Genomic DNA, 230,686 nt, shown 5'->3' with positions numbered 1-230,686 from the left:
GACTTCCAAGGCCGACTGGACGGTCACTGTGCCGCGATCCGGCAGGTACCGCTTCCAGGTCATCGGCGCCACCCCCGGTACGCCGGGCCGGCATGCGCTCTTCGTTGACGGCGGCAACGCAACCCGAGTTCAGTACACGGCCGACCTCGCGCTGACGTCGTACCAGAAGTGGCAGTACCGCGGCAGCGCCGAGGTGACGATCCCGCTGACGGCCGGGCAGCACACACTGTCGCTGCGATCCAGCGAAGACGGCAGCACCCTCCTTCCCAACTCCGACATCACGCTGGACAAGTTCCTGCTGACCGACGTGACCGACGGCGAACCGACCGTCTACCCCGCCTCGACGCTGCGGTACTCCGGCGGCGCGGCCCTTTCGTACGGCACTCCCAAGGCTCGCGGTTTCGCCAAAGTCCACGGAGCCGGCCAGCGCGCCGACGTCTACGCCAACGCCTGGGAGACCGGGTACTACGACATCAGCGTCGACTACCGGACGACTGGGGCCGCCGCGATCGGCGTACAGGTGAATGGTCGCAAGGTCTCGACGCTCAGCGCGCCACGACTCGGCAACTGGCGCTCGACGGTGCGGGTACACCTTGCCCAGGGCATCAATGAGGTCGAGTTGACGACGGCCAACGGGATGCTGCTCCAGCAGGTCACCACGACGCGGGCGGCCGCCTCGGACAGCGCGGCGGTCACCATCGAGGCCGAGAACACCGTGCGGCACGGCAGCACCGCGGTGAACACGTACTCGATGGCCTCGGGCAGCAACGCCTCCGGCCTCAAGGGAATCGGGTTCGTCGGCAACGGTCCCGGCAACACCTTCGAAGTACCGCGCGGACCGGGCTTCGACAAGCCGGGTGCCTACAACGTCGCGGTCACCTACGCGAACGCCGAGCTGGGCGGTGCTCACGCCTACAACCCGCAGGTGGTCGACCGTCGGATCGACGTGAAGGAAACCGGCGGCGCGGCCGGTGCGGGCCACGCGTACTTCCGCTACACCTACGCGTGGCACAGCTTCCTCGAACGCACCATCCCGGTGACGCTCAGCACCTCGGGCGGCTCACTCGTGTTCGGCAACGCCGGCGCCTACACGCCTGATATCGACAAGCTCACCATCGCACCGATCACCATCGGGACGCCCACCACCACTCAGCGGTAACCCGCGTCACCGGGAGATCAGAACCCGCACCTGGTCTCTGATCTCCCGGACGACGTCGTCCACCGGGTTGGCGATGTTGATCGTCGCCGCCATGCTGACGAACATGATCGCGGAGACGATGTGCGCGAGGGTCGCGGCTTCGGCGGCACCGACGCGCTCGTCGCGCCGCAGTACGTCGGCGATCGCCTGCTCGGTCTGGACGGTCAGCATGAGCGCGTCGCGGTGGTGCGGCTCCTCGGGATCACCGAAGACGATCTCCCGCAGGTACGTCCGCCCGTTGTCGACCTGTTTGCGGTTGCACTCCACGACCGGGCGGACGATCGCCATCACGGCGTCGAGCGGCTCGGACTCGTTCTCGGCGTCCACCTTGCCGCGGACGAGCGCCTCGGCGTATGTGGAGTTCTGCACGAGCAGCAGGAGCTCGCCCTTGGTCTTGGCGTAGAGGAACAGCGTGCCCGCCCCGATGTCGGCCTTGTCGGCGATCTCCTGGGTGGTGACCTCGTCGACCCCGCGCTCGCCGAACAACTCCCGGGCGGCTGCCGTGATGCGATCGAACTTCTCCTGCTTGTTCCGCTCACGCCGTCCAACCGGCCGAGAACCAACTCCCATGGGCCGCCGTCCCTCCCCACTATCCGCCCGAAACCCGCCGGCCCTCATTCTTCCACGACGCCATCGCGCACGAAGGTCAACGCCTCGGACACCTCGTAGGCGTGGATCGCGGAAGCCGACGGCGCCAGGTCGTAGGACAGCCGCTCGAGTTCGGTGCTCTTGAAGAAGGCGTCTCGTGCGGTGGTGTCCTCGAAGCCGAGGATCAGTGAGGCGTGGAAACGCTGGTCCGCCGGGTTGTCGTGAGCAACGTTCGGGGTGTCCCAGAGCTTCTCGATCCAGGGTAGGAACGTCTGGGTCCGGAGCTCCTTCAGTACGCCGGTGCCGGCCAGCGCATCGGCGAGTTGCGTGACCTGCTTCCGGAACGCACCGGCCCGTACGCCGTCGCGTCGCCTGAGGTAGACGAGGGCGCGGGCACCCACCTGCTCACCCGGCCCGGCCACGTCGTACCAGCGTGCGGAGTTCGGCGGACCGAGGTACAGCAGCGTGCGCCGGAAGACGTTGATCTCGTCCTTGAACGCCAGCCGGGTCTGCTTGCGGCCCTGGAGGGACGACAGGAGCGACTTGGGCGTGACCTCAGCGACCCCGTCGACCTTGCGCTCGACCGGAATCTCCGTCTCGATGCCGGTGGTCCCCGGCCACAGCCCTGGGTTGTCAGCGGCGAGATGGAGCTGCCGGTACTCCAGCAATCCCTTGGTCGCCGAGATGATCTTCGAGTGCGGTCCCTTCCAGTAGTTCATCCCGGTTTTCCCGCGACTGGTCGTCGCGGACCCAGAGCAGGATCGAGGTTGCGGACCGCTTCGTGAAGGTGGTCATGGCATTCACCGGCCGAGGAAGTCGACGGCGACCGGGGCGAACTCGGCGTGGAACTGGAAGATGCCGCCGTGGCCGGAGTCGGGGTAGATGACGAGTTGCGAGCCTTTGATCCGGCGGTGCAGGTCTTCGGAGAGCACCGAGGGCACCATCCGGTCGTTGTCGCCGTTGGCGATCAGGATGGGCTGGGTGAACGTCGACAGGTCGGCCGGGGCCGAAAGGCCGTACTTCTTGATCGCCTTGAGTTGCGTCCGGAAGCCCTTCAGCGACATGTCGGCGTCGCGATCGGTGGTGCGTTCCTGCAGTCGCTGCACGAACGCCCGGGCCGCGGGTTTCCCGGTGGCGTTGCGGTTGAAGAACAGGAACTCCTTCGGGTCCTTCCGGGTCAGGGTCGCCCGCAGGATGTCGTAGTACGTGGTGGCGACGACCTTGTCGATGTCCTTGCCGCCCCGCGGGCCGGTGCCGGTCAGGACGAGCTTGCGGACGAGTTCGGGGTGTTTGACCACCAGGTCCTGGGCGATCATGCCGCCGAGGGAGAACGAGAAGATGTCGACCTGGTCGAAGTCGAGCGCCTTGATGAACGTGTAGGCGTCGTCGGCCATCGCCTCGATGCTGTCGGGGACGCTGCCGCTGGAGGCGCCGACGCCGCGGTTGTCGAAGGTGATGACGTGCCGGTTCCGCGCGATGGGGTCGATGATCCGGGGGTCCCAGTTGTCCAGCGTCGCGGCGAGGTGGACGAAGAAGACGACGGGGATGCCGCCCTTCGGGCCCAGCTCGCGGTAGGCGTAGGTGACGCCGCCGGCCTTGACGGTGCGGACGGGCGCGTCCTTGTACGCGGTGACGACGCTGTGGTTGTTCGTACTCATGGTGTTCTCCTGCTTTCTGGTTGGTACTTGGTGAGATGGGTTGGTCAGGCTGTGGTGATGACGGCCTTGCCACGGAGGCCGCCTTGGCCCAGCGACTGCACCGCCTGCGTGGTCTGGTCGAAGTCGAAGACCCGTCCGACGACGGGACGCAGCGCGCCGCTGTCGACGAGGGCAGTGATCTGGCGAAGCTGGTCGCCGCTGGCGCGCATGAAGAGGAACTCGTACTTCACGCCGAGACGCCGGGCCTGCCTGCGGATCCTGCTGCTCAGGGCGGCCATCGCCAGCCGGAGTACGGCGTTCGTGCCGAGCTCGCGGGCGAACGCCGGGTCGGGCGGGCCCGAGATGCCGATCGCCTTGCCGCCAGGGCGCAGTACCCGCAGGGACTTCTCGAGGTTCTTGCCGCCGAGGCTGTCCAGCACGAGGTCGTAGCCGTCGAGCAGTTGCTCGAAGTCCTGGGTGCGGTAGTCGATGACGACGTCGGCCCCGAGCTCGCGGACGAAGTCGGTGTTGCCGGCACTGACCGTGGTGGCGACCGTGGCGCCGAGGTGCTTGGCGAGCTGGATCGCGATCGTCCCGACGCCGCCGGAGCCCGCGTGGATGAGGACGCGTTGTCCCGGCCGCAGGTTGCCCCGCTCGACGAGGGCCTGCCAGGCGGTCAACGCCACCAGCGGCAGCGAGGCAGCTTCCTCGAAGCTGATCGCCGCGGGCTTGAGCGCCAGGTCGTCCTCGGCGATCGCGATGCGCTCCGCGAACGTCCCGATCCGGTCCTGGCCGGGCCGGGCGTACACCTCGTCGCCGAGCTGGAACCCCCGGACCTTCGCGCCGACGCCGATCACGGTTCCGGCGACGTCGTTGCCGAGGATCAGCGGCAGCTTGTACGGGAGGATCTGCCGGAACTCCCCCGTCCGGATCTTCTCGTCGAGCTGGTTGAGCCCCGCGGCCCGGACCTGCACGAGCACGTCGTGCGCTCCGGCCACGGGCTCGGGAACCTCCGCCGGCTGCAGCGGCTCTTTGTACCGATTGACGACGAACGCTCGCATGATGGCTTTCCTTTGCGGAGTGATTTCTGAATTGACTCAAATATGAGCGCGCTCAGCTTAGAAGTCAAGTCATCACTCTGCTGGCCGAAACCGGTCACTGCACGCGTTCGGCATTGCCATCACCGGGCGCGGCTTGGAGGATCGCGACCACGGCTAGGGAAAGGGCTTTCCATGAGTAGCAAGCTGGGTCGCTGGATGCTGGTCCTCGCACTGCTCGGCCTCGGTCTTCTCTCGCCGCAGCAAGCAGCGACGGCGGTAGATACGGGCGGCAGGAGCTACTACGTCGACGCGGCCCACGGGTCGGACGACGCAGCCGGTACGTCGCCCGCGCACGCCTGGCGCACGCTCGACAAGGTGAATGCGCGGACCTTCCAGCCGGGCGACCGCATCCTGCTGCGAGCCGGCCAGAGCTGGGCCGGGCAGCTGTGGCCGAAGGGCTCCGGGTCGGCCGGCCGTTCGATCGTCGTCGACCGATACGGCGCGGGCCCCAAACCCGCGATCCACGGCGGTGGTGAGGTGGCCGAGACTGTCCGCCTCTTCAACCAGCAGTACTGGGAGCTCCGCAACCTCGAGGTCACCAACGCCCGGCCACTCACCGGCGGCCCGGGCACGAACCTGCGGGACCTCCGCGGCATCCAGGTCAGCGGCGACCAGGGCGGCCAATTGAACCACTTCCGGATCGACGCGGTCGACGTCCACGACGTGACCGGCGAGGTCAACTGGATCGGCGGCGACCCGGCCGGCAACGCACCCGGCGTCACCTTCAAGACCGGCTGGGACCGGTCGAAGAACACCGGCGGCATCGTCTTCCGCGGCACGGTCGCCGACCAGGCCGCGCCCGGTGCCGCGACCGTCCTGAACGACATCGTGGTCGAGAACTCCACCGTCAAGCGCACGTCCTTCGCGGGCATCACCGTCAAGCAGTACACAGGTTCAACCCCTGGCGCCGTGCCGACCGGGTGGGGCGAGCGCGCCAATGGCAGCGACCCCCGGTTCACCCCGCACACCAACGTGGTCATCCGCAACAACTTCATCCAGCAGGACGGCAACGACTACGCCTGCAACGGGATGTACCTGACCGACGTCCGCGGAGCGCTGATCGAGGGCAACGTCGTCTACCGCGCCGGCACCTCGGGGATCGAGGCGTACTACGCCGACGACGTGGTGATCCAGCACAACGAGGTCTACGAGACCCAGCAGAAGGCCGGCGGCGCCGACTCCAACGCGATCGATCCCGACAAGGCGACGACCCGCGTCCTCGTGCAGTACAACTTCGTGCACCACAACGGCGACGGCATCCTGATCTGCCAGTTCTCCTTCGGTGACGTGGTGGTGCGCTACAACACCATCGCCGCCAACACCCGGTACCAGATCTATCTGCACTCGGACCGGGCGGCGACGGCGCAGATCTACAACAACACGATCTACAACGACCGCAGCGACCATCTGGTCTACGGCTACGGCAGTTCGCTGTTGGCGACCTACGTACTCCGCAACAACATCCTCTACTCCACCAGGGCCGGCGCATCGCTCACCACCAGCCCGACCATTGCCTATGACAACAACCTGTACGCCGGCGCGCCACTCGCCGTACCGGCGTCCGACTCGCGTGCACTGCAAGGGGATCCGCTGTTCGCGAGCGCCCTCTCGGGTCCGTACGGCACCGAGACCACCGGGCCTCAGCTGCAGCGGGCCCTCGCACTCCGCCCGGGATCAGGCTCAGCGGCGGTCAGCACTGGGATCGAGATCCCGGCCAACGGAGGCCGCGACTACGCCGGTACGGCGCTCTACCGCGGCCTTCCCGAGATCGGCGCTTTCGAGTATCGAACGCCGCAGCGGCAGAACTGGGAGGCGGTCAACGGCTTCGTCCGCGACCAGTTCGGCAACCCGGTCGCCGGCGCGACGGTCGTGGCGACATCGTTCGGGCGAACCTTCCGCACCACCACCGAGAGCAGCGGCTTCTACCGCCTCGCCCAACTGCCCTTCGGCGAGGCCACCGTCACCGCATCCAAGGACGGTTTCGACCCCGTCAGCGCCGTCGTCGAGCTTCGCCGGGGCGACAGCACGCGGCGCGACCTGGCCGTAGTACTGAAGAACACCGATGGAGCGATCACCGGGCGAGTGCTCGACGAGCGCGCGGCCCCTCTCACCGGAGCAGTCGTCACGGTACTGCGGGACGGACAGCCCGTCGCCACGACCCAGTCCGGCCCCGACGGCGCCTTCGTCGTCCCGGCAATGCCGATGGGAGCCGGCTACAAGGTGGTGGCGAAGCTCGACGGCAGGCACAGCGTGGAACGCGGCGGAATCTCCGTCCCGCCCGCGGCCACTGTCGATGCGGGTGGGTTCCTGCTGGCCGGCCTGACCCCGGACGACCTGCAGAATCACACGTTCGACCAACTGCCGACCGGCCCGTTGCCCGATGGGACCGGAGGCTGGAAGGTGAGTGCTCTCGGCAACAGTGTTGACGTCGTCGACCAACTGTCGGCCACGGACCGCAGTGTCCGCCTGACCCGCTCGGCGAACACCGGCGGCACAGCGGGGACCGGCATCTCGCAGGTCTTCACGGCTCCCCTGCGTGGACTGGTGACAGTGCAGGCGCGGGTGATGCGCGACCAACCCGTTGTCTCGGGCAACAACTGGTTCGGCCTGCCCTACCTGACCAACGAGAGTGGCGCGGCCGCCGTGAGTGTTGCCTTCGACAAGGGAAACATCATCGCGTACGAAGGCTCCACCTCGCGCACCGTCGGGACCTACGAGCTCGGCCGCTGGTACGACGTCCGCCTGGTCGTCGACACCGTGAACCAGCGGTTCGACCTGTTCGTCGACGGCACCCAGGTCAGTGACGACCAGCCGTTCCGTACGGCGATGCCCGCCATCGGCGGGATCGCCTTCTACGCCAACAGCACGAACTTTGGGAGCGCGCACATCGACGGAATCCGGATCGCCTACGGTCTGTGAACACCGCGGCCGTGACTCTCTGTTTACGTTAACATCCTTGCTATTGCTGGGATGTCGCACCGAGGGTCACGGTTCGGATTCGGCGGCTCCGAGGTCTTGCGGGTAGTTATTCTGAGGGTTAACTTAACCCCCACTCGAACCCGCGCGGCCCGTCCGGACCGCCCACTCGCGAGGTTCACGAGCAAGGAGGGTCAACGCGATGGCGATTGACAAGACGCGGCTCAGCCGTCGGGGTTTTCTCGGCATGGGAGTCGCCGCGGGCGTGATCACACTCACCGCTTGCGGTTCGGACAGTGACAAGGCCTCGGGCTCCAGCTCCACCGCCGCCGACCTGGTGATGACGGTGTGGGGCGGGGACTCCGACAAGACGGCGTACCAGCAGCGGATCGACCTGCTGGTGAAGAAGTACCCCGAGCTGAAGATCAAGCTGCAGCTGATCCCCGGTGACGGCTACGCGCAGAAGGTGCAGACGATGATCGCGGGCGGCAAGGGCCCGGACATCATGCAGGTGGCCGAGAACGTCAACGTGTACTCCAGCAAGAGCCAGATCCTGCCGCTGGACGAGCTGGCCGCCAAGGCCGGCGTCGACCTGGAGAAGCGGTTCGGCGCGATCGGCAAGATCTACTCCTACCAGGACAAGCTGTACGCGGTCCCGGACCGGTCCGGCGCGATGATCGTGTACTACAACAAGACCCTGTTCGATGCCAAGGGCATCAAGGCGCCGACCGCGGACTGGACCTGGGAGACCACCCTCGACGCGTTCAAGGAGCTCACCGTCCCGGGCAAGCAGTGGGGCTACTCCGGCGGCGGCTGGTGGGCGCAGTGGTGGAGCTTCGTCTACCAGAACGGCGGCAAGATCATCGACGACGCCGGTAAGCCGACCGTCGCGACCGACGAGGTCATCGAAGCCCTGCAGTGGACCGGCGACCTGATGAGCAAGCACGGTGTCGTCCCGACCAAGAAGCAGTACGCCGACATGGGCGCCGACGTCGGCGGTGACGGCGCCTTCGCGAACGGCAAGGTCGCGGTCAACACCACCGGTTTCTGGGCCATCAGCGGCCTGACCAAGTCCAAGATCGAGTGGGACATCGCGCCGCTGTGGCGGGGCAAGGAACAGGCCGTGACCGCGTTCGGCAGCGGGCTGGCGATCTCCCGGACCGCGAAGAACCCCGACGCGGCGTTCAAGGCGATCGAGTTCCTCACCGCCCCCGAGGCGCAGCAGAAGATCATCGCCACCGGGCAGGACGTGCCGGCCAACCTCGAGGTGCAGAAGAGCGAAGCGTTCCTCAAGCCCGCCTGGATGACCAAGCCGGTGAAGATGGACGTCTTCGCCCAGTCCAGCGAGTTCGTCTACCGGGCGCCCTTCATCCCGGCGTGGAACGAGATGCAGAAGGCCTTCGACGACGGACTGGCCGACTTCTGGCTGGGCAAGAAGGACGCCCGGAGCTCGCTGACCGAGATCCAGAAGCGGCTCGAGACCATCGTCAAGCCCGCGAGCTAGGCCGGCGATGTCGAGGCTCCGGCGCCGGGAGGCGTTGTGGTTCTACCTGTTCGCGTCGCCGTGGATCATCGGGTTCGTGGTCTTCCTGCTCGGCCCGATGATCGCGTCGATCTACATCTCGCTGACCGACTGGGACTCCTTCACCGCACCCAAGTGGGTCGGGCTGGACAACTACACCCGGTTGCTGACCGACGATCCGATCTTCTGGAAGGCGTTGTGGAACACCTTCTACTACGCGGCGATCTCGGTCCCGCTCGGTCTGGTGATCGGACTGTGGCTGGCGAACCTGCTGAACAAGGGGGTCCGCTTCCGCAAGCTGTTCCGGACCCTGATCTACCTGCCGACGCTGGTGCCGCTGGTCGCGACCGCGATGATCTTCAAGATGGTGCTGGCGCCGTCCGGCCCACTGAACGGCGCGCTCGGGGTGTTCGGCATCCCGGGCCCGTCCTGGCTGCTGGAGGCGATGTGGGTCAAACCCGCGTTGATCCTGCTGTCGGTCTGGGGGGCCGGCGCGGCCACCGTGTTGTTGCTTGCGGCAATGAAAGGCATTCCGCGTGAGCTCTACGAGGCGGCCGAGGTGGACGGCGCCGGGCCGGTCCGGCAGTTCTGGAGCATCACCATCCCGCAGCTCACCCCGATCATCTTCTTCAACCTGATCATGGGGCTGATCGGCGCTTTCCAGGTGTTCTCCCAGGTCTACATCCTGACCAAGGGTGGCCCGGACAACGCCAGCCAGATGATGGTGCCGCTGCTGTTCAACGAGGCGTTCTCCTTCTACCACATGGGTTACGCGTCGGCGATCTCCTGGTTGCTGTTCGCCGTGATCCTGGTGTTCACGCTGGTCGCCTTCCGGACCGCCCGGCGCTGGGTGTTCTACGAGACCGAGGTGAAGTGATGGCTACCGTTCTGTCGACCGCCGCCCCCGGTGGGCCTCCACCCACCGCGGCGCCACCCGGGCAGCGCCCCCGCAGTACCGAGCGGGTGGCGCTGGCCAACCGGGCCACGCCGTTCAGCTACGCCACGCTGATCATCGTGTCGGCGGTGCTGTGTGTGCCGCTGGTGTTCGTGGTCTCGATCGCGTTGTCCAGCGACCAGACCGTCAACGCGAACACCTTCACGATCATCCCGCGCGAGTGGCACTGGGAGAACTTCACCCGGGTGTTCAGTACCGACCTGCCGATGCAACGGTTCCTGCTGAACTCGGTGATCATCTCGGTCGGTGCCGTGATCGGCCAGGTGCTGTCCAGCGGCCTGGTCGGCTACGCGTTCGCCCGGCTGCGCGCGCCGGGCAAGAACGTGCTGTTCATCATCGTGCTGGCCACGATGATGATCCCGGCCCAGATCACCATGATCCCGCAGTTCATCCTGTTCAAGGAGCTCGGCTGGGTGAACACCTTCCTGCCGCTGATCGTGCCGAACTTCTTCTCCAACGCCTTCAACGTCTTCCTGGTCCGGCAGTTCGTCTCCCGGCTGCCGAGCGAGATCGACGAGGCCGCGATGGTGGACGGGCTGGGCTTCTTCGGCATCTACCGCCGGATCATGCTGCCGATGCTCGCGCCGGTACTGATCGCGATCGGCATCTTCACCCTGACGGCGACCTGGGGTGACTTCATGGGCCCGCTGATCTACCTCAACGACGAATCCAAGATGCCGCTGGCGCTCGGCGTGCAGTACATCACCAGTACGTCGCAAGCCCTCCAGGCGCCACCGTGGAACCTGGTGATGGTCGGCTCCATCCTGCTCACACTGCCGATGATCCTCGTGTATTACCTGGGCCAGCGGTACCTGTACGAGATGGACATCAGCGGCGGAAGTGCAGGGGTCAAGTGAGTACGCCGACCACCGTGCGGACCGGCGTCGAACTGGATGCCCAGGGCATCCGGATCGACGGCTGGCCGGACTTGTTGCTCTGCGCATCTTTGTTCTACTTCCGGCTGCCCCGCGAGCAGTGGCAGGCGCGACTCGAGCAGGTTCGCGCGTCGGGTTACACCTGCATCGACGTGTACCTGCCGTGGAACTTCCACGAGGTCGCACCCGGCCGGTGGGAGTTCGGCGGGCGCCGGGACGTCGCGGCCTTCCTGGATCTCGCCCACGAGGCCGGCCTGTCCGTCATCGCCCGGCCGGGACCGTACATCTGCTCTGAGTGGGACGGGGGCGCGCTGCCGGCCTGGCTGGGCCTCGATCCCGACGTACGGGTCCGGCAGAACGAGCCGCGGTACCTGGCGCAGGTGGCGGCCTGGTTCGACCAGGCGTTGCCGATCCTTGCCGAGCGCCAGTATCCGGCCGGCCCGGTGATCATGGTCCAACTGGAGAACGAGCTCGATTTCTTCGACTGCGAGGACCGGCCGGGCTATCTCACCGCGTTGCGGGACCAGGCGGTCAGCCACGGCATCACCGTGCCGTTGATCGCCTGTGCCGGACAGGGCGACATCGCCGGCGCCACCGGCGACGTACCGGGCATTGTTGCTGCCTGCAACTTCTACCCGAACGACGACTCCCCGCACATCGAGGAGGAGGTACGCCGGTACGCCGCGCTACTCGCGGAGCGGGATCTCCCGCTACTGGTCACCGAGACCAATCGGCGACACCGGACGCTGCGGCGGCTGCTGGCCAGTGGCGCGAAGTTGATCGCGCCCTACCTGCAGTCGTCCGGCTGGAACTTCGGCTACAGCCCGTCCACCGGCAACTGGGGCGACCCGGGCAGTTTCATGAGTCACCACTACGACTTCGGCGGCTACGTCACTCCGGCCGGCGCCGAGAGGCCGGAGTACGCCGAGGCACAGATCCTGGCGCGGGTGATCAGTGCGCTGGGATCGCGGGTCGCGCTTGCCACCTCCACCATGTCCCGGGTGGAGGTGACAAGCGACTTCCCGACCAGTTCGTCGTTGTCTGCCCTGGACCTGGACGGCGGCGGTCAGCTGATCGCAGTGCCTCATTTGGGCGACAGGACTGGTCGCGCGGTGGTCGGGGGTGTTCCGGTCGCTGTAGCGGCAGACTCCTGTCCCCTGATGCTGGTCGATTTGCACTTGCAGGACAGGGTTCTGGCGCTTGCCTCGGCTGATCTGGTCGCGATGACCGACTCGGAACTGGTGTTCTCGTCCTCGGTTCCGGTGACTGTCGTCATCGGGCAGACGCAAGCCGAGATCCCGGTCGGTGCGCAGCAGGTGGTCGACGGAGTCACTGTCATCGTCGAACCGCGCGACGTACCGGCCGAGGTCCTGCCCGCCGCGCCGTCCGTGGTGCGAGCAGTCAGGCAACGAGCCGGTACTGCGCCCGCGCAGGAGGCCGGCACCCATGAGCTGCCGCCGGCACTCGAGTCGCTCGGCGTCTACCGGGGACGTGGCACGTACTCCGCGACGGCGGAGCTGACGGGTGTCGACGAACTGCTGCTGGTCGGCGCGTCCGATTTTGTCGACCTGTCGATCGATGGTCAGGTGCAGCCGACCATCGCCAGTTTCGGGGCGGCCCGGCGCATCGACGTCCGCGCCGCGTCGGGGCGGGCGACCATCGAGGCGACGGTCGAGATCTGGGGGCACGCCAACTTCGACGACTCGCGGCTGCCGGCCCTGCGGCTCGGTGCGCTTCGCGGGCTCGGCACGGTCTGGACTGTGCACGGCGTTCAGGATCTCGATGCCTTGTGGACCGTGAACGACCACTGGGCTGGTCGGCCGGCCCCGCTTCGGTCGCTCGGCGGCTGGAGCAGCACGCGCGTCGGCGTACCGATCACCTATTCGCGCCGTCTCGACCTGCCCGGTACTGCGGCCCTTCACCTGCGTGGTGTCGACCAGCCGGTCAGTGTGAGTCTGGATGGAGGAGCACCGGCCACCGTCAGTCGCGAGAACCCGTGGGTGATGCTGCCCGCCGGGACCGCGGAAGTCTCGGTCACGCTGCCACACCACCCGAGCGGTGACGGACTCCAGGCCGAGCTGCTGCAGCTCCAGCCGGTGACGGACTGGACCTGCACCGCGCAGGACGACGAACTGCTGACCGCCTTCGCCGCCCGCGAGGCCGCGACGACGGACCTCGAGCTTCCGCTGACCCTCGAACCGGGTCAGGAAGTCTGGCTCGAGGTCGAGCTGCCCGACAGCGCTGACGACTGCGTGGTCCGGCTCGACGGTTCGCAGCTCCGGGTGACCGGCTGGGCTGCGGGTGAATGTCTCGGCCGGATCTGGGCCGGCGACCGGCCCAGATTCTCGGGCGGCGACCCCGACGTCCTGTGGGTGCCCGCCCGCTGGCGGGGTCTGACCCTGCTGGTGCGGGGCCTCGCCGGTCCGGGTGTTCCCGAGCTTCGTAGGCTGAGGCTTGGTCCATCCGGATCTCAAGGGGGCAATGGTGCCGAGGCAGACGTCACGTGATCTTCGCAACGAGAGCCGGTTCGAGGTTCTCCATGCGCTGTTCGAGCTGGGTCCGTCGACCCGGCAGGAGATCTCCCGGCACACCGGGCTCAGTACCGCGACGGTGGCCACCCTGGTCACCGAGTTCCTCTCCGAAGGTGTGCTGAGGATCGCGACCCTGGAGCGCCGGACCGTCGGACGGCCGTACGAGCGGCTGGCGATCGACGCGGATCGCGGCCGGATCGTCGGGGTCGACGTCGCCGAGACGTACGTGGCCGCCACCGTCTACGACATCGCGCTCGAACCGGTCAGCCACGGCGAGGTGACGCTGGACGAACACGAGAACAGCCAGTCGTACGTCGTCGACGGCATCGTCCGCGCGGTCGAGGCGGCCGTCGCGGACGTCGCCGGCGGACTGGGCAGCATCCTCGGCAGCGGGGTCAGCATGCCGGGCCAGGTCAGCCCGGACGCCGGCGTCTCGGTCTTCGCCCCGAACTGGGACTGGCACGACGTCAGCATCGAGGCACTGCTCGCGCAGCGCCTGCGGATTCCGGTGTACGTCGACAACCCGCTCAAGGCCGTCACCCTGTCGGAGATGTGGTTCGGGGTCGGCCGGGTGTCCGGCAGCATGGCCGTGGTCAACCTCGGGACCGGCGTCGGCGCCGGGATCGCGATCGACGGCGCCCTGATCCGCGGGGCCAACAACAACGCCGGCGAGTGGGGCCACACACTGCTCCAGCTCGACGGCCGGCAGTGCCGGTGCGGCCGCCGCGGCTGCGTCGAGGCCTACCTCGGCGTCCACGGCTTGGAGACGTCGCTCGCGGAGATCGACCCGGAGCACCCGGCCCTCCAGCAGTCCCAGCAACGCGGATTCGTCGAGGCCGTCGCCAAGGGCCTCGCCGCCGGCGACCCGGTCCTGACCGAACTCGCCGCCCGTACTTCGCACTACCTCGCCGCGGCTCTCGGTGACCTCGTGAACGTCCTCGACATCCCCTCGATCACGCTCACCGGCTGGACCTCGGCCGCGCTGGCCGAGTGGATCGTGCCGGCCGTCCGCGAGGAACTACCGCAACACGTCCTGCCCGGATCGCTGCCGAACCTCACCGTCGAGTCGTCCCGCGTCCCCGGCAACCCGGTCGCCCTCGGGATGGCCGCCTTCGCCCTCGAACAGTTCCTCGGCCAGCTCGGTCTGGCCAGCCCGGCGAGCACCCCGATCGCCCGCCGCCGGCCCCGTTCACAAACCTAGGAGACGCATCTTGTCCGACGCCTCAGCCGCTCGGGTCGTGATCGACCTCGACGTCCCCGGCCCGACCATCAGCCGCCATCTCTACGGTCACTTCGCCGAGCACCTGGGGCGGTGTGTGTACGACGGGTTCTACGTCGGCGAGTCCTCCGAGCTGCCCAACGAGGGCGGGCTCCGGCTCGACGTGGTCGAGGCGTTGCGGGCGCTGAACATCCCCAACCTGCGCTGGCCGGGTGGCTGCTTCGCCGACGAGTACCACTGGATGAACGGGATCGGCCCAACGGCTGAGCGACCCGGGATGGTCAACACCAACTGGGGCAACGTGGTGGAGAACAACCACTTCGGCACCCACGAGTTCCTGGCCCTGTGCGAGCTGCTCGGCGCCGAGCCGTACGTGAACGGCAACGTCGGCAGCGGCACGGTCCGGGAGATGAGCGACTGGGTCGAGTACCTGACCCGCAGCGGCGACAGCCCGATGGTCCGGCTCCGCAAGGAGAACGGCCGGGAGGACCCCTGGAAGGTTCCGTTCTGGGGCATCGGCAACGAGGCCTGGGGCTGCGGCGGCAACCTGACGGCCGAGGCGTACGTCGACCTGGCGCGCCAGTACGCCACCTTCTGCAAGAACCACGACGGCAACGAGCTCTACCGGATCGCGGCCGGCGCCTCCGACCACGACCTCGCCTGGACCGAGGCCCTGATGAAGTCGATCAGCAAGCTCGGCGGCACCCCGCGCGACCTCTTCCAGGCCATCTCGGTGCACTACTACACCGTGCCGGGGACCTGGGACCACAAGGGCAGCGCGACCCAGTTCGGGCTTGACGACTACTACCGGACGATGATCAAGGCGCAGGACATCGATCGGGTGCTCACCGGGCACTCCACGGTGATGGACGCCTACGACCCCGAGCGCAAGATCGGCCTCGTGCTGGACGAGTGGGGCACCTGGTGGGACGTCGAGCCCGGCACCAACCCCGGGTTCCTGTACCAGCAGAACGCCTTGCGGGACGCCTTGGTGGCGAGCCTGCACTTCGACGTCTTCCACCGGCACGCCGAGCGGCTGGTGATGGCGAACATCGCGCAGACCGTGAACGTCCTGCAGGCGATGGTGCTGACCGACGACACCGGCCTGGTGCTCACGCCGACGTACCACGTGTTCGAGATGAACAAGGGTCACCACGACGCCACCGCCGTACCGGTGCACGTGGTCGATCGGCAGGAGCCGTACGCGCTCGACGGCAAGCAGTTGGAGTTGCTCTCGGCATCGGCCAGTGTGAAGGGCGACAAGGCACTGGTGTCGGTGACGAATCTCGATCCCGCCGCTGCCGCGGACGTCGTACTGGACTTGCGTGGGGCAACGGTTCGCTCGCACCGCGGTCGGTTGCTGACGGCACCTGAGTTGCAGGCGCACAACACGGCAGCCGCTCCGGAGGCCGTCGTACCGACGGAGTTGAAGGACATCTCCGTCGATGCGCGCGGGCTGCGGGTGACACTGCCGCCGCACTCGTTCGCGACCATCGAGCTCGACCTGTGAGCCTCGTGGTGCGGGCCACTCCCCCGCTGGGGTGGAACAGCTGGGACTGCTACGGCTCCACCGTGACGGAGGAGGAGGTGCTCGCGAACGCGCGGTTCATGGCCGAGCGGTTGCTGCCGTCGGGCTGGGACACCGTGGTGGTCGACATCTGCTGGTACGAACCGGCGGCGCGGGCGCACGGCTACAACGACGATCCAGACCTCGTCCTCGACGAGTACGGACAGTTGCTACCGGCACCCAACCGGTTCCCGTCTTCCGTTGGCGGCAAGGGTTTCGCGCCGCTTGCCGCCGAGATCCACGGGCTCGGCCTGCGCTTCGGCGTACACATGATGCGCGGCATCCCGCGTCAGGCCGTCGACCGCGACCTGCCCGTCGCCGGTACGCCGTGGACGGCTCGCGAGATCGCCGACACGTCCTCGGTGTGCCCGTGGAACCCGAACAACTACGGACTCAACCACGATCACCCGGGTGCGCAGGAGTACTACGACGCCCAGATCCGGCTGCTGGCGAGCTGGGGTGTCGACTTCATCAAGGGTGACGACTTCCTGTATCCCTACCAGGCCAGGGAGATCGAGGCATACGCCGAGGCCATCGAGCGAGCCGGCCGGCCGATCGAACTGAGCCTGTCGCCGGGCCGCGAGCTGTCGATGGCCAACCTGCCACACCTGCGCGAGCACTCGTCGATGTGGCGGATCTCCGACGACCTGTGGGACCGCTGGGAGGACGTCGAGGCACAGTTCACCCGGCTGGCCCGCTGGGCACCGCACTCGGGGCCCGACGGCTGGGCCGACGCCGACATGTTGCCGCTGGGCCGGATCGGCATTCGCGCCGAACGCGGCGACGACCGGATGTGCCGGCTGACCCCGGCCGAGCAGCAGACCATGATGACCCTGTGGGCGATCGCCCGGTCACCGCTGATGGTCGGCGGCGACCTGCCCACCTCCCCGCCGGACACGATCGACCTGCTCACCAACCGCGACGTCCTCGGGGTCCTGTCGTCCTCGAAGGACAACCGCGAGGTACTCCGCGACGGCGACCTGATCGTCTGGACGGCCACCGCGACCGCACCCGAGCACCCGGGCGCTCGCTACGCCGCGGTCTTCTGGCTCGGCGGCAAACCGAAGCGCCTGACCGTCCCCCTCCTCTCGATCGGCGCCACTCCGACGGACCGCCTCACGGAGCTGTGGACCGGCAAAACCCTCGCACCCAACCACCTGGACCTGGCCCTCGAGCTCGAGCCCCACGGCTCACTCATGCTCAGACTGAGCTAGTGGCGGCCGCCGCGCTGCGCGGCAGCCGCATTCCATCGTGCGAAACGGGGGCGGAGAGGGCTTGACCGGGCGAGTGTTAGCGTTCACAGTTAACCGGTACAGCCGAACGTGAGGAGAACTGGTCGATGAGGGTGAGGGCGTCGCGACCGCCGGTGATGGCCGACGTGGCCCGTGTCGCCGGTGTCTCGCACCAGACGGTCTCCCGGGTCCTCAACGACCTGCCGAACGTCCACCCGAGCACGCGGAAGCGGATCCTCCAGGCGATCGAGGAGCTCGGCTACCGCCGCAACCTCTCGGCCCGGGCGCTGGTCACCCGGCACTCGCGGGTGCTGGGCGTGGTCAGCTTCGACACCACCCTGTACGGGCCGGCCAGTACCGTGCACGGTATCGAGCAGGCCGCCCGGGCCGCCGGCTACTTCATCAGCATCGTCAGCCTCAAGGCGATCACCCGGGACAGCGTCAAGGAAGCGATCCAGCACCTCGCCGGCCAGGGCATCGACGGGATCGTTGTCGTGGCCCCGCAACGCCAGGCCGCCCAAGCGCTGGCCAGCGTGCCGGACAACCTCCCGGCGGTCGCCGTCGAGGGCGGGCGGGCCCGCAAGGTGCCGGTCGTCAGCGTCGACCAGGTCGGCGGCGCTCGGCTCGCAGTACAGCATCTGCTTGATCTCGGGCACGAGACGGTCTGGCACGTCGCCGGGCCGGACGACTGGCTCGAGGCGGAAGGCCGCATCAAGGGCTGGCGGGACGCGCTCGAAGCCGCCGGGCGGCGCGTGCCCGACGTACTGACCGGGGACTGGAGTCCGCGGTCGGGCTACGAGGCCGGGCTTCGCCTGCCGGCCGAGGCGACCGCGGTGTTCGTGTCGAACGACCAGATGGCGCTCGGGTTGCTCCGGGCGCTGTCCGAGCGCGGCATCCGGGTGCCCGACGACGTCAGCGTGGTCGGCTTCGACGACCTGCCGGAGGCCGAGTTCTTCAGCCCGCCGCTGACCACCGTGCGGCAGGACTTCGCGCTGGTCGGCCGGCACAGCATCGAACTACTGCTCGGCCAGCTGCAGAAAGATCCACCCGCGCGGCAACGACGGGTGGCGGTCGCCGCGAACCTGATCCCGCGCGCGAGCACCGCCGCACCACCGGGCGCCTGATTCCCTTGTCCCCCTTCTTCCCAACCGCAGTGCGGAGCAGAGTGTGAACGCTAACAAGAGCCAGCAGTACGCCGTCGGCATCGACTTCGGCACCCTGTCCGGCCGGGCCGTCGTCGTCCGCGTCTCCGATGGCGAGGAACTCGGCAGCGCCGTGCACGAGTACTCCCACGGCGTGATCGAGACGGCCCTGCCCGGGACCCAGGTCCGGCTCGGCCCGAACTGGGCGCTGCAGTCGCCGACCGACTGGGTCGACGTCCTGCGCCGCGCGGTGCCCAAGGCGCTGGCCGTCTCCGGGGTTGACCCGGCGGACGTCATCGGCGTCGGGACGGACTTCACCGCCTGCACGGTGCTCCCGACCACGACCGACGGCACCCCGCTCTGCGACCTCGCCGAGTTCGCGGAGCGGCCGCACGCCTGGCCGAAGCTGTGGAAGCATCACGCCGCCCAGCCGCACGCCGACGTCATCAACAAGCTCGCCGAGGACCGCGGCGAACCGTGGCTGGCACGGTACGGTGGCAGGATCTCCTCCGAGTGGGAGTTCGCGAAGGGCCTGCAGCTGCTGCAGGAGGACCCGCAGGTGTACGCGCGGACCGACCGCTGGATCGAGGCCGCCGACTGGATCATCTGGCAGCTCACCGGTGCCGAGTCCCGCAATGTCTGCACCGCCGGCTACAAGGGCATCCGGACCGAGGGCGGCTACCCGTCCCGCGACTACCTGCTCGCCCTCGATCCGGCTTTCGGCGACTTCACCGACAAGCTGGCGGACGAGCTGCTCCCGCTGGGCGCACTGGCCGGCCGGCTCAGCCCGCAAGCCGCGGAATGGACCGGCCTGCCCACCGGCATCGCGGTTGCCGCCGGCAACGTGGATGCCCACGTGACGGCAGCGGCCGCCGACGCCACCCGCCCCGGTCAGATGGTGGCGATCATGGGTACGTCGACCTGCCACGTCATGTCGTCGGACCAGCTGGCCGAGGTTCCCGGCATGTGCGGCGTGGTCAACGGCGGCATCATCGACGGGCTCTGGGGCTATGAAGCCGGCCAGTCCGCGGTCGGCGACATCTTCGGCTGGTTCGTCGACAACTGCGTTCCCCCGGCGTACGCCGGCGAGGCCGATCGCCGCGGGATCTCCGTGCATACCTACCTGGAAGAGCTAGCGGCCGAGCAGCCGGTCGGTGCTCATGGGCTCATCGCGCTCGACTGGCACAACGGCAACCGGTCGATCCTGGTCGACCACGACCTGTCCGCCGTACTGGTCGGGCAGACCCTTGCGACCCGGCCCGAGGACGGCTACCGCGCGCTGATCGAGGGCACCGCCTTCGGCACCCGGCGGATCGTCGAGGCCTTCGAGGAGAAGGGGGTCGCGGTCGAGGAGTTCATCGTCGCCGGCGGCCTGCTGAAGAACCGGCTGCTGATGCAGATCTACTCCGACGTTCTGCGCCGCCCGATCTCCGTGGTCGCCTCCGAACAGGGCCCGGCCGTCGGTTCGGCCATCCATGCGGCCGTTGCCGCCGGCACCTATCCGGACGTGCCGGCGGCAGCGGCGTCAATGGGACGCCGGATCGAGTCCGCCTACCGCCCCGACCCCGACCGGGCCGACCGCTATGACCTCCTGTACGCCGAGTACCGGGGACTCCACGACTACTTCGCCGGTGAGGCGTACGGCGGCAACGGCGTACTGCACCGGCTCCACAAACTCAAGAACGAGGTGATCGGGTGACCGCGTCCGCTGCCGTCGCCGAACTGCGCAGCCGGGTGGCCGCGCTGCACACGGAACTGGTCCGCTACGGGCTGGTCGCCTGGACGTCGGGCAACGTCTCCGGCCGGGTGCCCGGCGAGAAGCTCTTCGTCATCAAGCCCAGCGGGATCTCGTACGACGACCTCACGGCCGACTCGATCGTGGTGTGCGATCTGGACGGCAACCTGCTCGAGGGTGACCTGGCGCCGTCCAGCGACACGGCCGCCCACGCGTACGTCTACCGGGCCAGGCCCGACGTCGGCGGGGTGGTGCACACCCACTCGACGTACGCGTCGGCCTGGGCCGCCCGCAACGAGCCGATCCCGTGCGTGCTGACCGCGATGGCCGACGAGTTCGGTGGCGACATCCCGGTCGGGCCGTTCGCGCTGATCGGGGACGACTCGATCGGCCAGGGCATCGTCGAGACGCTGGCCGAGTCCCGCTCGCCGGCCGTGCTGATGCGCAACCACGGCGTCTTCACCATCGGCAAGGACGCCCGCGCCGCGGTCAAGGCCGCGGTGATGTGCGAGGACGTCGCCCGCACGGTCCACATCGCCAAGACCGGCGGGCCGCTCGTCCCCATCGATCCCGCTCACATCGACAGCCTCTACCACCGCTACCAGACCGTTTACGGTCAGCGCTGACCACTGGAGTCATCATGAAAGCCTCCCGCCGGCCGCAGATCTGGTTCCTCACCGGAAGCCAGGGACTGTACGGGCCCGAAACCCTCGACCAGGTCGCCGTCCAGTCCCAGCAGATCGTTGCCGCACTCAACGACTCGGCCGACCTGCAGGCCGAGGTCGTCTGGTACCCGGTCGTCACCGACGCCGACGCCATCCGGCAGACCTTCCTGCAGGCGAACGCGGCCGGCGACTGCATCGGCGTGATCGCCTGGATGCACACGTTCTCACCGGCCAAGATGTGGATCGGCGGCCTGGAAGCACTCCAGGTCCCGCTGCTGCACCTGCACACCCAGGCCAACGTCGCGCTGCCCTGGGCCGACCTGGACATGGACTTCATGAACCTGAACCAGGCCGCCCACGGCGACCGCGAGTTCGGCTACATCCAGACCAGGCTCGGCATCCCGCGCACCACCGTCGCCGGGCACGTCAGCGACCCCTCCGTCACCGCGCGGATCGGCGGCTGGGCCCGCGCCGCGACCGGGCTGGCCGCGTTGCACACGATGAAACTGGCCCGGTTCGGCGACAACATGCGCGACGTCGCGGTGACCGAAGGCGACAAGGTCGAGGCGCAACGGCGCTTCGGGGTCTCGGTCAACACGTACTCGGTGAACGACCTGGTCGCCTCCGTGGACGCCGTACCGGATGCTGATGTCGACGCGCTCGTCAAGGAGTACGACGACGTGTACCGACTGGCGCCCGAGTTGCGGGTCGACGGCGATCGGCACGACTCGTTGCGGTACGCCGCCCGGATCGAGGCCGGTCTGCGCGCGTTCCTGGACGCCGGCGACTTCACCGCCTTCACCACGAACTTCGAGGACTTGGGCGGACTGCGTCAGCTCCCCGGGATGGCCGTCCAGCGCCTGATGGGCGACGGCTACGGGTTCGGCGGCGAGGGCGACTGGAAGACCTCGGTCCTGCTCCGCACGCTCAAGGTGATCGGCGGCGACCGTCCGGGTGGCACGTCCTTCATGGAGGACTACACGTACCACCTGGTGCCGGGCGAGGAGCTGATCCTCGGTGCGCACATGCTCGAGGTCTGCCCGTCGATCGCCTCCGGTACGCCGTCGATCGAGATCCACCCGCTCGGCATCGGCAACCGCGAGGACCCGGTCCGGATGGTCTTCGACGCCGCTCCCGGCCCGGCCGTGGTGGTCGGCCTGGCCGACCTCGGCGAGCGGTTCCGGCTGGTGGCCAACGAGATCGACGTCGTTGCCCCCGCCGAGCCGCTCCCCAAGCTGCCCGTCGCCCGCGCGGTCTGGAAGCCCCGCCCGGACTTCCGGACGTCGGCCGAGTCCTGGCTGACCGCCGGCGCCCCGCACCACACGGTGCTGTCGTCGTCGGTCACCTCGGACGAACTGAACGACCTGGCCACGATGCTCCGCACCGAGCTCCTCACCATCGACGCGAACACGGACGCCCGCCAGTTCCAGAAGGAGATCCGCTGGAACCAGGCCTACCACCGCCTGGCCCTGGGCCTCTGACGGCTCAGGCCAGCGGGAGCCAGACTCGCATTGCGCCTGGGCCGCGATTGGCCCAGGCGTGGTACGGGATCGCGGTGACGGTGATCGGCGGACCAGCCGGCAATTGTGGCTGGTACGCCTTGTACAGCTCGGTTTCGAGTGGTCTGGCGATCGCGTCGAAGCGGAGCCTGACGGGAGTGAAGTCGTCCTGCTCTTCGGTGATGGTCGCTGATGGGTCGAGGCGCAACTGCTCCACCAGTACGCCGTCGGGCAGGTCGGCCTGCTCTACGCAGTACACGAGCGGCCCGCGGGCGATCGCGACGCAGCCGCGGACGGCATCGACGCGCTCGTCCGCGCTGACCAGCCGGGGCGTCATCGGCAGGGTGAGCCGGACGGTGGCGCCGTCTTCACAGGACACCCGCAGGTATTCGCCCGGAACTGGTTCGGCGAGCACCGTCGCGCCGGTCACTTCGACGCCGGCGCCCGTTGCCCAGGTAGGCACGCGCACGGCCAACTCGCCTTGCCCACCAAGGGTCACGCGCACGTCGCCGTCCCAGGGGTAGGCGGTCTCGACGACGGCGGTCAGGGTTTCGGAGGCGAAGGTGCCGGCGCTGAGGAGTTGTAGCTGAAGGCCGGCCGCGTCCGAGGTCGCCGAGTAGCTGTGCAGCGAGGCGAGCAGGCGGGCGAGATTCGGCGGGCAGCAGGCGCAGGCGTACCAGGGCAGGCGATCGCTCGGAGAATCCTCGGTCGATCCGTCGTGCCCCGTGCGGAGCTGGAGCGGGTTGGAGTAGAAGAAGGCCGTGCCGTTCTTCGCGATCGACGCGGCGATGGCGTTGTAGAGCGCGCGCTCCATCTCCTCGGCGTACCGGGCCTGTCCGGTCGCGAGGAGCATGCGCCAGCACCATTGCAGGGCAGCGATCGACGCGCAGGTCTCGGCGTACGCGCGGTCCGGCGGCAGCTCGTAGGGGTCCCCGTACGCCTCGTCGCGATGCCGGGAGCCGTGGCCTCCGGTGATGTACATCTTGCTGCCGAACGCGCTGTCCCACAGCTGCTCCATCGCGCGCAGCAGCGACTCGTCCTTGTTCTCCAGGTAGAGGTCGGTGACACCCGCGGCGAGGTACAGCTGCCGCACCGAGTGCCCGATGGCTTCCGTTGCCTCGCGCACCGGCAGGTGGTCCTGGTAGTACTGCGAACCGAATCCCCCGGCGGGCAGCAGTTGGTGGCCACGCCGTTCGATCTGCGCCTCGGCCGCGCGGAGATAGGACTCCTCCCCCGTTTCGCGGTAGAGCTCGACCAGCGCGGTCTCCACTTCGGGGTGCCCGTCGATGAGCGGCTGGTCGTCGCCGAGAGCGTTGACGATCAGGTCAGCCAGTTTTCGCGCGACCGCAAGGATGCGCTCGTCGCCGCCACCACGATGCAGGGCCACAGCAGCTTGCAGGAGATGGCCGGCGCAGTACAGCTCATGGCTGTGCTCGAGCCGGTCGAAGCGCTCCAGGCCCGGGGTCCCCTGAATGTAGGTGTTGAGGTAGCCGTCGGAGGTCTGCACCCGCTCGAGGAGATCAGCTGCCTCGGCCAGCACCGCTGCCCACTGGTCGGTGCCGGTGCGGCCCATCTCCCAGCCGATCGCCTCCAGGGTCTTGTACAGGTCGGAGTCGGCGAACCAGAAGCCCTGGAACTTGCCCTCCGGCGCCTCCTCGCCCGCTTCGGCGAGTCGGCTGAAGTTCGCGAGGACGCCGGTCCGCCGGAGGTTGTCCAGGCAGTGCGGAATGGTGGCGGTGGCGTTGAGGTCCTGCCAGCCGCCCAGCAGCGAAGCAGGATCAAGTCGAACGGCTGGTCCACGGGCGTGAAGGTTCACTTGCTGCCTCTCGTCGCGGGGGAAGGAGAAATTCAGGAAAAGGTTTTCTCAGCTGCCAATCTATCCGCTGCGGTATCTTCTAGGAAAGTCTTTCCCATCCACGCCAGAAAGCGGGTCATGACCGAAGCAGCCGGCCGCCCGGCCCGCCGGGTCGGTATCACCGATGTCGCCGCCAAGGCCGGCGTCTCCGTGGGGACCGCGTCCAAGGCCCTGAACGGCCGCGGCCGGCTCCGCGACGAGACCCGCGCCCGGGTCCGGTCCGTCGCCGACGAGCTCGGCTTCGCACCGAACACCGTGGCCCGCAGCCTGCTGACCGGCCGGACCTTCACGGTCGGCGTCATCACCACCGACAGCTACGGCCGGTTCGGCATCCCGGTGATGCGCGGCGCCGAGGACTCGCTGGCCGCCGGCGAGATGATCGCCTTCCTGTGCGACGGCCGCGACGACCCGATCCGCGAGTCGCACCACCTGCGCAAACTGCTCGAGCGCCGGGTCGACGGGATCATCGTCGCCGGTCGCAGTACCGACCCTCGCCGCTCGCTCGGCGAGGACCTGCCGGTTCCCGTCGTGTATGCCTTCTCGCCCAGCAGCAACGAGAAGGACTGCAGCGTCGTCAGCGACGAACGCGGCGCCGCCCGGCTCGCGGTCGAGCACTTGGTCAAGACCGGCCGCCGGCGGATCGCGCACATCACCGGCCCGGAGTCCCACGCGTCCTCTCGCGAGCGCGCCGCCGGGCTGACCGAGGCATTGGCCGAGCAGGGCCTGGAGCCTGCCGGGCCGCCGCTCTTCGGCAGCTGGACGGAGGCTTGGGGTCGCTTCGCGGTCGCCCAGCTCCTGCGCGCGGAGGAAGACTTCGACGGGGTGTTCTGCGGCAGCGACGTGCTCGCCCGTGGCGTGACCGACGGGCTGCGGGAGGCCGGGGTCTCGCTGCCCGACCAGGTCGGTGTCGTCGGGGTCGACAACTGGGCCCTGGTCGCCGAGGCCGCCCGGCCGCCGTTGACCACGGTGGACCTCGGCCTGGAAGAGATCGGCCGGCGGTCCGCCGAACTGTTGCTGAAAGCAATCAACGGCCATCCGAGCCCGGGCGTTCACGTCGTACCGGGCCACCTGGTGGTCCGGGAGTCCTGAGGCCGGGAGTCCTAGGCCGGACGCTTCAGGGCTTGGGCAGCCGGCGGGCGATGAAGTCGAGCAGTTGCTGGTGGGTCTTGGCGTCGGCTGCTGCGACCAGGCCGGGGCCGGTGTGCAGCGGTGCGCCGCGTAGGTCGGTGACGATGCAGCCGGCCGCCTCGCACAGCGCGATGCCGGGGGTGAAGTGCACGCTGTCGCGCAGGATCCCGTTCGACACGTACGCTGCGCGCCGCCCGGCTGCCGTCCAGGCCAGGGTGAGCGTGGTCGACGAGACGCGCGGCGCGAAGATCTCCCGGAACTCCGGGTCGATCAACTCGGCGGGCAGCAGGTCGGCGTCCCGCGGAGCATCGGCGTCGATGTCCACCAGCCTTGAGGTTGCTGACGGCACCAACTTCTCGTCGACGCCGGACCGGCGCAGGGCGGCTGTCGTACCGGCGGTCCAGAAGATGTCGCCGGCCAGCGGATCGGCCACTGCCGCGACCAGCGTTTCCGCGCCGGAGCGTAGTGCGATGTTCACCGAGAAGAGTGGGGTCTGGGCGGCGAAGTTGAGGGTCCCGCACAGCGGGTCGACGAGCCAGGTGCGATCGCCGTGTCCGGAGGCGCCGAACTCCTCACCGACCACCGCGTCGTCCGGCCGCCGGCTGCGGAGTACCTCGCCGATCGCCTTCTCCGCGGCCAGATCGGCGTCCGTCGCGAAATCCGTCGGCGACTTGTCGTGCCGCCCGACCGCGGTCCCGTACAGCTCCCGAACCACTGCCGCACCGGCCTCGGCCGCCGCGATCGCCACCTCGACATCATTCATGCCGGTCAGGATGCCAGGGTCACCCGACCGCGGGAGAGGCGGCATCCGGTACTAGCAGCTGCGGGGTGCCCGTCGGCGTGATCGGGGTCGACCAGATGTCGGAGCTGGCACCCCGTTTGACTGCGTAGAGCAACGTGTTGTCGTCTTTCCACAGCGGCTGGTCGTCGATCGCGCGGCCTTCCGCCGCATGCGTCACCTGACCGGTCGCGAGCTCCAGTACCGCGAGCCGCCAGCTCCCGTCGGGGTTCTTGTGCTTGAAGGCGATTCGCTTCCCATCCGGCGACAGCGACGGGCACTCGACGTTCTGTGCGATGGACTCACCGCGATAGCTGCGGTAGTCCGCCTTGATCAGATAGGTCTTTCCCTTGCTGCCCAAGGTCGCGTAGAAGTGCTTGCCATCAGCATCGAAGGTGATCCCCCAGTAGTTGACGTCCGAGGCGAAGTAGCGGCGGCCGTCGACGAAGACGGGGAGCTCTTCGATGCTCTTGATCAGCGTCTTGGTCTCCACCTCGTAGAGCCCGCTCCGGGTGGAGAATCCGGTGGTGGCGTACGAGTCGCCGCTGACGAACACGGTCCAGTTCACGATCTTGCCGTCCGGCGAGACGCGGGCGCGGCTCGGCGTACCGGGCAAGGTCTCCTTGTGCTGGACGGCGAGATCGGGTCCGAGCACGAGCATCTCGGTGTAGGGCGGCAACGAGCCGGGTTTGAGCCGCAGACAGATGCTCGTACCGCGAGCTGTCGCGAACCGGTCGCAGCGCAGCTTCTCGACCTGTCGCGGGCCGTCCGGGTCGGCGACGGAGACTGCGGACAGCTTGCCCTGGTCCGGTCCCTTGGCGAGGTTGCGGAAATACAGGTTGCCCTTGGCAAGCTCCAGGTGTCCGGCGGCCACCGGCCTGGCGTTGTCCGCCGGACCGCCACCCCGCGACTGGACGACGTACAGGGCCGCGGCGCCGAGCAGCAGGATCATGCCGACTGCTCCGGCCAGGAACTTCTTCATCGTGCTTCCTCCAGAGGTCGGACGACGGCGGCCGCGATCGTGACCACTAACAAGGCGGCGGTGGTCAACAGGAGCGCCGGTCGGAGATCCCAAAGCGTCCAGGCGAGGCCTACGAGCACCGCCGACACCATCCGAGCCAGCGCCTGTCCCGTCTGGAGCAGAGCGAGCCCGCTCGCCCTCAGATGCACCGGCAGCAATGGGCCGGCGGCAGCAGGCAGTACTCCGTCAGTGGCTGCGTAGAACGCGCCGTGCAAGCCCAGCGCGGCGACTGCGAACCATGGACTCTTTACCGGGCCACACAGAAGGACCAGGGCGAGCACCAGGGATGCATGTCCGGCCAGAAAGAGCTTCCAGCGCCCGATGCGGTCAGCCAGCCGACCCAGTGGAACAGCCAGCAGGAGGAACGTTGCGGCCGTGCCGATCGGCAGCAGCGGGAACAACGCGGTGTCGACGTCCCACCTGCGCTGCAAGGCGAGATAGACGAAGGAGTCGGTGATCGTCACCAGTCCGAGGGCCGCCGCCCAGCCGCAGCAACGGCGAAAGTCTTTGATTTTCAGGAGTTTGAGCATGCCCCGGAGCGGCACGGCGCCGGGCGGCCCGACCCGCGGATGGTCCTTGACGAGCATGACCAGCAACAGCACGCCGCAGCCGGCGATACAGAAGCTGGTGACGAAGACGGCGTCGAAGTCCCCCAGGCTGGCCCACAACACCCCGGCCGCGACGATCGGTCCGAGTAGTGCGCCGACCGTGTCCATGGCCCGATGGACGCCGAACGAGCGGCCGAGTTCCTTGGGTTCGCTGCTCAACGAGATCAGCGCGTCGCGGGGCGCCGTACGGATCCCTTTGCCGGCGCGATCGACGGCCAGGACGCCGCCGATCGCCGCCACCGACGTACCGGCTGCCAGCAGGCCGAGCTTGCTGACCGCTGACAGCCCGTAGCCGAGGCCGGCGACGGCTTTGAGCCGCCGCCAGCGATCGGCGACATGCCCGCCGACGAGTCGTAGTACCGCGGTGGCCCCGGCGTAGAGCCCGTCCAGCAGACCGAACTGCAACGGGTTCAGACCGAGTCCGATGACCAGGTAGAGCGGCAGGATCGCCGTCACCATCTCCGAGGAGATGTCGGTGACCAGGCTGACCACCCCGAGCGCGACCACGTTGGCCGGCACCCGGCGCCATCTGCGCCGCTCGACCTTGGCCGAAGCGCTACCACGACTCTCGGCGAGATACATCGGTCGGACCTACGAGTGGCAGGTGTAGGTCGGGCTGGCGTCCAGGGTCCGGCTGTCCAGGCCGATCAGCGAACTCTGGAAGGTGTTGTCGGTCATCGTGAGCTTCAGTACGCCGTGGGTCTTCAGGAGCTTCGCGGTGGCCGGGTGTGCGGCGTTCGGCGTGTAGAGGCTCTTGCCGCCGGTGCCGCCGATGATCTGGACCGGGCCGGCTGGGTCGACGCTGCCGTCCTTGTCCTGCGGCAGGAAGCGCTCGTAGTGGTGGTCATGGCCGTTCAGGACCAGATCGACCTTGGCGTCGACCAGCAGGTCCCACACCGGAGCGACGGAGGGGTTGTCGCCGTGGCTGCCGGAGCTGTAGCGCGCGTGGTGCATGTAGACCAGGACACAGCCCTTGGTGTTGTTCGCGAGGTCGTTCCGCAGCCAGGTGACCTGTTCCGGCTCGGCCAGGCCGTTCTCGCCGCTGAAGTCGTTGGAGTCGAGACCGATGAAGTGCCAGTTGCCCTTGTTCCAGCTGTAGTACCGCTTGCCCTGCGGCTTGGCGATGGCGGAACCGAAGTACTGGTCGTAACCGGCGTACGCCGGCGAGGCGTAGGTCTCGTGGTTACCGGGAATCGGCTTCGTGATCGACTTGAACCGGCCCCACGTCTTGGCGTAGTAGTTCTGGAAGTCGGACAGATGCGCGTCGTCGTACTGGTTGTCGCCCATCGTGAGGACGTTGGCCGGAGCCATCTGCTCGACCAGCCTGGCGGTCTTCGGGTGGATACAGCTCGAGCTGGACGCGGTGCACTGGTCGGCGATGTCGCCGGCCGCGGCCAGGACGAAGTTGCCGGTGCCGGCCGCGCTGGTGGTGACAGTGATCGCGGCGCTCGCCGCCGACTGGTTGCCGGCCGCGTCACGCGCACGCACGGAGTACTGGTAGGCCGTGTTCGCGGTCAGCCCGCTGTCGCTGTACTGCGTGGTGGCGGACGAGCCGACGACGACGCCGTTGCGCAGTACGTCGTATGCGGTGACGCCGCGGTTGTCGGTCGAAGCGGTCCACGAGAGCGCGGCGGTCGTCGCCGTGACGCCGGTGGACGCCAGGCCGGTCGGTACCGTCGGCGCCTCGGTGTCGTCACCCGAGTCGGCGGTGCCGTAGACCTCGAGCTCCCACAACGAGTAGCCGTAGCTGGTGCCTCGCACTGTGCCGTAGACCCGGACATACCGACCATGACCCGTGAGCCCGGTCAGATCATCGGTAGCGCCATTACCGTCGGTGACGCTCTTGACGGTCCGGTAGGTCGTCCCGTCATCGGAAACCTCAACCCGGTACGCCTTGGCGTAGGCAACTTCCCAATTGAGCTTGACCCTACTGATGCTGGAAGGCTGCCCGAGGTCGACCCGGATCCACTGCGGATCCACGTACTCGGTACTGGCCCAGCGCGTCGTCAGGCTGCCGTCAACCGCCTTCGGCCCGGTCAGCGAGCTGGTCTCGTTGCTGGAGGTGAGAACAGGCTTAGCGCGAGACAGCAGCACATCGGCCGTAGTCCCCGCCGTAGCGTCAGCCACGCCAAGCGCGGCAACAACAACCACTGGTAACACCAGCGCCGTACGTCGAAATCGTCTGATCATGAGTGCTCCCGGGGCGGTCGGAGAATTGTTAGGAAAGTTACCTAACAGATAACCCCTCGTCAATGCCCCACCGCCCGGGTCGGCAGTCCTCCGACTCAGGGCCGTAGCTCTCCGCCGGTCCGCCCACGCCTTCACCCACCAGCCACTTCCGCGCCACCACCAGCAGCCTCAGCACTTGCACCCAGATCGGGACTGCCGCTGGTGGGAGCTCGAATGCTGAAGTGACGAAGAGCTCGTGCTGGGTCTAGCAACGTTGGAAAGGTAGTCGTGTGCTGAGGGCGGCTGGACGATAGGTCTTGCGGGTGGGTACGACAGCAGCTGGATCCGCAGCCAGGGCCGCTGGGCCAGGCGCGCTCCCGGCCCGCGAGCAGCAAGCCGGTCAACCGGCGATGACGCCGTCGTGAACCGCCCGGGCCCCCGAAACCCACGGATCCCCACCGCATCAATGCCGCCCTGGACGACCCACCGCTGAACGTGGCGAGCCTCGCGAGCAATCCAGATTGACGGGCTGAAGCTCCGTTCTACCCACGCCCCCCAGGGCGGGCCCGCCGGCGACCTTGTGCGTGACCTTGTGCGTGACCTGAGCATTCCACCGTGCTCCAGACGCTCAGCCCGTGCACAAAGCCGGCACAGCCCGGACCCGGCCAGGCCCGACCCTCCCCGAACCGTCGACTGCCCGCTCCCACCGATCCGGGGAGGATCTTCTCCCCACACCGGTAGCACGATCCACCCCAAGTCCGGCGAAAATCCTCCCCGAACCAGTCCAGGCTAACTGCCACCCCTCCACCCAGCCGCAAGACCTCAACCGGAGCTTCTCCTCGCGCCCCAGCCACCGCCGTCACCTCAACCAAGCGCCCACCGTCACCGCCGGCACGTACAGGACGGGGCAGCGACGGCGGACCGCCTGTTGCTCTTCTCTGTTGCTCTTGTCTTACGGGCGGCCGTAGGCCTCGAGTAGGCGGAGCCAGACTTCGTTGATGGTTGGGTAGGCGGGTACTGCGTGCCAGAGGCGGTTGAGGGGGACTTCGCCTACTACTGCGATGGTGGCTGCTTGTAGGAGGTCGGCTACGTCGGGGCCTACGAAGGTGACGCCGAGCAGGACCTTGCGGTCTTCGTCGACGACCATTCGGGCGGTGCCTTTGTAGTTGTCGGCGGCTACGCTGGCGCCGGCTACGTTTCCGAGTTCGTAGTCGACGACTCGGGTTTGGTAGCCGGCCTTCTCGGCGGCTGCTGCGGTCAGGCCGATTGACGCGACTTCCGGCTCGGTGAAGGTGACCTGCGGGACGGCCTCGTGGTCGGCCGTTGCGACGTGCGTTCCCCACTTCTCGTCCGACACCGGGCGGCCGTTCGCGCGGGCGGCGATCACGTCGCCGGCTGCGCGCGCCTGGTACTTGCCTTGGTGGGTGAGCAAAGCGCGATGGGTAACGTCACCCGTCGCATAGAGCCAGTCAAAACCGCAAACCAGCAACGTGTCGTCGACGTCCAGCCAGCTGCCCGGCTTCAGGCCGATGGTGTCCAGCCCGATGTCGCCGGTCCGCGGCGTGCGTCCCGTCGCGACCAGCACCTCCTGTGCCGAGACGGTCGAGCCGTCACCCAGTTCGAGAACGACCTCGTCGTCCACTCGCTTCACGCTCTTGGTCTCGGTGTTGAGCAGCACCGTGGCGCCGAGTTCACGCAGCCCCTCCGCCACCATCTCCCCCGCGAACGGCTCCATCGCTTCGAGCAACCCGCTGCGGGCGATCACCGTGACCGTCGTACCGAACCCGGCGTACGCCGTCGCCATCTCGGTCGCCACCACCCCGCCACCGATGATCGCCAAGCTCCGCGGCACAGCCTTCACGCTCGTCGCATCGCGGCTGGTCCACGGGTCGGCGTCGCGCAGGCCCGGGATGTCGGGCACGAGCGCGTCGGAGCCGGTCGACACCACGACCGCGTGCCGCGCCCTCAGCACCTCGCCGCCGACCGTCACCTCCTTGGGAGCGGTGATCCGGCCGTGGCCGCGGACCAGCGCGATGCCGGCGCTCTCCAGCCATTTCACCTGGCCGTCGTCCTTCCAGTGGCTGGTGAAGTCGTCGCGCCGAGCAAGCACCTCCCGTACGTCGACGTCGCCGGTCACCGCCTGAGCGGCGCCCCGCACCCGCCGGGCCGCGCGGAGCACCTGCGCGGACCGCAGCAACGCCTTCGACGGCATGCAGGCCCAGTACGAGCACTCACCGCCGACCAACTCGCTCTCTACGATCACCGCGCTCAGCCCGCCCTGGACCGCCCGGTCGGCGACGTTCTCGCCGACCGCGCCGCCGCCCACGACGATGACGTCGTACTCCGTCGTTCCCATGCTCTGCTCCGCCCTACTTGTCGTCGTCGGTGCCGGTCCGGACCAGCCGGTAGCCACTCTCGGCCAGCGTCCTGCTCATGTGCCCGGCGTACCAGAGCGGCCATTGCTCGTCGAACTTGCCGCCGAGCTCCTCAGCCTCATGTACTCCGTGCGCTGCCGCGGCCCGCTGCAGAGCGTCGAGGATGATGCCGGTCTGGTCTTCCACGGTGTCCATCGTCGCAGTCCTCTCTCGCCGGTCTGGTCAGCGACCCGGTGCGCGGGTGACGACTTCCTGGACGATCCAGCCGTTGCCGTCCGGGTCGTTGAAGGAGAGATACGAGCCGTAGCTGGCCCGCTCGGGGTGCGGACCGGAGACCCGGTTCGCCTCTCCGGCGTGGTGGAAGACGCCGTCGGCGTCGTGCCAGACCTCGCTGACGTCCGCGCCCTTGGCGACCAGCTCTTCGCGGGCCGCTTCGATGTCCGTGACGACCAGGTGCAGGCCCTGCGCCGAACCGGGTTCGCCGGCCGACACTCCGCTGCCGAAGATCACCGCTGCCTCCGAGCCCGGCGGCGTGACCTGCACGACCCGGAATCCGTTCTCGGTGGCGAAGTCGGCGTCCATCCGCCAACCGAGCTGCTCGTAGAAGGCCTTGGCCTTGTCGACGTCACTGACGGGGATGACTACTACCTCTAGTTTCATGTCCATATCTGGAAGGTAGGAGCCGACCCACCTGCCTCGCGCCCGTCAGATGACGCTATTGGTGTACGTCACCGGCAACGCGCGCCCGCGGCCCTGGGATGTAGCGGCTGAAGGTCAGGCACACACTCGCGGCGACACACGCCAGGGCGACCGGCACCATCGTGTAGCGGTAGCCGGCCGTGGTGGCGAGGAGGGCGGCTCCAAGAGGGCCGATCGCGCGGGCCGCGAGTACTGGCGTCGCGAGTGCTCCCGAGATGGTGCCGTACCCGGCAGCGCCATACCGGTCCAGGAGGATCGCCGGGGTGGCGAGAGTGGAGACGCCGAACCCGAGGCCGAACAAGACGATGCACAGGGCGGCGCCGAGCGGGTGCCGACCGAGCAGCGGCAGGACGCCGATCGCGAAGCACTGGATCAGGAAGGTCCGGGCGGCGATCGTCGACATGTCGAGCCAGCGCTGCAGGACGGAGGTGACGATCCGCCCGGTGACGGAGTACAGGCCGAGTAGTCCGGTGAGGCCTGCGGCGACAGCCGGTTTGTAGCCGAGGTCGACCAGGAAGAGAACGAGGTGGACCGACACGATCGCCAGCGCCCCGCTGTGCAGGACGAAGCCGGTGGTGATCAGCCAGAAGCCGCCGTCGCGCAGCGCCACCCTGAGCGCACGGCTGCGACCGCTGCGGTCAGCGGCCGTAGACGCCTGGGGTGGCTGGGTGCCGCGCAACGCGAGGGCATGCAGCGGCACGGTCACCAGGTTGTGGACCAGGCCGAGGATCAGCAGCGCATGCCGCCAGCCGTGCGCGTTGATCAACCAGCCGGCCAGCGGGATGAAGATCGTGCTCGCCAGACCGGCCACCAGCGTCACGACGAGCAAGGCGTTGGTACGCCGCTTCGGCTCCAGCACCGCGACCAAAACGGCGATCGCCGGACCGTAGAGCACCATCGCCGACGCGATCCCGATCAGCGCGAACACGGCGTACAGCTGAACCACGTTCTGCACCTGCGACCAGGCCAGGACGGCGACGCTGGCGAGCAGTGAGCCTGCCGTCATCAGCAGGTGCGCGCCACGCCGGTCGAGCCACCGGCCGACCGGGATCGACATCACGCCACTGACCAGGATCGCGAGGGTGAGCGCACCGGCCGAGGTGGCCGTCGAGATCCCCAGGTCGGTGCTCATCGGGCCGAGGAAGACGCCGAAGACGTAGTACAGGACTCCGTAGCCGACCGTCTGGGTGACGGCGAGCGCGGCGACCACCAGCGAACGGTTGCCGCGCGGCTCGGCGACCTCCGGCTGCGCAGACATCGTGCTGACTATGTCCGCAGACGGTCCGAGGGGCAAGAGGCAAGTTATGGACCACTGCAACAGATCGTCTATGGACCTCTGCGTCGGTCCATAAAGGCCCTACGGTCAAGACTATGAGCAACCATTCCTGGTCCGCCTACAGCCGGGCGGGCAGCGCGATGTTCCTGGTCGGCAGCCTGGCCGCCGTCTCCGGCGTCGTCCACGACTACCCCTTCTACGGCGGCCAGACCGCGCGGTACCTCGTCTCCGCGGTGCTGCTGTTCGCCGTCGCCCTGGCCCGCCACATCCCGCTGATCCGGCCGACCGGCCGGGAGGCGCTGCTGTTCGTTGCACTCGCCGCGACCGGACTGGTGCTGTTCAACCTGTTCATCATCGAGGGGACCAAGCACGCCAACCCGGCCGTCGTCGGCACGATCGTGGGCACCGTGCCGATCGTCCTGGCCCTCGCGGGGCCCCTGATGCACCGGACCAGGCCGTCCGGGCGGATCCTGATCGCCGCCTCGATCGTGGTGGCCGGCACCGCTCTCGCGTCCGGCCTCGGCACCTCCGACGCACAAGGCATCCTGTACTCCGTGGGCGCGCTGGCCTGCGAGGCGTGCTTCTCCCTCCTCGCGCTGCCGCTGCTGGTGAGGCTCGGACCGGTCCGGGTGTCCGCCTACACAGCCGCCATCTCGGTCCCGATGCTGCTGATCCTCGGCCTGCTGGTGGACGGCACCTCGATGTTCCGTACGCCGACCCTGGGCGAGGCGGGTGGTCTGGCTTACCTCGCCATCCTGGTCAGCGGCATCGCCTTCCTCCTCTGGTACCGAGCCCTCCCCATGCTCGGCGCCGACCGCGCAGGCCTGTTCGCCGGCGTCATCCCGGTCGGCACCATCCTCACGTCCCTCGCCCTCGGCTTCGGCCTCCCGGCACCGGCCGAGCTGGCAGGGGTCACCCTGGTCATCGCCGGTTTGCTGTTCGGCCTCTACCGCCCGCGGACAGCCGCGCCGCGGGCCGTAGTACGGGAGCCGGAGGTCCTCACAGGTTGAGCCGGGTCAGGGCTGGGCCGGTGGCGTTGGTCAGGCCGGCGGGGCGTCCGGTGGCGACCAGGATGAGATCGGCGACGGGGGCGTGGAGTTCGTCCGGGCCTTCGCCGGCGGACCAGTCCGTGTCAGTGGCCACCAGCCGTACTCCGCGCAGGCGCTTCGGGGCGCCGTAGAACTTGTTCGTGCGGACGAACTCGAGCGCGGCGATCGCAGGCTCGAGCGGCATCGAGCGCGGACGACCGAGCGGACGGGCGATGTCCTGACCATGCACCAACGCATCGAGCAGGCAGTCGTGCAGGCTGGACCCGGGCGCGTGGCGGTCCGAGCCGGCGGTCGACCGGATCTGCTCGATCAGCTCGGTCCGGGTGAACTGCGTGGCGCGCTTGCGGGCGAGTTCGGCCTCCATCCGGTCGAAGCTGCCGCGCGCCTTGATCGCACCCCACACGGCCATTCCCAGGGTCAATCGCGTCGACAGCGTCAGGTGCGCCGCCACGTCGAGGACCGTCCACCCCGCGCACAACGAGTCCTTGCCCCACTCGTCGTCTGCCAAGTCGTCCAGAAGGTCGGCAAAGGACAACCGCTCGGCTTCGACCCAGCGCAGTACCTCGTTCATCGGGGTGATCTCCTCCCTGGTCAGCTGATCGTTCGCAGGTAGGACTCCCGGGATGAGGCAGACTCATCGGTGTGAGTGAAACTTTCGTCGAGTCCGAGGACCTCACCGCGGCGCGCGAGGGTGACGACGCCGCCTTCGGCCGGTTGGTCGGGCCGTTGCGCCGCGAGTTGCATGCGCACTGTTACCGGATGCTGGGCTCTTCGCACGACGCGGACGACGCGCTCCAGGACGCGTTGCTGCGGGCCTGGAAGGGGATCGCCCGGTTCGAGGGGCGCAGTACGGTGCGTTCCTGGCTCTACACCGTCGCCACCCGGACCTGTCTCGACCTGGTCGAGAGCCGTGGGCGGCGCGCGCTGCCGATGGATCTCGGCCCGTCGAGCGAGCGCGCCGTCCTGGACGACCCGCCGCTCACCGAGATCGCCTGGCTCGGTCCGTACGCCGCCGGTGACCTCGCGAGCGGCGGCCCGGTCGCCCGCTACGAGCAGCGTGAGGCGGTCGAGCTCGCCTTCGTCGCCGCGCTTCAGCATCTGCCCGGCAACCAGCGGGCAGCTCTCGTGCTGTTCGAGGTACTCGGGTTCAGCGCGGCCGAGATCGCCACCATGATGGACACCTCGACCGCCTCGGTGAACAGCGCGCTGCAGCGGGCCCGCCGGATCGTGGCCGACAAGGTTCCCGCGGCCAGCCAGCACCAGACGATCCGCCAGCTCGGCGGCCGCGTCCAGGAGCTCGTCGCCGGCTACTCGACGGCTCTGGAGCGAGGCGACGCCGACGCACTCGTCGCCCTGCTCACCGAAGACGTCACCTGGTCGATGCCGCCCCTCGGCCATTGGTACAGCGGCATCGAGGCGGTGATGGACTTCGCCAAGGAGGTCCCGCTGACCCGCTGCCCGAGCTGGCACAACCTCCCGACCACCGCCAACGGCCAACCCGCGCTCGCCTGCTACCTCGGCATGACCCCGGACAGCGAACACACCGCTTGGTCGATCAACGTCTTCACCCTGCGCGGCGACAGGATCGCCGCCATCACCTCGTTCATCGGCAAGGAGAACTTCGAACTACTCGGCCTCCCGCTCACCCACTAACCGATGCGCTGAAGGGCCTTCTCGCGGCGATCGGCGACAGAGGAGCCGGACTCGCGGCGAGCCATTCTGCGCAGTACTGCGGGGGCCAACAGCAAGCCGAGCACCGCCCAGACGCCGAGCACCCCGATCGTCTCCAGGTGCCGCCAGGACTCGCCGATCTCGACCGTGACCGCTTCACCCGGCAGCAAGGCGGAGCGCATCCCGAGTCCGAGCCAGTAGATCGGGGTCAGTTGCGCGATCCACTCCAGCCAGTCGGGCAGCGCAGTGAGCGGATAGAAGATGCCCGAGATCCCGATCATCCCGAGAAGCGGCAACTGAATCAGCCCCTGCGAGCGCGCACTCGTGAACACCGAGCCCAGGATCGCCCCGATCGGCAGGGTCGCCAGCAATCCGAGCGCCAGCACCCACAGCAGGGTCAGCCACGCGCTCGGGCGGTCGATCGCGAGACCGCCGATGATCAGCAGTCCCGGGATCAGCAGGATCGCCAGGTCCGCGAGCAGCCCGCCTGCCACCGAGACCACCTTGCCGACGAGGTAGCCGACCATCCCGTTCGGGATCGCCTTGGCCCGCAGCAGGGTGCCGTCCTCGCGGTCTGCGGTGAGCTGCTGGCTCATGCTGATCATGCCCATCGCAGCGTTCATCCCGAGCATGCTCGGCAGTGCCAGCGCACCCAGGCCGAAGCCTGTCGTCCCGAACGACCTGTCCCGCAGGAAAAACAACGCGATCAGCAACAGCACCGGCCAGAGGAAATGGCTGAACAGCTCCCCCGGATTCGTGAACGACTGGCGCAGCTCGATCAGCCCGCGCCGCCAGCCGGCCCGGACCGCCACCATCCGCGGGCTCATCCCGCCTCGCTCTCTTTTGGCTGTGGGCTCATCACGCCGCCTCGCTTTGCTTCACGAGCGCCAGGTAGGCGTCTTCGAGGGTGGCGCGGCGAACTTCCAGATCAGCTACCGCTTCGCCGTACTCGCCGAAAAGCTTTCGAACAAAGGTGGTCGACTCCGCGGTGGACTCGGTGAAGGGCCGGCCGTCGATCGTCCAGCGCACCTCGTCCTGGCCGGCGATCTGCCGGGTCAGGTCGGATTCGGTGCCAGAAGCAACGATTCGCCCGGCCGCCAGCACCAGCATGCGATCGGCGAGCTTGCCCGCCTCGTCGAGATCATGCGTGGTCAGCAGCACCGTCGTCTGCTCGTCGGCTGCGAGCCGCCGGACCAACTGGTGGAACTCGTGCCGCGCCGCCGGATCGAAACCCGCCGTCGGCTCGTCCAGGAACAGCACCTCCGGCCGCCCGACGATTCCGATCGCGACATCGAGCCGCCGCCGCTGCCCGCCGGACAACGTCCGGATCTTCTTGCCCGCGTGTGCGGTCAACCCGACCGCCTCGACCAGCTCGTCGGTATCCCACGGCCGCCGGCGCTCAGCGGTCGAGTACGGCGCGTAGTACTCACCCAATTGCGCCAGCAACTCACGCACCCGCCACTTGCCATGATCCCGCCAGGACTGCAGTACTACGCCGAGCCGCGCTCGCCACCGCTCGTCCCCCTCGGCCGGATCCACACCGAGCACTTTCACGTGCCCGGCGGATCGCGAGCGGAACCCTTCCAGAATCTCGATCGTGGTCGTCTTACCCGCACCGTTCGGCCCCAGCAAGGCCAGTACTTCGCCGCGTCGCGCCCGCAGCGTCACGTCGTGCAGCACGTCGGTCGCGCCGTACCGCATCCGCAGCCCGTCGACCTCCAGCACGACTTCATCAGTTGTCGTCATACCCAGGAAGCTAGGTTGCGTTTCACAAGTCGGCAACACCCATCGCGACCTGGTCGCCTATATTTTGGGCGAATCTGGGCTATTGTTGCAATGACTTTGAAGGCGAACGCAAAGCGTGAGGGAGGACGGCGATGCCGGGAGGACGGCTGGGCGAGCAGGACCGCCGGCTGATCGCCGAGTGGCTGGCGGCGGGTCACGGGTACGCCGAGATCGCGCGCGAACTCGACCGGCCTACCTCGACCATCAGCCGCGAAGTGACCCGCAACGGCGGGCGCACCGGCTATCGCGCCGAGCACGCCCACCTCGCCACCGGGTCCCGCGCCCGGCGGCGCAAGCGGGCCAGACCGGAGGACTCGGCACCGGCTACCGACGCCTACGGCCGGGACCGCTCGGCGGTCCGGGAGTTCGCGGAATACTTCGCCGAAGCGATGATCGAGACGGGCCTGCAGCCGATGGCCGCGCGCGTCCTGTCCCGCCTCTACACCGCGGACTCCCCCAGCCTCACCGCGGCCGAGCTCGTCCGCGAGCTCAAGGTCAGTCCCGCCTCGATCTCCAAGGCGATCAACTATCTCGAAGGCCTGGAGCTGGTCCGCCGTGAGCCGGTGCCCGGCGAGCGGCACGAGCACTACCTGATCGCCGAGGACTTCTGGATCCAGGCCTGGCGCACGAGTGCCCGTGCCAACGCGAGCTGGGCCGGCACCGCCCGCAAGGGCGCGGACCTCTTCGGCCCGGACACGCCGGCGGGCGCGCGGCTCGAGCAGATGGCTCAGTTCTTCCAGCAGCTCAGCGACGACATGTCCGGCGCCGGGCCCGACCCGCAGACCGCCGAGGACGTGGTCACCGTCCTGGTCGCGCTCGTCCACGCCGCTCGCCCTCTCACGGTCGACCAACTGGCCACCGCCCTGGACTGGACAGCGGACCGGACAGTGACAGCACTGACCACCGCCGAGGAGTACAAGATCTTCACCGATCCGCTGGCCGTCGAACTAGTTGCCCCCGACACCTATCGGATCACCACTCCCCGGCTCACGGAAGCGCAGCGTCGCGCCCTACAGGCCTGAGCACCTGTCGCGCGACCCGCCGAAGCGAGCCGGGGCGCAGTACGCCGTCGGCCAGTCCGATGTCGACCAGGTTGTCGAAGACGCCCTGGTCACCCGCCGCCGCCCGGATCCCTGCATCCAGCACCCGCCCGGACCTCGTGAGCCGGGCGACCAGCGCGGTATGCCGAAAGTGGCTTCCCAGCAACGTCTTCACGGCTTGCCCGTACTCCGAGCCGGCGTCGCGCGAATCTCGCCCGAGCGCACCGGCGACAGCTCTCCCCGCGAAGATCCCGGTGGCAACCGCGTAGTAGATGCCCTCGCCCGTCATCGGGTTGATCAATCCGGCCGCGTCGCCGACGAGCATGACCGGTCCGGGCTCCGGTCGCCACGACCAGGACGACAACGGCAGATGATGCCCACGCCAGTCGATCGCACCTGAACTTGCCTCCGGCAACAATTCGTCCAGCGCCTGCAACAGACCGGCCCGGGTCGGGTGCTCCTGCTTCGCCCGCAACTGTTCGCCGTACCCGATGTTCGACCACCCGTCTCCCCGGTCGAACGACCAGGCGTACGACGGCTGGCGCGCCGTCCCGAACACGATCACCTGCTGACCGGCCCGGTTCTCCGGAGTCGGCGCATAACCCCGCAACGCCAGCGCAGTCGGGCCGGCCTTGAGTCCCAGGGCTCCACGGACGAGCGAGTAGGCCCCGTCGGCACCGACGACCATCCGGGCTTCCACGTCATCGACGAGCACCGACGCGGTTCCCGGTGCGACCCGGCCGACCCGCTGCTTCCGCAGTACGGCACCTGCTTCCTGTGCCGCCTCTACCAGCCGATGGTCGAACACGGTCCGCGGAACCACGTACGCCGGTCGCGCCATCAACCGGTCGACGCCGAGCGCTCCTCGCTGCAACGAGAGTCGGCGGATCGGCGTACGGTCATCGACCAAGCCGGTCACCCCGACCTCGGCCAGCAGGTCGAACACCTGTGGCGCGATGCCGTCACCACACGCCTTGTCCCGCGGGAACTCGTGCCGGTCGAGCAGCAACACGGACATCCCCGGCTTTGCGGCCAACGCGCCCAGCGCAGTCGCCGCTCCGGCCGGTCCGGCCCCGATCACCACGAGATCCCACACCATCTCCGCAGGCTACTTCTTCACGACGGGTGGTGCCGGGGTAGCGCGTGCGCCACCTGTCGACGGGTGCTGGCGTGAGTGTGCCGGGGCGCCTTTGTTTCTAGCGTCGGAGGTATGTCCAGGGAGGAGATTTCATGAAGCGGATCTTGGGTGCCGGGCTCGGGTTGCTGCTGGCCGGTGGAGTGATGCCGGTAGCGGCGGCTGCGGAGCCCGCGGCGGTCAGCGGGATTCAGTGGCACGGGTGTCAAAACGGGTCGGAGGACGAGGAAGGGACCGAGCTCGATCGGGCGGGTGCGCAATGCGGGGAGTTGGCGGTGCCTCTGGACTACCGGCGGCCGGACGGGCCGAAGATCCAGATCGCGATGTCGCGGTTGAAGGCGACCGGGGACCGGATCGGGACGATGGTCCTGAACGACGGTGGGCCCGGTGGTCCGGGGCTCGGGATGCCGGTGCGACTGCGAGCGGCGATGCAGGAGACCGGGACCCGGTACGACTTGATCGGGATGGACCCGCGGTTCGTCGGCCGCAGTACGCCGCTGGACTGCAAGTGGCCGGTCGGCAACGGGGTCTGGGCCGCGGGGGCGAGTCGCGCCAGCTTCGAGCGGGGCGTGCGGTTGCAGGCGGATCTCGCCAAGCGGTGCGCTGACAACCAGGGCGCGCTACTGCCGTACGTCACGACCCGGAACACCGCACGGGACATCGACCAGATCCGGGCCGCGCTGGGTGAGGAGAAGATCTCCTACCTGGGTTACTCGTACGGGACGTACCTGGGCTCGGTCTATCTGCAGATGTTCCCGGACCGGCTCGACCGCGTCGTACTGGACGGTCCGATCGATCCCGATCAGTACGGTCCCGGGTTGCTGCGGACGGTAGGACCGGCGAACGAGGCGGCGCTGCGGGCCTGGGCCGGCTGGGCCGCGGCGCGGGATCGGACGTACCACCTCGGCCGGACCACCGAGCAGGTGATGGCCAAGGTGCAGCGGATCTATCGGGTCAGCAGTGAGCGGCCGTTGCGGGTGGGCCGGCATGCGCTGGACGACAACACGGTGCCGCTGCTGTTGCTGACCCGGCTTTCGGATGACAGGGATCCGGCCCGGACAGCGGCCGCGGAGCTGGTCCAGACGTTGCTGAAGGCAACCTACGGACCAGTGCAGCCGAGTGAGGAGTTCGGGCAGATGCTCGATGTGCTGTTCGGCTCGGAGATGTCGGCGGCCGCGAGCGCGCAGATCGCCATCATCTGCGGCGACCGGGCCGCCTCCCACAACCCGAACAGCTACTGGCGAGACATCCAGCGGCACCGCAAGAGCGAACCGCACTTCGCCGGGCTCACGCGCAATCTGCTCGCCTGTGCCTTCTGGCCGAGCGAGCCGATCGAGCAGCCGACGCGGGTCGGGAACGCCGTACCGGCTCTCATCGTCGCGGCGGACGGCGACCCGCGAACGACCTATCCGCAGGCGAAGGTGCTGCATGAGGCGCTGACCGAGTCGCGGCTGGTGACGTTGCGGAACGCGCGGACGCACGGCATCTTCGGTGAGTACGGCAACAAGTGTGTCGACCGGCTCGTGATCGACTACCTCGGATCGGGCAAGCTGCCGTCGACCAACCGGACCTGCCACGCCTGACGGCTCGACCGCCGCTGGTCAGCGTTGGCCGGGCGGGTCAGCGTTGGCCGGGCGGGTCAGCGTTGGCCGGGCGGGTCAGCGTTGGCCGGGCGGGTCAGCGTTGGCCGCGGCGGCCTGGGCGGTGGGGACGGCGGGAGGGTGGGACCGCGGGGATGCGGCGGGCGCGCGGATTGCCGCGATCGGCGTGGCCGGTGCCTTCTGACCAGGTGGTCACCGGTCGGGCCTCTTCGAGGTCGATCACCTTCGGCAACGGCGGAAGGTAGGACGGCGGCGTCAGGGCCGGCACCGGCTCGACCCGCCGGCCCGCCTCCGACTCGTCCGGATGGTCGTCCACCAGGAGAGACGTTTCGGCCGGCTCGCTGCGGTCCGGCTTGGCGCGGGCGGCGGCTTCCTTGCTCACCTGCGGCTTCGGCCGGGTGACCGGCTCGGGCGGGTGGTACGTCTTCCGGGGTGGCAACTTGGTCTTGAGCTCGATCCCGAGCGTGCCGATCAGCCTGCTGATCACCACCACCATGACGGCCACCGCGACCACCGTGCAGGCGGCGAACAGGACGGCCTGGCCACCCGCCTTCCAGTCCGACGGCCCGGTCCGCCGCATCGCGGCGATCATCGCCACCACCACGACGTTGGTGATGCCGATGGCAACGGCCGCCGCGATCGTCCAGCCCAGCACGCGCCGTTCGAGCTCGACGTCATCGGCCGCCGCGACCAGCGCGGCGATCAGCCCTGCCAGCACCGGCACGGTGTAGACCATGGCGAGCGTCAGGCCGGGGCTAGCGACCAGGTAGAAGACGTCGAAGACGAGCGCAGTACCGGCCAGTGCCGCCGCGAAGCAGATCACCACCGGCGGGTAGTACCGCACGATGGCCAGCGCGTCGGCGGGCACCGTCCTGATCATCCGGAACGCAGAAACGTCAGTACTCCGTCACTAGCGCGTCGCGTGGGCGGTCGGATACGACGCTTCGGCTTGTCTGGCTCCTCATTGTGCCGGTACCCGGCGCTCACCTTCACAATCCAAGGCCGCGAGTCGGGCCTCGGTGTCCAGACAAAGCGAAAGCGCGCACCCCGTTGCGGGGGTGCGCGCCTTGACCTGCTGTGTGTCAGACCTTCTTGGCGATGCCTGCCATCAGGATGCGCTGGTACGGCTGCAGGTCCTCGGCGTCCGGGACGTCGCCCTCGGGGTCCTCCGGGAACCAGCGGGCCAGGAAGTCCAGGCCCGGCGGGACCAGCGGCATGCCGAGGAAGTGCTGCTCGATCCGCTCAGGGGTGCGGATCCAGCCGTTGCCGAGGCTCTCCAGACCAGCCCGCTCCATCCCCTTCTGCAGCTCCTCGCCGGTGTCGACGAAGTCGGTGATGAACAGGTAGCTGCCCGGGACCAGCCGGTCCATGATGGTGCGGACCCACTCGTCCGGCTGCTCGTCGTCGTGGAAGTGCATGTGGATGCCGACGACCATCAGCGCGATCGGCCGGTTGAAGTCCAGGTGCGCCTGGATCTCCTTGTTCTCCAGGATGCCTTCCGGCTCCCGCAGATCGGCGGTCACCACGATGGTGCTGTTGTTCGTCGCCAGCAGCGCGCGGCCGTGCGCGAGCACGATCGGGTCGTTGTCGACGTAGGCCACCTTGGCTTCGGGGTTGATCTCCTGCGCCGCCTGGTGGGTGTTCTTCTGCGTCGGCAGGCCGCTGCCGATGTCGAGGAACTGGTCGATCCCCGCAGTACGGACCAGGTACTGCACACCCTTGACGAGCGCTTCGCGGTTCTCGATCGCGCACCGGCCGGCGTCCGGCACGTACTTCAGGTACAACGCCGCACCCTCGCGGTCGGCGGCGAAGTTGTCCTTGCCACCGAGCAGGGCGTCGTAGACGCGGGCGATGGTCGGTTGGGTGGTGTCGAACTCCGGAGCGGGATCCGGGCTGTCGGGAGTCGCCATCGGCGCAGCCTTTGTGTCGTAGGGAATCGTTGCCGTCATCGTAGTGCAGTTGCATACCAGCGTCAGCCTGGTTCGGCCGTTTGCCGAGTGTTTCCGGACAGATTTAACGCAGCCCGGACAGCTGCCTGATCTTTCAACCAGCCAAAGGGTTCCCGGGTTACGCCGAATGGCCGACGGACTTCGGCCAGATGCCCGACAGGACCCTCGCGCGACCCAGAACCGGTCACGCACGGCAATGGGTCACGGCTCTCCAACGGGCGTTTTGAGCGCGTTGCGTAATGGGACGGACACGAGGCCCTCCAACGTGTACGATGCAAATGCAAGCCCAAATGCACGTGCATATGCCTAAGACGTACGGAAGGTGCAGCTGATGACTGCTGTCTACAACGGCATGCCCGGCGACGCGATGAGCGAGTTGACCTGGCGGAAAAGTCAGCGGAGTGGCCCGCAGGGCAACTGCGTAGAGGTAGCGAAGCTTCCTGGCGGCGGCGTGGCGATGCGGAACTCGCGTCACACGGACGGACCGGCGCTGGTCTTCACCAAGGCCGAGATCGAAGCATTCCTCGGTGGCGCAAAAGACGGCGAGTTCGACGACCTCGCCTGACCCATCCACAGAGCGAGAGGCCCCTTCACCAGGCGAGTGGTGAAGGGGCCTCTTACGTTGCGGGCACTACACGATCTCTTTGCGACCCGCCGGACCGCAGGATCACGGCGAGAGCTTCAGGGGCTTGTGGACCAGCCAGGTCGCCGGCTTTCCCCGCCCGCTCATCGTCGGGAACAGCAAAGGCCGGCCTTCCGCTAGGAGGCCGGCCTCTTTCGGTCGGGCGCACGAGGGGCATCTCGGCGCTGCCGTACCGCAGTACTGTCGGGTGGTGCTAAATCCTTGTAAAGAAGGAGTTCACTGCACGGTGAGCGGCCAGAGCTGCTCGCTCGGCAACTCGGAGGCGCCGGCCGTCGCCGCGCCGTCCACCGTGATCCGCAGACCGGTGAACTTGGGCGTCATCACCCGCTGGTAGCGCGAGGCCCGGTCGGGCTCCGCGACGTACTCGGCGATCAGGTGGTCGCCCAACCAGATCCGCACCATTTTCCGTCCTCCCGCTCGTTCGGTGGTCATCCCAGGCTCACGATCGGATCGCCATCCAGCAGGCGTTCGCCGCGGAGCCAGCCTTCGAAGGCCCAGCGCTGCTGCTCGGGGCAGCGCGCCACCAGTTCCTGGATCTCCCGCTCGGTCAGCTCGTCAGGCGCACGCTCGCCGGCAGGGCGGGCTGCGAACTCGACGGCATCTGCGTCGTCAGTCATCGACTCGGGTTCCCCAACCAGTCGTGCCGGCCGCACTGCCCGGCGGATCTGTAGGACCGGCCTGCCGGATCACGCGATGTCACTATTCGCGAGATTCAGCTCACCTTCTGTGCATGGATCAATCATGGCGGTCGCACGATACGAATGCAAGCGCCCGATGCACGTGCATTCGCACGTTTTCGACTTGTGACCATCCGCAGGCTCAAAACCGGCCCTGGAACCGCTCATCTGAGCGTGAAACCTGCCGATCCGGCTGATCGGGAAGCGGTTACCGGTACTGCGCGACGTCGGGCCGGCAGACGCGGAGTACCGACAAGCCGTCACCGTCCGTGATCAGGGCTGGAATCGATGCCGCCTCGGACCTCGAGTCATATGTAAGAACTTCGACAGATCACGGGTTGAGCGTGAGATGATTCCGTCGGGGTAGGCGGGCTGCCGTGTGGATCAAGCTGGGCGTCGGAGGTGACGGTGACGGAGTCGGGCGCCCAGAGCGGGCCGACCGCACTGCGGATCATCCTCGGCGGGCATCTGCGGAGGATGCGTGAGGCGGCCGGGATCACCCGGTCCGACGCCGGCTACGAGATCCGCTCCTCGGAGTCCAAGGTGAGCCGGATGGAGCTCGGCCGGGTCGGCTTCAAGGAACGCGACGTCGGCGACCTGCTGACGATGTACGGCCTCGACGACAGCGAAGAGCGCGAGCGGCTGCTGGCACTGGCCCGGGAGGCGAACAACCCTGGCTGGTGGCACCGCTTCGGCGACGTACTGCCCAGCTGGTTCCAGTCCTATCTCGGGCTCGAGGCAGCCGCCCAGCTGATCCGTACCTACGAGCTCCAGTTCGTTCCCGGCCTGCTGCAGACCGAGGAGTACGTCCGCGCGGTCGTCCAGCTCGGCCGCGGCCAGATCCCGGCCGAAGAGATCGAGCGCCGGGTCTCGCTACGGGTCAACCGCCAGAAGATCCTGCTGCAGCCGACCCCGGTGCGGCTGTGGGCGGTCGTCGACGAGTCGGTACTCCGCCGGCCAATCGGCGGGCGGAAGGCGATGCAGATCCAGCTTGAACACCTGATCGAGGCCTCGTACATGCCGAATGTCACCCTGCAGGTGATGCCGTTCGATTCCGGCGGCCACGCGGCGACCGGAGGCGCGTACAGCATCCTGCGTTTCCCCGAGCAGGACCTGCCGGACATCGTCTACATCGAGCACCTCACCAGCGCCCTCTATCTGGACAAGCTCGAAGACCTCGACCAATACACAGCCACCATGGAAGCCCTCTGCGTCGCCGCTCCCCCACCCAGCAAAACCCGCGACGCCCTAGCCGGAATCCTTCGCGACCTCGACTGAGCGTCAGCCGGGCAGTTCCTGCGGGCCCGATCCCGGCGTGCCAAGGTGAGTGGTTGATCGGTCAGGCGTTGGCCGTGACCCAATCGAGGAAGGGAGCCGTGGCGCGCCAGTCGTTGCGGATTTCGTCGAGTAGGGCTGGGGTGTGGATGATGGGTTCGAAGCCGTAGGACTTGCCGAGGGTCATGGACTTGTGGCGGAGTAGGTCGATGCGGGGGTGGGTGGCGTCGTAGCCGCGGGGGGTGGTTTTGAGTTTGTCGCCGCCTAGGGTCCAGCCCTCTGCCTGGAGGTCGGCCAGCAGTTTGGCCAGTTCGTTGCCTCGGCGGTCGTCGTCGATGGCGGTTCGGAGGCGGGCGAGACGGTCGGCGGGTGCCTCGTAGAAGCCTGCGCCGACGCGTACTCCGGGTGCCGCCACCTGGACGTAGTACCCGGTCGACGGACCGAGTGCGACGAAGGCGCCCTGGGCTGTCTTGTATGGCGTCTTGTCCTTGGCGAAGCGCACGTCGCGGTACGGCCGGAAGATCTTGGCCGGACCGAACTCCTCCTCCAGCCCGGCCAGCAACGCGACCATCGGCGCCCGGACGGACTCCTCGTAGATGTGTTTGTTCGCCGTCCAGAACGTCTTGCTGTTGTCCATCTCGAGATCGTCGTAGAAGTCCAGCGCCGCCGCCGGGAAACCGGTGAAACTCATGCCGCCACGATAGTTCGCCCGCCTAGTGTCCTGAGTCGGAGGTTCCTGCAGCAGCTCCGGTGTCCAGGTGCGTGCATCGCAAGGCGGAGGAGCGTCCTCGATGCGCAGCATCGTGGACGGTTCTCCAACGCCGCGAGGTGCGTGCCTGGGCGCCGGAGATGCGCAGGAACCTCCGACTCAGGACACTAGGGTGGACAGCATGCGGATCGTGGTCATCGGAGGCACAGGACATATCGGCAGCTACCTGGTTCCCGAGCTCGTGCAGGCGGGGCATCAGGTCGTCGTGCTCAGCCGCGGCGAGCGTACGGCGTACCGGGCGGGCTCGGCCTGGCGGCGGATCGAGTTGGTCAAGGTCGATCGCGAGGCGGAGGACGCCGCGGGGACGTTCGGGGAGCGGGTTCGCGCGCTCGAGGCTGATGTGGTGATCGACCTGATCTGTTTCACCGAGGAGAGCGCTCGGCAGCTCGGCGAGGCGCTTCGCGGTCGGGTGCGGCATCTGTTGCACTGCGGGACCATTTGGGTGCACGGGCCGAGCGCGCTGGTGCCGACGCCGGAAGAGGCGGTGACGGTGCCGTTCGGCGAGTACGGGATCGCGAAGGCCGCGATCGAACGCTACCTGCTCGGCCGCGACGGGTTGCCGGCCACCGTCATCCGCCCCGGGCACATCAGCGGGCCGGGTTGGGCGCCGGTCAACCCGGCCGGGCACCTCGACCTCGGCGTGTTCGAGACGCTGGCCAGGGGCGAGGAGCTGGTCCTGCCGAATCTTGGGATGGAGACCGTCCAGCATGTTCACGCGGCTGACGTCGCCGGCGTCTTCCTCGCGGCGCTGGCCAACCGGTCGGTCGCGGTCGGCGAGAGCTTCCACGCGGTCGCGGCGGGCGCGATGACGTTGCGCGGGTACGCCGAGGGGGTGGCCAGGTGGTTCGGGCAGGAGCCGCGGCTGGCGTTCCTGCCGTGGGAGGAGTGGCGCAAGACCGTCTCCGAACGCGACGCCCAGATCACCTGGGACCACATCGCCCACAGCCCCCACTGCTCGATGGAGAAAGCCGCCAGACTGCTGGGTTTCCAACCGTCGTACTCCGCCCTCGGCGCAACCCTCGACGCCCTCACCTGGCTCGTCGACAACAACAAGCTGTCGGTTTAGCGGCCACCCGGAAGCCGACCTGGGCGCGCGCCCGGAACGCGGCGAGGCCAGCCGGGGTTCGGGGAGTCTTTTCGTCGGGTCCGGGGAGAATCGTCCCCCCTCTGCACGGTGAGTATGCTCCCCGGTCGGCGGGCGAATTGTGCGGGTCCGGCATTGCGGTCGAGCGAGAGGTCGCCTCGGCGTGTGGGCGGGAGCTTTCGGAATCGGGCGCTCCGAGCCGCAGGCCAGCTCGGCCTTCGCGTCGGCGTTTCGGGGGTTGACCCCTGAGTGTGTGGGTTGCCCCCTGAGATTCTGGGGTGGCAACCCAGTACTTCGGGGGTTGACCCCTGAGATGGTCGGAAGTCAGGAAGCCGGGGCTCGGCCGGGCTTCGGCTCGGCGCCGAGCGAGTGCTTGGTGGAGGCGCGGGTGGAGAGTGCTTGGTGGGGGGTGCCGAGCGAGTGATGAGGGCGCGTGGGTGGGGTGTGCCGCGCGCGAGTGGTGAGGGCGCGTGGGTGGGGTGTGCCGCGCGCGAGTGGCGAGGGCGCGTGGGTGGGGTGTGCCGCGCGCGAGTGGCGAGGGCGCGTGGGTGGGGTGTGCCGAGCGCGAGTGGCGAGGGCGCGTGGGTGGGGTGTGCTGGTGGGTGTGCCGAGCGCACGGCGGGGGCGCGGAGGGTGGGGTGGGGGTGGTGGGGGTTGCAACAACGTGCAATGGGCGGGGTGGGGGTGGGGTTTCGGGCTTACGTTGGGGGTTCATCTAGAGGACGGGACCGGGGCATGCGTGCGATTCAGGTGAGCCGGTTTGGGGGGCCTGAGGTGTTGGTGCCTGTTGAGGTGGGGGCGCCGGTTGCCGGGGCGGGAGAGTTGCTGATCGAGGTCGACGCGGCCGGAGTGAACTATGCCGATATCCATCGCACTGATGGCACCAGCACGACAAGCGTCGAGCTGCCGTTCATCCCTGGTTCCGAGGTCATCGGGCGGACCTGGGACGGTCGCCGCGTCCTGGCCCACAACTTCAAGGGCGGCGGGTACGCCGAACTCGCCGTGGTGGCCGCCGACGACGCCGTCGACGTCCCCGGCCGGGTCGGTGACGCCGAGGCGCTTGCCCTCCTCATCCAGGGACTCACTGCCTGGCACCTGTTGCGCAGCAGCGCTCGCCTGTCACGCGGTGAATCTGTCGTGGTGAACGCGGCCGCCGGTGGAGTTGGGATCCTGGCCGTGCAACTCGCGAGGCTCTTCGGCGCCGGCCGGGTGATCGCTGTCGCTTCGACGGATGAGAAGCGGAAGCTCGCCGTATCGCTCGGTGCGGACATCGCCGTGGCGAGCGATCCGGACGGGTACGCCGCCAGGGTCGTTGCCGCTAACAACAATCGTCCGGTGGACGTGGTGCTCGAGTCGACCGGTGGCGCGACCTTCGGCGCGGCGCTCGGGGCACTGGCCGGATTCGGGCGGCTGGTCACCTATGGCAACGCCGCCCACGAGGGCCGCCCGCTCGTCGACCCGGCGCTGCTGGCCGAGCACAACCGCGCGGTGGCGGGCTTCTGGCTCCAGCCCGCGCTGAAGGCGCCCGGTGCCTTTCGCGAACCGCTCGCCGAGTTGTTCGATCTGGTTGCCACTGGCAAGCTCGAGCCGGTCGTCGCGGAGTACCCGCTCACCGAGGCCGGCCGCGCCCACGAGGAACTCCGCGCCCGCCGCACCACAGGCAAACTCGTCCTCCGCCCCTGACTCCCAGGGTCGGAGTGAGCCCATCAGCTCCACCGGCGCTTTGTCCCGGCCGACTGCGAGCCCATCAGCTCGGCCGGCGCTCGGTGTCCCGGCCGACAGCGAGCCGATCAGCTCCGTCGGCTCTCTGCGTGCCGACCGACAGGATGTAGTTGCGGTAGATCAGTGCACCTGAGCGCATCCCGCAGCCTCGTGTACAACGTCTCGGGGGTGCACTACCTGTCGGTCGGCACGCAGCTCGGCGTCGAGATCAGCTCGCCAGTTCGCGGAAGAAGGCTTGGATGTCGGCGGCCAGGAGGGTGGGGTGTTCGAGGGCGGCGAAGTGGCCGCCTTGGGGGAAGTGGGTCCAGCGGACCAGGTTGTTGGTTCGTTCGGCGATGTGCCGCAGGGGGATGAAGTTCTCCTGGGCGAAGTCGGCGAGGGCGGTCGGGGTGGTCGACGGTTCGATCGGGCGGCCGTAGTACGGGGCGTGGGCGCGTTCGTAGTAGATGCGGGCGGACGAGCCGGCGGTGCCGGTCAGCCAGTAGAGCATCACGTTGGTGAGCAGGTGGTCGCGGCCGATCGGCCCGTCCGACCATTCCTCGAACTTCTCCGCGATCCAGGCCAGCTGCCCGACCGGCGAATCGGTCAATGCGTAGGCCAGCGTCTGCGGCCGAGTCCCCTGCAGCTCGGCATACCCCTGACTCTCCTTCGCCCAAGCCTCAAACCGCCGCCAGGACGCCCATGTGCGCTCACGCTCGGCAGGCGACAGCTCCGCCAGCTCCTCCTCGGTCGGCTCGCTGGTCGCACCGGCCCCTGGAATGAGGTTGAGGTGCACCCCGATGACCCGATCCGGATGGATCCGCCCGAGCTCCCGGGAGATCCACGAACCCCAGTCACCGCCCTGTACGCCGTACCGGTCGTAGCCAACCCGTTGCATGAGTTCAGCGAAGGCCCGAGCGACTCGCTTGCCCTCCCATCCCGTTTCCGGGGTCGGGCCTGAGAGCGTGAAGCCGGGAATGCTCGGCATCACCAAATGGAAGGCATCGGCAGGGTCACCGCCGTACGAGCGTGGGTCGGTCAGCAGGCCCGCGATCTGCTCGAACTCGACGATCGAGCCGGGCCAGCCGTGGGTGATGAGCAGCGGGGTCGCGTCGGGCTCCGGCGATCGCACGTGCGCGAAGTGCACCCGGGTGCCGTCGATCGTGGTGGTGAACTGCTCCCACTCGTTGAGCCGCGCCTCGGCCGCGCGCCAGTCGTACTCATGGCGCCAGTACTGCGTGAGGTCCCGCAGATACGCCAGCGGTACGCCGTACGCCCACCCGGCGCCGGGCAGCTCGTCAGGCCAGCGGGTCAGGTCGATCCTGGCCCACAAGTCGTCCAGCTCAGCCTGCGGAACGTCCAGCCGGAACGGTTCGATGCTCATGGCACCAGCTTCCGGTACGACGTAACTCGGAGCTCAGGCGGCGACGCGGTCGCGGAGCACCTTCACGGCGAGGGCGGCGGCCAGACACAGCGCTCCGGCCACCAGGACGCCGGTGACCAGGGTGCCCGAGCTGTTCAGCCGCCCGTCGCAGGCCATCGGCGTGATTCCCGCGGCCGGCTGGAACACCGAGCCGCAGTCGACCCCGGTCGCAGACACCGACCGGAAGCCGAGTCCGATGCCGCCGAGCAGCAAAGCCACCCCGGCGATGATCAGGATCTTGTTGGCCGCGGTCATGCCGGCACCGACGCCGACGTGAGTTCTCGTGGGCATGCCGACGGCACGACCCGACTGCCCCGTTGCACTTCGCTCACTCCTGACTTCGACCGACACCTCTGGAGAACTTACGGTTCCTTGAACGTCTGACCACCTCCAGACGGGGGTCAGCAGCGAATCTTCACACAGTCCTTACTCAGGACATACCCGTCCGTGACCAGGCTCGCAGAGCGCGCGACAGTGGGTGACACTGGCATGACAGTGCCAGGAACTGGACGACTGTCCAGAAGCCGGAACGCGCTCTCCGGATACCGGAGAGCGCGTCGCGAGGAGGATCTCAGAAGCTGCCGGCGGTGGTCCCTCCCGATCCGCTCGCCGGGGTCACGAAGGACACGTTCGGATCCGGCCCCCACTGGTCGGCGGTCGCCGGATAGTTCGCTTCCTGGCGTTTGATGCACTTCCATTCAACGGTCGTGCTGGGCGGCAGGTTACTGATGGTTCCGGTCCAGATCGGATAACTTGTCGGGGCCAGCTTCACCGCGCTCGCCACCGACCAGGCCCCAAGTTGCGGCGCGCTGCCGACGACGTACACCGACTGCCCGGCCGTCGTGGTGCCGTTGGCGCAGCTGAAGGTCTTCGACACGACCGCCTGGCCGAGGGTGAAGACGAACGTCTTCGCGGTGCTCGTCGCCAGCGAGGCCGACTTGGCCACGACGAGGTTGCCGCCGGCGTTGTACCAGCCGCTGGCCGCCGCGTCGAAGGCCGCCTTGTTCGCGTACTGCGTCAGCGCGGTGCCGTTGAGCGTGACCCCCGACGCTTGCGTGTCGGCGACCAGCTCGACGACGTTCTGCCGCGAGGCGGGTGCTCCGGCGTAGGTGCCCGACGACGCCGCGATGCCGACAGTCGCCGTACTGCCCGATCTCTGCTGGGTGAGGTTGGTGGTGCGCTTCGCACCCGTCTGGTAGCCGACGGTCGAGCCGTCGTCCTCGGCGAGAGTGAACGACGACGCGGTGGTGTCGGCGTACACGCGGGCCACCAGCTCGTTGCGCGTCGTACCGTCGGCGCGTTTGCCGACGACGTTCATCGTCTGGTCGTCGACGTGCATCTTCGGGATGATCGCGCCGGCCCGGGCATAGGCGGGCAGCTGGAACTTGCCGTTGCGCCACAGCGGTACGTCGGTCAGTGTCTGGCCGGTGCTGACCGTCTTGGTGTTGGTGTAGTAGTCGAACCAGGTACCGGCCGGCAGGTAGACGTCCCGCTTGCGCTGGTTCGCCCCGGCCGCGACGCCGACCAGGAGGTCCTTGCCGATCAGCTTCTCGTGGCCGACCTCACGGACGTTCGGGTCGTTCTGGTACTGGTAGACCAGCGGCGGGATCAACGGTTCGCCGGTGGTGTGGGCCCGGTGCGCCAGCGAGTAGTAGTACGGCGTGAGCTCGTACCGCTGCCGCAGGTTGGCCAGGTTGCTCGGTACGTCGCCGATCGAGTCGGGTGAGGTCTCCGCGCAGTTGCAGAGGTTCTCGGTGTGCGGCCGGATCGGGACGTCGAACCAGGACGAGTTCGCGAACCACTGGGTGTAGAGCTCGTTCAGGTCGCTGTTCAGCATCTCCCGCCGGAAGCCGCCGATGTCCGAGCCGAAGTAGTCGATCCCCGACATCGACATGTGCATCTGGACGTTCTGCTGGGCGGCGAGCGCGGGCAGCTTCGAGCCGATGTCGCCGGACCACATCGCCGTACCGGTGCGCTGGATGCCACCGGCCGCTGACCGGGCGAGCATGAACGGGCGCTGCTGGACCGCGTTGTCCGTGTAGCCCTTCGCGATCCCGCGAGACCACTCCAGGTTGTAGAGGTTGTGGTAGTCGGAGTGGGCGTGCTTGCCGGGGAGCAGCCCCGCGGTCCAGTCGTTGGCGTCGTACATCTCGGGCTCGCCCAGGTCGAGCCAGTGGCCCATGACGCCGGCGGTGATCAGCGGCTGGCGCTGCGTGTTGTGCCACTGCTCGCTCGCGGCCGGCTGGGTCCAGTCGAGCATGCCGCCGCGGCCCCACCAGTCGTTCCCGGTCAGGTACGCCGGGCTGCAACTCGAGCAACCCGCCCGGATGAGATAGCCCGCCGATGCCATGCTCGAGTGCTCGGGGAGGTTCTTGCCGACGTACGACTCCTCGATCGTCATCACCCCGACGCCGTTGGTGTTCTTGTACTGCGCCAGCTTGGTGGCCGGATTCGGGAAGTTGACCGGGTCCCACTCCAGCGTGCCCATCCGGGTGTTGTCGGAGCCGGCCGTGACGCCCCCGAACCAGTTGACGTCGAGCATCACGCCGTCGGTCGGGAACTTGTTCGCCCGCAGGCCGTTGAGGGTGGCGTCGATTTCGCCCCAGTTGTCGTAGCCGTACTCCGACATCCACAACCCGAACGCCTTCTTCGGCGGCACCGGCGGCCGGCCGGTCAGTTCGAGGTAGTCCTTGCGGAGGTCGGGCAGGTCGGGACCGCTCATCACATACCACCGGAGCTGGTCGCCGAAGGTGTCCATCGTCCAGGGATCGCCGGTGAGGTTCCACTGCTGCTTGTAGACCTGGTCGACGAACAGGCCGTAGTTCGTGGTGTTGGCACCGACCGCGAAGAGCACCGGGATCTGCGCATTGCCGACCGGGCCGTTGTCCGTGTCGTAGAGCATCGCGTTGCCGTAGGCACCGCCGGTGCGCTGCCGCCCGACCCAGTCGCCGTCGGCACTCCCACCCATGAAGAACTGCTCGCCGAGCCCGTAGGCGTTCTGCATCGACGACTTGGTGAAGCTCAGCCCCTTCCAAGCTTGCCCGAGATTGCGCGGGCAGGTGGTGTTGAGCAGAAGCTGCGGGACCCGGGTGGTGTCGTAGACGGTCGCGCAGAGGGTGGACGTGTTGACATCGACCTTGATGCCGGGCGTCGTCAGCACCCCGCCAACCTGGTTGAGGCTGGTCGGGCCGGGATAGTCGGTCTTGGCGATCTGCGTGGTGGTGAAAATCGGCGACCCGGTGCCGGGACCACTCCCCGCACCCATCTCGAAATGCACCAGATCATTGTCGAGAAACTCCACGACGAGGTAGTTGCCACCGGCAGTGAACTGCACCCGCTGCACCGCCGCGTTTGCCGTTGCGGTAGGCAACACAACCAGCAGTGGAAGAAGGAGCAGGAATGCTGCGAGACGTTTCATGGGCGCACCACCGAGATGTTGTCCAGGTTGATGCCGCCGGTGCCGTAGAGGACTTTCACCACGCGTTTTCCTGCGGTCAGGTTGGTTGTCAGCGTGGCTGTTGCCCAGGTGTCCCAGTTGCCTGTGGTCGGGAGGTTGATGGTGCCGATGTTGACGCCATCCACCTGAATGGTGCGGGTTGCCGCGGTGGCGGCTCCGTTGGAGTAGCGGAGTTTGATGACGTGGCTGCCGGTGACACTCGCGTTGGTGTCGACCTGGACCGCATCGCCGGCCGTCTCGAATCCATCGACGAAGCCGGTGCCGGTGAAGCCGGCGTGGTTCGTGTTCGTCGTCGTACCGATGTTGCTGCCGAACTCGGCCTCGTAAGCCGCCTTGTCGACACCGTTCAGTACTACGCTTCGCGTCGCCGCGCTGGCCGCGGTCTTGACCATCGTCAACTGCTGGACGGGATCCCAGTACCAACCCTCCGCGGCTGCCTGCAATGCGGCGAGCGTGGCATGCGCCGTCATCGCGACGCCGCCCTTGGTCACCGAGGTCGGTTTGCTGGACGCCACCTGCAGAGTGCTTTTGGTGGCGAGCGGCGGAACGCTCACGGTGACCTGGTGCCCGGCGAAGTTCTCGGTCGAGGTGACCGGGCGGGTCTGGTTCGCCGAGTCCTCGAAGTACCCGTAACTGGTCGTGCCCGACGGATAGATGCGGAAGGCAAGGTTCGTGTAGTTGTCGACGCTGTTGCCGATGTTCCCGCCGAGTTCGTAGTTCGCGTTCAGGTTGAGCGGGACGATCGCGCCGGCCTTCGCATAGACCGGAATGGTGCTCGTGTCGGCGTTGTAGACCTTTGTACCGGCGCCCTGCGCACGACCGCCGTTCCAGAAGTCGTACCATTCGCCGGCCGGCAGGTAGACATTCTTGCTGGTCGCGCCCTGGGTGGTGATCGGTGCCACCAGCAACTGCCGTCCGAACATGTACTGCTGGTCCTGCGCGGCCGCCGTTGTGTCGTTCGGGTACGCGACGCTCATCGCCTGCATCATCGGCAGCCCGGTGGTGGAAGCGTTCTTGGCTTCCGTGTACAGGTACGGGATCAGGTTCATCCGGGTGTTGGCGAACTTGCGGAACTTCGGGATCACCGTCGTGTCACCCGAGCGAGCCTGCACGTTCCACGGCGTACGGGCCTCGGAGACACCAGGGTTCGACTTCTCCGAGTGGTACTGCATGATCGGCGAGAACGTCGCCTGCGCCGCAGAGCGGAGGTAGAGCTCGCTGCTCGGGAACGTCCCGGTGAAGCCTGCCATGTCCCACGACCAGAACGGGATGCCGGACTGACCGGCGCTCTGACCGGCCCGGACCGCCTGCTGGAAGGCATCGAAGGTCGACGCCTGGTCACCGGCCCAGAAGATCGAGTTCGCCTGCGCACCCGACGTACCGCCGCGACTGAACAGGACGCCCTGGGTGCCCGTCTTGGTCTCGACGAAGTTCTTGTAGGCGCGGGTGTACTCGTTCGGGTAGGCGTTGTGCAGCTCGTCGCCCTTGCGGCCGCTGCCACTCGTCACGTTGCGGCCGAAGACCGCCTCGCTGCCGTCGGTCTTGAAGCCGTCGATGCCGACCTCGTCGAACAGGTAGGACCGCTTGCTCATCCACCAGTTGGTGGCGGCGGCCTTGGTGAAGTCCGGCACAGTGCTGTTGCCGAACCACTGACCCGACGGGATCCGGTAGGGGCCGCCGGCACCGTCACCGAGAACGTAGCCCTGGGCAACGGCGTAGTCGCGGTCGTTGATGTGTTGCTGTGGCGCTGTCGGCGGATTGCTGTCGAAATCCTGTTTCAGCACCGGGATCTGCCACAGGATCATCTTGATGTTCTGGTTGTGCGCCGCGGTGACCATCGCCTTCGGATTGCTCCAGGCGCTGCCCGCGGGGAAGGTCAGATCGCTGTAAGCGAGCGCCTGGCTGCCCGGCTTCGGCGTGTACGTCGCGCCGTGCCACAGGTAGAAGGTCGCCTCGTCCGCCCACTGCTCGAGCACCATCGCGCTGTGCGGGATGTTGTTCGAGGTGACGTTCGCGAGCTCGGCGTTCACCTCGGCCTGGGTGTTCCACTCGTTCGCGGACATCCACAGCCCGAACGACCACTTCGGCGGCAGCTTCGGCCGCGCGGTGACGGCCGTGTACTGGTCGATCATCTCGGCGCGGGTACCGGTGAAGAAGTGGTAGTCGACGGTCGAGTTGAGCGCGCCACCGGTGTCGACGGTGAAACCCGCCATGTCACTCAGGTGGGTGCCGAGGTTGAACACGGAGTACCGGGTGCTGGGGACGTAGATGCCGTAGCCGGCGGAGTTCGTGAAGAACGGGACGCTGAGATAGGTCCGGGCAGTCGGGCCCTGGTCCTGGTACTGGTTGTAGACATAGTTGTGGACGTCCTTGCCCCGCTGGTTCAGCGCGTCGTATCGCTCGCCGAACCCTTCGAAGCGTTCGGCCGCGGGTGAGTGCCAATGGTCCTCGACCTTGGTGACCGTCGTACTGCCGTCGCTGGCCCAGCCGGTGTTGCGGAAGGTGGCCGGGTCGTACTGGCGGGCGATCAGGGTCGTTCCGTCACCCTTGTAGACGGCGACGCGGTACGGGGTCTTCTGGATCTTCACCACCACGTTGGCGGTGGCGAGCTGCAACGTGGTCGCGCTGTTGGTCAGCGTGTACGCCGAGGAGCCGCTGATGTTCAGACCGCTGCCGGTCGGCGCCACCTGGACGTGGAAGCGGTTCGCCGCCGGGAATGCGAACCGGACCTTGGGGGTGAAGCTGCCCGCGGTGTCGCCGGTGGTGACGTCGACGCTGGTCCCGTTGTTGACGTAGCCCGAGACGTTGCTGGTACCGGAGTAGCTGGTCACCGCGAAGGAGAACGGGCCGGTGGTCTTCTGGTTGGCGCCGTCGACGTCCGCGTTCACCGTGTAGGTGATCTTGTCGCCGCGCGCGAACGTGCCGAGTGGGACCTTCCAGTACGTGTTGTTGCCGCTGTTGTAGTCGAAGGCGGCGCCGATCGGCGTCTGGTTGACGCCGTTCTTGGTCCAGGTGATCCAGACCGTCTGGCCCGGTGAGACCGGCCAGGTGGTGGCCTTCACCTCGACGGCCTGGCCGGCCATCGGGTCGCGGGGCGAGCGCTCGGTCGGGGCGGTGTTGTAGAGCTCGTCGGCACCGTGCGGCGCGTGGAAGACGCCAGTCAGGGTGCCGGCGAACGCGGGGGTCGGGGTGAACTGGAAGACGACCGCTGCGAGCACCAGGAGCGCAGCGACCCACCGCCTTCGCGGGGGCGTCAGGGCATACCTCATCTACAGCCTCACGTCTCTCCGGCCGGCCGGCCGGTGTGATCCCACAGAGCGGGTGGGTGATCCCGCCGGAGCGGGTGGGGTGATCAGGCGGTGCGGGTAGTCAAAGAAGGGCGGTTGGTTTCGTCCGGGCGGAGGTTGGGCTGGAAGAGTTCACCGAGGAACAGGCCCGCGGCGCCCTGCGCCCAGGCCTCGTCGTCCCAGTCGTCGACGACGACCTCCAGGTCACGCTGAAGTCCGTCGAACACCGCTTGGCGCAGGGCTTCGTCGAAGCCGGGAAGGAAGAGGTCGCTCGCTCTGGTGCCCTCACCGGCGAGAACGATCAGCTTCGGGTTCAGCAGGTTGACCAGATTGCCGACGGCCGTCCCCAAGGTGCGGCCGACTTGATCGAAAATGTCACGGGCCGCCTCGTCGCCCTCCCGGGCGCGCTCGACGGCTTGTTCGATGGTGGTGGTTCCGGTGGCGGCGAGAATGGCGGGCTCACCGATCAGCGCTTCCAGACAGCCACGACCGCCACAGTCACACAGCGGGCCGCCAGCTTCGACTTTGGTGTGCCCGAACTCGCCGGCCCCACCCCCCGCTCCGCGGTACAGGCGGCCGTCGAGCACCATCCCGAGGCCGACACCGCGCCCGATGCTGACCACGGCAACGTCGGAGACACCGCGACCGGCACCGAACCACTGCTCACTGGCCACCAGGGTGTTGACGTCGTTGTCGACGACCACCGGCAGCCCGATGCGCTTCTCCAGCAGCGTGGCGAGATCGACGTCGTGCCAGTCTGAGTACGTCGCGTGCCGCACGACCCCACTGGCTCGGTCGATCACGCCGGCGAGCCCGACACCGACGCCGTACACGGGACTTGCCTTCGCTCTTAACTTCTTGACCACAGCGGCCACGGTTCGTACGACGGTCCCGACGTCATCGGTGGCGACCGGTGCGGTGACCCGTCCGACGATTCCCGCGTTGAGGTCGGTCAGTACGGCGATCACCCGCGTCTCGGTCACCTTGATCCCGATCACGTACCCGGCATCAGGTTTCAGCCCGAGCAGCACAGGACGCCGGCCGCCGCCGGACGACGCGGTCTCCCGCTCCTCGATCACGCCGGAGCCGATCAGCTCGCCGACGATCTCGGACACGGTCGGCAGACTCAGCCCGGTCCGCTTGGCCAGCTCCGTCCGCGACACCAGCCCGCCGCGCAGCTCCCCCAGCACCAGCGACGAGTTGATCTCCCGGATCAACTCCTTGCTCCCGGCTCGAACCGGCTGCATCCGCCCACCCCCTTACTAAGGTCACCGAAGGAAGTCCCCCGGACGCTAACCCCGCTCCCCACACCAGGTCAACAGTTCGTCCCAACCGACAGGAGGTCCTGCTGCTCGTCGGCCACCGCCACGCCTGAGCAGCCGACTACGGACAGTGCACGGCCGGGCACCTCCTGTTCTTCGGGGCGCGGACCTCTTGACAGCCTCTCCGGCCACCCTTAGTTTTTCACTAAATTTAGTGACGAAGTAAGTCGAGGAGAGCGCGTGGCGAGTGGGCAGGGACCGATTCCGCGGGGCGACCTGGTGCCTTCGGGGATTGTCGGGTTGCTGGGGACCCAGGGGCCCACTTCGCGCACCGAGATCGCCAAGGGGCTCGGGTTGAGTCCAGCGACGGTGACGCAGGTGACCAAAGACCTCATCGCTCGCGGGTTGGTCGAGGAACTGGAGTCCGTGCCCTCGAAGGGTGGCCGGCCTGCCCGGCTGCTCGGGTTGGTGACCGACGCAGGGGTCGCGCTGGGGGCCAAGGTGACGGCCGATCACGTGGCCGTGGTGACGGTCGAACTCGACGGCACCGTGCGGTCCTCGGTGGAGCTCGACTACGACCCGGGCGCGGGCGACGCGATCGAGCGACTCGGCCAGATCCTGGCCAAGCAGGTCGCCGAGCTGGACGACCGGCTGCTCGGCGTCGGCGTCGGCGTACCGGGGTCGGTCGACTCGCAGGCGTCCGGCGTCGTCGACGCCCCGACGCTCGGCTGGTCGTCGGTACCGGTCGGTTCTGTACTGCGCGCCGCGATCGGCACGCCGGTCCTGGTCGACAACGACGTCAACACGCTGGCTGCGGCCGAGCGGCTGTACGGGATCGGGCGCGACCATTCGTCGTACCTGGTCGTCACGATCGGGCGCGGGATCGGGTGCGGGATCGTCGTCGACGGCGGCATCTACCGCGGCGCCAACGGTGGAGCCGGCGAGATCGGGCACATCCCGGTCTGGTCGCCGGACACCGAGCAGCCGCCGTGCACCTGCGGCTCGACCGGCTGTCTCGAGGCCTACATCGGCGCCGCCGGCATCGCCCGTACTGCGCGCGCCCGGAAGGTGGTCGGTCCGCGCGGCAACCTCGCCACCTTGTTGCGGGAAGCAACCACTGGCGACGCCCAGGCGCAACAGCTCTTCGCCGAGGCCGGCGGGATGCTCGGTCGCGCGCTCGCCGGGGTGATCCACACGGTCGATCCCGAGGTCGTCGTGCTGATGGGTGAGGGCGTGGACGGCTGGGAGTTCTGGCAGACCGGCTTCGAGCCGTCGTTCCGCCGATCGTTGCTACCGGCCCGCAAAGACGTTGCCGTCGTCGTGGAACCGTGGACGGAAGACCAGTGGGCCCGCGGCGCCGCCTCCCTCGTGCTCTCCTCCCCCTTCGACTCCGCCAACAACGGCGGCGAACAAAGCCGCCTGGTCCGCGCCCGGCTGGAGGCCCGATGAAGGCGAACGCGAGGCCCGCGCACACCAGGACCCGGAAGTCCGGCGGGTGGAAGCGGCTTGGCTGGGTGCTCTTCTTCCTGCTGCCGAGTGCGATCCCGTTGTTCGTCTTCACCCTGGTGCCGATGGTGTCGTCGTTCTGGGTGAGCCTGCACAAGTGGAACCTGATCTCGCCGATGGAATGGGTGGGACTGGGCAACTACCAGAACCTACTCGGTGACGAGATGACCCGGCGGGTCTTCCTGCACACGTTGATCTACGTCGCCGGCTACCTGCCGATCGTGTACGCCGGTGGGCTCCTGCTGGCGCTCGCGCTCAACCAGAAACTCAAGGGCCGCGCCTTCCTCCGGGCGACGTACTTCCTGCCGGTCGTCACCAGCTGGGTCGTCGTCGCGCTGGTCTGGAAGTGGTTGCTCAATCCAACGAACGGCCTGGTCAACCAGGTGCTCGGGGCAATCGGTCTGCCGGAGCCAGGTTGGTGGACCGATCCGCACTGGGCGCTCCCGGCCGTCATCCTGTCGTCGGCCTGGAAGGACCTCGGCTTCGTGATGGTCATCCTGCTCGCCGGTCTGCAGGCCATCCCCAGCGACATCTACGAGGCCGCGAAGGTGGACGGTTCGAGCGCCTGGCAACGGTTCTGGCGCGTCACCCTCCCGCTGCTCTCCCCGTCGACCTTCTTCGTGGTGGTGATCTCGCTGATCAACGGCTTCCAGGTCTTCGACCAGGTCTACGTCATGACGGCCGGCGGGCCGCAGGGCTCGAGCCAGGTGGTGGTCGGCCAGATCTACGACCTCACCTTCCGCTACGGCCGGGCGGGCGAAGCCTCCGCGCTGTCCTGGATCCTCTTCGCCGTCATCCTGCTCATCACCGTGGTCCAGATCCGCGGCCAGCGCCGGTGGGTGCACTATGCGTGACACCAGATCCCTCCCCGCCAAGCTCGCCCTGTACGCCGCTGTGCTGGCCGGCGCCGCGATCATGCTCTTCCCGTTCCTGTGGACCGTGATCACCTCGATCACCCCGGAGGGCTCGCTGGCCGACGGGCCGAAACTCGTCGTCGAGAACCCGACCCTGGCGGCGTACCAGACGCTGCTCGACGCGATCCCGATGTGGCGGATCATCCTCAACTCGCTCGGCATCGCGATCGCCTCGACCGCGTTGCAACTCGTCACCGGCTCGATGGCGGCGTACGGGTTCGCGCGGTTGCACTTCCCGCTCAAGAACGTCGTGTTCGGCTTCTACCTGGCCACCTTGATGGTGCCGTTGCAGGTGCTCGTCGTCCCGCTGTTCATCGAGATGAAGACGTTCAACCTGCAGGACACGTACTTCGCTCTGCTGGCGCCCACGATAGCGTCGGCCTTCGGAGTGTTCCTGCTCCGCCAGGCGGTCACCGCAGTACCGATGGAGCTGGACGAGGCGGCCACCATCGACGGTGCCGGTCACCTGCGCATCTTCACCACCATCGTGTTGCCGCTGATCCGGCCCGCGCTCGCGACCGTTGCCGTGTTCGCGTTCATGGGCAGCTGGAACAGCTTCCTCTGGCCGCTGGTGGTGATCAGGTCGCCGGAGTTCATGACGCTCCCGCTCGGCCTGTCCACTCTGCAGGGCCAGTTCACCACCCAGTGGGACGTGGTGATGGCGGGCTCCGTCGTCTCCATCGTCCCGATCGCCATCGTGTATCTGCTCGCGCAGCGCCACATCATCGCCGGTGTCGCCCACACCGGCATCAAGTAAGAGAGTGAAGGAAACCGCCATGCGTCATCTCAAAACCGTGGGCCTAGGACTGACGGCCGCGCTCGCACTCACGCTGACCGCCTGCGGGCAGGGATCGGCCACCAAGGAAGCCGCCGCGCCGGAGGGCAAGTCGGTCGTTCGCTACATGAACTTCTCCTCCAACGACGGCCACGAGAAGGACCTGAAGGCGATCGTCGATGCCTTCCAGACGGCCAACCCGAACATCACCGTCCAGGTCGAGACCGTGCCGTACGCGGACTACTTCACCAAGCTGCAGACCTCGGTGGCTGGTGGCACCGCGGCCGACGCGTTCGAACTGAACTACGAGAACTTCGTCACCTACGCGAAGAACGGCTCGCTGGCCGAGCTGAAGAACGTCGACACGAGCGTCTACAAGAAGTCGCTGGTCGACGCGTTCAACGACGGCGGCAAGCAGTACGGCGTACCGGAGTCGTTCTCCAACGTCGTCCTGTTCTACAACAAGGCGCTGTTCAAGGCGGCCGGCGTTGCCGAGCCGACGGCCGAGTGGACCTGGAAGGACGAGCAGGCCGCGGCGGCCAAGCTGACCAACAAGGGTGCGAAGGTCTGGGGCGACTACCAGCCGGTGTCGTACAACGAGTTCTACAAGGTGCTCGCGCAGAACGGTGGCGAGTTCCTGAACGCCGACAAGACCGAGGCGACCTTCAACTCCCCCGCCGGTGTCGAGGCGGCCAAGTTCCTGATCGACAAGGTCGGCAAGACGATGCCGACCGAGGCCGACGGCGCCGGTACGCCGGACTTCGACTCCAAGCTGTTCAAGTCGGGCAAGCTCGCCATGTGGCACACCGGGATCTGGATGTTCAGCGCGATGGCGGCGGCGCCGTTCGAGTGGGACGTCGTGGTCGAGCCGGGTAACACCAAGAAGGCGTCGGCGATGTTCGTGAACGGCCTGGTCGTGTCGGCAGCTTCGAAGAACGCGGAGGCCGCGCAGAAGTGGATCACCTTCCTCGCCTCTTCGGACGAGACCACCAAGACCCGGCTGGCCACCTCCTGGGAGCTGCCGCCGGTCGCCGACGAGGCGAAGCTGGCGCCGTACCTCGACCAGCAGAAGCCCGCGAACCGCAAGGCGGTGTTCGCCGCACTGGAGGAGACCGTGCTGCCGCCGGTGATCGAGCGCCAGCAGGAGATGCAGGACCTGGTCACCGCTGAGCTGACCGCCGCCGCGGCCGGCCGCAAGCCGGTCGAGAAGGCGCTGGCCGATGCCCAGACCAAGGTCAACGGCCTGCTGAAGAAGTGAAGGACTCGATGATCTCCACTTTGGCGCTGCCGGAACTCACGCGGCTGCGTGCGCTGGCCGAGCACAGCCACGCGGTCATCACCGAGCACCAGGATGCGGGCGGGGCCTACCCGGCCTCGCCGACCTTCTCGGCGTACAAGGGGTACGCGTGGCTGCGGGATGGATCCTTCACCGCAGAGGGGATCTCGCGGTACGGCGATGTCGCCTCGGCTGGGCGTTTCCACGACTGGGTGGACGGCGTACTGCGTGGCCGCCGCGCGCAGGTCGACGGTCTGCTCGCGGCGCAGGCGCGGGGTGAGACGCCGTCGAACGAGGCGATGTTGCCGACGCGGTTCACCTTCGACGGTGAGGACGGGTCGGATCCGTGGTGGGACTTCCAGACCGACGGCTACGGGATGTGGTTGTGGGCGGTGGTCACACATGCGACCCGGCACGGGTTGGACCTGTCGCGCTGGCGGGAGGGGATCGACGTTGCGGTCGACTACCTGGTGGCGTTCTGGGACCGGCCTTGTTACGACTGGTGGGAGGAGCACGTCGAGCACCGGCACGTCTCCACGCTCGGCGCGATCCATGGTGGGCTGGTTGCTGTTGGCACCTGTGAGGCGTTGCGGTCGGCACGGTGGTCGGCGGCGGCGCTGAAGGTTGCCGCTGACATCCGCTCGCTGGTGACGGCTGAGGGGATCGTCGACGGGCACTTGGTGAAGTGGCTCGGCAGCTCGGCGGTGGATGGGTCGTTGCCGGCCTGCATCGTGCCGTTCGGGTTGGTCGCTCCGGACGACTCGCTGGCGTCGATGACCCGGGCGGCCGTTGCGAAGGATCTGGACTTCGACGGCGGGGTGCATCGGTTCACGGCCGATGTGTTCTACGGCGGCGGTCAGTGGATCCTGTTGTCCGCGCTGCTCGGGTGGAATCTGGCGGCGGCCGGCGACACGGCGGGTGCTCTGCGGCACCTGCGGTGGATCGCCGACCAGGTCGACGAGCACGGCGACCTCCCGGAGCAGGTGCCCCATCACCTGCTCCACCCCGGCTCCCTCAACGAGTGGATCGCCCGCTGGGGAACGGTCGCCAGCCCGCTCCTCTGGTCCCACGGCATGTACCTGATCCTCGCCGACGAACTCGGCATCACGAAGGTTGACAAGGACTCCTGATGCTCACCCATCGCCCCCACGGCATCGAACACCCCTACGCCACCTCCCCCGACCAACGCATCCCGGTCCAACCACTCACCGGCGAACAAGTGCGCCTGGGGGTGGTCGCCTCCGCAGACGTCACCGCGGTGGTGTGCGAGTGGGGGTCCGTCGAGCTGACCCTGACCCGCGCCGAGGCGGACGCCGCAGACGCGGCCGCCCTGGCAGGCGGCGAGGGCCACCTGGCCGAAGCCCAAGCAGCCGCCATCGCCGGCGACGGCGGCTGGTCAGTCGTCACCCCGCCGCTCACAGAGCCCGTGAAGTACCGCTTCCACGCGTACCGCGGGGGCGCGGAGAGCGCGCGGGGCGAGCGAGGCGCGGAGGCCGGCCCACAGGGTGCGGGGAGCGCGCATGGCGCGGAGGCTGGGGCGGGGAGCGCGGAGGCTGGCGCGCAGGGTGCGGGGGTGAGTGGGGTCGCCGGGCCGGCAGGCCCTGGCGTCGGGGGCGCGGGCGCCTCCTCCCCCGACCACCTCCGCCTTGGCGAACTGGTGGGGACGACCGAGTGGTTTGAGGTTTCTCCTGCTGCTTGGGAAGCCACTGGCGGCGAGTTGGGGGGTGGTGGGGAGCGTGTGCGGGGTGTTGAGTGGCTGGTCTCCTCGCAGGGGGTTCATCGGGCTCGGTTCCGGTTGGCGTTGGCTGACGGGGAGCGGCTGGTGGGGTTTGGGGAGCGGTATGACTCTCTGGATCAGCGGGGGAAGTCGCTGGATGCGGTGGTGTTTGAGCAGTACAAGTCGCAGGGGGTGCATGGGCGGACTTATCTGCCGATGCCGTTCGCTCATGTGACGGGTGGGGACGGGTGGGGTTTTCATGTGCGGACTTCGCGGCGTACGTGGTACTCGTCGGACGGCGGCGAGCTTGTCGTTGAGGTTGCTCTTGGCAACGAGGCGGTAGTTGAGCTGGGCATCTATGAAGGGTCACCGCAGGAAGTGCTGACGCAGTTTCTGGATGAGGTGGGGCGGGCTGAGGAGTTGCCCGAGTGGGTCTTCCGGTTGTGGGCTTCGGGCAACGAGTGGAACACGCAGGAGCTGGTGATGGCGCGGATGGACGCGCATCGCGACCTGGAGATCCCGGTCGGAGCGGTGGTGATCGAGGCGTGGAGTGACGAGGAGGGCATCACGATCTGGCGTGACGCCAAGTACGAGGTCACTGCCGACGGCAGCGCCCACCAAGCGACCGACTTCGAGTACCCGCACGACGGCGCCTGGCCCGATCCCAAGGCGATGATCGACGAGTTGCACGCGCGGGGCATCAAAGTCATCCTGTGGCAGATCCCGTTGCAGAAGACGGAGTTCGACCAAGGTCAGGTGGCCGCGGATGCCGAGGCGATGGTTCGCGAAGGACACGCAGTACTGGAAGCCGACGGTACGCCGTACTACAACCGCGGTTGGTGGTTCCCGAAGGCGCTGATGCCGGACCTGTCCACCCAGCGCACCCGCGACTGGTGGACCGCAAAGCGGCGCTACCTCGTCGAGGACCTCGACGTGGACGGCTTCAAGACCGACGGCGGCGAGCACGCCTGGGGACATGATCTCCAGTACGCCGACGGCAAACGCGGTGACGAAGGCAACAACCTGTTCCCCGTGCACTACGCCCGCGCGTTCGGTGACCTCTTGCGCTCGGCCGGCAAAGCTCCGGTGACGTTCTCCCGCGCCGGCTTCACCGGTTCGCAGGCGCACGGCATCTTCTGGGCAGGCGACGAGGACTCCACCTGGGAGGCCTACCGCGCATCGGTGACAGCGGGCCTCACCGCGGCATCCTGCGGAATCGTCTACTGGGGTTGGGATCTGGCCGGCTTCTCCGGCCCGGTCCCCGACGCCGAACTCTATCTGCGCGCGGCCGCGGCCTCGGTGTTCATGCCGATCATGCAGTACCACTCGGAGTTCAACCACCACCAACTCCCACTCCGCGACCGCACCCCGTGGCACGTCGCCGAGACCACCGGCGACGACCGCGTCGTCCCGCTCTTCCGTCGGTACGCCGAACTCCGCGAGCGCCTCCTTGGGTACCTCACCGAGCAGGCCGCCCTGACGATCGCCACCGACCGCCCGCTGATGCGCCCGCTCTTCTTCGACCACCCGGCCGACGAGGAGATCTGGAACCATCCACACCAGTACCTTCTCGGCAACGACCTCCTCATCAACCCGATCCTCGAACCGAACGCCACCACTTGGACGACGTACCTCCCGGAAGGCGACTGGATCGACGTGTGGACGGGCGAACCGGTCCCCCGCGGCCTGGTCACCCGCGAGGTACCGCTCGAGATCGTGCCCGTCTACTGCAAGGCGGATCGCTGGCCCGAGCTCGCCAACCTGTTCAGCTGATGCCGAGGGCAACTAGTAGGTCGTGCAGGGTGCCGTAGCCGCGGCAGTCCGGAGCGCACTGCTTGTCGGCCTGCAGCAGGAGGTCGTTGTCGAGGTCGTTCTGACTGGCCTTCGACAGCGTCCAGCCGAGCGGCGCGGCCAGTGACGGCTGGGTGCTCTGGCTGATCACGTACACCGAGTTCGGCAGCTTCTTGCGGAGCTCGGTGCACGCGGTCGACTCCGAGCAGAGCTGCTCGGACGCGGCAGCTCGCGCCTCTTGGAGCAACGCGCGGTCGTTGGTGCCATCTTCCTTGGCCGTGATCAGCTTTGTTGCCGGTGGCACCAGCAACTCGGGGACGGAGGAGAGACTGGTGCCGGACTTGAAGGTTGGGCCGATCCCCTCCACCGGATCGTCGTTGCCGACGCTGTAGTCCTTACCGGTGCCGTTCTCGACGTAGACGACCAGCGGTACCACGATCTCACCGGTGCCCGCGGCAAGGACCTCGTCGTTGTGCTCCTGTACTGCGGCTCCCCACGTCGGCGCGAGATCGACGATCGTGCCGATCCCCGTGTTGTCGGTGTAGCCACCGTCCACCAACTGGGCCGGCTTCAGATCACCACAACCGCCAACGACACCAGACGGCGTGACATAGGGGAACCGGCTCGCCAGCAGCCCCGCACTCAGCGCCTGCAAGTTGCCGACGCACCCATCGTCCTTCCGATCCGCTGTCCGTCCAAAGGCGCCGAAGAGATCGTAATTGTGCGCGCCCGCCACCCCGGCGCCGCAGACGGGCGAGCCGTTCGCAGTACTGGCTCCTTCGCTGAGATCGACCTGGCTCACCAGCGCGCGACAGCCATTGCGAACCGCGGTCGTGGTCAGAATGAGCTGCCCGGTCATCGCGTCGTCGGCCCTCCCGTCCTCCGGCAGGAACAACGTGCGGAGCTCAGGGACCTTGCGTTCCCACGCCGTCTCCATCAGCCCGGCCCGATCCAGCGGCTGCCGCGAAGGCGTCCGGTACTCCGCGGCCGCATCGAACCGCAGTCCGGCGACACTCGCGAGCAGATCGCTCGACATCAACGAGATCGTGGCGGCTCCCAGCGCTTCGTGACCCGCCATCGCCTTGACCGCACTCAACGGCCGATCGTGGAACCGGGCGACCGTCAACCCGAAAGCGCCACCACTGGCACCGCCGGAGAACAACACTGCATGCTTCGCGCAACCATTGCCCGCAGTACTGATTCTCTCCAGAGCCGACGCGGTCCAGTACGTCGCGCGGATGCCGCCACCCTCGGCGGCGATCATCACCATCGGCCGCAACGTGAGACCGCCTTGCAACGGGACAGTGCACCGCGTCGGCTGCCGCTCCCACGCATCGAACGCCTCGCGCAAAGTCGGGCGATCCGGCGGCTCGGCGGTCGCGTCGGCCGTCACCGGATGCACCTCGGTCTTGCCGCCGATCAGGGCCGTCGCCACCATCGCAACGATCAGCAGGCCGATGACCGGCGTCGCACGCAGCCTCAGCAGTGGCGTCTGGAAGACCTCGGGTGGTTGCCGTTCCTGGGCGTACGCCACGATCACCGCGATCAGGATCATCAGCGTCGCCAGCCCGAGCATCGTCGCCGCCAGTACGCCGACCGCCTCGGCGATCCGTCGCGGGAACGACCCGAGCAGCAGCATCGCGACGGCCGCACCGAACACCAATCCGGACCGGACCTTGCTCCGCGGCTCCGCATCGACCTGCGTCTGTCCGTTGGGATTGACGCCGGGAGTGGCGAGGTGGCCGTACCAGCCGAGCAGGCCGGTGGTGTTCGGCCGGCCCCATCGATGGATTGCCTGCACGGGCCACGAGAGCAGCCACGGCGCGACGGCCAGCACCACCCCGATCACCAGCGCCACCGACGGGTGGACGACGTACGACGAGTCGAACAGCCCGACCGCGTCACCGGCCGCGAGTCCCGTGAAGGCGCGGACCAGGCCGAGGCCGCCGAGGGACACCGCCGTCACGGCGAGCACGTCACCGGCGACCATCACGTCGCGGGGGAACCACGGCCCGACCGGACGGAGCGGCTTCGGCTCGACCTCCAGGTTCTTGCGGAAGATGTACGACAGGACCAGCACCAGCACGGGGATCACGCAGAACACGAGAAGCCGTCGCTTGAAGACCTCACCTTGATCCAGCACAGCGATCAGGAGCGCCACCACCGGGAGCAGGGTCGGGCCGATGATCCAGAGCTTGAGGTTGTGGCGGCGGGGTTCACCAGCCTGGTTGAAGAAGGGCCAATCATGGTCGGCACCGTTGACCCGCCGGACGGCCCAGTCGGCACGGAGCCGGCCGAGCAGGAAGAGGGCGGGAAGCAGCACCGCGTAGTACAGGAGGGCGGCGATGAGGGCGTGGCGGACGCCAGTACCGGTGTCGATCCAGCTGCGTTGGACGTCGGGGAGCTGGTCGAGGACACCTGCGCCGGGAACGATCGCGAGCAGAGCGAGTGGCAGGAAGGCGAGCAGGCTGAACCGCTGGATCCACAGTGCTCGGCGGACCCGTGGGAACGCTGCCTTGACCTTCGACCAGTGGCTGCGGACCAACAGGATCAGCACGGCAACGAGAGCGGCCCATTTCAGCGTGGTGATCAGCATGAGGATGATCGCCTGCAGGTTGGACACGCAGTCGCCGGCGGCACAACGCTCGGTGCCGAGCCAGTAGGTCAGCACGTTCTCGGCCACGTCGAGGCCGGCCAGCATCAGAACCGGGCCGATGGCAACGAAGCGTCTCAGCGCCGGCACGTAAAGAGCGATGAAGACGAAGTCGAGCACCAGATAGATCGCCAGCAAGGGCAGCCAGTCGTTCAGCTGTTCGCTGGTGAGCTTCCCGTGCCACTCGCCGTACTCCGTCGCCGCGAGCGGTCCGCTCATCCCGTTGAACGAGAACGACGAGCCGCCCTCGGCCAGGAAGCCGGCCGCGAGCAGGCTGATCTCGTTCATCGCCAGCCACAGCGCCGCCAGCACGGCCAGCATCCCGCCGACCCACCGGAAATCAGCGGGCGTCAGGTCGTCCTCCCCCACCACCGTCGCAACCATCGGCATTTCGCCCCCACAGCTACAGCGCCGAAGCTTCCCCCAATTACGTGCAGTTACATTCCTGCACACTCCGCAGCATCCAGCAAGAGTTCACTCGCGCGGGGCCCAGGGAACGCGCTGTCCATCTTGCGTTACATGCGACTAGGTCGCATATGCTGCCGACGTGAACCTGAAGATTCGAGCTGCCGTCGCTGCCGATGGCCCGGCTCTCACCCGGTTGGTACGGACGTCTGCCGCCTACGACGGTGAGTACCGGGCGATGATCTCCGAGCAGACGATCGATGCCGCTTATCTGGAGAAGAACCCGGCGCGGGTGGTCGAGGACGACGGGCAACTGGCGGGGTTCTACACGCTGCTCATCCCGGGTCGCGGTGAGCCGGGCGAAGGCGAGCTGGACTATCTGTTCGTTGCCGACGACCAGCAAGGTGCCGGCATCGGGCGGTTGCTGATGACCGATCTGCGCCGCGAGGCCGCGCGGCTCGGATTGCGGCGGATCCACATCGTTTCGCACCCGCCATCGGAGGGCTTCTACCTCGCGGTCGGCGCTCGGCGGGTGGGCGTGCGTCCGGCGCGCGGACGGGTGACGTGGTCGCAGCCGATCTTGGTTCTGGACTTGCCGAAGATCGAGGTACGGCGGGCGACTCCGGGCGACGGTGCGGCGATCGGGGTCGTGCATGCGGCGTCGTGGGAGGCGGCGTACGCGCCGTTCTTCGACAAGGACTTCGCGGCGGGTGAGATCGCTTCGCGGTTGACCCGGTGGCACGAGCGGGTCACCGATCCTCAGGGGTTGATTTTGCTGGCCGAGCAGGACGGGCGCCCGCTGGCTTTCTCCTGGGCTGTCCCGTCGTCGCAGCGGGCCGGCCTGGCCGAGATCTACAGCTTCTACGCACATCCGGACGGCTGGGGCAGTGGTGTGGCGGCGGCTCTGATGGCCGAGACGCTGGGCCAACTGCGGGCCGAGGGGCTCACCGCAGTACACCTGTGGACCCTGCGGGACACTCCTCAGTCGCGCCGCTTCTATGAGAAGTCCGGTTTCCGTGAGACCGGTGCCACCACCGAGCGCGACTTCGGCGACGGAGCCCCGCTCCCCCAGGTCGAGTACGAGGTCGCTCTCATGCCGCGCATGCCCTAGAGTGGACGTATGAAGAGTTCTGCAGATGTGCAATCGCCTGCGGCGATCGACGGGTGCGCGGTGCGGCTGGTCGATCCGGAGCGGGTGGAGGCCGTCCACGCCAGGATGCCTTCGGAGCAGGATGTCGTCGACACGGCCGACGTGTTCGGCCTGCTCGGTGATCCGCGCCGGCTCAAGTTGCTGGTCGCGCTGCTGGACGGCGAACTGTGCGTCTGCGATCTCGCCGCGGTGACCGGGATGAGCGAGTCGGCCACGTCGCACGCGCTCCGGCTGCTGCGGGCGCACCGGGTGGTCTCGGTCCGCCGGGACGGGCGGATGGCGTACTACCGGCTCGACGACGCACACGTCCGGATGCTTGTCGACCTCGCCGTCGCCCACACCGAGCACACCGACGCGATCCACCCGGAGCGTGGCTGATGGGCGCCGGTCACGGCCATGGTCACGGTCACGGCGTCAGCGCCGCGGCCGACCGGAAACTGCTGAGCTGGGCGCTCGCGCTGATCCTGGCCTTCATGGCCGCCGAGGTCGTCGTCGGGTTCGCGGCCGGTTCGCTCGCGCTGATCACCGACGCCGCGCACATGCTCACCGACGCCGCCGCGATCGCGCTGGCCCTGATCGCGATCCGGCTCTCGGCCCGGCCGCCGGCCGGCGGTTTCACCTACGGCCTGAAGCGGGTGGAGATCCTCTCGGCCCAGGCCAACGGCATCACGCTGCTCCTGCTCGCCGCGTTCTTCGTCTACGAGTCGGTCAGGCGGATGATCGACCCGCCGGAGGTCGAGGGTGGCCTGGTCCTGATCACCGGCGTGGTCGGCATCGTGGTGAACCTGATCGCCACCTGGCTGATCAGCAAGGCGAACCGCTCCAGCCTGAACGTCGAAGGCGCCTTCCAGCACATCCTCAACGACCTGTTCGCGTTCGTCGCCACCGCGATCGCCGGTCTGGTCGTCCTGCTCACCGGCTTCGCCCGGGCCGACGCGATCGCCGCGCTGATCGTCGCCGCGCTGATGCTGAAGGCGGGGATCGGGCTGGTGCGTGACTCCGGCCGCATCTTCCTCGAGGCCGCTCCGGCCGGGCTCGACCCGGCGATGGTCGGCGCCGAGCTGTGCGCAGTACCGGGTGTGGTCGAGGTGCACGATCTGCACGTCTGGGAGATCACGTCGGGCGAGCCGGCCGTGTCGGCACACATCCTGGTCAGCGAAGGACTCGACTGCCACGACATCCGCGGCCGGATCGAGACGCTCCTGGCCGAGCGACACCAGTTGACCCACGCGACGCTCCAGGTCGACCACGCGTCAGCCGACGTACAGGCTGCTCACTGCAGTGACTCGCACGGCGAGGTGCATCGGCCGGTCCCTGATGTCACAGCCGCTGATACAGGACCTGACCCGGCCACTGCGCATCATTGACCGGTACGCCGAACGGCTCGGCGCGGGTGAAGCCCTGCTTCTCGTAGTACCGGATGAGGGCTTCGTCGCCACCGCCGAAGCAGTCGACGCGCAGCAGCCCGACCCCGAGCTCGCGCGCCAGCATGCGCGCATGCTCGAGCAGTTCGGTGCCGATGCCGGTGCCCTTCGACGCCCGGTCGGTCACGAGCAGGCGGATGTAGAGCTCAGGCTCCGTGGCCGGCGGCACGTAGGCGGTCGCCTCACCCACGGCCAGCGCCCCGACCACCCGTCCGTCCAGCTCGGCGATCCACAGGCCCTTGCCGGCCTCGAAGCCCTCGATCTGCTCGATCCGGCGCGGGTTGGTCGAGTGCGGCTCGGTCCCCCACTGGTCGGTCCGGCCGTTGGCGACCAGCCACTCGGTGGCCTTGTCGAGCAGACCCAGGACCGCCTGGACGTCGCCGGGCCCGCCACGCCGAATACTCAGAGAAGATGTCACCGGATCATCCTCGCACTGTGTCGAAAACGGGATCGCAGCCTCTACGTACCCAGTGAAGGCCGATCCCGAGGAGGAAACATCATGACCACGAAACTGGACAAGACGTTCACCGCGCCGCTGCAGAAGAGCCCGGCCAAGGGCGGCTGGACGTATCTCCAGATGCCGGGCTCCGCCGAGTACTTCGGCACCCGCGGCCTGGTGAAGGTCCGCGGCACGATGGACGGGCACCCGTTCGAGAGCTCGTTCATGGCCCTCGGCGACGGCACCCACAAGCTCCCGGTGAAAGGCGAACTCCGGGAGCTCCTGGGCAAGAACCCCGGCGACGAGATCACCGTCCACCTGGAAGAGCGCCTCTAGCTCACTCGGGCGACTGAGTCGTCTGGGTCGGCTCGGTCGCGCCCTTCGCCTCGGTCGCGCTGGGCCAGGTGAAGGCCGGGTCGCGCTGGTAGTCGTCTCGCCGCCACTCCAGCGCCATCCGGACCATGTCGTGCGCGCCCGTACCGATCACCTTGCGCAGCGGCGGTTCCGGTTCGTCGAGGAGCGCGAGCAACGCGTCCGCCGCGACCCGCGGTGACTCGTCAGTCGACGGCCCGGCTTCCTGCACCATCTCCGGCGTGGGGTAACCGGGCATCCCGAAGATGCCCGCCCGCGTCGCCTCGTACGCCGGCAGGGCCGTGCCGTACTGCATGCTCGACCCGAACCAGTCGGTCGCGAAACCACCCAACTGCACCAGGTGTACGCCGATGCCGAGCGGCGCGACCTCGGCCGCCAGCGCGGAGCTGAAGCCTTCGAGCGCCCACTTGCTCGCGTTGTACGCACCGAACAGCGGCATGTGCCCGACCGCGCCGACCGTCGACACCTGGACGATCCGCCCCGATCCCCGCTCACGCAGATGCGGCAGGACGGCCTGCGAAACCCACATCGCGCCGTACAGGTTCACCTCGAACTGCGCGCGGACCTCGTCCTCGGACAGTTCCTCGATCGCGCCGACCAACCCGTAGCCCGCGTTGTTGACGACCACATCCGGTACGCCGACCGTCGCGGCCACCTCGTCGACCACCCGGAAGACCTCGGCCCGGTCGGTGACGTCGAGGCGGTGCGGAACGAGCCGGTCCCCGTACATCTTGACCAGCTCGTCCAGCACGCCCTCGCGCCGAACCGTCGCGACCACCCGGTCACCACGATCCAGCGCCGCCTCGGCGAAGGCGCGCCCCAGCCCTCGACCGGCCCCGGTCACAAACCAAAGTCGTTCCGTCATCTACAGACTCTCCCTTGATCGTTGGTCGGCGAGCATAGCGAGCGAACAGTCCGGTCGAACGCCGGCCGGGTCAGGCGAGGGAGACCAGGTCGAGGTAGTCGTCGGTCCACAGGTCCTCGGTGGCGTCGGGGAGGATCAGGACGCGATCCGGCCGGAGAGCCTCGATGGCGCCCTCGTCGTGGGTGACCATCACGATCGCGCCCGGATAGTTGCCGACAGCACCGAGCACCTCGCCGCGGGAGGCCGGGTCCAGGTTGTTCGTCGGCTCGTCCAGCAGCAACACGTTCGCGCCCGAGTGGACCAGGCCGGCCAGCGCCAGCCGGGTCTTCTCCCCGCCCGACAGCACACCGGCCGGCTTGTCCGCGTCGTCCCCGCTGAACAGGAACGACCCGAGCACGTTCCGTACTTCGCCGTCGGTCAGTCCCGGCGCGACGGACGCCAGGTTCTGCCGGACCGTACCGGCCAGGTCGAGCGTGTCGTGTTCCTGCGCGAAGTACCCGAGTCGCAGCCCGTGTCCATGCACCACCCGGCCGCTGTCCTGCTGTTCGCGGCCGGCCAGGATGCGGAGCAGGGTGGTCTTGCCCGCGCCGTTGAGGCCGAGGATGACCAGTCTGCTGCCACGATCCACGGCCAGGTCGACTCCGTTGAGCACCTGCAACGCGCCGTACGCCTTGGTCAGACCGTTGGCCGCCAACGGAGTACGGCCGGATGGGGCCGGGTCCGGAAGGCGGATCTTGGCGACGCGGGCGGCACGGCGTACCGGCTCGAGGTCGGTGAGCAGCTTGTCGGCCCGCCTGGCCATGTTCTTGGCGGCCATGGCGGTCGACGCGCCCGCGCGCATCTTGTCGGCCTGCGCGTGGAGGACGGCGGCTTTGCGTTCGGCGACGTGCCGTTCCCGGGTACGACGGCGTTCGTCCAGATCGAGCTGTTCGAGGTACTTCTTCCAGCCGGTGTTGTGGATGTCGATCGTCGTCCGGTGCGGGTCCAGGTGGAAGACCCGGTTGACCGTTGCCGCCAGCAACTCGCGGTCGTGGCTGATCACCACGAGGCCGCCGGCATAGCCGAGCAGGAACGAGCGCAGCCAGCCGACCGAGTCCGCGTCGAGGTGGTTGGTCGGCTCGTCGAGCAGCAGCGTGTCGTGCTCGGCGAACAGGATGCGGGCCAGCTCGACCCGGCGCCGCTGACCGCCCGAGAGCTCGCCGACCGGCTGGTCGAGGGCGCGGGTGGGCAGGCCGACACCGGCCGCGAGACGAGCAGCCTCGGCTTCGGCCGCATACCCTCCGGCTGCCTGGAACTGGGTTTCTGCTTTGGCATAAGCAGCCATGGCCCGCTCCTGGGCCTCGCCGGTGGTGGTGCTCATCGCCGCTTCGGCCTTCCGCAGTCTCTGTACTGCGAGGTCGAGGCCGCGGGCGGACAGGATCCGGGCGGTGACCGTGACGGCGGGGTCGGCGGCGCGCGGGTCCTGCGGCAGGTAGCCGACGGAGCTGGTGGACGCGATCGTGCCGCTCGCCGGGCGGTCTTCACCGGCCAGCGCCTTCAGCAAGGTGGTCTTCCCCGCGCCGTTGCGGCCGACGAGGCCGATCTTGTCGCCGGGGCTGATGTGGAACGAGAGGTCGGACAGCAGCAGGTGGGCGCCGACGCGAATATCTACACCGCGGACGGTGATCATGATGGTTACTCTCCGTGATAGCGAGTGGACGCACTTCGGGTCAGGAAGCGGGTCCGCAGCTAGACACAGAGGCAAGTAGCCATGCCCCCAGAGTAGGCGGAGGCGTTCAGCCCGTCAGCCGATTTATTCGGGGCGGTGGGCGGGGAGTTCGATGATGAAGCGGGCGCCGCCTTCGGGGCGGTCTTTGGCTTCGATGGTGCCGTGGTGCCATTCGACGTGCCGGGCGACGATGGCCAGCCCGAGGCCGATGCCGCCGCGCTGGGCGTCGGTGCGGTTGTCCGGGGAGGAGTCGCCGCGACCGAAGCGTTCGAAGATGCGGTCGCGGTCGGCCGCCGGGATGCCCGGGCCCGCGTCGTCGACGTACACGATGACGCCCAGGCCGCCCGCCTTGACGCTGACTCCCTTGCAACCACCCGCGTGCTGCTCGGCGTTGTCGACCAGGTTGGCGATCACGCGTTCGAGCCGCCGCTTGTCCGCCTCCATGGTCAGCTCGGCCGCCTCCGGTGCGACGTCGGTGATCTCCCGCCCGGCGGTCGCGTCCGCGGCGGCGCGGACCAGGTCGGCGATCCGGACCGTCTCCCGGGTGCCCTGGTCGCCGCCGTCGTCCCGCGAGATCTCCAGCAGGTCGACCACCAGCCGCTGGAACCGGTCCAGATCGTCCCCGAGCAGTTCGAGCGGCTCGCGGACCGACCCGGGCAGCTCGGCGCGATGGTTCTGGATCAGCTGCATCGAGTTCATCATCGTCATCAACGGCGTCCGCAGCTCGTGGCTGATGTCGCCGGCGAACCGCGCGTCGGCGGCCACCCGTTTCTCCAGCGCCGCCGCCGTGTGGTTGAAGGAGCGCGCCAGCCCACCCAGGTCCGGATCGTTCTCCGCCGCCAACCGGGCATCGAGCTGCCCCCGGGCAACCCGCGCCGCGACCTGAGTCAGCTCGGCCAGCGGCCGCAACGCCAGCGTGCTCGCCAGCCGTCCCACGGCCAGGCCGAGCATCGCGGTCACCAGCGCGGCCAGCACCAGCGTGATCTTCAGCATCTGCAGGGTGTTGTCGAGCTTCGCCAGCGGATGCAGCGCGAAGTACGCCTCGCCGGGGGTCCCCATCGCCACTCCGACCGCGAGCACCTGCCGGCCATCCACCTCGATCCGCCGATGCACCTCGATCCCGCTCCGCGCGGTCGACACCATGTCGGCCGGCACATCGTCGGGCTGCGCCGACACCGTGTACCAGCTGCCGTTGTAGCCGAGCAGCTTGGCGGCCGAGTCGGTGGACGGCAGCGCCTTGACCAGGTTCATCACCTTGTTCGGTGGCACCGCGACGCTCGACTGGCACTCGGTGTCGTGCCGGCGCACGGCCTGGCAGTCCGGGGTCAGACCGTAGAGCCCGTAGTGCAGGGTTTGCGCGTTGTCCTTGGTCTCCACGATCGCCGACGAGGTCCGCTGATTGGTGAGGTAGTTGGAAACCACCCCGAAGATGAACAGCGCCAGTACGCCGGACAGCCCGAGCGCGAGCAGCCCGTAGGCCAGCATCACCCGGTCGCGCAGGCCGAAACGCCCGAGCACGGTCAGCTCACCAATCGGTAGCCGAGGCCCCGGGCCGTGACCAGGTGCTTCGGAGCGGCCGGGTCCCGCTCGATCTTCAGCCGGAGCCGGCGAACGTGGACGTCGACGATCCGGCTGTCCCCGAAGTACCCGTAGCCCCACACCTTCGACAGCAGGTGCTCGCGGCTGCACACCCGGCCTTCCATGTTCGCCAGCTCGAGCAGCAGCTTGAACTCGGTCCGGGTGAGCGGCAATGCCTCGCCGTCGCGAAACGCCGCGGCTCCTGGTACGTCGATCTCCAGCTCGCCGACGACGACCCGCTCCCGCAGCGGCGCTCCGTTCGGCTCGACCCGCCGCAGCAACGCCCTGATCCGGGCCGACAACTCCTTGGCCACCAGCGGCTTGGTCACGTAGTCGTCGGCGCCCGCCTCGAGCCCGGTGACGACGTCCTGGCTGGCGGTCCGCGCGGTCACCATGATCACCGGTACGGCGCTGGTCCGCCGGATCTCCCGGCAGACGGTGAACCCGTCCCGGTCCGGCAGCATCAGGTCGAGCAGCACGATGTCCGGCGGGTCGCGCCGCAGCGCCGTCAGCGCGTCCAGCCCGTTGGCCGCCTCGGAGATGTCGTACCCCTCGGCCTCCAGGGCGAGCCGCAGTACGCGCCGGATGCGCGGGTCGTCCTCGACCAACAACAGACTGTGCGCCACCGGACTAGTGTCGCGCGTCGAGGCGGTGTCACCCAATCCCCTGCGCCCGACTCCGCAAAGTGAGCCACCGGCGCGCCGATCCGCTTGGATGGAGGTCGACGATGGAGCAGATGGGGAGGTACGTCATGACGATCGCGGTGTACGGCGCGGGCGGGATCGGCTGCTACGTCGGCGGACGGCTCGCGGCCACTGGGGCCGACGTCGTCTTCGTCGGCCGGCCACGGCTCGCGGCCGAGCTGGCCGAGCACGGCCTGCACCTGACCGACCACCTCGGCGCCAACTTCGCAGTACCGGCTGAGCAGGTTCGCTACGCGACGACACCGGCTGCTGCGGCGGAGGCTGACCTGGTACTGGTCACGGTCAAGTCCGCCGGTACTGCGAACGCCGCCGACGAGCTCGCCGCGGTACTCAAGCCCGGGGCGACCGTGGTCAGTTTCCAGAACGGCATCCGCAATGGCGAGGTGCTCCAGGAGCGGCTTCCGAACCACACCGTGCTGACCGGGATGGTTCCGTTCAACGTGCTCAACCGTGGCGGCGGGGCGTTTCACCAAGGGACCGAGGGCGCGCTCGACGTCCAGCGGCACCCGGCTCTGCAGCCCTTCGAGAACGCCTTCGAGCGGGCCGGCCTTCCGCTGAAGCAGCACGCCGAGATCCTGCCGGTCCAGTGGGCGAAGCTGCTGCTCAACCTCAACAACCCGGTCAACGCGCTGTCCGGGCTTCCCCTGCGCGAGGAGCTGGGCCAGCGCGACTACCGCCGCTGCCTCGCCGCGGCCCAGAGCGAGACGCTCGACCTGCTCAAGGCAGCTGGGATCACTCCGGCTCAGCTCACTGCTCTACCGGCTCACCGGATGCCGACCGTACTGCGGCTGCCCGACTTCATCTTCCGGCGACTAGCCGCCAGGATGCACGCCGTCGATCCGCTGGCGCGGTCGTCGATGTGGGAGGACCTGCAGGCGGGGCGGCGTACCGAGGTCGACTACCTGAACGGCGAAGTCGTCGGTTTGGCCGAGTCGCTCGGCCGCACCGCTCCGGTGAACGCCAAACTGACTGCCCTCATCCACGCGGCCGAGTCGGGCCAGGTTGTTTCGATGTCTGGGGCCGAGCTGCTCCGGACCCTCCAGTCAGCCCAAGCGGGCGGCGGCAGGTAGTTCGCTGGGATCGGCGGCCGGCCACTCCGACGGGTTGGCGCCGAGCGCGTTCAGCTCGGCGAGTTGCAGCACGCACCAAGGCGAGAGGTCCGCCCGTACTGCGAGATCACTCCACTCGGCCCACTCGTACGCCGCGACCTCGGCCGGATCGGGGACGGGCTCGGTTGTGACGGTGACCCGGAAGACCGGGCACAACTCGTTCTCCACGATGCCGTCGGGCATTTCGGCGCGATACCGGAAGGCGGGCAGAACCAGGTCCAGCGTCGACGCGACCAGGCCGAGCTCGTCGGCCAGCCGGCGGCGTACGGCGGACTGCAGCGACTCGTCGGGAAGTGGGTGCCCGCAGCAACTATTCGTCCAGACACCCGGCCAGGTCCGCTTGCCGAACGCGCGCTGGGTCAGCAACACCCGGCCACGCTGGTCGAACACGTAACTGGAGAACGCCAGATGCAACGGCGTCGCGGCATGATGCACCGTCGCCTTGTCGGCCCGCCCGACCGCACGGCCGGCCTCGTCGACCAGCACCACCTGCTCCGTCTCCACCCGAAGAGCTTAGTGCCACGACCGGAGGTTGTAAGGCCTGGACCGCCCCCACTCACCAACCTGCTCCCCCGCCGCCGGGGGAAGGCAACCTACGCCTGGCCGGTCCTGGCCGAATGAGGTTTGTGAGTGGCGGCGGTCCGGGTTAGCCTGGCCGGGTGACGAAGCGACTCGCGCAGTATCGACCGGCTCTGGGACGAGCCGGCCTGCTGTAGTTCGCTCCACCCCCAGAGCCTCCGAGGCAGGATCCCGTCAGGGTTCCTGCCTCTTTCCGTTGCCGGAGGCGCTGAGTGCCTCTCGGCGTTCACTTTTCGAGAGGACCCTGATGAACGACGGACCGGCCGTACTCGAACGGCTGCGGCGGACGACCGACACGATCGTCGGCGAGACCGACCTGATCGAGCGGCTGAACTCCGGCCGCCCGCTGCGGATCAAGTACGGCGTCGACTGCACCGCGCCCGACCTGCATCTGGGCCACGCCGTCAACCTGTGGATGATGCGGCAACTGCAGGATCTCGGGCACCGGGTGGTGTTCCTGCTCGGCGATCTGACCACCCGCATCGGCGATCCGACCGGTCGCTCCGAGACGCGCCCGATGCTCAGCCCCGAGCAGATCGAGGAGAACGCCGCCTCGTTCCTCGACCAGGTGTCACTCGTCCTGCGCACCGACCCGGAGGTCTTCGAAGTACGCCGGAACTCCGAGTGGTTCGGCACGATGGAGGTCTCGACCCTGCTCGGGCTGTTCAGCCAGGTGACGCACGCCCAACTGATGGCGCGGGACATGTTCCGCGAGCGCGTCGCGGCCGGACGGGAGATCGCGCTCCACGAGCTGATCTACCCGGTACTGCAGGGCTACGACAGTTTCGCGATGGACAGCGACCTGACCATCGTCGGGTCCGACCAGCTCTTCAACGAGCAACTCGGCCGGCACTTCCAGCAGCGACTCGGGTCGCCGCCGCAGGCCCTGATCATCACCACGATCACGCCCGGGATCGACGGCGGCCCCAAACAGTCGAAGTCGCTGAACAACTACATCGCCTTGACCGACACCCCGAAGGACAAGTTCGGCAAGCTGATGAGCCTGCCCGACTCGTTGATCCAGGTCTACGCGCACGTCTACACGGAACTCCCGCTCGACGTCGTCGCCTCTCTCGGCGAGGCTGCTGCACATGGTGGTCCGGCTGCCCGCGACGCCAAGCTCAAACTCGCCGCGGCGGTCGTGACGCGCTACCACGGCGCGAATGTCGCCAAGGCGGAGCGGGCGGCGTTCACCGAGCAATTCACCCACCGCGGTATTCCGGATGACCTTCCGGAGGTGACGGTGCAGACTTCAAGTCCGACCGTTCTGGAGTTGCTGCAAGCAGCGCGGCCCGAGCTGAGCAACTCCGAACTCCGCCGGCTGATCCACCAGGGAGCAGTCTCGATCGACGATCAGAAGGTACTCAGCCATGACCAACCCATCGCCGTCTCCGAGCCGATCACCCTCCGCTCCGGCTCCCGCACCTTCCACCGGATCGTCCGCGCCTGAGACGAAGACGGTGGAGGCGCTGGTCAGCGTCGGCGACCGGTACGCCGGACAGTTGCCGGCCTTCGAAGCGGACCGGCCTTGGTGGTCGGAGGTCGAGGCGACCACCAGGTATCTCGACGACGTGCTCGGCGTGCCCACTTTCGTACTGCGCCTGGTGCACGCCGACAACGCCGAACTCGGTCGCGGCGGCCGGGTCGTCTTCCACGTCCAGGCAGCCGCCGACCCGCGCCCAGGCGTGCTCGACCCGACTCCGCGTCCCGACTGGCCGGACATCGTCAAGCCACATCGGCTCCGGTCGCCGTGGGCCGAGATCGACGGCCCGCAGCGGCTGGTCGACTGGGCAACCGGCATCGTCGGGCCGGCCCGGCCCACGCAGTACAAGACCTGGAACCTCTCTTGTCTGATCCACCTGCCGGCAGCCGGTGCCTGGGCCAAGGCGACGAGCTGGTTCTGCAGCGTCGACGCCGACGTCATCAACCATGTTCATCAGTACGACGCCGCGCTGGCGCCGGGTGTGCTCGGGGTCGATCTGGAGAATCGGTGGTCTCTCCTCGCGCACGCGCCGGGGACCGACTGCTGGGAGCCGGATCCGGCCACTGTGCAGGACATCCTCAGCCGGTGGGTCGCAGTACAGGCTGCCGTCGCGGGTGAAGAACTGCGGGTGCCGAGGATGCTTCCGGAGGATTTGCCAGCAGAGTTGGATGCTCTGCTGGCGAGTGAGGTCGCTGAGCGACTGACCACTGCGGAGCTCGCGCAAGCCCGGGTACTGCGAGACGCGCTGCCCGGGCTCGTTCGGGAGCTGGAGTCGGCGGGGCTGCCGAACACCTTGGTCCATGGGGACTTTCATCCCGGTAACTGGCGCTCCGACGGCACCAATCGGGTGATCGTCGACTGGGCGGACAGTTGCCTCGGGCATCCTGCTGCCGATCTCCAGCGGCTTCGCAACTGGCTGCCGGAGGAGACGCGGGAGCTCGCGGTCCAGACCTGGGCCGCCGCCTGGCAGAAGCGCCTGCCGGGTTGCGATCCACTCCGTGCGCTCGAACCGATGACGGTGCTCATCCACCTGCTGGGCGCTGTCACCTACCAGCGATTCCTCGACAACATCGAGCCCAGCGAACGGATCTACCACGAGGACGATCCGGCCGCCGAAGTCCGATCCGCGATCCGCAGCTATGAGCTCCGCTGAGGCAGGCCCTCTTTTGCGCGACGTCATCGTCGAAACGATCGCGGATCGCCTGCCGGTCTGGCAGGGTGGCCGGCGATGAGAGCGATCGTGAAAGCGTGCCTGAACGGTGACCGCTCGCGGGACGACCATCCCGCAGTACCGGTGACTCCGGCGGAACTCGCGCAGGCCGCGTACGACGCCGCGGCGGCGGGGGCGGACGCGGTGCATTTCCATCCGCGCGGGGCCTCCGGGCGGGAGAGCTTGCGCTGGTCGGACGTGGAGCCGGCGGTGGCCGCCGTGCGGGAGCGGTGTCCTGGGTTGCCGCTCGGGGTGTCGACGCGGCAGGAGATCGAGCCGGATTTGTCGCGGCGGCTGGCGTTGCTTGGCGAGTGGGCGGCCGGGCCGGACTTCGCCAGTGTGAACTGGCATGAGGACGGCGCCGAACAAGTTGCGGATCTGCTGGTCGAGCGCGGGATCGGGGTCGAGGCCGGGCTCTTCACTCCGTCGGCCGCCCTTGAGTTCCTGAGTTGGTCGGGGCCGGTCGTGCGGGTGCTGGTGGAAGCGCTGCCTGGAATCTCGCCTGGTGCGGATGGGGTAGCGGCGGCTCGGGAGATGCTGGCCGTGCTGCCGTCCGGCTTCGATGTGGTGGTGCACGGGGAGAACGAATGGGCCTGGCCCGTGCTGGAATGGGCGCGGGCCGAGGGCTACGGGGTGCGGGTCGGCTTCGAGGACATGCTGACTGGGCCGCGGGGTGAAAGTGTCGCTGGCAATGGCGAGTTGGTCGCTTATCTGAGGGGGAACTGATGACAGTTCTGGTCACCGGAGCAACGGGGAACGCTGGTGGGGCGGTTGTGCGTGCACTGGCTGCGAAGGGGGTTCCTGCTAAGGCGCTGGTGCGCAAGGCAGTTGAGTTGCCTGATGGGGTGGAGGCGGTCGTCGGCGATCTCAATCAGCCGTCGACTTTTGTTGATGCGCTTCCCGGCGTTTCTGGGATCTTCCTGCTGAGCGGGTACGAGCGCATGGAGGAACTGCTGGCCAGCGCAGTACGGGCCGGAGTACGGCGGGCTGTGCTGTTGTCGAGCAGTTCGGTGGTTGGGACGGACACGCGCAATGCGATCGCGCAGTACCACGGGGCTGCTGAGGCTGCTGTTCGTGAGTCCGGGTTGGAGTGGACGTTCCTGCGGCCGAACGCGTTCATGTCGAACACGCTGCGGTGGCTGGATCAGCTTGCGGCGGGTGACGTGGTGCGGTTGCAGTTCCCGGAGGTGCCGATCTCGACGATCCATCCGGATGACATTGCGGACGTTGCTGTTGCTGCGCTGACGGAGGATGGTCACGCGGGGGTGGCGTATCGACTGAGCGGTCCGGTGGCGCTGCGCCCGGCCGAGCAGTTGGCGATCGTTTCCGAGGCGATCGGGCGGCCGTTGCGGGCGTATGAGTTGAGCGCGGAGGAGACGCACGACGAGCTGTTCGCGTCGATGCCGGCGAAGTATGCGGAGGCAATCGAGGCGTTCTATCGCGACGGCATCATCGATGAGACGACTGTGACGGACGCTGTGGAGAAGGTCACGGGCCACCCGCCCCGCACGCTGCAGCAGTGGGCTCGGGAAAACGCCTCGCTGTTCAGTTAGTCGGTGGGTGGGTGACGCCCACGCGTGCTCCTACGTCGCCCGCTCCCCACCCCCAGCTACCTCGCTCCTACATCGCTCGTCCCGCTGCCGTGACTACTGGTTGCGCGGCCGACCCGCTTGGCTGGTCGGCCGAGTACTGACGCACCCAGCGAGCCCAACCGCGCGGAGGTAGGCGTCCCTGAACCTGGCATTCAGCGTCCCGAGCGACAGGACATAGTCGCCGTTTTCGGCCATCGCCGGCTATTGTCTACGCCTGGAGTGCACGTCCTACCGGGACTACGTCCTGTCGGTAGGCACGCAGCCCTGCGTTGGCGGGGGCCGACGCAAGAGGCGCGTGGGCGGGTCGGTGCACGGCTCGCCAGCCGGTCGGGCTCGCCTGTGCGTCACCTACGCGTCAGCATCCGACCCGCCGGACGACGGGCTCCACCTGGTGCGTCAGCACCCGGCCAGCCACACCGATGGCGCCTCCTGTGCGACACCTTGCTTTCACGGCAGCGGGACGAGCGACGTAGGAGCGAGGTAGCTGGGGGTGGGGAGCGGGCGACGAAGGAGCACGCGTGGGCGGGTTTTACTCCGGGCTGAGGGCTGCGACGTATTGGGTGCCGGTGCAGGTGGTGCCGAATCTGGGGAAGATGTAGGAGACGGCGAATTCGTGGGCGTGGGCGTCCAGCCCGGTCATTGCGTCGGTGACGTAGATGGTGTTGTAGCCGTGTTCATCGGCTACGCGCCCGGTGGACTCCACGCCGAAGTTGGTGGCGATGCCGCCGAGTACGACGGTTCTGATGCCGCGGGCTTGCAGTACGTCGTCGAGGCCGGTCTGGTGGAAGGCACCGACCGTGTGCTTGACGATTTCCACGTCGCCGGGCTGGCGGTCCAGCTCGGGCGCGAACCCGCTGCCCTCGGGCTGGAGGTCGACGCCCGGGCGCTCGACCCGCACGTTGACGACCAGCCCACCGACGGACCGGGTGGCTTTGGCCAGCGCGACGCAGCGCTTCAGCACCTCCGGTCCGCTCAGTGGCGCCGTGTCGAGCGCGATGATCCGCGGCATCAGGTCGATCAGCACCAGCGCCGTCGTACGGGGCTCCAAGTCAAGAGTGGTCACACCTTCGGACCCTACGACATGCCGGCGGCCAGGTTCTCGCCCTACGACATGCTGGCCGCCAGATTGTCGGCAAAGGTGGTGTCCTTCTCGGTCGCGGAGAACCCGAAGCGCCACGTCCCGCCGTTGTAGGTGCCCGGCTGCCACGCGCGGCCGCCCGGTTGCCAGAGCGGCTGCCATGCGACGGCCGCGTTCTGCGGGTCGTACCAATGGTTGTCCGCGGCCCACGCCGAACCTTGCTTGTACGCCGACACGACGCTCAGCCCCGGCCCCGTCGCCATCGACCACTTGGGCAGTCCGGGATAGTCGCCGTTGCGGTTGAACCCACTGGGATCGCCCTGGTCGGCGAGCCCGGAGTCGACGTTGAAGGAGACCTCCCACAGTGGTGCGGACGGCGCCTGGTTGACGTTCCAGCGCAGGCTCGTGGCGAACGTCTTCGGGCCGAAGGCGAACGACCAGTCGGCGGTGATCGGCTCGTCACCGAGCGGGATGCCCTTCAGCTCGAGCTTCCCCTCCGCCGTCTCCACCTGAGCCGCCGCACCGGTGAGGTCGGTGGCGCCGAAGTTGCCCACGCCGAGATAGGGCGCGGTCGCCCGGGACGACGAGTCCAGCGCCGGCTTGTACTGCGCCTTGCCCGCCGGGTCGACGTCGAGCGCTGTCAGCACCGCCCTCGGCGTGGTCTGCACAGTCGCCCGGTAGTACTTCGTACTGACCACCATCCCCTTGGTCACCTGGGTCTTCGCGAAGTCCAGCGGCGCGACGAACAACCCACCCTTGCCCCAGCCCGCGCCGGTGACGTACCAGTCGGTCCCGTCCTGGACCACCTCCGCCGCGTGGGACGAGATCGTGCCGACCAACTGGTCGATCGTGAAGTGCAGCGGATCCTTGCTCCTGTAGACCTTCGTCGACTCGTAGCCGCCGTCACAACAGACGAACAGATACCAGTCCGTACCGCGCTGGACCACGAACGGGGACTCGGTCGGCCCGCCGAAGGTGCCCGTCGCGGGGTGCTGAAATGCGGTCTTGCGCTCGCCCCAGTGCAGCAGATCGTCACTGGTGCGATAGGCAACAATGTGGTTGCCGCCGCTCGGCGTCGAGTTGGCCGTGTAGTACATGACCCATTGCGTGCCGACCTTCAACACCATCGGATCGCGCCCGTCGAAACCGTCGGTAAACAACGGATTCGCCGGACTTCTGGTCCAGTTCACCAGGTCGGTCGACGTCGCCAACGACATCCGGTACGCCGTATGGTCGGCCGTCCCGCCTGCGTAGAACATGTAGTAGACGCCTTGGTCGTAGATCACGTGCGGCGCCCAGATGTGGCTCTCGCCGGCCGCCGGATCAGCCACCAGCGCGGGCGGCTGTTTCGTCCACGGGCCGTTCGGCGACGGAGCGGTGGCGTGCCCGAAACTCTTCTCGTCGAGCGGGTTGGCCGGCTCCGCATGCGTGATGGCGAAGACGTGCCAGGTCCCGGTCTTGCGATCCTGGATCAGCGTGTGGTCGTTGTAGTACCACGGGCTGGACTCGCCGACGCTCGGGTCGTACACCTTGACGAAGTTGCCCGCGGCCACCACCGTGTCGGTCCTGGTGAAGGGTTCGTTGTTGATCACCGAGAGCTCCAGATCGAGCAGGTCGAGACCTGCCAGGTAGCCGGTCGCCGCAGGGTTCTTGCCGGTCACCGCGACCGTCAACTGATGCTTGCCCGCAGCAAGGGTTCTGGTGCCGAGGTCAACGTTCTGGGTGACCACACCACTCGCGACATAGCCGTCGAAATCTGCCACCTTCGTGCCGTCGATGCTGAGCGCAACGATGCCGTAGTCGGCCGCCTTGGTCAGCACGGCGGAAAGGCTGTAGGTGCCCGTCGTCGGGACCGTGAAGGACAGCACCGCCTGGTCGCCGGACTTCGCACCATGAATCCACAACTGCGCGCCACCCGACCAGTTCACTCCACAGCAGTTGCCCTGCACATCGACCGGCACCGTTGCGGAGACGACCGGCAGCATCGACTCGCCTTCGATCCGGAGCGTGCTCCCGGACGTCGCCTGGACCGGCGCCGACTTGGCGCCCCCGTTGCCGGCCAGGTCGACCGCCGCCACGCGGTACGTCCAGGTCTCCTGCAACCCGAGTCCCTTGTGCACGAAACCTGGGACCCGGCTCGTGCCGATCAGCTTCTCGGCAGCACCCTTCTTCGCTGCATAGACGTCGTACCGCGTAATGCCGCTCTCATCTGCCGGCTCTTGCCAGCTGAGTGCGATCGCGTTGTCAGCCCGGCTCACCGCGGTCAGGCCCTCGACCATGGCGGGGGCGCGACGATCGGAGTACGGGAGGACCGATGACTGGACGACATAGCCAGCTGCCGTCCAGGTGGTGATCGGCCTGAGTTCGATCTTCAGGCTGCGCTTCCCGAACGTGATTGCTGCGGGCAACTGGTAGTTGTCGTCCAGCCAGCGCTGACGGTCGTTGCCCAAGGCCTGCGACCAGATCCCGGCTTCCTTGCCGTCGACAAACACCTTGGCGGCTTGCCCGGCCACCTTCTGGTCACTGGTACGCCGCAAGGTGACGCCTCGGTTGACCGGGTCAACCTTTGCGGTGAAGCGGATCGGCGTGCTCCCGGACCGGACCTGGTCGGTCAGCACGATGTCGTCGTAATCGCCCTCGTAGACGCTGGTCAGGTCGGCCGGGGTCGCCGCACCGTCGTCGTACTGGTGTTCCGTGCGGCTCTGCGCCGAGCCGGTGTCGAGCCGGTCGGTCTCGCGGGCGCCGAACTGCGGTGCGGAGTACAGGAAGGCGGTTGAGCCGTAGATCGCCGGGTGGTCGTTCTGCTGGCCGTGCTCGATGCCGAACGTCAACTGGTTCTGGTAGCCGATCGAGTCGGTGATGTGCAGGCGGAACGCGCTGTCGCACTCGTACTTGCACTCGCCCGCCTGGACCTCGTGGCCCGAGTTGCCGTGGAACGGCGTGGAGTACGTGCCCTGGTTGAAGTACCAGCCGGACTCGTAGTAGTCCTCGGTGCCGGTGCCGTAGATCGCCGGGGTGCGCTCACCGTCGACGTACACGCGCTCGTCGCCTTCGAGGTAGCCTCGAGTGTTGCCGCCGGCCTGCAGACCTTCCATGGTTTGCGAGACGCCGACGAACTTGCCGCGTCCGGTGGTCTGCGCGACCATCCAGTCGCTGCCCATGACCGGTTCGGCGCGATGTGACACCGCGGTGAAGTAGCCGCTCTTGCCGGTGACCAGATCCTTCGCGACTTCGAGATCGCGCGCCGAGGTGACCTCCGCCTGACCACCGGACAGCTTGTACTGCGAGGTGTTGACGAGCGTGACGGTGGCGCGGGCGAGGTACGGCATCGGCCACCAGGCGGAGTACCAGCCCTTCGGATCCATCGCGAAGAAGAGCGAACGGACGTCGTTCTCCCCCAGTCCGGAGCCGAAGAACTCGCCGAGCGGGGCATCGACCCGCTTCTTGCCGTCCACAGTGACCTGCACCCGTACGCCGGACAGCAGCGCGTCGGAGGGCTTCACGCGTTCGGCGTCGGCCGGCGTGGCGGCGTACGGCATCGAGTGCGCACCTTCCCAGCGCTGGCCCGTGATCGAGTAGCCGTGGGCCTGCTCGTCCGCTACATGTTGCGGTCCGAGGTCAAGGGTGTCAGTGCGCTTCGTCGTGCCGCCGACGATCGAGTCGGCCCAGTAGGTGAACTCGTTGAAGTCGAGGTCGGAGGAGACGAACTCGTTGCGGATCTCCAGCTGCGACTTGCCCGCCGTGACACTGGCCGGCAACTCGACGACCTGGTCGGCCCACTGCGCACCCTGGGCCGGCAGCGGCGCCCACTCACCGGCCGGTACGCCGTCGACGAGCACCTTCGCGCGCTGGTTGCCGATCCGCAGGTCCATCCGGCGGATCAGCTTGACGCCCGTGTTGGCCGGGTCGACCTTCAGCGTGAACTTGCTGCCGCCGGTGAACGCGCGGCCGTCGTCGCTGATGCTCTTCAGCTCCAGGCCGACGAGCTGCGGGAGCTTCAGCCGGAGTGCACTGAGCTCACCAGGGCCGCGAACGTCGGCGAGCGTGAGTTGTTTGCCGGGGGCAAGCTCCACCGGGGTCTCGGTGGTCTTCGCGCCGGGCCTGGCGGGCTTGGGGTCCTTCGTGCCGGACGCCTTGAGGAGGGCTACGACATCCGTTGCCTTGTCGGCCGGGTCGAAGGTCTTCACGCCAGTCGCGTCGGGGAACTCGCGGTAGCCGACGTGGTAGAAGTACGGGTTGTTCTGGACGGTCACCCGCATCGACTTCTGGTACGGCATCGGGACGCGGAGGTAGACGCCGCCGCTGGTCTCCAACGCATTGGCGACGAGCGGGTAGACGAACGGCGAGCCGAGCTTGCCGTCGACAACGTCCTGCAGGCTCGCGTCCAGCACCTTCTTCCCGTCCAGCTCGACGGTGATGGTGCCGGTCTTGCGGACATCGCCCTCGTCGCGGGTGAACCAGATCGCGGCGATCTCGCCGGCGCCGTCGTCCTCGGCGAGCACGCAGCCGGCAGGCGTGGTCCGCAGGCATGAGTAGGTGCCCTCGAACCCGTCGTTGTTGGAGCCGTCACGGGCGAAGCTGGAGAACTGCTTGGTGCGGACGCCGCTCTGCAGCTCGGGGAGCCGGTCGAGTTGCCGGTAGACGTCCCAGCCGACCGGGCCGTTGCCGCCCGCGGGAGCGGACGTAGTACCGGCCGCTTGTGCTGCGGGAGCGGACGCAGTACCGGCTGCCTGTACTGCGGGCGCGGCCGCTGCGGCTGGTACTGCGGCTGCCGCGGCTGGGGGCGCCAGGGCCGGCGCGGCCGAGGCATGGGCGGCCGTGGGGACGGCGAGAACTGCGCCGAGGAGAACCGCGACGACAGGTCGGAACGAGCGGGTCATGGGCGGACCTCACGATCTGGGAAATCGATTTCTCAGATGTCTACCATCGGCTCGCGGTCTTTGAGAAGGGTTCGGAGCCGTCTACTTGCTGAGACCCGACCGACGGCGGGGTTGCTCCGGGCAGGAGACTGGTCTCGCACTCGGACGTCCAGCACTCACCCCGCAGGAGATAGCCAATGAGTTCTGCTCCAGCCCAGATCGCCGTCACCGGCCTCGCGGTGATGGGCCGCAACCTGGCCCGGAACCTGGCGCGCAACGGTTTCCGCGTCGCCGTCCACAACCGGTCCAAGGCCCGTACCGACGCGCTGATCCAGGAGTTCGGCCACGAGGGTGAGTTCACCCCGGCCGACGACCTGCCCGCGCTCGTCGCCGCGCTGGAGCAGCCGCGCAAGATCATCATCATGGTCAAGGCCGGCGAGCCCACCGACGCGGTGATCGACGAGTTGGTGCCGCTGCTCGACGAGGGCGACATCGTCGTCGACGCCGGTAACGCGCACTTCGCCGACACCCGCCGGCGCGAGGACGCCCTGAAGGCCAAGGGCCTGCATTTCGTCGGCGCCGGCGTCTCCGGTGGCGAGGAGGGCGCACTGAACGGCCCGAGCATCATGCCGGGCGGCTCGCCCGAGTCGTACGCGGCCCTCAAGCCGATGCTGACCAAGATCTCCGCCCACGTCGGCGGCGAGGCCTGTTGCGTCCACGTCGGCCCGGACGGCGCCGGCCACTTCGTGAAGATGCTGCACAACGGCATCGAGTACGCCGACATGCAGCTGATCGCCGAGGCGTACGACCTGCTGCGCAGCGTGCTCGGGCTCAGCGCGACCGAGATCGCTGACGTGTTCCGTGAGTGGAACAGCGGCGACCTGGAGTCGTTCCTGATCGAGATCACCGCGGAGGTGTTGTCGCAGGTCGACGAGTCGACCGGTGGGCCGTTCGTGGACGTCGTACTGGACCAGGCGGAACAGAAGGGCACCGGACGCTGGACGGTTCAGGTCGCCTTGGACCTGGGCATTCCGGTCAGCGGGATGGCGGAGGCCGTCTTCGCGCGGTCACTGTCGGGCGACGCCGTACGGCGTTCCGCGGCGGCCGGAGTACTGGCTGGGCCTTCCGATGCCAAGGTTTCGGTGGACCGGGATGCGTTCATCGAGGATGTGCGGCATGCGCTGTACTCGTCGAAGCTGGTCGCGTACGCGCAGGGGTTCGATGCGATCCGGGCCGCTTCGGACCAGTACGGATGGGACATCGACCTCGGCGCGATGGCGACCATCTGGCGGGGCGGGTGCATCATCCGGGCGCGTTTCCTGGACCGGATCAAGGAGGCGTACGACCGGGACGCTTCGCTGCCGTCGCTGCTGGTCGACGACTACTTCAAGGAGGCCGTCGTCAGCGGGCAGGACGCATGGCGCCGCGTGGTCGCGACGGCAGCCACGGCCGGAGTGCCGGCTCCTGGTTTCTCCGCGGCTTTGTCGTACTACGACGGGTTGCGGGCGGAGCGGCTGCCTGCGGCGCTGATCCAGGGGCTGCGGGATCTCTTCGGGGCGCACACGTATCGGCGGGTCGACCGGGACGGGTCGTTCCACCTGGACTGGTCGGGTGACCGCAAGGAGCACTCGGCCTGAGTTCTTTTGCTGACACGGCAGGCGGATTGGCGCTGGGGTCGAACGTGTGTTCTAATACACTCTCAGCGCCAGCCCGCTTCGGCGGGGACATGTCACCCAGGGAGATCGCCGCAACGATGACTGTAGACACCTTCGCAGGAGAAGCTCAGACCGACGCCGCCGACACTCCCGTTGCGGTGATCGACTCTTCGGCCGCGGCCGACGTGGCTTCCCCGTCAGCAACTGACGCGCCGGCGGAGAGCCTCGCCGCCGACGTGGACGCTCCGACCTCTTCGGACGTGGACGGTGCTCCGGCCGCCGAGACCACTCCGGTGGTCGCGGAGAAGCCGAAGAAGGCTCCCGCCAAGAAGGCGGCGCCGAAGAAGACCAAGACCCTCGAGCTGACCCTGACCGTCACCGGCACCGCCGACGGCGAGTGGAAGGCCGAGCTCAAGCAGGGCAACAGCTACATCGCGAAGAACCTCCTGGTCGCCGCAGCCGCCGTCTCCCGCGCCGCCAAGGAACTCCACGAGGACCTGTCCGGCCCGATCGACGAGGTCATCGACGCAGCCCGCGAACAGCAGGCAGCCAAGGTAGCCGCCCTCGAAGCCGAACTAGAAGCAGCCCGCAAAGCCCTCGCCGAACTAGACGACTAGCAACCCCCCGCGCCGGTCTCGCCACCGACGCCCACCGACCCGCCGGCCTCATCACCCGGCGGGTCGCTGGCATTCCACCCCCAAAACCACAGAAGACAGCTGCCGGTTCAACTGACCCGCACCCGAGCAAGCCCACCAGGCGCCAAGCCATCAGCAACCACCGCGCCGACCCACCAGCAGCAACGCTCAGACCAGTCCCGCAGTAACCGCAGGAGCCGGCGGCGAGGACCACAGGAGACAGCTGCTGGTGTCGGTGAGCTTCAGCACCCGAGCGAGTCGGCAGCCGCCAAGAGCCAACAGCAACCACCGCACCGACCTCCCAGCAGACAGGCTCAGACTGCCCCCGCAGTAACCGCCGGAGCCAGCGGCTGGCAGCGCGGGAGACGGTTGCTGGTGGCCGCTATAGCCACACGCTCGACGACCCGACCCTCGGAAGGCCTCGCAGTAACCCGCAGGAGGCGGCTGCTGGTGACAGCGAGCCCACGCACCCGAGCGAGTCCCGCAGCGCACCAGCCGGACCAGTCAGCAGTGCGATCGTCAGCCAGCGCCGGCTGTGGCTATGGCGAATACCAGCAGCCGTCGCCTGTGGTTCTCGCCGCCGGCTCCTGCGGTTACTGCGAGGGGTCCCCGGGGTGCTAGCCGTCCGTGGGTTGTGGCGAACACCAGCAACCGTCGCCTGCGGGTGCCCGCCGCCGGCTCCCGCGGTTACTGCGAATAGTCCCCGGGGGTCTGCCGGCCAGCCTGTGGGGTATGGCGAATACCAGCGGCCGCCGGTCTGCGGTTTCTGCCGCCGGCTCCTGCGGCGGATGCGAAGTCCACTGGCTGCGGGCCGCATCTGTCGGTGCTGGCTGGATCGCCTGATGGGCGGGCGGGAATCGCGGGGCGGGTGCTGGGGCTCGGACACCGAGGCCATCAATGGCACGCTGGTCGGCCGTCGGTCGGCTCATCTTGCGCTCGTACCGCATCCGTCGGCTGCCGGTTCCTTCGTATTGATGGCGTGGGAGTCCGGGGCGGATCGGCTGGGCCAACTGCGGGGGAACGGGATGTGACGGAATCGGCACGCCGGGGTGGTGTGCGAAGGGGGTGGGGCGTCGTACCTTGTTTGCCTGGGCCGGTCCCGTTGGGCCCTGACCGCTCCTAACCGAAGGGGTCAGATGAGCACCTTCCAAGATCTGGGATCGTTGCTGCTCGTCCGCGGTGCCGATGAGCTGGAGCATGCCGGTGGCACGTTGTACGTGCACCTGCATCGGGTCGCCAAACGGCTGCGCGATCTGGGCGCTTCCGAGACGCTCGTGCTCGCCGGGCTCGCGCACGCGGCGTACGGGACGGATGGGTTCCCGACGCATCTGTTCGACTGGCAGGAGGAGCGGCCAGTTCTCGAAGCCGTCATCGGACCCGACGCTGAGTTGCTCGTCTACCGCTACGGTTCCTGCGAGCGCGAGACCACCTGGCGCGATCTCGCCGAGCACAGCACTGTCACCGACCGGTTCACCGGTACTTCGGAGGAGCTGACGTCGGCCGAGTTGCGTGACTTCGTCGACCTGACCATCGTCAACGAGCTCGACGTTTTCGACCACGCCCCGGACCTCAAGCCCAAGCTGCACGCGTTCCTCCAGGAACAGATCCCGCGCTGGCAGTCCCTGGCCTCCCCCGCCGTCCTGGCCGACGCCAACCGCGCCCTGGCCCTCTAAACGCGCGTCAGCTTCGGCCGAAGCTTCGCATCGTCGTCAGGAAGAGGGCCAGCAGCGTTGCGGCGAGGGTCGCCGCAACGCAAAGCCACAGTGGAAGCGGCGTCAGCAACGTGGTCGCGGCGAAGGTCAGCGGCGCGACGTAGCTGCCGGCCAGCCGAGGGTGGCGCCTGACCCAGCGCAGTACGGCGGGAATCGGCATCCCGATCGGCGCCAGTAAGACGGCCGCGCCCAGTGCCACCTGCCACCCGCGCTGCTCGATCAGCAGAGCTCCGACCAGCAGCCAGCAGAGTGGACCGAAGACCAGCAACCACCACGGCGGCTGCCACAGATCGTCGTCGGCCGCCTGCCGGACGGTCTCGTTGCGCGTCACGCCCGTCGCCTCCTCCCTCGGCTGGGGCCCGCCACTTCGAGTTTGGCACCCGCGCGACGGTTTCCTGGAAAAGGCGCCTCACCCGACGCATGATCGGTACATGGCCCGCTACGAAGTGATCGCCCGCGCCCAGCTCGACCGGCGCCAGTCCACCTCCGACTACTTCACCATGGCCCACCTGTCCGGCCGTCTCGACCGTGGCATGCACCTGCGGCGGGTCGAGGAGCTGCCCGACGGCCGGGTCGCTCTCGTCCTGCAGCACAAGTTCAGCCCGCGGAAGCAGGACGAGGCGGCGCTGATGGCGAACCGGACGCTCGCCCAACTCGGTATCCCGGCCGCTCAGGTCTCGCAGGTCGACCTGCTCCGGCTGTCCCGCAAGGGGCGCACCCTGGTCCGCTCCTGGATCGGTCCTGCCAATCCGCCTGGTCCCGATCCGAGCGGGGACCGTGAACCCCGCAACCCGCTGCCCGCTCCGCCACATCTGAACGCCTCACTCGAGCTCCCCAGCAACTGACACACGACGCGCGGGCCTACCCCGCAGTACCGCCGGGGTGGGCACAGCCGCAGTACTCCGCGCCCGCCGGACGGGGCAGGGGCGCGCGAGTCCACCTACCTCAGGGCGTGAACACCTCGAAAGGCGCCGCGAACGTCGTGCCGAGCCGGCTGCCCGCAGCGCGCCCCATGCCTTCGAGGAACTCGGCCGGGTCGAAGTCCGGCCAGTTCAAGCCGTCGATGTAGGCCTTGTGCGCCCGCAGCGACTCGACCCCCACCTCGAAGGTCTCGGTCGTGTCGACCGCGTGCTTGCCGTTGGGCGATCCGGCCATCCAGACCTGCCGTACGCCGTTCCAGCGCTCGCCTTCCTCGGGGAAGATCCACCGGTTCGCGGCGTCCCGAACCGCGTCGAGGGTGGCCTTGCCGGTGCTGATGTGGTCGGCCTGGTTCAGGACGACGTCGCCGTCCCAGGTGTCGCGGAAGTTGTTGGTGATGACGATCTCCGGCCGGTGCCGCCGGATCACGCCGGTGATCAACCGGCGCAGCGCGACGCCGTACTCGATCGTGCCGTCGGGCTGGCCGAGGAACTCCACGGACGAGACGCCGACGATCCGGGCCGACTCGATCTGCTCGGCCTCGCGCAGTGGGCCGCTCTCGGCCGGCGGGATGCCGTCGATCCCGGCCTCGCCCGAGGTGAGCAGGACGTAGACGACCTCCTTGCCCTGTCTGGTCCAGCGCGCGACCGCCGCGGCGCCGCCGAACTCCAGATCGTCAGGGTGCGCGACCACCGCGAGGGCCTTGGTCCAGTCCTCGGGCAGCGCTTCGAACGGCTCCGGTGCAGTCATGAAGGAAGGCTACGACGCGACGACCCCGGTCGACACCTTTTGCCCGGTACTACGCCCCGAACACCCGCCGGGTGTACGTGTTGGCGAAGGCGCGCCTGGGGTCCAGCCGGTCACGAACCGCGAGGAAGTCGTCGAACCGCGGATACCGCTCGCCCAACTCGTCGGCTCCGAGCGTATGCAACTTGCCCCAGTGCGGCCGGCCCCCGAACGCCTTCACGATCTGCTCGAACGCATCGAAGTACTTGGCGTGCGCAAGCCGGTGGTACTGATGAATCGCCACATACCCGGTGTCTCGCCCGTACGCCGTCGACAACCAGATGTCGTCAGCCGCGGCAACCCGTACTTCGATCGGGAACGGCAACCGCTCCCCCGACCGGTCGATCCACGCCCGCAACTCCCGCACGACCTCGACCACGTGCTCACGCGGTACGGCGTACTCCGACTCCCGGAACACCACGTTGCGCTCGGCACAGAACACCTTGTACGACGCGTCGACATACTCGCGGGCCGACAGCGCCCGAGACGCCAACTGATTGATCCGCGGCACCAACCCGGGGCGCCGGACCGACAGCCGGTTGGTCAGCTCGAAGACGCGGTTCGACAGCAGTTCGTCGTCGACCCACCCGCGGATCCGGCCGACCGGCGAGGCACCGACGCCTGCAGCGACCCGGTTGTTCCGCTTCGTCAACGCGACCTCGGTGTGCGGAAACCAGTAGAACTCGAAGTGATCGTTGCCATCAGCAAGTGAATCGAAACCGTCCAGCACCTCGGCCAGCGGCAACGGCATCTCCTGCGCGCGCAGCAGGAAGGCCGGCACGGTCTGCAGGGTGAGCGCCGTGATCACGCCGAGCGCGCCGACCGAGACGCGAGCAGCAGCGAAGACATCCGCGTTCTCCTCGGCCGAACAGTTCAGCACCGAGCCGTCGGCAGTGACCAGTTCCAGCCCGACCACCTGAGTGGCAAGCCCACCGAGTGAAGCGCCGGTGCCGTGGGTGCCGGTCGAGATCGCGCCGGAGATCGTCTGCTTGTCGATGTCACCGAGGTTGGCCATCGCCAGATCGAAAGCGGCGAGGCCGGCGTTCAGCTTGGCGAGGCCGGTCCCAGCGCCAAGCGTCACCTTGCCGGACGTCTGGTCGGCACTGGTGATCGAGGACAGGGCGTCCAGCCGGATCATCACCTGCTCGGGCACCGAGCAGCCGGTGAACGAATGGCCGGAGCCGACCGCCTTGAGCTGCTTGCCCTGCTCGGCCGCCGTCTTGACCATCGCTGACACCTCGTCAACAGACGACGGCCGCAGGACCTCCAGGCCGGTCGCCGACTCGGTGCCGGCCCAGTTGCGCCAGGTGCTCATCCGAAGTTCTTCCCCTCACCCCGATACGTCACGAGCCCGGTCAGCTCGTTCCCGTCGATCGCGTGCAGTACGTCGAATCGTTCCAGCATCTCGCCCGCCTTGGCGTACCGCATCCAGACCCGGTCGCCGATCCGCAGCCCGCGCGCTTCCTCGCCGGCAACCGGCGTCTGGACCTCGCCCGCGCCTTCGGTGCCGAGCAACTTCAGCCCGAGCGGCCAGCTCGGCGCTGGCAGGCGGGACTTCTTCGCCGGACCGGAGGCGACGTAGCCGCCCCCGAAGAGGGTCGCGATCCGCGGCGACGGGCGGCGTACGACGCCGAGTGCGTAGGCGACCGCGTGCTCGGGCTGGAAAACGTCGTACTTGTCGAAGAGGGTCGGGCCATAGAGCCCGGAGCCGGCCGTGACCTCGGTGACGGCCGGATCGGCGCTGCTGACCTCGATGCTGCCGGTACCACCGGCGTTGACCAGCCGAAGCAGCACGACCTGCTTGACCGCGTCGACGACGAGACCGCGGCGATCGGCGAGCTCACTAGCCGACAATCGCTTGACCAGCCGGACCGCGGGCGACGTGTCGGGCAACCCCGCGATCTGCGCCTCGTAGAACATCACGCCGACCAGCTCGAAGGCGTCGTCGGCGGCGACCCGGCGGGCCAGCTCGATCACCTGCTCCGGCGTCCGCAGCGGCGACCGGCGTACGCCGAGGTGCTGGCCGAAGATCCGCAGCGAGGCGTCGACGTCCAGGCAGACCCGGATCCGTTCCCCGCCGCCACCGATCGCCGACTTGATGAAGGCGAGGTGCTCGAAGTCGTCGATCATCAGCGTGATCCGCGACGCCAGCGCCGCATCGCCGGCCAGTTCCTTCAGCGCCGCCCGGTGCACGGTCGGATAGCCCATCAGGATGTCGTCGACCCCGTCGCGGGCCAGCCAGATCGCCTCGGGCAGCGAGTAGCTCATCACCCCGTGGAACCCGGGCCGCTCGATCGCGGCCTTGATCAGCGCCCGGCACCGCACCGACTTCGACGCCACCCGGATCGGCGTACCGGCGGCCCGGCGGACCAGATCGTCCGCGTTGCGCCGGAACGCGGCCAGGTCGACCACCGCGTACGGCGGCTCCAGCTGAGCCGTCAGTCGCGCGTACCTGTCGAAGTCACCCATGTCCGGAGTTTAGAGCGGATGAATACTGAAAGGTAGTACATCTTTACGGCGAATCGATCACAGCCTGCAGTTCCGGTACGACGCTCCGCGCCCACTCGGCCTGCGTGTCCGGCGTGCCGCTCGCTTGGGCCAGTAAGGCCACGGTAGAGCCCTTGAGGGCGGAAAGCTCCACAAAAGCCTCCGCGCCGACGTAGGAACGTACCGACGCGGCCGCCTCCTTCTCCGACCACAGCTGCTTCACCTGAAGCTCACCCTTGTCGCCGCAGGCAGCCATGCGCGCCTGGTAGCCGCTGTAGTACCCAGAGGCCTGGTCTGCGTCGGCGAAGCGCAGTACGAGCACAGTGGCCGGCTGGTTGGCGGCTGTGCGGTAGGAGCCCTGCAGTGCGTGCTTCGGCACCGGGAGGGAGCTGGTCGGCAGGGGGTTGCCGCAACCGACCGGCAACGCTTCGAAGGCGGCCTGGTGCGCCTTCCGGCTGCGCGTCCAGGTCTGGTTGCCCAGGAAGCCCTCCTCGGCGCCGCCGGGCTCCGTGTAGGTCTTCCACCCGGCTCCCAACTTGGCAGGAGCCGGAAGGTTCTTGGACGACACAGGTCCCGCTGCGGCAGGCGGGGGCGCTGTTGCTTCCTCCGGCAGCTCCGGAGGCTGCGCTGCGTCAGTGGGATCGACTGTGCTCAAGGTGTTCGTCGGGATAGGAGCAGTGCCGCTGGTCGGCGTCGGGGTCGGCGTCGGCGTAGTACTGGCTGCTGGACTCGAGCTGCACCCCGCTACAAGTCCAGCAACAGCCACTGCCGTCAGTACGGCTCTCACTTCGGCTGGAAGTGCTGGTAGTCCGGCCTACGCCAGTTGGCGCCCCAGAAGTAGCCCGCGTTGATCAGGGCCCGAGTCGGAGTGCTGGTGCTGAACAGCATGCCCGGACGGACGACACTGCGGTTGCGGTAGGCCAGGCCGTTCGACGGGTACCAGACGTTGTTCGCCGCGAGGTACGGGTTCTCCACGGTGTTGATGTCGATCGCCCAGCCGTACGAGTGCGGGGACAGCGCATACGGGTTGCCGGTCACCTGACGGCAGTTGAAGACGGAGGTGTTGTCGGCGGCCATCGCCTTGATGTCGCTGCCTCCCCAGTAGTCGACCCGTTGCATCCGCCGGATCGGGAACTTCGCGTTGAAGCTCGCGGTCCAGATGGCGATCATCTTCGACACGGCCGCGTCGCGGACGACGAGTTCGCCGCGATGCACGAGACCGTCGAAACCCCAGTAGTTCAAGGTGATGTAGCGCAACTGCGAAGGCTTCACCGGACAGCCGGGCCGGTAGGTCTTGTTGATCGACGGCGCCGAGATGTAGGAGACCTTGGCGTTGACCAGCGCCTTGATCGTGATCACGGCGTACGCCGAGGCCTCGAACGCGGCGGCCGGGGTCTCGAGCGTGACCACCCGCACGGTCTTGGTGGCCGGCAGCTTGTCCGGCACCGGTACTGCGAACGTCCCGTTCGGCGCCGTCCACGCACTCGTCAGCGTGCGCCACCTGCCGTTGGCCCGGTCCTGCAGCCCGATCAGCTTCTTGACGGGCTCGGCCGGGGTCAGCTTCCCCGTCATCCGGACGCCGGTGATGACGATGTACGACGCGGCCGGCTTGGTCATCACGAGCGTGCGGTCGAGCACCGAGACGGTCCGGTCCGGGGTGTTGCCGACGGCGCTGGGGAACACCCCGCCGATGATGACGCGGAAGGTCGCGGCGCCGGGATTCGGCGCGATGTAGGTGAACTTGTAGGCGCCGTTGGTGACGGTCCGGGTCTTGGCTCGCATCACCCAGCCGGCCGGCAGCTTCTCCCACAGGCTCAGGTGCGAGCCCACCAGACCGGTCTCGAGCCGGCCCGTGAAGGTGATCGGACGATCCTCCCAGGCGTTGGCCGGCTGGTTCAGCGTGATCGGCAACTGCCCCGCGGTGACCGTCGGCGTCGTGGTCGGCGGAGTCGTCGTCGGCACCGTGGTGGTCGGCTCCGGCGGGGGCGGCGTTGGCGTGGGTGTCGGTGTCGGATCCGGCGTCGACGCGGTGACCACCGGCGGCGTGGTCGTCGGATCCTCGGCCGCCGGTCCCGCGGTCGCGGGCACCGCGCTCAGGCCGATGAGCATTGCCGCCACCACAGCGGCCGGTCCAAAGGCGCGAACGTTCACGGCCCATTCCTCCCCAGAAAGGGAGAGCCACCCCGGCTCTCCTCACACCCACTAAGAGGGCTTGTACCTAGGAAGACGTCACACCCGAACCTAAAAGTTCGCCTACTCGTGCAATCTTTTGACGGCCGCGTCGATTCGCTCGTCGGTACCTGTCAACGCTACCCGGACATGCCGATCACCCGCAGTGCCGTAGAAGGCACCCGGAGCGACGAGGATGCCTCGATCGGCCAATGCCGCAACGGATTCATAGGCGTCGTACGCCGGGTGGCCGGCCCAGAGATAGAGGCCTCCCTGCGACAGGGTGATCTCCCAGCCGGCGACGGTCAGCGCGTCTCGCAGTACGGTCCGGCGGCGAAGGTAGCGAGCGCGTTGCTCATCCACATGCGTGTCATCGGCGAAGGCGGCGGCCATCGCGGCCTGGATCGGCGACGGCACCATCAGGCCCGCGTGCTTGCGAACCGCCAGCAGCTCGGCGACCACGGCTTCATCACCGGCGACGAAGCCGGCGCGGTAGCCGGCCAGGTTCGACCGCTTGGACAGTGAGTGCACCGCGAGCAGGTTGTCGAAGCTGCCGCCACACACGTCCGGGTGCAGCACGGACACCGGCGTCGAGTCCCAGCCGAACTCCGCGTAGCACTCGTCGCTCACGAGCAGTACGTCGTTTGCCCGGGCCCACTCGACAGCGGTCCGCAGCTCGTCCGGCGAGGTGATCTGGCCGGACGGGTTGCGCGGCGAATTGAGATAGGCGACCCGCACCGGACCGTCGTACTGCGTGGGGTCGGCGACCGGAACGCTGGTCGCCCGGGCCAGCGCGGCGCCGGCCTCGTACGTCGGGTAGGCGAGGTCGGGGATCAGCACGGTGTCGCCGGCGCCGATACCGAGCAGTGTCGGCAGCAGCATGATCAGCTCCTTGGTGCCGATCACCGGGAGCAGACCGGCCTGCGGATCGACCCCGGGCACCTCCAGCCGGCGCGCCAGCCAGTCGACCGCGGCCTGGCGCGCGACCGACGTACCGAGTGTCGTCGGGTACGCCGGTGCGTCGGCCGCGTCCGCCAGCGCCTTCTTCACCAGGTCGGGCACCGGGTCGACCGGACTGCCGATCGACAGGTCGACGATGCCGTCGGGATGCGCGGCCGCCTTCTGCTTGAAGGGAGCGAGCTTGTCCCAGGGGAAGTCGGGCAGACGGCTGGAGGTGGGGGTGAAGGTCACCCCTGCATTGTCTCCTGCACGACTCCGCCCAGCTCACCTACCGCCCGCTCTGTGGATAAGAACGCGGTCGCGGCGGTGACGACGGCGGGATCCCGGAGGATCCGGTTGTGCCCGAGGTCGTCGGTGAGGTGGAGCCGGGCGCCCGGCCAGACGTCGACGACCTTCGCACTGCCTTCGGCGGAGGTCTCACGGTCGGACCGGTCGTGGAACACCAGCAGCGCGGGCAGTTCCCGCTCCTCGGCCAGACTGTCGACCATCGGCGCCACCGCGAAGTTGTCCAGCGGACCGAACCTGCGGGTGAACCGGCGCAGGAACTGCTCCCGCGTCTTTGGCCCGAACCCGAAGTGCGCCTCGTACTGCGCCAGCCCGTCGCGGAAGTCCGTCGCCGTCGCGATGAACACCACCCGCCGCGCACTGAACCCGTCCCGCAGCGCCAACGTCACCGCCGTCGCACCGATCGAGTGCGCCACCACCCCGTACGCCGGTCCGTAGGCGGCGACCATCGCGCGGAAGGCGTCGGCCATCTCGGGGATCGTGGCCCGTTTCGGACCCTCCCGGCCAGGCTCGGACTCGCCATGGCTCGGCGCATCGAACGTGACGACGCGGAAGCCGGCCTCCAGCAGCGGCGAGACGAAGGAAGCGAACTGGAGTCCCCAACCGCCCCACCCGTGGACGAGATAGACCGTCGGACCGTCGCCCCAGCTCTTGCCGCGGATCGTTCCGTTCTCGAAGGGCAACTCGAGAGCGGTTGCCTCGGGCAGTTCGACCCGGAGCCGCCGGGCCTTCTCCGACACGGTTGGCAGGCGGAACCAGATCGACTCCAGCAATCGGCCGCCGGCCGAGGGCGCGACCCGTTCGAACAACTGGAACAGTCTGTGGATTCTTTCAGTCCGATCGTTCGTGCTTTTTTCTGCCGCCATTGCTACTCCTCACAGGGAAGCTCTTCACAGGGGAAAGTCAGAGCTTGGCCGCTTGCAGCAGCCCTTCGAACGCCACCCAGGCCCGCTTCTCGGCCTCCGGGTCACCCAGCAGGCGGCCGGCCAGGTGGTGCGACATCAGCACGCCGCGGATGTCGAACGCGTACTGCTCCGGGTCCGCGTCGGGGCGGAACTGCCCCTCGGTGATCCCGGTCCGGAACACGGTGGCGATCGTGTCGATGTAGTCCCGCTCGATCTGGACCAGCTTGGCCCGCACCGGACCCGGCGGAGCATCGTCCAGTTCCGCCGCGACACTGGTGAAAAAGCACCCGCCGGGCAGCGCGAGATCGCCGTTGCCCCAGCGCAGTTTGCGGTCGAACAACTCGCGCAGCCGGGGCTCACCCCGCGGCATCTTCAGCGCCGGCCGCACCACCCGCTCGGCGAACAGCTCGCCGGCGTAGTCGATCACCGCGACCTGCAACTGCTCCTTGGACCGGAAGTGACCGAACAGGCCACTTTTCGACAGACCGGTCTTGTCGGCGAGCAGTCCGATGGTGAGACCGCTCAGCCCGACCAGGCTGACCTGACGAGCAGCCTCGTCCAGCACGGCCGCTCGGGTTTCCTCACCTTTGCTCACAGGGTCAATAAAAGCACGACCGTTCACCTGTCAGCAAGGGCGACCGGGATCGACCTTCCGATGGACCTGGTCACCGATGGCCTTGAGTTGCCCGAGTTGCTCCGGCGTGAGCGCGTCGATCACGTACTCGCGAACCGCGGCGACATGCCCCGGCGCGGCGGCGACGACCTGCTCGTACCCGGCGTCGGTGAGCTCGGCGACGGTGATCCGGCCGTCCTCCGCATCCGGTCGCCGGATGACGAAACCGCGCTTCTCCAGCCGCTTCACCACGTGCGACAGCCGGGACAGCGAGCCGTTGGCGAAGCCGGCCAGGTCGCTCATCCGGCGGGTGTGGTCCGGCGACTCGGACAGGCCGGCCATCACGACGTACTCGAAATGCGTCAGTCCCGAGTCGCGCTGCAGCTGGTAGTCGAGGACGCCGGGCAGCTTGAACAGCATCGCGGCCAGCGCCATCCAGGCCTCGAGCTCGTCCGGCGTGAGCCAGCGCGTCTCCCCTGTCATGCGGCCAGCCTCCTCGCCGCCGGCCTGACCAAGCTGAGCAAGTCCAAGGCCAAGCTCGGCGAGGATCCGCGGATGGGCTGGACCAAGGACTTCTCCGAAGGCACCCTCAAGCTGATCGGCGCCGCCGAGGCACTGGCCGCGGTCGGGCTGATCCTGCCGGCCCTTCTCGACATCGCGCCGGTGCTGGTCCCGCTGGCCGCGACCGGTCTGGCGATCATCATGCTCGGCGCGATCGTCACCCACGCGCGTCGCAAGGAGTACCCGCAGATCGGCATCAACACGGTCGTCCTGATCCTGGCCCTGGTCGTCGCGATCTTCCGGTTCGGCCCGAACAGCTTCTGACGGCGGGGCGGAGTACCGGGGATTACAGGTAGAGGCCGGTCTGGCCGTCCTCGAGGCGGGGCGCGGCGACGGCGTGCAGGTCGCGCTCGCGCAGCAGGACGTAGTCGTCGCCGCGGACCTCGACCTCGGCCCGGTCCTCGGGGTCGAACAGCACCCGGTCGCCGATCTCGACGGTCCGGACGTTGGCGCCGATCGCGACCACCTTCGCCCAGGCCAGCCGGCGGCCCATCTGGGCGGTCGCGGGGATCAGGATGCCGGCCGACGACTTGCGCTCACCCTCTTGCTCGAGCGAGACCAGGACCCGGTCGTGCAGCATCCGGATCGGCAGCTTGTCGTCGTCGGCCGTGCGCTTGCGAGAGGTCACCGGCGCCCCACCAGCTTGCGGATCATCAACAACATGCCGACGACACCGACGACCGCGGCGCCGACGGCGACCAGCTTCTCGGTGCGCAGCTCACCGCGCTCGTCGAACACCTGCGCCTTGGCCTGTTCGACCTGCCGCTTGGCGACGTTCTTCGGGTGGGCCCGGTCGACCAGCTCGTCGACGGTCGAGGCCAGTCGCGCACGGGTGGCGGCGATGTCCGCCTCGATCTGCTCGGTGGTCCGAGCCTGCGTGTCCGACACCAGGGCTCCCTTCACAGTGTTTGATCACATCTTTGCAGGTCAGGCCCGGAGGTCCACGACCACCTTGATGTCGTCGGCCTCCTTGACCAGTGCCGCCGGCCAGTCCGACAACGGGACGAACCGAGTGACCAGCCGCTCCAACCAGGACTGATCAGCAGCCAGCAACACTTCCACAGCATCCGCGTAGTGCCGCTTGGCCGCATTCACCGACCCCACCAGCGCCGCATTCCGTACTACGAGCTGCCGTGCCAAAGCGTCCAGTTGTACGTCGACTGTCGCCTGGTCCGGCGAGATCCCGGTCAGACACATCACCCCTGCCGGCGGCAGCAGCTTCGCGCAGTCGAACACGAGCCGCCCAGCCCCAGTGGCTTCTACTACTACGTCAGGCGCCACTGGAAGCTCGGAGAGGTCATTGAGGTACTCCGCGCCAAGGTCACGCACCAGCTGGGGCTTGGGACCTTCAGTGGCGCGATCGAGCACAGTGACGGAGTACCCACGTTGCTTGGCTGTTAATGCCGCCAGTAGCCCGATCGGCCCGGCTCCGGTGACCAGCACGCGCTCCGGGCCGTACCAGGATCGCGAGCCGACCCGGTCGATCTGCTCCCACGCCTTGGTGAGGATGCTGGCCGGCTCCACCAGTACTCCGAGGTACCCGAGTCGCGGCGGCACCGGTACGGCGTAGTACGGGTCGACTCGCCAGCGCTCGGCGCCGTACCCGTCCAGCTCCTTGATGCCGCGCTCGGTGTAGCGGCCGTTGCGGCAGAAGTCCCACTCCCCACGCGCGCAGGCCGGGCAGGGCTCGGGGTCGGGCCTGCGGACTATGCCTGCGACCAGGTCGCCAGTGGTGAAGCCTGAGCCGACTGGTGCCTCCAGGACTCGGCCTAACGACTCGTGGCCGAGCACTAGTCGGTCGGTGCCGGCAGGGGCGCTACCGAGGAGGCCACTGCACAGCTCTATGTCCGTGCCGCAGATCCCGGCGTACAGGCCCTCGACCAGGACCGAGCCGTCGGACTCAGGTGGCTCAGGTACTTCGCCGACCGACGCGGAGTCAGCTGTGCCCGGCACTACTGTCATCGCCCGCATAGGCCCCACTCTGCCGCATCGACGCCCTGACTCTCTGTGTGACACAAGCGTTTGGACTACTGGTGAGCCGCTGCGCGGACGCTGTGCACATTCTGCCCCGCCCCGCCGCCCCGGTCAGGTCGGCGTACGGCAGAATGTCGGACAATCACCGTTCCCGTTCCGTGGAGGGCTTCTGATGTCCGATCGTCTGTCCGTCGGTGACCCAGCACCGGACTTCACCCTCCCCGACGCGGACGGCAACGACGTCGCGCTGTCCTCCCTGCGCGGCAAGAACGTGATCGTGTACTTCTACCCGGCCGCGATGACGCCGGGCTGCACCAAGCAGGCCTGCGACTTCCGCGACTCCCTCGACTCGCTGCAGGCCCACGGGTACGCCGTACTGGGTGTCTCGCCGGACAAGCCGGCCAAGCTGACCAAGTTCCGTGAGCGCGACGGCGTGACGTTTCCGCTGCTCAGCGACCCGGACAAAGCGGTGCTGTCGGCGTACGGCGCCTTCGGGGAGAAGACGATGTACGGCAAGAAGGTGACCGGGGTGATCCGGTCGACGTTCGTGATCGACCCGGACGGCAAGATCGCGGTCGCGCAGTACAACGTGAAGGCCACCGGGCACGTCGCCAAACTGCGCCGGGATCTCGGGCTGGACTAGTCCGGCCGGGCGGTCCGGCCGCGATGTCAGGACAAGCCCGCGAAGGGAAACCCTCGACCGTTTCATGTCCGCAGTTCATCCAACGGTCGTTTGAGCAGCTCAGATCTGTGATTTGGGCCACACTCGGATCTCACCTGTTCGCAGCGGTCCGGTAACTCAGAGTGACAATTCTGGCCACCGCAGGGACAACCGGGACCCGATGGGCATTCCGGACCTGATCACAACCCTCCATCCAAGGCGTGAACAAGCACCGCGCTCTTGGCCCTGACCTGTGCAAACCGGGTAATCTGCGCCCGCAGTCTGCCTCTGGGAGGGAGGGACCTGCCGCGATGGGAAAACACTCCTCTGCGGTGACGAAAAGTAACAACAACCGGCGTCCGGTGTATCTGACCGCCGTTGGGCTACTGGTGCTGTCGTTGGGCGCCGTGTTTGTGGTCCGCTCCTTCGGATCGGAAGCCGGTGCCGACGGGTTCCTGGGTAAGTCGTGTGACGACCCGACCCAGATCCGGCTCAGCACGACGCCAGAGGTCCAGCCGTTGCTGGAGTCCGCGGCCAAGTCGCTGGCCGCCAAGAAGGAGAACAACCCCTGTCTGCAGTTCACGATCACCGCGTCCCCTTCGGCCAAGGTGGCCAAGGACGTCGCGGGCAGCACCGAGGGCCGGCCCGATCTCTGGGTCCCGGACTCGTCGCTGTGGGTGGCCCAGGCCGACGACGGCCAGAAGGTGCCGACCGTCGCCGTACCGTCGATCGCGACCTCACCGCTGGTGCTGGTCGGTCGCTCGGACAACTTCGCCGACACCGGGTCCTGGCTCGGCACGTTCGCCGGAGCCGAACCGGCCCTGCTCGACCCGTTGAGCCAGTCGCCCGGCGCGCTGGCGCTGCTGGCCATCCAGGCCGAGCGGCAGAAGACGTCCGCCAGTGACAAGGCGGTCGCCGCGGTCATCGTGCCGACGGCCCAGAAGCTGGGGTCGATGGCGAAGCCGTACACGGATGTGAACGGGCTGTTCAGCCGGGCCGCGCAGGCCGGCAGCAGACTCGTCGTACCGGCTTCCGAGCAGAGCTTCGTGAAGTTCCAGGACGAGCACCCGGACGCCGAACTGAAAGCGGTCGTACCGCGCACCGGCACGTTGCTGCTCGACTACCCGATCGTGGTGACCGCGCAGACCAACGACGCGGTCTACTCCGACGCGGGCAAGGCGCTGGCCGAGGAGCTGATCTCCAACGCGGCCGCCTCGACCCGCGACGACGCCGGGTTCCGGGACCCGCTGGTGAGCGAACTCGGTGCCGGTCGCGGCGTCGGGCCGATCACCCGCCTCACCGCACCGTCCCCGGCGGCGATCGAGAAGACCCTGCTGGGCTGGACCAGGCTGTCGCTGTCGGCGCACTCGCTGGCCGTCGTCGACGTGTCGGGTTCGATGGCCGAGAAGGTCGGCAACAAGACCCGGATGCAGCTCACCATCGAAGCCGCGGCCAACGGCCTGAAGTTGTTCCCGGACAACGCGGCACTCGGCCTGTGGACGTTCTCGACGAACATCGGAAACCTGGGCGCGGACTTCCGCGAACTGGTCCCGATCGCCAAGCTGACACCGGCCCAACGGCAGAAGATGACCACCAACCTGGCGGTCCAGCAGCCGATCAAGGGCGGTGGAACGGGCCTGTACGCCACCGCGATCGCCGCGGTACGGGCAGTCCGCAGCAGCTACGACCCGCTGGCGGTGAACGCCGTTCTGATCTTCACCGACGGCAAGAACGACGACCCGGACGGGCCGACCCTGGCCCAGACCCTGCAGACCCTCGAAGGCCTGCGCAACCCGGCCCAGCCGGTCCGGATCATCGCCCTGGGTATGGGTCCCGACGTCGACGCCAACGAGCTCCGGCAACTCGCCGCGGCAACCGGCGGCCAGGCCTACGTGGCGAAGAACCCGCAAGACCTGCGCGAGGTCTTCATCGACGCCCTGCAGAGCCGCTGAACCAACCGACCGGCGTCCCCCTAAGATGAAGTCCTCAGGGGGACGCCGATCTCCCCTGGCCAGAGTGGTGGAATGGCAGACACGCCGGCTTTAGGTGCCGGTGCCCCCGGGCGTGCGGGTTCAAGTCCCGCCTCTGGCACACACGCTGCGCATACCTGCGCTACGAGAAGTATCAAGCAAGCCGGCTTCGTGAAGCGCTCCAGTGCTTCACGAAGCCGCCGCGCGTTTGGCCATTGGGGCTTGTCCGATGACCACCCCAGTGGACCTGCGTATCCCGGCCCTTCGCATGCCTGCGACGGCGGGCAAGTTGGCCCCTTCCTCCCTGCCTGACCGCGGCCCTCTTCCCCTGCCCACATTGGCCGCACGACGTACCTCAGCGACCATCTACGGCTTGTCGTCGATCGATCACAGCGGTCGGCTAACCGACGCCCGCATCATGCGTCAGCTGGATTGGTCGCACGACCTCGCGCTGACCTTGACCGCGGCACGCGGAGTTCTTCTGCTCAGACCTGAACTCACTGGATCGTTCTACCTCACGTCACAGCGCCATGTGTGCATACCTGCACCACTGCGGCACCTCTGCGCACTTACCCCTGGAGATCGAGTTCTCCTGGCTGCCGACCCGACTACCTCTCTGCTGACGATTTACCCACCAGCGACCCTCGACACGCTCCTGGCTGACGGAGCTGGACTATGACCCAAACCAACAGCGCCGACATCGAAGCCGCCCGCCTTCTGCTCGCACGCCTAGGCGTCAGCGTCACCGACCTCCTGGCCACCGCTGCCCCACCAACGGCCGTCCCTACCTTCGCCGAGTACGTCCCCATCGTCAGCGCAGCCGTCGGCGCCGGAACCCGCCGCGTCTACAGCTCCTACTGGAACCGCCTGGTCGAACACTGGGGCGCCCGCCGCCTCGACGAACCCACGCCCACCGAAATCCGGCAACTCACCGAAACCCTCAAAACCGCCCTCATCGTCCGCCGCAACGCCCGCGGCGGACGCTCCGCAACCGAACACTTCATCGCAGCGCTCCGCTGCGTCTACACCAACGCCGAGAACGACGGCCTCATCAACCCCGGCAGCAACCCAGCCCTAAAGGTCGCCAAACCCCGCCGCCTCACCTCCACCCGACAAGCAATCCCAGACGCACAACTCGCCGAGATCAACCGGATCGCCGCCATGACCGGGAACGACCCCGCCCTCGACACCCTCATCCTCAGACTCCACACCGAAACCGCCTGCCGACGCGGTGGCGCGCTCGCCCTGACCCCCAACGATCTCGATGCCACCCAATGCCTCATCCGACTCAGCGAGAAAGGCGAGACCGTGCGCTGGCAACCAGTGTCCCCCACCCTCATGTCGCATCTCCTGCACCACGCGGAATCCCGCAGCACACCACCAAACGGCCAACTTCTCCGGTACGCCAACGGCCGCCCCATCACCAAACGCCGGTACGACCACCTCTGGGATCGCATCGGACGACATCTCCCCTGGGTAGCCACCCAGCAGATCTCCACCCACTGGCTCAGACACACAACCCTCACCTGGGTCGAACGCAACTACGGCTACGCCACCGCCCGCGCCTTCGCCGGCCACACCGACGCCCCCGCCGCAAGCACAACCGCCACCTACGTCAAGGCCACCCTCCCCGAAATAGCCCAAGCCCTCTCCACCCTTACAGGCGAACCACATCCCCTAGCGAACAGCTGACTCAGGTAAGGGCTTCATGGCGACACGCCGAGCGCTCAACTGTCGGGTGGCAGATGCGCGTAGTTCGGCCGGGTTCGTCTGCGGCGTCCGCGGCCCTGCAGGTACGTGCAGAGCCGCAGCCGCTCCAGGGCGAGACCGCCGACCAGATCTACGCCAAGATCGAGGCCTTCGCGAACTTCGGGTTCGCCGAATCCCACTCCATCAGCTTCGCCCTCCTCGTCTACGCATCCACCTGGTTCCGGCTCCACTACCCCGCCGCGTTCCTCGCTGCGCTGCTGCGCGCCCAGCCCATGGGCTTCTACTCCCCGCAGTCACTGGTCGCGGACGCGAAACGCCACGGCGTCGAGGTACGCCGCCCGGACCTGTGACTGTCCGGCGTGGGGTGCCACTCGCAACGGCCGTAGCAGCGTGGTTCCGGGCTGATAGGCGGCCTGGTATATGGTCTCGTGACACAGCCACATCTGCGGCTGCTCGGGATGGTGCAGCCGAAGGTGCCGTCTGATCTGCCCGGAGCTCCACGAGCCGCTGACGCTTGGCCGTCTGCGCCCGGCGACCCGGTCCCTTCTTCACACGACGAGACGACAACACAACCTCCCAATGGACGAAGTGTTGCAACCGTCAGTAGAAAACCGCCACCGTCGATAGGGGGTCAGGTTCACCCGACGTCGACAACCAGCGGCGTCGGCAACGCCACGGATGGCGCTCCACACGTCTCCCATGGGGTAATTCCGAGCCATTCCCCGATCTGCGCAACCGGCTGCGCGCTCCCAAGGCGAGTCGCTGAGCTACTTACCGCGCGACGCTCATCACCCTTTGACTAGGTTGGACTGCCAGCAGACAGCGGTCCCGGGACCCGGCAACCTCCACCGTGCCGAGCGGTCCCCCGTTCGGCAGGGCGCTGAACCGCAAGGTGGCGGCTCCCCCGCTCTCGTTTGTCAAATAGCTCCCGGGCGGTCGTCAATCGGGCTGGGGTGTGAACATGACGACGAGTTCGCAAGCATCATGGTCAGGATGCTTGGCAACAACGCGGGTGCTGCTCGGCCGTCGGTCGGTCTGCTGTACTGCTGCGAGCCAGACAGCTCCGCTGGAGCCGGTCCCGCGGCCGTCGAACGGGTTGTCGCCGATGAGCCGGGCGGTCGGTTCTACCTCGAACGACACCAATCCATCGCGCCAGGCGCGGGGATTGCCGAACGCGTCAACGACGCCGAACTGCAGCCGCGTCGTATCGATGCCGTCGTTGGCGATGACCTCGTCATCTGCGCGGAAGTGAAACAGGTCGCGTGATGGATCGGCCGATAGCCGGACGGTCGCCCGGTGCTCGTCGCCGATGTAGCCGTCGATCTGCAGTTCGTCGGGACGTCCATGCATGCGGTGGATGGTGGAGAAGTCGGCGAAGAACAGCGGTCTCATCGAGTGCGGGTATTCGTCGAAGCTGGGGACGAGCGTTTGGATGAGCTTTCCGTCGAGACGCAGTTCGAGCAGGTCGCAGTTCGAGGCGATCGCGGCACGCGTGGGCGGCCCGTCCGGCTGGCCGGTTGAGTGCCAGTCCCAAAGGAAAGCGGGTGCGATGACCAGCCGCTTCTCTGGTGCGACCAGCGCGCGATACGGAGCGGCGCCCGGCTTCAGTATCCGGAACACGTCGCCGACGCCGGCCGCCTTCACGCGGTGCCCTTGAGGCTGTTCCGAAGTGGCTCCCCACAGCCGGCCGAGTGACGTCTGGTAGTCGAACGCCACCCAGTTGACGATCCCGGCTGCGCCATCTATCGCGGCCGCTCGATCGATGGCCGCCGCGTGGTGCAAGGCCTGCGCGTGTTGCGTATGACCGTCGACGGCGCTGTTGAAGTGCGTCGAGAAGGCGGGATACTGGCCCACTGCTTCCGCAATGAGGTACGGATAGGGCGGGGCCGGTAGGAACACCTGCTCGTCGTCCTCATCCCACTGATAGTTGTTGTAGCCGAAGACGTCAAAGGGCCAGACGAGGTTGCCACGGTCGTCGATTGCACTGTCGAAGTCGGACGTCTGGTGGCCGCCGATCCGGAAGCGCGTGGCACCGCTTGTTGGCCTCGAATCGAGTGATGCGGCGAGGCGTCGTACCTCATCCCAGAGGCCGGGTGTGAAGGCGCGGGACTCGTTGAGGAAGAGCCCCCACAACACCACTGAGGGGCGGTGGCGGTCGCGCAGGATCATCCGTCGTACCTGGTCGATGTGCGCGGCCCGGAACGTCGGGTCGATGTCCTCGTCTGGGACCGGATGCCATGGCGAGTCGGGATAGGTCTGGTCGCGCAGAACCGTGCCGGCGTACTGCCAGCCGGGAACCTCCTCGAACACCAACAGTCCGAGTTCATCACAGGCATCCAGGAAGGCCGGGGTCGGCGGGTAGTGCGAGGTGCGGACGAGGGAGACGCCGAGGTCCTCCTTGAGAATGCGTGCGTCCTCCCTCGCCGAGCGGTCGGACGCGGCGAAGCCGACGTACGGAAACAACTCGTGCCGGTTCAATCCGATCAGGAAATGGCGAACGCCGTTGAGCCGGAAACCGTCGCGTTCCCACTCGACGGTGCGGAAGCCCGTCCGCTTGACACAGCGATGACTGCTCCCGGTTGCGCTTCGCACGGACACGACGACGTCGTACAAGACCGGAGCATCCACGTCCCAGAGCTGAAGCTTGACTGGATCGGGGACCAGGGCGACCGAGGCTCGCCCCGAGCGCCCTGTGGGGACCAGTTCGCGCTCGGTCGACACCACAACCGCTCCGGCGCCGTCGATAACGTCGGCGCGGACAGTGGCGGGGCCAACGGGCTCCGCCCAGTCAAGCTCGGCGTCGATGTCAATGGCGACGTGGCCGTCGCGGATTGCCGAGTCGACACGAACTTCGGCGACGCGCAGGTTCGGAGTCCGCAGCAGCCAGACCGGCCGATGCATGCCGGCGGGCAGGTGAAAGTCGATATCGGCGGAGCCGAGCGGAGAGCCCATCGGCGGTATCGGCAACCAGCGGCCGTCTACGCGAGCGTCGATCCGGACGGCGCCGTCGACCGGACCAAGCTCGTACTCGACCGGGAGGAAGCCGGCATCCCGCTCGCCGAGGTCGTGGCCGTCGACACTGACTCCTATCCGAGAATGCATCCCGTCGAAGCGTAGGAAGTGACGATCGCCGGGAGCGCCGTGCACGTGTAGCTCCGTCGCATAGTTCCACTGCGCTTCCCAGAGTGCAGGGTCCCAGTCGCACCACGAGAGCTCGATAACCGGTTGGGGGCCGTGCACCGAGCGGGCGGGGACAAGCCCGTCACTCCGGGTGAGCGTCCAGTCATCGATCCGGCGGATGGTGTCCGACAGGGCGGTTGCATCGGTGGTCATCGAGTTCCTTCGCGTTGGTCGGTGACGTCTTCGAGCAGGGCCGGGTATCCCTGCAGGAGCGTCGATTCATGGAAGACAGCGGCGATCGCTCCAAGCACGCCCTCGGCGTTCGCTGCCCGGCCGCGCATGATGCGGATCGGCTGCTCGTCGCCGACGCGCGCTAATCGGTCGAATGCGGCCTGCGCTGCCCGAAGAAACGCATCGCCGATCAAGGTGGTGTCGCCTGAAACGATCACGCGCGCCGGGTCGACGACAACACTGGCACCGGCTAGCGCGGTCCCTACTGCTGTGCCCGCTGCCTCGACGACGGCCATCGCGTCTGGGTCGCCCCGACTCAGGGCGATCCGCAGCGAATCGAGGTCGCGCAGGGCAGGCGACTTCCGCCGCGCCGAAATCACCATCGAGGGTAGTGAGGCAACCGTCTCCAGGCATCCGCGTTTGCCGCACCGACACATCCTCCCGTTCGGCACCACGACGACGTGACCGATCTCCCCTGCCCTCCCGGCCGCTCCATGTGTGAGCCGGCCGCCCAGAACAAGTCCGCCGCCAACCCCGTGAGCGATCCGGAGAAACAGAACGTCGCCACCACTGTGCTGAGCGTCGACTGTCGCCTCCCCCAGCGCGGCGTACCGCGTGTTGTTGTCGAAGATCAGCGGGGCATCGATGTGCTGGGATAGGGCGTCCCGGATGGCCGTGATACGGGGGGAGTTCGCGCCCGGCCCCAGTTCCCCCATCTCCAGGGGACCTGGGAGTCCCACTCCGACGCCGGCGAGTAGGCCCAGGCGCACCCCACCCGCGGAAGTCATTTCGGCAGTGGCGGCAGCTGCGGCGGCCGCGCGCTCCGTCCAGCTGGATGACTCGGCGTATCCACGGACGTGGTCCGCGATCACCTCGTGCGAGGCGTTGACAACGGCGAGCCGCACTTCGTGGTGGCGGAAATCGATGCCCATGGCTTGACCGACGGTCGGCTGAAGCGCGACAAGGGAGGCAGGACGGCCGCGACCCACAGCCGGCTCATTGGGGCCGTGCCCGATCTCGACGACTGCGCCGCGCGAGATGAGGTTGGCGGTGATCTCGGAAAGAGTCGTGCGGGAGAGCCCGACGCGCTGGCCGAGGTTTGCCCTGGTCAGCGGTCCGCTCTCTCGGAGCTCCCGTAGGACGCGCTCCTCGTGCACTCGCCGGATCTGCGTGTGTACGCCGGTGTACTTCGGCATAGATGCAGCAGAACATTCACAACTTTTTCCGACCACCCTCCGGCATATAACGAATCGGCAACGACGGCCGTGCGGCCGAGCGTCGCGAAATCGAATTCCGTCGCCTCATTGACGGAGGAAATCGGCCTGCCTATGTTCGCGGCGATATTCGGCACCGCTCCCCACCGCTGGGAGTCGAGACACAGAGGGCCCCGATGGATCTGCAGAACCGCATGGAACCGAGCACGGACGCCGACGCTGGACGACCCAACATTCTCTTCATTCTCACCGACCAGCACCGCACAGACACGCTGGGCTGCTACGGCAACCCACTGGGCCTCACACCGGCTCTGGACTCGCTCGCGGCAACCGGCACGCGCTTCGATCGCTGGTACACCCCGACGGCCATCTGCACACCGGCCCGGGCGAGCCTGCTCACTGGGCATGCGCCGTTCCGACACCGTCTGCTCGCAAACAACGAGCGCAACGTCGGCTACATCGAGGATCTCGCGCCCGACACGTTCACATTCTCGGAGCAACTCCGCGTATCAGGGTACCTGTGTGGGCTCGTCGGCAAATGGCATGTGGGCACGAACAAGACAGCCGCCGACTTCGGATTCGACGCTGTGGACTACCCCGGCTGGCATAATCCGATCGACCACCCCGACTACCTGGCGTACCTCGACGAACGCGGGCTTCCGCCGTACCACATCCACGATCAGATCCGCGGGACACTGCCCAACGGCGGGCCGGGCAACCTGCTGGCTGCACGTCTCGACCAGCCCGTGGAAGCGACCTTCGAGCACTACATGGTCACCCGGGCCATCGAGAAGATGGAGTCGTACTCCGCGGCCCGCCGAAACGTTGGCACGCCCTTCTTCCTCGGACTGCACTTCTTCGGCCCACATCTGCCATACATCTTGCCGAACGAGTACTTCGACCTCGTGGACGCCGACCTCATCGAACTCCCCGCATCCATCCAGGAGAGCTTCCACGGCAAGCCTCCCGTGCAGAAGAACTACAGCGCGCACTGGACCTTCGACACCATGCCGCTCCACATCAGTCGGAAGCTGATCGCCGTCTACTGGGGATACGTCGCGATGATTGACGCGGAAGTCCGCCGCCTGCTCGACGCGGCAGAGCGGCTCGGCATCGTGGATGAAACCGCGGTCTTCTTCAGCTCCGACCACGGCGAGTTCACCGGGTCCCACCGCCTGCACGACAAGGGTCCCGCGATGTACGAGGACATCTACCGCACCGCCGGGATCGTCCGGATCCCCGGTGGTGTTCCTGGCCAGGTCCGCCAGGAGTTCGTCAGCCTCCTCGACTGCACCGCGACCATCCTTGACCTGGCAGGAGAGGATCCCACCTCGGCTGTCGACTCCCGGAGCTTGGTGCCCATCCTCCGTGGTGAAGAGCCCGTCTGGCAGGACGAGATCGTTTGCGAGTTCCACGGGCACCACTTCCCACACCCGCAGCGGATGATCCGGACCGGTCGGTACAAGCTCGTGGTCAACCCGGAATCCGTAAACGAGCTTTACGACCTCCAGATCGATCCAGACGAGCTCCACAACCGGCACGAGCACCCGGAGTACCGAGAGGTGCGATCCGAACTGACCGCGCGGCTGTACGTCTACTTGCGGGAGCGCGGGGACAACTTCTACCACTGGATGACGTCGATGTACGACATCGGTGCCGTTGGCTACGACCCCACCCTCAGTGGCTTCGACGAAGGCACCTACACCGAGGTACCTGCACCGGGTTCCGAACTCGAAACCGAAAACGTCCCCTGACGCCACTCCGCCATGGCAAAACCAAGGAGCTGCACATGAAACCATTTCTCGGACACCGCCGATCTGGTCCGGCTAAGCTGCTCTCCATGCTGAGCGCGGTCGTCGCCCTCCTGGCGGCCGCGCTCTCAGCACCGGTGCCGGCACAGGCAGCCGCGCCGTACAACCACATCGCCAACGACACCGTCTGGGAAGACTCGTCCGGCAACGAGATCAAGGCCCAAGGCGGCAACGTCTTCAAGTTTGGTTCCACCTACTACTGGGTCGGTGCCTCGCTTGAACCGCTGTCCGAGGATCCGCACAGGAGCATCAACCTGTACTCGTCGCCCGACCTGGAGAACTGGACATTCGTCAAGGTATTGCTCACGCAGTCCGGGAGCACCGGTGACCTTGCCGTCGGCAACTGGCTCGGACGGCCGCAACTCGGCCGCAACCCGACCACCGGACAGTTCGTGCTGGCAGTCGGGGTAGCAGTGCAATCACCCGAGCTCGGCAACAAACTGGGCTTCGCGACCAGCTCGACGATCGACGGTACCTACACGTATCACGGCAGCTCCATCGTCAATGGCTACACGATCGGCGACCACTCCATGTTCGTCGAAGGCCCGAACGCCTACCTGGTCTACGTCGCCTACACCGCCACAACGGCGAAGACGATCAGCGTAGCGCCGCTGGGAAGTAACTGGCTCTCAGTCGGTCCGGCGATCTCCGCCATCGCGGACACCACCCATGAGGCCCCAGGAATCGTAAAGGTCGGGTCCACCTATTACATGTTCGCATCCGGCAAGAACTGGTGGGCCCCGACCGCCACCGCCTACCGGACCAGCACAAACCTGACCAACTGGAGCGCCTGGGCAACCGTACCGACCAGGCCGTCGTCCGCGGACTCCTTCGCCACCCAGTTCGAGCAGATCATCCCGGTCACCGGAACCAGCGGCACCTCCTACCTGTTCAACGGCGACCGCTACTCACAGTTCGCCGGCGGCTCGGTCCCCGCACCCGACGGAGCCGGCCGCAACGCCTGGTACCCGCTAACCTTCGCCGGTGGCGTGCCAACCCTCCACGGCGCCACCGGCGTCAACGTGAACGCGGCAGCCGGAACACTGCAATGGAACCCCGTCGCCAACGGCCGATTCGACCAAACCGGCGCAGGACCCACCGTCCCCCAATGGCCAGTGACCGGCACCACCGACGCCGTCAAGACCGAAGCCACCACCACCAGCAACAGGAACAAACTGACGTTCTGGAAGAACGCGGCCTACATCGCCTCCGCAAGCCAGACCGTCCCCCTCCCGAACGGCACATACAAGCTGCAATTCTCCTACCGATCCTCCGGCGGCCAGAACAACGCATCTCTGAAACTAAAGGGCCACGGCGGCACCGACATCACCTCCGACCTCACCACCGCCACCAGCACCTGGACCACCACCACAGTCACATTCACAGTCACCACCGGGACCGTCACACTCCTCGCCGCAGCCGACTCCCCCGCATCGAAATGGATGAACCTCGACAACATCTCAATCTGGCCAAACTGATACCCCGGCGAGCTGGGCCGTCACACCGGCCCAGCTGTGCTCGAGGAGCTCGCCGACGCGGCACGCAAACGGCGCCCGTGGCCGCGCTTCAACCAAATGGCTACGAGATGCGCCGTGCGCACGCAACACACCCCAGACCGCAGCAAAGGCCACCTGGGATTCCGCTGTGCCGCCGATCCGGCATAGGAGCGCCGCTCACCATTTCGCCGAGGTAGCCGTCACGCCGAGGCAGCGGGCGTAAACAACGGCACAACGTTTCACCCACACAACTGTCGCGTCGGCCGAGCACGTCGCTACCGCCCACGGGACGAGATCGGGCATACCCGAAGCCCGGCGAACCACGAGATCGAGGTCATCATGTCACCTGCTCCACGGCGCCCAACTTCAGCCCCTATGTCTCGCTGTCGCCGCGCAATCATCAGCGTCGTCGTCGGCCTCGCAGCGGCCATTGCCCCGCACGATATGTCCGCGTCATGGGCGAACACGCTAGGCACCACCTACTACGTTGCCACCACCGGCTCCGATACCAACAACGGCACCTCACTCGGCACCGCATTCAAGACCACCACGAAATGCGGAACAGTGGCCGTCGCCGGCGATGCCTGCCTGATTCGCGGCGGCACCTACCGTGAGACTGTAAGGCCGGCATCGTCGGGGGTCACCTTTGCTGCCTATAGCACAGAGAAGCCGGTTGTCAGTGGGGCCACCCCGGTCACTGGTTGGAGCCTGTGGCAGGGATCGATCTACCGTGCCTCGGTCACACTCGACGCAGGGTACGACGCGACGCCGATGCCCGGAAACACTCAGCTGGCCGCTAACCAAATCTTCGCCTCCGGCAGAATGTTGCCCGAGGCACAGTTCCCTGAGCCCGGCCCAGATCCTGTATGGCCGGCCTGGGCCAAATTGGACTCCGCGACACTCGACCCTGCCACCAACCCGCCACTCGGATCACCGCGCACGGGGAACCTCTTGGACTCCGACCTGCCGAACCTACCGCCGCTCAGCGGATCGGTGATCTACTTCACCGGAAACTGGACCGCTCTGAGTGGCACTGTGACCGGCAATACGGCGGGCTCACTCGACTTCACGATCCCGGAATCGTCCCCGGCGCTATACCCTAGCGACCCAACCGGCGACAAGGACTACCGAGTCCTTGGCAACCTGAGTTTGCTGACTCAACCCAACGAGTGGTTCTACGACAGCTCTGCCGAGCAGCTGTACATCATGACGCACGGCAGTGTCCCCACAGGCATCGAAGCCAAGCGGCGCAACTACGCGTTCGATTTGCGTGCACGCTCCAACATCACCGTATCGGGAATCGGCGTCAACGCGGCGACCGTCATCACTGATGACACTAGTACGGGAATCAACCTAGACGGAATCAACGGGACCTATCTGTCACACTTCGAAACTCAGCAGTATGACTCGGCACTGCCGAGGAACGGCGTGTATGAAGCAGCCCACCGCGCGGACACGGGAATCATCCTCCGCGGCAGCGGAAACAGCATCACGAACAGCTCGCTCGCCTACAGCGCAGGTGGCGGAGTGGCACTGGCCGGCAACAACAACAGCGCCGAGAACAATCTCATCCGAGATGTCGGGTACCGCGCCACCTACACCGGCGGCGTCACGATGTTCGGGCTCAGCACCGGTCAATCCGTGCAGCACAACACAATCTACTCGACCGGCCGCGACGGCATCAACATCGTCACTGGAGTCGCCGCACAGCAAGAGTTCCAGGGCAACCGCATCGCGTACAACAACATTGCCCAGTTCGGCAAGCTGACTAAAGACTTGGGCGGCATCTATACCTGCTGCAGCATGGATTGGTCGACCAGCCGCATCGATCACAACACCATTCACCACTCGGCTGGCAACCTCCGTAACGGCATTTACATAGACAACGGAAGCTACAACGCCCAAATCGACCACAACGTCACCTGGAACACTGCCCGTGGCCTGTTCGTCAACGGCTCCAGCACGCCAGGCATGCTCGTTTACAACAACACCTTCGCCGAAGATCCTGTGACAAGTTCCTCAATCCGCGCCCTGGGTGCCAACGGGACGTCACGATTCGCCAACAACATCAACACCGCGAACACGACCTACGGCACTCCCCCGGCAGCCCAGATCGACCACAACATCGATCAAACTACGGATCCCCAGTTCGTTGCTCCGGCTCGCGGAGACTTCCATCTGGCCAGCGGCTCTCCGGCAATCGCCGCCGGTGTCGCCATCGCTGGCGTAACGGTCAACTCATCTGGGCAAGCCGACGTCGGCGCCTACGAATGGGGTGACAACGAATGGAGAGCTGGGTGCTCGTTTTCCGGGTGCCAACCTCAACAACCTGTCTCCGTCGACGACTCGGTGACCGGAACCGTTTCAGGAACTTTCCAGTACAACGGCACCGGCTGGAGCCACTGTTCGAGCTGCTCCGGGAGCGCCACCCTGTACAACGGCACCAATAGCTGGAGCTCCACCACTGGTGACACCGCAACGTTCCGCTTCACCGGAACCTCGGTAGAGCTGTACGGCGTCGTCAATTCCCAGAACGGGCTTGCCGGCGTGAGCATCGACGGTGGTACGGAAGAGCTCATCGACTACTACGCACCGACCCGCTCCGGGAACAGACTGCTCTGGACCGCAGACGGCCTAGCCAACACCGTGCACACGCTTACCGTTCGTGTGACCGGCACCAAGAACGCCGCGTCGACCGGCAGCACCATCACCATCGACCGAGTCGCCTATCCCCCGCCGGCCCCGCCTGCCGCCGTTTCCGTAGATGACTCCATCACCGGCACCGGCCCCGGCAGCTTCCAGTACACCGGCTCCGGGTGGAGCCACTGCACCAGCTGCGCAAACGGCATTCAGATGTACCAAGGCAGCAACAGTTGGAGCTCAACGACCGGAAACACCGCAACTTTCACCTTCACCGGCAGATCCGCGTCGCTCTATGGCGTGGTCAACTCCCAGAACGGCATCGCCGGCGTGAGTATCGACGGCGGCCCTGAAACCTTCATCGACTACTACTCTCCCACCCGAATCGGCAACAAGCTGCTCTGGTCTAGTGACGGGCTCACGAAGGCAACACACACCATCACCGTCCGGGTTACCGGAACGAAAAATGCAGCGTCTAGCGACGATGTCATCACGCTCGACCGCGCCGTTTACCAGCCATAGGAAGTCCGGAAATCATCAGGTCCGGCCTATAGCTCGGGCCGCTTTCGAGCCGTCCCCTCGCCAGTCAGCACTGGCGAGGGGAACCTGCGAGCTCCGACGCCACGCGATCAAGAGGCTTCTTCGTCAGCGCGATGAGACACACCCAAGCAGACCGACCGTTGGAGAGCAACAGCAACTCGACCATCGAGCCGTTGCCCAAGGCATCGGGTCACGATAGGAGAGTCGCTACGCCACGGTGCATCACCCTATGACTGGCCGCAGTCTTCAAGGAGCCGCCCGCCGTTCGGGCTGGACGCCGCCTGATCCACCGGCCAAGAGCACGATGCCAAACCTAACACCCGCACGGTTTCCGCAAGATCGCCCTTGGAGCCCGAGGCGAGCTATAAAGAAGAGCCCTCCTGGTGATTCCCGCCTTGCATCGGCCACTATCCGCTGAGGCTGATCGCAGCCAGGCGCCGTGTGGAATCCCGAGCGCGTAAGCCGATGATGGCCGCTGTACGCGAGCCGCCCTTGACAGTGCCGCGCCCTCTGCGGATACCGCTCACCCAGCCAACTCAGCCCAGACCATCGGTGGATTCAGGCTAAGGCTGCGTTGGCTCGGATCGACCGCCTGATCGAGGCGAGATCACGCGCAGGCCTATCCCGAACCGATCCCGGCGGATACTGTCATGGCGTTGTAGCCGCGCCGCGTAGCTGCGGGGCCTACGTTTTGACGCCACGTAGGTGAAGGAGCAGGCCTTGGCCGGGATTCAGCAGGGGAAGTTGAATGCCGGCTGAGAGCAGGATGGATCCAGGCAATTCGATCTCACCGTCGGACCACCATGCTGGTAGCCGTAGCTGCCGGCCAACGGCGTCAGCGAATTCTTTTCGGTGCGTTAGTGCGTATCGGCGTGAACGGTCTAGGCCGGGCAGTCGCACACGCCCGGGTAAGGTCTCCGGGGAGGTGGTGTGACGCACGTAGGCGAACACCGCCTCGGACTGGTCTGCGGCCACGACACCGTGTAGCAGTGCACCGGAATCGGGATGATCTGCGCGGACGACGTCACCTGTATGTAGCAAGGGCCGGAGCTCGTTGTACACATTTATCCAGGCCTTCAATGTGCGCAGTTCGTCCTTGGTGCACGTCGTGATATCCCACTCGATTCCCGGGTGTCCGAAAAGCGCTGTCAGACATCGAAGAGATAGATCGAGCCTGCGGCCCGTCGTGTGGGATTCCGGTGGGCCGACGTGGGTCCCGACGAGCTCCGGGGGTAACAGCAGACCTGTCCACCGCTGAATCTGCTGGCGTTCGAGTGCATCGTTGGTATCAGAAGCCCAGACTCGGTCGGTTCGCTCGAGGATTTCGAGGTCTACGCGGGCGCCCCCTGAGGAGCAAGTTTCGATCTCGAGCGCAGGGTGCCGGGCACGCAACTTGTCAAGGAGCTGGTACACGCCTGCGGTATGGGCGTGGAGTCCTGCCCGTGCAGTTGGCCAGTGCACTGCCTCGAGCAGGTCGCGATTGTGATCCCATTTCAGGTAATCAAGCCGATACTCCTTGATCAGAGCATCAAGCCGCAGGAACAAGTACTCCGCGACCTCTGGACGCCCACAATCTAGGACATCTTGGCTCCGCCAGCTGCGCGGCGGCCGGTCCTGTCGAGCCAGAACCCAGTCTGGGTGAGTTCGTGCCAGATCAGAGTCCTGGTTGACCATCTCTGGCTCCACCCAGAGGCCGATCTCCATACCGAGCTTCCGTAGATGGTCGGTGAGTGGATGCAATCCGCCTGGCCACGTACGTGGATCGACATGCCAATCGCCAAGCCCGGCCTTGTCGTCGCGCCGGCCGAGAAACCAGCCATCATCCAATACGAACCTCTGGACGCCCAATGCGGCAGCCACGTCGGCCAACTGCCGCAGGCGATCGATGTCGTGATCGAAGTAGACGGCCTCCCACGTGTTGAGCACCACTGGGCGCGGACGCCGTGGATGTAGTGGGCGGGAACGGATCCAGCGATGGATTCGTCCGGCGGCGCCGTCCAACCCGTTGTTCGACCAGGTGAAGAACACCCACGGAGATGAGTAGGCGGCACCTGGCTGCAGACGAACCTCGCCGGGGCGGAGCAGTTCACCGCCTCCTATCACTGCTGACGCTTGTCCAGCGCGCTCAGGCAACCTCTCGGCCAGATGAACGTGGTCTCCGCTCCATGCGACATGTGTTGCCCACACCTCACCATGACGGAAGCCAAAACCAGCTCGGCCGGCGACAAGTAGTAGTGGTGCATCGTGGCCGGTTCTGCCGCGGCGGGATTCCCGCAGTCGAGTTCCGAGGGTAAACGGAAGTCGCTGGGGTGAGCGTTCGCGGCACCAGCGGCCTGTTAAATCCAGGAGTTCTTCTGCTTCGGCGGGAATCGGCAGCATGACGGTCATGTTCGCCAAGGCGAGCACTATGGGACCATGATTGATCAGTCGATGGCGGATACGGACGAGACCGCTCGTCTCCAGCCGAAGTTGTATGTGTACAGCCAGGCCGAGCTCGCGATCCTGGAGTTCCAGTCGGACCTCGTCGTCACTGGTCTGGTGATTTACCTCCGTGTCCGTGAGGGTGAGCCGGGGATACAGAACGGCACCACCGCGAGCGCCAGAAAGTGCAGGCGTTCCCTGCCAGCCGTCACCCTCGACCGGTACGAGAGTGAACCACCACGGATCACGTAATGAGCTCGGAGGCACCGGGCGGGTCGCTGCATACCTCAGTGCGGCAATGTCAGCCGCTGTGAGCTTCCCGAGATCCTCCCCCCAATGGAGAACACGCGGAACGCCAGTGGACTCTAGGTCCAGGACAAGGGTCATGCCTCCTCTGCTGAGGACAACCGCGTCGGCTCCCTTGTCGCCCATCAGAGATCTGCCTCCTGCGGGCTGATCGAACGTTGCCCCCCGGGCCGTGGCGGGGCCGGCAGGATCACTGGTGCTGGTTCACCGATCTCCTCGATGCGGCGTAACAATCGCTGCCGCATCACGTCAGCTACGAGTCTGTGTGATTCGAGTCCGACGAGATTTACGATCTCGAATGGATCGCTGTACAGGTCGTACAGAAACTCCTCGGTGTACTCGTCAGCGCTAGCTCTCGTAGTCCCGTCATCATCCGACGCCCGCACCGAGTACTTCCACCGATGGGTTCGTATCGCGCGGCCCAGCTGGGACTCACTGATCTGAACCATCACATCGGTCGGCCAATCGAGTACCTTCCCGTCGAGCACCGGCATCAGCGAACGGCCTTCCATCTCCGCGGGCACGGGCAGCCCGGCTGCGTCCAGCAAAGTGGGTGCGATGTCGACGGAGCTGACCAAGTGCTTCACCTGGCCCTTGCCGTCGAATCCCGGACCCCACACCGCCGTGGGCACCCGAATCGAGACGTCGTGACAGCTTCGCTTGTAGTCATCGTTGCGCGTTTTGAAGTGGGATCCGTGGTCAGAGGTGAACAAGACAATCGTGTTGTCGGCCAGGTCCAGGCTGAGGAGAGCGTCACAGAGGCGCCCCAGCGCTTCGTCCAAGCGGCGGACCATTCCCCAGTAGCCGGCGAGGTCTCGGTGACTGGAGCCGCCAAACGCTGCCAGGTCGGGCGGAACCCACCGCCCCTCGTAGCGTTCGCGGTAGCCGACAGGCGCTGGGTGATCATCACGCGTGTTCTGGTGGTGCGGCTCCAAGTAGGAGAGGAAGAGCAGGAACGGATTCGCCTTGTGACTATCGACAAAGCGGATTGCCGCATCGGTGAGGGCGTCGACTCGGTAGCCAGGTAGCTCAACCGCTCGTCCTTCGTTGTCGTAAAGCTCCGTGCGATAGGCGTCGGAAGTGAACTCCAGCACGTTGGCCGCGAGCCACTGTCGGTAGCCACCCCGACCCTCGACTGCCACTGGCCCGCGGCTCGACGGATCGGCCAAGTGCCATTTGCCGATGTACCCGGTGGCGTAGCCGCCCTCGGTGAAGCAGGTGGCCAACGTGCTGACGTTGCTCGGTAACGGGATGCCATTGCGGAAGCATCCCAAGCTTGATGGGTAGAGCCCGGTCTGTAGCGATGCCCTTGATGGTCCGCACACGGGATTACTGACGAACGTATTGACTAGGTGCGTGCCGGCCCTTGCAAGCCGGTCGAAGTTCGGCGTCAGATCAAGTGGGTTGCCGTGCAGCCCAGCCGAGTCCCAACGCTGTTGATCGGTCAAGAAGACAACCACATTGGGTCTCCTCAGACGCGCCATGCCCACTGAACCCTCCCTTGTTCCGAGTACCGGCCGACCGCCTCGGACATCGGTAGGTTAACGGTAACGTTGCAGCCTCTCTTTCGCTAGTCGAGCCACGTGCAGCCGCAGAACACCGCATCGGCTATAACGGTGCTGTGAGCCCACAACCCACAATTCGCGACGTGGCTGCGATCGCGGGTGTCAGCGCGATGTCCGTTTCCCGCGCACTCAACGGGCAGCCCGGCGTCAGCGCCGAAACTGCGGAACGTATCCAGGAGGTGGCACGCCGAATCGGCTTCCGGCCGAACGCGTTGGCGACGAGCTTCCGGAACAAGCGCACGCTGGGGCTCGTGGGTATGGTCGTTCCCGATCCGTACGTACCCGTGTACAACGCGATCGAAGCTTCCGCAGACGAGTCCATGCGGCAACACGGTCACATTGTGGTGCGGGCTACCTCGTCCAGCTCGGACGGTCGGGAGCGCGCCGTCGTCGAGGCTTTCGTCGAACGCGGAGTAAACGCCATGCTCCTGGTGTCCAGGGAGGCAGAACACAGCTACCTGGCGCCACTCATCGAGCGCGGTCTCTCGGTAGTTTTCGTGGGCGGAAACCCCCCGGCCGGCGTAGAGGCATCCGCTGTAGTCATCGACCACCGCTGGGGAGCTCGCCAGGCAGTGACTCATCTGGTTCAAAACGGACACTCCCGCATTGCAGTCATCGCCGGTGACCGAGGTTTCGCTGCCTCGGAGCGGCTGGCCGGCTATGAGGCGTCCCTCACGCGGCAGGGATTATCGCTGGATCCGCGGCTGATACACCGCCGGACCGGCGCCGTGGATGAGGGTAGTGCCGCAGTGGATGCGTTGCTAGACGAAGCCGATCCGCCGACAGCCATCTTCTCCACCGGCTACCTGCTGACTGTTGGCGCGGTGCAAGCGCTGCACCGGCGTCGCTCTGACATCGTCCTGGTCGGCTTTGACGGCCTTGATGCACTGCAGTTGACCGATCCCAGGATCACGGTCGTCACTCAGCGGCCGACACAACTTGGGCGACACGCTGCGCGCCTACTGCTGGAGCAGCTTGCAGGTCTCACACCAGGGCCGCGCCTAGTGACTGTCCGACCGAAGCTGCTTATCCGGGGATCAGACGCGGCCTCGCCCCGGCGTCGTCGCTGACCGCGCGATTGACCACCGCGAAACGGAAGGTCGCTCTACGGATCGATTCGCCTCTCTGTGATCACTCCGCGCGCCGCTGTCCTTCGGCGAGGTGCATTCAGTCCATCCGCACAAGTGGCCAGGCAAACCCCGACTCGTGTCCCCAAGAGCATCTACGCCTCCCTAATCGGACTACGTGTCCAATCCTGAGTAGAGAGCCGAGCGTGCGGTAAGGATCCGGGTCTCCTCGCCGTCTGCTACATCGCCGAGCACCAGCCATTGCCAGTACTCCACATTTGCGTCTAGGTTACCGGTAACGTTGGACTACCGGGCACTACACCACGTGCCGGAGTGGAGGGAAATGATGCGGCACAGTGGTCGGTCGGCTGGATTGCCGACGGCCTTGGCGGGTGGAACGATCCACGGCAGCAACCCTCATCCGTCGGCAGCTTCAATGGCCGGCGTTGGTGCCCGTTCTCGCATCACGCTTGCCGAGGCGAGGGTTGGCAACGAGCTGAGCAGACGCGGGCTATTGTCGGCCGCGGTGCTGGCCGGGAGCGCGACCATCGGCGCAGCAGCGCTGGCGGGCTGCGCCGATCGTGATCCCAGGCGATCTTCGAAACAGGGAGGCCAGACGACCGGCACTTTGCGGGTGGCTCACTCACCGTGGATCAGCGGGGGAGCGCCGTGGCTCTTCACCGACTTGAAAGCTGCCTTCGAGGCACAAAATCCAGGGCTCACCGTCAAGTTCTCGCCTCTCGTCGATCCGCAGAGCGCGCCGACGGCAATCGTCCAGAAGTACGCCCTCGAGGCGAGGCGAGGCATTGCCAGCGCAGACGTTCTGCTTGGGCCGGTGTCTTGGACGGCGCTGGCGCCGATGGCACGGGCAGGAGCCCTGCTGCCTTTGGACGATGTCGTGCCGCATGCCTTTCTCGACCGGCTGCTGCCGGCTTCGCGAGCCGAGGCAGTGATGCCTGATGGCAAGAGATACGGCGTGCCGTACTGGAGCGACGTCATCGGCTTCCTGACCAGGACAGACCTGCTTACCCGTTACGACATTCCCGCTCCTCAGTCATGGCACGAGTTGGTCGACACCGCGAAGACGCTCGCGAAAGTGCTGCCCGATGGAACCTACGCGTTCAGCGCCGACTACACCCAACCAGTGCGCTTGTTCCTTCCGATCCTGGTCACTTTGACGGATAAGCCATTCGCAGAAAACGGCACGCTGGACATCGGCTCCGCGGCGGCGCTCGAGGCATTGGAGCTGATGAAGCAGCTCGTTTCATTCATGCCACCGGGCAGTGATCAACGGGACGCGGCGCTGAGGAGCTTGCAGGCGGGCAAGGTGGCGATGGGCACGTTCTGGCAAGGCACTTACAAACAAACCCTCAACGGCAAGCTCACTCCTGATCAGTTGAGCTACAGACCGAACCTCTCGGGCCGCCATCCCGGCACCGTGTACTGGAACACGTCCGCGATGGTCCTGGCGCACAGCCCCATGCCGGAGATGGCCGTCAAGTTCATCACGGAGGCTCTATACAGCGACCTCGCCCTGAAGAAGTCCGTTGAGCAGTCCGGGCGGTTTGCGCCGGTCGCCGACATGGCACGACGAGTTCAAATGCCCGCGTGGCTGAAGACTGCCTTTCAGCAACTCGATACTGCAAGTGTGCTGCCGGGAAATGATGCGTTCCTCAGGGTGGAGAACACTGCCTTCACTGAGCAGGTTGGACGCATGATCCTGCGGGGCCAGTCGGCGGCCGACACGCAGAAGGCGTTGACTGCCACCTTCAAGACGTATCGGTGGTGAACCGGGTGGTGAAGGCAGAGTCGGCCTCAAGGCCCCGCCGGTTCGGCTCATGGGTCCGTTCCGACCTGGCAGTCGGACCAGCCCTGATTGCCCCAGCGGTCATTCTCGTCGGCGTGTTCGTTCTCTGGCCGATAGCGCGAGCCGTCTACTTGACGTTTTTCGATTACAGCTTCTTGGCCGACCGATCAGCCTTCATCGGGCTGACAAACTATCTCGAGTGGGCGCGGGATCCGCGGATGTGGCATAGCCTGTGGATCTCGGTCAAGTTCTTCATGCTGTATGTTCCGACCAGCATGGCGATCGCACTCCTGATAGCCGTGCTGATCGATCGACTGGCCAACGCGCACTTCGCATCAATCTATCGAACCATCTTTTACTTCCCCGTGGTTCTGCCGGCGGCGATCGTTTTCCAGATGTGGATTTGGATCTACGAGCCGACCCTGGGGTTCATGACCTTGACGGGAGAAGCCGTAGGCGCTGATACCTCCCTCAACTGGTTAGGCGAACCGAGAACCGCCCTCGGAGCGCTTGCCATCATGAATGTCTGGCGTCACCTCGGTGAGACGGTGATCTTCTTTCTGATCGGACTAGCCAACATTCCGAAGGAAAATCTGGAGGCGGCACGCCTCGACGGCGCTTCGGAAGTGAAGATAGTCACTCGAATCATCATTCCATTGCTGGCGCCCATGATCTTCCTCGTCTTCGTCCTGCGACTCAAGGTTCTCGAACTCGTTGCCGAACCATTGTTCATGACTCAGGGTGGACCTATCGGGTCGACAATGACATATGGGTTGCAAGCATATGAACTGTTCCACCAAGAAGATCGCATCGGTTACGCCAACACGTGGTTCGTTTTGATGGCGGGTCTTGCGGTCGCGGCAGCGGCATTCGCAGGCAAGCGGATGCGGCAATTCCAGAATTAGGAGCGGAGACCCAAGGTGGATTCGATGACGATGGTGCCCGAGCGGCGTAGGAATCCGGCCCGGCAGCGTTCTCGGCCCAAGGGAGCGGTGCCTTCGCCGGGTACGCGGCGTCGACATGGCCTGCGTCAGCCGCTCGAGCACCTAGTTCTGGCCGCGCTGGCACTCCTCGTCCTCGTGCCGTTCATATGGCTGGCATCGGTGGCATTTCGCAGTCGAGATGACCTATACAGGCTGTTTCCGTCACGGCTGACGTTGGAGAATTTCGCCATCATGGTCGACCGCGTGCCGGACATGGTCGGCTACTACCTCAACAGTGTGCTGATAACGGTTGGTGCGGTATTGGTTGTTGCGGTCGCGTCGACGATGGCGGGTTATGCCTTCTCACAACTGTCCTTCCGAGGACGGGATCAGATCTTCTGGATCTTGATCGCAACAATCTTTGTACCGCATGCGACGGTCGTGGCCACCCTCTACCTACAGCTGTTCGAGCTCGGTCTTCTCGATACCCAGGTCGGTCTCATTCTGGTATACGCGTCATGGCAACTTCCGATCGGCACACTCGTTATGCGGTCCGTGTTCTCTCAGGTGCCCGACGAACTGCAGCAGTCTGCAAAGGTTGACGGGGCCTCGACATGGCAGATCATGTGGCGCATCTATGTCCCAATCGGAAAAGGCGGCATGATCATCGCCTGTCTGATGGCGTTCGTGCACTTTTGGGGGGAGTTCCTCCTGGCCTTCACGTTGGCTGGAACGAAAGTGATTCCCATGTCCATCGGGATCCGCTTCTTCGAGCCGAGTCCTTCGGATCCTGACTTCAGCTTTGCCGCCGCGGCCGCCGCAGCCTTGGTGATGTTCATACCTTCTGTGATTGTCTACGTAGGCTTCCAGAAATGGTTTTCCCGCGGTGTGATGGAAGGCGCTATCAAAGGATAGTCAACATCCTAACGGTATCAATAAACACACTTTGGCGCCAGGCACCGGCCTCGCGCGAGTTGTTCCCGCATTCACGGCTTATGAGAGGCGGTTAACCCTGATGACTGGCGGCAACGGCGATAAAAGCAATCGTGTCCTTCGGACCCGGCGAGACATTATCCGGTATGGAGTCGGAATCACGGCAGGCGTCATGGCAATGTTGACCATCGAGGAGTCGGCGGGCGCGCATCCAGAGGGGAGGATCAAGAAGACCGGCGATCCCGATTTCGACGCCCTCATTACTGACATTCAGAACAAAATCGCGGCTCTGGCCGGCAAGCTTCAGCCTTATGAACAGTCCACCGCGAAGCCGCGTGAGATCATTGCCTCTCTGCAGGTATCGACCATTTTCCTGCCTTGGGCAGTTGCCGACCACGCGGCCGGCCACCTCGACTTGGCGATGAAGGAGGCGCGAGACACGAACGAGGTTCTGGATTCGGCGCTCGCCGCCATCAAGGCCGGCGACTTCGCGCTGTCAACGGAGAAGGCCGTGATGCGGGTCCAGCCAAGGAACGGCGTCTTCACGAACAGCAGTGAGCAGCCGGTGTTCATGAGGACGATCGGAGGTCTGGTCGAAGGCGGTTACGAGATTGTCAATGCCGATGACATGAAGGCGGTCAAGGATCTGGGCGTCAACAACCTCACCGTTCAGGTCCCGCGTCTACGAGATGTGTTCGCCGACGGGCCGACGCCTCGTGACGGCTTGATGCCGCCGTGGACCGGCCAGTTCCTGAACAACCTGATAGATGCCGCCCATGCTGAGAAGATCACGCTGAACCTCAAATGCGGTCTCGAGGGTGGGTTGCCGAATTGGTTCGCCCAACTCTACCCAGAGGCGGTGGTTGACAAGGACATCAACCACTTCTTTGAGCAGGACCCAGACCACCCCGAGGTGCGTGCACTTGCCGGCCGATACGTCACCTGGCTCATGAGCGGCCTCCTTGCGAACAACGATCTGGCCAAGCTGAACGAAACAGTCGTCGGGTTCCTTCTCGGCAACGAGACCAGCATGACGAGTCTCACAGACCCCACCCTCGCCAAGTTCCGTCAGCACCTCAGGACCAAGTACCAGACCATCGATTCCCTGAACGCCGCGTGGAAGACAGACACGTGGCCGGCAAGTCCTGACTACCCGTATCTGTCCTTCAGCGCAGTCAAGAAGGCACATCGTCCACTGATCGAAGCATCCGCCATGGGGGCATACGACTGGCACACCTTCAACTTCGAACGGTTCAATGGGTTCTTCGCATGGTTTGCGGCATCGCTCAAGGCCGCGGCACCCGGGCTCACCGTTCGAACGCACGTCAAGGTCGAGAGTGAGCGAAGCTGGAGTCCACGACCCAACGTGTGGAACTACCCGTGGGGATCCGAACGAGAGAGCCTCACCGATGTCACGGAAATCATAGGCTGCGACACCCGCCCAATCGCAGGCCCGGACCAGCGAAGCCCCAACTTCCAGCTCACGCCGGTTGAGGAGTGCGTCGAGCTTCCGCCGGTAGATCCAACCCCGCTCGAGGATCCCAACTATTGCCTCAATTGGCTCTTCCAGTCGCTCGAGTTCGACTTGATGAAGTCCGTTGCGCCTCTCAAGCCCATCTACGACACCGAGTGGCACGCCGTCCAGACAACTCGGTACCGGAACGCGAACGTGCCACGGGGGCACATGCGTGCCGCTCTACGTCTTGCTACCTGGCATGGTCTAGCTGCGACGAGCGTATGGCAGTACCTTCGCATGGACACTGGCGAGAACTGCCAGTTCTTCAACGAGGCATCGATCACCGCCCAGCCATACGTGATGAACGAGTTCTTCAACGAGTCGGTTGTCATCGACAACGAGATGCACCGGGTCACGCCCTTCCATCAAGCACCACGAAAGATCCGGGTGGTCCACTCGGTCAGCGCTGCGTTGCACGACCGAGCGAGCTACTTGAAAGCAATCCAGGACGTCTACCAGGCCTTCTATTTCAGTGATGTACAGCTCGGACTGATGACCGAACGAATGCTCGAAGAGGGTCGGGGGACCGACGCTGAGCTCCTCATCCTTCCCGCAGTGCGGCAAATCTCATTGCCGGCGTGGAGCAGATTGCAGGCGCTCTCCCAGGCTGGAACCCCAATTCTTGTTGTGGGCCCTGCACCGCAACTCGACAATCGGTTGCGGCCGCTCCAGGACCAGCACCTCGGGGGTGCCGTTCGGCAACTCGACTTGGCGACGTCGTTCCTGGCGTACAAGGCCGTCAATGATGAGATCATCGGGTGGGCGGGAGTTGCACGTCCATACAAGGTGTTGCGAATGGACGGGACTAGGCCGGCATTCGTCGAGGCGAGGTTCACCAGCACGCCCAGCGGGGCAACCCTCGGATATGCCATCAATCTCGGGTGGACACCCGAGACAATCAGGCTGGAGCGACCATCCGGCACCTCAGCCTTTGACATCTACCGGCACGGACGGGTTCAGCGCAGGGCAAGCGAGGTGCAGCTCGCGCCCCGCGAGTATGTCACCTTCAATGTCGCCTGACCTACGCCTGATTGGAGCATTCAAGGTGCACCGGCCGAATATCCTTCTCATTACCAGTGATCAGCAGCACTGGAACACCATCGGCAAGTTCAATCCCGAGATCCAAACCCCCGCTCTGGACCGGTTGGCAAATGAAGGGACCACGTTCCGTCGGGCATACTGCCCGAATCCGACGTGTACACCGACTCGCGCGTCCATCATCACAGGGAAGTATCCCAGCCAGCACGGCGCCTGGACGCTCGGAACGAAGTTGAGCGAAGATCAACCCACGCTCGGCCAGTACCTCCAGAGGGCGGGCTACCGAACTGGGTTGATCGGCAAGGCACACTTTCAACCGCTGCGCAGCACGCCGGAGTACGAGTCGATCGAGTCTTATCCGATCCTGCACGACCTCGAATTCTGGAAGAGATTCCACGGCCCCTATTACGGGTTCGAGCACGTCGAACTGGCACGGAACCATACTTCCGAGGCGCATGTGGGCCAGCACTACGCATTGTGGCTGCAGGAGCGGTGTGGCGACGACTGGCGGCGGTACTTCTCGGCTCCGACCGGCACCCTAGCCCCTGACGCGGCGCACAGTTGGGCGATCCCCGAGGGACTCCACTACAACACGTGGATCGCCGAACGTACGACCGCTTTGATCGAACGACACCACGACAACGACGAGCGCTTCTTTCTCTGGGCGAGCTTCCTTGACCCCCACCCGCCGTACCTGGTCCCTGGGCCATGGGACCGGATGTACGACCCAGAAAGACTGACCGTACCTGAGGTGGCAGCCGGCGAGCACGATCGGAATCCGCCGCAATTCGCCCTCACACAGCAAGCCGAACCGGACTTCTCTCACTGGAATGAAACGGGCCACGCGGTGCATGGGCACGTCTCGCACATACGTTCCCTCGAGGAACGCCACCGAATTGTCGCCACCTATTACGGTATGATGAGCTTCCTGGACAAGTATGTCGGCGTAATCCTCGATAAGCTGGACGCACTAGGGATCGCAAATGACACGATTGTCATCTTCACAACGGATCATGGACACTTCTTTGGTCAGCATGGCCTGCAAGCCAAAGGGCCGTTCCACTACGAAGATCTGCTTCGGGTGCCCCTCATCGTCCGGTATCCCGGACTAGTTCCCGCCGGGGCGCTGAATTCCAAATTGCAGTCGCTAACGGACCTCGCGCCAACGCTCCTGCATTTGGCGAGGCTCGACGTGCCACCGGACATGACCGGGCGGAACCAGTGGCCCGTTTGGTCGGGTGACTCTGATGGAATCAGGGGCCACGTCATCTGTGAATTCCATCACGAGCCAACAACAGTTCACCTGAGAACATACATCGAGGATCGCTACAAGCTGACCGTATATCTTAGGGAAGAATCTGGCGAGCTATACGACCTACATGACGACGCTGCTGAACTGCATAACCGGTGGGATGACCCGGCCTACGCGGCGCTCAAGTCTGCGCTGCTGCTGAGGTTCATGTGGGCCGAACTTGAGAGATCACCGATGCCTATGCCGCGCATCGCCGTCGCGTAAAGCTGCCGCCTTGTTGGCTAGCGCGGCAAAGTGGACCATCGTGCTCGCATGGTCTTCAACACCTTGACCTTGGTGATCGCGCTCGCCGACGCGGCTGATCACCTCGAACGCTAGAAATCCCCAAGACATCCTATCTATTTCCGCGGAGTATTCCGCTGAGAACTCCGCCCACCTTCCTATGGGAGATCCGATGTGTAGACGCCGTGTCGCATCATTCCTCGTCTCGGTCGCGGTCACAGCGGCCCTGCTGGTCGCACCGGCCGCGGCGGTGCCGGCCGCCGTCGGGCCGGGTGACCTGGCTGTCGACGATCCGTTCACCTCCGCCCGGACCCAGACCTGGCGCGATCAGCGCTACGGGATGTTCATCCACTTCGGCGCCTACAGCCAGTTCGCCGGCTCCTACACAAAGCAGGACGGCTCGACGTGCCGCGCCGCCGAGTGGATTCAGCGCAACTGCAATGTGCCCTGGCCCGAGTACGAGGCCGAGGCCGCGAAGTTCAACCCGAGCATGTTCAGCGCCGAGGCGATCGTCAATACCGCCAAGGCCGCCGGCCAGAAGTACATCATCATCACCGCCAAGCACCACGACGGCTTCGCGCTCTGGCCGACAGAGGTCAACGACTGGAACCTGTACGACCGGACCGCCTTCAAGCGTGACCTACTCGGCGAGCTCGCGGCCGAGACCCGACGGCAGGGGCTGCAGTTCGGCGTCTACTACTCGATCTGGGACTGGCACGACCCGGACTTCCGGTCTACGGCGACGTTCAGCCGGTACGTAGAGAAGATGAAGGCCCAACTGGCCGAGATCCAGCAGCGGTACCAGCCGTCGGTGTACTGGTTCGACGGCGAGTGGACGGTCAGTGGCGGCCCGGTGCCCAACCCGTGGACCGCCACAGACGGTGCGGACCTGGAGCGGTACGTCCGCGGCCTGGCACCGGACGCGGTGATCAATAACAGGGTCGGCAAGCGGGCTACAGGTGACGGCGACTTCGGCACCCCGGAGCAGGAGATCCCGGAGCGGCCCGTCGACGGCCAGCTGTGGGAGAGCTGCATGACGCTGACCCGCACCTGGGGTTACGCCGAGTGGGATGAGACGGTCAAGACCCCACGCACTGTGGTGGAGAACCTGACCCGGATCACGGCCGGTGGTGGCAACTACCTGCTCAACGTCGGGCCAGACCCGCTCGGCCGGATCCCGACCGCCCAGGCGAACTCGCTCCGCACCGCCGGTGAGTGGCTGGCGGACCACGGGGAGATGATCTACGGCGCCGGCCACACGGGGCTAGTGGACCACCCGGCCTGGGGCAATGTCACCGCCAAGGGCTCGACCCTGTACGCGACGGTGCGGGAGTGGCCGGCGTCCACCACTCCGCTGCTGTTGACCACCCAACCGGGCGTCGAAATCACCGGCGGGACGGTGATCGGCGGCGGGGCTGTCACGGTGCGGAAGGTCACCGGTGGATATCAGCTGTTGCTCCCGCAGAACGCGCCGCAGTCGCTGCTGCCGGTACTGAAGTTGACCTCGCAGACGCCGTCGCCGACGCCGGGCAACGGAACCGGATTGACTGCGCGCTACTACCAGAGCCTCTCGCAGCCGCCGGTGGTGACCCGCACCGAACACTCGCTCAGCCATGAGTGGCGGTACGGCGTCGAGCCGGCGCCCGGCGTCGGTGCCGGGGCGTTCGCGGCACGCTGGACGGGCACGCTGACTGCACCCGCGACCCAGCTCTACCGATTCGTGACGGTGGCATCCGGCGCGGTCACGGTGAAGATCGGCGGGGTCACTGTGGTGAACCGCACCACGACCGGTGGCCGGACGGTCGACGCCACGCCGGTCGGGCTGGTCGCCGGAGGCCGGTACGCGATCGAGGTGCAGTACTCCAAACCCGCCGGTGCAGACGCGATGCTCAACCTGTTCTGGTCATCGCCGTCGATGCCGCAGCGGGTGCTGGCCGCGCCACACATGGGTCCCAGCGCCGGTGCCGACGCCACGCTGGTGGACGACGCCGACCCGGCGTTCGCCTACTCCGACGGCACCTGGAGGGTGAGCAGCGGGCGCGGGTACGGCGACCTGCGCGACGCCGTACACCACACCCAAGACAGCGGCGCGACGGCGACCGCGACAGTCACTGGCAAGGGCTTCGCCGTCATCGGTGAGCTCAACCCCGACCAGGGTCCGGTCGAGATCCAGGTCGACGGAGTGGTTGTCGCGACCGTCGACACCGGCGCCACGAAGGCCCGCCGGACGCAAGCCGTCTGGTACCGAGGCACATTCGGTACGCCGGGGCAACACCGCGTCACCCTGGTCAAGCGCGGCGGGCAGTTCCTGACCGTGGATGGGATCACCGTGTTCAGCTAGCGCCCCGTCCCGGCGCGAGCGTGAGGTGTGCTCGCAGCGAGACTCGACCGCCGGCCAGCTGTGCGACAGGGTCTCGCCGCGGGCACACGAGACGGCAGCAATAGAGCGCCATGCGTAACGTGCTAATACCTGATGTCGCTGGTCACGGCGTTGGTCAGCTGGGCGATGCTGAGTGGGGCTTGGCTGCCACGGTCGGCCTGGTCTTGCGAGCCCAGTTGTACGGGATGGCGAAAATCTCGTAGTCGTCCTTGGTGAACTGCGTTGCGTGGTTCTGGACGCTGACCCCGCCACCATCATGGGCGACGCTGCCCTCCCGGGGTCAATACTGTCCCGTCTGAGGCTAAGGCAGTAGTCGGCTTGTTCGAAACGCTAATGCGCGCCCGAGAGCGACCGGACAATCTCGAAGGCCGACTACTGCACAACCGAATCGAAACGCGCCGAGGCAGAGTCGCTGCTGGGTGCCAATCAGCTCGTGTCCAGGACCTGCAATCCACCATCGAACGACTCATCGAGGAACTCGGCCACGCCCAGCAACAGTTCAAGTCCGCAAGGCGCGAAACGGCCGAGCTGCGTGGTGAGCAGCTGCGCGAGGCGGTGCTGGTGCGCTGCCGGACAGCTCAGGTCGAGCCACCGGGCCGGCCGGAGCCGATCATCGGCGCTGCGAAGGCCCTGTTCGAGAAACCGTTTTCTGAGCAGACAATGCTGCGGCTGGGGCGGCGTGCGCGCAGTGGCTGGCCGCATTGGTCGAGCTGGGCGATGGCAGGGGCGGTCTTCTGGCGGAGTTGAAGGCGGATCCGAGACAGGTGAGCCTGGATACGCTGCGCGCGAGATCGACAAGCTGGAGGCGGTCAAGGCCCTGCGGGTGCCGGCGGGGTTGTTCGCGGATTGTTCGGAGCGGCTGGTGGAGGCGTGGCCGGGCTCGGGCTACCAGGTCGTACTCGTCGGACCTGGGTGCCGCTGGCCGATCGGTGCGGCTGACGCGGCTGGCGGCGTTGTGCTGGACCGGGCAGGCCGGGATGTCCGGCTCGCACAGCCCGCGGCCGACCATCCCGACGGCACGGTCCGTAGCGCAGTGTTTCCTGTGGTCGGTGAGCACACTGCGCGATCTGGTGCGTGAGGCGAAGGCGAACAAGCAGGCGTTCCAGGCCAGGGTCCGCAGGGTACTGCACAGCAGCTACACCCACCACTACCGCCGGATGCTGCCACCGCTGCATGCGGCGCTGTCGTTTCGGTGCTAAACACGGCGTACCGGCCGGTGATGGACGCCTTGGAGTTGCTGGCGCGCTACGACGGCGTTGACGGCAAGCAGCGCTTCTACGCCGTGGCCGATCAGGCACCGATCGACGTTGTGGCTCCGGCCGCGTGGCGCGAAGCGGTGGTCGACGAGAATGGCCGTGTCGAGCAGGTACCGTACGAGCTGTGTGTGCTGGTGGCGTAACGGGATGCGCTCCGGCGCCGCGGGGATCCGATGGGATCTGGACCGTCCAGGAGTACGCCAAATGGTGAAGTACGCGACCGCACTGCGGCTGGGTGCCGCGGAGGCAGAGACCATCCTGCGACGATTCACCGCGGGCCCCAGCACCGCACCTACTCTGCGCTGGACGCAACACTCATGAAACAGCGGATCCGGTCCATCTTCGGTGACCGCTGGCATTTTCATGAGCGCCAGCCCTAGGAAACGGGCCCAACCAGAGGTGTTGGAACTTACATCCACACAGCACGCCCAGCGCTGGGAGTGCTGTCGAAACTCGCATCCAACCGGTGTCAGAAGTCATGTCCGAAGCAAGACGATCGGCTCGGCCGGTCGCGGGCCGAGATGCTGCAGCTGTTCACCGAGCTCACCGCGAGGGCGTGCAGGTGAACGTGATTGGCGGGCCGATTCCGTTCGACCCTCCAAACCTTGCCCGGCCATGAGATGGCCCAGGCGCTCCTGCTGTTCCTCGGTCAGGTCGAGCTGATCTACAAGCAGGAGCGGGTCGCGTCAGCGCGCGAGTCCGGCAAGCCCGCGCACCGGCCCCGCAAGCTCACGCCCCAACTCGAGGAAGACCTCGCCGTCGAACTCTCCGGGGGCCGGTCGACGAACTCGCTGCGAAGTACGGCGTCTCGCGTACGACGTACCGGATCGCGCGTGAGCACCAGATGAAGAACAACGCCCGTCCCACATTTACCCCGGCCGGCCGCGGCAAGTCCCTGACCCCAGCTCAGATCGGCACCGCCCAGCGACTGAAGGCCGACGGGCTGTCGATCCGTCAGATTGCCCAGGCCATGGGTCCAGCCGAGCGACAGTCCATCGCACTCTGGCCACCGCGTACGTCATCACTACGATTGCGACGGACCTCGCGGTGGCAGTCTTCCCGATGCGGCACACACGATCAGGCCGGCCCACAGCGGCTGGCCTGCGCGGGCTGCGGCACCGTTCCGAACGGCAAGATCGCCGCCGCGCGGCTGCACGAGGAACTTCAGACCGAGTGGCGGTCGATCACCGGCCAGGATCCGACCGGATCGTGGACGCGGCACTGCGGCCGGTGCCAGCCGCATACCGTCTACGCGATGGCATGTCTGGCCTGCGGTGACGGGCCACTCCTGACCGGTCAGCTCGCCGAACTCGCCCGCGACACCGACCCGCAGCAACTGCCCGCAGTCGTCACCGAACGGCTCATCGCCGAGTGGCAGTGGGCGACAACGTCGTACGGCACCGGCTGGATCTGGCGGGACACGGCCACCGGACAGTCGGGCCCGGCCGGGTCGGGGCATCAAGGTGACGACCCTGCCGGGTACGACGGATCCGCGGGCAGGCCGGATGGCGAACCCGCGCCGTGCAGCGGAGTAGTGGATGAGCCGCCGCCACGAAGAGTTCGCCGAGTTCGTCCAGGCGCTGCGAGATATCGCCGCGAGCTGCGCGACGGTCCACAACCGGCACCGGTGGAGTATCGGCGGTGCCCAGAATGCGGCCAAGTCCGGCCGATCGGTCGGCTGCGCAGGACCCATCACACTGACCCGGTCCCATTTCCTGCCGACCCCGCCGGAATACCATTGCACAGCCTACGACGCCTACAGCGTGCGCCAAGTCGACGACGTCGTCGACCCCACGACCCGACCATAAATTTCACCCGCGCCCGTGCAGTCGCTGGCACGCGCTCTACTGACGAGCGCCTGAACGGCTTGGCGGAGCGCCAGCTCACACAGATCACTCTGAACTGGTCGGCCTACCCCGCCGCCGACTAGGGTGTTCTGATGCCGATGACACACTCTGTGGAGGCGGTATGTCGGTTCGATCGTCGCCTTGGCGGCGATGGTGCTGACAGTCGTGGCGGTGATGCCACGGCACTAACTTTGGCCCCGCTCAACACGCGATGCTGCTGACGCTGATGAACCGAAACGTTCCGCGCTGGATGCTAGCCCAGGCCGATCACCGGTGGAGAGTTTCGAGTACGGCGAGTTGAACGGGTTGACCTGCGGCATCCTCGGTCTGTGAAACTCGGGCGCGGACCTGGCTGTGAAGGCCAAGGCGCTTCACATGCGTGTTGCGGCCTGAGTCGGCGATCCGACGTGTGCCAGTGCCTGGTGTGGACCAGCTTTACCCGCCGGATGGTTGCAAAAGCAGCTCAGTGAATCGGACTTCGTCGTCGGTGCTCCGCTGCCTTCCACCGCACGGCACGAAAATCTTACCGGCCGACAGCCCGCTCTGGGACCTTGACAATGTGATAATCACGTCCCACAACCGTGCCATCACGGCAGGCACCCGCCGGCGTGCCATCGATCATTCTCGCCAACCTGGATTCAGTTCAGGTGGGCCAGAAAGGTCGTGGACAAGACTGCGCGCTACCGAGTGGCGCTGGGCGACCGAGCCGCATCACCTTACGGCGTCCCAAATGCCGGACCGCTGCAGAGGATCAGTCATCCGGTATATGACATTCTGGCTCCGGCCGCGAGTGCTTCTGGCTGTGCGAACGTCGCCAGCCAGTCGCGCGTCGATCGTGTCGTTCGGTGCTCACTGTGTATGCGGAATGCGGCGCCGGGTCGACGACTCGTTCGTTGTTCGCGAGACGGGGTTACTACGAACTGGAAGTGTTCAGGAACTGGGGCGAAGCACCATGAAGCAAGACAACGACATGTGGCCATATGCGCCCGCACACTGAGCAGCATTCGTGCTGCGCACCGAGCCGCTCATCAACGGAAACTGCCGCCGGACCAACGCAGCCGAAGGTCGCGGTGCCTGCTAGCGGGCTCCAGCAGCCGGTGACGGTGCCGGGTGGCGAGTTTCAGATGGGCGACCCGTTCGATGAGGGCTATCCCGCTGACGGCGAGAGGCCCGTCCATCGAGTCATCCTGGGTTCGTTCGCGGTCGACCCGACGGCAGTCACGAACGCAGAGTTCGCGGCATTCATCGACGCGACCGGCCACATCACCGATGCCGAGCGTTACGGCACATCCGCCGTGTTCCACCTCGCAATCGACAGTGCGGACGACTCTGTCGTCGGCCAGGCGGCCGGAGCGCCCTGGTGGATCACCGTCCGCGGAGCCACCTGGGCTCACCCAGAGGGTCCACGGTCCGATCTGGACGGCCGCCTCGATCACCCAGTGGTGCACGTGTCCCATCACGATGCGCTCGCCTACTGCCGATGGGCTGGAAAGCGCCTGCTGACCGAGGCTGAATGGGAATACGCCGCGCGCGGCGGACAACCGGGCCGCCGATTCGCGTGGGGAGACGACCTCACACCCGACGGCGAGCACCAGTGCAACATCTGGCAGGGCATCTTCCCGACCGAGAACACCCTTAACGACGCGTATCTGACCACAGCCCCGGCGCGCAGCTTTCATCCCAACGGCTTCGGGCTGTGGAACATGGCGGGCAATGTCTGGGAATGGTGCAACGACTGGTTCTCGCCGTACTACTACAAGCGCTCGCCCGTCGAGAATCCACCCGGCGCTCCGTTCGGCCAGGCCCGGGTAATGCGTGGGGGCTCCTACCTCTGCCACGACTCCTACTGCAACCGCTACCGCGTCGCCGCCCGGTCCAGCAACACTCCGGACTCATCCTCCGCCAACCTCGGCTTCCGCTGCGCCTCCGACCTGCACGCAATGGGCTGAACCGCGGATGACGACTGAGCCCGACTACCGGTTCACCCTGGCGAACGAGCGGACCTACCTGGCCTATCTACGAACTTCTCTCGCGTGCTACGCAGGCGGTCTATCCGCGGTGCAGTTCCTTGACCTTGGCTCCGACCGCTGGGCGGCGCGGGTCATCGGGGTAGTTCTCGTAAGCACCGGCATCATCTCGACCGTCGGCGCCCTCCATCGATGGAGAATAAACCTGACGGCCATCAGACGGGACGAACCGCTTCCGACAACTCGGCTGCCACTGTTGCTGGCAACAACTATCGGCGCGGTCGGCCTCATCGGCCTGCTAGTCTCCTTGCGAGGATGACCACTCCGGACCCAGGCTTGCAACCCGAGCGCACTTTGCTCGCGTGGCGCCGTACGGCACTCGCCCTGGCCGCGAACGGTGTACTCCTCCTAGCCTCAGGCCATGGAACATCACCTGTCCGAACTAGCGTCGGCATCGCGATCATCGCAGTGGCTTTCTCCACCTGGACCATCGTCGGCCTCGTCTACCGGTACGCGGAGGGCCAGGTCACCACTTTGAGCGGCACGCCCCTTCAACTGGCTACGGCATCCCTAATCCTCGCAGTCGGCCTCTTCGATCTCTACGCCGTCCTTAACCACTGAGCAAGCGTAGAGAGAGGATCACGGTTCTGCGGCAACGCAGTTCGCGGTCGCGGCGCAGTCAGGTGAACAGCTTGGCGGGGGTCCTCATTGCGTCGTGCAGCTTTTCGACTCCCATCCGCAGGACCCGAGTGGCGGCTCCCTGAGCGGTGGGAAGTCTGTCGGTGAGCAAGCTGGACGGCGCCGTACAGCAGCGATGTCCTATACCGAATCGCAGTCTTGGCTTGTGACCTGACTTGGGTCACCTGCGCCCGATTCTCAGCACCGCATGCCGCTGACCTGCGAAGATCACACGGCGAGGTGCCTCACCAAGGCACTAAATCCCGGTCGATTTCACGCTGCGCAGCAGCACTCTGCCGCGACAGCCCGGTGCCTTGGCGGCCTGTTTCTGTCGCGCGCGGACTTGAGGTGTATTCGCGCCGTTGACCCGCGGCGTGTCGTCGTTGACGAGCGCCGTCGACACGCTCCCGGGGTCCGCGAGAGGCCCGTTGCTCTGGTCGCGCAAGCTCACAGCGCGGCCTGGCGTGGCCGACAACCTGGCTGTGACCTGCGAAGACGCCTGACTGGCGAGCAACAAGACGCCCTTGCGCAAGGCACTAAGCCGAATGACCCAACTCAGGTGAGCGGTGGGAAGTCTGTCGGTGAGCAAGCTGGACGGCGCCGTACAGCAGCGATGTCCTATACCGAATCGCAGTCTTGGCTTGTGACGCTCCGCCGAAGACCATGCCGTAGTGGGCCCCGTCCTTAACGTCGAGTATGCGGCCCATCGCGCGCCAAGGGCTCCCCGTCGTTGCCGGCCTGAGCGACCAACTGATTTCCTGACGGTGACCCTGTCCGCGCGGGCGTCGACCGAGAGCGGCGCAACAGGCGACACCGGCTGCGGCGATGCCGACGAGTACGGCGAGGGCAGCCGAACAACTGCGCACGCCTGCGGCCGCCGTGCCGCCCGGGTGGCGCTCCAGCTGGCCGTCGGGCAGGCCATGGGCATCGACTTTCGCCACGGCGAGGTGCGGCTCGCCGTCGTCAATGCGTGGCATGAAGTCGTCGCGAACACGGTCCGTACCTACCCGGAGTCCTCCAGTTGGGCCGAGCGTGCGGCCACCGCGGCGCACGCGATCAGCGAGATGAGTTCCGCCGGCGGGGGTCCGCCTGGGCCTCCTGGCCGGCGGGGGGCGGGGGGCGGGGGGTCGGACTCCCGGGGGGCCGCTCGAGATCGGCGAGCTGGGGCCGGACGCGACCTCGGCTCGCATCACGACCATCCAGGACGCGTTCGCCGGGCACGTCCACTCCCCTCTCATCTTCGACCACAACACCGGCTACGCTGCCTTCGGGGAGTCGACGTCCGGCCCACAGCATAGCGGTGAGAATGTTCTGTTCCTCGGGATCGCGGACGGAATCGAACGAGGCCCCGTTCTGGGCGGCCGTCTCGCCCCCGGCGGGATCGGGAGGGCGGGTGAGTTCGGCCATGTGGTCGTCGAACCGGACGGCAAGACCGTGGCATCCGGCGGCCACGGTCTTGCCGAGGACGAAACTGCACTAGGTCCGCCGCCGGTACCTGTCGGCGGAGGCCGACCGCGCCGTCGCCGACGCAGCACTGAAGCTCCAGGATCAACCGTGGGATGAACGTTTCGATAACCATCGCCGGAGATCCCCGGGAGCCTTCGGTGGCTGCCGAGACAAAGCGTGGCAGGCTGCCCAGGCGGGAATGGTCAGCACGACTCGCGTCGGATTAGCTCGGAGATGAGAACTTCAATCGCGGGGTCAGCTGCCGCACCTTCAATACGCTTAAGCAACAAGTTGACGGCCGATGAGGCGAGCTCGCGCAAAGGCCACGTAACGGTGGTGAGCGCCGGCCGCAACTGCGCGGCAACCGCGAAGTCGCCAAAGCCCGCGACTGTCAGCTGGTTCGGTACGTCGATGCTCAACGCACGCGCTGCGCCGAGGGCGCCCGCAGCCAGGAGGTCGTTGCCTCCGAAGATGGCGGTGGGCGGCGTTCGGCGGCGAAGCAGTCGACCGGCGACCGTTTCCCCAGCATTCTGGTCCCAGGCGGCCGCTTTGTGCAGCTCAACACGGTCTCCGAACCTTGAGTAGATTGGCGCCAGCCGAGGGTTGGAGTGGCCAGCGTCATTGGGGCCGACGATGATGCTGACCGATTCATGTCCCTGCTCATGCAGAACAGCAGCGAGGTCCGTCATCCCGGGTCGTGGATCGATAACCACCGCGTCTGCGGCGGGTGGAAAGTCCGAATCCGGAAGCGTTTGAGCGGCGTACCACACCACAGGGATGCCAGGGTTGACGTCGCCGTCTTCGCTCTGCGGCAGACCCTCGCAGAGGGCTCCGGCAATGTCGACGTTGTGCATCGCGGTGTCCACAGCTGCCAGCCGCCCCGCCCCAAGGTCCGGCAACAGCAGCAGCTGGTAGTTAGCGCGGTAAGCGTCGTTCACCATCGCGACCAGGGTCTCGGTGAAGATCGGTGCGAACGGGTCGACACGGGCCGCTCCCGACGCCAGCGCCAGCACGCGGCTACGCCCAGACAGCAGTGCGCGCGCAGTTGGATGCGGCCGGTAACCCAGTTCGGAAGCAGCTGCACGCACCCTCGCGACCGTCTCCTCAGAGAGTCCAACCTGCGCTGCCCGCCCGTTCAACACCAGGGACACGGTGGACGGCGCCACCCCTGCTAGCGCCGCGACCTGCTGTCGGTTCGCTCTGCCACTTGCCGCCATCTACATTCCTCCAGATTGGTTCTTGCCAAGACTATACGTCGCGTTTACTGTATCTAACACCTGTTAGATCCCTTGTATTGGAAGTGAAGTGATGGACATGCTGCCACCGTCGACCGAACTCTCCCGGCGGTCAGTGCTGACCATGATCGGCGCCGTCCTCGCCTCCGGAGCAATCGCCGGGTGCGGACGCAGTGACTCACCGTCAGATACTGGTTCCGGACCGTTGCGGATGCTGGCACTCGGACTCACTCCGGGTCTGGTCCAGCTCTACGAGAAGAAGCTCTTGCCGGCCTTCGCCACGGAGACGGCAGTGAAGGTGGAGCTCCAGACCTCGGACTGGGGATCGGCATTCCAAAAGGTGCTCACCGCCGCTGCGAGCAAGACCATGCCTGACGTGTTGATGCTCGGGGGAATCTGGACCGCACCGCTGGTCGCGGCAAACGCGCTACTCCCACTGGACAGATTTATGAACAGCTGGAAGGACAAGGATCAGTACTACCCCTCGATGCTTGAGGACGGCAGGTACGACGGAAAGACCTACGCTGTGCCGCTTTTCCCTGACGTGCGGACGGTCTGCTACCGCGCCGACATGTTCCTGGCCGCCGGCCTCAACCCGGAGAAGCCGCCTACCACCTGGGACGAGTACAAGGAGTACGCGGCGAAGCTGGTACGTCGCAGAGGCGGCGATATCATCACGCAGGGCGCGGACTGGTCGCTTAACACCGGTGTAGGGCTCCAACAGGCATTCGCCCAACTGATGCTGCAGGCTGGCGGCAAGTACTACGACGATGCGGGTAAAGCGACCTTCGCCTCCGACCCAGGTCTGCGTGCCCTGGAATACATGGTCTCTTTCTATAGAGACGGCATCTCGTCGGCGAAGATCGTCACCCAGCCGACCGGCGGCTGGCCCCTTGTCTCTGGGAAGGCCGCCATGGCGTTCACCAACGAAGCCATCTACCAGAACGCGAAGAACTCGGACGAGAGCGTGGTAGCCAAGCTCAAGGCCGGTCTTCCGCTCAAGGCAGATGCCGCGGCCAAGCCGATCACGACGGCGTGGATCAACAAGCTCGGAATCGCGGCGAACACCGGGAATCCAGACGGAGCGTGGAAGCTGATCGAGTTCCTGAGCAAATCAGACAACCTCGGCGCGTTCGTCACCGCCCTCGGTACTCAGCCGCCACGAAAGGACCTGGCCGACGCTGCACACTTGCGACAGATCGACAAGCACTTTGTGGCAGCGTCGGAGTACATCGTGCCGCAGCCGCAGAATCGGAAAATGCTCCAGATCGCCAATCTCATCGCCACCGAGCTGCAGCGAGCGATCACGCTGCAGGACCCACCCGCGCAGGTGTTGGAGACCATCGACAAGAAGATCGACGGGCTTACCGGTGCATGACCTGAAACAAGGGCGCTGGCGAAGGCCGGCCGGCAGCCTGTCCTCCAAAAAAGCCCTCGCAGGTACCGCCTTCGTCAGCCCAGCGCTGGTGGTGCTTTGCCTGGTGACGATCTTGCCACTGCTGGTGGCAGTGGGACTGAGCTTCTCCAAGTACGACATGTTGACCAACCCGACGTCGGTTGGCTGGGACAACTACACCTCACTCTTCTCGGATCCGACCTTCTGGACAGCGATCAAGAACACCCTCTACTTCTCGCTCGGACAGGTGCCGATCGGCACCATCACCGCACTCGCTGTCGCGGTGCTACTGAACCAGCGATTCAGCGGGGTCAACGGGGTCCGCGTGGCCGTCTACCTTCCGCAGGCCGCTTCGTTCGTCGTCGTATCTCTGGTGTGGACCTTCATGTACGACCCGCAGGTAGGCCCCCTGAACCAGGTCATCCGCGGTTTGGGCGGCGACACGGTGTACTGGCTGACCGACTCCTCGCTGGCGATGCCGTCGTTGATCGCCATGAGCATATGGCGAAACCTCGGCTACTTCATGGTGATCTTCCTGTCCGCGCTGCAGTCGGTGCCGAGCAGTCTGCTTGAGGCTGCCGCAGTCGACGGCGCCAACACCTGGCAGCGGTTCCGGCATGTCACGCTGCCAGCTCTGCGGCCGGCCACGACATTCGTGGTGATCACCTGGTTCCTCGGCGCCCTGCAGATGTTCACCCAGTCCTATGTGATGACCGGTGGAGGACCCGTCGACGCCACTCAAACAGTCGTCTTCCGGATCTACCAGGAGGCATTCCTCAACCTCAATTTGGGCAAGGCCTCAGCGATTGCGGTTTTGCTCTTCATCGCGGTGCTTGTGGTCGCCGTCCCCATGCGGATGTACCACGCCCACTCGGAAAGAAGGCGACGATGAGACGTTACGCCGCCGCGACCACGACCCGGGTACTCGCCATCGTCGTGGCCGCCCTATATGTCATGCCGTTGTGGTACGTCGTGACTACTGCGGCGCAGCCGCCGGGCGGCCGACAGGGCGAACTGGTGCCATCAGGTGTGCGTCCGGAAAACTTCGCGGAGGCGTTGGCTAGCGCCCCATTCGCGACCTTCTTCATTAACAGCGCCATCGTGACGATCGGCTCGACGGCTGTTCAGGTAGCTCTGTCCTGCATGGCCGGATATGCGTTGGCGCGATTGCCGTTCCGCGGCCGCGGTGGCATCTTCGTCCTGCTTGTCGCACTCTTGGTGGTTCCCCCCGAGGTGACCATGGTGCCGTTGTTCATCCTGACGACGCACGTGCCTCTGGCTGGGGGCAACAATATCCTCGGGACGGGGGGAACCGGGCTGCTGGATACCTATTTGGGGTTGATGGTTCCACACTTGGCGAGCGCCCTGTCCATCTTCTTGATGCGGCAGTTCTACCTGTCCATGCCGGAAGAATTGGCCGATTCCGCTCGCATCGATGGCGCATCCGAATGGCGCATTATGTGGCAGATCTTCACGCCGCTCGCCTGGCCCGCCGTGGTTACCGTCGCCATATTCGCGTTTCAATCTGCATGGAATGACTTCCTCTGGCCATTGGTCATCATTCGGAGCAATGAAATGCGAACCCTGCAATTGGGACTTACTGTCTTTTTCCAGGAGAACTCCACCCAATGGACGTTACTGATGGCCTCGGTCATCGTTATCAGCCTGCCAGTTGTCCTGCTCTTCTTGCTGGGGCAACGCACCTTCCAGCAGGGCGTAGCCGCCGGGGCGGTGAAGGAGTGATCAATCGCCCAAATATCGTCGTGATCCTTGTTGATGACCTTGGCTGGAGAGATCTGGGGTGCTACGGCTCGACGTTCTACGAGACCCCGCGGCTGGATCAACTGGCCCGCGAAGGTTTGCAGTTCACAGACGCCTACGCCGCCGCGCCGGTATGCTCACCAACCCGGGCCAGCATCATGTCCGGAAAATACCCTGCGACGGTAGGCGTCACGCAGTACATCGGGGGGGAGTCGGTCGGCGCACTGCGCGACGTCCCATACCTTCAATCCTTGCCACTCAACGAGTATTCGCTGGCACGAGCTCTACGATCCGGTGGCTACCGCACCTGGCACATAGGGAAATGGCACCTCGGAAGCAACCGGACGTGGCCCGACAAGCACGGATTCGACGTCAATGTCGCAGGCTGCGACTGGGGACGTCCGCCGTCATACACCAGTCCGTATGGTTGCCCTACGATGCACGACGGCCCCAGCGGGGAATACCTCACCGACCGGCTCACCGACGAAGCGATTCAACTGATAAAAGCCTCAGATGATCAACCGTTCTTCCTCAATTTGTGGCACTACGCTGTCCACACGCCGATCGAAGCACCCGCTCCCCTGGTGCACAAGTACACCGCGAAGGCCGAAGCGCTAGGGCTCGACGAAATCGAAGCAGTCATCGACGGAGAGCCGTTGGCGCCCTGGCACCTGAACGGCGAGATCATGCGCAGAAGGGTTATCCAGTCGGACCCCCACTACGCTGCCATGGTCGAGAACCTCGACCACAATGTCGGCCGACTGCTCGATGCGTTGCAAGAATGCGGCAAAGCGGACAACACCGTGGTGATCTTCACCTCGGACAACGGAGGTCTGGCGACGGCAGAGGGATCGCCTACCACCAATGCCCCGCTATCTCAGGGGAAGGGTTGGATGCACGACGGCGGCATCCGTGTCCCGCTGCTTGTGCGCTGGCCTGGCCACGTGGCGCCCGCCCGGATGACTGCCGAGCCGGTCACCAGCCCGGATTTCTACCCGACCCTCTTGGAAGTTGCCGACCTCAGCCCGCTGCCCGAACAACACGTCGACGGCAGAAGTTTCAGGGCACTCCTGGACGACGAGCCGTTCCAGCGAGGACCGATCTTCTGGCACTATCCACACTATTCGAACCAGGGCGGAGCCCCGGGTGCCGCAGTCCGGGATGGCGCTTCGAAGCTGATCCGCTACTTCGAGGACGATCATCTCGAGCTCTATCACCTGGACCGCGACATCGAAGAGCGTATCGATCTGGCCGCACAAGAAGTTGATGAAGTAGCGCGCCTGAAGCAGCTGCTCGACAGCTGGATGGAGTCTGTTCACGCTCAGGTCCCGAAACGAAATCCGTATCCCTCACCTTGGCCGGCGCTAAGCCGGACGAACTCAAGCGATCACACCGCGCCCCGGCAGTCCAGATGAAAGCCCTGCATCCATGCAGCATCTGCGTGGCTCTCACCATGAAGGGCGCCTCCAAACCGGCGCCCAAGGCCTGCTGCGCACCACGACGAACTGATGCAGGCCCATGCCCGCACGCCGCTTTGGAGCAAGCGACCGGAGGGGCGGCGGCAACCGCGACACACATGCCGATGCCGCGCCCTGGTGGCGCGTTCCATAAGGGCGATCCGTTCGCCGAGGAATATGCCAAGGACGGAGAGCTGCCGGCACATACCGGCCGTGTGGCACCGTACTCGGTCGACCCGACGGCAATAACGCACGCAGAGTTCGCCGCGTCTATCGATGAGACGGGCCACCTCACGGACGCGGAGCGGTACGGCTCCTCAGCGGTCTTCCATCTAGCCGTTCGAGCGGACCCAGCCGATGTCGTCGGTCAGGACATCGCAGCACCGTGGCAACTTGCGCGGGGCTGACTGGATGAGTCCAGAAGGGCCAGAGTCCCACATCAATGAGCGGCTCAACCTTCCGGTCGTCCAGGTCTCCCACCACTACGCGCTCGCCTTCTGCCGCTGGGCCGGCAAGCGGCTCCTCACTGAGCCCGAATGGGAGTACGCCGCCCGCATGGCCACGCTGGCCTTCGCTCCTCAGGGTGGAATGAATTCAACTCGGGCGGCAAGCATTGGTGCAACATCTGGCAGGGCGAATATCCGACCGAAGACACCTGTGAAGACGAGTACTTCACGACGGACAATCGTTCCAACCGAACGACTTCGGGTTCTGGAACATGGCTGGCGAGGTCTGCGAGTGGTGTGCATTGGTTCTCGGCGCAACTACTACCGCAGGCTGGAGGTGACAATCCTGCCGGGCAGCCGTACGGCGACCTCTGGGTCATCCGTGGGAGCTCCTACGTATGCCATACCTCGTACTGCCATCGATACAGGCTTGCGGCTCGCCACGCCTGATTCGTCGTTCGGCAACCTGGACTTCCGCTGTGCAGCACTCTAGCCCGAACGACGAAGCCCTTTATATCGGGGACTCGACGCCAGTTGTCGAAGCCGAACGCGTCTTCTGACGCCGAACTCACCATGGCAACGAAGGAGCTACACATGAAACCATCCCGCCCGCTCCGCCCAGTTCGTGCGGCCCAACTGCTCACCACGCTGGGCACGGTCATCGTCCTCCTGGCGGCCGCTGTCAGCGCCCCCGTATCAGCCCTCGCCGCCGCGCCGTACGACCACATCGCGAACGACACCGTCTGGGAAGACTCGTCCGGCAACGAGATCAAGGCCCAAGGCGGCAACGTCTTCAAGTTTGGTTCCACCTACTACTGGGTCGGCGCCTCACTCCAGCCGCAACCTGACCCTAACAGGAGCATCAACCTGTACTCGTCGCCCGACCTGGAGAACTGGACATTCGTCAAGGCGCTGCTGACCCAGACCGGGAGCACCGGAGATCTTGCCGTCGGCAAATGGATGGGCCGACCGCAGCTCGGCCGCAACCCGACAACCGGGAAGTACGTGCTGAACTTCGAGGTGACAGGGCCCACAGCCGGTCTCGGCAATGCGCTCGGGTTCGCCAGCAGCTCGACGATCGACGGTACCTACACGTATCACGGCAGCTCCATCGTCAATGGCTACACGATCGGCGACCACTCCATGTTCGTCGAAGGCCCGAACGCCTACCTGGTCTATGTCGGCGACAACGCCACAAATCGGAACGTGACGATGAACGTGGCGCCGCTGGGAAGTAACTGGCTCTCAGTCGGTCCGGCGATCTCCGCCATCGCGGACACCACCCATGAGGCCCCAGGAATCGTAAAGGTCGGGTCCACCTATTACATGTTCGCATCCGGCAAGAACTGGTGGGCCCCGACCGCCACCGCCTACCGGACCAGCACAAACCTGACCAACTGGAGCGCCTGGGCAACCGTACCGACCAGGCCGTCGTCCGCGGACTCCTTCGCCACCCAGTTCGAGCAGATCATCCCGGTCACCGGAACCAGCGGCACCTCCTACCTGTTCAACGGCGACCGCTACTCACAGTTCGCCGGCGGCTCGGTCCCCGCACCCGACGGAGCCGGCCGCAACGCCTGGTACCCGCTAACCTTCGCCGGTGGCGTGCCAACCCTCCACGGCGCCACCGGCGTCAACGTGAACGCGGCAGCCGGAACACTGCAATGGAACCCCGTCGCCAACGGCCGATTCGACCAAACCGGCGCAGGACCCACCGTCCCCCAATGGCCAGTGACCGGCACCACCGACGCCGTCAAGACCGAAGCCACCACCACCAGCAACAGGAACAAACTGACGTTCTGGAAGAACGCGGCCTACATCGCCTCCGCAAGCCAGACCGTCCCCCTCCCGAACGGCACATACAAGCTGCAATTCTCCTACCGATCCTCCGGCGGCCAGAACAACGCATCTCTGAAACTAAAGGGCCACGGCGGCACCGACATCACCTCCGACCTCACCACCGCCACCAGCACCTGGACCACCACCACAGTCACATTCACAGTCACCACCGGGACCGTCACACTCCTCGCCGCAGCCGACTCCCCCGCATCGAAATGGATGAACCTCGACAACATCTCAATCTGGCCAAACTGAACCCGCACAGAGTGGGACCGGCCACAGCCGGCCCCACTCACGGGAACAGTCGACGCGTTCCGCGGACCGGTTGGCGTCGCACGCTCCGTCACCGCGAGTGCGCACCTGTACCGGCTTTCGACGAACAGACGATCTTGCTGCACACGAGCGTGTCCACGCGCCAGACCTCTCTCAGCCTCGATTGAATGACCAATGCGGGGAGTTGGCATTCATGCGAATGCAGTCTCTGCCCGGCGCACGTCGTCAGTCGGGCCGACAGTGGCCATCGGTTCGAGACGAGCACTGAAGTGCCGTAAGACTGGGGATGCGTCGATGATCCGATAGCTGGGGAGGTCGTCGGCCTGCTGGGCTTTCTCGAGTACCGGGCCGACGATCACGACGTGAACTTCGACGAACAACTGGCCTCGATCCGCGGCCTGCCGCCCGAGGATCTGGCCGCGGAACTCTCCCAGACCGTGGTCGACACCACTCGCTACAGCGGCCGCGACCTGGTCCACAACGCGGTGGTTCGGAACGCTGCCCTTGCCGAACTCGATCAGATGAATCCCCGCCGCGCCGACGTGCTGCGCAATATCCTCGCCGATCCCACCCCAGCGCTGGATACCTCGCTCACCGCCCTCGAGGACTACTGGAATGCCGCTCTCGCCGCGGAATGGGAGCGCATCGAACCCGGGCTGTACAACGTGCTCGCGCATGCCGGTCAGCGTATTGCCCATGAAGGGGTCTTCCCAATGCTTCGATACCCTTGCTTCGCAGATCCGGATCGATCCCACCCACCGTCTGCTGCGTCTCGACCGTCCGCACCAGCACGACATCACTGTTACGCACGAGCGGCCGGTGACCTTCACGGCCAGCCACTACGTAGGCCTCCCGTGCGGGTCACCTGCGACGACCCCTGGCCGCTACGCGTGACCTACCCGGTAGCACCGCTGGCACCTGTCCTTCAGACCGCCACTGCAAATAATGTCGGCACTGGCTGAGCAAGGCCGTAGCACCCAAGAACTAGCCAGTCGTTTGGGACTCGCGGAATCTGTGATCTCACGGCATCTCAAGCAGATGACACAGGCGGGACTGACGACGACGCGCCGGGAGGGCTACTACGTGCTGTACTCCGTCAACCATGCCCGGCTGTCCCAGATCACGAACGCCCTCGGCGCCCTCGCCAACTCTCCCAAAGGATGACGAACCAACCCTCGGCTGTGGGTCCTCCTGGATGATCTGGGAGGTCGCCCGCTCTCACGCGATTCTGGGTCGATGGCCCATTTGACTATTCCGGGTGACTACGGAGCGCGGCGAGTACGGCGTCGCTCCGCCCATTGAGGGGACCGGTCAACTCGATCACCGGCAAGTTCTCGCATATCCGTAGGGGATCGGCGTACACAAGGTCCAGCAGGCTGTCGTTGACGGCTGCCTGGAGCCGGGGCAACTCCCCCAGGGGCAGGAACCTTTCCACCTCTGACGTGATCGGCAGGATGACCAGCAGATCGAGACTCGCCAGAGCTGATCGCAGTGCCGACATGTTCGACTCGCCCTCAACATCAACGCCCAGGACGGCAAGATAGGCGATGAAGTCCAGTGGTGTGCGATCAAAGACGACCCTCGTCGCAGGTGCGCACAGCGCTGCGAGGGATTTCCTGAGCTGGATCCGGTAGTCGTCCGGAGATGGGGGGTACTCGAACTCGTACCCCTCTTCTTCGAGCAGGACGTAGGGCTCATCCACCGGCCGGTGACCGTCGAGTCGGGCGCACAACTCTTCGGCCAAGGTTGTCTTCCCGGTTCCGTGTGGCCCGGATATTCCGATTCGCACTCTGCCTCCTGTGTGTAAATGGCCGCAGAGTAGCGGAAGAGCCGTGGCCGGCACTCCCCTTGTCGACGGCGCTCCAAAGCTGGTCGGTTTCGGTGGTTGAAAAGTGAACGGTTGTTGGCAGCCTAGGACTCGGTTTGGCCGGTGGTGGTGCGGATGCTGGGGAGGCTGTCGATGCCGCTTCGCGGAGTCGGTAGCTGGCGCCTTTGAGGGTGAGTACGTCGGCGTGGTGGACGATGCGGTCGATCATCGCTGCGGCGACGGCTTGGTCTCCGAAGACGCCGCCCCAGCCGGAGAACGGCAGGTTCGAGGTGAGGATCAGTGAGGCGTGTTCGTAGCGGGATGACACGAGTTGGAAGAACAGGTTCGTGGCGTCTTGCTCGAAGGGTAGGTGTTGGGTCGGGGACGAGACGCCGTGCACTGTTTCTGGTGTCGGTTTCCTCGTCTCCGCCCGCCGAACCGGACGTGCCCGTTGGCCGAGCATCCGGCTCTCCACGTGATCCGGTGGTTCAGGCGAGGTATTCGCTGACCTGGCCGACAAACGCCGCATCGTCGTGGCTGGTCCGGCGGAATCGTGCTCCGCTCGGGTCGACCTCGTCGACGTTGTAAGGCATGCTGATCTGCGTTCCGCGGAAGCGGTAGCGTTCGACCCGCATCTTCGCCGGGTTGTAGAGGACGAACCCGCCCTCGGTGATGCGGTCGGCCCCGTAGTAGCGGCGCCGCAACTGTACCGACGCCAAGGCCTGCTTGGCGGGGATGGTGAGCACGACGCGACGGCCGTCGCCCCAGGACCTGCGCTGGATGTGGAAGCCCAGGAAGACGAAACCGTCGTCGATTGGGTGATGTGGGTCTTCTCGTCCGAGAGGGTCATCTTCAGCCTGCGGGCCACCAGTTCACCGATCTCGGCCTTGAGCGCCTCGGCCTCGGACTTCGTGCCGTGCACGAGCACGACGAAGTCGTCGGCGTAACGCACCAGCCGAAAGGTCGGCCGCCCGGTGCGGCGCCGATCCTGCCGACGCCACGGCGGGCTCATCTCCTGGTCCCAGATCCGCGCGAAGTGCCGGTCCAGGACCGAGAGATAGACATGGGGCCAGCCGAACCTCGTCCGGCGAGGCACGGTAGCGCTGAGCGAGCTCGGCCAGTGAGGGCAGGTCGCCGCCTGGAGCAAATTCGCCTGTAGCGACGCTGTGGCGGATCAGTTGGGGGGAACAACCCGATGACGTTTGGTCCTCATGTTCGCATCGATGCCACCGAGCCCGGACCTATGCGGGCTCGGTGGCTTGCCCCGCGCCGGTTGCGGTCCGGGCGGTTCACGTAGGTCGCACCGGGCAGCGCGGTCCGAACGCCGCCGAAGCCGGCGACCAGCACGTGCCCCACAACGACATGTCCCTCAACCTCGACTAGCCCGTCGGTGCAACCCTGTGCCCCGGATGCTCTGTTGCCCGGGACGCCGGGACGGTTACCTTTCGGGCATGACTCCCGCTGCGCGGTTCGGTCGCCCGGTGGCGCTGGCACTCGTCGTCCTGTGCGCGGTGCTGTTCGTGGCCGGCGTGCTGCTCGGGGCCGCATCCGCCCGGCCGGAGCCGGTCTTGTCGACATTGACGGACCCATGGACCGAGGAGGGGCTTCGGGCGTCCGCGGGTGAGGTGTCCCTGCCGTGGCTGCAGGGCTACTTCCTGATCCTCCAGTGTCTGCCCGCCGCGGCGGGTCTGGCTGCGGCGTTGCTGTTGCTCAGGGGCGCGGACTCGTGGTTCCGGTGCTACGCCGCCGTGATCCTGGCGCTGTTCGGAACGATGAACGGGGCGATCCCGGGAGTCATCGACAGCGAGCTGGGCGGCTGGTTCGGCAACGCGGTCGGGGCCCTCCCGGGCCTGGCTTGGGTATCGCTGTTCCCGCTGATGTACGTCTTTCCTGACGGGCGCGTCAGGCCGCGCTGGGCGCGCTGGGCACTCGCCGGATGGGTCGCGCTCCTGCCGTACTTTGCGCTCGTGTCGTGGTTGGGCTTCGACCCCACCGGGCCGGCCCAGACGCTGCCCGCCATCCCGCTGTTCGGCTCGGCGGCGTACGCCGCGGTGTATCGCTATCGCAACATCTCCTCGCCCGAGCAGCGGGCCCAGACGCGGGGTGTGGTGGCTGCGCTGCTGCTCTGGTTCGGCTACGTCCTGGTCATCCTGCAGACGCCGGTGCTCGACCTGCTGCGCGAAGTCAGTGGGCGCGGGCTCGCGACCAGTGTCGTGACCTACCTGGTCAGTTACGTGATCGTCGCGCTGATCCCGGCATCGGTTGCGGTCGGCATCCTGCGCTACCGGCTGTACGACGTCGACGTCTGGGTCAACCGCACTCTCGTGTACGGCGTACTCGCAGGCGTCGTGGCCGTCGCGTACGCGCTGGTCACGGTCGCCGGGACGTGGTGGTGGCGGGACAACGAGCTGATCGGCCCGATGGCCCTGGCAGTGTTGCTCGGCGTCGGATTCCAGCCCGTGCGCTCCCGGGCGCAGCGCGCGGTGGACCGCTTCGTCTACGGCCGCAGGAAGGAGCCCTACGCGGTCCTCACCGACCTCGGTCGCCAGCTCGAGTCGGTGCTGCCGCCCGACCAGGTGCTGGAGATGCTCGCGCGGCAGGTGTGCGTGGCGCTCAAGCTGTCGTACGCCGCCGCGACGCTGACCGGTTCCTCGGTGGTCGCGAGCTGGCCGCCGGGACAGCCGGTACCGTCGCTGGGTCGGCGTGAGGTGTTTCCCCTGTGCTGGCAGGAGCAGCGGCTCGGCGGCCTGCTCGTCGTCACCGCGCCGGGGGACGACCTCACGGCCGCCGACCGGGAGTTGCTCGCCGGCCTTGCCCGGCAGGCGGGAGCGGCGATCCAGGCGGCCACCCTCAACGACGACCTGCGCCGTTCCCGCGAGCGGATCCTGGCTGCCCGCGAGGACGAGCGCCGACGGCTCCAGCGGGATCTGCACGACGGGCTCGGTCCGACGCTCGCCAGCTTGTACCAACGGGTGGACGTCGCCCGGTCGATGATCGAGAAGGACCCCGGAGCCGCGGAGAAGCTGCTCGCCGCCGTGGGCGAGCAGACCCGGCTGGTGATCGACGAGATCCGTGCCCTGGTGCGTGCCCTCCACCCGCCTGAGCTTGAGCTCGGCCTGGCCGCCGCGATCGAGGCGAGCGCCTCGCACCTGCCGAACTTGGCAGGCGTCGAGGTCGATGCCGGGACGCTGCCCGTGCTTCCCTCGGCGGTGGAGACCGCGGCGTACCGGATCGCCATCGAGGCGCTCACCAACGCGGCCCGGCACGCGTCGGCCACTCGGGCCGCCGTCGGGCTCGCGGCGTCGGACCGGGAACTGATCCTCACGGTCGTCGACGACGGCCACGGGATTCCGGCCGGAGCGCCGGCCGGTACCGGCCTGCGGTCGATGCGCGAGCGGGCCGACGAACTCGGTGGGAGCTGCGAGGTCACCGCCGATCCTGGCGGCGGTACCCGGGTGACCGCCGTACTGCCCCTGCGTGAAGGAGAGGCATGAGCGCGATCCGAGTCCTGGTCGTCGACGACCACGTCTTCTACCGCGAAGGTGTCAAGACGCTTCTCGGTACCCGGGCCGACGAGGTGGCAGTCGTCGGCGAGGCGGCGACCGGGGAGGAGGCCCTGGATCTTCTCGCGTCGTCGCTGCGACCGGACGTGGTGCTGATGGATCTGCGGATGCCCGGCATGGGCGGCATCGCAACCACCCGGCAGTTGACCGCCGCCTATCCCGAGGTCGCCGTGCTCGTCCTCACCATGAACGACGACGACTCGGTGGTCCCCGCGCTGCGCGCGGGCGCCCGGGGCTACCTGCTCAAGGACGCCTCCGTCGACGACCTGGTGCGCGCCATCACCTCGGTTGACCGCGGCTCGGCCGTGCTCGGACCGGAGGCCGCCGCCCGCGTCCACGAGCACATCGTCCGGCCGCCCGGCCGACCGGAGCTGCCGTTCCGGGACCTCACCGAGCGCGAGCACGATCTCCTCGCCGAACTCGTCCGAGGACGGACCAACGAGGAGATCGCGCTGCGGCTCGGCCTCACCCCGAAAACGGTGCGCAACTACGTCTCGAACATCCTCGCGAAGTTACACGCGCGGGACCGGACCCATCTCGTCGTCATCGCCCGCGAGGCCGGTTACCCCGGCACCTGAGCCCGGGTCCACGCCTGCTTGCGCAGGAGCACACCGCCGAGGATCGCCCAGAGCACTGGCGGCACGATCGATGGCAGGGCCATCGTCTCGTGCAACTCCTGCTCGCCGATCAGCGCGGGCAGGTAGACCGCGACCTCGAGGACGACGTAGAGCGCGGTGAGCACACCGATCACGAGAGCGGTCCTGGGGGCCACCCTGCTCTGGAAGAGCCGCCGGCAGGTGAGTATCGCGGCCACGACGATCAACCACCAGCCCAGCAGGCTGAGGAGGATCGCCAGCGCCAGCCAGGAGCTGTCGCCGAGAACCTCGGCGTCGTCGATCCACACGACACCGGCCTGCGCGGCGACATACGCGAGCAGGATCACCTTGCCGACGCGCGCGAGTACCGTCACCGGGCGACTGCCGCCGAGCCGCGCGGCGATCGCCATGAACGCGACAGCGCCGAGCGCGGCGGACAGCATCCACAGCACCGCCATCACGATCCACTGCAGCGCGCGGTCCTCGACCTGCGCGGCCGTCATCTCCCCGGCGGAGTCGGCGACGATCGTTGCGTTGGCCGTCACCACGAACGCGACGACCGCGACCAGTGCGACCAGGAACAGCCACGCCGGGCGAGCCACCTTGCTGGTGGACTGGGACAGAGTCTGAGTCATGAGAGGACTCCTTGGTCTCGGGAACTGATAAGACCGACCGTCCACCGCCCGCCGTCCCAGGCAACAGAGCCCACAATCCCACCCCACCAGGGCACCTTCGGTGAGTTCAGCACGGAAGCAGCCTCATATCAGTACGGGTATGGATCGGCCCGGGGCAGGAACTGGGACCAGCCCGGTGGTAACAGAAAGCCGCTATCACCGAGAGGACGAAGGACCCGGCAGCGCGGGGGCCGCTGAGCGCCACATGGCTTCGTCCAGCGACCCACGGCTGGTCGACAAGGTCGCAGCCAGCTGGGCCTGCGCGGCGACACACGAGGCGGCCCGACCGTCGTCGCCGCGCGCCTTGACCACGACTTCCGTACCACCGGCCAACCGCAGACGGAACACCATCGAGACCTGGTGCAGCTGGAACAGAACGTCGACGGGTTCGGCACCCAGGTGATCCACAGACCAGCCCGGCAGCCAGTCCGGCAGATCCTCCAGCGGCACAGGCACGACTGTGCCATAGGCCGAACGCCGCGAGTCGATCTGCCCCGCCTGGCAGGCGGCCGACGTCCCGGGCTGGGGGAGTGTCCTCCGCCGGTAATCCGGCGCAGGACTAGCCTGCTGGGATGAGACAGCTCATCTTCCAGGAGTACGTCACGCTCGACGGGTACGCCGCCGGGCCGAACGACGAGCTCGACTTCTTCGACACGATCGCGGACCAGGCCGACGATGACGATCTCGGGTTCCTGGACACCGTCGACACGATGGTGCTCGGCGCGCGGACGTACCGGCTGTTCGTCGATTATTGGCCGACGGCAACGGATGTGATCGCGCCCAAGCTCAACCGGATGCGCAAGGTCGTCGCGTCCACGACCCTGGACAGCGCGCCCTGGGGCGAGTGGGAGGCCGGCGAGATCGTCACCGACGCCGTGAAGGCGGTCGGGGAGCTCAAGCGCGAGGACGGCAAGGAGATCGCACTGTGGGGCAGCATCACGCTGTTCCACACCTTGCTGACCGCCGGGCTGGTCGACGAGGTGCAGCTCCGTGTCTGTCCGCTGGTACTGGGCGCAGGAAAGAGCGTGTTTCCCACGGGCGTCCAACCGGTACCGCTTGAGCTAATCGAGGCCAAGCCGTGGGCGACCGGCGGCGTACTGCTCCGCTACAAGCCGGCTGCTAGCTGACGGCGTTCGCCAGGGCCTTCAAGTCGGCGCAGCCCGGCAGCACCACCGACCGGGTGTTGAGAATCGATCGTTCTCAACACCACCGCCAGATCCACGGAGTGGCGTGCACATGGGTTCATAGGTTCCACGACGGTTTGAGACCGGGAGCAGCACTGTGAGGTCGACCTCGACCATGACCGACGACTGAGTCAGGTCAGCAGGTGCCATACGTCCCCAGCGGCACGACGAGAATCCTTGGCGCCGTTGGCTGGGCGTTAGGTCCCAGTCGCTAGCGCCAGCGGCCCGCACGGTCTCTGGGCCGTCTCCCAGACGGGCTGGACTGTCGGTGATGACCGTCAGCCTCTCGGATACACCTCAGGGTAGAAGGGGGCGCGGGCCGGTAGACGCTCTTTACGCGAAGGGCCCCGATGCTTATCGAGGCCGGCAGCGACCCGTCGACGACAACCACCGTACGACCTGGTCGAACTTCGACTGGTTCGCGATCGAGGACGACGGCTTCAGCGATGCGACTGCGTTCTCAAACGTGATGGGCAAGTACGTTGTGGCAGGCACGGTCACCGCACGGGTGCGGCGGCTCGATGCGCGGAACGCGGATAAGAACTACGTCGAATACATCTACGCGGTCGACTCTCGCACGGGTGCCCCGACAGCTCGCGCCTGCATTCGATGACCCCCGTCTACTTCCGTCGGGAAGTGCTGTGAGCGACCCCTCCTGCGGAACGGAATGCCTGGAGGGCGGACGGCCCACGCTGTGACGGGCCCCTGCTGATCCACGAGGACGGCGCCTTCGAGTGCCACGGCGGCTGCGGAGGCGACGAGGGCCGTTCGGCCACCGAGACCTACCACGACGTCGACGCCGCGGTCTGGCCGTGCAGCAGTCCTGACAGGCCACAGGTCGACGAGGTGTGGATGCCCTGCGCCCGCTGCTAACCGCTCGGGATGGCGTTTGACGCGAAAGACCCGGCCGCGGTGGGGGGTACAGATGGCGGCCGGGTCTTCCTACTTGCCGACCTGAGCATGCTGGCTCAGGGCAACAACCTGGTACCCGGAACCGCAGACTCGCACGCGGACAGTCACAGACACTCCGCCCGGCCAGGCTGCCCTAGATCCGGGACCTGCACCCCGCGGATCGCCGGCCGGGCGAGTGTGCCGCCTGCCCAGCCACACGGGGAGGGCTGGGCAGGCGAGCAGGGCGGGAGGATCCGGCGGCGGCGAGCCAGTCGAGCAACTGCTCGTCGACCAGCTCCGGCTCGCTGGCCGTAGCCGGGTCAGTGACCAGAACGGTCCACAAGGCACGCAGCCGGAGGGTGACTTCGTCGACGTCGCCCTCCGGCCGCTGCGTGCAGTACCGGCAGCGCCTCATCAATTCCCCAGTTCCTCCCCCGCTGGCCTATCGCGCCAGGTGGCCCAAGCGTTTCGGCATACCGGTGTCGAACGCGTAACGGTGTCCAGTGACGGGCTAATCCCCGGTTCCGCAGCAGCGCTCTGAGCGGCGTCTGGGAGTAGCGTGGGCGTTGCCGGCGGGTTTCTCGCTTCAGCGGTCAAGCTGAGGCATCTTCGGTTATCAACAGTCCTCATTTCGCACAGCCAAGGTGCGCAGAGGCTGAGATCGGACCGACGTCGTGGAGCTGCCGGAACTCATCACTGTGATGGACCGGGTCGCTTTGTCGCTGCGGTATCCGATGGACGTCGAGGAGACCCTCCAGGGGATCACCGCGGCGGTCGTCGTGGCCACCTCGGGCGTCGATCACGCGAGCATTTCCGTCACGAGCAGCGATGGCAAGATCCAGACCCTGGCTCCTACTGATGACGTCGCGGTTCGATGCGACGAGCTGCAGTACGAACTCGGCGAGGGCCCGTGCCTGGAGGCCGTGCTGGAGGAGCACGTCGTTCAAGTCGATGACGTCAGCTCGGACCTGCGGTGGCCGATGTACGGGCCTCGTGCCGCCGGCGAACTGGGCATCGGCTCTCAACTGGCGTTCCAGTTCGCCGCGGAACCGCACGTGCGCGGTGGATTCAACCTGTACTCCGAACAGCCGCACAGCATCGGTATCGAGGACCGCCAGTTGGCGATGCTGTTCGCGAACCTCGCCGCGGCCGCGCTGGGCTGGAGCCGCCAAGACGACACGTTGAACAAGGCGCTGGAGACCCGCAACGGCATCGGCCAAGCGGTCGGTATCGTGATGGAGCGCTACCAGCTCGACCCCGAGCGCGCCTTCGCATTCCTGGTCCGAACCTCACAAGCCGGCAACATCAAACTGCACGACGTCGCAGCCGGCGTCGTCGCCGACGTAGTCGCCAAGGCTCGATAGGAGCCCGACTCAACTCAGCACGGCCGACGATTCGGCGTACGGTGGGTAACGAGCCGCCTCCGCCCGGACTCCCCCCTTTCGGGATGAGGCGGCTCGCCACCAGCCCCGGCGTGTCCTGAACGCGCCGCTGCCGAGCGGCTCGGATCTGTCGGTGCCGCCGGATAGCTTGCGGAAATGGTTATTCCCGTGAGCGATTCTGAGTCCGGCGAGGTCCTCGATTTCTGGCCCGACCCCGCCCCCGGTGCTGAACCCATCGGCCCCGTCGAGCGGACCGACCCTCAGGCCGTGCTCGCCGACTGGTTCGAAGACACGGCAGCGCTCGACGACCTGGTCGCCGAGCTCGTGGCCGCGTACGAGACCGTTGAAGACGACGATGAAGGCGACGATCTGGCCCGGAGGCCGCGCAACGAAGATCTGGCGGAGACCACCGTCGAGACCGTCCGGCGGTACCTGTACAACCGGAAGGTCACACCAGGCCGGACCGATCCACGGCAAGTCATGAACGAATGGTTCTACCTCCCCGACGCTTACGAGGAGCTGTCGCAGCCGTTCACCATGCTCACGGTGGTGTTCCAGGCTCCTTGGGGCTCAACCACGACCGAGCTTGCCCAAGACGCGGTCGACGCCATCCAGCGGTACTTGCTCGAACGTGCGGAGCAGGCTGATGGGTGAGGCCGGGCTGAGCTCGAGCTCGTCGACGTCGACCAGGTGCTCGTCGACCAGGGCGCCGACGCCGACCATGCTCTGGGAGCCGGCCAGCTGGAGACGGCGTTCCTGCTGGCGCGGCCGGATCCGGTCGCGGTGTACCTGGCCTCGCTGGGCTCGGTGGAGTCGCGGCGCACGATGACCGGGAGCCTGGACCGGCTAGCGTCGCTGCTGACCGGCCGGCCCGGTACGACGGCAACCGAGATCCCGTGGCACCGGCTGCGTCCGGAGCACACCACCGCGATTCGTGCGCAGCTGCTCGCGGCGTACGCGCCGGCGACGTCGCGCAAGATGCTGTCGGCGCTGTCCGGGGTACTGAATCAGTGCTGGCGGCTGAAGCTGATGGAGCGCGACGACTACGACCGCACCGTCGACTGGGGATCGGTCGACGGCTCCACCCTGACCGGGGCCGACGCCGGTCGCCACGTCGACGCCTGCGAACTCCGGGCGTTGTTCGCGTCGTGCGCGGTCGACCCGCGCCCCACCGGCGCCCGCGACGCGGCCGCGCTGGCGATCCTGTTCGGCGCCGGCCTTCGCCGGGCCGAATGCGTCGCGCTCGACCTGGACGACTATCGCCAGGCCCGCGCCAGCACAACCACCATCTACGACCGCCGCCCGGCCGCGCCAAGGCCCGCGCCGCGAGCCTGATCCACGTCCCGTATGTCACCAGGCAACCGCGATGACCAAACCATCGGACGTACGAGCGCAGAAGATGGCTGTGATCGAGGCGTTCATCAGTGCGGCGGGTTCGAGGTGACTGCGGTGGCGACGCGGGGACGGGCTGAGCCACGAAGCGATCCTTGCGTCACTGAGCCGACTTCGGACCGGACGTCGTCTCCGTTCTGCCCGACGATCCGGCGGGATGCGGCTAATGGGATACCGGACCGATTCATGCCGTCAACGCTCGTTGAACTAGCCGATCCCGATGGTGTCCACTTCGACGGAGCGCGGGTACCGGCAGGGATAGTACGTCGACCAGTAACCACTGCCAGGCGCGTACCAGTCGCCGACCGCCGTGTAACGCAGTCCGCTGCCGTCTGCCCGCAGACAGCTGGCCGAAACCCGGTACCAGCCGCTGCCGTAGTTGCATCTCGCCCGGACGGTGGAACCTCTCGTGCCGGCGTCGATGCCTGTCGCGCAGTCCCAGGGCCCCGCCGCTTCCCGCTCCTGCGCCGCCTGCGCCGGAGCCGCGGTTGCGATCGATGCGGCGAGCATGAGTGCCGCCATCGCGCCACCAGTAACCGTTCTTCTCAACAAGGGTATTCACAGCCTTCCACCGAAATGGTTATGACTCGGCGAGGCTATGGGGGCCTGCTTGCAGCGCGCTGCCCGTACCGCGCCCGTAGTCACGGCGGTGTACGCGGTACCGAGCCCGGGCCGCCGGTGCTCGCGGTCAACAAGGGCGGCCGGATCGACCCGGCCCGCGGCCGGCTCAGCACGTCGGCCCTGTACGGGATCGTGCAGCGCCGCGCGGCCGCGGCCGGGATCGCGAAGTTCAGCCCGCACGACGGCCGCCGTACCTTCGCCGGCGAACTCCTCGACGCCGGCGCCGACCTGGCCGCTGTCCACCAGCTCATGGGCCACGCCCGCGCCGCGAGCTGATCCACGTCCCGTACGTCGGCCCCACGAACGGACTTCAGCAGTGACCAGTACCCACCCAGTGAGCCAGCGGTAACGGCGGAGTCGGCTCTGGCTGCGATCTGGCGGGTCGCGCTTAGGGGCGGTACCGATAACACTCCGTGCCAAGTCTTCCGAGGGGGAACCATGGAAATCAGTGAAGATCGGTTGCGCACCGTACAGAAGTCCTTGAGCGGGCCGGACCAGCGTCTTGAGCCGCCGTTGGTGGTGTTGTTGGCCGTGGCGTCACTCGTCGCGGACAGCGAGATCCAGCACGCAACAGCCACCAAGATCGAGGGCCGTCCCCTAGATGAAGCCCCGTTTACGACCTGGCGGTACGTCGCATTGATTCCCGCCGGCCTCGTGGTCCTCGACGCGACCAAGCCGGTCGCGGATTGGGAGATGGGCGATATAGAGAGGCCAGACCAAGCCGCTCCGAAAATCGATGCCCGTTTCATCCCGTTGAGCGAAGTTGCCTACTGCAAGGTGGTTGGAATCGAGTCGCTGTCAGCACGAGAGTGGCTCGCGACGTGGGAGATCGGTGTTCGAAACCAGGAGCCTGTTCACCTCCCAACTGGCAGAAGTCGATCCCAAAGGGTCGCGGCCTCAGCAGTTGGCCGAGCCATACTGGACAGGCTGGCCGCTGAGGTCCAGTAGCACTCTTCCGGGGCGTCGGCCTCGTGGTGGTGATGCCATGCATCTCCCGGTGCTCACCGTGGCATGTCCTGGCGTAGGACGTTCAGTTCCGCTACTGCTGCGAAGCGGAACCAATGGTTGATCGGGATCGCGAGGATCGCGCTGGTGTCCATAGCCTGGCCGGAGCTCTCCAAGTCGCGCCGTCAGGCGACCGCCGGGCGCCAGGAAGATTGTGCGGCTCTGCCCAGGGTTGACGAGTTCAGTGAATATAGCCGTCCCACTTGGGCTCGTAGCGGCTCCCGCCCGGCACCGCGGACGGGCCAGGAATGGAGTTGGTGAGCCGAGCGAGCTCGACGTCGACGGGGCCAGTCAGGTCGGTGGGCAGCCGGACTAGCGCCGGGTCAGCTTGGCGTGCCCGAGGAGGCATCGTCGTCTCGCGGATCCGATCGCCGCTGCAGCTGGTGGACCTTCGACCAGTCGACCTGGCTCACGCCCTCGGCCTCGTTGTACAGGTGGCAGTGCGTGGAGACTGGCAACCAGTGCATATTCGAAGTGTGCGGTATTCCCGTCCTCCTTGGGCGATCTAGGACTGGATCACTTGTCAACGGCAGTTGGAAACTGACCCCGTTGCGGCAGGGTGGTTTCTATTGACGGTTGCAACACTTCGTCCTGGGGACTGCCCCGGGTTTAGTTGACTCGCGGGGTTGGGTGGTTCAGGCCGCGTGTGCGGCAGGTTGAATCATCTCAAACTCGATAGGTGTGAGCTTGTTGAGGCGGCGTTGCCGGCGCCTGCGGTGGTAGCTGGTTTCGATCCAGGACACGATCGCGAGTCTGAGTTCTTGGCGGCTGGTCCAGCGTTGCCGGTCGAGGACGTTCTTCTGGAGGAGGGCGAAGAAGGATTCCATCGCGGCGTTGTCGCCGCAGGCTCCGACTCTGCCCATCGACCCGCGCAGTGAGTGGGCTTTGAGGACCCGGACGTATTTCGTGGACCGAAACTGGCTGCCGCGGTCGCTGTGGACGATGAGCCCGGCTGCAGGTGTGCGCAGAGCGATCGCGTTGCGCAGGGCCGTAACGGCCAGGGACGCTTTCATGCGCGAGCCGATGGAGTAGCCGACGATCCGGTTGGAGTAGACGTCCTTGACCGCGCACAGATACAGCTTGCCCTCGGCGGTGGCGTGTTCGGTGATGTCGGTCAGCCAGACCAGGTTCGGTGAGGGCGCGGTGAATACCTTCTTCACGTGGTCGTCGTGGACCGGCGGGCCGGCCTTGCGGTTCAGTCCGCGTTTCTTGGCGTGGATCGACCAGATCCGTTCCTGGCTGCATAACCTCGCGACCCGGTTCTCGCTTACCTTGTGGCCTTGGTCGGTGAGTTCGTCGGCGATGAACCGGTACCCGAACGCAGGGTCGTCGGCGTGGATGTCGCGGGCCGCGTTGATCAGAAAGGCGTTGTCGAAATCTCTTTGTGTGACAGGATTCTTGCGCCACTTATAGAAGGCTTGCTTGGAGAAGCCGAGCACCCGGCAGGTCACCGTGACGGGGATACCGTCGACGGCAAGATCGAGGACCAGCGGGTACATCATTTTGGGTTGATGTCGCGGGCGAAGTAGGCCGCGGCTCGGCGCAGGACCTCGTTCTCCTGTTCCAGCTGCCGGACCCGCTTCCTGGCCTCCCGCAGTTCGTCGGACTCGTTCTGGGACGCTCCGGACCGGTTCCCGTCTTCGATATCGGCCAGCTTCAGCCAGCGCCGCAGGCACGACGGTGAGATCCCGAAGTCCTTCGCGATCTGGCTGACCGGCGCCTCACCTTTCCGGGCCAGAGCGACCACATCGCGACGGAACTCCTCAGGCAACGCTTTCGGCATGACAGACATCCTTCCAGCAAGGACCGAAGTCCTCACAGATCAGGAGTCAACCGAACCGGGGGCAGACCCCTTCGACTCCCAATGAGGTGTGCTGTGTGCCGATGTCGTTGAAGCCGTTGCGATGGCCGACCAGCGGCTTGGCCAACGACAGATAGGCACGCAACTGCTGCAGCCCGGCCGGAGTGTGCAGTTGCCCCGCCAACCCATGATCAGGAGGAAGCGCAAGCACCCGGATGCGGTCGAAGAAGAATGCAAGATCGAGCGCAGATCCAATCGCCCGCTCACGGCTTTCCTTGTCCGTCGGCACCATCACGATCACCCGGTCCGTCTCACTCAACCGCCGCAACAGCCGCGCCTGAGCCGTCGACATCGCCGACTCGCACAGCGGAATTCCGACGTACTCCTTCTCCGTCGAACGACTGAGCTGCTCGATCGCCATCGCATCCACCGGGTGGTCTACGATCACCGGCGTCGCACCGTTGTGGAGCAGGTCGATCTGCTCTTGCAAGCCGACGAGCGCGTTCGAAGGCCGATGCACCGCGTTCGCCGGCGTCAGCGACCGCAGTTGACCGTCGCGATTAATACCGACGAATCCCACCGGGTTGAGCCCCTGGTCACGCGACAGAAGCATCAGGTGGTCACGGTGCTGGTCGATCGGTGCGCCGTCGTCGGTCCAGCCCATCAGGCCCGCGCGGACCAGTGTCGGGAACCCGAATCCCCGCTTCTGCAGGTAGTCCGTCAATCGCGAGTAAGTGTCTGGCGCATAGCCGACCTTCCACGACGCACCAGGCGCAAGCACCCTGTCCATGCCCCGCTCCTTGAGAAAGGCCACCGGCCACGTACCTGTTGCCCTCAGCAACTCCGCCCGGAAGAACCGCCCCGCCTCTTCAATCGCCGCATGCATCCGCTGGCGCTCCTCCTGCGGTACCTCGAATCCCGGATCAACGACCTCACCCATCACAACCTCCGAAGGCAACCCACTGCTGTCGCACTCGAAGATCGCGGCCCAAGACGGCCATCAGAACCCGGATCTGAGATTCAAGGACTCACAACCCCATCCCCCGACCCGCATCGACCTCATCATCAGCCGGCATCGACCCCCGCCACACCAGCCGACTCTCAGACCGCGCAAGCTGTTCCCCCGCCGAATCGATGCCCTCGTCAAGCAACTCGATCACCCGCCGAATACTCCACCGCAACTTCTGAAGCTCAAGATCACCAGACATGCCACGAAGATCACCGCACCGCCAGAACCGGAGAACCCAGATTCATAGATCCAGGAACCGGTGATCAGGCACATGTCCTGTCGCCGCCCCCGCCCACGTCTAGGACCCAGCCCGCGCCTCGCCGTACCAGCCGCCGGAGCCGCTCATTCTTCCGGTGAACGGATCAGAGAGCCGGCGGTTCGTGACTAACTTCGAGGGACCTACCTGGATCGTTACCGTCAGTTATCGCCTGCAACCTGCCCCGCCTCGTCAGATCTGCCTGCGCCTCTAGACCCTCCCGTGAGCCTTGGCTCAGCACCCGACCTGCTCGCGTGCTTCGCAGGATGCCTAGCCGTTCTTTGGTCGGAGTGTTTTTCGCCTTCCGCAAGCCTTTTTGGGCACCTTGGCGATGCTGACCGCGCGAGACGTTGTAGTGGCCCAGACTGGCGAACTTGCGACCGGGCCTCAGCCTGCGACCGCAGCCGCGCCCGGCAGGCGAGGAGGTCCGAGCCATCCGGCGCCTCTTTGTCCGGACGAAAGGACCAGTCGTGGCCCACAACCTCTCCAGATCTGATTGAAATTGTGGGTTTGTAAGACGCTGGATCAGGAGCGCCAGGTAAAGCTGAGGGTCAAGCGCGCTAGTGGGCCGCTCAGGACATTGCGAGATCCCCGCGCGAGGGGCGTTCGTGGTGCGAACTAGTGGCTACTAGTCCTGGCCACTGAGGTCGACGCCCCTGACCAATCGTGTCTCCCTAGTAATAAGCGCCTTCTCGGCCCTACGATCCGCAGACACCCCCTACGACCAGGAGACGGTGACGCACGAGAGCACTTGGTCAAACGAGCGCGCCCTATGCTTGAGGGTTGCGTGGCTTCATCGCGCCGCGCTGCTCGTTAGTTCCCAACCGAGATCACTTGGAGGCTTCTTTGCGAATCCACATGCTACAGAACCATAAATCGCTACCGGCAAGCGACTTCCAGAACTTCCAGATCCCTGAATTCACTGTGATCACCGGCGCGAACGGATCGGGAAAGTCTAAGCTATTGCAAGGATCTCCCTGCACTCGATTCAACTGTACGAAGCGGATAGCCAACATCCAATTCAGGATGGCATTCGCCTCTTCCAGCTCGGTGAACTCATCGTTCAGGCCGAACGTCCCACCAACACGAGGGATATCATTCAACCGTGGAAGCGATCATACAACCTGATCAGGGAGATGCGATCGAATCAGTACCCGACGATCTCAGCAGCTGACTTCGACGGCGTACTCCGACACCAGCTTGTCGAAAGCCAACGGTTGATCTCTGACGCAGGATTCGCGAAATTGCTATCTCTCGGGAAGCCGATATCCGAGCTCAGTGTGCAAGAATTTCAACGACTCCACCCGCTAACTTCAGGTCAGCAAGACATATTTAGCACCTCACTGGCATCTCTCTTCGTGACGTACGCGGAGTTCCAGTTTCGGAATAGCGTGCTTCAGTTCAAGAAGCAAGAGTCAGCACTAACTGATGAGCAATTTATTGAGCAATTTGGCCCGCCACCATGGGAGCTTCTGAATGAAATCCTCCAAATTATCGGCTTGCCATACAAGTTCGACCAGCCAGAGCCGGGGGTAGACGGCGTAGAGTTCGCTGTCGCACTGACCGGTCCGCACGGGGTATCGATTCCTGTCGACCAACTGTCGACCGGTGAGCGTGTGTTAATGGCCATTGCGACCGCCAGGTACATTGGGTCGAAATTCTCCGATGAAGTACAAGTACCGAAGGTGCTCCTGCTCGACGAGGCCGATGCCAGCTTGCACCCTTCTATGGTCAAGAGCCTCCTAACAGTTATTCAAGACCTGTTCATCAAACAGTACGGAATGCGCGTCATCTTGACGACGCACGCTCCATCCACGGTTGCGCTTGCCCCGGAAGAATCCCTCTACATTCTTCGCGATACTTCACCTCGAATCCAGAAGACAACTGCTGACCACGCGATAAAGTCGCTGACGACGGGGATCTCGACCCTCAGTGTCCGCGTCGATAACCGGCGACAAGTGTTCGTAGAGAGCGAATACGACCAGGAATACCTTCAACACCTATTTGGGATTACTAAAGACTATCTCCGGAGCGAAACATCACTCGAGTTCATTGCCGTCGGGCGCCGCGACAAGGGCGGTGGATGCGAGGCTGTGGTCAGGCTGGTCAAGGAGCTTCGTACCGCCGGAGTCGATACCGTGTCTGGTGTGGTTGATCGAGATGTTCGATCAACCACACCAGAAGGGATCTTCTACCTAGCCGATAGATACTCCATCGAGAACCTCATCTTCGACCCGGTACTTCTGGGAACCTTCCTTCTGCGTGAGCGGATTCTTCAGGCTTCGGATCTCCAGATAGGTTCGGGACTACGTCATTTCGAGTTGACTTCGACTCATGCGCAGCAAATAGCCACCTCACTGTCTTCACGCCTGAAGTTCGCTGGCACCGACACGTCAGTCGAATATACTGGCAAGTTCAGCATCGTAATGCCTGACGACTGGCTGGAAACACAGGGCCATCAACTCCAAGCCATAATCGTGCAAGAGTTCCGCAGCTAGAACGATTTAGAGTCAACCTGCCTAGAGAGGTTATTTTGCGAGCGGCAAGCGATAGGCCAGACTTTATACCGAAGACTCTGCTCGAAGTGTTCGAGAATCTCATGTGACTACTGCAACGCGAATCACATCGCGGACTCGCTCTTGAACCCAAATCGGAAATCTTTTGCTGCACCCCTCCTACGATGTTAGGTAACTTCGTCAGCCGCAAAGATCGTCTCGCGCAACACTGCATCGTCAAGGGCGTTTCGCCACTGAACTACATAGAATGGCATCTCGATAGTCGAGAACTCGATCGCATGTGTAAGTGCAGCGTTTGTGATCCGATTGACGACCAGAACCGATCTAACGCGGCCATCCCCCGGCATCAGCAGAGTTGTCCTTGCCAGGATTTCGGCGTAGGTTCTGTTGAGATCAGAGACGCCCATGCCTTCGGCGCGATACTTTACCCAAACCAGAGTTCGGACTCCGGCTGGGTTTAGGTATCCCATCTCATACATTCCCTCAGGCGGAACTGCGGCAGGCATTCCAAGCATCGAAGCCAACCGTTGACGCACCACACGTTCGTATTCCAGTGCATCACTTGCGGCCTGAACCTCGTGGTCTACCGCGCGTCGTTCTCGTGCAGGCAACTGGGGGGAAACCTGTTTGAGAACGTCGATTGCGTCTCTCCGGACCGCGGCCGGCGCATCCTCGTTCTTAACGATCTTTCTGACCAAGGCGAACGCGACCTTATTCCCAGCAAGACTCATATCGCGGATCTGGGCACCCGTGATTGCAATATACGTAAAAGCCGCACCTAAGCAAAGCAGAAATGCGACAGCCACGGCGCTTACGCTCATGAACGCGCCTGCCAATCCGCCCATGATCATGATAGAGCCCGCGATCCCAGCCCAGCGCCGCGCACTGTTCGGGAGTGGTTCTAGCGCACCGACGTCGGCGCTTTCCTCTGGCTGCGCATCGGGAGGTTCACTGCTTGCACCTCGCTCGGCATCGTCTCCCATGGTCGTCCCCTCGCTTGCAGCTCATCGTGTTGTCAGGCCAACGTTAGGCGTGGCCGCCACCGAGTCAATACGGTCGACCTGGAACGCTGGTGGGGTCCTTCCCTCCGCTCTGGGCACCGGGACATCGCCGCGAGTCCGGCAACCAACGGCTGGAGGCCGATCTAAGCGAGCCGACAACCCGGGAGGCGTTCGAGAGTCTCACCCCAGCCATCATCCAGAAGCTCGCTCTGCTTGACGAGGATAAGGCCGACTTCGGTCGATCATTCACTAGGCAGGTCAGGGTGGGACTCACGACAATCTGGTCGAGAGTGGCCTGGTTGTTTGAACCTGGCCCTCCAGAGAGGTCGTGCGGGCCTGACCATCCTGGAGGAATGTGCAAAGGCGACAATTTCCGAGGCGATGAGCACACCTCTCACCGCACTGATCGCCGGCATCGCGCTGCGGTGCCGTACCAAATGGAGGTGCCTGGGAGTCCACGACGCTCGAAGCCTTGAGACGCGAGAGCTGCGAGTAGATATCACCAGGTTGGAATTCAGGCGATCTGACAACGAGATTGCGTTCATGTTTCGCGGCGCAACTGAAGGCGCTTTACACGGCAAACATCGTCCGTGATCGGCCCGGGAAACAGGAGGTCAAAGGCGTCGCGCGTCGGATCCGTCGTCGCGCAACTGCGCCTCGATGATGGTTTTGACTTCTCCATCAGCCGGTGGTCCTCGTTCAGCTTTTCCCGCCTGGGACCGGTTGCGCCTTCCGCACTCGCGCAGCCCACTGGCAACAGACGGCAAACGACCTGGACAGCTCACTGACTGACGCCGCCCAGCAACTCCAAACACCGTGAACGCCCATCCGTACGAAGCATTGGGACAGAAGCGCCGTCGACCGAGGTAGCCGATGGGACTGTCCCTAGCTGCCTTCAGCTGTTATGAAAGTCGGTCGATCCGACTCTGCGCATCTTTCAGCTTGAGGAGTTCCTGACTCAGCTCAGGCCACTCGGGTGTTGCCGACGAACGCGTGGTCCCCAACTTTTGGGTGACAGTCCGAATGATGGGAGTGGCGAGATTCTCGTTGCCACGGAGCTGCTTCAGTGCCGCTTCAAGGGACGGTGAGTGTCTTGCCGGCATCTTGGCCAAGAGGTGCGTCGCGAACGTTGGGTCGAGCCCAGGCACGGAGTTCACGGCGACGACGAGTTCGGCATTGCTCGCACGATTGAGCACGCGACCCATCATCTCCTTCCAGGTGCCAGGGACATCGCTCTTCGAACGCCCGGGTACATCCGGAGCTCCCAACCGTCGTCCAACGTCGATCAGGAGCTGGACGGTGTCTTGAGCGGGCAGAAATGCCGCCAAGCGAGTGTCTCGGTTGAGGTAGCCGGCCAGGTCGATCACCACTCCTGCGTCTACGGGTCTGATGAAGGCCAGGTCAACCGCTCTGGCTACCGTTTCGCTGTTGCCTGCGGCAGCGAGGGTCCTGACCAGGTTGTGTCGGAGGTCCCGGTCAGCCGGATGCGCGGCGACCCATTCGTTGAGGCGGTCGACGACCGCCTGCGGTGGATAGTGGCCTGCCAGCAGCCCGTTCGTGAACAAGGCCGACATTGGGACTTTGACCCGCAGATGCTTGCCAGACCTGAGCGGCTCCAGGTCCGCCCACCCCGGGTACGGGAGCGTGCCATTGCTCGTTGCCGACAGCAGCAGCCTGGCAGCTCTAGCACGCGCCGGAATCTCGCCGGTCGCTGCGTCTCGCAACAAGCCCGCGCTGACCGTCTCCTGTATCGACTCGGGCCAGACGAGGCCCGGCACTCGTTGGATCAGTTGTAGAAGCTCCACGTATCCTCGACGCTCAGCCAGGAATCTCAGGACGAGCGGCGTGCCAGGGCCGTCGTCTGTCAGAGATTGAGCCTGCTGCACGGCAAAGTGCTCGTCGCGCTGCTGGATCTCCAGTCCGCCGCTGTGCAGCTGCTCGATGACTCGAGTTGCGCTGAGCTCACCTGCGTTCGTCGCAGGTAGCAAGAGCCAAAGCAGGTAGTCAGGCTCGAGCCAGGCAGTTTCGGCCGGTACCCGACCAGCCAAATGATCTATTGCCGATCCGAGCACCGCAGCCAGCGTCGGCGCTTCGACATCCGGTCTGAGGAGAGTGCGCCTCAGCGTGTCTGCCCATCTCTGCGGAGGCCCGCCCGGACTGCGACGGTTGGCGGGCAGCCCATCTGCCAGGACCCGCGCGAAATGGGATCTGACGATGGCCGACTCATTCAGGGCTCGGACAAACCATCCATGGTGGAACAGTTCGTGCAGACGCGGATCCGTGTGGCCTTCAAGGTCTTGTAGGAGCTCGAGCACAACGTCGTCGGGCGCTGTCCGGCTCAACGTGTCGATGCCGGCCCAAGCCGACGCAGCCGCTGTCAGAGAAGGAGTATCGCCGCCCTCTATCGCGTCCAGAGCCGCGCGAACCGTAGCGAGCAACTCCTCGGCATGCCGGCTACCGTCCACTGGCTGCATTGCGGCCATATGTAACAGAGCCAACGCGTGCACCAAGGCCGACGACTCCGCAGAACGCGTACTCACCGAGTCGGCCCAGCGAGCAGCGGCAGTGGCGTCTGAGCCCTGCGACCCATCGAGGATCGAGAACACCCGCGCAAGGATCGGCGTCGCCGTGGCAACCGACACACCGACTTCGGAGCGGTCGAACAGATCGAGTAGCCAGCTACAGTCTTGCTGCCGCAGCACCGCCAGCAGCGTTCGCAGGCCGGCGTAGTCGAGTGCGGAGTCATCTAGCAGTGGACGGGGGCTCGCATCCGCGATGTGATCGATCGCAACCCTGGCCGACGTCGGATCGGCAAAAGAGAGCCGCAGAAGCACATCTATCACCGCGTGACGCGCTGCGCCGCCATCTCGCGAGTGAACCTGGACAAGCAGGTCCGAGTCGCTGCCTTGCCATCTGGTGCCCGGTCGCGGTAGCAGCCGGAAATACTCCTTGACCAGATCCAGGTCCAGGTCGGGGAACATTGCCCGCATGCGTTCAGCGACCTTGTCCGGCACAGAAATCTGAGCCAGCACTCTGAGCACTCTACGAACGAGGTCCTGGCGTGTCTGGGCGAGATGCTGCAGGGAAAGCTCTGACGCCTCCTGCATGCGGTCTGGTCGGAGCCAAGCCAAGACCCAGGCCTGCTCGACGACTGGCGACAGGAAATAGTCATCCGGTCGGGCATCGGCACGAGATAAAAGCATCTGCAGTCCACCGCGATACTCGACGAGCAGTCGCGCGGCAGCAAATTCGAAGAAGGCCTGGTGGAAGAAGTGAAAGGCGCCGTCTCTGGTGACCGAACCGATTCCACGGCCACAGAGCAGTGTGATGTCTTCGGCGGTGGCGTGTGGGAGATGGCCGACAGCTGGTCCTAGGCGTGGACGCACCTCAGGAAGCCCCGCTCGCAGCATCTCGGCAGCAAGAGCGTGGCACGCATTCGACAGGTTTCGGGCTGGAGCCCCTTCAGCAGGAAGCGCATGACCTGTCCGGCGGTCAGCCACGACTCGATGCTCCCAGTACCTCTCGAAGAGGCTGGTGCCGCTGACCTCCGCAGGAACCAGCCCAGGTGCGTAAAGCTCGAACAGCATGCGTAGCGACAGTGGCAATTGGGCCAGACCGCCGAGTGGAGTACCTCGGATCGCCGCTGACAGAAGTTGTTGTGCCAGGCCGCTCGTTTGGCCGGGAGCTGAGCTGTAGGCCGTTGCATGCGCGCGAACCGCCCGCGCGAACTCACTCTCTTTGTCCTGCGCCGGACTGAATGTCGAAAACGGACCGAGCCTCAGAGGTGGATCTCCGCCCGCGGTGATCGTCAGTGCCTCGTCCGGACGCGCACTGATGACCACCTGGCCTCCGACACTTCGGACCGCATCGATCAATTCCAGGAGGGATACCAGTGTTCGTTCGTCACTGACAAGCAAATCAGCAGTGTCGACGAGTACAAAGGATTCCTTCTCCAACGACCTGGATCGAATGGCATCGGCCAGCTCAGCGCCGTTAACAACCGGGGGGTTGCCCTCCTCTGCCATGAGATAGGACGCTTTCAAGAAGTAGACGTCTGTCCGCGTCGGGTTGGCGATCAGGCGCTGTGTCAAGCCCCACAGGAGCGAGGTCTTGCCACTGCCCGCCACGCCACTGACCACCACGAGGTCGGTGCGGGTGAACTCGTCGAGCACCCTCTCCTCGAGGTCGCGGTTGACGTACAGACCATCGCCCTCACCTGGGGCGTCGTAGGTCCGGTGCCCGACCGCGGCGGCATCGCGAATCGCTTGGCGGCTTAACCGCTGAAGCCGCGGCAGGGTGGTCGCATCGTCGTACCCGATCTTCTCGCCGCTGGATCGGGCCCGGCTGCGCATCCGAAGTTCGACGGTGGCGCACAACTGCCGACTTGCCTCAGCCGAATCTGTGAATTGCCCGCCTAGGTGCATCGTTCCGTCTGTATCGAAAGACACCTGAATAGACCCAGCGGGCCGGTCCTCCGAGCCAGCAATGAGGGAGGAGACCGGACCGGAGGCTGCGCCGGCAATGATGAGGAGCTCGTCTGCCAGCCCGCTCGGTGGACCTGTGCGGACTTGAAAACCCTGTGACTCGAGGACCCATCGAAGCCACTGCGCACATCTGCGGACGAAATGCAGGTTGGCGTGCTCCGGCGCGATCTCGATAGCGATCACCGCGCAGGCATCAGGTTTTGCATCCGTAGGTCCTACTGGGCCTGACTCAAGCTCGGTCAGTTTGTCTTGTAGATCGCCGAGCGCGGCCAACTGGTCCGCATCATTGCGCAGCAGTTGGCCGATGGCGGCCACTGATGCCGAGGCTCGCGCGGACGGTTCGTCCCGATACCAAGCGCAGATCAGCTCGGCGATGCGGCGGACGAGTGCGTGGAAGTAGGCGAGTTCGTCCGGCGCCCAAGCATCTGTGCGTCCCGGATGGAGGGCATCCGTGACCAGTGCCGCCAGCTCGTCGGGACCCATCAGAGCTTTGACCATGATGGCCTGCTGACCGGACTGCGGCCGAAGAGACCTCGTCGTGGACGCGAACGCCTCCACAGCGAGAGCCTCAGCCGCCAAATAAGTCGTCGACTCGTCCACCTGCGCGAACTCGTGGTCGGCGTTCACCTCTAGCTCGCGTCCGGCCTTTGCCACCAGTTGGTTGACGCGCTTCCGGCTGAGCCCAGTCAGATCCATGATCGCGTCCGCAAGGTCGGCCCCACCGATGAGACGCAGGGCAGCCTTCGTGAACGCGACTCCCCAAGACCGCCCTGAGCCCGACCCCGGCAGCACAACACCCATGACCGCGAATCTACGCCATCGGAGCCGCAATCCGCCCCTACATCCGACAGCGCCGGCGAGACCGCGACCTCGGTCGCAAACAAGTGAATTGGCCTTTCCTGGCATGCGCGGGCGGAGCTTCGCTGAGAGGCTGGCCGCCTCATACCTGGGCTCGATGACACAGGGACCTTCACTATGCGGCGACCTCCAGACCACCGCACCATCGTTCGCACAGCAGGGCCGCTTGAACGCTTGAGAGCACCGATCGGAGAGCGCTGTGGCAGGGCGGGAATGGACCTTGTCCGACAGACCGCCTCATTCACACCACAAAAGTCCGAGCACGGCTGCTCGACCGACTCACCCAGGAATCTCCTGATCGCCTGCGGGCGGTCAGCGAGTCGCTGACCGCCTCGCCGACGTGGCGAACTTCTCGCCCTGCTGGCTATCTGCCGGGGGTACGTGGGGCTCCGCCAGAAGCCGTCTCGTGCAAAGAGTTCGCAGCTAGCTCGTTGAGTAGGACAACGCGCCATTCATGAGGGCGACGCAGGAGCGAGGAGCATGGACACCACTGGGCGAGACTCCACCACCCCCTACCCTCACGTGCACGCTGGCCGGCAGTTCGTGGCCATCAACAACTTGCCTCTGGTCGCCTTGCAGCCGCCGACGGCGCCGAAATTGCTCCACTGCGTCGTCACGCCCGTCGACGCGCGCGGCCGGCTCGCCGACAGCTCCCCTGCACGGACTCTCGGCTGGGCACCGGGCCACCCCATCACCATCACAGCCATCCCTCACAACGGTCGTCAGATCATCGCTGTGCGGCCTGGTGGGCCCCACACCGTCACCCGGCAAGGCCACCTCCGCATCCCTGCGTGTGTCCGTCACTTGTGCCGCATCACAACTGGGGACCGACTGCTCGTCGCAGCCACGCCCGGGCACGGGCTGACGGTCTACACGATGGATCTGCTCTCCGAGATCCTGAGTGGTTCGGCGCTGTCAGAGCGACCGTGAGCAGCGCCGACGTCGAGGCCGCCCGCCTCCTGCTCGCACGCCTCGGTGTCACTCCTGAACAGCTATTGCAAGGTCAGCACGTACCACCGTCGGCTATCCCGACATTCGCTCAGTACATCCCGGTCGTCACCGCGACCGTCTCGGTCGGAACCGGTCAGGCGTATTCGTCGTACTGGAATCGCATCACTGAACGATGGGGCCACCGCCGCCTCGACGAGCCGTTGCCCAGCGAGATCGAGCAATTCGCCCTGATGATCCGCAAGAGCACCGTCATCCGCCGGAACGCACGTGGAGGTCGCTCTGCGGCCGAACACCTGATCGCTGCGCTCCGATGCATTTACCGTCATGCCGAGAATGACGGCTACCTCCTGCCCGGCACAAACCCGGCTCTCAAGGTGGCCAAGCCTCGAAGGCTGGCCTCGACCCGGCGAGCGATCCCGGACGGACAACTCGCCCAGATCAACCACATCACCGCGACCACCGGCAACGATCCGGCGCTGGACGGGCTCATTCTCAGACTTCACACCGAGACCGCCTGCCGACGCGGCGGAGCACTCGCCCTCACTCCCAACGACCTTGACTCGGACCAGTGCCTCGTTCGACTGGCCGAGAAAGGCGACGTAGTCCGCTGGCAGCCCGTCTCTCCGACCCTGATGGCGCACCTGCAGCACCATGCGCAGACCCGTGGGACACCCCGCGAGGGACAGCTTCTGCGCTACGCAAACGGTAGACCGATCACCAGACGCCGCTACGACTACCTCTGGAGCCGGATCGGCAAGCACCTGCCATGGGTAGCCATCCAGCAGATCAGCACGCATTGGCTGCGGCACACCACGCTCACCTGGGTCGAGCGAAACTTCGGCTACGCCACTGCCCGCGCGTATGCAGGTCACTCGGACAACTCCGGCGCCGGAACCACTGCTACCTACGTTCGCGCAAGTCTTCCCGAAATTGCGACTGCCCTAGCTGCTCTCACCGGCGAACCGCACCCTCTCGCCGGCAACTGAGCCACGCCGACGCCGCTCGAACACGCTTTGACGGCCCAGCACGCACGGCTTTCCACAGGGGCGATGTCACACCCGTGCCGCCCGAGCGATTCCTGCTAATCTCAACGTCATGGCTACCTGCATTGCGCAGGGATGCCGCAGATTCGTGCCGGTGTCCCGCCTCTGGCACACGACCGTGGCACACCTGACATAGCGAGATGGGCGCTGTCCCGTTCCGGCTGAAGCGTGCGGCCAGGCTCAGCAGGTACTAATAGTCCGGGCGGCGATCGGGGATGACCTGTCGGGATTTCGCCACGCTCGTCACCCTCACGCCTGGCGTCGACCGCGATCACGTCCTCGATCTGCTTCACAAAGCCTCCACCGAGATCACCAACAATCACAGCCAGGCCGAGTACGTGCGCTGGGTCATGGACACCGCACGGACGTTGCGCGGTCAGATCGCCGCCGGCGACCTGGACCGGATCCTGTTCACGCCGGCCTTCTACCGCCTCGTCGACCCGGCGCTGATGGGCACTCCGCAGGGCCGCCAGTTGTTCGACGCCGAGCTGTCCGATCGGCAGGTTATGCTCACCGCCGCCTTCGACAAGCTCCAAGAGATCCGTCCGTGGACCGCCGCCGCAGACAAGGTCCTGGCGGTGGTAGACACCAACGTCTTCCTCTCCCACCCCGCCTGGACTCAGGACGAAGACCCGACCGCGGTGATCGCCAGCATCCCCTGGGCCGAAGAACTCGGCGCCGGATTCGCCGACGTGCTCCTCGTTCTCCCTGAGGTGGTGATCCGCGAACTCGACCGACTCAAAGAGTCGAGCAACCAGAAGCTGCGCCATCGGGCCTCGGTGACGCTGGCCGTCATCGACAAGCTACTGCCCGACCCCTACGGCACCGTGCTGATCCGGGACATGGACACCGACTGGCAGGAAGTGGCCGATCGCGAAAAGATTCCACACGGCCGGGTCGAGCTGCGGGTGTTCTTCGACGATCCGGCGCACCGGCCCCTCTCGGATTCCGACGCGGAGATCATCGATCGGGCAATGGCAGTACAGACTCTGGCCGGCACGGCAGTTCGGCTGATAACCATGGATACCGGGATGGGACTCAACGCGCGGCGTACCAAGCTGCAGGTGAGGAAGCCCGAGAGGATCATCGAACCGCCGCCGAGTGAGGGCCAGTCGACCCGGGCGCGCCGGCGCGCGGCGGCCGAGGCAGCGGAGACGGCGACACTGCGGCCGAGCTAGCTCCGCCCTTCTGTAGCGGCGCGGTGACCGGCTCGTCCACGGGCGGGGCCAGCGTGGTGGCCGAAAGCCACGGGCACGACGATTGCCTGGTCTTGCCACGGATTGCAGTGAACCGGCTGTCCCCCGAACGGCTCCGCAAGGATTTCCGCGTCGGGGTGCAGATGCGCGGCGATGTTCGCGGTGACCTCGTTCCAACTCGACGCCGATCGGCTTGGTGCCCTCGGGCGCGACGCCGATAACGTGCCGGTGCCGGTTCGAGGACACGGCCGCCGGTGAAGCCGAGAATCCGCACCACCGACCAGATGGCCTCGACGTAGGCCGGGTCGGTGTAGTGGGCGTTGATCGTCGACACGGCAGCGGCGTTCCCACTCGTCGGCGCCCAGCGCCAAGGGCAACTCGGTGCGCTCGGTGCTGAACTCCTCGTTCGACTCGTCGAAGATCCGCCGGCTCGCTACGCGCGGCTCGCGCAGGTGGCGGTGCCGGAGATCTCGCCGCGGGTTGGCAGTCGGCTCTTCATCTCCTGGCGATCAGGCTGTGTTTTGCCCCGGCTTGAAGTAGTTGCCCTCGAGAATGGCCAGCGACGACATCTTGAACAGGTTGTGCATGGTGGCGGTGTCCAGTGCCGTGGCGTTCTGTATTACGGGGCGCCTGTTCCAGCCAAGTCCCGGGCGCGTGCGTACCGGGCGGCATCAGCCGCGGAGAGTTGGTCGGCGATCTCGACGACAGCGGAAGTGGATCCATGATGTCGGCGGGGCGAAGGCACTGGCCGACGTACGACGCTCAGGAGTCGGCCGGGTGCGGCCGGATCAGGCACGTACCGACTTCGCCGTATTCGAACGGCAAACCCTGGTGCCCTAGGCATATGGCTACTGTTTGCGCCGAACCTGACGGCTCAACATTCATGATGTGAACGCATCGCAAACTCGGTCCCCACAACCCTTTAATACAAAGTCACACTATTGCCTTTAGCAACTAATTGCACTCGCCAAACGAGCGATCGACGCCCTGGTGCATCGCAATCACCCCCGACACAAACCTGCTATCCTCACGACCCCAAGGTGCTTTGCTGATGTCAATCGCACTTGAGATTCACCGGTGCTCTTGACTATCCCGGGACGCCTCGGACCATAATCGCTGACGGGCTCTCCACGGGAGACCGGCGGATACCAGACCTCAAGCCCTTGGGGTCGCTCGGGAGGAGAGACGTTCGTCCATGACTACTACAACTACGCAGCTGGCCACCCGCTCAGGAAGACTCATCCTGGCGCTTCTGTGCTCAGTTGCCTTCCTCGACTTCATTGACGCCGTCATCGTCAACGTGGCAATCCCCTCGATCCAGGAAGACCTCAGCTTCACGCCGGAGAACCTGCAGTGGGTTGCCAGCGGTTACCTGCTCACCTACGGCGGGTTCATGCTCCTGGGCGGACGAGCCGCCGACCTGATCGGACGTAGGCGGGTCCTGTTCATCGGGGTAATCATCTTCGCGGCGGCATCGCTCCTCGGGGGCCTGGCACCCAACTCCGAGACTCTCATCGGCGCCCGGATCATCCAGGGCGCAGGCGCAGCTCTGATGCTTCCCGCGGCTCTGTCCACCTTGACCGCCACCTTCGAGGAAGGACCCGACCGACGCAAAGCCCTCGGCATCTGGGGCGGCATCGTCGGGTTGGCGTCGGCAGCCGGGGTCCTCCTCGGCGGCATCCTCACCGAATGGTTCGGGTGGCGGTCGGTCCTGCTGGTCAACCCCATCGTGTGCGTCCTCATCGCAATCGCCATGTTCCGGGTGTTGCCCGATGACCGCCGAAGCGCATCCGGCAACCGCTTCGACATCCCTGGCACGGTTCTCGGAACAGCGGGGATGCTCCTCCTCGTCTACGGGATCGTCGAGGCTCACAACTCCGGTTGGGACTCGGCGACCACCTGGCTGCGCCTCGGGGGCGCGCTGGCTCTGCTGGTCGCCTTCGTCATCAACGAACACCGCCACCCGAACCCGCTCATGCCGCTCTCGATCTTCAGGGTCCCTGGTCTCGCTGCTGCGAACCTCACCCAGCTGATAGCGATCGCCGGCTTCATGTCGATGTTCTTCTTCCTCACCTTGTACATGCAGTTCGTGCTGGAGTACTCCGCGCTCAAGACCGGCTTTGCCTACCTGCCCGTGACCATGGGCATCGGTCTCGGCGCCGGCTCGTCGACCAAGCTCATTCCGCGCATCGGTACGCGGCCGATCATCGTGGCGGGAGCTTTGATTGCGAGTGTGGGTGTCTTCGTTCTGTCGCAGATGCCCGCGGACGGCGAGTACCTGACCGACCTACTCCCGGGAATGATCGCGATGTCGCTGGGGCTGGGCTCGGTCCTGGTCGGAGTCACCAACGCCGCACACGCAGGCGTTCCGGAGTCCAAGTTGGGCTTGGCGGCGGCGCTGCTCAACAGTTCCATGCAGGTCGGCGGCGCCCTCGGCCTGGCCATACTCTCAACCATCGCGGCCACCAGGACCGAAGACTTGCTTCGCGCCGGCACCTCTCAGCCTGAAGCGCTCACCTCAGGGTTCGGACGAGCGTTGCTGGCAAGCAGCATCGCCATCGTCGTCGCGGCATTGATCGGCTTGAGGACGCACAACACGAGGAGCAACGACGCCCCCATGGTTTGACCCGCCACACCCGAGCCACCCCTCGACCCGACGCCCCGTTGCCCCGTCGCCGCCGGCCCCGGCCTCGCGGCGGCGGGGCGTCGCGGCGTTCGCCAAGCCGGCGCCAGAGCGGCGCTAGAGCCTTCCCCCCGTCCTGGTTGGGGCTCCCACCACCACCGGCCTGCGACCGACCTCGACCCCGGCCGAGGGACGCTTTCGCTATCAGTAAGTACGAGGAAATCTCCGGCAGCAGGCTGCTGCTGGAGGTGATAGATGTGAACGACGACGTGAACCGGCAACTTGCCGAACTCTCAGAGTCCCAACGAACTGCCCTGACCGACCTGCTGCGCGAACGGTTCGATCCGCCAACCCAGGGAGACGCCTACGACGTCGTCATCCTGGGGGGAGGGATGGCCGGCCTGACGCTGTCGCTGCAACTGCGCCGCGCGCGCCCGAACACCCGGGTGATGGTGATCGAACGCCAGCCCCACCCTGTACCCGAGGCGGCCCACAAGGTCGGCGAGTCGACCGTGGAGCTTTCCGCCCACTACTTGCGCGACGTCCTCGGGCTCAAGGACCACCTGGACACCGGCCAGCTTCGAAAGTTCGGGCTCAGGTTCTTCTTCACTGATGGCGGTAACAGCGACATCACGTCCCGAGTCGAAGTCGGGACCTCCACTTGGCTTGCGTTGGACACCTACCAACTGGACCGCGGCCGCCTGGAGAACGAAATCGGTCGGCGGTGCGTCGATGCCGGTGTCGAATTCATCAGCAACTGCGTCGTCGCCGACATCGAGCTGCAACCGGACAAACCGGTTCACCGGGTGACGATCTCGGGTGAAGAGGGAACGCGCGAAGTGACCGGCAGATGGGTCGTGGACGCGTCAGGCCGCAGTCAGCTCCTCCGCAGGCACCTCGGGCGTGAGCGCATCCCGGTGGGTCACAAGGCGAACGCTTCGTGGTTCCGCATCGCCGAGCGCATCGACATCGACACCTGGTCCGATGACCCGCAATGGAAGAAGCGAACCGTTGGCGGTCCTCGCTACCACTCCACGAATCACTTGATGGGTCCGGGCTACTGGCTGTGGCTGATCCCCCTTGCGTCCGGCTCTACCAGCGTCGGGATCGTCTGTGACGACGACCTCCACGACTTCCGCTCGTTCAACAAACTGGACAAGGCGCTCGAGTGGATCCGCACCCACGAGCCGCAGGCCGCGACAAAGATCGACGAGCACCTGGACAAGGTCCAGGACTTCCGGGTCATGCGCGACTACTGCTACAGCGCCGAGCAGGTCTACGACGGCGACCAGCGCTGGGCCCTCACCGGTGAGGCCGGGCTGTTCCTGGATCCTCTCTACTCACCCGGCCTCGACCTGATCTCGATCAGCAACGGGCTGACGTGCGACCTCCTCCTGCGGTCGCTCGCAGGCGAGGACGTTGGCCCGCTCGCCACCATCCACGACAACCTGTACCGCAACGTCGCCGAGTTCTGGAGAGGCATCTACGAGAAGCGGTACCCGCTCATGGCCAGCAGCCGGATCATGTCATCGAAGGTCATCTGGGACACCGCCTTCTATTGGGGAGTGTTCTGCCTTCTCTTCTTCCACGACAAGTTCCGGACCATCGGGGACGCGCCGTCGGTGGCCTCCAACCTCAGCAGGCTCACGCAGATCAGCTACCGGGTCCAGGACTTCTTCACGGAGTGGGCGAGCATCGACCGTCCCCCGTTGACGGGTCGCTACATCGACACGCACGCCCCCCTGGAGTTCATGCAGGAACTGCACACGGGAATGGGCGACGACCTGACCGAGCGCGAGTTCGAGGCCCGGTTCGCCGAGAACACACGCCTGTTCGAGCAACTGGCAGGCCAGTTGATGTCCACCGTCATGGATTCGTATACCGACGACTATTCGGACGACGTGATCGCGGTCATCCAGCGGTGGAGGCGTGACCCGCTGATCGGCGAGTTCGTCTCGACCTACCGGGCCGACCATGCCGTGCGCCCAACCAGTCCGCTGTGGATCAACCTGGGCGAGGCCGACGAGCGTCCCGCGCCCGCGCCCGGCACCTCCGGAGAGCTCGTGGCGGACTCCGTCTAGGTCACCTCCGTCAGCGGCGACACCCGGGGCGGCGTACCGGCACTTCCGTCCGCGGGTTCGCCGCAGATCCACCCACTCCTACCAACAGGCAAGGAAGTCCGACGTGACAACAGCACTTGCGCGCGCCCGACTGGCGCTGTTAGGCGTCCCCGAGCGGAAGATCCTGAGGTTCAAGGGAGGCGACACTCCGCGGTGGCGTCACCTCGAGGACGCACTGCGGGCCGCCGTCGGCGGCTACCACGCGGTGCTCGAGGGTGGCAACCTCGACGCCATCGTCGCCAGGCTCGACCGGTTCCCCAAGCACATGAACGGCTACGCCCACGAGGGCGTTGCCATGGGGCTGACCGGTCTGGATCTCTTCCTGCCCGGCAAGTCCCGATTCCGGGCTTTCCTCGCCGGAGCGGGCGACGCACACATCTACATGTCCCACATCGGAGCCGGCGAGGCGCTGGCCCAGATGAGGCGTCTGCCCGAACCGTTCCTGCGCAAGCTCGACGATCCGGTCGCTCGGTGGCTCGTCATGGACGGGTACGGCTTCCACCTGGGCTTCTTCCACCCCAAGAAGTACGTCGACCGTCAAGTGGTCCCCCCGTACTTGTCCCCCTACGGCCGCCGTGTCTTCGACCAGGGCGTTGGACGGAGCATCTGGTTCACTCAGGGCGCCGACGTCGAACGGGTTGCAGCCAAGGTTGCCACCTTTCCTCCGGTCCGGCAGGCAGACTTCTGGCTCGGCATCGGCACGGGCTGCTGCTACGCGGGTGGGATGGAACCGAGCGAGATCGAACTGCTGCGAGAGGTCTGCGGTCCACACCTGCCCTACCTCGCCACCGGAGCGGCCTTCGCCGCAAAGGGACGCCACCGGGCAGGGAACCCGGTCGAGGACACCGAGATGGCCTGCCAGCACCTTTGCGACACCGACAGCAGCGGCGCGAGGGACATCGTCGACGAGGCCCTCACCGACCTTCCCACCGACGATTCACGCAACGCCTGCCATGTCGTCCAGGACCGAGTCATCGCCACCTTCTCCACCTCAGGTAGGACGACGGACCGGCAGGCGGCTTCCCAATGAACGCCTCCGCAGCCCTCGCGGGCCCCATCGCACCGTTCGGCAAACTGATGTGGAAGGCATTCTCGGCAGCCGGGCAGATGCCCACCCCGCCAACCGCCGTCGACGACGCCGGCCGCGCCCGGCTCAAGGACGTCGTCTACACGGTCACCGAGGCGAGCCGACAGACGCTCCTCGCCACCAGCTACACCGACCTCGTCACTACGCTCGACGCCTATCCGGATGAGAAGCAAGGTTTCGCCTACGAGGGCGCCGGCGTCGCGTTAGCGGCGCTGGACACCATCTCGCCCACGAAGAACCGTGTCCGGTTCCTTGCCGAGAACCAAGGATCTCGGCACACGTTCGGCATCTACTTGGGCGCCGGAATGTGCCTGGCCCGGATCAGGAGGAATCCGGAGCGGCTTCGGCGTCGTCTGAACGACCCACTCATGAGCTGGCTTGTCCTCGACGGGTACGGGTTCTACAAGGGATTCTTCGAGTACCAGCGCCACGTAACCGATCAGCGGGTCTCCCTGCGCATCCACGGCTACGGCCTGCGGGTCATCGACCAAGGGCTGGGCCGGGCGATCTGGTTCGCATCGGCCGGCGACATCGACCGTGTCGCCTCGATCATCAACGGGTTCGCCGAGCACCGCGCCCAAGACCTCTGGAGCGGGGTCGGATTCGCGTGCGGCTACTCCGGCGGTTTCGACACCTTCGAGCTCAAGCGGCTTCCCGAGCTCGCCGGGGACTGTCGAGACCACCTGGCGTTGGGCACCGCAATGTCGGCACGGGCCCGGCACCTCGGGAGCAACCCGACCGAGCACAACGATCGCGCGTGCGAGGCCATCTGCCTCTCGACATCCGCGGAGGCCTCAGCCCTTGTCGAGGCCGCGGAGATCGGCCTCCCACACGGGACCGAGGTTCCCAGCCATGCCCTGTGGCGCCAGCGTGTTCTCCAACGCCTGCAGCCGTCATGTTGAGCAGACTCCTCAAGCCGGTCTTGAACTTGTCGGTGGACGACTTCCCCAGGCTGGCGAAGCAGCAGTTCGGGGATCTGCCGGAAATGGATGCGGCCTGGCCGCACTTCGAGCCACCCTCACACGCGATCCTGGACAACTTCTGGGCCACTCTGGACAACCCCAAACTGCCCGATGTGATCGAGCTGGTCGAGGCCAACCCGCCGAAGGACCGCGGGGTCGCTTACGAGGGCGCCGCCATGGCGCTGACGCTGCTGGACTTCGTCCTGCCCTACAAGAGGCGCCTCAAAGCCCTCCTGGACGGCCCATGTGGGCCGTACCGGCCCATGGTGTACGTAGGGGCGGGCATGATCCTGCCGTTCATCCCGTTGAACCCCTACAAGCTCATCGGGCGCTTCAACGACGACGCGCGTTGGTTCATCCTGGACGGCTACGGCTTCCTCCAGTGCTTCTTCCACGCCCGAGACTGCCTCGACCGACAGGCTCGGCCCGACGGCCTCCATGGAGAAGCAGCACGAAACTTTGACAGCGGGATCGGGAGGAGCCTGTACTTCCTGAGCGCAGCCAATCCGGACCGGATCGCGACGGTCCTGAGCCGGTTCCCCGAGCCCCGGCGCAGCGACCTGTGGGGTGGGATCGGACTCGCCTGCGGATACACCGGTGGAGCTCTCGACCATGCCGGCTTCCGCCAGATGCTGAGCGTCTCCGGCGATCACGCATCCGACGTGGCCGTCGGCCTCGCCGTCGCTGCCTGTTTCCGCGATCAGACCAACCACCCAGCAGACCACACCGACGGTGCGTGCGACGTCTTCTGGGGACGCAAATCGGCGGAGGTGGCCAAGCTGGTCACTCGCGACCGCATCCGCCCGTACCCCGGGCCTTCTGGCCCCGACTACGAGCCGTGGCGCCAGCACGTGAAATCGATCTGGACCGCGCAACATCACACCAACGAGGCAGCGGCGAGAGGTCAGACATGAGCGTTCTTGGAGCCCTACGGGTGAAGATGTTCGGCATCTCCGACCCGAGCGAGGTATTCCGCAGACCAGGCTTCGCCCCGGAGTGCTGGTCACAGTTCGGCCACGTCCTTCAGTCCTTGGCCGACGGGTACAACGCCAGCCTTGAGGACCCTTCGCTCGAGGTCCTCATCCCACGCCTAGAGGCCGCAGACCCACCGCTGCACGGGTTCGCCTACGAAGGCGCAGCAATGGGACTGCACGTACTGGACCTCCTCGCCCCCAGGAAAGACCGCATCACCAGCCTTCTCGCCGCAGAGGGTGGGCGTCACATGGCGACCGTGTACGTCGGTGTCGGCATGGCGGCTGCCCGGCTGCACCGCAAGCCCGAGCGGATGCTCAACGACCTCGATCCGGTTCTCGGATGGGCCGTCATAGACGGCTACGGCTTCCACGAGGGGTTCTTTGCGCGCCGTCGCTCCATCGACAAGCAGATCATCCCTCCCCACGTCTCCCCCGCCGGGCGCCCGGTCTACGACCAGGGCCTTGGACGCTCCATCTGGTTCTCCAGTGCTGGACAGGTTCCGCTCGTCGCCCGGATCATCTCGGCGTTCGACCCGCATCGGCGAGGGGACCTCTGGTCAGGAGCGGCCATCGCCTGCAGCTTTGCCGGCGGCGCCGACCGCGCCGCATTGGACCAGCTCGCCCACGTGGCGTCCGACTTTTCCGACGAACTGTCGTGGGCCGCCGCGGCGGCCGCCTGGACGCGAGATCAAGCCGGAAATGCCGCGCCGCACACCGATCTCGCCTGCGAGATCCTGGGCCCCATCGACAGCCGAACGGCGGCCGGCGTGCTCACCCAGGCCCGCTGCGACGCCGAGGCTGGACCCACCTCCGGCTCCGGCTACGCCAGGTGGCGCAATGCCGCCGTCTCTGGCCTGCGCGAGCGCACCTCGCGCCCCGCATCGTGACAGCTGCCCCCTCTACCGACGAGGTTCCTATGCGAAGCGTCAACCGATCGATGGTCCTCCTGGCACTCATGCTCACGGCCTACATCGTGACCGTTGAGGTGACGATCATGAACGTCGCTCTCCCCACCCTGGGAAGGGATCTCGACGCCAACACGACCGAGCTGCAGTGGGTGGTGGACGCTTACAACTTGGCCCTGGGAGCTCTGCTGCTGGCCGCCGGGTGCCTCAGCGACCGGCACGGGAGAAAAGGCGCCCTCCTCGTCGGAATGGCAATCCTGATCTCCGCCTCACTCGTCGGCGGATACGTCGACAGTGTCGCCGGCGTCCTCGCGGCTCGCGGAGTGATGGGGCTCGGGGCTGCCCTCATGCTCCCCACCACCTTGTCGATCCTTGCCAACGTGTTCACCGGAAGGAAGGAGCGCGCTCAGGCCATCGGGCTATGGGGGGCTTCGACCGGTCTGGGTGTCGCAACCGGACCTATCGTCGGAGGTTGGCTGCTGGGACGGTACTGGTGGGGCAGCATCTTCGTCTTCCTGGGAATCCTGACCATCGCCATCGCCATCCTGGTCGTGCTCTTCGTGCCCACCTCCCGCAACCCGGCCACCGCCCCGCTCGACTGGCGCGGCCTGATCCTGTCCATCCTCGGGTTCGGGATCCTGGTGCTGGGGATCATCGAGGCTCCGCGATGGGGTTGGGGCTCCGCCCTAACCATCGGATGCCTGTCGGCAGGCCTGGTGACCCTCCTCGTCTTCTTGGCCCTCGAGCGCCGCACCATTCACCCGATGCTGGACGTTTCGCTGTTCCGCGACATGCGCTACACGGCCGCGAGCGGATCGGTGGCGATCTCGTTCTTCGCGCTCAACGGCTTCATCTTCCTCATCACCCAGTACATGCAGCTGGTGAAGGACTGGAGCCCCCTGTCGATGGGCCTGCGCCTGTTGCCCATGGCGGGGGCCATCGGAGTCGCGTCGATTCTCGGTGCCTGGTTGGCCGTGAAGATCGGGAACAAGGTGGTGGTGACCTCCGGCTTGGTGTTCTTCGCCGCAGGGCTGGCATGGGCCGCTACGAACACCGCAACGACGTCTTACGAGTTCATGTCTGCCAACATCGCGCTGCTCGGCGTGGGCTTCGGCCTGACGAGCACGCCGGCGACCGAAGCCATCATGGGCTCGGTGTCGAAGGACATCGCCGGGGTGGGCGCGGCGGTCAATGACGCGACCAGACTGTGCGGCGCGACCCTCGGAGTCGCAGTCGTGGGGAGCATGGCCGCTTCCTTGTACGACAACAAGATGGCCAGCACGTTGCCACCAGAGTTGGCAGGCTCGGCGGCCCACGCCTCGTCCGGGTCTCTCGGAGGCGCACTCTCCACAGCCCAGGATCTGGCAGGAAAGGGCGACGCCCGAGCTGCCGACGAGCTGTCCCACACCGCAGTGGAGGCCTTCCTGCACAGCATGCAGGGAGGTTCCCTGTTGGCCGCAGGTACGGTCCTGCTTGCGGCCCTCGGGGCTCTGCTCTTCTTGCCGGCGCGACCCAAGGACGACCTTGCCGAGGCCGAAGGCCCTGCCAGCACGCCCGTCGAGCCGCCTGGCGGACGTCACCTCTGACACTCTCCACGTGGGTGTGATGTCCAGCCGGTACTCGAGGGCTGGTCAGTCTAAGAACAGGTTCGCGGCCTCAGGATCGTAGGAAGATCCAGCCGACCTAGTTCAGCTTTCACGCGCCGCCGACAGACCTGGCCCAACTGGACGCATCCTTGCGTAACAAGGGTGTTCATCGTGAACTGGCCTCCCCCCGACGTGAGGTCAGGTGAGCCGGATGGACATTCGATGGCGTGGCAACGGACCCACCACTGACGAGGCTCATCCACGACAACTGGAGAGCCAAGCGCCCTACCGCGCGTACCTACTGGGCGATCTCAGACTCTTCCGCGGCGACGAGCCGATGGTGTCGTCACCCACGAGGAGGAAGGGCCTCCAAATGCTCGTGTGGTTTCTGCTCAATGCAGGCAAGCCCTGCTCTGCTGAGCAGATTGCCTATGACCTGTGGCCCGAGGCAGATCACGTCAGCGCGATGAACCTCTTCGATGTCAACATGCACGCACTGAAACGAATACTCGAACCAGACCTCGGTCCTCGAGAGGCCTCCTCCTTCATCACCCGACACCCGAACCGGATCTACATCTTCGAAGGTGCCGGCCGTTGGTGGAGCGACGTCGCGGACGTGAACCTCCACTACCAGCGCGGGCACGCCTGCGATCTCGGGGGTGACCCGTCGCGTGCCCTCTACTACTTCCGACGCATCGCGGAGTACGCGTCGAGACCGAACATCCTCGACGGTGAGAATGCCCCGTGGCTGGAGCCATTCCGACGCAAGCACGAGCTACTGTGCGCCCAGTCCATCACCCGGTCGATCCGGCTCAACATCGAACTCGGCCACGACGAGGAAGTGCTGGACGCTGCCTATCAGATGCTCCAGATCGACCGGCACAACGAACTGGCCACCAGGGTCATCGTCGTCACCTCGCTGATGCGTGGCGACTGCTCCTCAGCCATCGCGTTGTTGAACACGACCCTGACCAGGATCAAGGCAGACCTGGGTATCGATCCTCCACGTTCCCTGGTGTCGCTGCAGGATCTGGTGTCGGCGTGGGGGAGCCTCGAAGGGACTTACGGGTTCAGAAACAACCGTGCAAGTTGACCCCGTCAGGATTCGCTTGGTTCGGTTCCCGAACCACTCTGCCCTCGAAGCTGACACTTGGAGCAGGACGATGACACTCACTCTCACCGAATTTTTTGAGGAACTACCCAACCGGCTCATCCCCGACGCTTCCTCGGACCTGCACTGCACGATCCAGTGGCAGCTCACCGACGAACAAGCCGGCACCTGGGCGATCCAGATCGACGAGGGGCAAGGGCGCGTCATTCCCGGAGGAGTGGACGAACCCGACACCACCTTCATCACCACCAGCGACGTATGGATGGCAATCGCCGAAGGCCGGCAAGACCCCATGCGGGCGTTCATGAGCGGGAAGCTCTTGGTGGAGGGCGACATGACCCTTGCGCTGAGGGTGCCCGAAGTCTTCGACACCCGTCCCGCATGACCTCGCAGCCACGGATCGAACGGGGGTTGAACACGTGAGCGAAGAGAGTCTCCACCTTCTGTTGACAGTCAGCGCCGCCATGTTCGTCATCCTCGCCACAGCCCAGATCTGTGGGCGATTGGCGCCCCGGCTGGGCCAGCCTGTCGTCTTCGGCGAGATGGCAGCCGGAGTTGCGCTCGGGCCGAGCCTCCTCGGCGCGGTGGCACCGGGGGTATCGGACAAGCTCTTCACCGTCGAGGTGAAGCCAATCCTGTTCTTCATCGCGATGACCGGGCTGAGTTTCTATATGTTCGCGGTCGGCGTCGAGCACCGGGAAGCACCGAGCCCGAAGGGGCAGGCCTCGGTACCCTACGTCCTGGCCAGCGCCGGCCTGGTAGCTCCCGTCCTCATCGGCGCAGGGACCGCGGCGCTAGTCGCCGGCGACCTGCGACCGGACTCGATCGACCCGCTCCTGTTCGTCATCTTCGTTGGCGGCGCCCTGTCGGTGACCGCCTTCCCGATGCTGGCGCGAATCCTGCAACAGCGGCGGATGATGCAGACCTCCTTCGGGATGGTTGCGACAAGAGCCGCAGCCATCGATGACGCCTTCGCCTGGTGTCTCCTGGCGGTCGTCGGAGCGTCGGTCGGCGGCGGACCACTCGAAGGACTGGTTCGGACCATCATCCCAGCGATCATCTTCACGATCGTCGCGTTCTGGCTCCTGCCCAAGGTCTTCCACAAGGCAATGGAGAACGCGGTGCGCGAGGGACGGATCGGCGAGGGTCTCTTCGGCTCCCTCATCCTCCTGGTTCTCGGCGCAGGATGGTTCACCGACTACATCGGGATCTACTCCGTCTTCGGCGGCTTCATCGTAGGGATGGCTCTGCCCCGCATCCCCGGGTTCGCCGCGCTCATCAACACCTCCCTGCTGTCCACCGTCCGGGCACTGATGCTTCCGGTGTTCTTCGCGTTCTCGGGGCTCAACACCGACATCACCCAACTGTCAGGTCACCTGATCCCGGTCACGATCATGATCCTGGCCGCAGCGTTCATCTCGAAGGCCGCGTCCTCGCTCGTCGTGCTTCGCTCCTACCGGTGGGACTGGCGAGGCGCCGCAGCCATGGGCGCCCTGATGAACGCCCGCGGCTTGATGATCCTCATCTTCATCAACATCGGCCTGGGGCTGGGAATCATCGAGCAACGGATGTACTCGATTCTTGTGGTCGTGGCCCTCGTCACCACAGGCCTCGCCCTCCCCCTGTACCGGCGCATGTACCCGGAGTCTCGCGAGAACGAGGATCGGGCAGCCGTCCTTCCCCCTGTCGCCGCGGAGCCGGCGGCCGCGATCAGCCCTCGCCCATGAGGAGCAGCATCAGCCCTCCGGCTGATGCTGCTCCAACCGCTCGTTGAGGTCGCTGGCGATCAGCGCCCAACGCTCGGCCAACCTTCCCGCGAACAGAGCGATCGGTTCCAGGCAGTGGTCGGGAACAGCTTCGAGCAGTCTCTGGTGCTCCTCACAGCGCAACGCATGCCGCTGCAGCCACCCCAGCAGCATTCGGCCGGTGCGGGTCATCCTGACGGTGGGATCGCGCCTCAGCGACGCCAGGAGGTTGGTGATGTCGCGGTCTGGCATCGGATTGGGCGAGTTCACCCCGACCTTTCGTGACAACGGCGCCGCCGTGGTGCGCCCGACAGGGTCAGTTCCTCGACGCAGCCTCTCTCGGACGTCTCCGACTGTCGTGGGCGAGATCCCGACCTCCTTCGCGATCTCGCGCAGTGAAGCGTTGGGGCGCTCGACGATGAGGGCCGCGGCACGCCGCCGAAGGGAACCAGGGTCCAACGGCCGCCGTCGACCATCGCGACCGAGCCGGGCTTCCAACTGCGGATCCTGCTCGGTTGAACGCTCCCTGAGACCCCGCACGGTCTTGGCTGCCAAGCCGGTGCAATTGGCTACGTACCTGTCGGACCAGTCCGGGTGGCTCTTCAGAATGCGCTCCGCCGCCGCCCTGCGATCGGCGAGGGACAGCGGCAGGCCGTGGGTGATATTCGACCTGACGGCAAGGACGAAAGCGTCCTCAATCGTGCCCTCGAAGAAGACGACGTCAATCGTGTCCTCCTGGTTCCGGCGCGCAGCGCTGAGCCGGTGGTTACCGTCAATCACGCTCATCGTGTCGCGGTGCACGAGGATCGGAGGCAGTGGATCATCGGTTTCGGCCAGAGTTTCAATGTGTGCAGAGTCCTCGCCGGCCATGCGAGGGGAATGAGAGCCCTTCAGAGCCGCTAGGGCTACCCGATGAACCACCAGTGACCGATCGCCCTCAGCCGTCACACTCGCGCTTGCAACATGTTCCATCGGTCCCCCCGGAGACGACGACCCAGCGCCTGCAGGCTATCCGACCAAAGGTTCTCCAACCGCCGGTAAGCACGTGCACGTTGTTGCGATCCCCAACGGTTACCTCAAGCAAACGATTCCATGCGACACAGAAATGGGTCGGTGGTGCGCGCCGGTGCTTGGCTGTCAGCTTGCATCGAAGGGTAGTTGGACAAGGCCACGCCACCTTTGGGCGCGGTTAGCCTGTCTCCATGAGTTCGACGCCCAGGACGCAGCCCGAGCACCTCAACGGGGTGGATCTGGCCTTCGCCGACCCACCTCGAAACCTTGCAGTGGCGCCCGAACCGGCTTCCCGAGCGCGAACGATGCTGGATCTTTGCAGCGAGCGCGACCTCGTACGCAGCGAAGTACTGATGGGCGACCCAGCGAAGATCGAGGCGCAGCACGCCAAGGGCAAGCTCACCGCACGGGAGCGCATCACCCTGTTGCTTGACGAGGGAACATTCTTCGAGACCGAGATACTGCGCAAGCATCGCGGAGCCGGGCTCATGTCCGGCAACACAGACCGTCCCCACACCGACGGAGTCGTCACGGGATCCGGCGAGATCCACGGCCGCCCTGTGTTCGTCTACGCCCAGGACTTCACCATCCTCGGCGGGTCCCTCGGCGAGAGCCACGCAGCCAAGATCCAGAAGACCATCGACCGCGCGACGAAGTGCGGCGCACCGATCATCTCCTTGCTCGACAGTGGAGGGGCGCGGATCCAGGAAGGTGCGCACTCGCTCGACGGGTACGGTGGCATCTTCAAACGCACGGTTGACGCCTCTGGGGTGATTCCGCAGATCAGCGTGATTCTCGGACCGTGCGCCGGTGGCGCCGCATACGCGCCGGCTCTGACCGACTTCACCTTCATGGTCCGCGACGTCAGCTACATGTACCTGACCGGTCCCGACGTCGTAGCCGCGGTGAACGGTCACACAGTCACCCACGACGAGCTCGGCGGGCCGACGCTTCACTCGACCAGTTCCGGTGTCGCTGCGTTCGTCTATGACGACGAAGCCGATTGTCTCAGTGACGTGCGGTTCCTGGTCTCGATGCTTCCCGCCAACTACCTCGACGTTCCCCCGTCATTGGCGGCCTGCGGTGCGACCTCTGACGTCAGGCCCGTCTTCCGTGACCTGGTGCCCGTAGAGCCGCGCGTGGTCTACGACATGAGCGCGGTCGTGGCAGAACTGGTCGATGACGGCGACTTTCTCGAGGTTCACGAGAACTGGGCCCGCAACGTGGTGTGTGGTTTGGCCCGGATCGACGGCGCTGTCGTCGGGATCGTTGCCAACCAGCCCCAGTACCTCGCCGGGGCCCTCGACGCGGACGGCGCACAGAAGGCATCACGATTCGTGCGGTTCTGCGACGCTTTCAACATCCCGCTGGTGACCCTCGTCGACGTGCCTGGCTTCCTCCCCGGGCTCGAGCAGGAGAGGCTGGGCGCTATACGTCACGGTGCCAAGTTGCTCTACGCCTTCTGCGAGGCCACGGTGCCGCGGGTCCAGGTGATCGTCCGCAAGGCTTACGGCGGCGCGTACATCGTGATGGACTCACGTTCCATCGGAACGGACCTCTCTCTTGCTTGGCCTACGACCGAGGTCGGGGTCATGGGGGCGGCTGCCGCGGTCAACGTCCTGCATCGGCGAGAGCTGGCCACCTCCCCGAATCCGGCCGGCCTGAGGAGCGAGCTCGAAGCGCGCTACGAGGCGCTCAGCACTCCTTACCTTCCCGCCGAGGAAGGCTTCGTCGATGATGTCATCGACCCCGCGCAGACCCGCGCTGTCGTTGCTAGAGGGTTGGCCATGCTGCGCAGCAAGCGCGGTGCTGCGCCCGATCGCAAGCACGGGAACCTGCCGTTGTGACTTCGCGGCGAGCCCTTCGCTCTGAGGCCCGGTAAGCGGGAGCAACCGGTCGTGAGGACCCGGCACAACGTTCGCCAGCACCGCAAGCGATCCCCCGATGCCCGACAACGCGGCGTCGGGCCGCAGGCGGGTGGCCTCGCGCGTACGGCGGTAGCCGCGGGCGGCGGGCCGTGCTCTGCATCCCCTGGCCCTAGCCGGTCCTGGCAATCTCACGACGCCACCACTCAGGCGCCGATGCACGCCGGCCCTGAGGCATGAGGCTCTGCACCGAACCATGCGCGCCTCGCAGGCGTAGAGCCACCACCGGCCGCCGCGATCACGGCAAGTGGGTCCGGGGGCCCATCCTTGCCCCGCGCCGGGGAACCCGAATCCCGCTCAGCATCACCAGCGTCACGACCCTGCCCCGATGCGGACGCCACTGCTCCAGCAACCGGGCCATTTCGTCGTCGTCGAACGGGGAACCGGTCAACGCGTAACCCACCGTCTTCGCTATGTGGTAGTCGCCGAAGGAGACAGCATCCGGGTCGCCGAAGGAGCGCCTTCGCACCTCGGCGCTGGTCCAGATCCCCACGCCGGGTACGGTTCGCAGCCGCATGTCCAGTTCCTCCAGCGAGATTCCCTCGACCCGTTCAAGCGAGGACGCCACCCGAGCCGATGAAACGATGGGTCGGCTTCGCGCCCCGTCGACGTGGAGTTTCAACCAGTCCCATGAGGCAATCGAGCGCAGGGCTTGGGGTGAGGGTTGGACCCAAAGGTCGACCTGCCCTCCCGGGCCGGGCGCTGGCTCCCCGAATCTCCGCACCAAATTCCGGAAACTGGTCTGGGCCTCCAGGGTCGTGACCTTCTGACCGATGATCGTCGGAACCAGGGACTCCATCACCAACCCGCTCCGCCCCAGACGGATGTCCGGATGACGGCGCCGCGCCTCCACCAGGATCGGGTGACGCGCCTCGAACCCGGACCAGTCATCGCAGCTGCCAAGCAGTTCGGGCATCTGCTCCAGCGCCCACTCCGCTCCCGGACCCCACGCTTCGCCGTGGACCAATCCCGCGGACGTGTCCACGTCGATGGCCAAGGTCACCACGCCCTGCGGCGTACGACTGCCCCGCCAAATCCGGCCATCGGGAGACACCCGAAGAGTCGGATCAGATCGACCGACTCGTTGCTGGCCGATGATGGCCCGAACCGGGCACGGCCAATCGGGACGCCAGCTTCTCTGCCTGGACTCCATGCTCGGCACTTTACCGAGCCTGAGTGGCCTGGCCGTCAGTTCGCCGGGGTTGCCGGTACCCCGGTCGCCCTGCCGCCCCTTTCAGGTCGAGTAAGCGGGTCGAAACCGCCGCTCCGACAGTCGAAGACCTGGAGTCCTCGATGGGTTCCGGGAGCGACATCGCTCGAGGCGACCACGGTTATCGGGGAGGAACAGGTGGAGAAGCCGCCCACTGTCGAGCAACGTGGTTCAGTCTCGGACTTGCCGACGTTCGACGTCGCCATCCTGGGAGGTGGCGTCGCAGGCTTGACCCTGGCGTTGGAGCTGCACAAGGAGCTTCCCCACCTCGACGTCGCCATCATCGAACGTAACGAGCATCCGGTACCCGAGACGACCCACAAGGTCGGCGAATCGACCGTCGAGATCGCAGCCCACTACCTACGCGATCGCCTGGGCCTGGCCGACCACCTCGACCAAGACCAGCTTCGCAAGTTCGGCCTGCGCATGTTCTTCACCGGACACGGCAACAGCGACATCACGCAACGGGTGGAACTGGGAAGTTCGATCTTCGCACCGCTGACAAGCTACCAATTGGACCGCGGACGCCTGGAGAACGAACTGGGCAGGCGATGCGCCGCCGCCGGCGTCCACTTCCTTTCCGGCCATTCGGTGGACCGCATCGCTCTGGACCCCGGCGAGGCGCCCCATTCAGTCACCCTCTCCGGCCCGGCCGGCCAACGAACGCTCCAGGCCCAGTGGATCGTCGACGCATCCGGACGAGCCCAACTGCTCCGCCGCCACCTCAAACTGAACAGAACGAAGGTGGGTCACAGCGCTAACGCGGCCTGGTTCCGTGTGGCCCATCCGCTCGACGTCGAAGAGTGGACTCAGGACCCGAGCTGGGCACAGCGAATCAGCGAGGGAGAGCGCGCGCTGTCCACGAACCATCTGATGGGGTCCGGATACTGGGTCTGGCTGATCCGGCTCGCCACCGGCGCCACCAGTGTCGGGATCGTCGCCGGCGCCGAACACCACGACTTCAGCACCTTCAACACGCTGGAACGCGCGCTCGGCTTTCTGTCCGAACACGAACCCCAGTGCGCCAAAGCAGTCGTGCCACACATCGACAAAATCAAGGACTTCCGCGTGATGCGGGACTACTCCTACTCCTGCGACAAGGTCTTCTCCGGGCAACAGCGCTGGTGCATGACAGGCGAATCCGGCGTTTTCCTGGACCCGCTCTACTCGCCCGGACTGGATCTCATTGCCATCAGCAACGGCCTGGTCGTGGACCTGCTGCGACGTTCCGGTCTCGGCCAGGACGTCGGGCCGGTCGCTGACCTGCACGACATTCTCTTCCTCCGGCTGACCAATCTCTGGCTGGCGACGTACGAAAACCAGTACGGCCTCATGGGCAACGCCCAGGTCATGAGCTCCAAGGTCATCTGGGACACGGCGTTCTACTGGGCCGTCTTCGGGCTGCTCTTCTTCCAGGACAAGTTCCGCGAGGTCGGCTCCACGCCGTCCATCGCCGAGACGCTGGAGGAGCTGTCCGTCACGAGCAACAGGATGCAGCAGTTCTTCCGGGAGTGGGATGGAGTCGGCAACTCCGAACTGGATCCGCAGTTCATCGACCTGCTCGCGCCCATCGAATTCATGCTCCGACTCCACAGCGAGATGACGGACGATCTCACACCGGCACAGTTCGAGCAAAGGTTCCGCGGCAACGCCGAGTTCCTCGCCCAGCTTGCCGGGCAATTGATGAACACGGTGATCCGGGCGTGTGCAGAGCGACTGGACGAAGCCTCTATCGAACAGGTTCAGGCCTGGCAAAGAGATGAACACGTCTCCCACTTCGTGGCCACCTTCCGGCGCGAACGACTCAAGAACCCGACCACCGATCGATGGATCCCGGTCGGTTCTCCCAGGGCGAACTGCACAACTCCCTCGTGACACGAGACCCCGCAACAGCTCATCTGCCAACACTCACGGAGGAACCTCGGATGGCACGACCACGCCCCTTGAAAGATCAGGCACAGGCCGAGAAGACCGACGGCCGTGCCGACCAGACAGAGGTCGACGTAGACGTCGTCATCTTGGGCGGCGGGATCGCCGGCCTCACGCTGGCTCTGCAGCTGAAGCGCTCGTTGCCCGACATTGACGTTGCGGTCCTCGAGCGAGAGTCACATCCTGTGCCAGAGGCCGCCCACAAAGTGGGCGAGTCCAGTGTCGAGATACAAGCGCACTACCTGCGCGAGGTCCTTGGCCTGGGCGAGCACCTCAACAGCGATCAGCTCCGCAAGTTCGGGCTGCGGATGTTCTTCTCCCACCAGGACAACCACGACATCGCCTCAAGAGTTGAGTTCGGCCAGATCGAAGAGGCACCGCTCCCGGCCTACCAACTCGACCGGGGCCGGCTGGAAAACTATCTGGGCGCCCGCATCCAAGACGAGGGAGCGGTGTTCCTTCCCGAGAGCCGCGTCTCGTCGGTCGTTCTCGATGCCGAGAACCGTCACACGGTCGAAGTCGCAGGGCCAGGCACCACGCACCGGATCCGAGCACGATGGGTCGTGGATGCCACCGGCCGCAACGGACTGCTGAAGCGCCAACTTGGGCTCGCCAAGCCCTTGGCACACCGCGCCAACTCGTCCTGGGTTCGGGTCAACCACCCCATCGAGATCGACCGATGGTCCGACGACGATGCCTGGGTGGCCCGAATGAACGTCGAGGTAGGTCCCTACGGCAGGCCCGGCGGCAAGCGCCGCCTGTCCACGAACCACCTCATGGGCCACGGGTACTGGGTGTGGCTGATCCCCCTGTCCTCGGGCTCCACCAGCGTCGGAATCGTCGCCGACGACGCCATCCACCCCCACCAGGACTTCAACACCCTCGAACGGGCGCTGGAGTGGCTGGAGGCGCACGAGCCTCAGTGCGCCGCCGAGGTCAAGACACATGCAGCAGACATCCAGGACTTCCGCACCATGCGCAACTACGCCTACGGGGCCAAGCAGGTCTATTCCTCACAGCGATGGTGTCTGACCGGCGAAGCTGGCGTGTCCATCGACCCGCTGTACTCCTCAGGCGGCGACCTGATGGCCATCAGCAATGGCCTCATCACCGACCTGATCGGCGCAGACCTCGCCGGTGAAGACATCACCGACAAGGCCGTCGTGCACAACCAGGTCTACCTGCTCATGAGCGAGATCTGGCTGGCCGCTTACCAAAACCAGTTCCAGCTCATGGGCAACGCCCAGGTGATGGTGGCCAAAGTCATCTGGGACACGATCATGTACTGGTCGCTCCCCGGCTTGCTCTTCTTCCACCAGACGTTCCCCCGCCTGAACGACTGCCCACGCGCCTTCGAGAGCCTCTTCAAGGGCTGGAAGATCCACAGCAGGGTCCAACAGTTCTTCCGGGAGTGGCACGCCCTTGACGACAAGGCCATAGCCGGCACCTTCGCGGACCCCTACACCCTGCTCCCCTTCATCGTCGACCTGCACGAGGGCATGGCAGCCGGGCTGCCCGACGACAAGCTCGACGAGCAGGTGATGAGCAACGTCGCCCAGCTGGAGTACGTGGCCGGCCAGCTCGTCGCCACGGTGATCGAAAACCTGGAGGCCGACCCGTCTCCCGCGGCCGTGGAGCAGATCGGTAAATGGAAGTCCGACGCGCTGCTCGGGGCAGCGCTGGCGACGTACCACCGACAAGATCACCCGGTCGCCATCGACAGCGCTTGGGTCACCCTGGGCCTCACCGGCAATCCGGACCGAGCTACACATGGGTAGCCAAGTTCCCGAGGAAGCCGACGTCAGGGAGCGGTTGAGGCGCCTTGGTCCCTCGTCTCGAGAGCAGCTGATCCGACGGCTCAGGGCCTCAGCGACCGCGTCACCCACAGCTTGGTTCGGGGAGCCGTCCGGCAACCAGCCGTTCCGTCTGTTCTGTTTCCCCTACGCCGGCGGCGGTGGAAGCGTGTTCAGGTCCTGGCAGGAGCTGATGCCTGAGGGCATCGACCTGATGTCGGCGCGCCTGCCGGGGCGCGAGGAGCGCTCCGGGCAGGTGCCGGTCCGAAAGCTGCCCGCACTCATCGACCTTATCCACGCAGCGATCGAGCCGTTGCTGGACCGCCCGTTCGCCCTGTTCGGCCACAGCATGGGCGCGCTCCTTGCCTTCGAGCTGGCACGCAAGCTTCGCCAGGAAGGGAGCCCCTGTCCGCAACGACTGTTCCTGTCGGCCTTCAGGGCGCCTCACCTACCCAACCCCAACATCGCCATCCATCACCTGCCCGACGAGGTGCTGAAGACGGTCCTGGTCAAGGACGGCACGCCCGCGGAAATCGTCCGCAACGAGGACATCATGCGGGCGTTGTTGCCAACCCTGCGGGCAGACCTCGAACTGTGCGAGACCTACCAGTATGCCGATCGTGAACCGCTGGACATCCCGATCTCGGCCTTTGGCGGCCTCCAGGACGTCCGTGTCCTGGAGCAGGACCTCATGCAATGGAAGGTCCACACGGCTTCGGAGTTCCATCTGACCATGTTTCAAGGCGGCCACTTCTTCATCCACAGCGCCCAGGACCTTCTCGTGTCGCGCCTAGCCGGCGAGCTCAGGGCTTGTCTGGACCACCAGTAGAGGAGCAAGACCATCATGGAATCCAACGCTAGACCGGCTCGGGAACCGATCGCGATTGTGGGAATCGGCTGCGAACTGCCCGGCGGCGCAAATTCTCCCGCGAGGTTCTGGGATCTCCTCTGCGACGCGGTGGACGCTACCTGCTCCGTTCCCGTGGATCGCTGGGACGCCCGCAAGTTCTACGACCCCGACCCGGGCAAGCTCGGCAAGATGAGCACGACTCGGGGTGGTTTCCTCCAGCAGATCGACCAGTTCGACGCCTCGTTCTTCGGGATCTCGCCTCGCGAGGCCGTGTGGCTCGACCCTCAGCAACGGCTCCTGCTGAAGGCCGCGTGGGAGGCGGTCGATGACGCCGGCCAGTCCATGGACGACCTTTCGGGAACCAATGTCGGCGTGTTCATCGGTGGGTTCACCCTGGACTACAAGCTTTTGCAGAACTACGGAGTGCAGAGCAGGTACGAACTGCAGTCCAACTCTGCCACCGGAATGATGATGACGATGCTGTCGAATCGTCTCTCGCACGCGTTCGACTTCCGTGGCCCAAGCATGAGCGTGGACACCGCGTGCTCGGGATCTCTGGTGGCCATTCACCTCGCCGCGCAAGCCATCTGGAACGGTGAGTGCGAGCAGGCCCTGGCGGGCGGCGTCAACGTCATCCTCGCACCGAACATGACGATCGCGGAGTCGAAGGGCGGCTTCCTCAGCCCTGACGGCCGCTGCAAGACCTTCGACGCCTCGGCCGACGGCTACGCCCGCGGCGAGGGCGCCGGCGTCATCCTCATCAAGCCGCTCTCGGCGGCCCTCGCCGACAACGACCCCGTCTACGCCCTCATTCGTGGAACGGCCGTCTCGCAAGATGGCCACACGAACGGGATCACCGTTCCGAACGGCGACGCGCAGATGGCCGCGATGCGGGCCGCCTACGAACGAGCGGGGATACAGCCCACCGACGTCCAGTACGTCGAGGCTCACGGGACGGGCACACCGGTGGGTGACCCGATCGAAGCGGCCGCCATCGGGCGGGTCGTGGCAGCAGAGCGCGACGACCAGGTTCTCGTCGGCTCGGTCAAGACGAACATCGGACACCTCGAGGCCGCCGCCGGCGTCGCAGGCGTCATCAAGACGGCACTGGCACTCAAGCACGGAGCGATCCCTGCGCACCTGCACCTGAAGGAGCCGAACCCGAACATCGCATTCGGCGAACTCGGCATCACCGTTCCTCGTGAGCAGACACCCTGGCCGGCTACCGACGGGCCGCGGTACGCGGGAGTGAACTCCTTCGGGTTCGGCGGGACGAATGCTCACGTGGTTCTTCAGGGCCCACCCGCCTCTCCGGACACGGCCCAGGAATACCAGGACGGGCCACACCTGCTCACCATCTCGGCTCGAAGTGAAGAAGCTCTCGCAGACCTGACCTCGTCGATGCGCACGCTGCTTTCCACAACCGACGCACCGCTTGAGGACGTCGCCTACTCGTGCAACGTGCGACGCGCCCACCACGACCACCGGCTGGCCGTGGTGGCATCCAGCTCGAAGGGAGCCGCTGAGCACCTCGAGAGCTTCCTCGCCCAGACACCCTCCGACAACGTCGCGACCGGCCGGCTGACGCCTGGCGCGGAGCCGAAACTGGCGTTCGTGTTCTCCGGGATGGGACCCCAGTGGTGGGGAATGGGCCGAGAGCTCTTGGAGAACGAACCCGTGTTCCGCGAGGAGATCCTCAAGTGCGATCGCGAGCTCGCCCGGTACACGGGATGGTCGTTACTGGACGAGCTCACCGCCTCCGAGTCTGATTCCCGCATGGGCGAGACCGAGGTCGCGCAACCGGCCAACTTTGCTCTGCAGGTCGGCCTGACGGCGCTGTGGCGGTCCTGGGGAATCGAGCCGGCTGGGATCGTGGGCCACAGTGCAGGCGAAGCCGCCGCCCAGTACGCCGCCGGTGTTCTCACGCTCGAGGAGGCTATCAAGGTCATCTACACCCGCAGCAGCCTCCAGCAGCGCGCCACAGGACAAGGCCGGATGCTGGCGGTGGGGATGACTCCGCAGACGCTCGAGCAGGCGGTACGAGACGCCGGCCCGACGGTCTCCGTGGCAGCCATCAACAGCCCGAGTGCGGTCACCCTGTCCGGCGATGCCGAGGAGCTCGAACGCATGGCCGGGCAACTCGAGACCTTTGGGGTGTTCCACCGATTTCTCGATGTCCGTGTCCCGTACCACAGCCACTACATGGACCCGCTGCGCGAGGAGCTCGAGGCGAGTCTGGCCGACCTGCACACGAGCACCGCCGCCACCCCGCTGTACTCGACCGTGACCGGATGCCGCATCGACGGCAGGAATGCGCGTGGGCAGTACTGGTGGCAGAACGTTCGCGCATCGGTCCTGTTCGCAGCCGCGCTGGAGACCATGGTCGACGACGGCTTCACCCACTTCGTCGAAGTGGCTCCCCACCCCGTCCTCGCCCACTCGATGCGCGAAATCCTCGCTTCCGCCGACATCGCCTCTGGGGTCGTGGCCTCGCTCAAGCGAGGGCGCTCCGACCGGGAGGTTTTGCGGACGTCACTGGGCCAGCTCCACTGCCACGGCGTGGGCGTCGACTTCGCCGCTCTGCACCCGCACGGAGGCCGTCTCGTCAAGCTCCCGACCTACCCGTGGCAGCTCAAGCGCTACTGGAACGAATCGGCCGAAGCCTCCGAGGACCGCCACTACGACGAGGTCCACCCGCTGCTCGGCCAACGGCTGAACGCGGCACATCCCACGTGGGAGAAGGAGATCAACACCGGGAGCCTGCCCTACCTGGCAGACCACCAGGTGCAGGGCACAGTTGTCCTTCCCGCAGCCGCGGTGATCGAGATAATGCTGAGTGCAGCCACGAATGTGTACGGCGAGGGGCGCTACACCCTGGAGGACCTCCGGCTGCACAACGCGCTGATCCTGGCAGCCACATCGGACTCGAGGGTCCGCACCACTCTCCATCCCGAGGAGGGCCGCCTCGAGGTCTCCAGCTTCCTGGCCCTCCCGAACGGAGAGCGCCGGTGGACCATCCACGCCACTGCACGACTCGGACTGAAGGCACCGGCCAAGACCACCGTCGACCTGCCTGCGGCGCGCACCAGCTGCGGTGCCCGTTGGGACAAGGACGCCGCCTACATCAAGACCTCCGCGTTGGGACTCGACTACGGCCCAGCCTTCCGAGCCATTGAGGAGGTCCTGGCCGGCGAGCGGCTAGCCCTCGCGTCCCTGCGGATGCCAGAAGCGGTCTCCGGTGACACGGACGGCTACCTCTTCCACCCCGTCGTCATCGACGCCGCTTTCCAAGCATTGATCGTCTCCGGCGTCCCGGACGACCCCACCGGAGAGGGCGGAGCAGTGCCCTACCTGCCCGTCTCCATCGACAGCGTCCAGGTGCTCGGACCTGTGAGCCCCAGCATGGTGGCCCTCGCTCGGCAGCGCGATTCGGATGGGGACCACGTCCTCAGCGACGTCGATATCTGCGACGACGAAGGAAACGTCCTGGTCCAGATCAGGGGCTTCAAAGCACGGTCCCTGGACGCGGCAGGCGAAACTTCCCTGGACAGGCTCGACCGCGGCCTCCTGGAGCTCGCCTGGGAGGAGTCGACGCCCTCCGCGGTCGAGGACCCCGCCGCCGAATCGGCAGACACTGCGCGTCCACAGGCCTGGGCCGTTTTCGTCGACGGCACCGGCGTGGGCCGGGAAGTGGTCCGCGTCCTCAAGGCGGCTGGGCACCACGTGGTCTGCGTGGAATGCGCCGATGTCCCCGAGCCGGTCCTCCGCGACGACGGCTGCATCACAATCGACGCAGCGAATCCGAAGCACTACACCGCAGTGGCGGACGTGCTCGCCCAGGAGGGCATCACAGCCGTCGTCCACATGTGGAGCCTGGAGGCCGACGTCAGCGCGGCGACCTCCGCTGTGGCACTGGAGGCGACCCAAGTCGTGGGTGCGCAGTCGGCATTCCATCTCCTCAAAGCAATCCACGACAAGCAAGGGCTTCGAGTCTGGTTCGTCACGCGTGGCGCGCAGAGCGTCTCCGGTATGCCGCAGACGCCAGCGATCGGGCAAGCACCCCTGTGGGGACTCGGTCGGGTCATCGGACACCAGGAGTTCGCCAACCTGTGGGGCGGGTTGTACGACCTCGACCCCGACGCAGATCAGCTCGACCAGGCTCGCAAGCTGGTGGACGAACTGCTCGACCCCGGCGAGGAGGATCAGATCGCATTGCGCGGGGCCAAGCGCTACCAAGCTCGGCTTCGCCAGGTTGAGGGTCTGCGATTCCCGTTCCCGGTCCAGACACGTGAAGACGGCAGCTACTTGGTCACCGGCGGCTTCGGGGCCCTGGGGCTGCTGGTCGCCGAGTTCCTGGTGGACCACGGAGCCCGCGACGTCGTACTGATGAGCCGCACACCTCCTCCCGACAGGCAGTCCTGGGAGGAGATCACCGCAACCGATCCCTTCCACGCCACGGTGCGGACCCTTACCTCCCTCGAGGCACGAGGGGCCAGACTGACCGTGGCGGCCGTTGACGTCACCGATCACCAGCAGCTGAAGGACTGGCTCGAGGGCCACCGAGCTTCAGGTGCGCCGCCGATCGTGGGCGTGTTCAACGCCGCCGGCGTGGTGGACGACGAGCTTCTGATTCGTATGAACGAGGAGAAGTTCACCCGCGTACTCCGACCCAAGCTGCTCGGTGGGTGGAACCTTCACCGCTTGTTCCTCGACACGGCCTTGGACTTCTTCGTCATGTTCTCCTCTGCCGGATCGGTGATCACCTCACCCGGGCAGGGCAATTACGCGGCCGGCAACGCGTTCCTCGATGCGCTCGCTCACTATAGGCACGGACTAGGCCTGCCCGCCATGAGTGTCGGCTGGGGGCCGTGGAGCATCGGAATGGTACAAGAGCTCGAGCTCGAGCAGCAGTTCCAGCGCCGCGGGATCGAGCTGATCACGCCGGCGCGGGGCAAGCAGATTCTGGGCAGGCTTCTGCACCAGAGGGCACCCCACGTCATCGCGATGGCTGCGGACTGGGCTACCGCCCGCGAAGCAGTGTTCGGCGGAACGGCCCCGGCCATGTACTCGGGCCTCGTCTCAGACGGACAGCAGGGACCTAGGGCCGACGTCGACGGGGCAACCCTGGATGCCCTGCGCGAGCTCGAGGAGCCGCAGCGACAGCAGTTCCTCACCGAGCACATCCGAGTCAACCTGGCCACGGTGCTTGGACTCGAGGTGGCCGAGGTTGACGTCGACCTCACCCTCAACCAGTTGGGGATGGACTCGATCATGGCCATCGAGATGAAGAGCCGGATCGACGCGACCCTGCAGGTGGACCTGCCCGTTCTCGACCTGCTCCAGGGGCCCACGGTGTCGAGCCTCGCTGCAGACATCGCGCTCAAGATCAACCTCGCCAGCTCCGAGATCGAAACTCCCCAACCGGTTTCCGAGCACGACGCGGCCTCGCCCACGGCTCGCGGTGGGGAGATCGACGAGTTGGAGGCGCTGATTGCGGCGCTGCCCCAGACAGAGGTCGAGTCGCTGCTGCGGGACTTGGAGGCGCAGGCAGCGAGCTCCCATGAGTAGGCCCAGTGCCCGGGGCCGAGGGGTTCGCTGCTCCGGGGCGGGACCGGGCGGTGCGGCGCGTTGCCGCACCACCACATCTCCCACAGCCGCAACCGAGGAGGACCGATGTCCTACGTGATCACCGAAATTTGTGTCGGGCACAAGGAGGCTTCGTGCTACGAGGTCTGCCCGGTCGATGCCATCGGCCCGCGCCCCCATGACGGGGGGTTCACCGAGCATGAGCAGCTCTTCATCGACGCGGCGGTCTGCATCGACTGCGGGGCGTGCGATCCGGTGTGTCCGGTCGAGGCGATCTACCGCGAGGACGAGCTGCCCGAGGAGCACGCAGGAGCCATCGCGGCGAACAAGTCGTTCTTCGACGCCCCCTGAGACCGCGATGGCTGACAAGGAGAGCAGGATGGTCAACCCACGAACCGACCACGGCCCAGATCACGTTCACGACGTCGTCATTATGGGAGGGGGCGCAGCCGGGCTTACGTTGGCGCGCCAGCTGACACTGCACAGCCCCGACCTGTCGGTGGTCATCGTCGAACGAAACGAACGAGCAGTTGAAGCAGCACACAAGGTCGGCGAGTCCACGGTCGACATCAGTGCGCACTACCTGCGGGAAACCTTGCGGATCACCGATCACTTGGGCGAAGCCCAGCTGGAGAAGTTCGGGATGCGCTTCTTCTTCACCCAGGGCCACAACCGTGACATCGCCCGCCGTGTCGAACTCGGCCACGACGACCTCCCCCGAGCCGGCGCCACCTACCAGATCGACCGAGGCAGATTCGAGAACCACCTCACCGACGCACTTCGCGCCGATGGAGTGCGTGTTCTCACCAGCCACAAGATCCACGACGTGACCTTCGGGGGTGCCGGCCCCCACCGAATCGGTCTCACCGGAGAGGGCGGCCAGACAGAACTGAAGGCACGCTGGATCGTCGACGCGACCGGCCGAGCGGGAACCCTGAAGAGAAAGCTGAATCTGGCGAAGCCCAACGGCCACAACGTGAACGCGGTCTGGTTCCGCCTCAACAGCCCGATCGACGTTGGGGAATGGTCGACCGACGCGGCATGGCAAGGACGCATCAAGGCCGGGCGTCGCTACCTGTCCACCAACCACCTCGCCGGCGAAGGGTACTGGGTGTGGCTCATCCCCTTGTCCTCGGAAGCGATGAGCATCGGGATCGTGGCCGACCCAGACCTGCACCCGTTCGACTCGCTGAACACCTTCGACAAAGCGTTGACGTGGCTGGGCGAGCACGAGCCACAATGCGCGGAGGCGGTGCGTGCGCGCACCCATCAGCGCATGGACTTCCGGGTGCTGAAGAACTACTCCTACGGTTGCACGCAGATGTTCTCCGAGGACCGGTGGTGCCTGACCGGCGAAGCCGGCATCTTCCTCGACCCGCTGTACTCCCCCGGCCTCGACATGATCTCGCTCGGGAACGGCCTCATCACCGACCTGATCCACCGATCGCTGAAGGGCGAGGACGTCAGCGAGCTCGCCGCGATCCACAACACCGTCTTCTTCCTGATCGCAGATGGCTGGCTGCCCATCTACGAAGGTCAGTACCCGATCCTGGGCAACGCGCGGGTGATGAGCGCGAAGATCATCTGGGACATCGCGGTCTACTGGGCAGTCCCTTCGCTGCTGTTCCACCACGACCAGTTTCCGCGCCTCATCGACCGTCCGGAGGTCGTGGCGCAGCTTGCGCGCCTGACCCTGTTGACCGTCCCTGTCCAGCGCTTCTTCAGGCAATGGTGCGCCGTAGAACCATCCCGACACGCAGACGACTTCGTGGGGTTCTACGACTTCGACTTCATGTCGGACCTCCACCGCGGGATGGCACGGGGTCTCAGCGACCCGGAGTTGGGCGACCAACTGAGAGCCAACCTAGACCTCCTTGAAGGCCTGGCCGCCGAGCTCATCAGCTCGGTGACCAAGGAGTGCTCGAACTCCACCAGCCCGATCCGGCAGGACCAGGCCGAACAGTGGTGCGCCGACAAGGCTCTGCAGCGGATCATCGAGCGGCGACCGCACGATGGTGCTCCCCCCCGGAGCAGTTGGCTGAAGCTCCTCCCGGCACCAACCCTGGAGCAGGCATGAGCGTGAAGGATCGCCTGCTTGGAGTGTCCGGCGTCCCATTCGTGTGGGGCTCGACGCCGGCTGAGGTCAAGGAGACGCTTCCCTGCGACGTGGAGGTCGGGCGCGGCCCGAGAACCGAGCCGCACCGAGCAATGGACATCGCGGCACCCGTGGAGGTTGTCTACAGGTGGCTGTGCCAGATTCGCGCTGCACCCTACAGCTACGACCTTCTCAACAACCTCGGTAGACGAAGTCCCCGGCAGTTGACGCCAGGCCTGGAGCATCTGGAGACAGGGCAACGATTCATGACACTGTTCGTCCTGGTCGGCTTCGCCTACAACGAGCACATGACGATTCGGCTGGACAACTGGTTCGCGAGAAGGCTCCTCAAGGACCTCGCCATCTCCTACGTCGTCCGCCCGACCGGACCATCGTCCACGCGACTCATCGTCAAACTGACCCTGCCCCGCGCCAAGGGCCTGGGCTGGCTGTACCAGTACTCGATGGGCTGGCTGGACATGCTGATGATGAGCAAGCAGATGCGCAACATCCGCGATCTCTCGGAGCAACATGCCCGCTCCGTGCATCACACGCAACCCCAGCACGAACCCCGATCGTCGTAGGTCCTCGCCAGACCTCATCGACTCGCTTTCAGAACCGGGTGCCGGCCCCGTCCTCTTCCCCCGTCACGGGTGGGAGCATCTTCAATTCAGAGGTGGTATAAAGCAAGCAGGACAAAGTCAACTACGCCCACGAGGACTAGGCATATGACCAGGGGTTACGACCAGTACTGCGGACTCGCTCGGGCCTTGGAGATCCTGGAACCGAAATGGACCCTGCTGATCGTCAGGGAGCTCCTGGTCTCACCGCGGCGGTTCGGCGATCTGATCTCGGGCGTTCCCGGCATCGCGACGAATCTGCTGGCGACGCGGCTGCGTAGTCTGGAGGCGGCAGGGGTCATCGAGAGGTCGCTGGACATGGACAGCAACTCCGTGCTGTACAAGCTGACGCCCTGGGGGTTGGAACTGCGCGGCATCATCAGGGCCTACGCCTCGTGGGGCACCCCTTTGATGGTCTCCGGACCGCACGCCGACGACCAGTTCCAGCCGCACTGGCTGGTCGTGGCACTCGATTCGCTCCTGCACACGGCGCGCGCTCGACGCAAGACGGTCGTCGGTGTCGAAGTCGAGGAGACGCTGATCCGAGTGTGCGTCGACCGCTCCGGTACGACAGTGGAACTCGAGACGGGTACACCGCCCAGCACCGTCCTGCGCAGCGACGGAGCGACCGTGCTCGGCCTGGCCGCCGGCATGCTCCCGGTCGACCAGGTTCTTGCCACCGCCGACTTCCGAGGAGACCGGGACGCTCTGGCTCGGGTGTTCGGTCACCGCACCGAAGGCGATGTCGTACTGAGTGCCAGCTAGCGCTGCGCGGGGTCGGCGACCTGCCGCCACACCTGCAGCGCATGCTCGCTGGGTCGGCACCCCAGTTCCTGCTGAACCCTCTGCAAGCTCTCGAAGAGCTGCTTGCGTGCGGAGATCTGGTGTCCCTGGCGCAGGTGTATCTCGGCCAGGGTGGTGGCGGCAACCTCTGAGTAGGGGTCCAGCTCGAGGAGAGCCAAGGCGCACGGAATCGCCTTGTGTAGCGCTCCAACTCGAACGTAGACCGGCAACAGCCGGTTGAGCGCCTCCTGGTGAGCCACCTCCTGGGCGGCGCGAGCCGAAGCAAAGGCCTCATCGAAGACGTTCTCGAGCAAGAAGGTCTTCTCGTGGCACTGAACGATCGACTCGTAGAGCGCGATGGCGCCCTCGTCGTCACCAACAGACTCCGCCCGGCGAGCCGATACTGACAACGCCTGCGCCTCCTGCAGGTCTGTCCACCAGCAGCCGCCAAGGTCGAACCAGTACAGCCTGTCCCGATCGGACCTGACGAATCTCGAGCGCTGCCTCGCCGGCAGGTCGGGCTCGAGGAGGCGGCGCAGATGGTGGACGGTCACGTCGAGCCTTTTGCTGAGGACGGGCGCGGACGCGTTCGGCCACAGGACCTCACAGAGTGTCCCGGCCTCGAAGCGATCACCGGGGTTCAGCAGAAACCACTTCAACAGGGTTCGCACCGACGACCTGGCCATCGCCTTCGACTCCACTGCGCCGGAGCCGGTGCGCAGGATCTGGAACGGGCCAAACAACCTGGCCTCGAACAACTCCCCGTCGCGCTGGGCCGAGGGCAAGGGCCCAACGGATCGGTGCACATTCACCGTGAGCGCACTTTCCATCTGCATGTGGCTGCCTTCCCCGATAGGTGCCCTACATAACGCAGTGACCCTAGGTTGATCCCGCCTGCGCCGACAAGAAAATGTCCAACCTCCATGCGAACACCAACCCTGATAGGGTTTCTCAAGTGCCGAACATATTTTCAAGCACTGCGACCGCTGGTCCCGACGCAGCAGCCGACACCGGAAGCAGCCACACGGCCCGGCCTGCTTGGGTGAGTGACGACCTGTTCCCCTTCGCCAGCCACTTCGTGGAGGTCGAGGGCCACACCGTGCACTACGTCGATGAGGGCTCCGGCCCCATTCTGCTGTTCCTGCACGGCAACCCGACCTGGTCGTTCCTGTGGCGAGAGGTCATCGCCGGCCTGAGCGACAAGTTCCGCTGCGTCGCCCTCGACTTCCCCGGGTTCGGACTCTCGACTCCGGATCCGGGCTATCGCTACCTTCCCGAAGAACACGCCGAGGTGGTCGCGAGCTTCGTCGATGCGCTGGGCCTCGAAGATGTCACCCTCGTCGGCCAAGACTGGGGAGGGATCATTGGCATGGCGGCGGTACAGCGACGCCCGGGCTCCTTCGAACGCTTGGTGCTGGCCAACACCTGGGCCTGGCCGGTGAACGGAATATTCCACTTCGAGTGGTTCGGCCGCATCGTCGGCGGCCTACCGTTCCGCTTCCTGGTCAGGCAACTCAACGTTCTGGTCGACTGGTTCATGCCTGTCGGTCACAAACAGCGCCAGCCGACACAGGCCGAGATGGACCACTATCGCCGCGCGCTGGGTACGCCGGCACGCCGGCAGGCGTCGGCCGTCCTACCAGGCCAGATCCTCGCCAGTAGAGCCTTCTTCGCCGATGTCGAATCCGAGTTGCCGAGCATTGCTCATCTGCCGACGCTCATCATCTGGGGCGATGCCGACATCGCCTTTCGGCGTGAAGATCGCGAGCGTCTGCAAGAAACCTTCCCGGAGCACGAGTTGATCAACCTGGAGGGAGTGGGGCTGTACACCGAGTCCGATGCACCTGAGGAGTTCATCGCAGCGCTGCGCAACTGGGAACCCCTGCAGAGGGCAGCCGCACATCAGGGTGATTCCTGACCGCTTCCGGTCCCCTTGTCCGAGGGCCGACTGATCCAAGACAACTCGTCCTAAGCATGCCCTTGTCGACGGCGGTATCCAGAGTCGAGCCGACAGCGTCGGTGCCGCACAGGCCACCGCTGGCCACAGCGCACATGTTCCAGCCCGGCCAGCGTCGGTACAGCGTCGTCGCGCGCTTGTCCGGGCCGCGATGGCTGGCGACATGTAGGGGTTGCTGACATCCCGGTGCGTTTCCCAGCCCTCCGTGATCCGCCTGTTGGACCTAGGGGGCAGCGCCGATAGATGAACCGACCGAGCGTCTCGAACACGACCCGTCCCGACGGCATAATCTGAACAGTGACTGCTCGCGTGCACACCGTTAACAGTTAACGACATTCACCGGAAGGGCCGACTGACCTTGGCGTCAAAGAAGGTGAGTGTGGAGACGAGCACCCGGCGGGAGCGGCAGCGGGCGGCGACCGTGGCCGAGATCAAGGCCGCCGCTCGCAAACTGCTCGTCGAGGGCGGGGTGCCGGCGGTCGGCCTGCGCGCGGTGGCCCGCGAGCTCGGCCTCAGCGCCCCCGCGCTCTACCGGTACTTCGACAGCCACGAGGCGCTGATCTCCGCCCTGGTCGCCGACCTGTACGACGAACTGACCGAGGCGCTGATCGCCCTGCGCGACAGCGACCCGGAGGCCGACCTCGGTGGCCAGCTGTTCCTGATCGCCGGCGGACTGCGGGACTGGGCGCTGGCCCATCCGGCCGAGTTCGGGCTGCTCTTCGGTGCTCCGGTGCCGAACCCGCTGGCCGAGGACCACGAGCTGACGCCGGGACACCAGGCGGCGATGCGGTTCGGCGCGGTCTTCAAGGACCTGGTCGCGAAGGTCTACCGCCAGCAGCCGTTCGCCCATCCGCCCGATGAAGCGCTCGGGCCGGAACTCATCGCGCAGCTGACCCAGAAGTCCGAGTACTTCGACGGGATGCCGGCCGGCGCCATCTACTTGTCGCTGACCTACTGGACGCGGCTCTACGGGCTGATCTGCATGGAGGTCTTCGGCCAGTTGCACTGGGCGCTGGACGATGCCGGCGCGTACTTCCAGGCGCAGCTGTTCGAGATCGGCGAGGCCCTCGGCCTGAACTGCCCGCTCCCCGAATGAGGGCCGCAAAGGCCAGAAAGTGAGCCGCAGAAGCTGCCGCCGTCCCCGGTCTTCGTGCTGCGGATGGCGTGGTCCGCGGCAGCAGCACACCCAGCCACCGCCGTCTCGCGCCATACGCCACCCGCTGGCGGATCCGACGCGTGAGAACGACTCTTGCCGCAACCGCGCTCATCGCGACGACACTGGTCGCGCAAGCACCAACCGCGCAGGCGGCGGTGATCAACCGCCCGTTCGACCTGGAGACGATCGCGGGCCCCGTGCCGCCCGACGGCTCGGCCCGGACCAAGGGATCATTGGCCCGGCACGACCAGACGAAGGTTGTCGCCACCGGCTGGATCGACGACCGATGCCCGGCTGACGGCTACGGCGCATACCTCTACGCCCGGGTCCGCTACATGAACGGTGATGCCAACAACCACGATGGATCAAATACATCGCGCTCTGCGTGGCCGAGTACGACATGTACTTTGCACGCCATGGTGACAGGATGTGCGAGAGCTTCCACAACCCGCACACCTGATCGAACTTCGGTTCAGCCGGTGGCGACGAGCCATGAGCACAGTCCCTACCCTCGCCCCCTTCGCCACTTGTCAACGGCAGATCGTGCATACGTGGCTCACGCCCACACTCGCTGCAGTAGTCAGTCGGGAACAGGCCTCGCAATCCCGCACGCGGCGGTCGTTGTCTACGCATCTAATGCAGAGACCCCCGTCGCGCTAGCGCTCTCCTGGCACTCCCCGTCAGCTCAACTCGCGGTGGCCGACCGCACGATCCTGGTCGACGTTGCGGCCGGCTTCGGGGTCGGCGGCGATGTCGGCACACAGCGAGACGATGGTCTCCTCGATGCGGATCGGGTCGGGAAGGTGGCGGTAGTCGTTCACGGACTCGCTCATCAGGGACCTCCGGTCGAAACGGGATCTTCAGTGTGCACTGGATCCTCACGCCAGGCTGCGCACGTGCCTTCGCCGCAGGGATAGACATCGTCAGACCGTCGTGTTCGGCATACATCCTCCCCACCATGACCCAGCGAGGCATCCCGGTCCTCCTTCCCCCGAAACCCGCCGCTACCGGCCCCCGCGACAAGACCACCCAAGTACGAGCAGCGAATCACCCCGTAAGAACGGCCGCTGGTGGCGACGCCGCCGCAACCGGCAGCACCACACCCAACGGCCCCCGACCAGCTTGTCGGGGGCCGTCGTCGTATCGCGAATTCTGGGCTACTTGTTCGGTACGCCGGATTTGCCGTCCGGGGCTGCTTTCCACTGGGCGTGGTCGACAAGTTCGAGCGAGACGACCCGGTACGTCGTGCCCTTGCCTTGGTTCTGGTCGATCTGCCGCCAGGTCGCCGCGTCTTGCTCGGCTGCTTCCTGGTTGGTGTAGGCAGTGGTAGTGAAAGTCGTTCCCGGAGTGTTCGGCTCGTTGATCGTGAGAACGTACACCGTCTGGTTGCGCACCGCTGATCTCCTATCTGATCGGTCTCCAACTCGTACATGTTGACCGACGGCATCCCAGACAGCGCCGCACGAGCGCGCTACAGAGGGCATCACTTGATCCCAGGTGCCAAGGCCAAGACCCTGCGACTTTGCGGCTTTGGATCACGTTCGGAAGTTCCGGGCCTTCTTCCCGGTGACGACCTAAATCCCGGCGACCTGCTGCGGCATGGGCAGGATCGCGGTCTCGACCTCGGCGGACTCACCTGTGCTGGCGCGGTCGGTGGTGGTGACGTCGGGTGAAGCCCGGCTCTGTCCTGGTGCGGTCGACGGCGGGCTGAGTTCGTTGCAACCGGTCCGGCCGGCGAACCAGTCGGCGTCAAAGGTGACCCACGACCGCTCGGCATGATGGCGGTATGGCAGCGGCGGATGGATGACAGATCGTCCTCGGCTGAGGCTGTGCGTGGCTTCGGCTGGGGTTGGCGAGTTAATCAGCCGGCGTACAGACGAGTTCGCCGCCGAACTGCCCGGACTGCCCAATGATCCGGAAGCCGTGGCGCTCCAGTTCGAGACGCAGGGCCTCGGCCGTCAAGTGACGGCGGTTCGGGATGTACCAGGAGCTGCCGAATCGGACCGAATCGGTGACCTGGGTTGGCACTGGGGCCCAGACGATGCCGGTCCTCGGGTCATAGTGGTCATCGTCGTCGTAGACGCGGCCGGGTTCATACATCGCGGTGCTGATCAGATACCGGCCATCAGGTTGGAGCCGACGGTGCACGCCCGCCAGGACGTTGCCGCGGTCGACGTCTGTGACTATGGACTGGAGGCAGAAGATGTCGATCACATAGTCGAAGCGGTCGTCGGCATCCGGCCACTTGCAGATGTCTTGCACGGCGAATCGGATCTCCAGGCCGCGCGCCTCGGCGAACTGGCGGGCAACCGCGATGGCGTCCGGCACGAGGTCAACAGCGTCGACCTGGAAGCCGCGCTGAGCAAGGAAGCAGGCGGCCGCGCCTGTGCCGCAGCCGTACTCAAGCACCCGACGACCGTGGGCCTGCTCGCCGGTCGGCAGCACGCGATCCAGGAAATCACGGGCCTGGAAGTCCTCGTATGCCACGCCTGTATCGCGTGTGTGCAGGTCGTTCCATAGGTTCAGGCCTTCGCGACGAAGGCGCTCGTACGCGGCCATATGTTCCGCTTCGTAGTATCGACCGGACATCCGGGCAGTGTATGACCGGACGGCCAGCCACCACGCCAGCAGTCGACGCCGGGATACGGACTTCGCTGACGGGCTCATGACCAGAGCGCGCGCAGCCGCCCGTCCCAGATCTGTTGTTCGAACGTACGGATCTGCCGCGATCCGGTCGTTCTACGCTTCGTCAGCGAAAACCGACTGCTCGCGAGGAAGCTGCGAAGGCTGCCGGACAGTTGGTCGTCTGCTGAGCTTGGCTCGGCAATGGGGTGTCAGGCTCAGTCGGTCGCGGTCTGAGCATCCGCGAGAAGGCGCTCTAGCGATTCGGGAATCGTCATGGCGGGGACTTCTGACTGCTTGTCCGAGATCGCGCGGCGCAGGAGTGGCACGTTGAGTCGAGTCGTGTCGATGGCGGCGATGGTCGCATCGATCCGGCCGTCCTGCTGCCGGGCAATCATGGTGGCGAGTTGCACCTCGATCGGGACGGTCGGGATGGGCTGTCCGTGGCAGTTGAGAGTTTCCCGCTCGTGCCATACCAGCGGTGCGCGGGTCTCGATCATCAAGGCGGCTACGGTGGGCGCGTCGATGTGGGCCAGTTCCACCTTGACACCGGCGATCATCCATCGGCCGAAGGTCCACTGCTCGCCGGTGTGACCGAATTGAAGCGTCGGCTCGACCGCTGTGCTGATCCAGCCAGATGGTACGCCAGACTCAACTAGCTCCGGCCCATCCGGCGCATCCGGGGTCGGCAGAACGGTAGCGGCGCGGGTGACGTCGTCGGCTGCAAGGAGGGCGATGTCGATGTCGCCCGGAACGATCGCTGCGCCGCGGAGCGCTGTTGCTGCGCTGCCGAGGAGCATCCACTCGATGCGGTTGCCGTTCAGTTGCTCGGCGACGGTGGCCAACGCCGTAGTCCATGGAGCGCTCATGTCCGCTGAAACTAGCTGCCGCCACCGACATTTAGCTTGAGTCCGCAGGCCGGCCCTCGGACTCCACCACCACGACCGTGTCACTCCGGACTGTCTAGGCGCCGCTCGCTGCGCAGTTCCGTCCTGACGTTGGAGCACGACGCGCATCGCCCGGAGTTCCGCTTCGATTCGACCAACGGGCCATCGCCGCTGTCCGGCTGTCTCGACACCGCCCCTACGGCACCCCACCTTGGCCGCATTCTCGCCGTCGCCACCCCAGTACGAGTTGTTGGCGTGCCGGTAGCCGTTGCCGCTTGTACCGGACAGCACCATTGCCCAACCGGCAGGTCCAGCCGTGCAGTCCTTGGTGGTCACCGCCGCCAGTCCCGCGGGCGACCGGGGCGCCGCGGTCGCCAGGCCGGTTGGTAAGCCGATTGCGGACAACAACACTGCCAGGACAGTCAATAGACGAGCAACCCGCACGACGTACCCACACCCGGACCTCCCACGCTGAGCCCCCGAACTACCGATACGGCCCCGACGCTTCGGGACCGCCTGCTCAGCATTCCGGACTCCGCTGACGGGCTGCAGTCGCAGCGCTTTCGCCTTGCTGACGTCGGGATCAGCCCTGCTGGACGTGCTCGCTCACCTTGTGAAGGCCAAGAGCCAGAGAGCCGCTCCCCCGATGACGCCGACCGCGTGTCCGATCAGGCCGATGATGACAAAGGGGATATTTCGCCTGCTGAGCAAGACGATGGACGAGCTCCCGGCGGCAAGCTGCCCAGCCAAGAACGGGGCAACACAGGAGAGCAAGATCATCACCAGGCCGGTTTGGTCACTGCTGCACGGTTCGTAGTCGCAGTCGGCCGCCGACGCCAACACCACCACGAGGATGGCCAACTCGACAACCAGCCCGATCACGAACACAAGCATGCTGTTCCTGGTCCGCCTGCCGGTCGGCTGAGCTGTCCCCATTGCCACATCCTCTCGTGAGCCACGTCCGTCAGATCTGACCATCCGCCACCGCGATCACTTCACCTCGCGCGAAGCATCACTCTCCCGGGGGAGATGCTCACCTGCGCGACCGATCCGACGTCCATACCGTACGGACCAGTATGGCACTCCAGTCTTCACCAACCCGGGAGTGCGCATGCCACCACCAAGCTCCAGCTCGCATCACGCTCAACGGGCTGCGCGAATTTACTGTTCAGCGATGATCCTGGCCGTCTTGCCGTACGGCGTCCTCAAGGTCTGTTGGCTTCTCGGCCATCCGATCGGCATCCCGGCGACGTCACCGGCGCTCGACTTCGTGGTACCGAATCTCATCACGCTGGGCATGGATGTTGTCGCCGTCGTGCTGGCATTCGCCTTCGTGGCTGACTGGGGCCGGCGTCTGCCTGCATGGCTACTGCTGGTTCCCGGCTGGGTAGGCGTCGGCCTCCTCGCTCCCACCGTCGCGATCGTCGCCGCCGGCTTCACCCACGGACTGTTGACCGAGGGGCGGCCCGTGGTGATGCGCGACGGTCTGGTCGAGGGCTGGACCTACACGGTTGTCTATGCCTCGTTCGCGGTCCAGGGCGTCCTGCTCACACTTGGCTTCGGCGTGTACGCCGGACGACGGTGGCCCGACCTGTTCGGACGGGTCCTCCCGCGCCAAGAACCCGTCGGTCGGTTCCTCGCGATCGCGGGTGCGGTCGGAGCAAGCGCAGTCGGAGCAACCCGCCTCTTCGAAGCAATCGCGGCGCCGCAAGGTTGGCGGGTGTCCGCCTGGACATTCGCCAACCGGTTCAGTGAAGCTGCCGAGGGCGCGATGGCCCTCGCCGCCGCGATCGGCGTACTGGCAATCGCTGGTGTCCGGCTCCACGGCCGAGAGGCGGTGGCCGTCATCCTCACCTTTGTGGGCAGTGGGAGCTTGTTCGCGTGGGGTCTGCTTCGCACGTTCAGCTTGACCGCCCGAGCGCCGCTGTCCGAGCTCATCACCCGCCAGTCCGCCATCCTCGACTTCGCCGCCACCATCACGGGCCTGACGATCGGCCTGACCGCTCTCTTCCTCCTCACGGCAAAATCCCGTGCTGGCGATCAGCCCTGCTTGCATAGTGGACAGGTCGAGCGGCGGCGGTAGTGGTAGGCGGCCGTGGCCAGGGCAACCGCCGCACCCCAGAGCGGGAACGGCAGGAGCAAGAAGGCGCCGAGGTTTTCCAGCATGGAATCAGTGGAGATCCAATTCAACTGAACCAGGGAAGGACTGCCGACAAGCAGCAGGCCCGCAGCGACCGACCCGGGGATGACGACCACCTTGACCGGCACCTCTCGACCACCGCGGTACGGCATCCATCGCGGCCAGATCTCACCCCACGACCGGATCAGTCCGAGCGTCACGACGGCAACGGCAAGGGTGACCAGCCCAAGGCCGAAACCGAACAGCCTGATCGCCGGCCCCGCGTCTGTCTCGGCCGCAGGGATCCCTAGCGGGTTCGGCAGCAGCCAAGTCATTCGAACCACAACGGACGGCAGAGGACAGATCACCGCCAACCATGTCGCCCAGAATCCCCACTGCTTCGCTGACTCAGGCCGCGTCCACCGGGCACCGGGCCGGCCGCAGCGCAGGCATCGACCTCGAGCAACCCGCAGCGCCCGTACGCCGAGCACCGCCCAACAACCGCCCAACAGAAACGCGCCGAACACGAAGAAGGGCTGCGAGCCAAGCTTGCCCGGTACTGCGGCAACCCCTGTGGCCATCACCTCGAGGTTGTTCCAGTCCAAGAAGCCGCTGACCGCCTGTACGGCGACGGCCACCACTCCGACGCCGAGTAGCGCCGCCCGGATCGTCCCGTGTCGCCAAGCCGCCAGGATCGCGACTCCCAGAGCCAGGGGGAGGCCGACCAGAAGCAGCAGATAGCCAGTCACGACCACGACAAGATGGTTCGGCGCCAGCAGACCGAACACGACCACCTGGAGTGCAGTAGTACACAGCAATAGCCAGCAGGCCAAGCGTCTTTGCGTCGAACGTACATGGACGACAGCGGCCGGCACCCCAAGAAGCCCAGACACTGCGACAAGCGCCGCGGCCACCTGTTCCGGCAGAAACGCCATCAGAGACAACCTGTCGCCATCCGGACCTGTCGGCCCGAACGGGTATTCTCCCGCCCCGAAAAGCCAGACCACCCCGCAAACCGCGAACAGCAGCGAGCCGGCCGCGGCCACTCCCGGCAGCCAAAGTTGCCGCATCCGCCGATCTCCGTCCTGCAGAGCACCCCTCTGTGAGGCGGTCACTCCTCGCGGGCCGGGCGTTCCGCATCCGAGGCCACTGGATCAACGTTGATCGCGGCAACCATCCACTCCCGCTCGATCCTGCGCACCAGAACCGGGTACACGATCAGGTACCGCAACGGCTTGATAGCAGACATGTAGGCACGCCCCAACCGGCCGTTCGGCTTGACCAGACCCGCCATCTGCCCGCGGTACCCGCCTGCACCATCGGGGACCCAACCGAGGTGAAAGACACAGTGCACAGTCCGATTGGCAAGTTCGGCAACCCACTCACGCTCAAGCTGAAACACGGAGACAAAGGGCTCGTACTGCGGGCCTGTCGGCGCTTCCCGCAGATCGCCAGGCAACCGATCCCGAATCGGGGTCACCCTGGACCCGACGCCGGCGCCCGCTGCATCCCAGCCGAACAGCGCTCCGAGCTTCCACCGCGCCTGCCACAGGAATCGGACCACCAAGGGAGCACTCTCGGGCCAGTCGTCCGATGCAAACAGGGCTACCAGTCGGGGAAAGTCATTCGCTCCGCCGGGTGTCCGCAACACCCACACGTCCTCCACCTCGAAGTCCGGGGCCACCTCGTGGATGCGCCATGGCTGCGAGGTGTGCGCGGCGATCGGCAGCCTTCTCATCCTCGCCCCCGCAACGCTGCTCGCCCCGTCGAACTAACCGCGGGAGTCCGGCGACCCACCCGCCTGTCTCCGAGAATGACGAGTGCACCGCAAACGACGAGCGCCCAGGCTGGAGACTCCGAACGCTGGAGCTGAGCCAGCGATACCGCCTTGTCGAGAGTGAACGTGTTCCACCACCCCTCAGCGATCACCTGGGACCAGATGTCGCGGGTGTCCAGCGGGGCGACGACAACATGAACCACCCCGAAGGCAACGGCGATCCAACCGCCGGCATTGGTGAGGCGGACGCCCGTTCTGTCATTCACGATTTCTCTCCAAGGTTCTCGACGCAACGGATACACCTGCAGGCGAATCAATCAGCACCATACTTCACCGTATGGTGCGATCAGCACCTGTTCTGCACCGGCCGTGACCCCACCGAGGCGCGCCGTCGGTAGTAGGAGTACGTGACCACGGCAAGGAGCGGGCCACACAGCAGCAGAGGTGCGTAGGCGGCAACCACGACCCAGCCATGCCGGCCTTCCGTCGGCGGCGGCGGGCAGCTCTGGTCGATCTCAGGTTGATAGATGTGGAACAGCTGATTCAGCCCGCCCCACGCATACATGCCGAAGGCAAACGTCACCCCGATACATGCCGGGACGAGAGCCACGGCCATGGGTACCCGACGGCCACCGAGTCGCGGGATCCACTGTGGGTAGACATCACCCCAGGGCCGGACCAACCCGATCGTGAGCAGAGCCAGCCCCATGGATACGACAGACAGCGACCCCACGTAGTACGGCTCGATCCAGCCCATTCGAGCACAAGCGGCCGGGAGATCTGGCCCCCAGCCGAGATGCCAGAGCCTCCAAGCCGCGGAGGGCAGGACGCAGAGCGGAATCCCGTACGCCGCCGCTATCACCTTTGACGACACCGGCGAAGCGCATCCAGCGCCGGCGGTACTGCTAGCCACCATGCCAACTCCTCACCCTGACGGCGCGTCCGCCAACCGCACGCCCGCTCCACAAAGCTAGAGATCAGCGCTGCAGTGGAGGTCCAGCCGACGGCTGATTCACCTCACCCTCCAGAGGGAAGTGCAGAACCATACGATCAGGTTTGGTTCTGCAGACCTAGGCGAGCCCCGGACAGGTGGGTAAATGAGCGATGACCAGCGCGAAGAACGGACGGCATGGATCGTTTCGCTGATTCTGGCCGAGCTGCTCGGCTTTCGTCCGGGCGGCACTCCTGGTCCTCACCAGCTGGGCATTCTTGGTCATCTTTCCTGCCTGGCTGCTGGCCTTGTCCGTCACGGCAGCCACGGCGCTGTTCCTCGGCAGGTGGCACCGTGGGGCCAAATTCACCGGCTACGCGCTACTTCTGTCGATCGGCATCGCGCTCACCCTCACAGCCGGCTTCTTCGCCTTCGTCGTGTTGCCGACCTAGATCACCTGCGCCGCGCTCTCCAGGTGCTCAGCTCAACGGTGCGCCGAGGCAGTAGTGCTCCACCTCGGCAGCGCTCAGCGGGCAGCCGTCTAGCGACGACCTCGTCCACCCAACCGTGCAAATCGCAAGCGGCGTCGTCGCCACGGGCGCCGACCAGCAGCGGGGAGCTGCCAACTACGCCGTATGGTCGGCCTGTCAACTCCTGAGCGAAGGATCGCGATGAGCCTCCCGCGACATCGCGATTGCGGCCGTCACGATCGGTCGCTTGCCTTCTCGCATTGCGCCCACGCTCCATTGGCGGACGCCTGCTTCCCAGACAGGAAGACCCGAGTCGACTCCACCACCGTCTCGTCCCGGAGCACGCGGTGGTGACCGAGCCCGTCGGTTAGCTGCAGCTCAGCGCCTGGCCAGGCCCGCGCGACTTTCACGCTGCCGTCGGCCATGGTCTCGCGATCGGACCGGTCGTGGACTACGAGCAGGGTAGGCAGTTCACGCACCATGGCCAGTCTGCCGATGAGTGGTTCCATCTCGAAGTTCTCCAGCGGGCCGAACTTGCGGGTGAACCTACGCACGAACCGTTCCCGGATCCGCGGCCCGAAGCCGAGGAACACCTCGTAGACGTCCAGCGTGTGCCGGAAGTCGGTTGCGGCGGCGAGGAAGACCACCCGGCGGACGGTGAACCCGTTCTTCAGCGCCTGCACAAACGCCGACGCCCCCAGCGAATGCGCAACGACCCCGTACGCCGGTCCGTGCGCGGCCACTACCGCCTGGAACGCGTCGGCGAGCTCTGACATGGTGCCGCTGCGCGCGCCCTCGCGACCTGGATCTGACTCGCCGTGACTCGGAGCATCGAAGGCGACCACCCTGAACCCGTCAGCCAGCAGCGGTGGGATGAACGCTGCGAACTGCAGTCCCCAGCCGCCCCAGCCGTGCAGCAGATAGATCGTCGGACCATCCCCCCAGCTGCGACCGCGAACCACGCCGTGCTCGAAGGTCAATTCGAATGGGGAGGACGCGGGCAACTCGACCCGCAACCGCCGGGCCTTCTCGGAGACAGGCGGGATCCGGAACCAGATCCGGTGAACCAGCCTCGCGCCACCGGCCGGCCACACTCGTTCCAGCGCCTGGAAGATCAACCACCGGGCCGCCGGCCGATCGCCCTTTCGTCCTGTCATCACTCCCCCTGCCGGAAGTCCGCGTCTCAGCTTGCTCGGTCGTGTTCCGCCTGCCGGATCGGCTCGATCGGCCGGGCGGCAAGAGTGAGGCAGCCGAGGAGGACCATTGCGTATCCGCCACCGTCCGGCTCGAGCAGGGTGTCGAAGATGCCGATGCCGAGGATCCACCAGCCCAGGTGCGCCGGAATGCGACCGAAGTGACGGACCGACCAGCGCATGGTCGATCCGATCATGAAGAGAACGAGGCCGCCGATGAAGAACCAGGTGGCGAAGTCACGGGAGTCGTTGTTCGACGTACCCACAAACCCCTCGGACAGCATCGATCCAACCTCGTCGGGCAGATCGGCCACCACCCAGATCAGATGCAGCACAGCCAGCCCGGTCGTCAGTGCCGGCAGCCACCGCGTCAGTCGCATCCTCACGAGGACTCCGCCAACCGCTTGAGAACCCGGAGTTGCTTGCTCATCATCGCCAGGTCGGCCCAGGCGAGCATGATCGCCTTCAGCCGACGAGCCCGGCTCTGCACCGAAATCTCGGTCCGGACCACGATTCGACTCGAGGCGTCCCGTGCCGGGCGGACGGTGTACGAACACGTGATGGGGCCGTATCGGCCCAGCAGTTCCGGCGAGGTCTCACCGGTGAGATGCTCTCCGCTCGCGAAGTCGACCAGTCGAAAGATCATCATCTCCTGGCCCACCGCCAGGTCGTCCGCACCCGCGGTCAGCACCTTGGGGCTACCACCGAGCAGGCGATAGCTGTACGTTCCGTGCTTGAGCTGGCAAAGCCAGCGAAAGGTCACCTCAGCAGGCGCGGCGACATCCACCGCCCGGTGAACGGCGATGACCGGGCCACTCAAGCGACCGGTGCAGGGGTAGTCCGCCAAGACCTCCGTCTCCGTCGCACCCCAGCACCAGGGCAGTCCCAGGGGACGCTCGATGGCATCCATACGCTCACGCATGGACAGACCATACCTCAGCGTATGGTCAGGTGGTCAATCCAACCCGGCGGAACTCAGGAGCATGTGGACGGCGTGGCCCACCGATCGACGCACCTCGGCGGGACTGGGCCGGCGGGCGCCCTCCGCGATGCGAAGCTGGCTCATCCCGAGAAACAAGCTGTAGGTCAGCCGTGCGTGCCGCTCCGCGTCCCGCTTGGACAGGCCTAGGTCCCGATACATCTGGACGATGAACTCCATCCGCGTCCGCGTGACCCGCACCAGCACCGGCTGCACCCGCGGATCCCCGGCAGCAGCAAGGATCGCGGCATCGAACCCGAGCCGCAAAGCGTCACCCAGCGCCCTGTCCGCCAGGGCGTCGAGGCGCTTACGCGGATCCTCGACAGCGGCGGCGGACGCAATCACCGCCGTTGTGTCGTCGGCCTCCCATCGTTCCAGCGCGGCCTGGATCAGGTCGTCACGATCCTTGAAGTGCCAGTAGAAGCTGCCCTTGGTCGTACCCAACCGACGAGCCAGCGGCTCCACGGCGAGCCCCGCCAATCCCTCCTCGGCCAGCAGTTCGAGTCCCGCCCGCGCCCAGTCATCCCGCGACAATCGCATCTGCATACGGTAACGCACGGTCGCCGCCGACCCCCAGTCGACGGATTGCACCCCACTCCCGAGGGATGAAACATACGCATCGGTATGGTATTGCTGGATCACCACCCGGAGAGGACAGCACGTGATCAAGCAACCTGGTCGCGGACTTCCTTGCGCATCTGGACCTTCACGACGCCACCGTCCGGAACCGTTCCTCAGCCGAGAGACGGGTCACCGATCTCGGCCACCACAGCTGCATGATCCGACGGCCAGACCCCGTCGACCGGGCCATCCGCAACCACCACGACGGACTTGATGCATCCCACTCCCCCACTGAGCGGCAGACCCACATGAACGTAGTCGATCCGGGCGTTCGGCTCCATAGTGACCGCTACATAGGGATTCCGACGCTGCCAGGTCACACCAGTCGCACCATCGTCGGCGTAGCGCCACGCATCAACCAGCACTAGTCCAGGGACGACCGGTGCGGTGTAGTGGCCGCCGAGGAGACGCATCTCGTCGGACTCGGGCTCAGCATTGAGATCCCCGGTGAGTACTGGGGGGTATCGAAAGCCCGCTGACCGATCAGCTACGAATCTGCACACTGTCGCGACTTGCTCACACCGGTCTGACGAGGCACCGACAGTGGACGTGAGCTGGGTCGTGAAGAACGGCAGTGAGCCACTCTCGGAGTCGATCGAAGCAAAGAGTGCGATCCTGCCATCTTCACCGGCCAGGTCGACTACAGCCGTCTCGACAATCGGCCAGCGGCTGAGCACCGCATTCCCGATGCCAATGTCCCACGCGCCGATTCTTCTCTGCCAGGCTTGCGGCGCCGGGGATGGCGCATACGTCCAGTGGTACCCAAGCTCGCCAGCGAGCCAGCCGGCCAGGTTCTGATCGCCGTCATCCCAAACCTCTTGCAATCCACAGACGTCAGGCCGGGTCCCGTCGAGCACCCGGAGGATCGCATCGCGCCGACGCTCCCACTCACCGAACCGCCACCAGAGATTCCACGTCATCACCTGAACCACGAAACACTCCGATCCTCACGGAAGGCTGGAAGCTCCGACTGCTTACAGCTCCACCCACACCATACGGTATCGTATGTTCTCGATGCGCACTCGCCGCTTCTTCGACTGCCTGGCCGGGACCTCATCAACGGCGAACTCCGGTAGCCGACGGAAGACGCGTCAGCATGATCGTGACGAGAAGTCAGGCACCTGTGCGGGCAAGGGCAGTGCGGTAGGCGCTCAGCCAGCAGGAACGCCGCGAGCACGGCGATCAGCACCCCGCCAACCAGTTGGATCTGAAGGACGAGATTCAGCAACGGCGTCCCCAGTTCCGGTCTCGCGGCCGTGGTGGCCGCCTGCCAACTCCCCCAGGCGACCATCGACCCAGATCCAGCCCACACCAAGGCGACCGGCAGCCAACCCCGACTACGCCGAGGTACGCCGTAGGCCAGCATCAGGATTCCGGCACCGGCTCCGAGCGCGAACACGCCATACACCAATGGACCAGCCCAGCTCCGATCGTCCCGCAACGACTCCGACAACCCCGCGGTAATGCCGGCGGCCCAGGCCAGATCAACCCCAGCGACCACGCCGGCGAGCGCACCGCCAGCCAGACTCAGCAACCGGATCAGCGGCCTCGTCACGCCATACCGGTGATTCGTGGGTCCGAGCGACTACCTGGTCAGCCACGGCAGAGAGATCGGAGCCCACCTGATCGGTCGAGCGCTGGGAACGTCGTACGCCGGAACGGTGCGGCAGCGGCCAGGATCATCGCGTCCACAGGTCGTGGACTCCGCTTCGGGTGGACTCTCGTACGAGCTGGATCCTCAGCGGTTCATGGGCTGTCGAGGTGTGGAGGGTGATTGTCGAACTCGTGCTCAGATCGTCGGTGATAGTTGCGGCCGGCGCATGACCGGCCGCCCCGTGGTCAGTCCAAGGGGTCAGCTCGGGTGAAGAATCGAATTGCGCGTCGGGGATGTAGAGGACAAGAACGTCCCCGATATCGACATGGAACACCTGGTCCACTGTGCTGGGCAGGATCACGTGCACGTGCGCGGTGCCCGAAACCGGCCGACCTCCGGTCAATTCTCGTTTGAGCTTCGCTGGGGGGATCGAGGACCACTGGCCGGCGGTCGCACGCGAGATGAGTCTGAGGTCCGCAAGGCCCTTCGCGCCCGACGGAGACCTCCCTCGTTTGGGCCTTGGGGTCTACCAGGCGCAGCGGAAGCCCAGGTTTCCGGTCGAGCTGGATGGTTCGTTGGAGGAGCGGGCGGCGACGCGATAGCGGTTGCAGTACGACGCGTGGCACAGGTACGACCCGCCGCGCATGACGCGGTTTTCGCCAGTGTTCCAGTGGTCGGCGGTCCACTGCCAGACGTTGCCGGCCATTTCGTACAGCCCGAACCCGTTCGGCGGGTAGCTGCGGACAGGCGCCGTACCGCGATGGCCGTCCTCGGCGGTGTTCTTGGTGGGGAAGGTTCCCTGCCAGATGTTGCAGCGATGTTCGCCGCCGGGCGTGAGTTCGTCGCCCCAGGGGTAGCGCTGCTGCTCCAGTCCACCACGGGCCGCGCGTTCCCACTCGGCTTCCGTGGGGAGCCGGCCACCGGCCCACCGGCAGAAGGTGCGTGCATCCGTCCAAGAGACGTGGACCACCGGGTGATCGAGCCGGTCGGCCAGGTCAGATCCCGGGCCCTCCGGCGTTCTCCAGTCGGCGCCACTCACACCGCACCACCACGGAGTCGCCTCCGGCCGTGGGCTCACCTTGCGGAGCTGGGACGGTAGAAAACCGGCGAAGACGTAGCTCCAGCCGAATCGCTCGGCGTCGGTGACGTACTTCGTGTCCTCGACGAAGGCAGCGAACTGGGCGTTGGTGACCGCGGTGGTCCCGATGGAGTAGGCGTCCAGGATGACCGGTCGCACCGGGCCTTCGAGATCCGCCGGGAATCCGTCCGGATCGGCCGTTCCCATCAGGAAGGTGCCTGCCTGGATCTGGATCCGCGGCAGGTCGTCGCGCGCTGACACCGACGAGGCGACCTCGGCCGGCGAGCTCGTACCGGACGACACCCGCGCCGGAGCACAGCAAGCGTGTTCGGACACTCAAACCCTCCTCCAGCAACACCACGGATCGGCGCACGGAGACCGTTTTCGGCGCCAGGACGTGGCCGACGGTAGCACCGGATCAGGCGGTCTTCACGCACGGACGGCTTCCTTCTGTAGACACCTCGAACAAATAGTCAACTGATTTGTCCGGACTCTTGTCGTAAAAATTGCGCCGCCCCTACAGTGCGGTCATGTCGAGCCCGCCCGGAGTCCACGCCCTCGTCCGGCGAACCCATGAAGACCGCGTGCTGCGCGCCCTCCGGGAGGGCGGCGCGATGAGCAGGGGCGAGATCGCCGAGGTGGTCGGTCTGTCCCGCTCGACGATGTCCGAGATCACCGGCAGCCTGCTGCACCGTGGCGCGATCGTGGTCGTCAGCACCGACGCGGGG

At 66.2% G+C, this 230,686-nt stretch carries 194 protein-coding genes, 1 tRNA gene and 2 pseudogenes (2 of these 197 running past the window's edge); 112 read left to right on the top strand and 85 right to left on the bottom strand.

The features are described from left to right. On the top strand, positions 1-1,159 hold the 3' end of the coding sequence (locus tag ACQPYM_RS12025) for a CBM35 domain-containing protein (protein WP_433019350.1). It extends 1,547 nt beyond the left edge of the window; 1,159 of the gene's 2,706 nt are visible here — the last part of the coding sequence; its start codon lies beyond the left edge, outside the window; it ends in the stop codon at positions 1,157-1,159. A 6-nt stretch (positions 1,160-1,165) separates the two neighbouring features. On the opposite strand, the gene ACQPYM_RS12020 is transcribed toward ACQPYM_RS12025, so the two are convergent. The 4 genes from ACQPYM_RS12020 to ACQPYM_RS12005 form a co-directional block, all read right to left on the bottom strand. Continuing rightward, positions 1,166-1,768: a TetR/AcrR family transcriptional regulator gene (locus tag ACQPYM_RS12020; RefSeq protein ID WP_433019348.1), complete on the bottom strand. Its 603-nt coding sequence runs from the start codon at positions 1,766-1,768 to the stop codon at positions 1,166-1,168. 44 nt (positions 1,769-1,812) lie between these two features. Further along, on the bottom strand, positions 1,813-2,505 hold the full coding sequence (locus tag ACQPYM_RS12015) for a hypothetical protein (protein WP_433019346.1): 693 nt from the start codon (positions 2,503-2,505) through the stop codon (positions 1,813-1,815). Between the two features lie 81 nt (positions 2,506-2,586). After that, a complete protein-coding gene (locus ACQPYM_RS12010) occupies positions 2,587-3,444 on the bottom strand; it encodes an alpha/beta fold hydrolase (RefSeq protein ID WP_433019344.1) in 858 nt (285 codons plus the stop codon). 44 nt (positions 3,445-3,488) lie between these two features. Beyond that, positions 3,489-4,484, bottom strand: coding sequence for an NADP-dependent oxidoreductase (locus tag ACQPYM_RS12005; protein WP_433019342.1), 996 nt, complete (start codon positions 4,482-4,484; stop codon positions 3,489-3,491). A 171-nt stretch (positions 4,485-4,655) separates the two neighbouring features. Between ACQPYM_RS12005 and ACQPYM_RS12000 the strand changes: the two genes are divergently transcribed. From ACQPYM_RS12000 to araA, 12 genes are all read left to right on the top strand, one after another. After that, the gene (locus ACQPYM_RS12000; RefSeq protein WP_433019340.1) at positions 4,656-7,442 is read left to right on the top strand and encodes a carboxypeptidase regulatory-like domain-containing protein; all 2,787 of its coding nucleotides are present in this window, start codon (positions 4,656-4,658) and stop codon (positions 7,440-7,442) included. Positions 7,443-7,641: 199 nt separating this feature from the next. Next, positions 7,642-8,943, top strand: a complete 1,302-nt coding sequence (locus ACQPYM_RS11995) for an extracellular solute-binding protein (RefSeq protein WP_433019337.1) — start codon at positions 7,642-7,644, stop codon at positions 8,941-8,943. A gap of 7 nt (positions 8,944-8,950) precedes the next feature. Further along, complete coding sequence (locus tag ACQPYM_RS11990) at positions 8,951-9,838, top strand: carbohydrate ABC transporter permease (protein ID WP_433019334.1); 888 nt, start codon at positions 8,951-8,953, stop codon at positions 9,836-9,838. Further along, positions 9,838-10,773, top strand: a complete 936-nt coding sequence (locus ACQPYM_RS11985; RefSeq protein ID WP_433019331.1) for a carbohydrate ABC transporter permease — start codon at positions 9,838-9,840, stop codon at positions 10,771-10,773. The genes ACQPYM_RS11990 and ACQPYM_RS11985 overlap by 1 nt, the downstream gene beginning before the upstream one ends. Then, complete coding sequence (locus ACQPYM_RS11980; RefSeq protein WP_433019329.1) at positions 10,770-13,298, top strand: beta-galactosidase; 2,529 nt, start codon at positions 10,770-10,772, stop codon at positions 13,296-13,298. Before ACQPYM_RS11985 ends, ACQPYM_RS11980 begins: the two co-directional genes overlap by 4 nt. Then, positions 13,273-14,523 carry an ROK family protein gene (locus ACQPYM_RS11975; protein ID WP_433019326.1) on the top strand — a complete coding sequence of 417 codons (1,251 nt, stop codon included), beginning with the start codon at positions 13,273-13,275 and terminating at the stop codon, positions 14,521-14,523. The genes ACQPYM_RS11980 and ACQPYM_RS11975 overlap by 26 nt, the downstream gene beginning before the upstream one ends. Before the next feature lie 10 nt (positions 14,524-14,533). Further along, positions 14,534-16,051 carry an alpha-N-arabinofuranosidase gene (locus tag ACQPYM_RS11970; protein WP_433019323.1) on the top strand — a complete coding sequence of 506 codons (1,518 nt, stop codon included), beginning with the start codon at positions 14,534-14,536 and terminating at the stop codon, positions 16,049-16,051. Next, positions 16,048-17,322, top strand: coding sequence for an alpha-galactosidase (locus ACQPYM_RS11965; RefSeq protein ID WP_433019320.1), 1,275 nt, complete (start codon positions 16,048-16,050; stop codon positions 17,320-17,322). Before ACQPYM_RS11970 ends, ACQPYM_RS11965 begins: the two co-directional genes overlap by 4 nt. 125 nt (positions 17,323-17,447) lie before the next feature. Beyond that, positions 17,448-18,464, top strand: coding sequence for a LacI family DNA-binding transcriptional regulator (locus ACQPYM_RS11960; protein ID WP_433019317.1), 1,017 nt, complete (start codon positions 17,448-17,450; stop codon positions 18,462-18,464). 43 nt (positions 18,465-18,507) lie between these two features. Beyond that, the gene (gene araB / locus ACQPYM_RS11955) at positions 18,508-20,181 is read left to right on the top strand and encodes a ribulokinase (protein WP_433019314.1); all 1,674 of its coding nucleotides are present in this window, start codon (positions 18,508-18,510) and stop codon (positions 20,179-20,181) included. Continuing rightward, on the top strand, positions 20,178-20,843 hold the full coding sequence (locus tag ACQPYM_RS11950; RefSeq protein WP_433019311.1) for an L-ribulose-5-phosphate 4-epimerase: 666 nt from the start codon (positions 20,178-20,180) through the stop codon (positions 20,841-20,843). Before araB ends, ACQPYM_RS11950 begins: the two co-directional genes overlap by 4 nt. Positions 20,844-20,857: 14 nt before the next feature. Then, positions 20,858-22,363: an L-arabinose isomerase gene (araA, locus tag ACQPYM_RS11945; RefSeq protein WP_433019308.1), complete on the top strand. Its 1,506-nt coding sequence runs from the start codon at positions 20,858-20,860 to the stop codon at positions 22,361-22,363. 4 nt (positions 22,364-22,367) lie between these two features. On the opposite strand, the gene ACQPYM_RS11940 is transcribed toward araA, so the two are convergent. Further along, on the bottom strand, positions 22,368-24,197 hold the full coding sequence (locus ACQPYM_RS11940; RefSeq protein WP_433019305.1) for a glycoside hydrolase family 127 protein: 1,830 nt from the start codon (positions 24,195-24,197) through the stop codon (positions 22,368-22,370). Positions 24,198-24,314: 117 nt separating this feature from the next. On the opposite strand from ACQPYM_RS11940, the gene ACQPYM_RS11935 reads away from it, so the two are divergent. Continuing rightward, positions 24,315-25,325 (top strand): LacI family DNA-binding transcriptional regulator, encoded by a 1,011-nt coding sequence (locus ACQPYM_RS11935; RefSeq protein WP_433019302.1) that lies wholly within the window; start codon positions 24,315-24,317, stop codon positions 25,323-25,325. 25 nt (positions 25,326-25,350) lie between these two features. On the opposite strand, the gene ACQPYM_RS11930 is transcribed toward ACQPYM_RS11935, so the two are convergent. The 8 genes from ACQPYM_RS11930 to ACQPYM_RS11895 all read right to left on the bottom strand — a co-directional run bounded on the left by ACQPYM_RS11930 (position 25,351) and on the right by ACQPYM_RS11895 (position 34,272). Then, positions 25,351-26,127, bottom strand: a complete 777-nt coding sequence (locus ACQPYM_RS11930; RefSeq protein ID WP_433019299.1) for an inositol monophosphatase family protein — start codon at positions 26,125-26,127, stop codon at positions 25,351-25,353. Between the two features lie 19 nt (positions 26,128-26,146). Further along, on the bottom strand, positions 26,147-27,124 hold the full coding sequence (locus ACQPYM_RS11925) for a TolB family protein (protein WP_433019296.1): 978 nt from the start codon (positions 27,122-27,124) through the stop codon (positions 26,147-26,149). After that, positions 27,121-28,353 (bottom strand): MFS transporter, encoded by a 1,233-nt coding sequence (locus ACQPYM_RS11920; protein ID WP_433019293.1) that lies wholly within the window; start codon positions 28,351-28,353, stop codon positions 27,121-27,123. Before ACQPYM_RS11920 ends, ACQPYM_RS11925 begins: the two co-directional genes overlap by 4 nt. Before the next feature lie 9 nt (positions 28,354-28,362). Beyond that, positions 28,363-29,961, bottom strand: coding sequence for a galactose-binding domain-containing protein (locus ACQPYM_RS11915; RefSeq protein ID WP_433019290.1), 1,599 nt, complete (start codon positions 29,959-29,961; stop codon positions 28,363-28,365). A 931-nt stretch (positions 29,962-30,892) separates the two neighbouring features. Beyond that, positions 30,893-32,296: a dihydrolipoyl dehydrogenase family protein gene (locus tag ACQPYM_RS11910; RefSeq protein ID WP_433019287.1), complete on the bottom strand. Its 1,404-nt coding sequence runs from the start codon at positions 32,294-32,296 to the stop codon at positions 30,893-30,895. A 13-nt stretch (positions 32,297-32,309) separates the two neighbouring features. Next, a complete protein-coding gene (locus tag ACQPYM_RS11905) occupies positions 32,310-32,510 on the bottom strand; it encodes a hypothetical protein (protein WP_433019284.1) in 201 nt (66 codons plus the stop codon). A gap of 27 nt (positions 32,511-32,537) precedes the next feature. Then, a complete protein-coding gene (locus ACQPYM_RS11900) occupies positions 32,538-32,981 on the bottom strand; it encodes a VOC family protein (protein WP_433019281.1) in 444 nt (147 codons plus the stop codon). 49 nt (positions 32,982-33,030) lie between these two features. Continuing rightward, entirely contained in the window at positions 33,031-34,272 is a 1,242-nt protein-coding gene (locus ACQPYM_RS11895) for an MFS transporter (protein ID WP_433019278.1), read from the bottom strand. A gap of 113 nt (positions 34,273-34,385) precedes the next feature. Between ACQPYM_RS11895 and ACQPYM_RS11890 the strand changes: the two genes are divergently transcribed. Then, positions 34,386-35,300, top strand: a complete 915-nt coding sequence (locus tag ACQPYM_RS11890) for a DMT family transporter (RefSeq protein WP_433019275.1) — start codon at positions 34,386-34,388, stop codon at positions 35,298-35,300. Here ACQPYM_RS11890 and ACQPYM_RS11885 read toward each other — a convergent pair. Beyond that, complete coding sequence (locus tag ACQPYM_RS11885; protein ID WP_433019272.1) at positions 35,290-35,910, bottom strand: maleylpyruvate isomerase family mycothiol-dependent enzyme; 621 nt, start codon at positions 35,908-35,910, stop codon at positions 35,290-35,292. The genes ACQPYM_RS11890 and ACQPYM_RS11885 overlap by 11 nt on opposite strands. 71 nt (positions 35,911-35,981) lie before the next feature. On the opposite strand from ACQPYM_RS11885, the gene ACQPYM_RS11880 reads away from it, so the two are divergent. Next, positions 35,982-36,992 carry a sigma-70 family RNA polymerase sigma factor gene (locus tag ACQPYM_RS11880; RefSeq protein ID WP_433019269.1) on the top strand — a complete coding sequence of 337 codons (1,011 nt, stop codon included), beginning with the start codon at positions 35,982-35,984 and terminating at the stop codon, positions 36,990-36,992. On the opposite strand, the gene ACQPYM_RS11875 is transcribed toward ACQPYM_RS11880, so the two are convergent. Together ACQPYM_RS11875 and ACQPYM_RS11870 are read right to left on the bottom strand one after the other, a co-directional pair. Continuing rightward, on the bottom strand, positions 36,989-37,837 hold the full coding sequence (locus ACQPYM_RS11875) for an ABC transporter permease (RefSeq protein ID WP_433019266.1): 849 nt from the start codon (positions 37,835-37,837) through the stop codon (positions 36,989-36,991). The genes ACQPYM_RS11880 and ACQPYM_RS11875 overlap by 4 nt on opposite strands. 31 nt (positions 37,838-37,868) lie before the next feature. After that, positions 37,869-38,756 (bottom strand): ABC transporter ATP-binding protein, encoded by an 888-nt coding sequence (locus tag ACQPYM_RS11870; protein WP_433019263.1) that lies wholly within the window; start codon positions 38,754-38,756, stop codon positions 37,869-37,871. A gap of 131 nt (positions 38,757-38,887) precedes the next feature. On the opposite strand from ACQPYM_RS11870, the gene ACQPYM_RS11865 reads away from it, so the two are divergent. Then, entirely contained in the window at positions 38,888-39,817 is a 930-nt protein-coding gene (locus tag ACQPYM_RS11865) for a MarR family transcriptional regulator (RefSeq protein ID WP_433019260.1), read from the top strand. On the opposite strand, the gene ACQPYM_RS11860 is transcribed toward ACQPYM_RS11865, so the two are convergent. Beyond that, the gene (locus ACQPYM_RS11860; protein WP_433019257.1) at positions 39,783-40,934 is read right to left on the bottom strand and encodes an NAD(P)/FAD-dependent oxidoreductase; all 1,152 of its coding nucleotides are present in this window, start codon (positions 40,932-40,934) and stop codon (positions 39,783-39,785) included. The genes ACQPYM_RS11865 and ACQPYM_RS11860 overlap by 35 nt on opposite strands. A 131-nt stretch (positions 40,935-41,065) precedes the next feature. Here ACQPYM_RS11860 and ACQPYM_RS11855 point away from each other — a divergent pair, with 131 nt between their 5' ends. Continuing rightward, entirely contained in the window at positions 41,066-42,553 is a 1,488-nt protein-coding gene (locus tag ACQPYM_RS11855) for an alpha/beta hydrolase (RefSeq protein ID WP_433019254.1), read from the top strand. Between the two features lie 94 nt (positions 42,554-42,647). Here ACQPYM_RS11855 and ACQPYM_RS11850 read toward each other — a convergent pair whose 3' ends face one another. Continuing rightward, complete coding sequence (locus ACQPYM_RS11850; RefSeq protein ID WP_433019251.1) at positions 42,648-43,451, bottom strand: hypothetical protein; 804 nt, start codon at positions 43,449-43,451, stop codon at positions 42,648-42,650. A 202-nt stretch (positions 43,452-43,653) separates the two neighbouring features. Beyond that, on the bottom strand, positions 43,654-44,481 hold the full coding sequence (locus ACQPYM_RS11845; RefSeq protein ID WP_433019248.1) for an SAM-dependent methyltransferase: 828 nt from the start codon (positions 44,479-44,481) through the stop codon (positions 43,654-43,656). Between the two features lie 370 nt (positions 44,482-44,851). Between ACQPYM_RS11845 and ACQPYM_RS11840 the strand changes: the two genes are divergently transcribed. After that, on the top strand, positions 44,852-45,085 hold the full coding sequence (locus ACQPYM_RS11840; protein WP_433019246.1) for a DUF397 domain-containing protein: 234 nt from the start codon (positions 44,852-44,854) through the stop codon (positions 45,083-45,085). Between the two features lie 294 nt (positions 45,086-45,379). Here the strand turns inward: ACQPYM_RS11840 and ACQPYM_RS11835 are convergent, their stop codons facing one another. Then, positions 45,380-45,565, bottom strand: a complete 186-nt coding sequence (locus ACQPYM_RS11835) for a hypothetical protein (RefSeq protein WP_112249279.1) — start codon at positions 45,563-45,565, stop codon at positions 45,380-45,382. A gap of 26 nt (positions 45,566-45,591) precedes the next feature. Further along, positions 45,592-45,780, bottom strand: coding sequence for a hypothetical protein (locus tag ACQPYM_RS11830; RefSeq protein ID WP_360283908.1), 189 nt, complete (start codon positions 45,778-45,780; stop codon positions 45,592-45,594). Between the two features lie 468 nt (positions 45,781-46,248). On the opposite strand from ACQPYM_RS11830, the gene ACQPYM_RS11825 reads away from it, so the two are divergent. Further along, the gene (locus ACQPYM_RS11825) at positions 46,249-47,118 is read left to right on the top strand and encodes a helix-turn-helix domain-containing protein (RefSeq protein WP_433023255.1); all 870 of its coding nucleotides are present in this window, start codon (positions 46,249-46,251) and stop codon (positions 47,116-47,118) included. 61 nt (positions 47,119-47,179) lie between these two features. Here ACQPYM_RS11825 and ACQPYM_RS11820 read toward each other — a convergent pair whose 3' ends face one another. Continuing rightward, the gene (locus ACQPYM_RS11820; protein ID WP_433019241.1) at positions 47,180-47,806 is read right to left on the bottom strand and encodes a DUF2461 domain-containing protein; all 627 of its coding nucleotides are present in this window, start codon (positions 47,804-47,806) and stop codon (positions 47,180-47,182) included. Positions 47,807-48,005: 199 nt separating this feature from the next. Between ACQPYM_RS11820 and ACQPYM_RS11815 the strand changes: the two genes are divergently transcribed. Both ACQPYM_RS11815 and ACQPYM_RS11810 read left to right on the top strand, forming a co-directional pair. Then, a complete protein-coding gene (locus ACQPYM_RS11815) occupies positions 48,006-48,950 on the top strand; it encodes an NAD-dependent epimerase/dehydratase family protein (protein WP_433019238.1) in 945 nt (314 codons plus the stop codon). Between the two features lie 792 nt (positions 48,951-49,742). Then, a complete protein-coding gene (locus ACQPYM_RS11810; protein ID WP_433019235.1) occupies positions 49,743-50,651 on the top strand; it encodes a quinone oxidoreductase family protein in 909 nt (302 codons plus the stop codon). 247 nt (positions 50,652-50,898) lie between these two features. Here ACQPYM_RS11810 and ACQPYM_RS11805 read toward each other — a convergent pair whose 3' ends face one another. The 5 genes from ACQPYM_RS11805 to ACQPYM_RS11785 form a co-directional block, all read right to left on the bottom strand. Beyond that, positions 50,899-52,053 (bottom strand): epoxide hydrolase family protein, encoded by a 1,155-nt coding sequence (locus tag ACQPYM_RS11805; RefSeq protein ID WP_433019232.1) that lies wholly within the window; start codon positions 52,051-52,053, stop codon positions 50,899-50,901. A 33-nt stretch (positions 52,054-52,086) separates the two neighbouring features. Continuing rightward, positions 52,087-52,383 carry a hypothetical protein gene (locus ACQPYM_RS11800; RefSeq protein ID WP_433019229.1) on the bottom strand — a complete coding sequence of 99 codons (297 nt, stop codon included), beginning with the start codon at positions 52,381-52,383 and terminating at the stop codon, positions 52,087-52,089. 280 nt (positions 52,384-52,663) lie between these two features. Further along, positions 52,664-55,510, bottom strand: coding sequence for a TIM-barrel domain-containing protein (locus ACQPYM_RS11795; protein WP_433019226.1), 2,847 nt, complete (start codon positions 55,508-55,510; stop codon positions 52,664-52,666). Then, complete coding sequence (locus tag ACQPYM_RS11790) at positions 55,507-58,818, bottom strand: TIM-barrel domain-containing protein (protein WP_433019223.1); 3,312 nt, start codon at positions 58,816-58,818, stop codon at positions 55,507-55,509. Before ACQPYM_RS11790 ends, ACQPYM_RS11795 begins: the two co-directional genes overlap by 4 nt. An 83-nt stretch (positions 58,819-58,901) precedes the next feature. After that, entirely contained in the window at positions 58,902-60,083 is a 1,182-nt protein-coding gene (locus ACQPYM_RS11785) for an ROK family transcriptional regulator (protein WP_433019219.1), read from the bottom strand. Between the two features lie 255 nt (positions 60,084-60,338). Here ACQPYM_RS11785 and ACQPYM_RS11780 point away from each other — a divergent pair, with 255 nt between their 5' ends. Genes ACQPYM_RS11780 through ACQPYM_RS11755 form a run of 6 tightly spaced genes read left to right on the top strand, consistent with a single transcriptional unit; the run spans position 60,339 to position 68,059 of the window. Continuing rightward, positions 60,339-61,547 carry an ROK family protein gene (locus ACQPYM_RS11780; protein ID WP_433019216.1) on the top strand — a complete coding sequence of 403 codons (1,209 nt, stop codon included), beginning with the start codon at positions 60,339-60,341 and terminating at the stop codon, positions 61,545-61,547. Continuing rightward, the gene (locus tag ACQPYM_RS11775; RefSeq protein WP_433019213.1) at positions 61,544-62,458 is read left to right on the top strand and encodes a carbohydrate ABC transporter permease; all 915 of its coding nucleotides are present in this window, start codon (positions 61,544-61,546) and stop codon (positions 62,456-62,458) included. The genes ACQPYM_RS11780 and ACQPYM_RS11775 overlap by 4 nt, the downstream gene beginning before the upstream one ends. After that, positions 62,451-63,275 carry a carbohydrate ABC transporter permease gene (locus tag ACQPYM_RS11770; protein WP_433019210.1) on the top strand — a complete coding sequence of 275 codons (825 nt, stop codon included), beginning with the start codon at positions 62,451-62,453 and terminating at the stop codon, positions 63,273-63,275. The genes ACQPYM_RS11775 and ACQPYM_RS11770 overlap by 8 nt, the downstream gene beginning before the upstream one ends. A gap of 19 nt (positions 63,276-63,294) precedes the next feature. Then, entirely contained in the window at positions 63,295-64,551 is a 1,257-nt protein-coding gene (locus ACQPYM_RS11765) for an ABC transporter substrate-binding protein (protein WP_433019207.1), read from the top strand. An 8-nt stretch (positions 64,552-64,559) separates the two neighbouring features. Continuing rightward, entirely contained in the window at positions 64,560-65,699 is a 1,140-nt protein-coding gene (locus tag ACQPYM_RS11760) for a glycoside hydrolase family 15 protein (protein ID WP_433019204.1), read from the top strand. Continuing rightward, positions 65,699-68,059 (top strand): TIM-barrel domain-containing protein, encoded by a 2,361-nt coding sequence (locus ACQPYM_RS11755; protein ID WP_433019201.1) that lies wholly within the window; start codon positions 65,699-65,701, stop codon positions 68,057-68,059. Before ACQPYM_RS11760 ends, ACQPYM_RS11755 begins: the two co-directional genes overlap by 1 nt. On the opposite strand, the gene ACQPYM_RS11750 is transcribed toward ACQPYM_RS11755, so the two are convergent. Next, positions 68,052-71,120, bottom strand: coding sequence for a hypothetical protein (locus ACQPYM_RS11750; protein ID WP_433019198.1), 3,069 nt, complete (start codon positions 71,118-71,120; stop codon positions 68,052-68,054). The genes ACQPYM_RS11755 and ACQPYM_RS11750 overlap by 8 nt on opposite strands. A gap of 157 nt (positions 71,121-71,277) precedes the next feature. Here ACQPYM_RS11750 and ACQPYM_RS11745 point away from each other — a divergent pair, with 157 nt between their 5' ends. Genes ACQPYM_RS11745 through ACQPYM_RS11735 form a run of 3 tightly spaced genes read left to right on the top strand, consistent with a single transcriptional unit; the run spans position 71,278 to position 73,652 of the window. Beyond that, a complete protein-coding gene (locus ACQPYM_RS11745; protein WP_433019195.1) occupies positions 71,278-72,246 on the top strand; it encodes an N-acetyltransferase family protein in 969 nt (322 codons plus the stop codon). 9 nt (positions 72,247-72,255) lie between these two features. Then, a complete protein-coding gene (locus ACQPYM_RS11740) occupies positions 72,256-72,663 on the top strand; it encodes an ArsR/SmtB family transcription factor (RefSeq protein ID WP_433019192.1) in 408 nt (135 codons plus the stop codon). Then, positions 72,663-73,652, top strand: a complete 990-nt coding sequence (locus ACQPYM_RS11735; protein WP_433019189.1) for a cation diffusion facilitator family transporter — start codon at positions 72,663-72,665, stop codon at positions 73,650-73,652. Before ACQPYM_RS11740 ends, ACQPYM_RS11735 begins: the two co-directional genes overlap by 1 nt. Here ACQPYM_RS11735 and ACQPYM_RS11730 read toward each other — a convergent pair. Next, on the bottom strand, positions 73,606-74,127 hold the full coding sequence (locus ACQPYM_RS11730) for a GNAT family N-acetyltransferase (protein ID WP_433019186.1): 522 nt from the start codon (positions 74,125-74,127) through the stop codon (positions 73,606-73,608). The two genes, ACQPYM_RS11735 and ACQPYM_RS11730, sit on opposite strands and share 47 nt — an antisense overlap. An 81-nt stretch (positions 74,128-74,208) precedes the next feature. Here ACQPYM_RS11730 and ACQPYM_RS11725 point away from each other — a divergent pair, with 81 nt between their 5' ends. After that, positions 74,209-74,484: a DUF1905 domain-containing protein gene (locus tag ACQPYM_RS11725; protein ID WP_433019183.1), complete on the top strand. Its 276-nt coding sequence runs from the start codon at positions 74,209-74,211 to the stop codon at positions 74,482-74,484. A 1-nt stretch (position 74,485) separates the two neighbouring features. Here the strand turns inward: ACQPYM_RS11725 and ACQPYM_RS11720 are convergent, their stop codons facing one another. The 4 genes from ACQPYM_RS11720 to ACQPYM_RS11705 form a co-directional block, all read right to left on the bottom strand. Further along, complete coding sequence (locus ACQPYM_RS11720; protein ID WP_433019180.1) at positions 74,486-75,385, bottom strand: SDR family NAD(P)-dependent oxidoreductase; 900 nt, start codon at positions 75,383-75,385, stop codon at positions 74,486-74,488. A gap of 70 nt (positions 75,386-75,455) precedes the next feature. After that, on the bottom strand, positions 75,456-77,054 hold the full coding sequence (locus tag ACQPYM_RS11715; protein WP_433019177.1) for an ABC-F family ATP-binding cassette domain-containing protein: 1,599 nt from the start codon (positions 77,052-77,054) through the stop codon (positions 75,456-75,458). A gap of 123 nt (positions 77,055-77,177) precedes the next feature. Further along, entirely contained in the window at positions 77,178-78,611 is a 1,434-nt protein-coding gene (locus ACQPYM_RS11710) for an ATP-binding protein (RefSeq protein ID WP_433019174.1), read from the bottom strand. 2 nt (positions 78,612-78,613) lie between these two features. Beyond that, entirely contained in the window at positions 78,614-79,297 is a 684-nt protein-coding gene (locus tag ACQPYM_RS11705) for a response regulator (RefSeq protein WP_433019171.1), read from the bottom strand. A gap of 125 nt (positions 79,298-79,422) precedes the next feature. Between ACQPYM_RS11705 and ACQPYM_RS11700 the strand changes: the two genes are divergently transcribed. Beyond that, positions 79,423-80,445, top strand: a complete 1,023-nt coding sequence (locus tag ACQPYM_RS11700; protein WP_433019169.1) for a 2-dehydropantoate 2-reductase — start codon at positions 79,423-79,425, stop codon at positions 80,443-80,445. Here ACQPYM_RS11700 and idi read toward each other — a convergent pair. Beyond that, the gene (gene idi / locus ACQPYM_RS11695; RefSeq protein ID WP_433019166.1) at positions 80,419-80,988 is read right to left on the bottom strand and encodes an isopentenyl-diphosphate Delta-isomerase; all 570 of its coding nucleotides are present in this window, start codon (positions 80,986-80,988) and stop codon (positions 80,419-80,421) included. The genes ACQPYM_RS11700 and idi overlap by 27 nt on opposite strands. A gap of 322 nt (positions 80,989-81,310) precedes the next feature. Here idi and tyrS point away from each other — a divergent pair, with 322 nt between their 5' ends. The 4 genes from tyrS to ACQPYM_RS11675 all read left to right on the top strand — a co-directional run bounded on the left by tyrS (position 81,311) and on the right by ACQPYM_RS11675 (position 85,309). After that, a complete protein-coding gene (gene tyrS, locus ACQPYM_RS11690) occupies positions 81,311-82,513 on the top strand; it encodes a tyrosine--tRNA ligase (protein WP_433019163.1) in 1,203 nt (400 codons plus the stop codon). Between the two features lie 10 nt (positions 82,514-82,523). Further along, positions 82,524-83,699 carry an aminoglycoside phosphotransferase family protein gene (locus ACQPYM_RS11685; protein ID WP_433019160.1) on the top strand — a complete coding sequence of 392 codons (1,176 nt, stop codon included), beginning with the start codon at positions 82,524-82,526 and terminating at the stop codon, positions 83,697-83,699. Between the two features lie 75 nt (positions 83,700-83,774). Continuing rightward, positions 83,775-84,482 carry a 3-keto-5-aminohexanoate cleavage protein gene (locus tag ACQPYM_RS11680; RefSeq protein ID WP_433019157.1) on the top strand — a complete coding sequence of 236 codons (708 nt, stop codon included), beginning with the start codon at positions 83,775-83,777 and terminating at the stop codon, positions 84,480-84,482. Then, the gene (locus tag ACQPYM_RS11675; protein ID WP_433019154.1) at positions 84,482-85,309 is read left to right on the top strand and encodes an NAD(P)H-binding protein; all 828 of its coding nucleotides are present in this window, start codon (positions 84,482-84,484) and stop codon (positions 85,307-85,309) included. The genes ACQPYM_RS11680 and ACQPYM_RS11675 overlap by 1 nt, the downstream gene beginning before the upstream one ends. Before the next feature lie 568 nt (positions 85,310-85,877). On the opposite strand, the gene ACQPYM_RS11670 is transcribed toward ACQPYM_RS11675, so the two are convergent. After that, a complete protein-coding gene (locus ACQPYM_RS11670) occupies positions 85,878-86,411 on the bottom strand; it encodes an isochorismatase family protein (protein WP_433019151.1) in 534 nt (177 codons plus the stop codon). Between the two features lie 41 nt (positions 86,412-86,452). After that, positions 86,453-91,306: a DUF2961 domain-containing protein gene (locus ACQPYM_RS11665; protein ID WP_433019148.1), complete on the bottom strand. Its 4,854-nt coding sequence runs from the start codon at positions 91,304-91,306 to the stop codon at positions 86,453-86,455. Between the two features lie 176 nt (positions 91,307-91,482). On the opposite strand from ACQPYM_RS11665, the gene gndA reads away from it, so the two are divergent. The 3 genes from gndA (at position 91,483) to ACQPYM_RS11650 (ending at position 95,248) form a co-directional block, all read left to right on the top strand. Further along, on the top strand, positions 91,483-92,922 hold the full coding sequence (gndA, locus tag ACQPYM_RS11660) for an NADP-dependent phosphogluconate dehydrogenase (protein WP_433019145.1): 1,440 nt from the start codon (positions 91,483-91,485) through the stop codon (positions 92,920-92,922). Between the two features lie 116 nt (positions 92,923-93,038). Further along, positions 93,039-93,557, top strand: coding sequence for a DUF6319 family protein (locus tag ACQPYM_RS11655; RefSeq protein WP_433019143.1), 519 nt, complete (start codon positions 93,039-93,041; stop codon positions 93,555-93,557). 1,154 nt (positions 93,558-94,711) lie between these two features. Then, positions 94,712-95,248, top strand: coding sequence for a DUF6817 domain-containing protein (locus ACQPYM_RS11650; RefSeq protein ID WP_433019140.1), 537 nt, complete (start codon positions 94,712-94,714; stop codon positions 95,246-95,248). 7 nt (positions 95,249-95,255) lie between these two features. On the opposite strand, the gene ACQPYM_RS11645 is transcribed toward ACQPYM_RS11650, so the two are convergent. Continuing rightward, positions 95,256-95,618, bottom strand: coding sequence for a hypothetical protein (locus tag ACQPYM_RS11645; RefSeq protein WP_433019137.1), 363 nt, complete (start codon positions 95,616-95,618; stop codon positions 95,256-95,258). 100 nt (positions 95,619-95,718) lie between these two features. Between ACQPYM_RS11645 and ACQPYM_RS11640 the strand changes: the two genes are divergently transcribed. After that, complete coding sequence (locus ACQPYM_RS11640) at positions 95,719-96,132, top strand: hypothetical protein (RefSeq protein ID WP_433019134.1); 414 nt, start codon at positions 95,719-95,721, stop codon at positions 96,130-96,132. A 100-nt stretch (positions 96,133-96,232) separates the two neighbouring features. On the opposite strand, the gene ACQPYM_RS11635 is transcribed toward ACQPYM_RS11640, so the two are convergent. The 9 genes from ACQPYM_RS11635 to ACQPYM_RS11595 form a co-directional block, all read right to left on the bottom strand. Then, positions 96,233-96,955, bottom strand: coding sequence for a PIG-L deacetylase family protein (locus ACQPYM_RS11635; RefSeq protein WP_433019131.1), 723 nt, complete (start codon positions 96,953-96,955; stop codon positions 96,233-96,235). A 49-nt stretch (positions 96,956-97,004) separates the two neighbouring features. Beyond that, a complete protein-coding gene (locus tag ACQPYM_RS11630) occupies positions 97,005-98,306 on the bottom strand; it encodes a D-arabinono-1,4-lactone oxidase (RefSeq protein WP_433019128.1) in 1,302 nt (433 codons plus the stop codon). Beyond that, complete coding sequence (locus tag ACQPYM_RS11625; RefSeq protein ID WP_433019125.1) at positions 98,303-99,460, bottom strand: amino acid deaminase/aldolase; 1,158 nt, start codon at positions 99,458-99,460, stop codon at positions 98,303-98,305. The genes ACQPYM_RS11630 and ACQPYM_RS11625 overlap by 4 nt, the downstream gene beginning before the upstream one ends. A 43-nt stretch (positions 99,461-99,503) precedes the next feature. Beyond that, entirely contained in the window at positions 99,504-100,046 is a 543-nt protein-coding gene (locus ACQPYM_RS11620) for a hypothetical protein (protein ID WP_433019122.1), read from the bottom strand. Positions 100,047-100,261: 215 nt separating this feature from the next. Then, positions 100,262-101,587 (bottom strand): M15 family metallopeptidase, encoded by a 1,326-nt coding sequence (locus tag ACQPYM_RS11615; RefSeq protein WP_433019119.1) that lies wholly within the window; start codon positions 101,585-101,587, stop codon positions 100,262-100,264. 144 nt (positions 101,588-101,731) lie between these two features. Beyond that, the gene (gene dapC, locus ACQPYM_RS11610; RefSeq protein ID WP_433019117.1) at positions 101,732-102,838 is read right to left on the bottom strand and encodes a succinyldiaminopimelate transaminase; all 1,107 of its coding nucleotides are present in this window, start codon (positions 102,836-102,838) and stop codon (positions 101,732-101,734) included. Next, a complete protein-coding gene (locus tag ACQPYM_RS11605; protein ID WP_433019114.1) occupies positions 102,835-103,701 on the bottom strand; it encodes an alpha/beta fold hydrolase in 867 nt (288 codons plus the stop codon). Before ACQPYM_RS11605 ends, dapC begins: the two co-directional genes overlap by 4 nt. Before the next feature lie 94 nt (positions 103,702-103,795). After that, positions 103,796-104,392: a TetR/AcrR family transcriptional regulator gene (locus tag ACQPYM_RS11600; protein WP_433019111.1), complete on the bottom strand. Its 597-nt coding sequence runs from the start codon at positions 104,390-104,392 to the stop codon at positions 103,796-103,798. 30 nt (positions 104,393-104,422) lie between these two features. Further along, positions 104,423-104,830: a MarR family winged helix-turn-helix transcriptional regulator gene (locus ACQPYM_RS11595; RefSeq protein WP_433019108.1), complete on the bottom strand. Its 408-nt coding sequence runs from the start codon at positions 104,828-104,830 to the stop codon at positions 104,423-104,425. Here ACQPYM_RS11595 and ACQPYM_RS11590 point away from each other — a divergent pair. Then, positions 104,768-105,235, top strand: a complete 468-nt coding sequence (locus ACQPYM_RS11590; protein WP_433019105.1) for a DoxX family protein — start codon at positions 104,768-104,770, stop codon at positions 105,233-105,235. The two genes, ACQPYM_RS11595 and ACQPYM_RS11590, sit on opposite strands and share 63 nt — an antisense overlap. 22 nt (positions 105,236-105,257) lie before the next feature. Here ACQPYM_RS11590 and ACQPYM_RS11585 read toward each other — a convergent pair whose 3' ends face one another. Genes ACQPYM_RS11585 through ACQPYM_RS11575 form a run of 3 tightly spaced genes read right to left on the bottom strand, consistent with a single transcriptional unit; the run spans position 105,258 to position 106,942 of the window. Beyond that, complete coding sequence (locus ACQPYM_RS11585; protein WP_433019102.1) at positions 105,258-105,599, bottom strand: GroES family chaperonin; 342 nt, start codon at positions 105,597-105,599, stop codon at positions 105,258-105,260. Further along, positions 105,596-105,859 carry a DUF3618 domain-containing protein gene (locus tag ACQPYM_RS11580; RefSeq protein ID WP_433019099.1) on the bottom strand — a complete coding sequence of 88 codons (264 nt, stop codon included), beginning with the start codon at positions 105,857-105,859 and terminating at the stop codon, positions 105,596-105,598. The genes ACQPYM_RS11585 and ACQPYM_RS11580 overlap by 4 nt, the downstream gene beginning before the upstream one ends. Before the next feature lie 39 nt (positions 105,860-105,898). Continuing rightward, positions 105,899-106,942, bottom strand: a complete 1,044-nt coding sequence (locus ACQPYM_RS11575; protein WP_433019096.1) for a glucose 1-dehydrogenase — start codon at positions 106,940-106,942, stop codon at positions 105,899-105,901. Positions 106,943-107,117: 175 nt separating this feature from the next. Between ACQPYM_RS11575 and bcp the strand changes: the two genes are divergently transcribed. The 5 genes and pseudogenes from bcp to ACQPYM_RS11550 form a co-directional block, all read left to right on the top strand. Then, positions 107,118-107,588 (top strand): thioredoxin-dependent thiol peroxidase, encoded by a 471-nt coding sequence (gene bcp / locus ACQPYM_RS11570; RefSeq protein WP_433019093.1) that lies wholly within the window; start codon positions 107,118-107,120, stop codon positions 107,586-107,588. A 350-nt stretch (positions 107,589-107,938) separates the two neighbouring features. Next, on the top strand, positions 107,939-109,558 hold the full coding sequence (locus ACQPYM_RS11565; protein WP_433019090.1) for a substrate-binding domain-containing protein: 1,620 nt from the start codon (positions 107,939-107,941) through the stop codon (positions 109,556-109,558). A 58-nt stretch (positions 109,559-109,616) separates the two neighbouring features. After that, positions 109,617-109,697, top strand: a tRNA-Leu gene (locus ACQPYM_RS11560). A gap of 554 nt (positions 109,698-110,251) precedes the next feature. Then, the gene (locus tag ACQPYM_RS11555) at positions 110,252-111,268 is read left to right on the top strand and encodes a tyrosine-type recombinase/integrase (protein ID WP_433019087.1); all 1,017 of its coding nucleotides are present in this window, start codon (positions 110,252-110,254) and stop codon (positions 111,266-111,268) included. Between the two features lie 122 nt (positions 111,269-111,390). Then, a pseudogene (locus tag ACQPYM_RS11550) lies at positions 111,391-111,633 on the top strand (hypothetical protein); the annotation flags it as partial. Positions 111,634-112,225: 592 nt separating this feature from the next. Here ACQPYM_RS11550 and ACQPYM_RS11545 read toward each other — a convergent pair. Together ACQPYM_RS11545 and ACQPYM_RS11540 are read right to left on the bottom strand one after the other, a co-directional pair. After that, positions 112,226-114,619, bottom strand: a complete 2,394-nt coding sequence (locus tag ACQPYM_RS11545; RefSeq protein ID WP_433019085.1) for a glycoside hydrolase family 2 TIM barrel-domain containing protein — start codon at positions 114,617-114,619, stop codon at positions 112,226-112,228. Next, the gene (locus ACQPYM_RS11540; RefSeq protein ID WP_433019082.1) at positions 114,616-115,833 is read right to left on the bottom strand and encodes an ROK family protein; all 1,218 of its coding nucleotides are present in this window, start codon (positions 115,831-115,833) and stop codon (positions 114,616-114,618) included. Before ACQPYM_RS11540 ends, ACQPYM_RS11545 begins: the two co-directional genes overlap by 4 nt. A gap of 212 nt (positions 115,834-116,045) precedes the next feature. Between ACQPYM_RS11540 and ACQPYM_RS11535 the strand changes: the two genes are divergently transcribed. The 3 genes from ACQPYM_RS11535 (at position 116,046) to ACQPYM_RS11525 (ending at position 122,320) form a co-directional block, all read left to right on the top strand. Continuing rightward, on the top strand, positions 116,046-117,605 hold the full coding sequence (locus ACQPYM_RS11535) for a sulfatase-like hydrolase/transferase (RefSeq protein WP_433019079.1): 1,560 nt from the start codon (positions 116,046-116,048) through the stop codon (positions 117,603-117,605). Between the two features lie 86 nt (positions 117,606-117,691). After that, entirely contained in the window at positions 117,692-119,140 is a 1,449-nt protein-coding gene (locus ACQPYM_RS11530) for a family 43 glycosylhydrolase (RefSeq protein WP_433019077.1), read from the top strand. Between the two features lie 393 nt (positions 119,141-119,533). Continuing rightward, entirely contained in the window at positions 119,534-122,320 is a 2,787-nt protein-coding gene (locus ACQPYM_RS11525; protein ID WP_433019074.1) for a right-handed parallel beta-helix repeat-containing protein, read from the top strand. 702 nt (positions 122,321-123,022) lie between these two features. Here the strand turns inward: ACQPYM_RS11525 and ACQPYM_RS11520 are convergent. After that, positions 123,023-125,146, bottom strand: coding sequence for an alpha-galactosidase (locus tag ACQPYM_RS11520; protein WP_433019071.1), 2,124 nt, complete (start codon positions 125,144-125,146; stop codon positions 123,023-123,025). A gap of 44 nt (positions 125,147-125,190) precedes the next feature. Further along, the gene (locus ACQPYM_RS11515; protein ID WP_433019068.1) at positions 125,191-126,525 is read right to left on the bottom strand and encodes a sulfatase-like hydrolase/transferase; all 1,335 of its coding nucleotides are present in this window, start codon (positions 126,523-126,525) and stop codon (positions 125,191-125,193) included. Between the two features lie 188 nt (positions 126,526-126,713). Here ACQPYM_RS11515 and ACQPYM_RS11510 point away from each other — a divergent pair, with 188 nt between their 5' ends. The 16 genes from ACQPYM_RS11510 to ACQPYM_RS11435 all read left to right on the top strand — a co-directional run bounded on the left by ACQPYM_RS11510 (position 126,714) and on the right by ACQPYM_RS11435 (position 145,139). Continuing rightward, on the top strand, positions 126,714-127,700 hold the full coding sequence (locus tag ACQPYM_RS11510; RefSeq protein WP_433019065.1) for a LacI family DNA-binding transcriptional regulator: 987 nt from the start codon (positions 126,714-126,716) through the stop codon (positions 127,698-127,700). A 433-nt stretch (positions 127,701-128,133) separates the two neighbouring features. Continuing rightward, complete coding sequence (locus ACQPYM_RS11505; RefSeq protein ID WP_433019062.1) at positions 128,134-129,486, top strand: ABC transporter substrate-binding protein; 1,353 nt, start codon at positions 128,134-128,136, stop codon at positions 129,484-129,486. Between the two features lie 5 nt (positions 129,487-129,491). Next, positions 129,492-130,409, top strand: coding sequence for a carbohydrate ABC transporter permease (locus ACQPYM_RS11500; RefSeq protein ID WP_433019059.1), 918 nt, complete (start codon positions 129,492-129,494; stop codon positions 130,407-130,409). Positions 130,410-130,433: 24 nt separating this feature from the next. Beyond that, complete coding sequence (locus tag ACQPYM_RS11495) at positions 130,434-131,342, top strand: carbohydrate ABC transporter permease (RefSeq protein WP_433019056.1); 909 nt, start codon at positions 130,434-130,436, stop codon at positions 131,340-131,342. Positions 131,343-131,532: 190 nt separating this feature from the next. Further along, positions 131,533-133,896, top strand: a complete 2,364-nt coding sequence (locus ACQPYM_RS11490; protein WP_433019053.1) for a beta-galactosidase — start codon at positions 131,533-131,535, stop codon at positions 133,894-133,896. Continuing rightward, positions 133,886-135,430 carry a sulfatase family protein gene (locus ACQPYM_RS11485; protein WP_433019050.1) on the top strand — a complete coding sequence of 515 codons (1,545 nt, stop codon included), beginning with the start codon at positions 133,886-133,888 and terminating at the stop codon, positions 135,428-135,430. The genes ACQPYM_RS11490 and ACQPYM_RS11485 overlap by 11 nt, the downstream gene beginning before the upstream one ends. A 190-nt stretch (positions 135,431-135,620) precedes the next feature. Next, positions 135,621-137,789, top strand: coding sequence for an alpha-L-fucosidase (locus tag ACQPYM_RS11480; protein ID WP_433019047.1), 2,169 nt, complete (start codon positions 135,621-135,623; stop codon positions 137,787-137,789). Between the two features lie 372 nt (positions 137,790-138,161). Next, complete coding sequence (locus ACQPYM_RS11475) at positions 138,162-138,575, top strand: hypothetical protein (protein WP_433019044.1); 414 nt, start codon at positions 138,162-138,164, stop codon at positions 138,573-138,575. A gap of 182 nt (positions 138,576-138,757) precedes the next feature. Beyond that, positions 138,758-139,027: a hypothetical protein gene (locus ACQPYM_RS11470; RefSeq protein ID WP_433019041.1), complete on the top strand. Its 270-nt coding sequence runs from the start codon at positions 138,758-138,760 to the stop codon at positions 139,025-139,027. A 20-nt stretch (positions 139,028-139,047) separates the two neighbouring features. After that, positions 139,048-139,227, top strand: a complete 180-nt coding sequence (locus ACQPYM_RS11465) for a hypothetical protein (protein WP_433019038.1) — start codon at positions 139,048-139,050, stop codon at positions 139,225-139,227. 462 nt (positions 139,228-139,689) lie between these two features. Beyond that, the gene (locus tag ACQPYM_RS11460) at positions 139,690-139,932 is read left to right on the top strand and encodes a hypothetical protein (RefSeq protein ID WP_433019035.1); all 243 of its coding nucleotides are present in this window, start codon (positions 139,690-139,692) and stop codon (positions 139,930-139,932) included. A gap of 690 nt (positions 139,933-140,622) precedes the next feature. Continuing rightward, positions 140,623-140,892, top strand: a complete 270-nt coding sequence (locus ACQPYM_RS11455) for a hypothetical protein (protein WP_433019032.1) — start codon at positions 140,623-140,625, stop codon at positions 140,890-140,892. Between the two features lie 1,142 nt (positions 140,893-142,034). Next, positions 142,035-142,880, top strand: a complete 846-nt coding sequence (locus ACQPYM_RS11450; protein ID WP_433019029.1) for a formylglycine-generating enzyme family protein — start codon at positions 142,035-142,037, stop codon at positions 142,878-142,880. Positions 142,881-142,887: 7 nt separating this feature from the next. Further along, the gene (locus ACQPYM_RS11445) at positions 142,888-143,217 is read left to right on the top strand and encodes a YidH family protein (RefSeq protein WP_433019026.1); all 330 of its coding nucleotides are present in this window, start codon (positions 142,888-142,890) and stop codon (positions 143,215-143,217) included. Next, the gene (locus ACQPYM_RS11440) at positions 143,214-143,519 is read left to right on the top strand and encodes a DUF202 domain-containing protein (protein WP_433019023.1); all 306 of its coding nucleotides are present in this window, start codon (positions 143,214-143,216) and stop codon (positions 143,517-143,519) included. Before ACQPYM_RS11445 ends, ACQPYM_RS11440 begins: the two co-directional genes overlap by 4 nt. A 1,146-nt stretch (positions 143,520-144,665) precedes the next feature. Next, positions 144,666-145,139, top strand: coding sequence for an ROK family protein (locus tag ACQPYM_RS11435; RefSeq protein ID WP_433023253.1), 474 nt, complete (start codon positions 144,666-144,668; stop codon positions 145,137-145,139). Positions 145,140-145,225: 86 nt separating this feature from the next. Here ACQPYM_RS11435 and ACQPYM_RS11430 read toward each other — a convergent pair whose 3' ends face one another. Continuing rightward, positions 145,226-146,239 (bottom strand): LacI family DNA-binding transcriptional regulator, encoded by a 1,014-nt coding sequence (locus ACQPYM_RS11430; protein WP_433019020.1) that lies wholly within the window; start codon positions 146,237-146,239, stop codon positions 145,226-145,228. Positions 146,240-146,330: 91 nt separating this feature from the next. Between ACQPYM_RS11430 and ACQPYM_RS11425 the strand changes: the two genes are divergently transcribed. The 10 genes and pseudogenes from ACQPYM_RS11425 to ACQPYM_RS11380 all read left to right on the top strand — a co-directional run bounded on the left by ACQPYM_RS11425 (position 146,331) and on the right by ACQPYM_RS11380 (position 154,593). Then, on the top strand, positions 146,331-147,635 hold the full coding sequence (locus ACQPYM_RS11425; protein WP_433019017.1) for an ABC transporter substrate-binding protein: 1,305 nt from the start codon (positions 146,331-146,333) through the stop codon (positions 147,633-147,635). A gap of 103 nt (positions 147,636-147,738) precedes the next feature. Then, positions 147,739-148,545: a carbohydrate ABC transporter permease gene (locus ACQPYM_RS11420; RefSeq protein ID WP_433019014.1), complete on the top strand. Its 807-nt coding sequence runs from the start codon at positions 147,739-147,741 to the stop codon at positions 148,543-148,545. Continuing rightward, positions 148,542-149,396, top strand: a complete 855-nt coding sequence (locus ACQPYM_RS11415) for a carbohydrate ABC transporter permease (RefSeq protein ID WP_433019011.1) — start codon at positions 148,542-148,544, stop codon at positions 149,394-149,396. The genes ACQPYM_RS11420 and ACQPYM_RS11415 overlap by 4 nt, the downstream gene beginning before the upstream one ends. Continuing rightward, the gene (locus ACQPYM_RS11410; protein WP_433019008.1) at positions 149,393-150,829 is read left to right on the top strand and encodes a sulfatase; all 1,437 of its coding nucleotides are present in this window, start codon (positions 149,393-149,395) and stop codon (positions 150,827-150,829) included. The genes ACQPYM_RS11415 and ACQPYM_RS11410 overlap by 4 nt, the downstream gene beginning before the upstream one ends. Then, positions 150,826-151,278: an SUMF1/EgtB/PvdO family nonheme iron enzyme gene (locus ACQPYM_RS11405; RefSeq protein ID WP_433019005.1), complete on the top strand. Its 453-nt coding sequence runs from the start codon at positions 150,826-150,828 to the stop codon at positions 151,276-151,278. Before ACQPYM_RS11410 ends, ACQPYM_RS11405 begins: the two co-directional genes overlap by 4 nt. Beyond that, positions 151,229-151,444, top strand: a pseudogene (locus ACQPYM_RS11400) (formylglycine-generating enzyme family protein); the annotation flags it as partial. The gene ACQPYM_RS11405 and the pseudogene ACQPYM_RS11400, both read left to right, overlap by 50 nt. A 145-nt stretch (positions 151,445-151,589) precedes the next feature. After that, the gene (locus ACQPYM_RS11395) at positions 151,590-151,658 is read left to right on the top strand and encodes a hypothetical protein (RefSeq protein WP_433023251.1); all 69 of its coding nucleotides are present in this window, start codon (positions 151,590-151,592) and stop codon (positions 151,656-151,658) included. Positions 151,659-151,911: 253 nt separating this feature from the next. Next, complete coding sequence (locus tag ACQPYM_RS11390) at positions 151,912-153,411, top strand: family 43 glycosylhydrolase (protein ID WP_433019002.1); 1,500 nt, start codon at positions 151,912-151,914, stop codon at positions 153,409-153,411. A 380-nt stretch (positions 153,412-153,791) separates the two neighbouring features. Further along, a complete protein-coding gene (locus tag ACQPYM_RS11385) occupies positions 153,792-154,391 on the top strand; it encodes a DUF5937 family protein (RefSeq protein ID WP_433018999.1) in 600 nt (199 codons plus the stop codon). Then, positions 154,375-154,593, top strand: a complete 219-nt coding sequence (locus ACQPYM_RS11380) for an ArsR/SmtB family transcription factor (RefSeq protein ID WP_433018996.1) — start codon at positions 154,375-154,377, stop codon at positions 154,591-154,593. The genes ACQPYM_RS11385 and ACQPYM_RS11380 overlap by 17 nt, the downstream gene beginning before the upstream one ends. A gap of 85 nt (positions 154,594-154,678) precedes the next feature. Here the strand turns inward: ACQPYM_RS11380 and ACQPYM_RS11375 are convergent, their stop codons facing one another. The 3 genes from ACQPYM_RS11375 to ACQPYM_RS11365 are packed head-to-tail and all read right to left on the bottom strand — an operon-like array spanning position 154,679 to position 155,982. After that, positions 154,679-155,218 (bottom strand): AAA family ATPase, encoded by a 540-nt coding sequence (locus ACQPYM_RS11375; protein ID WP_433023249.1) that lies wholly within the window; start codon positions 155,216-155,218, stop codon positions 154,679-154,681. After that, the gene (locus tag ACQPYM_RS11370; protein WP_433018993.1) at positions 155,124-155,699 is read right to left on the bottom strand and encodes an ATP-binding protein; all 576 of its coding nucleotides are present in this window, start codon (positions 155,697-155,699) and stop codon (positions 155,124-155,126) included. The genes ACQPYM_RS11375 and ACQPYM_RS11370 overlap by 95 nt, the downstream gene beginning before the upstream one ends. 25 nt (positions 155,700-155,724) lie before the next feature. Then, the gene (locus ACQPYM_RS11365) at positions 155,725-155,982 is read right to left on the bottom strand and encodes a hypothetical protein (RefSeq protein ID WP_433018990.1); all 258 of its coding nucleotides are present in this window, start codon (positions 155,980-155,982) and stop codon (positions 155,725-155,727) included. Between the two features lie 705 nt (positions 155,983-156,687). Between ACQPYM_RS11365 and ACQPYM_RS11360 the strand changes: the two genes are divergently transcribed. Beyond that, positions 156,688-158,730: a sensor histidine kinase gene (locus ACQPYM_RS11360; protein ID WP_433018987.1), complete on the top strand. Its 2,043-nt coding sequence runs from the start codon at positions 156,688-156,690 to the stop codon at positions 158,728-158,730. Then, positions 158,727-159,377, top strand: coding sequence for a response regulator (locus tag ACQPYM_RS11355; protein WP_433018984.1), 651 nt, complete (start codon positions 158,727-158,729; stop codon positions 159,375-159,377). Before ACQPYM_RS11360 ends, ACQPYM_RS11355 begins: the two co-directional genes overlap by 4 nt. Here ACQPYM_RS11355 and ACQPYM_RS11350 read toward each other — a convergent pair. Beyond that, positions 159,362-160,030: a hypothetical protein gene (locus tag ACQPYM_RS11350; RefSeq protein ID WP_433018981.1), complete on the bottom strand. Its 669-nt coding sequence runs from the start codon at positions 160,028-160,030 to the stop codon at positions 159,362-159,364. The two genes, ACQPYM_RS11355 and ACQPYM_RS11350, sit on opposite strands and share 16 nt — an antisense overlap. A gap of 195 nt (positions 160,031-160,225) precedes the next feature. Next, positions 160,226-160,519, bottom strand: coding sequence for a hypothetical protein (locus tag ACQPYM_RS11345; RefSeq protein ID WP_433018978.1), 294 nt, complete (start codon positions 160,517-160,519; stop codon positions 160,226-160,228). A gap of 122 nt (positions 160,520-160,641) precedes the next feature. On the opposite strand from ACQPYM_RS11345, the gene ACQPYM_RS11340 reads away from it, so the two are divergent. Together ACQPYM_RS11340 and ACQPYM_RS11335 are read left to right on the top strand one after the other, a co-directional pair. After that, positions 160,642-161,196 carry a dihydrofolate reductase family protein gene (locus ACQPYM_RS11340; protein WP_433018975.1) on the top strand — a complete coding sequence of 185 codons (555 nt, stop codon included), beginning with the start codon at positions 160,642-160,644 and terminating at the stop codon, positions 161,194-161,196. Positions 161,197-161,524: 328 nt separating this feature from the next. Next, a complete protein-coding gene (locus tag ACQPYM_RS11335; protein WP_433018972.1) occupies positions 161,525-161,866 on the top strand; it encodes a hypothetical protein in 342 nt (113 codons plus the stop codon). Positions 161,867-162,298: 432 nt separating this feature from the next. Here the strand turns inward: ACQPYM_RS11335 and ACQPYM_RS11330 are convergent, their stop codons facing one another. Beyond that, on the bottom strand, positions 162,299-162,559 hold the full coding sequence (locus ACQPYM_RS11330; protein WP_433018969.1) for a hypothetical protein: 261 nt from the start codon (positions 162,557-162,559) through the stop codon (positions 162,299-162,301). 259 nt (positions 162,560-162,818) lie between these two features. Here ACQPYM_RS11330 and ACQPYM_RS11325 point away from each other — a divergent pair, with 259 nt between their 5' ends. From ACQPYM_RS11325 to ACQPYM_RS11315, 3 genes are all read left to right on the top strand, one after another. Next, positions 162,819-163,508 carry a GAF and ANTAR domain-containing protein gene (locus tag ACQPYM_RS11325; RefSeq protein ID WP_433018966.1) on the top strand — a complete coding sequence of 230 codons (690 nt, stop codon included), beginning with the start codon at positions 162,819-162,821 and terminating at the stop codon, positions 163,506-163,508. Positions 163,509-163,694: 186 nt separating this feature from the next. Continuing rightward, a complete protein-coding gene (locus ACQPYM_RS11320) occupies positions 163,695-164,180 on the top strand; it encodes a hypothetical protein (RefSeq protein WP_433018963.1) in 486 nt (161 codons plus the stop codon). Between the two features lie 36 nt (positions 164,181-164,216). Continuing rightward, positions 164,217-164,861 carry a hypothetical protein gene (locus tag ACQPYM_RS11315; RefSeq protein ID WP_433018960.1) on the top strand — a complete coding sequence of 215 codons (645 nt, stop codon included), beginning with the start codon at positions 164,217-164,219 and terminating at the stop codon, positions 164,859-164,861. A 264-nt stretch (positions 164,862-165,125) separates the two neighbouring features. On the opposite strand, the gene ACQPYM_RS11310 is transcribed toward ACQPYM_RS11315, so the two are convergent. Continuing rightward, positions 165,126-165,440, bottom strand: coding sequence for a hypothetical protein (locus ACQPYM_RS11310; protein ID WP_433018957.1), 315 nt, complete (start codon positions 165,438-165,440; stop codon positions 165,126-165,128). A gap of 60 nt (positions 165,441-165,500) precedes the next feature. Between ACQPYM_RS11310 and ACQPYM_RS11305 the strand changes: the two genes are divergently transcribed. Then, entirely contained in the window at positions 165,501-165,815 is a 315-nt protein-coding gene (locus ACQPYM_RS11305; protein ID WP_433018954.1) for a tyrosine-type recombinase/integrase, read from the top strand. 162 nt (positions 165,816-165,977) lie between these two features. Beyond that, positions 165,978-166,487, top strand: coding sequence for a hypothetical protein (locus ACQPYM_RS11300; RefSeq protein WP_433018952.1), 510 nt, complete (start codon positions 165,978-165,980; stop codon positions 166,485-166,487). A 380-nt stretch (positions 166,488-166,867) separates the two neighbouring features. Here ACQPYM_RS11300 and ACQPYM_RS11295 read toward each other — a convergent pair whose 3' ends face one another. The 4 genes from ACQPYM_RS11295 to ACQPYM_RS11280 form a co-directional block, all read right to left on the bottom strand. After that, positions 166,868-167,011: a hypothetical protein gene (locus tag ACQPYM_RS11295; RefSeq protein ID WP_433018949.1), complete on the bottom strand. Its 144-nt coding sequence runs from the start codon at positions 167,009-167,011 to the stop codon at positions 166,868-166,870. 168 nt (positions 167,012-167,179) lie between these two features. Beyond that, positions 167,180-168,327 (bottom strand): IS3 family transposase gene (locus ACQPYM_RS11290; RefSeq protein ID WP_433018181.1). Its coding sequence is split into 2 segments (ribosomal slippage): positions 167,180-168,057 and positions 168,057-168,327, totalling 1,149 coding nucleotides; the frame shifts between segments, so codons are not numbered across the junction. Between the two features lie 46 nt (positions 168,328-168,373). Then, complete coding sequence (locus ACQPYM_RS11285) at positions 168,374-169,285, bottom strand: hypothetical protein (protein WP_433018946.1); 912 nt, start codon at positions 169,283-169,285, stop codon at positions 168,374-168,376. A 1,155-nt stretch (positions 169,286-170,440) separates the two neighbouring features. Then, positions 170,441-170,713 carry a hypothetical protein gene (locus tag ACQPYM_RS11280; RefSeq protein ID WP_433018943.1) on the bottom strand — a complete coding sequence of 91 codons (273 nt, stop codon included), beginning with the start codon at positions 170,711-170,713 and terminating at the stop codon, positions 170,441-170,443. A gap of 255 nt (positions 170,714-170,968) precedes the next feature. Here ACQPYM_RS11280 and ACQPYM_RS11275 point away from each other — a divergent pair, with 255 nt between their 5' ends. Next, complete coding sequence (locus tag ACQPYM_RS11275; protein WP_433018940.1) at positions 170,969-172,108, top strand: ATP-dependent nuclease; 1,140 nt, start codon at positions 170,969-170,971, stop codon at positions 172,106-172,108. 185 nt (positions 172,109-172,293) lie between these two features. Here ACQPYM_RS11275 and ACQPYM_RS11270 read toward each other — a convergent pair whose 3' ends face one another. Beyond that, complete coding sequence (locus tag ACQPYM_RS11270; protein WP_433018937.1) at positions 172,294-173,109, bottom strand: hypothetical protein; 816 nt, start codon at positions 173,107-173,109, stop codon at positions 172,294-172,296. Between the two features lie 920 nt (positions 173,110-174,029). After that, the gene (locus ACQPYM_RS11265; protein WP_433018934.1) at positions 174,030-178,412 is read right to left on the bottom strand and encodes a hypothetical protein; all 4,383 of its coding nucleotides are present in this window, start codon (positions 178,410-178,412) and stop codon (positions 174,030-174,032) included. A gap of 983 nt (positions 178,413-179,395) precedes the next feature. Between ACQPYM_RS11265 and ACQPYM_RS11260 the strand changes: the two genes are divergently transcribed. From ACQPYM_RS11260 to ACQPYM_RS11205, 12 genes are all read left to right on the top strand, one after another. Further along, positions 179,396-180,406, top strand: coding sequence for a tyrosine-type recombinase/integrase (locus ACQPYM_RS11260; RefSeq protein ID WP_433018931.1), 1,011 nt, complete (start codon positions 179,396-179,398; stop codon positions 180,404-180,406). Between the two features lie 272 nt (positions 180,407-180,678). Then, complete coding sequence (locus tag ACQPYM_RS11255; RefSeq protein ID WP_433018928.1) at positions 180,679-181,641, top strand: PIN domain-containing protein; 963 nt, start codon at positions 180,679-180,681, stop codon at positions 181,639-181,641. Positions 181,642-182,854: 1,213 nt separating this feature from the next. Next, entirely contained in the window at positions 182,855-184,285 is a 1,431-nt protein-coding gene (locus ACQPYM_RS11250; RefSeq protein WP_433018926.1) for an MFS transporter, read from the top strand. Between the two features lie 254 nt (positions 184,286-184,539). Next, the gene (locus tag ACQPYM_RS11245) at positions 184,540-186,363 is read left to right on the top strand and encodes an NAD(P)/FAD-dependent oxidoreductase (protein ID WP_433018923.1); all 1,824 of its coding nucleotides are present in this window, start codon (positions 184,540-184,542) and stop codon (positions 186,361-186,363) included. Between the two features lie 103 nt (positions 186,364-186,466). Continuing rightward, positions 186,467-187,432, top strand: coding sequence for a DUF1702 family protein (locus ACQPYM_RS11240; protein WP_433018920.1), 966 nt, complete (start codon positions 186,467-186,469; stop codon positions 187,430-187,432). Then, positions 187,429-188,391 (top strand): DUF1702 family protein, encoded by a 963-nt coding sequence (locus tag ACQPYM_RS11235; RefSeq protein WP_433018917.1) that lies wholly within the window; start codon positions 187,429-187,431, stop codon positions 188,389-188,391. The genes ACQPYM_RS11240 and ACQPYM_RS11235 overlap by 4 nt, the downstream gene beginning before the upstream one ends. Then, positions 188,385-189,365, top strand: a complete 981-nt coding sequence (locus tag ACQPYM_RS11230) for a DUF1702 family protein (RefSeq protein WP_433018914.1) — start codon at positions 188,385-188,387, stop codon at positions 189,363-189,365. Before ACQPYM_RS11235 ends, ACQPYM_RS11230 begins: the two co-directional genes overlap by 7 nt. 26 nt (positions 189,366-189,391) lie before the next feature. Then, positions 189,392-190,312, top strand: coding sequence for a DUF1702 family protein (locus tag ACQPYM_RS11225; RefSeq protein ID WP_433023247.1), 921 nt, complete (start codon positions 189,392-189,394; stop codon positions 190,310-190,312). A 29-nt stretch (positions 190,313-190,341) separates the two neighbouring features. Further along, entirely contained in the window at positions 190,342-191,916 is a 1,575-nt protein-coding gene (locus ACQPYM_RS11220) for an MFS transporter (protein ID WP_433018911.1), read from the top strand. A gap of 211 nt (positions 191,917-192,127) precedes the next feature. Further along, positions 192,128-193,009 (top strand): AfsR/SARP family transcriptional regulator, encoded by an 882-nt coding sequence (locus tag ACQPYM_RS11215; protein ID WP_433018908.1) that lies wholly within the window; start codon positions 192,128-192,130, stop codon positions 193,007-193,009. Positions 193,010-193,079: 70 nt separating this feature from the next. Then, entirely contained in the window at positions 193,080-193,412 is a 333-nt protein-coding gene (locus ACQPYM_RS11210) for an SCP2 sterol-binding domain-containing protein (RefSeq protein ID WP_433018905.1), read from the top strand. A gap of 34 nt (positions 193,413-193,446) precedes the next feature. Beyond that, on the top strand, positions 193,447-194,754 hold the full coding sequence (locus ACQPYM_RS11205) for a cation:proton antiporter (protein ID WP_433018902.1): 1,308 nt from the start codon (positions 193,447-193,449) through the stop codon (positions 194,752-194,754). Positions 194,755-194,763: 9 nt separating this feature from the next. Here ACQPYM_RS11205 and ACQPYM_RS11200 read toward each other — a convergent pair whose 3' ends face one another. Beyond that, positions 194,764-195,642 carry a ParB N-terminal domain-containing protein gene (locus tag ACQPYM_RS11200; RefSeq protein ID WP_433018899.1) on the bottom strand — a complete coding sequence of 293 codons (879 nt, stop codon included), beginning with the start codon at positions 195,640-195,642 and terminating at the stop codon, positions 194,764-194,766. 332 nt (positions 195,643-195,974) lie between these two features. Here ACQPYM_RS11200 and ACQPYM_RS11195 point away from each other — a divergent pair, with 332 nt between their 5' ends. Then, positions 195,975-197,630 (top strand): acyl-CoA carboxylase subunit beta, encoded by a 1,656-nt coding sequence (locus ACQPYM_RS11195; RefSeq protein WP_433018896.1) that lies wholly within the window; start codon positions 195,975-195,977, stop codon positions 197,628-197,630. 316 nt (positions 197,631-197,946) lie between these two features. Here the strand turns inward: ACQPYM_RS11195 and ACQPYM_RS11190 are convergent, their stop codons facing one another. Beyond that, on the bottom strand, positions 197,947-198,711 hold the full coding sequence (locus ACQPYM_RS11190) for a DNA-3-methyladenine glycosylase family protein (RefSeq protein ID WP_433023245.1): 765 nt from the start codon (positions 198,709-198,711) through the stop codon (positions 197,947-197,949). 345 nt (positions 198,712-199,056) lie between these two features. Between ACQPYM_RS11190 and ACQPYM_RS11185 the strand changes: the two genes are divergently transcribed. From ACQPYM_RS11185 to ACQPYM_RS11150, 8 genes are all read left to right on the top strand, one after another. Next, a complete protein-coding gene (locus ACQPYM_RS11185) occupies positions 199,057-200,793 on the top strand; it encodes an NAD(P)/FAD-dependent oxidoreductase (protein WP_433018893.1) in 1,737 nt (578 codons plus the stop codon). Between the two features lie 50 nt (positions 200,794-200,843). Continuing rightward, the gene (locus tag ACQPYM_RS11180) at positions 200,844-202,625 is read left to right on the top strand and encodes an NAD(P)/FAD-dependent oxidoreductase (protein WP_433018890.1); all 1,782 of its coding nucleotides are present in this window, start codon (positions 200,844-200,846) and stop codon (positions 202,623-202,625) included. Further along, positions 202,618-203,469 carry a thioesterase II family protein gene (locus ACQPYM_RS11175; RefSeq protein WP_433018887.1) on the top strand — a complete coding sequence of 284 codons (852 nt, stop codon included), beginning with the start codon at positions 202,618-202,620 and terminating at the stop codon, positions 203,467-203,469. Before ACQPYM_RS11180 ends, ACQPYM_RS11175 begins: the two co-directional genes overlap by 8 nt. A 15-nt stretch (positions 203,470-203,484) precedes the next feature. Further along, a complete protein-coding gene (locus tag ACQPYM_RS11170; protein WP_433018884.1) occupies positions 203,485-209,058 on the top strand; it encodes a type I polyketide synthase in 5,574 nt (1,857 codons plus the stop codon). A 105-nt stretch (positions 209,059-209,163) separates the two neighbouring features. Then, positions 209,164-209,427: an indolepyruvate ferredoxin oxidoreductase subunit alpha gene (locus ACQPYM_RS11165; RefSeq protein ID WP_433018882.1), complete on the top strand. Its 264-nt coding sequence runs from the start codon at positions 209,164-209,166 to the stop codon at positions 209,425-209,427. Positions 209,428-209,455: 28 nt separating this feature from the next. Continuing rightward, the gene (locus ACQPYM_RS11160; RefSeq protein ID WP_433018879.1) at positions 209,456-211,153 is read left to right on the top strand and encodes an NAD(P)/FAD-dependent oxidoreductase; all 1,698 of its coding nucleotides are present in this window, start codon (positions 209,456-209,458) and stop codon (positions 211,151-211,153) included. 284 nt (positions 211,154-211,437) lie between these two features. Continuing rightward, positions 211,438-211,755 carry a hypothetical protein gene (locus ACQPYM_RS11155; RefSeq protein ID WP_433018876.1) on the top strand — a complete coding sequence of 106 codons (318 nt, stop codon included), beginning with the start codon at positions 211,438-211,440 and terminating at the stop codon, positions 211,753-211,755. 144 nt (positions 211,756-211,899) lie between these two features. Continuing rightward, positions 211,900-212,556: a winged helix-turn-helix transcriptional regulator gene (locus ACQPYM_RS11150; RefSeq protein WP_433018873.1), complete on the top strand. Its 657-nt coding sequence runs from the start codon at positions 211,900-211,902 to the stop codon at positions 212,554-212,556. On the opposite strand, the gene ACQPYM_RS11145 is transcribed toward ACQPYM_RS11150, so the two are convergent. Next, positions 212,553-213,410, bottom strand: coding sequence for an AfsR/SARP family transcriptional regulator (locus ACQPYM_RS11145; RefSeq protein ID WP_433018870.1), 858 nt, complete (start codon positions 213,408-213,410; stop codon positions 212,553-212,555). The genes ACQPYM_RS11150 and ACQPYM_RS11145 overlap by 4 nt on opposite strands. 206 nt (positions 213,411-213,616) lie before the next feature. Between ACQPYM_RS11145 and ACQPYM_RS11140 the strand changes: the two genes are divergently transcribed. Both ACQPYM_RS11140 and ACQPYM_RS11135 read left to right on the top strand, forming a co-directional pair. Beyond that, positions 213,617-214,492 (top strand): alpha/beta fold hydrolase, encoded by an 876-nt coding sequence (locus tag ACQPYM_RS11140; protein ID WP_433018867.1) that lies wholly within the window; start codon positions 213,617-213,619, stop codon positions 214,490-214,492. Positions 214,493-214,910: 418 nt separating this feature from the next. Next, the gene (locus tag ACQPYM_RS11135; protein WP_433018864.1) at positions 214,911-215,627 is read left to right on the top strand and encodes a TetR/AcrR family transcriptional regulator; all 717 of its coding nucleotides are present in this window, start codon (positions 214,911-214,913) and stop codon (positions 215,625-215,627) included. 740 nt (positions 215,628-216,367) lie between these two features. Here the strand turns inward: ACQPYM_RS11135 and ACQPYM_RS11130 are convergent. The 5 genes from ACQPYM_RS11130 to ACQPYM_RS11110 form a co-directional block, all read right to left on the bottom strand. Then, positions 216,368-216,520, bottom strand: coding sequence for a hypothetical protein (locus ACQPYM_RS11130; RefSeq protein WP_433018861.1), 153 nt, complete (start codon positions 216,518-216,520; stop codon positions 216,368-216,370). A gap of 324 nt (positions 216,521-216,844) precedes the next feature. Beyond that, positions 216,845-217,081, bottom strand: a complete 237-nt coding sequence (locus ACQPYM_RS11125; RefSeq protein WP_433018858.1) for a hypothetical protein — start codon at positions 217,079-217,081, stop codon at positions 216,845-216,847. Positions 217,082-217,544: 463 nt separating this feature from the next. Next, the gene (locus ACQPYM_RS11120) at positions 217,545-218,276 is read right to left on the bottom strand and encodes a class I SAM-dependent methyltransferase (RefSeq protein ID WP_433018855.1); all 732 of its coding nucleotides are present in this window, start codon (positions 218,274-218,276) and stop codon (positions 217,545-217,547) included. A 251-nt stretch (positions 218,277-218,527) separates the two neighbouring features. Next, entirely contained in the window at positions 218,528-219,154 is a 627-nt protein-coding gene (locus tag ACQPYM_RS11115) for a hypothetical protein (RefSeq protein WP_433018852.1), read from the bottom strand. 648 nt (positions 219,155-219,802) lie between these two features. Then, positions 219,803-220,078: a hypothetical protein gene (locus ACQPYM_RS11110; protein WP_433018849.1), complete on the bottom strand. Its 276-nt coding sequence runs from the start codon at positions 220,076-220,078 to the stop codon at positions 219,803-219,805. A gap of 292 nt (positions 220,079-220,370) precedes the next feature. Here ACQPYM_RS11110 and ACQPYM_RS11105 point away from each other — a divergent pair, with 292 nt between their 5' ends. Beyond that, a complete protein-coding gene (locus ACQPYM_RS11105; protein ID WP_433018846.1) occupies positions 220,371-221,279 on the top strand; it encodes a hypothetical protein in 909 nt (302 codons plus the stop codon). Here ACQPYM_RS11105 and ACQPYM_RS11100 read toward each other — a convergent pair. From ACQPYM_RS11100 to ACQPYM_RS11085, 4 genes are all read right to left on the bottom strand, one after another. After that, positions 221,237-222,361: a hypothetical protein gene (locus tag ACQPYM_RS11100; protein WP_433018843.1), complete on the bottom strand. Its 1,125-nt coding sequence runs from the start codon at positions 222,359-222,361 to the stop codon at positions 221,237-221,239. The genes ACQPYM_RS11105 and ACQPYM_RS11100 overlap by 43 nt on opposite strands. A gap of 65 nt (positions 222,362-222,426) precedes the next feature. Further along, positions 222,427-223,053: a DUF2867 domain-containing protein gene (locus ACQPYM_RS11095; RefSeq protein WP_433018841.1), complete on the bottom strand. Its 627-nt coding sequence runs from the start codon at positions 223,051-223,053 to the stop codon at positions 222,427-222,429. Then, positions 223,050-223,358 carry a hypothetical protein gene (locus ACQPYM_RS11090; protein WP_433018838.1) on the bottom strand — a complete coding sequence of 103 codons (309 nt, stop codon included), beginning with the start codon at positions 223,356-223,358 and terminating at the stop codon, positions 223,050-223,052. Before ACQPYM_RS11090 ends, ACQPYM_RS11095 begins: the two co-directional genes overlap by 4 nt. Positions 223,359-223,438: 80 nt before the next feature. Beyond that, positions 223,439-223,966 carry a hypothetical protein gene (locus tag ACQPYM_RS11085; protein ID WP_433018835.1) on the bottom strand — a complete coding sequence of 176 codons (528 nt, stop codon included), beginning with the start codon at positions 223,964-223,966 and terminating at the stop codon, positions 223,439-223,441. A 335-nt stretch (positions 223,967-224,301) separates the two neighbouring features. On the opposite strand from ACQPYM_RS11085, the gene ACQPYM_RS11080 reads away from it, so the two are divergent. Further along, positions 224,302-224,475, top strand: coding sequence for a hypothetical protein (locus ACQPYM_RS11080; RefSeq protein WP_433018832.1), 174 nt, complete (start codon positions 224,302-224,304; stop codon positions 224,473-224,475). 251 nt (positions 224,476-224,726) lie between these two features. Here ACQPYM_RS11080 and ACQPYM_RS11075 read toward each other — a convergent pair whose 3' ends face one another. The 6 genes from ACQPYM_RS11075 to ACQPYM_RS11050 all read right to left on the bottom strand — a co-directional run bounded on the left by ACQPYM_RS11075 (position 224,727) and on the right by ACQPYM_RS11050 (position 230,294). Continuing rightward, positions 224,727-225,650 (bottom strand): alpha/beta fold hydrolase, encoded by a 924-nt coding sequence (locus ACQPYM_RS11075; RefSeq protein ID WP_433018829.1) that lies wholly within the window; start codon positions 225,648-225,650, stop codon positions 224,727-224,729. Positions 225,651-225,676: 26 nt separating this feature from the next. After that, the gene (locus tag ACQPYM_RS11070; RefSeq protein ID WP_433023243.1) at positions 225,677-226,066 is read right to left on the bottom strand and encodes a DUF6463 family protein; all 390 of its coding nucleotides are present in this window, start codon (positions 226,064-226,066) and stop codon (positions 225,677-225,679) included. A 2-nt stretch (positions 226,067-226,068) separates the two neighbouring features. After that, entirely contained in the window at positions 226,069-226,608 is a 540-nt protein-coding gene (locus tag ACQPYM_RS11065) for a hypothetical protein (protein WP_433018826.1), read from the bottom strand. A gap of 33 nt (positions 226,609-226,641) precedes the next feature. Next, entirely contained in the window at positions 226,642-227,205 is a 564-nt protein-coding gene (locus ACQPYM_RS11060; RefSeq protein ID WP_433018823.1) for a TetR/AcrR family transcriptional regulator, read from the bottom strand. A gap of 194 nt (positions 227,206-227,399) precedes the next feature. Beyond that, entirely contained in the window at positions 227,400-228,218 is an 819-nt protein-coding gene (locus ACQPYM_RS11055; protein ID WP_433018820.1) for an endonuclease/exonuclease/phosphatase family protein, read from the bottom strand. Positions 228,219-229,406: 1,188 nt separating this feature from the next. After that, a complete protein-coding gene (locus ACQPYM_RS11050; RefSeq protein WP_433018817.1) occupies positions 229,407-230,294 on the bottom strand; it encodes a formylglycine-generating enzyme family protein in 888 nt (295 codons plus the stop codon). Between the two features lie 194 nt (positions 230,295-230,488). On the opposite strand from ACQPYM_RS11050, the gene ACQPYM_RS11045 reads away from it, so the two are divergent. After that, positions 230,489-230,686, top strand: partial view of an ROK family transcriptional regulator gene (locus ACQPYM_RS11045; protein ID WP_433018814.1) — the start only. 1,062 nt of this gene lie beyond the right edge of the window; 198 of the gene's 1,260 nt are visible here — the first part of the coding sequence; its start codon is at positions 230,489-230,491; its stop codon lies off the right edge, out of view.

The organism is Kribbella sp. CA-294648 (assembly GCF_050943845.1).
Lineage (GTDB): Bacteria > Actinomycetota > Actinomycetes > Propionibacteriales > Kribbellaceae > Kribbella.
This window is presented reverse-complemented; position numbering and strand designations above follow the sequence as displayed.

What these genes read in the sequence shown, in the direction of transcription:
- ACQPYM_RS11680 (WP_433019157.1), top strand. Translation starts at nt 83,775, where the DNA reads ATGAGAGCGATCGTGAAAGCGTGCCTGAACGGTGACCGCTCGCGGGAC.
- ACQPYM_RS11095 (WP_433018841.1), bottom strand. Translation starts at nt 223,053, where the DNA reads ATGAGAAGGCTGCCGATCGCCGCGCACACCTCGCAGCCATGGCGCATC.
- ACQPYM_RS11440 (WP_433019023.1), top strand. Translation starts at nt 143,214, where the DNA reads ATGACCACTCCGGACCCAGGCTTGCAACCCGAGCGCACTTTGCTCGCG.
- ACQPYM_RS11200 (WP_433018899.1), bottom strand. Translation starts at nt 195,642, where the DNA reads ATGGCCGGCGAGGACTCTGCACACATTGAAACTCTGGCCGAAACCGAT.
- ACQPYM_RS11525 (WP_433019074.1), top strand. Translation starts at nt 119,534, where the DNA reads ATGTCTCGCTGTCGCCGCGCAATCATCAGCGTCGTCGTCGGCCTCGCA.
- ACQPYM_RS11635 (WP_433019131.1), bottom strand. Translation starts at nt 96,955, where the DNA reads ATGACTGCACCGGAGCCGTTCGAAGCGCTGCCCGAGGACTGGACCAAG.
- ACQPYM_RS11340 (WP_433018975.1), top strand. Translation starts at nt 160,642, where the DNA reads ATGAGACAGCTCATCTTCCAGGAGTACGTCACGCTCGACGGGTACGCC.
- ACQPYM_RS11285 (WP_433018946.1), bottom strand. Translation starts at nt 169,285, where the DNA reads ATGGGTGAGGTCGTTGATCCGGGATTCGAGGTACCGCAGGAGGAGCGC.
- ACQPYM_RS11850 (WP_433019251.1), bottom strand. Translation starts at nt 43,451, where the DNA reads ATGATCAGGACGGTGCCCGCCGACGCGCTGGCCATCGTGCGGTACTAC.
- ACQPYM_RS11445 (WP_433019026.1), top strand. Translation starts at nt 142,888, where the DNA reads ATGACGACTGAGCCCGACTACCGGTTCACCCTGGCGAACGAGCGGACC.
- ACQPYM_RS11840 (WP_433019246.1), top strand. Translation starts at nt 44,852, where the DNA reads ATGACTGCTGTCTACAACGGCATGCCCGGCGACGCGATGAGCGAGTTG.
- ACQPYM_RS11650 (WP_433019140.1), top strand. Translation starts at nt 94,712, where the DNA reads ATGAGCACCTTCCAAGATCTGGGATCGTTGCTGCTCGTCCGCGGTGCC.
- ACQPYM_RS11855 (WP_433019254.1), top strand. Translation starts at nt 41,066, where the DNA reads ATGAAGCGGATCTTGGGTGCCGGGCTCGGGTTGCTGCTGGCCGGTGGA.
- ACQPYM_RS11575 (WP_433019096.1), bottom strand. Translation starts at nt 106,942, where the DNA reads ATGCGGGCGATGACAGTAGTGCCGGGCACAGCTGACTCCGCGTCGGTC.
- ACQPYM_RS11195 (WP_433018896.1), top strand. Translation starts at nt 195,975, where the DNA reads ATGAGTTCGACGCCCAGGACGCAGCCCGAGCACCTCAACGGGGTGGAT.
- ACQPYM_RS11990 (WP_433019334.1), top strand. Translation starts at nt 8,951, where the DNA reads ATGTCGAGGCTCCGGCGCCGGGAGGCGTTGTGGTTCTACCTGTTCGCG.
- ACQPYM_RS11665 (WP_433019148.1), bottom strand. Translation starts at nt 91,306, where the DNA reads ATGACCCGCTCGTTCCGACCTGTCGTCGCGGTTCTCCTCGGCGCAGTT.
- ACQPYM_RS11425 (WP_433019017.1), top strand. Translation starts at nt 146,331, where the DNA reads ATGGACATGCTGCCACCGTCGACCGAACTCTCCCGGCGGTCAGTGCTG.
- ACQPYM_RS11875 (WP_433019266.1), bottom strand. Translation starts at nt 37,837, where the DNA reads ATGAGCCCGCGGATGGTGGCGGTCCGGGCCGGCTGGCGGCGCGGGCTG.
- ACQPYM_RS11485 (WP_433019050.1), top strand. Translation starts at nt 133,886, where the DNA reads ATGTCGCCTGACCTACGCCTGATTGGAGCATTCAAGGTGCACCGGCCG.
- ACQPYM_RS11215 (WP_433018908.1), top strand. Translation starts at nt 192,128, where the DNA reads ATGGACATTCGATGGCGTGGCAACGGACCCACCACTGACGAGGCTCAT.
- ACQPYM_RS11155 (WP_433018876.1), top strand. Translation starts at nt 211,438, where the DNA reads ATGACACTGTTCGTCCTGGTCGGCTTCGCCTACAACGAGCACATGACG.
- ACQPYM_RS11760 (WP_433019204.1), top strand. Translation starts at nt 64,560, where the DNA reads ATGATCTCCACTTTGGCGCTGCCGGAACTCACGCGGCTGCGTGCGCTG.
- ACQPYM_RS11250 (WP_433018926.1), top strand. Translation starts at nt 182,855, where the DNA reads ATGACTACTACAACTACGCAGCTGGCCACCCGCTCAGGAAGACTCATC.
- ACQPYM_RS11675 (WP_433019154.1), top strand. Translation starts at nt 84,482, where the DNA reads ATGACAGTTCTGGTCACCGGAGCAACGGGGAACGCTGGTGGGGCGGTT.
- ACQPYM_RS11415 (WP_433019011.1), top strand. Translation starts at nt 148,542, where the DNA reads ATGAGACGTTACGCCGCCGCGACCACGACCCGGGTACTCGCCATCGTC.
- ACQPYM_RS11895 (WP_433019278.1), bottom strand. Translation starts at nt 34,272, where the DNA reads ATGTCTGCGCAGCCGGAGGTCGCCGAGCCGCGCGGCAACCGTTCGCTG.
- ACQPYM_RS11765 (WP_433019207.1), top strand. Translation starts at nt 63,295, where the DNA reads ATGCGTCATCTCAAAACCGTGGGCCTAGGACTGACGGCCGCGCTCGCA.
- ACQPYM_RS11495 (WP_433019056.1), top strand. Translation starts at nt 130,434, where the DNA reads ATGACGATGGTGCCCGAGCGGCGTAGGAATCCGGCCCGGCAGCGTTCT.
- ACQPYM_RS11490 (WP_433019053.1), top strand. Translation starts at nt 131,533, where the DNA reads ATGGCAATGTTGACCATCGAGGAGTCGGCGGGCGCGCATCCAGAGGGG.
- ACQPYM_RS11265 (WP_433018934.1), bottom strand. Translation starts at nt 178,412, where the DNA reads ATGGGTGTTGTGCTGCCGGGGTCGGGCTCAGGGCGGTCTTGGGGAGTC.
- ACQPYM_RS11795 (WP_433019226.1), bottom strand. Translation starts at nt 55,510, where the DNA reads ATGAAACGTCTCGCAGCATTCCTGCTCCTTCTTCCACTGCTGGTTGTG.
- ACQPYM_RS11625 (WP_433019125.1), bottom strand. Translation starts at nt 99,460, where the DNA reads ATGGGTGACTTCGACAGGTACGCGCGACTGACGGCTCAGCTGGAGCCG.
- ACQPYM_RS11960 (WP_433019317.1), top strand. Translation starts at nt 17,448, where the DNA reads ATGAGGGTGAGGGCGTCGCGACCGCCGGTGATGGCCGACGTGGCCCGT.
- ACQPYM_RS11180 (WP_433018890.1), top strand. Translation starts at nt 200,844, where the DNA reads ATGGCACGACCACGCCCCTTGAAAGATCAGGCACAGGCCGAGAAGACC.
- ACQPYM_RS11800 (WP_433019229.1), bottom strand. Translation starts at nt 52,383, where the DNA reads ATGCCCACGAGAACTCACGTCGGCGTCGGTGCCGGCATGACCGCGGCC.
- ACQPYM_RS11715 (WP_433019177.1), bottom strand. Translation starts at nt 77,054, where the DNA reads ATGATCACCGTCCGCGGTGTAGATATTCGCGTCGGCGCCCACCTGCTG.
- ACQPYM_RS11330 (WP_433018969.1), bottom strand. Translation starts at nt 162,559, where the DNA reads ATGAGGCGCTGCCGGTACTGCACGCAGCGGCCGGAGGGCGACGTCGAC.
- ACQPYM_RS11150 (WP_433018873.1), top strand. Translation starts at nt 211,900, where the DNA reads ATGACCAGGGGTTACGACCAGTACTGCGGACTCGCTCGGGCCTTGGAG.
- ACQPYM_RS11230 (WP_433018914.1), top strand. Translation starts at nt 188,385, where the DNA reads ATGTTGAGCAGACTCCTCAAGCCGGTCTTGAACTTGTCGGTGGACGAC.
- ACQPYM_RS11305 (WP_433018954.1), top strand. Translation starts at nt 165,501, where the DNA reads ATGACTCGGCGAGGCTATGGGGGCCTGCTTGCAGCGCGCTGCCCGTAC.
- ACQPYM_RS11220 (WP_433018911.1), top strand. Translation starts at nt 190,342, where the DNA reads ATGCGAAGCGTCAACCGATCGATGGTCCTCCTGGCACTCATGCTCACG.
- ACQPYM_RS11750 (WP_433019198.1), bottom strand. Translation starts at nt 71,120, where the DNA reads ATGCCGATGGTTGCGACGGTGGTGGGGGAGGACGACCTGACGCCCGCT.
- ACQPYM_RS11885 (WP_433019272.1), bottom strand. Translation starts at nt 35,910, where the DNA reads ATGAACGAGGTACTGCGCTGGGTCGAAGCCGAGCGGTTGTCCTTTGCC.
- ACQPYM_RS11175 (WP_433018887.1), top strand. Translation starts at nt 202,618, where the DNA reads ATGGGTAGCCAAGTTCCCGAGGAAGCCGACGTCAGGGAGCGGTTGAGG.
- ACQPYM_RS11165 (WP_433018882.1), top strand. Translation starts at nt 209,164, where the DNA reads ATGTCCTACGTGATCACCGAAATTTGTGTCGGGCACAAGGAGGCTTCG.
- ACQPYM_RS11925 (WP_433019296.1), bottom strand. Translation starts at nt 27,124, where the DNA reads ATGAAGAAGTTCCTGGCCGGAGCAGTCGGCATGATCCTGCTGCTCGGC.
- ACQPYM_RS11995 (WP_433019337.1), top strand. Translation starts at nt 7,642, where the DNA reads ATGGCGATTGACAAGACGCGGCTCAGCCGTCGGGGTTTTCTCGGCATG.
- ACQPYM_RS11720 (WP_433019180.1), bottom strand. Translation starts at nt 75,385, where the DNA reads ATGACGGAACGACTTTGGTTTGTGACCGGGGCCGGTCGAGGGCTGGGG.
- ACQPYM_RS11835 (WP_112249279.1), bottom strand. Translation starts at nt 45,565, where the DNA reads ATGGTGCGGATCTGGTTGGGCGACCACCTGATCGCCGAGTACGTCGCG.
- ACQPYM_RS11405 (WP_433019005.1), top strand. Translation starts at nt 150,826, where the DNA reads ATGAAAGCCCTGCATCCATGCAGCATCTGCGTGGCTCTCACCATGAAG.
- ACQPYM_RS11740 (WP_433019192.1), top strand. Translation starts at nt 72,256, where the DNA reads ATGAAGAGTTCTGCAGATGTGCAATCGCCTGCGGCGATCGACGGGTGC.
- ACQPYM_RS11985 (WP_433019331.1), top strand. Translation starts at nt 9,838, where the DNA reads ATGGCTACCGTTCTGTCGACCGCCGCCCCCGGTGGGCCTCCACCCACC.
- ACQPYM_RS11640 (WP_433019134.1), top strand. Translation starts at nt 95,719, where the DNA reads ATGGCCCGCTACGAAGTGATCGCCCGCGCCCAGCTCGACCGGCGCCAG.
- ACQPYM_RS11785 (WP_433019219.1), bottom strand. Translation starts at nt 60,083, where the DNA reads ATGCAGCCGGTTCGAGCCGGGAGCAAGGAGTTGATCCGGGAGATCAAC.
- ACQPYM_RS11865 (WP_433019260.1), top strand. Translation starts at nt 38,888, where the DNA reads ATGCCGGGAGGACGGCTGGGCGAGCAGGACCGCCGGCTGATCGCCGAG.
- ACQPYM_RS11225 (WP_433023247.1), top strand. Translation starts at nt 189,392, where the DNA reads ATGTTCGGCATCTCCGACCCGAGCGAGGTATTCCGCAGACCAGGCTTC.
- ACQPYM_RS11310 (WP_433018957.1), bottom strand. Translation starts at nt 165,440, where the DNA reads ATGGCGGCACTCATGCTCGCCGCATCGATCGCAACCGCGGCTCCGGCG.
- ACQPYM_RS11545 (WP_433019085.1), bottom strand. Translation starts at nt 114,619, where the DNA reads ATGACCACCGATGCAACCGCCCTGTCGGACACCATCCGCCGGATCGAT.
- ACQPYM_RS11120 (WP_433018855.1), bottom strand. Translation starts at nt 218,276, where the DNA reads ATGTCCGGTCGATACTACGAAGCGGAACATATGGCCGCGTACGAGCGC.
- gndA (WP_433019145.1), top strand. Translation starts at nt 91,483, where the DNA reads ATGAGTTCTGCTCCAGCCCAGATCGCCGTCACCGGCCTCGCGGTGATG.
- ACQPYM_RS11905 (WP_433019284.1), bottom strand. Translation starts at nt 32,510, where the DNA reads ATGGACACCGTGGAAGACCAGACCGGCATCATCCTCGACGCTCTGCAG.
- ACQPYM_RS11530 (WP_433019077.1), top strand. Translation starts at nt 117,692, where the DNA reads ATGCTGAGCGCGGTCGTCGCCCTCCTGGCGGCCGCGCTCTCAGCACCG.
- ACQPYM_RS11130 (WP_433018861.1), bottom strand. Translation starts at nt 216,520, where the DNA reads ATGAGCGAGTCCGTGAACGACTACCGCCACCTTCCCGACCCGATCCGC.
- ACQPYM_RS11335 (WP_433018972.1), top strand. Translation starts at nt 161,525, where the DNA reads ATGACCGTCAGCCTCTCGGATACACCTCAGGGTAGAAGGGGGCGCGGG.
- ACQPYM_RS11755 (WP_433019201.1), top strand. Translation starts at nt 65,699, where the DNA reads ATGCTCACCCATCGCCCCCACGGCATCGAACACCCCTACGCCACCTCC.
- ACQPYM_RS11815 (WP_433019238.1), top strand. Translation starts at nt 48,006, where the DNA reads ATGCGGATCGTGGTCATCGGAGGCACAGGACATATCGGCAGCTACCTG.
- ACQPYM_RS11070 (WP_433023243.1), bottom strand. Translation starts at nt 226,066, where the DNA reads ATGCGACTGACGCGGTGGCTGCCGGCACTGACGACCGGGCTGGCTGTG.
- ACQPYM_RS11210 (WP_433018905.1), top strand. Translation starts at nt 193,080, where the DNA reads ATGACACTCACTCTCACCGAATTTTTTGAGGAACTACCCAACCGGCTC.
- ACQPYM_RS11630 (WP_433019128.1), bottom strand. Translation starts at nt 98,306, where the DNA reads ATGAGCACCTGGCGCAACTGGGCCGGCACCGAGTCGGCGACCGGCCTG.
- ACQPYM_RS11655 (WP_433019143.1), top strand. Translation starts at nt 93,039, where the DNA reads ATGACTGTAGACACCTTCGCAGGAGAAGCTCAGACCGACGCCGCCGAC.
- ACQPYM_RS11370 (WP_433018993.1), bottom strand. Translation starts at nt 155,699, where the DNA reads ATGCTCGGCCAACGGGCACGTCCGGTTCGGCGGGCGGAGACGAGGAAA.
- ACQPYM_RS11300 (WP_433018952.1), top strand. Translation starts at nt 165,978, where the DNA reads ATGGAAATCAGTGAAGATCGGTTGCGCACCGTACAGAAGTCCTTGAGC.
- ACQPYM_RS11255 (WP_433018928.1), top strand. Translation starts at nt 180,679, where the DNA reads ATGACCTGTCGGGATTTCGCCACGCTCGTCACCCTCACGCCTGGCGTC.
- ACQPYM_RS11235 (WP_433018917.1), top strand. Translation starts at nt 187,429, where the DNA reads ATGAACGCCTCCGCAGCCCTCGCGGGCCCCATCGCACCGTTCGGCAAA.
- ACQPYM_RS11480 (WP_433019047.1), top strand. Translation starts at nt 135,621, where the DNA reads ATGTGTAGACGCCGTGTCGCATCATTCCTCGTCTCGGTCGCGGTCACA.
- ACQPYM_RS11465 (WP_433019038.1), top strand. Translation starts at nt 139,048, where the DNA reads ATGGACGCCTTGGAGTTGCTGGCGCGCTACGACGGCGTTGACGGCAAG.
- ACQPYM_RS11900 (WP_433019281.1), bottom strand. Translation starts at nt 32,981, where the DNA reads ATGGACATGAAACTAGAGGTAGTAGTCATCCCCGTCAGTGACGTCGAC.
- ACQPYM_RS11615 (WP_433019119.1), bottom strand. Translation starts at nt 101,587, where the DNA reads ATGCTCATCGGCCTGAGCGCGGTGCCCGCGACCGCGGGACCGGCGGCC.
- ACQPYM_RS11910 (WP_433019287.1), bottom strand. Translation starts at nt 32,296, where the DNA reads ATGGGAACGACGGAGTACGACGTCATCGTCGTGGGCGGCGGCGCGGTC.
- ACQPYM_RS12000 (WP_433019340.1), top strand. Translation starts at nt 4,656, where the DNA reads ATGAGTAGCAAGCTGGGTCGCTGGATGCTGGTCCTCGCACTGCTCGGC.
- ACQPYM_RS11540 (WP_433019082.1), bottom strand. Translation starts at nt 115,833, where the DNA reads ATGCCGAAGTACACCGGCGTACACACGCAGATCCGGCGAGTGCACGAG.
- ACQPYM_RS12005 (WP_433019342.1), bottom strand. Translation starts at nt 4,484, where the DNA reads ATGCGAGCGTTCGTCGTCAATCGGTACAAAGAGCCGCTGCAGCCGGCG.
- ACQPYM_RS11930 (WP_433019299.1), bottom strand. Translation starts at nt 26,127, where the DNA reads ATGAATGATGTCGAGGTGGCGATCGCGGCGGCCGAGGCCGGTGCGGCA.
- ACQPYM_RS11775 (WP_433019213.1), top strand. Translation starts at nt 61,544, where the DNA reads ATGAAGGCGAACGCGAGGCCCGCGCACACCAGGACCCGGAAGTCCGGC.
- ACQPYM_RS11390 (WP_433019002.1), top strand. Translation starts at nt 151,912, where the DNA reads ATGAAACCATCCCGCCCGCTCCGCCCAGTTCGTGCGGCCCAACTGCTC.
- ACQPYM_RS11350 (WP_433018981.1), bottom strand. Translation starts at nt 160,030, where the DNA reads ATGACTCAGACTCTGTCCCAGTCCACCAGCAAGGTGGCTCGCCCGGCG.
- ACQPYM_RS11555 (WP_433019087.1), top strand. Translation starts at nt 110,252, where the DNA reads ATGACCCAAACCAACAGCGCCGACATCGAAGCCGCCCGCCTTCTGCTC.
- ACQPYM_RS11830 (WP_360283908.1), bottom strand. Translation starts at nt 45,780, where the DNA reads ATGACTGACGACGCAGATGCCGTCGAGTTCGCAGCCCGCCCTGCCGGC.
- ACQPYM_RS12010 (WP_433019344.1), bottom strand. Translation starts at nt 3,444, where the DNA reads ATGAGTACGAACAACCACAGCGTCGTCACCGCGTACAAGGACGCGCCC.
- ACQPYM_RS11170 (WP_433018884.1), top strand. Translation starts at nt 203,485, where the DNA reads ATGGAATCCAACGCTAGACCGGCTCGGGAACCGATCGCGATTGTGGGA.
- ACQPYM_RS11700 (WP_433019169.1), top strand. Translation starts at nt 79,423, where the DNA reads ATGACGATCGCGGTGTACGGCGCGGGCGGGATCGGCTGCTACGTCGGC.
- ACQPYM_RS11735 (WP_433019189.1), top strand. Translation starts at nt 72,663, where the DNA reads ATGGGCGCCGGTCACGGCCATGGTCACGGTCACGGCGTCAGCGCCGCG.
- ACQPYM_RS11590 (WP_433019105.1), top strand. Translation starts at nt 104,768, where the DNA reads ATGCGTCAGTCCCGAGTCGCGCTGCAGCTGGTAGTCGAGGACGCCGGG.
- ACQPYM_RS11820 (WP_433019241.1), bottom strand. Translation starts at nt 47,806, where the DNA reads ATGAGTTTCACCGGTTTCCCGGCGGCGGCGCTGGACTTCTACGACGAT.
- ACQPYM_RS11790 (WP_433019223.1), bottom strand. Translation starts at nt 58,818, where the DNA reads ATGAGGTATGCCCTGACGCCCCCGCGAAGGCGGTGGGTCGCTGCGCTC.
- ACQPYM_RS12015 (WP_433019346.1), bottom strand. Translation starts at nt 2,505, where the DNA reads ATGAACTACTGGAAGGGACCGCACTCGAAGATCATCTCGGCGACCAAG.
- ACQPYM_RS11105 (WP_433018846.1), top strand. Translation starts at nt 220,371, where the DNA reads ATGATCCTGGCCGTCTTGCCGTACGGCGTCCTCAAGGTCTGTTGGCTT.
- ACQPYM_RS11065 (WP_433018826.1), bottom strand. Translation starts at nt 226,608, where the DNA reads ATGCGTGAGCGTATGGATGCCATCGAGCGTCCCCTGGGACTGCCCTGG.
- ACQPYM_RS11360 (WP_433018987.1), top strand. Translation starts at nt 156,688, where the DNA reads ATGACTCCCGCTGCGCGGTTCGGTCGCCCGGTGGCGCTGGCACTCGTC.
- ACQPYM_RS11075 (WP_433018829.1), bottom strand. Translation starts at nt 225,650, where the DNA reads ATGACAGGACGAAAGGGCGATCGGCCGGCGGCCCGGTGGTTGATCTTC.
- ACQPYM_RS11455 (WP_433019032.1), top strand. Translation starts at nt 140,623, where the DNA reads ATGAGCCGCCGCCACGAAGAGTTCGCCGAGTTCGTCCAGGCGCTGCGA.
- ACQPYM_RS11770 (WP_433019210.1), top strand. Translation starts at nt 62,451, where the DNA reads ATGCGTGACACCAGATCCCTCCCCGCCAAGCTCGCCCTGTACGCCGCT.
- ACQPYM_RS11380 (WP_433018996.1), top strand. Translation starts at nt 154,375, where the DNA reads ATGTCGGCACTGGCTGAGCAAGGCCGTAGCACCCAAGAACTAGCCAGT.
- ACQPYM_RS11805 (WP_433019232.1), bottom strand. Translation starts at nt 52,053, where the DNA reads ATGAGCATCGAACCGTTCCGGCTGGACGTTCCGCAGGCTGAGCTGGAC.
- ACQPYM_RS11860 (WP_433019257.1), bottom strand. Translation starts at nt 40,934, where the DNA reads ATGGTGTGGGATCTCGTGGTGATCGGGGCCGGACCGGCCGGAGCGGCG.
- ACQPYM_RS11595 (WP_433019108.1), bottom strand. Translation starts at nt 104,830, where the DNA reads ATGCTGTTCAAGCTGCCCGGCGTCCTCGACTACCAGCTGCAGCGCGAC.
- ACQPYM_RS11270 (WP_433018937.1), bottom strand. Translation starts at nt 173,109, where the DNA reads ATGGGAGACGATGCCGAGCGAGGTGCAAGCAGTGAACCTCCCGATGCG.
- ACQPYM_RS11355 (WP_433018984.1), top strand. Translation starts at nt 158,727, where the DNA reads ATGAGCGCGATCCGAGTCCTGGTCGTCGACGACCACGTCTTCTACCGC.
- ACQPYM_RS11915 (WP_433019290.1), bottom strand. Translation starts at nt 29,961, where the DNA reads ATGATCAGACGATTTCGACGTACGGCGCTGGTGTTACCAGTGGTTGTT.
- ACQPYM_RS11145 (WP_433018870.1), bottom strand. Translation starts at nt 213,410, where the DNA reads ATGCAGATGGAAAGTGCGCTCACGGTGAATGTGCACCGATCCGTTGGG.
- ACQPYM_RS11725 (WP_433019183.1), top strand. Translation starts at nt 74,209, where the DNA reads ATGACCACGAAACTGGACAAGACGTTCACCGCGCCGCTGCAGAAGAGC.
- ACQPYM_RS11475 (WP_433019044.1), top strand. Translation starts at nt 138,162, where the DNA reads ATGCGCGCCCGAGAGCGACCGGACAATCTCGAAGGCCGACTACTGCAC.
- ACQPYM_RS11520 (WP_433019071.1), bottom strand. Translation starts at nt 125,146, where the DNA reads ATGACCCTTGTCCTGGACCTAGAGTCCACTGGCGTTCCGCGTGTTCTC.
- ACQPYM_RS11975 (WP_433019326.1), top strand. Translation starts at nt 13,273, where the DNA reads ATGGTGCCGAGGCAGACGTCACGTGATCTTCGCAACGAGAGCCGGTTC.
- ACQPYM_RS11920 (WP_433019293.1), bottom strand. Translation starts at nt 28,353, where the DNA reads ATGTATCTCGCCGAGAGTCGTGGTAGCGCTTCGGCCAAGGTCGAGCGG.
- ACQPYM_RS11295 (WP_433018949.1), bottom strand. Translation starts at nt 167,011, where the DNA reads ATGCACTGGTTGCCAGTCTCCACGCACTGCCACCTGTACAACGAGGCC.
- ACQPYM_RS11060 (WP_433018823.1), bottom strand. Translation starts at nt 227,205, where the DNA reads ATGCGATTGTCGCGGGATGACTGGGCGCGGGCGGGACTCGAACTGCTG.
- ACQPYM_RS11870 (WP_433019263.1), bottom strand. Translation starts at nt 38,756, where the DNA reads ATGACGACAACTGATGAAGTCGTGCTGGAGGTCGACGGGCTGCGGATG.
- ACQPYM_RS11505 (WP_433019062.1), top strand. Translation starts at nt 128,134, where the DNA reads ATGGCCGGCGTTGGTGCCCGTTCTCGCATCACGCTTGCCGAGGCGAGG.
- ACQPYM_RS11160 (WP_433018879.1), top strand. Translation starts at nt 209,456, where the DNA reads ATGGTCAACCCACGAACCGACCACGGCCCAGATCACGTTCACGACGTC.
- ACQPYM_RS11845 (WP_433019248.1), bottom strand. Translation starts at nt 44,481, where the DNA reads ATGGCGACTCCCGACAGCCCGGATCCCGCTCCGGAGTTCGACACCACC.
- ACQPYM_RS12020 (WP_433019348.1), bottom strand. Translation starts at nt 1,768, where the DNA reads ATGGGAGTTGGTTCTCGGCCGGTTGGACGGCGTGAGCGGAACAAGCAG.
- araA (WP_433019308.1), top strand. Translation starts at nt 20,858, where the DNA reads ATGAAAGCCTCCCGCCGGCCGCAGATCTGGTTCCTCACCGGAAGCCAG.
- tyrS (WP_433019163.1), top strand. Translation starts at nt 81,311, where the DNA reads ATGAACGACGGACCGGCCGTACTCGAACGGCTGCGGCGGACGACCGAC.
- ACQPYM_RS11890 (WP_433019275.1), top strand. Translation starts at nt 34,386, where the DNA reads ATGAGCAACCATTCCTGGTCCGCCTACAGCCGGGCGGGCAGCGCGATG.
- ACQPYM_RS11935 (WP_433019302.1), top strand. Translation starts at nt 24,315, where the DNA reads ATGACCGAAGCAGCCGGCCGCCCGGCCCGCCGGGTCGGTATCACCGAT.
- bcp (WP_433019093.1), top strand. Translation starts at nt 107,118, where the DNA reads ATGTCCGATCGTCTGTCCGTCGGTGACCCAGCACCGGACTTCACCCTC.
- ACQPYM_RS11430 (WP_433019020.1), bottom strand. Translation starts at nt 146,239, where the DNA reads ATGGCGGCAAGTGGCAGAGCGAACCGACAGCAGGTCGCGGCGCTAGCA.
- ACQPYM_RS11535 (WP_433019079.1), top strand. Translation starts at nt 116,046, where the DNA reads ATGGAACCGAGCACGGACGCCGACGCTGGACGACCCAACATTCTCTTC.